Source organism: Achromobacter xylosoxidans, assembly GCF_001457475.1.
Lineage (GTDB): Bacteria > Pseudomonadota > Gammaproteobacteria > Burkholderiales > Burkholderiaceae_B > Achromobacter > Achromobacter xylosoxidans.
Genome location: NZ_LN831029.1, coordinates 5,043,040 through 5,267,748, shown reverse-complemented (window position 1 = coordinate 5,267,748; position 224,709 = coordinate 5,043,040). Strand labels below are relative to the sequence as shown.

Annotated in this window: 213 protein-coding genes, 3 tRNA genes, 4 rRNA genes and 5 pseudogenes (2 of these 225 cut by a window edge); 135 read left to right on the top strand and 90 right to left on the bottom strand. The window is 65.9% G+C overall.

The features are described 5' to 3' along the window. From AT699_RS23730 to AT699_RS23625, 24 genes and pseudogenes are all read left to right on the top strand, one after another. A protein-coding gene (locus AT699_RS23730; protein WP_024070079.1) for an MFS transporter crosses the window boundary here: on the top strand, positions 1–925 show its 3' portion. The gene continues 425 nt to the left of window position 1, outside the view; only the last 925 of its 1,350 coding nucleotides appear in the window; the start codon falls outside the window, past its left edge; the stop codon is at positions 923–925. 325 nt (positions 926–1,250) lie between these two features. After that, positions 1,251–3,281 (top strand): NADPH-dependent 2,4-dienoyl-CoA reductase, encoded by a 2,031-nt coding sequence (locus tag AT699_RS23725; protein WP_026384014.1) that lies wholly within the window; start codon positions 1,251–1,253, stop codon positions 3,279–3,281. A 28-nt stretch (positions 3,282–3,309) separates the two neighbouring features. Continuing rightward, the gene (locus AT699_RS23720; RefSeq protein ID WP_024070076.1) at positions 3,310–4,959 is read left to right on the top strand and encodes an AMP-binding protein; all 1,650 of its coding nucleotides are present in this window, start codon (positions 3,310–3,312) and stop codon (positions 4,957–4,959) included. 27 nt (positions 4,960–4,986) lie between these two features. Beyond that, positions 4,987–5,754: a glucose 1-dehydrogenase gene (locus tag AT699_RS23715; RefSeq protein WP_024070075.1), complete on the top strand. Its 768-nt coding sequence runs from the start codon at positions 4,987–4,989 to the stop codon at positions 5,752–5,754. Between the two features lie 18 nt (positions 5,755–5,772). After that, the gene (badI, locus tag AT699_RS23710) at positions 5,773–6,573 is read left to right on the top strand and encodes a 2-ketocyclohexanecarboxyl-CoA hydrolase (protein ID WP_024070074.1); all 801 of its coding nucleotides are present in this window, start codon (positions 5,773–5,775) and stop codon (positions 6,571–6,573) included. Continuing rightward, a complete protein-coding gene (locus AT699_RS23705; RefSeq protein WP_024070073.1) occupies positions 6,570–7,343 on the top strand; it encodes an enoyl-CoA hydratase/isomerase family protein in 774 nt (257 codons plus the stop codon). The genes badI and AT699_RS23705 overlap by 4 nt, the downstream gene beginning before the upstream one ends. 68 nt (positions 7,344–7,411) lie before the next feature. Then, positions 7,412–8,314, top strand: coding sequence for a DMT family transporter (locus AT699_RS23700; protein ID WP_024070072.1), 903 nt, complete (start codon positions 7,412–7,414; stop codon positions 8,312–8,314). 23 nt (positions 8,315–8,337) lie between these two features. Then, positions 8,338–9,132: an enoyl-CoA hydratase-related protein gene (locus tag AT699_RS23695; RefSeq protein ID WP_024070071.1), complete on the top strand. Its 795-nt coding sequence runs from the start codon at positions 8,338–8,340 to the stop codon at positions 9,130–9,132. Positions 9,133–9,264: 132 nt separating this feature from the next. Further along, positions 9,265–11,058, top strand: a complete 1,794-nt coding sequence (locus tag AT699_RS23690) for an acyl-CoA dehydrogenase (protein ID WP_026384013.1) — start codon at positions 9,265–9,267, stop codon at positions 11,056–11,058. A gap of 137 nt (positions 11,059–11,195) precedes the next feature. Beyond that, positions 11,196–12,111: pseudogene (locus AT699_RS32400) on the top strand (LysR family transcriptional regulator). 25 nt (positions 12,112–12,136) lie between these two features. Next, on the top strand, positions 12,137–12,364 hold the full coding sequence (locus tag AT699_RS23680) for an EexN family lipoprotein (protein ID WP_024070068.1): 228 nt from the start codon (positions 12,137–12,139) through the stop codon (positions 12,362–12,364). 217 nt (positions 12,365–12,581) lie between these two features. Further along, a complete protein-coding gene (locus tag AT699_RS31215) occupies positions 12,582–12,761 on the top strand; it encodes a hypothetical protein (RefSeq protein ID WP_080981507.1) in 180 nt (59 codons plus the stop codon). A gap of 10 nt (positions 12,762–12,771) precedes the next feature. Further along, positions 12,772–14,386, top strand: a pseudogene (locus tag AT699_RS32085) (VirB4 family type IV secretion/conjugal transfer ATPase); the annotation flags it as partial. Then, positions 14,366–15,235 (top strand): annotated as a pseudogene (gene gcvA / locus AT699_RS32280) (transcriptional regulator GcvA). The pseudogenes AT699_RS32085 and gcvA, both read left to right, overlap by 21 nt. A gap of 345 nt (positions 15,236–15,580) precedes the next feature. Further along, entirely contained in the window at positions 15,581–16,957 is a 1,377-nt protein-coding gene (locus AT699_RS23670) for an acyclic terpene utilization AtuA family protein (protein ID WP_026383818.1), read from the top strand. 11 nt (positions 16,958–16,968) lie between these two features. Then, positions 16,969–17,286: an AtuA-related protein gene (locus AT699_RS23665; protein WP_026383817.1), complete on the top strand. Its 318-nt coding sequence runs from the start codon at positions 16,969–16,971 to the stop codon at positions 17,284–17,286. A gap of 36 nt (positions 17,287–17,322) precedes the next feature. Then, positions 17,323–18,927: a carboxyl transferase domain-containing protein gene (locus AT699_RS23660; RefSeq protein ID WP_024070063.1), complete on the top strand. Its 1,605-nt coding sequence runs from the start codon at positions 17,323–17,325 to the stop codon at positions 18,925–18,927. A 3-nt stretch (positions 18,928–18,930) separates the two neighbouring features. Continuing rightward, entirely contained in the window at positions 18,931–20,946 is a 2,016-nt protein-coding gene (locus AT699_RS23655; RefSeq protein WP_024070062.1) for an acetyl/propionyl/methylcrotonyl-CoA carboxylase subunit alpha, read from the top strand. A 13-nt stretch (positions 20,947–20,959) separates the two neighbouring features. Further along, entirely contained in the window at positions 20,960–22,180 is a 1,221-nt protein-coding gene (locus AT699_RS23650) for a CaiB/BaiF CoA transferase family protein (RefSeq protein WP_024070061.1), read from the top strand. 40 nt (positions 22,181–22,220) lie between these two features. Then, on the top strand, positions 22,221–22,709 hold the full coding sequence (locus AT699_RS23645) for an FAS1-like dehydratase domain-containing protein (protein ID WP_024070060.1): 489 nt from the start codon (positions 22,221–22,223) through the stop codon (positions 22,707–22,709). A gap of 64 nt (positions 22,710–22,773) precedes the next feature. After that, complete coding sequence (locus tag AT699_RS23640; protein ID WP_024070059.1) at positions 22,774–23,739, top strand: Bug family tripartite tricarboxylate transporter substrate binding protein; 966 nt, start codon at positions 22,774–22,776, stop codon at positions 23,737–23,739. Between the two features lie 58 nt (positions 23,740–23,797). Then, the gene (locus AT699_RS23635; RefSeq protein ID WP_024070058.1) at positions 23,798–24,760 is read left to right on the top strand and encodes an NAD(P)H-dependent flavin oxidoreductase; all 963 of its coding nucleotides are present in this window, start codon (positions 23,798–23,800) and stop codon (positions 24,758–24,760) included. 40 nt (positions 24,761–24,800) lie between these two features. Then, positions 24,801–25,589, top strand: a complete 789-nt coding sequence (locus AT699_RS23630) for an enoyl-CoA hydratase/isomerase family protein (RefSeq protein ID WP_026383816.1) — start codon at positions 24,801–24,803, stop codon at positions 25,587–25,589. Between the two features lie 2 nt (positions 25,590–25,591). After that, positions 25,592–26,392: an enoyl-CoA hydratase-related protein gene (locus AT699_RS23625; RefSeq protein WP_026383815.1), complete on the top strand. Its 801-nt coding sequence runs from the start codon at positions 25,592–25,594 to the stop codon at positions 26,390–26,392. On the opposite strand, the gene AT699_RS23620 is transcribed toward AT699_RS23625, so the two are convergent. The 12 genes from AT699_RS23620 to AT699_RS23565 form a co-directional block, all read right to left on the bottom strand. Further along, entirely contained in the window at positions 26,389–27,177 is a 789-nt protein-coding gene (locus AT699_RS23620) for an IclR family transcriptional regulator (RefSeq protein ID WP_026383814.1), read from the bottom strand. The two genes, AT699_RS23625 and AT699_RS23620, sit on opposite strands and share 4 nt — an antisense overlap. Before the next feature lie 2 nt (positions 27,178–27,179). Continuing rightward, the gene (locus tag AT699_RS23615; protein ID WP_024070054.1) at positions 27,180–27,986 is read right to left on the bottom strand and encodes an IclR family transcriptional regulator; all 807 of its coding nucleotides are present in this window, start codon (positions 27,984–27,986) and stop codon (positions 27,180–27,182) included. 105 nt (positions 27,987–28,091) lie between these two features. Then, positions 28,092–29,222 (bottom strand): NADH:flavin oxidoreductase/NADH oxidase, encoded by a 1,131-nt coding sequence (locus AT699_RS23610; protein ID WP_024070053.1) that lies wholly within the window; start codon positions 29,220–29,222, stop codon positions 28,092–28,094. Positions 29,223–29,260: 38 nt separating this feature from the next. Further along, on the bottom strand, positions 29,261–29,551 hold the full coding sequence (locus AT699_RS23605) for a Dabb family protein (protein ID WP_026383813.1): 291 nt from the start codon (positions 29,549–29,551) through the stop codon (positions 29,261–29,263). A gap of 46 nt (positions 29,552–29,597) precedes the next feature. Then, positions 29,598–30,359, bottom strand: a complete 762-nt coding sequence (locus AT699_RS23600; protein WP_024070051.1) for an SDR family NAD(P)-dependent oxidoreductase — start codon at positions 30,357–30,359, stop codon at positions 29,598–29,600. 46 nt (positions 30,360–30,405) lie between these two features. Next, positions 30,406–31,128: an ABC transporter ATP-binding protein gene (locus tag AT699_RS23595; RefSeq protein ID WP_024070050.1), complete on the bottom strand. Its 723-nt coding sequence runs from the start codon at positions 31,126–31,128 to the stop codon at positions 30,406–30,408. Continuing rightward, positions 31,118–31,852, bottom strand: coding sequence for an ABC transporter ATP-binding protein (locus tag AT699_RS23590; protein ID WP_024070049.1), 735 nt, complete (start codon positions 31,850–31,852; stop codon positions 31,118–31,120). Before AT699_RS23590 ends, AT699_RS23595 begins: the two co-directional genes overlap by 11 nt. A 7-nt stretch (positions 31,853–31,859) precedes the next feature. Then, complete coding sequence (locus AT699_RS23585; RefSeq protein WP_026383812.1) at positions 31,860–32,804, bottom strand: branched-chain amino acid ABC transporter permease; 945 nt, start codon at positions 32,802–32,804, stop codon at positions 31,860–31,862. Further along, positions 32,797–33,660 (bottom strand): branched-chain amino acid ABC transporter permease, encoded by an 864-nt coding sequence (locus AT699_RS23580; protein ID WP_024070047.1) that lies wholly within the window; start codon positions 33,658–33,660, stop codon positions 32,797–32,799. Before AT699_RS23580 ends, AT699_RS23585 begins: the two co-directional genes overlap by 8 nt. Positions 33,661–33,709: 49 nt before the next feature. Then, entirely contained in the window at positions 33,710–34,918 is a 1,209-nt protein-coding gene (locus tag AT699_RS23575; protein ID WP_024070046.1) for an ABC transporter substrate-binding protein, read from the bottom strand. A 75-nt stretch (positions 34,919–34,993) separates the two neighbouring features. After that, entirely contained in the window at positions 34,994–35,884 is an 891-nt protein-coding gene (locus AT699_RS23570; protein ID WP_024070045.1) for an NAD(P)-dependent oxidoreductase, read from the bottom strand. A gap of 14 nt (positions 35,885–35,898) precedes the next feature. Beyond that, positions 35,899–36,714 carry an enoyl-CoA hydratase/isomerase family protein gene (locus AT699_RS23565; RefSeq protein WP_024070044.1) on the bottom strand — a complete coding sequence of 272 codons (816 nt, stop codon included), beginning with the start codon at positions 36,712–36,714 and terminating at the stop codon, positions 35,899–35,901. A 175-nt stretch (positions 36,715–36,889) separates the two neighbouring features. Between AT699_RS23565 and AT699_RS23560 the strand changes: the two genes are divergently transcribed. From AT699_RS23560 to AT699_RS23550, 3 genes are all read left to right on the top strand, one after another. After that, complete coding sequence (locus AT699_RS23560) at positions 36,890–37,798, top strand: LysR family transcriptional regulator (RefSeq protein ID WP_024070043.1); 909 nt, start codon at positions 36,890–36,892, stop codon at positions 37,796–37,798. Positions 37,799–37,914: 116 nt separating this feature from the next. Further along, positions 37,915–38,619, top strand: a complete 705-nt coding sequence (locus AT699_RS23555) for a CoA transferase subunit A (protein WP_026383810.1) — start codon at positions 37,915–37,917, stop codon at positions 38,617–38,619. Between the two features lie 12 nt (positions 38,620–38,631). Beyond that, a complete protein-coding gene (locus AT699_RS23550; RefSeq protein WP_024070041.1) occupies positions 38,632–39,270 on the top strand; it encodes a CoA transferase subunit B in 639 nt (212 codons plus the stop codon). 100 nt (positions 39,271–39,370) lie between these two features. Here AT699_RS23550 and AT699_RS31210 read toward each other — a convergent pair whose 3' ends face one another. Both AT699_RS31210 and AT699_RS23545 read right to left on the bottom strand, forming a co-directional pair. Then, entirely contained in the window at positions 39,371–40,147 is a 777-nt protein-coding gene (locus AT699_RS31210; RefSeq protein ID WP_080684467.1) for a pyrroline-5-carboxylate reductase, read from the bottom strand. A 137-nt stretch (positions 40,148–40,284) separates the two neighbouring features. Further along, a complete protein-coding gene (locus tag AT699_RS23545; protein ID WP_080684466.1) occupies positions 40,285–40,956 on the bottom strand; it encodes a TetR/AcrR family transcriptional regulator in 672 nt (223 codons plus the stop codon). A gap of 109 nt (positions 40,957–41,065) precedes the next feature. On the opposite strand from AT699_RS23545, the gene AT699_RS23540 reads away from it, so the two are divergent. Together AT699_RS23540 and AT699_RS23535 are read left to right on the top strand one after the other, a co-directional pair. After that, positions 41,066–42,025, top strand: a complete 960-nt coding sequence (locus tag AT699_RS23540; RefSeq protein ID WP_026383809.1) for an NAD(P)H-dependent flavin oxidoreductase — start codon at positions 41,066–41,068, stop codon at positions 42,023–42,025. A 44-nt stretch (positions 42,026–42,069) separates the two neighbouring features. After that, a complete protein-coding gene (locus tag AT699_RS23535; RefSeq protein WP_197602766.1) occupies positions 42,070–42,912 on the top strand; it encodes an enoyl-CoA hydratase/isomerase family protein in 843 nt (280 codons plus the stop codon). 104 nt (positions 42,913–43,016) lie between these two features. On the opposite strand, the gene AT699_RS23530 is transcribed toward AT699_RS23535, so the two are convergent. After that, positions 43,017–44,234, bottom strand: a complete 1,218-nt coding sequence (locus AT699_RS23530) for an IscS subfamily cysteine desulfurase (protein WP_024070038.1) — start codon at positions 44,232–44,234, stop codon at positions 43,017–43,019. Between the two features lie 96 nt (positions 44,235–44,330). Between AT699_RS23530 and AT699_RS23525 the strand changes: the two genes are divergently transcribed. Then, positions 44,331–45,770, top strand: a complete 1,440-nt coding sequence (locus AT699_RS23525) for an aminotransferase-like domain-containing protein (protein WP_051429136.1) — start codon at positions 44,331–44,333, stop codon at positions 45,768–45,770. Positions 45,771–46,249: 479 nt separating this feature from the next. Next, entirely contained in the window at positions 46,250–46,393 is a 144-nt protein-coding gene (locus AT699_RS31205; protein ID WP_080684465.1) for an acyl-CoA dehydrogenase C-terminal domain-containing protein, read from the top strand. A gap of 144 nt (positions 46,394–46,537) precedes the next feature. Here AT699_RS31205 and AT699_RS23520 read toward each other — a convergent pair whose 3' ends face one another. Beyond that, positions 46,538–48,028: a tyrosine-type recombinase/integrase gene (locus AT699_RS23520; RefSeq protein ID WP_024070037.1), complete on the bottom strand. Its 1,491-nt coding sequence runs from the start codon at positions 48,026–48,028 to the stop codon at positions 46,538–46,540. 605 nt (positions 48,029–48,633) lie between these two features. Between AT699_RS23520 and AT699_RS23515 the strand changes: the two genes are divergently transcribed. From AT699_RS23515 to AT699_RS23505, 3 genes are all read left to right on the top strand, one after another. Next, positions 48,634–48,909 (top strand): hypothetical protein, encoded by a 276-nt coding sequence (locus AT699_RS23515; RefSeq protein WP_024070036.1) that lies wholly within the window; start codon positions 48,634–48,636, stop codon positions 48,907–48,909. A 17-nt stretch (positions 48,910–48,926) separates the two neighbouring features. Further along, positions 48,927–50,012, top strand: coding sequence for a glycosyltransferase family 4 protein (locus AT699_RS23510; protein WP_058207633.1), 1,086 nt, complete (start codon positions 48,927–48,929; stop codon positions 50,010–50,012). Positions 50,013–50,117: 105 nt separating this feature from the next. Further along, positions 50,118–50,585 carry a carboxymuconolactone decarboxylase family protein gene (locus AT699_RS23505; protein ID WP_006383905.1) on the top strand — a complete coding sequence of 156 codons (468 nt, stop codon included), beginning with the start codon at positions 50,118–50,120 and terminating at the stop codon, positions 50,583–50,585. Positions 50,586–50,604: 19 nt separating this feature from the next. On the opposite strand, the gene AT699_RS23500 is transcribed toward AT699_RS23505, so the two are convergent. From AT699_RS23500 to AT699_RS23490, 3 genes are all read right to left on the bottom strand, one after another. Continuing rightward, positions 50,605–51,207 (bottom strand): LysE/ArgO family amino acid transporter, encoded by a 603-nt coding sequence (locus AT699_RS23500; protein ID WP_006383906.1) that lies wholly within the window; start codon positions 51,205–51,207, stop codon positions 50,605–50,607. 103 nt (positions 51,208–51,310) lie between these two features. Continuing rightward, positions 51,311–51,562 (bottom strand): hypothetical protein, encoded by a 252-nt coding sequence (locus AT699_RS23495; RefSeq protein ID WP_006383907.1) that lies wholly within the window; start codon positions 51,560–51,562, stop codon positions 51,311–51,313. A 242-nt stretch (positions 51,563–51,804) separates the two neighbouring features. Continuing rightward, positions 51,805–52,029, bottom strand: a complete 225-nt coding sequence (locus tag AT699_RS23490) for a YdcH family protein (protein ID WP_006383908.1) — start codon at positions 52,027–52,029, stop codon at positions 51,805–51,807. Between the two features lie 258 nt (positions 52,030–52,287). Between AT699_RS23490 and AT699_RS23485 the strand changes: the two genes are divergently transcribed. Further along, entirely contained in the window at positions 52,288–53,433 is a 1,146-nt protein-coding gene (locus AT699_RS23485) for a sterol desaturase family protein (protein WP_024070034.1), read from the top strand. A 29-nt stretch (positions 53,434–53,462) separates the two neighbouring features. On the opposite strand, the gene ycaC is transcribed toward AT699_RS23485, so the two are convergent. From ycaC to AT699_RS23470, 3 genes are all read right to left on the bottom strand, one after another. Beyond that, a complete protein-coding gene (gene ycaC, locus AT699_RS23480) occupies positions 53,463–54,086 on the bottom strand; it encodes an isochorismate family cysteine hydrolase YcaC (RefSeq protein WP_006383910.1) in 624 nt (207 codons plus the stop codon). 130 nt (positions 54,087–54,216) lie between these two features. Then, positions 54,217–55,188: a LysR substrate-binding domain-containing protein gene (locus AT699_RS23475; protein WP_006383911.1), complete on the bottom strand. Its 972-nt coding sequence runs from the start codon at positions 55,186–55,188 to the stop codon at positions 54,217–54,219. A gap of 126 nt (positions 55,189–55,314) precedes the next feature. Beyond that, positions 55,315–56,262, bottom strand: a complete 948-nt coding sequence (locus tag AT699_RS23470; protein ID WP_006383912.1) for an AraC family transcriptional regulator — start codon at positions 56,260–56,262, stop codon at positions 55,315–55,317. A gap of 319 nt (positions 56,263–56,581) precedes the next feature. Here AT699_RS23470 and AT699_RS23465 point away from each other — a divergent pair, with 319 nt between their 5' ends. Together AT699_RS23465 and AT699_RS23460 are read left to right on the top strand one after the other, a co-directional pair. After that, on the top strand, positions 56,582–57,628 hold the full coding sequence (locus AT699_RS23465) for an aldo/keto reductase (RefSeq protein ID WP_006383913.1): 1,047 nt from the start codon (positions 56,582–56,584) through the stop codon (positions 57,626–57,628). A gap of 258 nt (positions 57,629–57,886) precedes the next feature. Further along, positions 57,887–58,624 (top strand): annotated as a pseudogene (locus tag AT699_RS23460) (YoaK family protein); the annotation flags it as partial. A 56-nt stretch (positions 58,625–58,680) separates the two neighbouring features. Here AT699_RS23460 and AT699_RS23455 read toward each other — a convergent pair. The 4 genes from AT699_RS23455 to AT699_RS23440 all read right to left on the bottom strand — a co-directional run bounded on the left by AT699_RS23455 (position 58,681) and on the right by AT699_RS23440 (position 61,443). Then, a complete protein-coding gene (locus AT699_RS23455) occupies positions 58,681–59,439 on the bottom strand; it encodes a hypothetical protein (RefSeq protein WP_006383915.1) in 759 nt (252 codons plus the stop codon). 120 nt (positions 59,440–59,559) lie between these two features. Then, positions 59,560–60,105 (bottom strand): fasciclin domain-containing protein, encoded by a 546-nt coding sequence (locus AT699_RS23450; RefSeq protein WP_006383916.1) that lies wholly within the window; start codon positions 60,103–60,105, stop codon positions 59,560–59,562. A 121-nt stretch (positions 60,106–60,226) separates the two neighbouring features. Next, complete coding sequence (locus AT699_RS23445) at positions 60,227–60,901, bottom strand: anti-sigma factor (protein WP_006383917.1); 675 nt, start codon at positions 60,899–60,901, stop codon at positions 60,227–60,229. Further along, positions 60,898–61,443, bottom strand: coding sequence for a sigma-70 family RNA polymerase sigma factor (locus tag AT699_RS23440; protein ID WP_006383918.1), 546 nt, complete (start codon positions 61,441–61,443; stop codon positions 60,898–60,900). Before AT699_RS23440 ends, AT699_RS23445 begins: the two co-directional genes overlap by 4 nt. Positions 61,444–61,744: 301 nt before the next feature. Between AT699_RS23440 and AT699_RS23435 the strand changes: the two genes are divergently transcribed. Continuing rightward, positions 61,745–62,404 (top strand): thiopurine S-methyltransferase, encoded by a 660-nt coding sequence (locus AT699_RS23435; RefSeq protein WP_024070033.1) that lies wholly within the window; start codon positions 61,745–61,747, stop codon positions 62,402–62,404. 88 nt (positions 62,405–62,492) lie between these two features. On the opposite strand, the gene AT699_RS23430 is transcribed toward AT699_RS23435, so the two are convergent. The 4 genes from AT699_RS23430 to AT699_RS23415 all read right to left on the bottom strand — a co-directional run bounded on the left by AT699_RS23430 (position 62,493) and on the right by AT699_RS23415 (position 68,004). Then, entirely contained in the window at positions 62,493–63,092 is a 600-nt protein-coding gene (locus AT699_RS23430) for a transglycosylase SLT domain-containing protein (RefSeq protein WP_006383920.1), read from the bottom strand. Positions 63,093–63,319: 227 nt separating this feature from the next. After that, on the bottom strand, positions 63,320–65,911 hold the full coding sequence (gene acnB, locus AT699_RS23425; RefSeq protein ID WP_006383921.1) for a bifunctional aconitate hydratase 2/2-methylisocitrate dehydratase: 2,592 nt from the start codon (positions 65,909–65,911) through the stop codon (positions 63,320–63,322). Positions 65,912–66,230: 319 nt separating this feature from the next. Continuing rightward, complete coding sequence (locus AT699_RS23420; RefSeq protein ID WP_006383922.1) at positions 66,231–67,130, bottom strand: FxLYD domain-containing protein; 900 nt, start codon at positions 67,128–67,130, stop codon at positions 66,231–66,233. Then, the gene (locus tag AT699_RS23415; RefSeq protein WP_006383923.1) at positions 67,120–68,004 is read right to left on the bottom strand and encodes an FxLYD domain-containing protein; all 885 of its coding nucleotides are present in this window, start codon (positions 68,002–68,004) and stop codon (positions 67,120–67,122) included. Before AT699_RS23415 ends, AT699_RS23420 begins: the two co-directional genes overlap by 11 nt. A gap of 292 nt (positions 68,005–68,296) precedes the next feature. Here AT699_RS23415 and AT699_RS23410 point away from each other — a divergent pair, with 292 nt between their 5' ends. Beyond that, positions 68,297–69,061 carry a TSUP family transporter gene (locus tag AT699_RS23410; RefSeq protein ID WP_024070032.1) on the top strand — a complete coding sequence of 255 codons (765 nt, stop codon included), beginning with the start codon at positions 68,297–68,299 and terminating at the stop codon, positions 69,059–69,061. 33 nt (positions 69,062–69,094) lie between these two features. Here AT699_RS23410 and AT699_RS23405 read toward each other — a convergent pair whose 3' ends face one another. Beyond that, positions 69,095–69,535, bottom strand: a complete 441-nt coding sequence (locus AT699_RS23405; protein WP_006383925.1) for a CBS domain-containing protein — start codon at positions 69,533–69,535, stop codon at positions 69,095–69,097. 272 nt (positions 69,536–69,807) lie between these two features. On the opposite strand from AT699_RS23405, the gene AT699_RS23400 reads away from it, so the two are divergent. Together AT699_RS23400 and AT699_RS23395 are read left to right on the top strand one after the other, a co-directional pair. Beyond that, complete coding sequence (locus AT699_RS23400; protein WP_006383926.1) at positions 69,808–70,143, top strand: type II toxin-antitoxin system RelE/ParE family toxin; 336 nt, start codon at positions 69,808–69,810, stop codon at positions 70,141–70,143. Further along, entirely contained in the window at positions 70,140–70,481 is a 342-nt protein-coding gene (locus AT699_RS23395; protein ID WP_006383927.1) for an addiction module antidote protein, read from the top strand. The genes AT699_RS23400 and AT699_RS23395 overlap by 4 nt, the downstream gene beginning before the upstream one ends. Before the next feature lie 30 nt (positions 70,482–70,511). Here AT699_RS23395 and AT699_RS23390 read toward each other — a convergent pair whose 3' ends face one another. The 5 genes from AT699_RS23390 to AT699_RS23370 are packed head-to-tail and all read right to left on the bottom strand — an operon-like array spanning position 70,512 to position 75,319. Then, entirely contained in the window at positions 70,512–71,525 is a 1,014-nt protein-coding gene (locus AT699_RS23390) for a proline racemase family protein (RefSeq protein ID WP_006383928.1), read from the bottom strand. A 39-nt stretch (positions 71,526–71,564) separates the two neighbouring features. Beyond that, positions 71,565–72,356, bottom strand: a complete 792-nt coding sequence (locus AT699_RS23385) for an ABC transporter permease (protein ID WP_006383929.1) — start codon at positions 72,354–72,356, stop codon at positions 71,565–71,567. Then, positions 72,353–73,201: an ABC transporter permease gene (locus tag AT699_RS23380; protein ID WP_024070031.1), complete on the bottom strand. Its 849-nt coding sequence runs from the start codon at positions 73,199–73,201 to the stop codon at positions 72,353–72,355. The genes AT699_RS23385 and AT699_RS23380 overlap by 4 nt, the downstream gene beginning before the upstream one ends. After that, a complete protein-coding gene (locus AT699_RS23375; RefSeq protein WP_024070030.1) occupies positions 73,198–74,247 on the bottom strand; it encodes an ABC transporter ATP-binding protein in 1,050 nt (349 codons plus the stop codon). The genes AT699_RS23380 and AT699_RS23375 overlap by 4 nt, the downstream gene beginning before the upstream one ends. Positions 74,248–74,263: 16 nt before the next feature. Further along, a complete protein-coding gene (locus AT699_RS23370) occupies positions 74,264–75,319 on the bottom strand; it encodes an ABC transporter substrate-binding protein (protein WP_024070029.1) in 1,056 nt (351 codons plus the stop codon). Between the two features lie 124 nt (positions 75,320–75,443). Here AT699_RS23370 and AT699_RS23365 point away from each other — a divergent pair, with 124 nt between their 5' ends. From AT699_RS23365 to AT699_RS23345, 5 genes are all read left to right on the top strand, one after another. Continuing rightward, complete coding sequence (locus AT699_RS23365; protein ID WP_024070028.1) at positions 75,444–76,526, top strand: GlxA family transcriptional regulator; 1,083 nt, start codon at positions 75,444–75,446, stop codon at positions 76,524–76,526. Between the two features lie 24 nt (positions 76,527–76,550). Then, positions 76,551–77,261: a glutathione S-transferase gene (locus AT699_RS23360; protein WP_006383934.1), complete on the top strand. Its 711-nt coding sequence runs from the start codon at positions 76,551–76,553 to the stop codon at positions 77,259–77,261. Positions 77,262–77,640: 379 nt separating this feature from the next. Next, positions 77,641–79,110, top strand: a complete 1,470-nt coding sequence (locus AT699_RS23355) for a methyl-accepting chemotaxis protein (RefSeq protein WP_024070027.1) — start codon at positions 77,641–77,643, stop codon at positions 79,108–79,110. Between the two features lie 120 nt (positions 79,111–79,230). Continuing rightward, entirely contained in the window at positions 79,231–79,455 is a 225-nt protein-coding gene (locus tag AT699_RS23350) for a DUF1653 domain-containing protein (protein WP_024070026.1), read from the top strand. A gap of 3 nt (positions 79,456–79,458) precedes the next feature. Further along, a complete protein-coding gene (locus tag AT699_RS23345; RefSeq protein WP_024070025.1) occupies positions 79,459–80,076 on the top strand; it encodes a 3'-5' exonuclease in 618 nt (205 codons plus the stop codon). Between the two features lie 81 nt (positions 80,077–80,157). Here the strand turns inward: AT699_RS23345 and AT699_RS23340 are convergent, their stop codons facing one another. Further along, a complete protein-coding gene (locus AT699_RS23340) occupies positions 80,158–80,448 on the bottom strand; it encodes an antibiotic biosynthesis monooxygenase family protein (protein ID WP_020926874.1) in 291 nt (96 codons plus the stop codon). A gap of 526 nt (positions 80,449–80,974) precedes the next feature. On the opposite strand from AT699_RS23340, the gene AT699_RS23335 reads away from it, so the two are divergent. Beyond that, positions 80,975–81,454 (top strand): hypothetical protein, encoded by a 480-nt coding sequence (locus AT699_RS23335; protein ID WP_020926875.1) that lies wholly within the window; start codon positions 80,975–80,977, stop codon positions 81,452–81,454. 47 nt (positions 81,455–81,501) lie between these two features. Further along, positions 81,502–82,203: a hypothetical protein gene (locus AT699_RS23330; RefSeq protein WP_024070024.1), complete on the top strand. Its 702-nt coding sequence runs from the start codon at positions 81,502–81,504 to the stop codon at positions 82,201–82,203. Between the two features lie 32 nt (positions 82,204–82,235). On the opposite strand, the gene AT699_RS23325 is transcribed toward AT699_RS23330, so the two are convergent. Beyond that, positions 82,236–84,650, bottom strand: coding sequence for a DUF3772 domain-containing protein (locus tag AT699_RS23325; RefSeq protein WP_024070023.1), 2,415 nt, complete (start codon positions 84,648–84,650; stop codon positions 82,236–82,238). 111 nt (positions 84,651–84,761) lie between these two features. Beyond that, the gene (locus AT699_RS23320; protein WP_024070022.1) at positions 84,762–85,667 is read right to left on the bottom strand and encodes a LysR family transcriptional regulator; all 906 of its coding nucleotides are present in this window, start codon (positions 85,665–85,667) and stop codon (positions 84,762–84,764) included. Between the two features lie 238 nt (positions 85,668–85,905). Here AT699_RS23320 and AT699_RS23315 point away from each other — a divergent pair, with 238 nt between their 5' ends. Further along, complete coding sequence (locus AT699_RS23315) at positions 85,906–87,423, top strand: acetyl-CoA hydrolase/transferase family protein (RefSeq protein ID WP_054442953.1); 1,518 nt, start codon at positions 85,906–85,908, stop codon at positions 87,421–87,423. Between the two features lie 29 nt (positions 87,424–87,452). Here the strand turns inward: AT699_RS23315 and AT699_RS23310 are convergent, their stop codons facing one another. Further along, on the bottom strand, positions 87,453–88,400 hold the full coding sequence (locus AT699_RS23310) for a LysR substrate-binding domain-containing protein (protein WP_024070020.1): 948 nt from the start codon (positions 88,398–88,400) through the stop codon (positions 87,453–87,455). Positions 88,401–88,565: 165 nt separating this feature from the next. Between AT699_RS23310 and AT699_RS23305 the strand changes: the two genes are divergently transcribed. The 7 genes from AT699_RS23305 (at position 88,566) to rrf (AT699_RS23275) (ending at position 95,826) form a co-directional block, all read left to right on the top strand. Then, entirely contained in the window at positions 88,566–88,907 is a 342-nt protein-coding gene (locus tag AT699_RS23305; protein WP_232254270.1) for a DUF1127 domain-containing protein, read from the top strand. 1,296 nt (positions 88,908–90,203) lie between these two features. Next, positions 90,204–91,734, top strand: a 16S ribosomal RNA gene (locus AT699_RS23300). Positions 91,735–91,864: 130 nt separating this feature from the next. Beyond that, positions 91,865–91,941: transfer RNA gene (locus AT699_RS23295), tRNA-Ile, on the top strand. Positions 91,942–91,971: 30 nt separating this feature from the next. Beyond that, positions 91,972–92,047 (top strand) — tRNA-Ala (locus AT699_RS23290). A 296-nt stretch (positions 92,048–92,343) separates the two neighbouring features. Then, positions 92,344–95,224: ribosomal RNA gene (locus tag AT699_RS23285) — 23S ribosomal RNA — on the top strand. 200 nt (positions 95,225–95,424) lie between these two features. Next, positions 95,425–95,537, top strand: a 5S ribosomal RNA gene (rrf, locus tag AT699_RS23280). 176 nt (positions 95,538–95,713) lie between these two features. Further along, a 5S ribosomal RNA gene (rrf, locus tag AT699_RS23275) occupies positions 95,714–95,826 on the top strand. The 16S, 23S and 5S rRNA genes sit together here with 2 tRNA genes alongside, the layout of an rRNA operon. 134 nt (positions 95,827–95,960) lie before the next feature. Here rrf (AT699_RS23275) and AT699_RS23270 read toward each other — a convergent pair. Together AT699_RS23270 and AT699_RS23265 are read right to left on the bottom strand one after the other, a co-directional pair. After that, positions 95,961–96,725, bottom strand: a complete 765-nt coding sequence (locus AT699_RS23270) for an aldolase (protein WP_024070019.1) — start codon at positions 96,723–96,725, stop codon at positions 95,961–95,963. 123 nt (positions 96,726–96,848) lie between these two features. Continuing rightward, positions 96,849–97,562 (bottom strand): haloacid dehalogenase type II, encoded by a 714-nt coding sequence (locus AT699_RS23265; protein ID WP_024070018.1) that lies wholly within the window; start codon positions 97,560–97,562, stop codon positions 96,849–96,851. 195 nt (positions 97,563–97,757) lie between these two features. On the opposite strand from AT699_RS23265, the gene AT699_RS23260 reads away from it, so the two are divergent. After that, positions 97,758–98,645 carry a LysR substrate-binding domain-containing protein gene (locus AT699_RS23260; protein ID WP_024070017.1) on the top strand — a complete coding sequence of 296 codons (888 nt, stop codon included), beginning with the start codon at positions 97,758–97,760 and terminating at the stop codon, positions 98,643–98,645. Here the strand turns inward: AT699_RS23260 and AT699_RS23255 are convergent. The 3 genes from AT699_RS23255 to AT699_RS23245 form a co-directional block, all read right to left on the bottom strand. Next, positions 98,637–99,032, bottom strand: coding sequence for a YchJ family protein (locus AT699_RS23255; RefSeq protein ID WP_006385667.1), 396 nt, complete (start codon positions 99,030–99,032; stop codon positions 98,637–98,639). The genes AT699_RS23260 and AT699_RS23255 overlap by 9 nt on opposite strands. 8 nt (positions 99,033–99,040) lie before the next feature. Further along, complete coding sequence (locus tag AT699_RS23250; protein ID WP_006385666.1) at positions 99,041–99,313, bottom strand: GNAT family N-acetyltransferase; 273 nt, start codon at positions 99,311–99,313, stop codon at positions 99,041–99,043. A gap of 95 nt (positions 99,314–99,408) precedes the next feature. Then, the gene (locus tag AT699_RS23245; protein ID WP_024070016.1) at positions 99,409–100,353 is read right to left on the bottom strand and encodes a 3-hydroxyacyl-CoA dehydrogenase NAD-binding domain-containing protein; all 945 of its coding nucleotides are present in this window, start codon (positions 100,351–100,353) and stop codon (positions 99,409–99,411) included. A gap of 146 nt (positions 100,354–100,499) precedes the next feature. Between AT699_RS23245 and AT699_RS23240 the strand changes: the two genes are divergently transcribed. Then, complete coding sequence (locus AT699_RS23240) at positions 100,500–101,132, top strand: hypothetical protein (protein ID WP_024070015.1); 633 nt, start codon at positions 100,500–100,502, stop codon at positions 101,130–101,132. 85 nt (positions 101,133–101,217) lie between these two features. Here the strand turns inward: AT699_RS23240 and AT699_RS23235 are convergent, their stop codons facing one another. After that, positions 101,218–102,621: an MFS transporter gene (locus AT699_RS23235; protein ID WP_024070014.1), complete on the bottom strand. Its 1,404-nt coding sequence runs from the start codon at positions 102,619–102,621 to the stop codon at positions 101,218–101,220. A 147-nt stretch (positions 102,622–102,768) separates the two neighbouring features. Here AT699_RS23235 and AT699_RS23230 point away from each other — a divergent pair, with 147 nt between their 5' ends. Then, positions 102,769–103,635: a LysR family transcriptional regulator gene (locus tag AT699_RS23230; RefSeq protein ID WP_020929083.1), complete on the top strand. Its 867-nt coding sequence runs from the start codon at positions 102,769–102,771 to the stop codon at positions 103,633–103,635. 114 nt (positions 103,636–103,749) lie between these two features. Next, positions 103,750–105,153 carry an amidase family protein gene (locus AT699_RS23225; RefSeq protein ID WP_024070013.1) on the top strand — a complete coding sequence of 468 codons (1,404 nt, stop codon included), beginning with the start codon at positions 103,750–103,752 and terminating at the stop codon, positions 105,151–105,153. A gap of 13 nt (positions 105,154–105,166) precedes the next feature. Here AT699_RS23225 and AT699_RS23220 read toward each other — a convergent pair whose 3' ends face one another. The 11 genes from AT699_RS23220 to AT699_RS31715 all read right to left on the bottom strand — a co-directional run bounded on the left by AT699_RS23220 (position 105,167) and on the right by AT699_RS31715 (position 115,429). After that, positions 105,167–105,706 carry a GNAT family N-acetyltransferase gene (locus tag AT699_RS23220; protein WP_024070012.1) on the bottom strand — a complete coding sequence of 180 codons (540 nt, stop codon included), beginning with the start codon at positions 105,704–105,706 and terminating at the stop codon, positions 105,167–105,169. A gap of 31 nt (positions 105,707–105,737) precedes the next feature. Next, a complete protein-coding gene (locus tag AT699_RS23215; protein WP_024070011.1) occupies positions 105,738–106,520 on the bottom strand; it encodes a 2-keto-4-pentenoate hydratase in 783 nt (260 codons plus the stop codon). Positions 106,521–106,525: 5 nt separating this feature from the next. After that, positions 106,526–106,906: a hypothetical protein gene (locus AT699_RS23210; RefSeq protein ID WP_020929079.1), complete on the bottom strand. Its 381-nt coding sequence runs from the start codon at positions 106,904–106,906 to the stop codon at positions 106,526–106,528. Positions 106,907–106,956: 50 nt separating this feature from the next. Further along, positions 106,957–108,237 (bottom strand): glutamate-5-semialdehyde dehydrogenase, encoded by a 1,281-nt coding sequence (locus AT699_RS23205; protein ID WP_024070010.1) that lies wholly within the window; start codon positions 108,235–108,237, stop codon positions 106,957–106,959. 88 nt (positions 108,238–108,325) lie between these two features. After that, positions 108,326–109,384: a DNA polymerase III subunit delta gene (gene holA, locus AT699_RS23200; RefSeq protein ID WP_006385652.1), complete on the bottom strand. Its 1,059-nt coding sequence runs from the start codon at positions 109,382–109,384 to the stop codon at positions 108,326–108,328. Between the two features lie 3 nt (positions 109,385–109,387). Beyond that, complete coding sequence (locus tag AT699_RS23195) at positions 109,388–110,050, bottom strand: LPS-assembly lipoprotein LptE (RefSeq protein ID WP_006385651.1); 663 nt, start codon at positions 110,048–110,050, stop codon at positions 109,388–109,390. Positions 110,051–110,061: 11 nt separating this feature from the next. Further along, complete coding sequence (gene leuS / locus AT699_RS23190) at positions 110,062–112,719, bottom strand: leucine--tRNA ligase (protein WP_024070009.1); 2,658 nt, start codon at positions 112,717–112,719, stop codon at positions 110,062–110,064. An 86-nt stretch (positions 112,720–112,805) separates the two neighbouring features. Further along, positions 112,806–114,020 (bottom strand): MFS transporter, encoded by a 1,215-nt coding sequence (locus AT699_RS23185; RefSeq protein WP_006385649.1) that lies wholly within the window; start codon positions 114,018–114,020, stop codon positions 112,806–112,808. Between the two features lie 52 nt (positions 114,021–114,072). After that, on the bottom strand, positions 114,073–114,585 hold the full coding sequence (locus AT699_RS23180; RefSeq protein WP_006385648.1) for a MarR family winged helix-turn-helix transcriptional regulator: 513 nt from the start codon (positions 114,583–114,585) through the stop codon (positions 114,073–114,075). Positions 114,586–114,749: 164 nt separating this feature from the next. Further along, positions 114,750–115,208: an HU family DNA-binding protein gene (locus AT699_RS23175; RefSeq protein ID WP_006385647.1), complete on the bottom strand. Its 459-nt coding sequence runs from the start codon at positions 115,206–115,208 to the stop codon at positions 114,750–114,752. A 2-nt stretch (positions 115,209–115,210) separates the two neighbouring features. Continuing rightward, positions 115,211–115,429, bottom strand: a complete 219-nt coding sequence (locus tag AT699_RS31715) for a hypothetical protein (protein WP_123767366.1) — start codon at positions 115,427–115,429, stop codon at positions 115,211–115,213. Positions 115,430–115,583: 154 nt separating this feature from the next. Between AT699_RS31715 and AT699_RS23170 the strand changes: the two genes are divergently transcribed. From AT699_RS23170 to AT699_RS23155, 4 genes are all read left to right on the top strand, one after another. After that, positions 115,584–116,741 (top strand): D-alanyl-D-alanine carboxypeptidase family protein, encoded by a 1,158-nt coding sequence (locus AT699_RS23170; RefSeq protein ID WP_006385646.1) that lies wholly within the window; start codon positions 115,584–115,586, stop codon positions 116,739–116,741. A 15-nt stretch (positions 116,742–116,756) separates the two neighbouring features. Next, a complete protein-coding gene (locus AT699_RS23165) occupies positions 116,757–117,305 on the top strand; it encodes a hemerythrin domain-containing protein (RefSeq protein WP_024070007.1) in 549 nt (182 codons plus the stop codon). 83 nt (positions 117,306–117,388) lie between these two features. Beyond that, positions 117,389–118,261 carry a phosphonopyruvate hydrolase gene (locus tag AT699_RS23160; RefSeq protein WP_024070006.1) on the top strand — a complete coding sequence of 291 codons (873 nt, stop codon included), beginning with the start codon at positions 117,389–117,391 and terminating at the stop codon, positions 118,259–118,261. A gap of 34 nt (positions 118,262–118,295) precedes the next feature. Next, positions 118,296–120,083 carry a SulP family inorganic anion transporter gene (locus AT699_RS23155; RefSeq protein ID WP_024070005.1) on the top strand — a complete coding sequence of 596 codons (1,788 nt, stop codon included), beginning with the start codon at positions 118,296–118,298 and terminating at the stop codon, positions 120,081–120,083. Positions 120,084–120,090: 7 nt separating this feature from the next. Here the strand turns inward: AT699_RS23155 and AT699_RS23150 are convergent, their stop codons facing one another. The 6 genes from AT699_RS23150 to AT699_RS23125 form a co-directional block, all read right to left on the bottom strand. Beyond that, positions 120,091–120,855 carry an ABC transporter ATP-binding protein gene (locus AT699_RS23150; protein ID WP_006385642.1) on the bottom strand — a complete coding sequence of 255 codons (765 nt, stop codon included), beginning with the start codon at positions 120,853–120,855 and terminating at the stop codon, positions 120,091–120,093. Further along, positions 120,852–122,729 (bottom strand): ABC transporter permease, encoded by a 1,878-nt coding sequence (locus AT699_RS23145; protein WP_024070004.1) that lies wholly within the window; start codon positions 122,727–122,729, stop codon positions 120,852–120,854. Before AT699_RS23145 ends, AT699_RS23150 begins: the two co-directional genes overlap by 4 nt. Beyond that, positions 122,729–123,949, bottom strand: a complete 1,221-nt coding sequence (locus tag AT699_RS23140; RefSeq protein WP_024070003.1) for an ABC transporter substrate-binding protein — start codon at positions 123,947–123,949, stop codon at positions 122,729–122,731. Before AT699_RS23140 ends, AT699_RS23145 begins: the two co-directional genes overlap by 1 nt. A 198-nt stretch (positions 123,950–124,147) precedes the next feature. Further along, positions 124,148–124,315: a 50S ribosomal protein L33 gene (rpmG, locus tag AT699_RS23135; protein WP_003810296.1), complete on the bottom strand. Its 168-nt coding sequence runs from the start codon at positions 124,313–124,315 to the stop codon at positions 124,148–124,150. Between the two features lie 37 nt (positions 124,316–124,352). Further along, entirely contained in the window at positions 124,353–124,589 is a 237-nt protein-coding gene (rpmB, locus tag AT699_RS23130) for a 50S ribosomal protein L28 (RefSeq protein ID WP_006385639.1), read from the bottom strand. 451 nt (positions 124,590–125,040) lie between these two features. Next, positions 125,041–126,210, bottom strand: a complete 1,170-nt coding sequence (locus tag AT699_RS23125; protein ID WP_076468554.1) for a Bcr/CflA family multidrug efflux MFS transporter — start codon at positions 126,208–126,210, stop codon at positions 125,041–125,043. A gap of 189 nt (positions 126,211–126,399) precedes the next feature. Between AT699_RS23125 and AT699_RS23120 the strand changes: the two genes are divergently transcribed. From AT699_RS23120 to AT699_RS23095, 6 genes are all read left to right on the top strand, one after another. After that, complete coding sequence (locus AT699_RS23120) at positions 126,400–127,674, top strand: class I SAM-dependent methyltransferase (protein WP_024070002.1); 1,275 nt, start codon at positions 126,400–126,402, stop codon at positions 127,672–127,674. Positions 127,675–128,090: 416 nt separating this feature from the next. Continuing rightward, the gene (locus AT699_RS23115) at positions 128,091–129,092 is read left to right on the top strand and encodes an ABC transporter substrate-binding protein (RefSeq protein WP_006385636.1); all 1,002 of its coding nucleotides are present in this window, start codon (positions 128,091–128,093) and stop codon (positions 129,090–129,092) included. Positions 129,093–129,375: 283 nt separating this feature from the next. After that, a complete protein-coding gene (locus AT699_RS23110; protein ID WP_006385635.1) occupies positions 129,376–130,233 on the top strand; it encodes an ABC transporter permease in 858 nt (285 codons plus the stop codon). Then, positions 130,230–131,528: a quaternary amine ABC transporter ATP-binding protein gene (locus AT699_RS23105; RefSeq protein WP_020929063.1), complete on the top strand. Its 1,299-nt coding sequence runs from the start codon at positions 130,230–130,232 to the stop codon at positions 131,526–131,528. The genes AT699_RS23110 and AT699_RS23105 overlap by 4 nt, the downstream gene beginning before the upstream one ends. A gap of 135 nt (positions 131,529–131,663) precedes the next feature. Continuing rightward, positions 131,664–132,038 carry a tautomerase family protein gene (locus AT699_RS23100; RefSeq protein ID WP_006385633.1) on the top strand — a complete coding sequence of 125 codons (375 nt, stop codon included), beginning with the start codon at positions 131,664–131,666 and terminating at the stop codon, positions 132,036–132,038. Between the two features lie 9 nt (positions 132,039–132,047). After that, positions 132,048–133,067: a LacI family DNA-binding transcriptional regulator gene (locus AT699_RS23095; RefSeq protein ID WP_006385632.1), complete on the top strand. Its 1,020-nt coding sequence runs from the start codon at positions 132,048–132,050 to the stop codon at positions 133,065–133,067. Between the two features lie 12 nt (positions 133,068–133,079). Here AT699_RS23095 and AT699_RS23090 read toward each other — a convergent pair whose 3' ends face one another. The 9 genes from AT699_RS23090 to AT699_RS23050 form a co-directional block, all read right to left on the bottom strand. Next, positions 133,080–133,991 carry an NAD-dependent epimerase/dehydratase family protein gene (locus tag AT699_RS23090; protein ID WP_006385631.1) on the bottom strand — a complete coding sequence of 304 codons (912 nt, stop codon included), beginning with the start codon at positions 133,989–133,991 and terminating at the stop codon, positions 133,080–133,082. A gap of 16 nt (positions 133,992–134,007) precedes the next feature. Continuing rightward, a complete protein-coding gene (locus tag AT699_RS23085) occupies positions 134,008–135,087 on the bottom strand; it encodes a lactonase family protein (protein WP_058207470.1) in 1,080 nt (359 codons plus the stop codon). Next, positions 135,080–136,267 (bottom strand): sugar ABC transporter permease, encoded by a 1,188-nt coding sequence (locus AT699_RS23080; protein WP_024069999.1) that lies wholly within the window; start codon positions 136,265–136,267, stop codon positions 135,080–135,082. The genes AT699_RS23085 and AT699_RS23080 overlap by 8 nt, the downstream gene beginning before the upstream one ends. Positions 136,268–136,272: 5 nt before the next feature. Further along, a complete protein-coding gene (locus AT699_RS23075) occupies positions 136,273–137,820 on the bottom strand; it encodes a xylose ABC transporter ATP-binding protein (protein ID WP_024069998.1) in 1,548 nt (515 codons plus the stop codon). A gap of 14 nt (positions 137,821–137,834) precedes the next feature. Then, on the bottom strand, positions 137,835–138,851 hold the full coding sequence (gene xylF / locus AT699_RS23070) for a D-xylose ABC transporter substrate-binding protein (protein ID WP_020929056.1): 1,017 nt from the start codon (positions 138,849–138,851) through the stop codon (positions 137,835–137,837). A 26-nt stretch (positions 138,852–138,877) separates the two neighbouring features. Further along, positions 138,878–140,257 (bottom strand): carbohydrate porin, encoded by a 1,380-nt coding sequence (locus AT699_RS23065; RefSeq protein ID WP_024069997.1) that lies wholly within the window; start codon positions 140,255–140,257, stop codon positions 138,878–138,880. A 251-nt stretch (positions 140,258–140,508) separates the two neighbouring features. After that, positions 140,509–141,483 carry a Bug family tripartite tricarboxylate transporter substrate binding protein gene (locus AT699_RS23060; protein WP_024069996.1) on the bottom strand — a complete coding sequence of 325 codons (975 nt, stop codon included), beginning with the start codon at positions 141,481–141,483 and terminating at the stop codon, positions 140,509–140,511. Positions 141,484–141,569: 86 nt separating this feature from the next. Continuing rightward, a complete protein-coding gene (locus AT699_RS23055) occupies positions 141,570–142,043 on the bottom strand; it encodes a MaoC family dehydratase (RefSeq protein ID WP_024069995.1) in 474 nt (157 codons plus the stop codon). Then, positions 142,040–143,284, bottom strand: coding sequence for a CaiB/BaiF CoA transferase family protein (locus AT699_RS23050; protein WP_024069994.1), 1,245 nt, complete (start codon positions 143,282–143,284; stop codon positions 142,040–142,042). Before AT699_RS23050 ends, AT699_RS23055 begins: the two co-directional genes overlap by 4 nt. 71 nt (positions 143,285–143,355) lie before the next feature. Here AT699_RS23050 and AT699_RS23045 point away from each other — a divergent pair, with 71 nt between their 5' ends. Further along, the gene (locus tag AT699_RS23045) at positions 143,356–144,252 is read left to right on the top strand and encodes a LysR family transcriptional regulator (RefSeq protein ID WP_223203224.1); all 897 of its coding nucleotides are present in this window, start codon (positions 143,356–143,358) and stop codon (positions 144,250–144,252) included. 11 nt (positions 144,253–144,263) lie between these two features. Here AT699_RS23045 and AT699_RS23040 read toward each other — a convergent pair whose 3' ends face one another. Both AT699_RS23040 and AT699_RS23035 read right to left on the bottom strand, forming a co-directional pair. Continuing rightward, the gene (locus AT699_RS23040) at positions 144,264–145,277 is read right to left on the bottom strand and encodes an acyl-CoA dehydrogenase family protein (protein WP_024069993.1); all 1,014 of its coding nucleotides are present in this window, start codon (positions 145,275–145,277) and stop codon (positions 144,264–144,266) included. A 9-nt stretch (positions 145,278–145,286) separates the two neighbouring features. Continuing rightward, on the bottom strand, positions 145,287–146,438 hold the full coding sequence (locus AT699_RS23035; RefSeq protein ID WP_024069992.1) for an acyl-CoA dehydrogenase family protein: 1,152 nt from the start codon (positions 146,436–146,438) through the stop codon (positions 145,287–145,289). A gap of 172 nt (positions 146,439–146,610) precedes the next feature. Here AT699_RS23035 and bktB point away from each other — a divergent pair, with 172 nt between their 5' ends. The 7 genes from bktB (at position 146,611) to AT699_RS23000 (ending at position 154,373) form a co-directional block, all read left to right on the top strand. Continuing rightward, positions 146,611–147,792: a beta-ketothiolase BktB gene (bktB, locus tag AT699_RS23030; RefSeq protein WP_024069991.1), complete on the top strand. Its 1,182-nt coding sequence runs from the start codon at positions 146,611–146,613 to the stop codon at positions 147,790–147,792. 161 nt (positions 147,793–147,953) lie between these two features. Continuing rightward, entirely contained in the window at positions 147,954–148,724 is a 771-nt protein-coding gene (locus AT699_RS23025) for a class I SAM-dependent methyltransferase (RefSeq protein WP_024069990.1), read from the top strand. Positions 148,725–148,835: 111 nt separating this feature from the next. Then, positions 148,836–149,585 carry a GntR family transcriptional regulator gene (locus AT699_RS23020; protein ID WP_024069989.1) on the top strand — a complete coding sequence of 250 codons (750 nt, stop codon included), beginning with the start codon at positions 148,836–148,838 and terminating at the stop codon, positions 149,583–149,585. After that, a complete protein-coding gene (locus AT699_RS23015; RefSeq protein WP_024069988.1) occupies positions 149,536–150,849 on the top strand; it encodes a malonyl-CoA decarboxylase domain-containing protein in 1,314 nt (437 codons plus the stop codon). Before AT699_RS23020 ends, AT699_RS23015 begins: the two co-directional genes overlap by 50 nt. 49 nt (positions 150,850–150,898) lie before the next feature. After that, on the top strand, positions 150,899–151,690 hold the full coding sequence (locus AT699_RS23010) for an enoyl-CoA hydratase/isomerase family protein (protein WP_024069987.1): 792 nt from the start codon (positions 150,899–150,901) through the stop codon (positions 151,688–151,690). Between the two features lie 5 nt (positions 151,691–151,695). Next, on the top strand, positions 151,696–153,237 hold the full coding sequence (locus AT699_RS23005; RefSeq protein ID WP_024069986.1) for a malonate--CoA ligase: 1,542 nt from the start codon (positions 151,696–151,698) through the stop codon (positions 153,235–153,237). A gap of 161 nt (positions 153,238–153,398) precedes the next feature. Then, positions 153,399–154,373 (top strand): Bug family tripartite tricarboxylate transporter substrate binding protein, encoded by a 975-nt coding sequence (locus AT699_RS23000; RefSeq protein WP_006384486.1) that lies wholly within the window; start codon positions 153,399–153,401, stop codon positions 154,371–154,373. 27 nt (positions 154,374–154,400) lie between these two features. Here the strand turns inward: AT699_RS23000 and AT699_RS22995 are convergent, their stop codons facing one another. Next, positions 154,401–155,357, bottom strand: coding sequence for an aldo/keto reductase (locus AT699_RS22995; RefSeq protein WP_024069985.1), 957 nt, complete (start codon positions 155,355–155,357; stop codon positions 154,401–154,403). A 241-nt stretch (positions 155,358–155,598) separates the two neighbouring features. Between AT699_RS22995 and AT699_RS22990 the strand changes: the two genes are divergently transcribed. The 3 genes from AT699_RS22990 to AT699_RS22980 all read left to right on the top strand — a co-directional run bounded on the left by AT699_RS22990 (position 155,599) and on the right by AT699_RS22980 (position 158,648). Further along, positions 155,599–156,570, top strand: a complete 972-nt coding sequence (locus AT699_RS22990) for an ABC transporter substrate-binding protein (protein ID WP_006384488.1) — start codon at positions 155,599–155,601, stop codon at positions 156,568–156,570. Between the two features lie 391 nt (positions 156,571–156,961). After that, complete coding sequence (locus tag AT699_RS22985) at positions 156,962–157,852, top strand: ABC transporter permease (RefSeq protein ID WP_024069984.1); 891 nt, start codon at positions 156,962–156,964, stop codon at positions 157,850–157,852. Between the two features lies 1 nt (position 157,853). Then, positions 157,854–158,648, top strand: a complete 795-nt coding sequence (locus tag AT699_RS22980) for an ABC transporter ATP-binding protein (RefSeq protein WP_024069983.1) — start codon at positions 157,854–157,856, stop codon at positions 158,646–158,648. A gap of 111 nt (positions 158,649–158,759) precedes the next feature. Here AT699_RS22980 and AT699_RS22975 read toward each other — a convergent pair whose 3' ends face one another. The 3 genes from AT699_RS22975 to AT699_RS22965 all read right to left on the bottom strand — a co-directional run bounded on the left by AT699_RS22975 (position 158,760) and on the right by AT699_RS22965 (position 163,318). Beyond that, complete coding sequence (locus tag AT699_RS22975; protein ID WP_024069982.1) at positions 158,760–160,010, bottom strand: NAD(P)/FAD-dependent oxidoreductase; 1,251 nt, start codon at positions 160,008–160,010, stop codon at positions 158,760–158,762. 159 nt (positions 160,011–160,169) lie between these two features. Then, complete coding sequence (locus tag AT699_RS22970) at positions 160,170–161,807, bottom strand: NAD(P)-binding protein (RefSeq protein WP_024069981.1); 1,638 nt, start codon at positions 161,805–161,807, stop codon at positions 160,170–160,172. After that, positions 161,807–163,318: a polyamine aminopropyltransferase gene (locus AT699_RS22965; RefSeq protein WP_006384837.1), complete on the bottom strand. Its 1,512-nt coding sequence runs from the start codon at positions 163,316–163,318 to the stop codon at positions 161,807–161,809. Before AT699_RS22965 ends, AT699_RS22970 begins: the two co-directional genes overlap by 1 nt. Positions 163,319–163,413: 95 nt before the next feature. Here AT699_RS22965 and AT699_RS22960 point away from each other — a divergent pair, with 95 nt between their 5' ends. The 8 genes from AT699_RS22960 to AT699_RS22930 all read left to right on the top strand — a co-directional run bounded on the left by AT699_RS22960 (position 163,414) and on the right by AT699_RS22930 (position 169,155). After that, entirely contained in the window at positions 163,414–163,800 is a 387-nt protein-coding gene (locus AT699_RS22960; protein WP_026384192.1) for a DUF350 domain-containing protein, read from the top strand. Between the two features lie 44 nt (positions 163,801–163,844). After that, positions 163,845–164,882 (top strand): SPFH domain-containing protein, encoded by a 1,038-nt coding sequence (locus AT699_RS22955; protein ID WP_024069980.1) that lies wholly within the window; start codon positions 163,845–163,847, stop codon positions 164,880–164,882. Between the two features lie 13 nt (positions 164,883–164,895). Beyond that, positions 164,896–166,365, top strand: coding sequence for a DUF4178 domain-containing protein (locus AT699_RS22950; protein ID WP_006384834.1), 1,470 nt, complete (start codon positions 164,896–164,898; stop codon positions 166,363–166,365). Positions 166,366–166,368: 3 nt separating this feature from the next. Then, entirely contained in the window at positions 166,369–166,527 is a 159-nt protein-coding gene (locus AT699_RS32005) for a hypothetical protein (RefSeq protein WP_024069979.1), read from the top strand. Continuing rightward, the gene (gene speD / locus AT699_RS22945) at positions 166,524–166,874 is read left to right on the top strand and encodes an adenosylmethionine decarboxylase (protein WP_006384832.1); all 351 of its coding nucleotides are present in this window, start codon (positions 166,524–166,526) and stop codon (positions 166,872–166,874) included. Before AT699_RS32005 ends, speD begins: the two co-directional genes overlap by 4 nt. Before the next feature lie 125 nt (positions 166,875–166,999). Next, the gene (modA, locus tag AT699_RS22940; protein ID WP_024069978.1) at positions 167,000–167,758 is read left to right on the top strand and encodes a molybdate ABC transporter substrate-binding protein; all 759 of its coding nucleotides are present in this window, start codon (positions 167,000–167,002) and stop codon (positions 167,756–167,758) included. A gap of 30 nt (positions 167,759–167,788) precedes the next feature. Continuing rightward, a complete protein-coding gene (gene modB, locus AT699_RS22935) occupies positions 167,789–168,472 on the top strand; it encodes a molybdate ABC transporter permease subunit (RefSeq protein WP_006384830.1) in 684 nt (227 codons plus the stop codon). Then, a complete protein-coding gene (locus AT699_RS22930) occupies positions 168,469–169,155 on the top strand; it encodes an ATP-binding cassette domain-containing protein (protein WP_020929033.1) in 687 nt (228 codons plus the stop codon). The genes modB and AT699_RS22930 overlap by 4 nt, the downstream gene beginning before the upstream one ends. A 59-nt stretch (positions 169,156–169,214) precedes the next feature. Here the strand turns inward: AT699_RS22930 and AT699_RS22925 are convergent, their stop codons facing one another. Continuing rightward, positions 169,215–170,009 (bottom strand): TOBE domain-containing protein, encoded by a 795-nt coding sequence (locus AT699_RS22925; RefSeq protein WP_006384828.1) that lies wholly within the window; start codon positions 170,007–170,009, stop codon positions 169,215–169,217. Positions 170,010–170,207: 198 nt separating this feature from the next. Here AT699_RS22925 and AT699_RS22920 point away from each other — a divergent pair, with 198 nt between their 5' ends. The 12 genes from AT699_RS22920 to AT699_RS22865 all read left to right on the top strand — a co-directional run bounded on the left by AT699_RS22920 (position 170,208) and on the right by AT699_RS22865 (position 185,144). Next, positions 170,208–170,807 (top strand): DUF4136 domain-containing protein, encoded by a 600-nt coding sequence (locus AT699_RS22920; protein WP_006384827.1) that lies wholly within the window; start codon positions 170,208–170,210, stop codon positions 170,805–170,807. A gap of 23 nt (positions 170,808–170,830) precedes the next feature. Next, positions 170,831–172,027, top strand: a complete 1,197-nt coding sequence (locus AT699_RS22915; RefSeq protein ID WP_024069977.1) for a DUF3734 domain-containing protein — start codon at positions 170,831–170,833, stop codon at positions 172,025–172,027. 155 nt (positions 172,028–172,182) lie between these two features. Next, the gene (locus AT699_RS22910; RefSeq protein ID WP_024069976.1) at positions 172,183–172,626 is read left to right on the top strand and encodes a winged helix-turn-helix domain-containing protein; all 444 of its coding nucleotides are present in this window, start codon (positions 172,183–172,185) and stop codon (positions 172,624–172,626) included. A 273-nt stretch (positions 172,627–172,899) separates the two neighbouring features. Next, positions 172,900–174,144 (top strand): efflux RND transporter periplasmic adaptor subunit, encoded by a 1,245-nt coding sequence (locus tag AT699_RS22905; protein ID WP_038504227.1) that lies wholly within the window; start codon positions 172,900–172,902, stop codon positions 174,142–174,144. A gap of 63 nt (positions 174,145–174,207) precedes the next feature. Further along, positions 174,208–177,429 (top strand): efflux RND transporter permease subunit, encoded by a 3,222-nt coding sequence (locus tag AT699_RS22900; RefSeq protein ID WP_020929027.1) that lies wholly within the window; start codon positions 174,208–174,210, stop codon positions 177,427–177,429. Continuing rightward, positions 177,426–178,913: an efflux transporter outer membrane subunit gene (locus AT699_RS22895; protein WP_020929026.1), complete on the top strand. Its 1,488-nt coding sequence runs from the start codon at positions 177,426–177,428 to the stop codon at positions 178,911–178,913. The genes AT699_RS22900 and AT699_RS22895 overlap by 4 nt, the downstream gene beginning before the upstream one ends. After that, positions 178,910–179,650 carry a pyridoxine 5'-phosphate synthase gene (gene pdxJ / locus AT699_RS22890; RefSeq protein WP_006384821.1) on the top strand — a complete coding sequence of 247 codons (741 nt, stop codon included), beginning with the start codon at positions 178,910–178,912 and terminating at the stop codon, positions 179,648–179,650. The genes AT699_RS22895 and pdxJ overlap by 4 nt, the downstream gene beginning before the upstream one ends. A 35-nt stretch (positions 179,651–179,685) precedes the next feature. After that, the gene (acpS, locus tag AT699_RS22885) at positions 179,686–180,123 is read left to right on the top strand and encodes a holo-ACP synthase (RefSeq protein WP_006384820.1); all 438 of its coding nucleotides are present in this window, start codon (positions 179,686–179,688) and stop codon (positions 180,121–180,123) included. A 37-nt stretch (positions 180,124–180,160) separates the two neighbouring features. Beyond that, entirely contained in the window at positions 180,161–181,216 is a 1,056-nt protein-coding gene (nagZ, locus tag AT699_RS22880) for a beta-N-acetylhexosaminidase (protein WP_006384819.1), read from the top strand. After that, positions 181,179–183,008 carry an excinuclease ABC subunit UvrC gene (gene uvrC / locus AT699_RS22875; RefSeq protein WP_020929025.1) on the top strand — a complete coding sequence of 610 codons (1,830 nt, stop codon included), beginning with the start codon at positions 181,179–181,181 and terminating at the stop codon, positions 183,006–183,008. The genes nagZ and uvrC overlap by 38 nt, the downstream gene beginning before the upstream one ends. Positions 183,009–183,088: 80 nt before the next feature. After that, the gene (gene pgsA, locus AT699_RS22870; RefSeq protein ID WP_020929024.1) at positions 183,089–183,661 is read left to right on the top strand and encodes a CDP-diacylglycerol--glycerol-3-phosphate 3-phosphatidyltransferase; all 573 of its coding nucleotides are present in this window, start codon (positions 183,089–183,091) and stop codon (positions 183,659–183,661) included. Positions 183,662–183,857: 196 nt separating this feature from the next. Next, a complete protein-coding gene (locus AT699_RS22865) occupies positions 183,858–185,144 on the top strand; it encodes an MFS transporter (protein ID WP_024069974.1) in 1,287 nt (428 codons plus the stop codon). Between the two features lie 109 nt (positions 185,145–185,253). Here AT699_RS22865 and AT699_RS22860 read toward each other — a convergent pair whose 3' ends face one another. Beyond that, entirely contained in the window at positions 185,254–186,330 is a 1,077-nt protein-coding gene (locus AT699_RS22860) for a tartrate dehydrogenase (RefSeq protein WP_053498585.1), read from the bottom strand. 136 nt (positions 186,331–186,466) lie between these two features. On the opposite strand from AT699_RS22860, the gene AT699_RS22855 reads away from it, so the two are divergent. Both AT699_RS22855 and AT699_RS22850 read left to right on the top strand, forming a co-directional pair. Next, on the top strand, positions 186,467–187,375 hold the full coding sequence (locus AT699_RS22855; protein ID WP_024069972.1) for a LysR substrate-binding domain-containing protein: 909 nt from the start codon (positions 186,467–186,469) through the stop codon (positions 187,373–187,375). Positions 187,376–187,559: 184 nt separating this feature from the next. Next, a complete protein-coding gene (locus AT699_RS22850) occupies positions 187,560–188,564 on the top strand; it encodes a cytochrome-c peroxidase (protein WP_024069971.1) in 1,005 nt (334 codons plus the stop codon). A gap of 74 nt (positions 188,565–188,638) precedes the next feature. Here the strand turns inward: AT699_RS22850 and queF are convergent, their stop codons facing one another. Then, the gene (queF, locus tag AT699_RS22845; RefSeq protein ID WP_045953300.1) at positions 188,639–189,463 is read right to left on the bottom strand and encodes an NADPH-dependent 7-cyano-7-deazaguanine reductase QueF; all 825 of its coding nucleotides are present in this window, start codon (positions 189,461–189,463) and stop codon (positions 188,639–188,641) included. A 323-nt stretch (positions 189,464–189,786) separates the two neighbouring features. Between queF and aceA the strand changes: the two genes are divergently transcribed. Further along, on the top strand, positions 189,787–191,106 hold the full coding sequence (gene aceA / locus AT699_RS22840; RefSeq protein ID WP_024069969.1) for an isocitrate lyase: 1,320 nt from the start codon (positions 189,787–189,789) through the stop codon (positions 191,104–191,106). A gap of 114 nt (positions 191,107–191,220) precedes the next feature. On the opposite strand, the gene AT699_RS22835 is transcribed toward aceA, so the two are convergent. Continuing rightward, positions 191,221–192,000, bottom strand: coding sequence for an AraC family transcriptional regulator (locus AT699_RS22835; protein ID WP_024069968.1), 780 nt, complete (start codon positions 191,998–192,000; stop codon positions 191,221–191,223). 126 nt (positions 192,001–192,126) lie between these two features. Between AT699_RS22835 and AT699_RS22830 the strand changes: the two genes are divergently transcribed. After that, entirely contained in the window at positions 192,127–192,885 is a 759-nt protein-coding gene (locus AT699_RS22830) for an alpha/beta fold hydrolase (RefSeq protein WP_024069967.1), read from the top strand. Positions 192,886–192,906: 21 nt separating this feature from the next. On the opposite strand, the pseudogene bioD reads toward AT699_RS22830, so the two are convergent. The 3 genes and pseudogenes from bioD to bioF form a co-directional block, all read right to left on the bottom strand. Then, positions 192,907–194,335 (bottom strand): annotated as a pseudogene (gene bioD / locus AT699_RS32500) (dethiobiotin synthase). Next, positions 194,332–194,997, bottom strand: coding sequence for an alpha/beta fold hydrolase (locus tag AT699_RS22815; RefSeq protein WP_024069964.1), 666 nt, complete (start codon positions 194,995–194,997; stop codon positions 194,332–194,334). The pseudogene bioD and the gene AT699_RS22815 overlap by 4 nt, the downstream one beginning before the upstream one ends. Continuing rightward, positions 194,997–196,181, bottom strand: a complete 1,185-nt coding sequence (gene bioF, locus AT699_RS22810; RefSeq protein WP_024069963.1) for an 8-amino-7-oxononanoate synthase — start codon at positions 196,179–196,181, stop codon at positions 194,997–194,999. The genes AT699_RS22815 and bioF overlap by 1 nt, the downstream gene beginning before the upstream one ends. A 112-nt stretch (positions 196,182–196,293) precedes the next feature. Here bioF and AT699_RS22805 point away from each other — a divergent pair, with 112 nt between their 5' ends. The 10 genes from AT699_RS22805 to AT699_RS22760 all read left to right on the top strand — a co-directional run bounded on the left by AT699_RS22805 (position 196,294) and on the right by AT699_RS22760 (position 204,349). Continuing rightward, positions 196,294–197,562 (top strand): adenosylmethionine--8-amino-7-oxononanoate transaminase, encoded by a 1,269-nt coding sequence (locus AT699_RS22805; protein ID WP_024069962.1) that lies wholly within the window; start codon positions 196,294–196,296, stop codon positions 197,560–197,562. Between the two features lie 89 nt (positions 197,563–197,651). After that, positions 197,652–198,626 carry a P-type ATPase gene (locus tag AT699_RS22800; protein WP_006387525.1) on the top strand — a complete coding sequence of 325 codons (975 nt, stop codon included), beginning with the start codon at positions 197,652–197,654 and terminating at the stop codon, positions 198,624–198,626. After that, complete coding sequence (ccoS, locus tag AT699_RS22795) at positions 198,623–198,784, top strand: cbb3-type cytochrome oxidase assembly protein CcoS (RefSeq protein ID WP_006387526.1); 162 nt, start codon at positions 198,623–198,625, stop codon at positions 198,782–198,784. Before AT699_RS22800 ends, ccoS begins: the two co-directional genes overlap by 4 nt. Before the next feature lie 147 nt (positions 198,785–198,931). Continuing rightward, positions 198,932–200,416 carry a cytochrome-c oxidase, cbb3-type subunit I gene (ccoN, locus tag AT699_RS22790; RefSeq protein ID WP_006387527.1) on the top strand — a complete coding sequence of 495 codons (1,485 nt, stop codon included), beginning with the start codon at positions 198,932–198,934 and terminating at the stop codon, positions 200,414–200,416. Between the two features lie 10 nt (positions 200,417–200,426). After that, the gene (gene ccoO, locus AT699_RS22785; protein WP_020929012.1) at positions 200,427–201,152 is read left to right on the top strand and encodes a cytochrome-c oxidase, cbb3-type subunit II; all 726 of its coding nucleotides are present in this window, start codon (positions 200,427–200,429) and stop codon (positions 201,150–201,152) included. After that, the gene (locus AT699_RS22780; RefSeq protein WP_026382338.1) at positions 201,152–201,328 is read left to right on the top strand and encodes a cbb3-type cytochrome oxidase subunit 3; all 177 of its coding nucleotides are present in this window, start codon (positions 201,152–201,154) and stop codon (positions 201,326–201,328) included. The genes ccoO and AT699_RS22780 overlap by 1 nt, the downstream gene beginning before the upstream one ends. Then, positions 201,325–202,275 (top strand): cytochrome-c oxidase, cbb3-type subunit III, encoded by a 951-nt coding sequence (gene ccoP / locus AT699_RS22775; protein ID WP_006387530.1) that lies wholly within the window; start codon positions 201,325–201,327, stop codon positions 202,273–202,275. The genes AT699_RS22780 and ccoP overlap by 4 nt, the downstream gene beginning before the upstream one ends. Before the next feature lie 68 nt (positions 202,276–202,343). Then, positions 202,344–203,834 (top strand): cytochrome c oxidase accessory protein CcoG, encoded by a 1,491-nt coding sequence (ccoG, locus tag AT699_RS22770; protein WP_058207469.1) that lies wholly within the window; start codon positions 202,344–202,346, stop codon positions 203,832–203,834. Between the two features lie 22 nt (positions 203,835–203,856). Continuing rightward, positions 203,857–204,093: a FixH family protein gene (locus AT699_RS22765; protein ID WP_024069960.1), complete on the top strand. Its 237-nt coding sequence runs from the start codon at positions 203,857–203,859 to the stop codon at positions 204,091–204,093. A gap of 19 nt (positions 204,094–204,112) precedes the next feature. Next, the gene (locus AT699_RS22760; protein WP_026383281.1) at positions 204,113–204,349 is read left to right on the top strand and encodes a hypothetical protein; all 237 of its coding nucleotides are present in this window, start codon (positions 204,113–204,115) and stop codon (positions 204,347–204,349) included. 417 nt (positions 204,350–204,766) lie between these two features. Here AT699_RS22760 and AT699_RS22755 read toward each other — a convergent pair whose 3' ends face one another. Next, positions 204,767–205,693, bottom strand: a complete 927-nt coding sequence (locus AT699_RS22755) for a LysR family transcriptional regulator (RefSeq protein ID WP_006387534.1) — start codon at positions 205,691–205,693, stop codon at positions 204,767–204,769. A 120-nt stretch (positions 205,694–205,813) separates the two neighbouring features. Between AT699_RS22755 and AT699_RS22750 the strand changes: the two genes are divergently transcribed. From AT699_RS22750 to AT699_RS22735, 4 genes are read left to right on the top strand one after another with little or no spacing between them, the layout of a single operon-like run. Continuing rightward, positions 205,814–206,788, top strand: a complete 975-nt coding sequence (locus AT699_RS22750; protein WP_024069959.1) for a Bug family tripartite tricarboxylate transporter substrate binding protein — start codon at positions 205,814–205,816, stop codon at positions 206,786–206,788. A gap of 7 nt (positions 206,789–206,795) precedes the next feature. After that, entirely contained in the window at positions 206,796–207,839 is a 1,044-nt protein-coding gene (locus tag AT699_RS22745) for a 4-hydroxythreonine-4-phosphate dehydrogenase PdxA (protein WP_024069958.1), read from the top strand. A 56-nt stretch (positions 207,840–207,895) separates the two neighbouring features. Next, positions 207,896–209,068 carry an L-rhamnonate dehydratase gene (locus AT699_RS22740; protein ID WP_024069957.1) on the top strand — a complete coding sequence of 391 codons (1,173 nt, stop codon included), beginning with the start codon at positions 207,896–207,898 and terminating at the stop codon, positions 209,066–209,068. A gap of 5 nt (positions 209,069–209,073) precedes the next feature. Then, a complete protein-coding gene (locus tag AT699_RS22735) occupies positions 209,074–210,009 on the top strand; it encodes a dihydrodipicolinate synthase family protein (RefSeq protein WP_054444319.1) in 936 nt (311 codons plus the stop codon). Positions 210,010–210,036: 27 nt separating this feature from the next. Here AT699_RS22735 and AT699_RS22730 read toward each other — a convergent pair whose 3' ends face one another. Both AT699_RS22730 and amaB read right to left on the bottom strand, forming a co-directional pair. Further along, positions 210,037–211,320: a phospholipase A gene (locus tag AT699_RS22730; RefSeq protein ID WP_020929003.1), complete on the bottom strand. Its 1,284-nt coding sequence runs from the start codon at positions 211,318–211,320 to the stop codon at positions 210,037–210,039. A gap of 245 nt (positions 211,321–211,565) precedes the next feature. Continuing rightward, positions 211,566–213,068 carry an L-piperidine-6-carboxylate dehydrogenase gene (gene amaB / locus AT699_RS22725; RefSeq protein ID WP_024069955.1) on the bottom strand — a complete coding sequence of 501 codons (1,503 nt, stop codon included), beginning with the start codon at positions 213,066–213,068 and terminating at the stop codon, positions 211,566–211,568. 124 nt (positions 213,069–213,192) lie between these two features. On the opposite strand from amaB, the gene AT699_RS22720 reads away from it, so the two are divergent. From AT699_RS22720 to AT699_RS22675, 10 genes are all read left to right on the top strand, one after another. Next, entirely contained in the window at positions 213,193–213,948 is a 756-nt protein-coding gene (locus tag AT699_RS22720) for an amino acid ABC transporter ATP-binding protein (protein ID WP_006387541.1), read from the top strand. A gap of 161 nt (positions 213,949–214,109) precedes the next feature. After that, positions 214,110–214,901 carry an ABC transporter substrate-binding protein gene (locus tag AT699_RS22715; RefSeq protein WP_024069953.1) on the top strand — a complete coding sequence of 264 codons (792 nt, stop codon included), beginning with the start codon at positions 214,110–214,112 and terminating at the stop codon, positions 214,899–214,901. A gap of 37 nt (positions 214,902–214,938) precedes the next feature. Then, positions 214,939–215,631 carry an amino acid ABC transporter permease gene (locus AT699_RS22710; protein WP_024069952.1) on the top strand — a complete coding sequence of 231 codons (693 nt, stop codon included), beginning with the start codon at positions 214,939–214,941 and terminating at the stop codon, positions 215,629–215,631. Positions 215,632–215,633: 2 nt separating this feature from the next. Further along, complete coding sequence (locus AT699_RS22705; RefSeq protein ID WP_006387544.1) at positions 215,634–216,323, top strand: amino acid ABC transporter permease; 690 nt, start codon at positions 215,634–215,636, stop codon at positions 216,321–216,323. Between the two features lie 12 nt (positions 216,324–216,335). After that, on the top strand, positions 216,336–217,628 hold the full coding sequence (locus AT699_RS22700) for an NAD(P)/FAD-dependent oxidoreductase (RefSeq protein ID WP_058207631.1): 1,293 nt from the start codon (positions 216,336–216,338) through the stop codon (positions 217,626–217,628). 12 nt (positions 217,629–217,640) lie between these two features. After that, on the top strand, positions 217,641–218,225 hold the full coding sequence (locus tag AT699_RS22695; protein WP_024069949.1) for a helix-turn-helix domain-containing protein: 585 nt from the start codon (positions 217,641–217,643) through the stop codon (positions 218,223–218,225). 108 nt (positions 218,226–218,333) lie between these two features. Then, positions 218,334–218,410 (top strand) — tRNA-Arg (locus AT699_RS22690). A gap of 92 nt (positions 218,411–218,502) precedes the next feature. Continuing rightward, complete coding sequence (locus AT699_RS22685) at positions 218,503–219,030, top strand: DUF4189 domain-containing protein (protein ID WP_024069948.1); 528 nt, start codon at positions 218,503–218,505, stop codon at positions 219,028–219,030. Positions 219,031–219,146: 116 nt separating this feature from the next. Continuing rightward, complete coding sequence (locus tag AT699_RS22680; RefSeq protein ID WP_024069947.1) at positions 219,147–219,392, top strand: hypothetical protein; 246 nt, start codon at positions 219,147–219,149, stop codon at positions 219,390–219,392. A 178-nt stretch (positions 219,393–219,570) separates the two neighbouring features. Further along, positions 219,571–220,179: a hypothetical protein gene (locus AT699_RS22675; RefSeq protein WP_006387553.1), complete on the top strand. Its 609-nt coding sequence runs from the start codon at positions 219,571–219,573 to the stop codon at positions 220,177–220,179. Positions 220,180–220,238: 59 nt separating this feature from the next. Here the strand turns inward: AT699_RS22675 and AT699_RS22670 are convergent, their stop codons facing one another. Further along, positions 220,239–220,475, bottom strand: coding sequence for a CrpP-related protein (locus AT699_RS22670; protein ID WP_006387554.1), 237 nt, complete (start codon positions 220,473–220,475; stop codon positions 220,239–220,241). Positions 220,476–220,647: 172 nt separating this feature from the next. Between AT699_RS22670 and AT699_RS32075 the strand changes: the two genes are divergently transcribed. Next, on the top strand, positions 220,648–220,944 hold the full coding sequence (locus AT699_RS32075) for a hypothetical protein (RefSeq protein ID WP_006387555.1): 297 nt from the start codon (positions 220,648–220,650) through the stop codon (positions 220,942–220,944). A 26-nt stretch (positions 220,945–220,970) separates the two neighbouring features. Here AT699_RS32075 and AT699_RS22660 read toward each other — a convergent pair whose 3' ends face one another. Then, positions 220,971–221,162, bottom strand: coding sequence for a CrpP-related protein (locus AT699_RS22660; RefSeq protein WP_053500266.1), 192 nt, complete (start codon positions 221,160–221,162; stop codon positions 220,971–220,973). A 362-nt stretch (positions 221,163–221,524) separates the two neighbouring features. On the opposite strand from AT699_RS22660, the gene AT699_RS22655 reads away from it, so the two are divergent. The 5 genes from AT699_RS22655 to AT699_RS22635 all read left to right on the top strand — a co-directional run. Then, positions 221,525–221,860, top strand: coding sequence for a hypothetical protein (locus AT699_RS22655; RefSeq protein WP_006387557.1), 336 nt, complete (start codon positions 221,525–221,527; stop codon positions 221,858–221,860). Between the two features lie 176 nt (positions 221,861–222,036). Then, positions 222,037–222,426 carry an OsmC family protein gene (locus AT699_RS22650; protein ID WP_006387558.1) on the top strand — a complete coding sequence of 130 codons (390 nt, stop codon included), beginning with the start codon at positions 222,037–222,039 and terminating at the stop codon, positions 222,424–222,426. A gap of 47 nt (positions 222,427–222,473) precedes the next feature. Then, positions 222,474–223,481: an alpha/beta hydrolase family protein gene (locus AT699_RS22645; protein ID WP_006387559.1), complete on the top strand. Its 1,008-nt coding sequence runs from the start codon at positions 222,474–222,476 to the stop codon at positions 223,479–223,481. Positions 223,482–223,540: 59 nt separating this feature from the next. Further along, entirely contained in the window at positions 223,541–224,128 is a 588-nt protein-coding gene (locus tag AT699_RS22640) for a GrpB family protein (RefSeq protein WP_024069946.1), read from the top strand. A 115-nt stretch (positions 224,129–224,243) separates the two neighbouring features. Further along, positions 224,244–224,709: the beginning of an aminotransferase-like domain-containing protein gene (locus AT699_RS22635; RefSeq protein ID WP_081089708.1), read on the top strand. Its footprint extends 920 nt past the window's final position; the window shows 466 of its 1,386 coding nt (coding positions 1–466); it begins with the start codon at positions 224,244–224,246; the stop codon falls past the right edge of the window.

Genomic DNA, 224,709 nt, shown 5'->3' with positions numbered 1-224,709 from the left:
CCGGAGTTTCCTGACGACCGTGATGTTTTCCGGCTACGCCATCGGCGGCATTCTGGCTGCGGTGCTGGGAAAGCAATTCATCGCGCAGTTCGGTTGGCAGATCGTGTTCTTTGCCGCTGGTGTCCCGGTCCTGCTGATCCCCTTTATCCTAAAGTCGATGCCTGAATCGCTGTCGTTTTTGGTATCCAGCCGCGACAGTGCGCAACTGCGTCAGATCGTCCAATCCATCGATCCGGGGTTCAAGGTCGGCGCCGACGATACCTTCCGTCCGCCTCGCGCAACCAATGCTGGGTCCGGTGTCACCGTAGCGCAGCTGTTTCAGGATGGCCGCGGACTGAGCACCGTGATGTTCTGGGTGGCTTTCTTCACTGGCTTGTTCATGATCTACGCGCTCAGCACCTGGCTGACGAAGCTGATGGCCATGTCGGGCTACAGCCTCGGCTCCGCATTGAGTTTTGTCATCGCACTCAATGTGGGGGCAGTGATCGGATCGATCGGCGGCGGGTGGCTTGCGGACCGGTTTCACATCAAATGGGTAGTGGTCTGCATGTACGCGCTGGGCGGAGTCTTCCTGTACATGATCACGCTGAAAACCTCGACGGAGGTGCTCTATTTCATCATCGCAGCGGTTGGGGCTTGCTCGACTGGGGCACAAATCGTTGTCTACGCCTACAGCGGCCAGTACTACCCGTCGGACATTCGGTCCACCGGCATCGGAATGGCGTCGGGCATTGGGCGCATGGGTGCGATCGCGGCGCCTTTGCTGATCGGGTTGATCGTGTCCCTGCAACTACCTCTTGAGCAGAACTTCCTGGTTATCGGTGCCGCAGGCGTTGTGGGAGCGATTGCGCTTGCGTGCATCAACCATGGCCGATCGGCTTCGGAACTGACCCCCAAGACCCTCAATACGAGTGCCACCATGTGAGTGGCATGGATGGCAGGGCCTCGCGGTCTAGCCAGTTGCTACGCCGCCGTGCTGCTAGCCCAACCTCGCTTTGCCGAGGGAGGGCCGCGCATCGAATGCGAGTTCAACGCCTAGTTCGGCTTTCCCGGACGCCTGGAGGAGCCGTCACCGTCGGAGCACAGATTGTTCCCATTTGTGTAGTGATATTGATGGTTGTTTTGCTTGATTCACTAATTGATTTAGATATTAACCCTGTATTTTTAAAATAATTTACGTCATGATCTTGACGTAAATTGGTGGAACGAGGATTATTGCAGTCACCCCAGACCCACCACGAGAGACAAACATGTCAACCTATCCACACCTCCTGAGCCCCCTGCGCGTCGCTGGGGTCGATCTGCCGAATCGCATGGTGATGGGCGCAATGCATACGCGCCTGGAAACGATGGATCGTCCCCATCAAAGACTGGCGGCCTTCTACGCGGCCCGTGCCGCGGGTGAGATCGGCCTCATCCTTACCGGCGGCTACTCCCCCGTGCCCGAAGGGGTGATGGATGAAGGTGGTCTGGTGCTGCAAAAGCCCGAGGATTTGGGCGAGCACCGCGCGATCACCTCGGCAGTGAATGAGGCCGGTGGACGCATCGTCCTGCAGATTCTTCACGCAGGCCGTTATGCCAAGGTGTCCACCTGTGTGGCGCCGTCGGCCGGCAAGGCTCGGATCAACGTCTTTCCTCCACGTGCGCTGACGACCGAAGAGGTCTGGGCAACGGTCGAGGGCTTTGCGAACACGTCGGCACTGGCAGAGCAGGCAGGCTACGTGGGTGTCGAGATCATGGGCTCCGAGGGCTATCTGATCAACGAGTTCACCGCAGCGTTGACCAATCAGCGCGACGACGAGTTCGGCGGCGACTTCGATCGCCGGATCCGCTTCCCCCTTGAAATCGTGAAGGCCGTGCGGGCGCGGGTCTCGCCCGAATTCATGGTCATTTACCGCATCTCGTCCATCGACCTGATGGATGGGGGTATGACCGGCGAGGAAGTGGCCGAATTCGCCCGCCGGGTCGAGGCAGCGGGTGCTGACATGATCAATACCGGCATCGGCTGGCACGAGTCGTCCGTGCCGACTATGGCAGCGCCGGTCCCGCGTGCGGCATGGATCGACGCGATCCGCAACGTGAAGCGTGCGGTCGGTATTCCGGTGATGGCGTCCAACCGTATCAATGCGCCTGATGTGGCTGAGGAGATCATCGCTTCTGGCGCTGCGGATCTGGTTTCGATGGCCCGTCCGCTGCTCGCCGACCCCGAGTTCGCCCGCAAGACGCGCGAGAACCGCGCCGACGAGATCAATACCTGCATCGCCTGCAACCAGGCCTGCTTGGACCGCATCTTTACCGACCGCGTGGCGACTTGCCTGGTGAACCCGAGGGCAGGGCGCGAGATCGAGTTCGACGATAGCAAGACCACCGCGCCCAAGCATTTCGCCGTTGTCGGTGGCGGGCCTGCCGGCATGGCCTTCGCGATCAATGCTGCGCAGCGTGGTCATCGAGTCACCCTGTTTGAGGCAGGCGATCAGCTCGGTGGCCAACTGAACATGGCTCGCAAAGTACCGGGTAAGAACGAGTTCAACGAAATGCTGCGCTACTTCCGGGTCTCGCTGGAGCGCCTGAAGGTCGCGGTGCATCTGAAAACCCGTGTTGATGCGGAGGATCTGGCAGCACGTGTGCGTTCGGGCGAGTTCGACGAGGTGGTGATCGCAACGGGCGTGACACCGCGCGAGCCCGACATCAAGGGCCTTGATCACCCGAAGGTGGTCAGCTACCTGGATGTGCTGGCCAACGGCGCACCAGTGGGCAGCAAGGTCGCCATCATCGGCGCGGGCGGGATCGGCTTCGACGTGGCCGAGTACCTGGTCGGCAGTGCCGAGGAGTCGCTCAAGCCGAAGGCATTCATGGATGCCTGGGGTGTGGATACGGCCATTCGCAGCGCGGGGGGGCTCAAGGCGCCTGCGCAGCACGGCACCGCGCGCGTCATCCACATGTTCCAGCGCAAGCCCGAGTCACTGGGCAAGAACTTGGGCAAATCCACAGGGTGGATTCTCAAGGCCAAGCTGCGCAAGGCGGACGTGGCGATGACGGCCGGAGCAAGTTACCAGGCCGTTGACGACCAGGGTCTGCACTACAGCGTGAATGGCGAGGCTCGCGTATTGGACGCGGACACCGTCATCCTTTGTGCGGGACAGCTCTCGAACCGGACGCTGTTCGATGGGTTGGCCGAGCGAGGCGTCAAGCCCCACGTGATCGGCGGAGCCGATGTTGCTGCCGAATTGGACGCATTGCGCGCCATCGACCAGGCAACGCGTCTGGCCGTTTCGTTCTGACTTTGCCAGCCCTAACTCAGAGACAAGCATGACGAACAAATTCAAACAAGGTCTTGACAAGAACCCGGCCAACTACCAGCCGCTGACCCCGCTGGCGTTGCTCGACAGAGCGGCGGACATCCATCCAGACCGCATCGCTGTCATTCATGGCGAGCGGCGCTTTACCTGGGCCGCCTACGCCCAGCGTTGCCGCAGCCTGGCACGCGCGTTGATCGGCGTGGGCATCCAGCGTGGAGATACGGTCGCCATCCTCGCGGCCAATATCCCCGAGATGCTGGAGGCGCAGTTTGGAGTGCCCATGGCGGGCGCTGTCGTCAACTCCATCAACATCCGCCTAGACGCAGCGGCGATCGCCTTCATCCTGCAGCATTCAGAGACCCGATTGCTGATGGTGGACCAGCAGTTCGCCGATGTGGCGCGCGCGGCGGTGAAGCTCTCCGGCATGCAGATGGATGTGGTAGACATCCATGCCAGCGACGTCCCCGATGCTGAGCCGGTGGGTGTGATTGACTACGAGAGCTTCCTGGCCGGCGCACCCTCTGATGAGCAACTGCGCTACCCCGAGGACGAATGGGACGCCATCGCGTTGAACTACACCTCGGGAACCACGGGCAACCCCAAGGGCGTGGTTTACCACCACCGTGCGGCCTATCTCAATGCGCTCGGCACCTCCCTCGATGCGCGGTTGAACGTAGGAGTTCCGGTCTACCTGTGGACCTTGCCGCTGTTTCATTGCAATGGCTGGTGCTATGCGTGGGCCCTGGCCGCCGTGGCCGGGACGAGTGTGTGCCTGCGCAAGGTGGTCGCGGAGGACATCTACGCCGCCATCGGCCAGCATGGCGTGACGCATTTCTGTGGCGCGCCGGCCGTGCTCAGTTCACTGATCGCAGGCACACCGCATAACTGGAGCAAGCCAAGTTCCCCCATCTGGGTCGCCTGCGCCGGAGCCTCGCCGCCGGTATCGGTGATCGCGCAAACCGAGGCCCTGGGCTTCGAGGTGCTGCATGTGTATGGCATGACGGAGCAGCATGGTGTCAACACCACCTGCGTGCCCCAGGATTCGTGGGCCGCCATGCCGGCTGAAGAGCGTCTGCGCCATATGGGCCGCCAGGGCGTGCGCACGGCGGTCGCGGGCGACATGATGGTGGCCAATCCTCATACGCTGCAGCCCGTGTCCCGCGACGGCAAGACCCTCGGCGAGGTGCTCTTCCGAGGAAACCTGGGCATGAAGGGCTACCTCAAGAACCCCGAGGCCACGAAGGAGGTTTTCGCGGGCGGCTGGATGCACAGCGGCGACCTGGCCGTGGTCCATGAGGACGGCTACATCGAGATCAAAGACCGTTCGAAGGACATCATCATTTCCGGCGGCGAGAACGTCTCTTCCATTGAAGTCGAGGAGGTCTTGTTCACTCACCCGGCGGTGTTCCAGGCCGCGGTGGTCGCCGTGCCGGACGAGAAATGGGGCGAAGTGCCCTGTGCGGTGCTGCAACTGCATCCGCAGCACGTCGGCACCTTGACGCAGGAAGAGGTGATTCAGTTCTGCCGTGCCAGGCTCCCGGGTTTCAAGACGCCGAAGCACGTGCTCTTCGAGCCCATTGTGCGCACCGCTACCGGCAAGTTGCAGAAATTCAAGCTGCGCGACCACGTCGCTCAGGTCATCGCCAATCGCAATCACTGACTAGTTCTAATACAGGAGAGCATTCCCATGCGTGGACTCAAAGACAAGGTGGCCATAATCACTGGCGCAGCCGGCGGCATCGGGCGCAGCCTGGTGCAGCGTTTCCTGGAAGAGGGTGCGCGCGTCGCCGCACTGGATCTGAACCAGGCTGGGCTCGATGAAATCAAGGGCCAATTCCAGCAATACGCGGGTCAACTGACCACGGCTCAGCTGGACATCACGGATCACGACGCGGTTGCCAAGGCCGTGCAGAAGATCCATGCCGACCTCAAGCAGATCGATATCTTGGTCAACAACGCTGGCTGGGATGCGGTCGGGCAGTTCGTCGATTCAGCCCCTGAGCTGTGGGACAAGCTGATCGCCATTAACTTGAAAGGCCCGCTGAACTTGCAACATGCCGTAGCGCCGCTGATGATCGCCGCTGGCGGCGGCAAGATCGTCAATATTGCCTCTGACGCAGGCCGGGTTGGCTCCTCGGGCGAGGCGGTCTATTCCGCTTGCAAGGGCGGCATCATCGCGTTCACCAAGTCGCTGGCGCGCGAAACCGCACGCAACGGCTTGCGCGTCAATGTGGTGTGCCCTGGGCCGACCGATACCGCACTGCTGCGCTCCTTTGTGGGCGAGGGCGACTACGGCCAGAAAATTTACGACGGTCTCAAGCGGGCGATTCCGCTCAAGCGACTAGGGCAGCCCGATGACGTTCCGGGCATGGTGGCCTTCCTCGCGAGTGACGACGCCAATTTCATCACCGGCCAATCGATCTCGGTGTCCGGCGGACTGACCATGCACGGTTAACCCAACCAGGAGAAGACCATGAGCAATTACACGGACATCCTCTACGAAGTGAAGGGCGGCGTTGCCCGCATCTCCATCAACCGACCGGAAAAGTACAACGCGTTCCGCGGCAAGACCTGCGACGAGCTGATCGACGCGCTGCACCGTGCCGGCTGGGACAAGAGCATCGGCGTCATCGTGCTCACCGGCGTGGGCGAGAAGGCATTCTGCACGGGGGGCGACCAGTCGGCCCACGACGGTGGCTACGACGGCCGCGGTTTGATTGGCCTGCCGGTCGAGGAACTGCAAGGAATGATCCGCGAGGTGCCCAAGCCCGTGATCGCTCGCGTGAATGGCTTTGCCATCGGTGGCGGCAACGTGCTGGTGACCTGCTGCGATCTGGCGATTGCTGCCGACACGGCCCAGTTCGGTCAGGTCGGCCCGAAGGTCGGCTCGGTGGATCCTGGCTTCGGCACGGCCTATCTGGCCCGCGTGGTTGGCGAGAAGAAAGCCCGTGAGATCTGGTATCTGTGCCGCCGCTACAAGGCGCAGGAAGCGCTCGCTATGGGGCTGGTCAACGCTGTTGTTCCCATGGCAGAACTGGATGCCGAAGTCGATCGTTGGTGCCAGGAAATCATGGAGAAGAGCCCGACAGCGATTGCCATCGCCAAGCGCTCCTTCAACGCCGACTCCGATTCGATCCGTGGTATTGGCGGCCTGGGAATGCAGGCGCTGGCGCTGTACTACGGCACCGAAGAGTCTCACGAGGGTGTCAAGGCCTTCCTGGAGAAGCGCAAACCGCGTTTCCGCCCCCAATCCGACGAAGGCAACCAGGCATGAGCGCGGAGTTGACCTACCGTGACGGTGTCGCGATCCTGACGCTGAACCGTCCGAAGGCGTTGAATGCACTGAACGCCGAGATGATCGGAGAGATATCCAACTGTCTGGACGAGGTCGCGGTATCGGACGCCCGGGCGCTGCTCATCGTCGGTGGCGGCGGTGGCAAGGCTTTCTGTGCTGGCGCGGATGTGAGCGAACTGCAGGGCAAGAATGCCGGCGAGCAGCGCGATACCGCACGGCGGGGTCAGTTGGCGTTTGCCAAGCTGGACAGGCTGCGCATTCCTTCGGTCGCCGTCATCATTGGAGTGGCGTTCGGGGGCGGGCTCGAGCTGGCGATGGCGTGCACCTTTCGCATTGCGACGCCCTCGTCGCGGCTCGGTCTGCCCGAGATTAAGCTGGGTCTACTTCCCGGCTACGGGGGAACTCAGCGGTTGCCGCGTCTGGTGGGCGTTGGGCGAGCTGTCGAGTTGATTGCTAGTGGTCGCGCCATCGATGCCCAGGAAGCCGAGCGCATCGGCCTGATCCATCGCATCGTCGAGGTCGGGGATCCAATTGACGCGGGAGTCGCCTATCTGAAGTGCCTCGGCGAGCCGTTTCCGGCGTCCCTGGGCTATGCGATCGAGGCCATACGGCATTCGCAGTCCATACCTTTGGAGGCTGGGCTCCAGCAGGAAGCGGAGTGTTTCTCGGTGGCGACCCAGACTGGGGATGCTGCTGAGGGGGTCTCCGCCTTCCTGGGCAAGCGCAAGCCTCTGTTCACCGGACGCTGAGTGGTTCACTCACGCAGAATTGGATTCAGGGGGTCACTATTTCCAGCGCATCTGATCTACAGGAGCCCATGCCTGCAACTGCCAGTCCGATGCTGGTGCGCGCGATGCCCCTTGTGTTCGTGGTCATTTGGGCCACGGGCTTTGTCGTGGCCAGGTACGGCATGCCGCATTCGCCGCCCATGAAGTTCCTGGCCGTTCGCTATGCCTTGTCCGTCGGCTGCTTTGCATTTTGGGCAGTTGCCACCCGGGCGACGTGGCCGAAGGAAGCCAGGATCTGGCTGCACCTGAGCGTCACCGGGATTCTGATGCACGCCATCTACCTGGGCGGTGTGTGGGCTGCAGTGAAGATGGGAATGGGCGCGGGTCTGACAGCATTGCTCGTCGGGTTACAGCCCGTTCTGACGGCGATTTGGCTTTCCCGCCGAGGCGGCAGCGTGACAGGAGCCCAATGGGTGGGGCTTGTTCTTGGACTGCTGGGATTGCTGCTGGTGGTTTGGGCGAAGCTGGGATTCGGGGAGGTCGGCCCTGCCAGTTTAGGTTGCGCGTTGACGGCTCTGCTGGCTATCACCGTGGGAACCCTGTACCAGAAGCGCTTCGTGGCGCCCTGCGATGTCCGTACCGCCAGCTTTATCCAATTGCTGGCGGCGTTTGTGGTCACCACGCCACTGGCGTTGCTGGAAATGGAGCCGATGCGGTGGGTCGATGCCGCTGGAGGCCTGAATTCGGAGCTGGCGGGGGCCATGGCCTGGTCCGTACTGGGGCTGACGTTGGGAGGCGGCTCTTTGCTGTATCTGTTGATCCAGCGAGGTGCTGCAACCTCCGTCACCAGTCTTTTCTACCTCGTGCCCCCCACCACAGCGGTGATAGCGTGGGTTCTTTTTGGCGAGCCGGTCACGGGACTGACGGTCGCCGGGATGGTCGTCACCGCAATCGGCGTCGGGATCGTCGTGCGCAAGCAGAACAGATTCTGATCACGTCCTGAAGGAGTTAAAGCATGACATTCAAGAACATATTTTTCACGGTGGACAGCGGTGTGGCGCGAATCGTGCTGAACCGGCCGGAGAAGCTCAACAGCCTGGACGCCGAGACCATGGTGGAGCTACATGAGGCCATGTCCCGAATTGAAGCAGACCGCCAAGTGCGGGTGCTGATACTTGGCGGGGCGGGACGCGCCTTCTGCGCGGGGCAGGATCTCGCAGATCCCGCCATGCAGGAGGTTGATGGCAAGTTGCCGGACATCGGTAATCTGGTGGAGCGGTATTTCAAGCCGCTGGTGATGCGCTTGCAGAGCCTGCAGGTTCCTACGGTCGCGGCGGTGCAAGGGTTGGCTGCGGGAGGCGGCGCGTCCATCGCACTGGCGTGCGATCTGGTGGTGGCTGCCGAATCCGCCTACTTTCTGCAAGCCTTCTCAAGGATCGGGCTGACGCCGGATACCGGTAGTACGTGGTTTCTCACCCGATCCGTTGGCACTGTGCGAGCGCTCGGTCTGGCAATGCTCGCCGAAAAGCTCCCGGCCACAAAGGCGGCTGAGTGGGGTCTCATCTGGCAGGTGGTCGAAGACTCGGAGTTCGCCAGCACCATCAATGCATTGGCAGTAAAAATCGCCCAGATGCCAACAAAGGCCTTGGTACGCACCCGGCAGTTGATGCATGCAGCGACCGGCCACTCTCTGGAGCAGCAACTGTCCATGGAGGCCAACTTTATTCGCGAAATGGGCTGGAGCGCGGACTACCGGGAAGGCTTGCAGGCGTTCTCGCAAAAGCGGCCCCCGAACTTCACTGGCGAGTGAGCGGAAAGCCCTTGTGATGCCTCAGGTAGTGGTACTTCACGACCCAGGCGTCCCATTCGGCTGGAGAGTCGAATATAAATTTTTCCATCCGTTTGCTTTGGTAAACGCAAATCCTTTGCCACTGGAGGCACTATGAGTCATTACACACCACCCTTGCAGGATATGCAGTTCGTGCTAGATGAGCTCGTGGATCTGCACGAAATCGCAGCGCTGCCCGGCTATGGCGAGGCCACTCCCGACCTAGCCCGGGCAGTGCTGGAAGAGGCCGGAGTTTTTGCCTCCGAGGTCATTGCGCCTTTGAACCACTCTGGAGACATTGAGGGTGTTCGCCTTGAAGGGGGTCAGCCCCGGATGCCAGCGGGCTGGGCCCAGGCTTATGCGCGCTTCGTCGAGGCCGGTTGGCCAGCGCTGTCTGCGCCTGAAGAGCAGGGCGGACAGAATCTTCCCGGCGTGCTGGCCGCCGCCGTCGAAGAAATGTGGAACAGCGGCAGCGTGGCTTTCGGCCTGCTGAGCCTGCTGTCGCGTGGCGCGGTGAACGTGCTGCGTCACGCTGGCTCGCCTGAGCTGCAGCAGCAGTACTTGCCGCGCATGGTCAGCGGTGAATGGACCGGCACGATGGTGTTGACCGAGCCGCAGGCAGGCTCCGATCTGTCCGCCGTGCGGACCCGCGCCACCCGCCAGACCGATGGCTCCTACCGGTTGCATGGCACCAAAATCTTCATCACCTACGGAGACCACGATCTCGTTCCGAACGTGGTGCACCTGGTGCTCGCCCGCGTCGAAGGCGCTCCCGCCGGAACCAAGGGGATCTCGCTGTTCGCAGTGCCGAAGGTGCTGGTCAACGACGATGGTTCGCTGGGTGAGCCCAACGACGTGCGAGCAGTGTCGATCGAGCGCAAGCTCGGCCTGCACGCCACGCCCACGTGCGTCATGGCTTTTGGCGACGGGGCGGGAGCGGTCGGCTATCTCGTCGGCGAGGAGAATCGCGGGTTGGAGTACATGTTCATCATGATGAACTCGGCGCGTTTCGCCGTGGGCCTGGAGGGCATCGGCCTAGCCGAACGCGCGTACCAGAAAGCCAGGGCATATGCTCGGGAGCGGGTTCAAGGCGTGGAGCAAGGTGGTGACACCGGCGCCAAGGTTGCGATCATCCGGCACCCCGATGTGCGCCGAATGCTGTTGAGCATGAAATCCCGGATTGAGGCCATGCGAGCGCTGGCGGCGGTGATGGCGGCCAGCATGGATCAGGCTGCGCTGAATCCGGATCCGGAAGTCCGGGATGCCCACCAGGCTTTCGTCGAACTGATGATGCCTATCGCCAAGGGGTGGTTCACGGAAACCGGGCTGGATATCGCCTCCATGGGGATCCAGGTTCACGGCGGCGTGGGCTTCATCGAAGAAACCGGAGCTGCGCAGTATTTCCGCGACGCCCGCATCACGACGATCTATGAGGGCACGACCGGCATTCAGGCGATGGATTTGGTGGGGCGCAAGATCGGCCGAGATGGTGGACGCGCGATCGGTGCGGTGATCGTGCGCATGCGGCAGGTTCAGGTTGACCTGGAATCCCATGCACGGGCCGGACTCCACGTCATTGGTGCTCAGTTGAAGAAGGGTATCGGTGACCTCGAGGCAGCAGTGGAGTCGCTTGTGAAGTCGTGTGAGGGCGGTCCCAAGCCTGCTCTGGCGGGTTCTGGACCGCTCCTGGAACTCCTGGGCATCGTCGCGGCTGGATGGCAAATGGGACGGGCCGCATTGGCTGCCGACCGCCTCCTCGCATCGGATCCGGGCTCGGACTTCTTGAGCAGCAAGATTTTGACCTGCCGCTTCTACGCTGACCACATCCTTTCTAAATCGGCTGGGCTGCGGCATGCGATCGTCTCGGGCTCGGACGCTATTCTGGACTTCTCTGAAGCAGCGTTCTGAAGAGGCGACCACCAGATAAGGTTTGACGAGGTGGTTTTTTCAACGCCACTTCGAGGACAAGTGCGGCGCTACAAAGTCATGAGGAGTAAATCTCTTATTCACAGCACTGCTGTGATCTTGTCAGAAGGGGCGGTCTTATGGAGTTGCGGCATCTGCGTTGTTTTCTGGCTGTTTCCCAAGAACTTCACTTCGGCCGCGCAGCGGAGAAACTACATATCGACCAGTCTCCCCTTTCTCGCACGATCAAAGAGTTGGAGGAAGAACCCGGCGCACCGCTCTTCATTCGCACCACGCGCAGCACGCGTTTGATCAAGGCGGGGCATCGGTTTCTGGAGCACATGCCCCGCATCTTTGCCGCATTGGAGCTGGCGCGGGATAGCGTCAAGTCTGCGACCAATGGCTTTCACGACCAGCTGCGCATCGCTTTGTCCAATGGCATTACGCCCTCGCGCCTGCCGACGCTGCTGGCTCGGTGCCGAGAGGAAGATCCAGAAATCGACATTCGGCTGTTTGAGGTTCCGCTGGAACAGCAGATCAAGGGTCTGCACGATGACTGTATGACGTCGGCTTTTCGATGGCCGAAGAGGTGGGCGACGGCATTGTGGTCAGGCCTGCGTGGGAAGACGAACTGTGATGGTGGCGGTCCCGGCTCGCCATCCTGTGCTGGCCCACAAACACGTTCCGTTGGAGGAAGTGTTGCGCCACCCATTGGCGCTATGCGATCCGGCGATATGCGAAGGTCATGCACGTCAAGTTGATCGCGTTTTGCAGCGCTACGAGCAAGAGCCGTTGATCGCTCAGTGCGTGGCGTCCTATGAGGTGATGATGACCTTGGTCTCCGCCGGATTGGCATTAGGTTTGGCAGGTGCCGCGCATATTGCATCCGGCCGTGGGCCAGGTGTTGTGGCCCGTCGCTTGGCCGGCAAACCACAGATGCTGGCCACGTATCTTCTGCACCGTGACGTGGAGCCATCCGAAATGCTGGCCCGATTCATCAAGCGGGTGGCAGACATTGACTCGATCGACAACACGAGCGCTACCACTGATTCCTGAACACATGCGTGAAAGGACCAAAGCCATGATCCGATTCCTGCCGCTGCTGATGGTCGCTGCGCTGACGGCCTGCGGCCCCTCTCAACAAACGGAAACCGTGGACTTCCTCGTGGCCCATCCTGAGCACCTCAAGCAGGTCCAGCGCCTGTGCAAGGAAGACCGATCGAAGGCCGGCGAAGAACTCTGCCGACGTGCCGCCGAGGCTGCGAATCGCCGCTTCTTCGGCGATCGGCCGGAACAGACATCCAAATAGCACTCCTCGCCGTCGCCTCACCGCGACAAAGTTCTCGCTGTTACCTCATCACGCCGCGGCGCGCTCGCGCATGCGGCGTTTTTATTGTCTTCGCCACAGCAAGAAGTCTGGCTTTTTGGGCCTGAATCCCCGCCATAACGGTCTTTGACCGGCCTGCACGCTCGCCTTGATCCTCGACACTACGGCACGTCCCGGTGCAGTGGTGGGAGGTCGACCAATGCAAGGAACGAACGTGCTGTTCGGTCAGATTGCCGTTGTCTTCGGCATCGTGATCGCTGGCGTATGGAGCGCCACGCAATGGACAGCCGCCGCCTTGGGCTGGGGCGCGCGTGTCGATCCGCAGTTCATGCAGGTCTTCGCGCGCCACATCAAGCACCGGCCGCTGCTGGACGTGTGAGAGGAATGCCATGCTGAACCTTGCCGAATACCGCCAGCGGCCCAGCGCTGGTGGCCGACTGGCTGCCTTGGGCCGGGCTGATCGCGCCTGGCGTCGTGCTGAACAAGGATGGCTCCTTCCGGCGCACGGCGCGGTTTCGGGGGCCAGACCTCGACAGCGCGACGCAGGGCGAGCTGATTTCCACGTCGGCGCGGCTGAACAACGCGCTGCGCCGCCTGGGCTCGGGCCGGGCGCAGTTCATCGAAGCCGAGCGCCGGCCCCCGGCCAACTACCCGCAATCGGAGTTTCCTGAGCCGCTGTCCTGGCTGGAGGACGAGGAGCGCCGCGCCGCCTTCGATGACTCGGGCAACCACTTCGAGAGCGGCTACCACCTTACGCTGGTGAACCTGCCGGCCGAGGAATCACGCGCCCGCGCAGCAGGGCTACTCTACGAGAACCGGCCCACCGAAGGCGTGGATTGGCGCGAGCGGCTGACCGCCTTCGTCGTGGAGACGGATCGCATCTTTGACCTGCTCGACGGCGTGATGCCGGAGATCGCCTGGCTCGACGACAGCCAGACGCTGACCTACCTGCATGCCACCGTCTCAACACGGCGCTATCGCGAGGGCGTGCCGGAGGTGCCATTCCACCTCGACGCGCTACTGGCCGACGCGCCGCTGATCGGTGGCCTGGCACCGATGCTGGGCGACCAGCATGTGCGCGTGGCGACGGTGCGGGGATTTCCGACCTCCACCTGGCCCGGGATTCTGGACGACCTCAACCGCCTCGGCTTTGCGTACCGCTGGAGTACGCGCTTTCTTTGCCTCGACAAATCCGATGCGGAAAAAGAACTCGCCCGCCTGCGCCGTCAGTGGGTCGCCAAGCGCAAGAACATCATCGCGCTGCTGCGCGAGACGATCTTCCAGCAGGAAAGCGCTCTGGTCGATACCGACGCCAGCAACAAGGCCAGCGATGCCGATGCCGCCTTGCAGGAGCTGGGCAGCGATCAAGTGGCCTTCGGCTACGTGACGGCGACCGTCACCGTCCTGGACGCGGATGCCGCCGTGGCCGACGAGAAGCTGCGCAGGGTGGAGCGCGTCACCCAGGGGCGTGGCTTCGTCACCATCCCTGAAACGCTCAACACCGTGGATGCGTGGCTGTCGTCCATTCCGGGCCATGCCTACGCCAACGTCCGCCAGCCCATCGTCTCCACGTTGAACCTGGCGCACCTGATGCCGGTGTCGGCGCTATGGGCCGGGCCGGAGAAGAACGCGCACCTCGACGGCCCGCCTCTGATCGTCACGCGCACTGAGGGCGCGACGCCGTTCCGGCTGGTGACGCACATCGGCGACGTGGGCCACACGTTGGTGGCTGTCCCCACGGGCATGGGCAAGTCGGTGCTGCTCGCCACCTTGGCGATGCAATTTCTGCACTATCGCGGCTCGCGCATCTTTGCCTTCGACATGGGGCGCTCGATGCGCGCCACCATCCTCGGGCTGGGTGGTGAGCAATACGACCTGGGTATGGATGGAGAGATCGCCTTCCAGCCGCTGGCCCGCATCCACCGCGAAGGCTACCGCACCTGGGCGGCCGAATGGATCGAAGGGCGCTTGCGGTATGAGGGCGTGGCCGTCGGCCCCGAAGAGAGTTTTTCTCGCGCCGCGGAGGAGCTTTTTGTCACGCACAGTGCCGTCAGTCATCAGATCCGGGCTCTGGAGGGCGACCTGGGAACGGCGCTGTTCACCCGTGAAGGCAGACGCCTGACCCTAACCGCGCCCGGCAAGCGTTATGCGGAGCAAGTGAGGGCGGCGCTGTCGAGTATTGCGGCGGCCAGCGAAGCCCTGCGTTCGGATGATCGTGAACGCCGGCTGGTAGTCAGCCTGCTGCCTTCGTTCGCGGCTCGCTGGTTGACACCGCGCGTGGGCCGTCTCATCGAACGGTGTCCTGAGCTGGATCTCGAACTGCAGTCCACGCACACTCTTACCGACTTCAGCCGAGACGACGTGGATGCCGTTATCCGGTTGGGCGACGGAAACTACCCGGAACTCTTCAGTGAACACCTGTTTGACGAGAGCTTTTTTCCGGCATGCGCCCCAGGCTTGAACGGCGGCCGGCTGCCGGTCGAGCCGCGCGAGTTGGCCGACATGCGGCTACTGCGTAACGACTATCAAATGTGGACGGCCTAGTTTCGCGAGGCGGGATTGAGCGGATGGCGTGAGCCGCGGCGCGGCGTGCTGTACCAGGATGCGTCGCAGCAACTGCAGGCTGCCATCGATGGGCAGGGCGTCGGGCTGGTCCGACGGTCCTTGGCCATGCAGGCCATTCTCGATGGCCAACTGACGCGCCTTTTCAATGTCGAAGTGCCAAGCCCCTTCTCCTATTGGATGGTTTGCCCTGAGCCGTTGCAAGAAGCCCGCCGCGCATGTGCGCTGCGCGACTGGCTACATGATGAAGCGCAACAATTTCGAGCGCTGTACGAAACGCCAAGAGCTTGACGCGTCAGGCTGAGCTTGCGCCACATCGCCTTAACCCTCACGACTCCCTGACTGCCTGCAAGCGCAAGCCCGTGTGCGCGATGGACTCTTCCGTGCACGCGTGCATACGAGAATCCATGATTTCACTTGCGGCTCATGGCGGCAGACGGCGCGCGCCGCCTCTTTAGCGCCCCCCAGAACATTCTGCGTTGTGCTCACAGCCTGTCGAACCCGACGGCTGCAGGCCTGTTGCACCCGAAATCTTGACCGTCGCCGGTTGTTTCTTGACGGCTCTCGGATTCCGCACTTAAAATGAAATTCAGATTATCAAAATGAAATTAGAGAGACAGAACAAGGAGGCCAAAAATGGTCGAACGGGTGAGGCTCGGGGCAGGATCCGGATTCTGGGGTGATGCTCAAGATCCAGCTCAAGAACTGTTGGAGCGAGGAAATCTGGACTATCTTTGCTTCGACTACCTAGCTGAGTTGACAATGGCGCTGCTGCAACGGCAGAAGTTGAAGCGGCCGGATGCCGGCTATGTGCCGGATGCCGTGCAGACCATGATCAGTTTGTTGCCTCAGGCCAGAGCCTCAGGCACCAAGTTGATTTCCAATGGAGGCGGGGTGAATCCGCGCGCTGCGGCGCAGCGCGTCGCCGAAGGTGCGCGCCGAGCCGGACTCGCCGGCTCCCGTATTGCCCTGGTTGAGGGCGACGACATGCTGGAGAAGCTCGACGACCTGATGAGGCAGGGTGTCCCGCTGCGCAATATGGATACCGGCGACGAGAATTTCGCTGCCATCCGGGACCGCGTCGTCTGCGCCAACGTCTACACCGACAGTTCCGGCATCATCGAAGGCCTGGAGGGCGAGGCCGACGTGGTCATTGCTGGGCGAGTGTCGGACAACGCGCTTTACGTCGGGCCGCTGGCCCACGAGTTTGGTTGGCGGCGTGACGCTGCGCACATAGATCGTTATGCCGCGGCCGTGACACTGGGTCATATCGTCGAGTGCGCGGCGGGCTGTTCGGGAGGGATGTCCTCGCGATTCGCCGACATGCCTCACATGGGGCGGGCCGGATTCCCAATCTTGGAGGTGGCCCCGGACGCTGAGGCCGTCGTCACCAAGCTGTCCGGCACAGGCGGGCGCGTCGATCAATGGACGATCAAGGAGCATCTGGTCTACGAGGTGGGCAATCCGCGACGGTATCTCATGCCCGACGCAGTGGCCGATTTCACTTCTTTGAGGTTGGCCGACGAGGGGCAAGACCGAGTGCGCGTCAGCGGCGTGCGCGGCGAAGCCGCGCCCGACCTGTGGAAGCTCGTGGTTGGTTACCAGGACGGCTGGATTGGCGAGACCATGGCGTTCTTTCCCTGGCCCTACGCCTACGATCGCGCCGTCAAGGCGCGCGAGACCATGCTCGAGCGTTTCGAACGCATGGGTCTGGCGGCCGACGAGATCCACTTCGATTTCGTTGGCCTCAATACTCTACACGGTCCTGCCGCCGCCTTCCCGGGACGGGAACAGGCCAACGAGCTGCCCGAAGTCGGACTGCGCTGCGCCGTGCGTACGCGCACGGCCGAAGAGGCTGACAAGGCGCGCCGCGCAGGCACGAATCTCTGGATCATGGGACCGGGCGGCACATCTTTCGGCACGCCGATGAAACCGCGTCCCGTCATCTCTCTGTGGCCGACGCTGATCCCGCGGGCAGCCGTCGAACAGAAGACCGAAATCCTGACGGCCTGAGGAGAGCCCTGATGACGCTTCAAGTGAAAGACATTGCTTATGTCCGGTCCGGTGACAAGGGGGACGTGTGCAGCGTGGGACTGGTCGCTCGCGGACCGCAAGAGTATGCGCAGCTGCTGGCCAGCGTTACGCCAGCCGACGTCAAAGGCCTGTACGGGGATTGGGTCCAGGGCGAGGTGGAATGCCATCCCATGGACAACATCGGCGCCATGATGGTGATCATGCGCCATGCGCTGGGGGGCGGGGCGACGCGCACCCTGCGCCTGGACCAGACCGGAAAGTCGCTGGGGCATGCGCTGTTGCGCCTGCCGGTGCGTGATCCGAGCTGAGCCTTCGCAATCCAATCTTCTGACGGCATTCCACTGATGGCTATTCTCTCTTCCCGCCCCGGGCCGGGCAGCCCGGACTTCGCCGCGAATGCGGCTGCTTATGACGAATTACGCGCGCCGCTGCTTGCTGCAAGAACGCGCGCGGTCGCCGGCGGCGGCGAGCGCGCGCGCCAGGCGCATCTGGCGCGCGGCAAGTTGCTGCCGCGCGAGCGCGTCAATATGCTGCTGGATCCCGGCACGCCTTTTCTGGAGGTCGGCCAGTTGGCGGCCGACGGCGCATACGATGGCCAGTCGCCAGGGGCAGGCATCATTACCGGCGCCGGAGTCGTGGCAGGACGCGCCTGCATGATCATGGCCAACGATGCAACGGCCAAGGGCGGGACCTACTACCCGCTGACCATCAAGAAGCAGCTGCGCGCCCAGGCTATTGCCCGCGAGAACGGACTGCCTTGCGTCTATCTGGTGGATTCGGGTGGCGCCTATCTGCCTTTGCAAGGCGACATATTTCCGGACGAGCAGCATTTCGGCAAGATTTTCCGCAATATTGCCGAGATGTCGGCGCTTGGCCTGAAACAGGTGGCGGCGGTGCTGGGCGCTTGCACCGCGGGCGGCGCCTATATTCCCGCAATGTGCGATGAAACCGTGATCGTCGACAAGGCGGGGATGATCTACCTGGGCGGGCCGCAACTGGTGCAGGCTGCCACCGGCGAAGTGGTCGACGCCCAGGAACTGGGGGGCGCGGATACGCACACACGCCTGTCTGGCGTGGCCGACCATTTCGCGAACGATGAGCTGCACGCGCTCGAACTGGTGCGCGGCATCCTGGGGCGTTGCGAGGCCCCAGCTCTGGCTCCGCCGCCCCGCCGGGCAGCTCCGCCCCGTTACGACGCGGCGGAGCTGCCCGGGTTCATTCCCGCCAACCCAAAGCAGGCGATGCCTATGAGGGACGTGCTGGCGCGCTTGCTGGATGGCAGTGAGCTGGTGCAGTACCGCGAGCGCTATGGCTCTAGCCTGATCTGCGGCACAGGCGCTATCGGAGGTTACCCCGTGGGCGTACTCGCCAATGACGGCGTGCTCTTCGGCCAGAGCGCCCAGAAAGCCGCCAACTTCATCGAGCTTTGCTGCCAGGAGAACATCCCTCTGGTCTTCTTGCACAACATCAGCGGCTTCATGGTGGGCGTGCAGTACGAGCAGGGCGGCATCGCAAAGGATGGTGCCAAGATGGTCAACGCGGTATCCACCGCCCGCGTGCCCAAATTCAGCGTCATCATCGGCGGCAGCTACGGCGCGGGCGCATACGCCATGTGCGGGCGCGCCTTCGGGCCGCGGTTTATGGCCATGTGGCCCAATGCCAGGACCTCCGTGATGGGCGGGGAACAAGCCGCCACCGTCCTGGCGCTGGTGCGAGCCGAGCAACTAGCCCGCCAGGGCAAGGAGTTCAGCGCCGAGGAGGCCGAGGCCTACAAGGCGCCGATTCGCGATACCTATGGCACCGAAAGCACAGCCCTGAACGCTGCATCGCGCTTGTGGGTGGATAGCGTGATCGAGCCCGCCGATACCCGCGACTGGCTGACGCTGGGCCTTGCGCTGGCAGCCGCCGGACCGAAAGAACCCACGCGCTTCGGCGTGTTCAGGATGTAATCCATGTTCAAGAGAATCCTCATTGCTAACCGGGGTGAGATCGCCTGTCGCATCGCGCGCACTTGCCAGCGGCTGGGCATCGAATACGTTGCGGTGCATTCCCTTGCTGATGCAGGATCTGCACATCTGAGCGGCGCCGCCCGGACCGTTTGCCTGGGCGCGGGAGCTGCGGCGGAGAGTTATCTGAATAGTGGAAAGCTGCTCCAGGCCGCGGGCGAAACCAGCTGCGAAGCGGTGCACCCGGGCTACGGCTTTCTCTCCGAGAACAGCGAGTTCGCGGCAAGCGTAGAGGCCACGGGCATGGCGTTCATCGGTCCGTCGCCTGCCACGATCGCGGCGCTGGGCGACAAGGCGCGGGCGAAGGCGCTGATGCGTGCGGCCGGAGTGCCGGTGGTGCCTGGCACTGACGAGGCCAGCGACAATCCTGCCACCATAGAGGCGCTGGCGCGCGCCATCGAACTGCCGGTCCTGCTCAAACCCTCTGCCGGGGGCGGCGGCAAAGGCATGCAGATCATTACCCGCTACGAGGACCTGCCTAGACTGATCGAGTCGGCCATCCGCCTGGCCCGAAGCAGCTTCGGCGACGGTCGGATGATCGTGGAGCGGTACATCGAGGAGCCTCGCCACATCGAGGTGCAGGTGTTCGGCGATGGCCGCGGAAATGTGGTGCATCTGTTCGAGCGCGAATGCTCGCTGCAGCGCCGCCACCAGAAGGTCATGGAGGAGGCGCCAGCGCCGCGCCTGCCCGAGCGTGCCCGGCAACACCTGCTTGAGGCGGCGGTGCAGGGGGCGCGCAGCTTGGACTATCGCAATGCCGGAACCTTCGAGTTCATCATGGACCGGGATTTCAACTGCTACTTCCTGGAGGTGAATACGCGCCTGCAGGTAGAGCATCCGGTCACCGAGGCGATCACCGGCCTGGATCTCGTGGAATGGCAATTGCGAGTGGCGGCGGGGCAGGAGCTGCCTTTGTCTCAGTCCGAAATCTCCTGCCGCGGTCACGCCATCGAAGCCAGAATATATGCGGAAGACCCGGCTCAGGATTTTCGTCCTTCGCCCGGTACGGTGGTGCGCGCGCGCTGGCCTTCGAACTTGCGTGTCGACGCTGCGCTTGACCAATCGGGTGAGGTTCCTCCTTTCTACGACCCGATGGTGGCCAAGATCATTGCGAGCGCCGCAGACCGTCCGGCCGCGCTTGCCGCATTAAAGGCGGGCCTGCGCCAGACTGCGTTGCTGGGGGTGACCAGCAACCTTGGCTACCTGTTGAGGCTGCTGGACGATCCAGGTGTATTAAGAGGACAGGTACACACGCGCTACCTGGATGAGCACAAATCGCTGCAGATGCCGAACAGTCGCCCCGCCGCCGCCGCGGTCTGCGGTACGTTGCCCTTGTCGCTGACGGCGGAGCGCGCCACCCCTTGGCAGGCTGGTACGCCCTGCGGCGCGATGGACCGGAAGTTCCTGGATGCTGCAGCGCCTTTGGGGCGTATGCGCTTCCTGCTGGACGTCGAGCCGGCATGGGCGGCGCTTCACGGCGTGGAGGGGCGTGAGGTTCGCGTGGGCGACGGTCAGCAAAGCTGGAGTGTGTCGCGCGATGCGTCTTGCCTCGGAGGCGAGGTGGACGGATGGCGCTGGGACGCCTGCCTCGCGGCCGAAGGCTGGCATCTACAGGTGGCGGGTGATCACTACGCAGTGCGTCCGGTCCCGCAGGAGGGCGATGCCTCTGCTCAGGAAGGGGGTGGGGCAACGGCGCCAATGTCCGGCGTCATCGCGGCCGTGGCGGTCCAGCCGGGTGACAGTGTGCGTCCGGGGGACCTCCTGGCCGTCATCGAGGCCATGAAGATGGAGTACTCGATCGTTGCAGACGTCGAGGGCATCGTCTCGCATCTGCGCCATGGACCCGGCGACAGCGTGCGCGAGGGCGAACTCATTGCCGACATCGTCCCGGCCGTCACTACGTCGGGCGATGGCGTGAGGCAAGTCGACGAACCGCAGTTTCAGACCGGCAGCCGCCGCTAGTACCGAGACCACCATGCAGAAACCGTTAAGTCATATCCGTGTGCTGGATCTTTCCCGCATCCTGGCCGGCCCCTGGGCCACCCAGAACCTGGCCGATCTAGGAGCCGAAGTCATCAAGGTTGAGAAGCCGGGCGTCGGTGACGACACGCGGCAGATGGGGCCGCCTTTTCTCAAGGACAAACAGACCGGAGAGGATGGCGACGCCGCCTATTTCATGAGCTGCAACCGCGGCAAGAAGTCCCTGGCCATCGATTTCTCGAACCCCCAGGGCCAGGACATACTGCGCGAATTGGCGCGTAAGGCCGATGTCTTCGTCGAGAACTACAAGGTCGGCGCATTGAAGCGTTACGGCCTGGACTATGCCTCGCTGCGCGAGCTCAACCCGCAGCTTGTCTATTGTTCCGTGACGGGGTTCGGGCAGACCGGGCCCTACAAGGACCGCGCGGGCTACGACTACCTGATTCAGGGAATGGGCGGCCTGATGAGCGTGACCGGCGAACGCGATGATCTGCCCGGCGGTGGTCCGCAACGGGCGGGCGTTGCAGTGGCCGATCTGCTGGCCGGCATGTACGCGACCACAGCCATTCTTGCCGCCTTGCAGCATCGTGATCGCGGTCATGGCGGCCAGCACATCGACATCAGCCTGTTGGACTGCATGGTGGGTTCCCTGGTGAACCAGTCCATGAACTATCTGGTCAGCGGCCGCGTGCCCCAGCGCATGGGCAGCGGCCATCCCAACATCGCCCCTTATGCCGTTTATCCCGCCGCCGACGGGCATCTGGTGCTGGCGGTCGGCAACGACACTCAGTTCCGCCGCCTGTGCCAGGCGGTCGGGCAACCCGAGGTTGGCGTCGATCCCCGTTACGCCACGATTGCCGACCGCGTGCATAACCGGACCGAGCTGGATGCCTGGCTAGTCTCCGTCACCCGTTCACGCAGCCTGGCCGACTGGACGGCGCTGCTTGAACGGGCGCAGGTCCCGGGCGGCCCCATTAACGGGATGGACCAGGTGTTCGCCGACGCGCACGTGGTCGCGCGCGGCATGCGCGCCGACGTGCAGCATCCGCTTTATGGCGCGGTGCCGACCGTGCGCAATCCCATTCGATTTTCTGAAACGCCGTTGAACCCGGCCGGCGCTCCACCTTCGCTGGGCCAGCACAACGAAGAGGTCCTGCATTCGCTGGGCATCGCGCCGGAGCGATTGGCCGAACTGCGTGCCGCCGGCGTGCTCTGACCGCAGTATCAAAACAATTGAATAACCAGGAGAAGACTGTATGCGTAGATCGATCAATGTGGACGAGAACGGGCTGGAGGTGTTGGGCCTGGGCTTTTACTGGGACGACGTAGAGCCTGGTTATCGCTTTCGTACCCTGGGCAGGACGATCACGGAGGCAGATATCACGCTCTTCATCGGGACGGTGGGCATGGTGGAGGAAATGTTCACCAATCTCGACTATGTCGCCTCGCAATCCATCATTGGATCGCGGCCGGCTCCGGGGTCACTCGTATTTTGCATGGCCGAAGGATTGTTGATGCAAAGCACGATGCAGCGCACGGGCATGGCTTTCATGGAGGCCGACATCAAGGTTCATCGGCCCACCAATGCCGGGGACACGATCCATGTCGAATGCGAAGTCGTCGAAGCCAGGGCCACAAGCAAGCCCGAGCGGGGCCTGGTGCGCACTTCCAATCAGGTGGTCAATCAGCGCGGTGAAGTCGTGCTTACCTACAACCCGCTGCGCATGGTCAAGACCCGCCCCTAGCCCCGCATGCTTTTTTCACTCGAGGGACGCGCAGACGGCCCAGAGTTCACTTTAGGAGACACCAATGAAATTTTCCTTGTTTTCGGGTTTGCTTGCGTTCGCGCTGGGCGCTCAATGCGTTGCTGCGCCTGCCACCTCCTCCTTTCCCGAGAAGCCTATAACGGTTGTCGTTCCCTTCGCTGCGGGAAGTCCGACCGATGCGGTGGCCCGCGTGTTGTCCGACTCGCTATCCAAGCGGCTTGGCCAACCCCTTATCGTGCAGAATCGGCCAGGCGCCACTGGCATGATCGGCAGCGAATACGTCGCCCGTTCCCAACCAGACGGCTATACGCTGTTGTTCGGCACCAATACGACGCAGGTGGCAAACAAGTACTTTTTCAAGAGCATCTCCTATGACGGCCTGAAGGACTTCGCGCCGGTCGCCATCGTAGGCGGGGTGCCGCACGCGCTCGTGGTCAATCCCTCCGTACCGGTGAACTCCGTGGCAGAGCTGATCGCCTACGCCAAAGCCAACCCGGGAAAGCTTTCTTTTCCCTACGCTAATAGCACCACGCGGATCACAGGGAGCACCTTCCGCGTGATGACGCATACCGATATTTCGGAAATTCCCTACAAAGCTTATGGACAGGCCGTATCTGAACTGTTGGGCGGCCAAACGCAGATGATGTTCATCGACTTTTCCACCGGTCTGGCCTACATGACCTCGGGTAGGCTCAAGCCCTTGGCCATTACGCCGACCCGCTCGGACAAGCTCCCTGGAGTGCCCGCAATGAAGGAGGCTTTGCCCGGATTCGAGATCGGGAACTGGAATGGACTGTTTGCGCCAAAAGGGACGCCGCCTGAAATCATCGAAAAGCTCAATCGTGAAATTACCGGCGCTTTGGAGCAGCCGGAAGTCCGCAAGCAAATCGATAGTACGGGCTATGAACTTTTGCCGCCCATGGCGCCCCAGGCTTTTGGCAAGTACATCGCCGAGGAAAGCGCTCACTACGGCAAGCTGACTCAGGAAGCAGGTATCAAGCCCGAATAAAGGTCGGACCGCGCGTCCGCCGGGCGCGCATCTTCAGGCGAAACTCAACGAGATAAGCATGACCAAGCATTCCGATATTCTGGGCGGACTGGCCCTGCCGGTGATTGCGTCGCCGCTCTTTATTGTCAGCACGCCGAAGCTTGTGATCGCGCAGTGCTGCGCCGGCATCGTGGGGGCCATGCCGGCGTTGAATGCCAGGCCAGCGAGCTTGCTGGATGATTGGCTTGGCGAAATCACGGAGGGAATCGCCGCGCACGATGCCGCTCATCCGCATAGTCCGGCGGCGCCCTTTGCGATCAATCAAATTGTTCATCGCAGCAACGATCGTCTCGAACACGACATGCGTGTTATTGAAAAGTACCGAGTGCGCATTGTCATTACGTCGTTGGGTGCCCGGCCGGAGATAAATCAGGCGGTGCATGCATATGGAGGCATCACGCTGCATGATGTTGTCGATAATGGTTTTGCTCGCAAGGCGGTGGAAAAGGGGGCTGATGGTCTGATCGCCGTGGCCACTGGGGCAGGGGGGCACGCGGGAACCCGCAGTCCTTTTGCTCTGATTCAAGAAATTCGGCGCTGGTTCGATGGGCCGCTGGCTCTGTCGGGTTCCATTGCTACGGGGCGTGCAGTGCTGGCTGCGCAAGCCATGGGCGCAGACTTTGCCTATATCGGTTCCGCATTCATCGCCACCGATGAGGCGAATGCCAATGCGGCGTACAAACAAGCCGTGGTCGATGGTAGTTCGGACGACATCGTGCATTCCAGCTATTTCACCGGGATCCCTGGAAATTACCTTGCCAGATCTATCCGAACGGCGGGCATGGATCCGGATCGGCTGCCTGCAGGTAGGCCTGAGGACATGAACTTCGGCAGTGGCCCGGATGCCGTTAAGGTCTGGCGCGACATATGGGGGGCCGGACAGGGCATTGGCGCAGTCGACGCAACCGTACCTGTCCGCACTCTTGTCCAGCGTCTTTCCCGTGAATATCGCGAAGCTTTGGCCAGCTTACCCAGGGAATGAGCTTTTCCAATTTTCAATGATCTAGAGTGTGCCTATCACCATGAAAAAAGACGACACCCCTGTTCAGTACGCCGTGCAAGACGGCGTCGCGACGGTTTCCATTGACCGTCCCGCTCAGCGCAACGCATTGTCCATCGCCATCTGTGAGCGCCTCCTGGACTTGTGGGACGAGGTTGAACGCGACGATGCCGTGCGCGTGATCATTCTCACTTCGGCTGATTGTGGAGTATTTTCAGCAGGCATGGATCTCAAGGAAGCTGCCAAAGTGCGTGCCGATTCCGGCAAGGACATGCTGCAGATGCTGCGCGATCCCTTCCACCAGCGTATGCGCAAGGTGTCGAAGCCCATTATTGCCGCCATGACTGGGCATTTCACGGCAGGCGGCATGGTCCTGGCCGCCAACAGCGATATTCGTGTCGGGCTACGGGACACCCTGGGCGGGATCTCCGAGGCCAAAGTGGGGCGTGGGTCCCCCTGGGGAGTGCCCATGTTGTGGATGCTGCCGCAACCTTTCATGATGGAACTCATGCTCACCGGAGAAATGCATCCCATCGAACGTTTTCATCAACTGGGATTCGTGAACTATGTCGAGGCGACGCCCGACGCGGTGCGTGAACGCGCCATGGCGATTGCACGAACGATCGCCGACAACGCTCCGCTTACCGTGTGGGCCGCAAAGAAGAGCATAGGGGCGGCCATGGACTTGGGCTGCGAGCGAGGCCTCGAGGCGGCATGCCAATACCATGAGCGCGTCTACTCCAGCGCCGATGCAATTGAGGGGCCTCGGGCGTTCGCCGAGAAACGTGCCCCGCGATGGATCGGAGCGTAGCCATGGCTTGCAGCCCGGCCTTTGTCCGACGCGACGACAATGATGGAGTCGCCACGCTCACCCTCAACCATCCTGATACGCTGAATCGGTTTTCCGACGGCTCTCAGTTCCTGGAGCTGGCTGGCCACATACGCCGAGCCAGCGCTGATCCGTCTGTCCGAGTCCTTGTCATCACAGGCACAGGAAAGGCCTTCTGCGCCGGGGGAGACCTGCGCCAGATGGCTGAGCGGGAGGGATTTTCTGCCGGCGATGTTGCCCAGGTGCAGGCGCGTTACCGCGAAACAGTACATCAATTGCCAGTAGCCCTTGCGGAAGCTGACATCCCAACGATCGCCGCAGTGAACGGCCCGGCATACGGGGCTGGTTGCGATCTGGCTTGCTTCTGTGATATTCGGATCGCCGCGCAGAGCGCGCGCTTTTCGGTCAGTTTCGCCCGCCTGGGTATCGTGGCTGGCGATGGGGGGGCCTGGATGCTTCCCCGACTCATCGGACGTTCCAAAGCCATGGAGCTGGCCTTCACCGCGGAGCCGATAGATGCACAGGAGGCATGGCGTATCGGTCTGGTGTCAGAGGTGACGGCGGACGATGCGCTGGCGGCGCGCACCTCTGAAATGGCGCGCCGCATTGCGCGTCACCCCGCGGGCGCGCTGCGCATGCATAAGCGCCTGTTACGGGATGCGGAACAGCATACCCTGGCAACCCACCTGGATGTGGTGGCAGCATTTCAGGCGATCGCACATGCTTCCGATGAGCACGTGCGAGCGGTGCGCGATGTAATCGGCGGACTTCGGCAGCAGCGTTAGTTCTCCTCTTCGCTGGATAGTGCGATGTGCTCGGCCATGGCCAGCAGAACCGGCGCGACTTGGCTCCGCATAACGGCCTCCGTGACTTCGGCGCTAACGGCCATAGCTGCCAATGCGAACGCCGAACCCGCCTTTACGGGCGTTGCGATGGAGGCGGTGTGCGTGGCGACCGGCGCCGCCAGATAGCAGCATCCTGTTGTCTCCAGTTCCCGAAAAGCGGCGAGGATATCCGTCAGTTGGTGCGATGCGCCGGACGGAGCTTCGCCTTCGATCATGTCAAGCAGTTCACTGCGTTGTTCTTGCGGGCGTGCCCAGAGATAGGCGCGGCCAGAGGCCGAGGCCGCCATGGGGAAACGGGCACCCGAGGTCAGGCCAAGCTGCACCCGGCCAGGCGGGACGCAGTGCTCGACCACCAGCATGTGCAGCCGATCGCGAGCACTTAGCGTGACATGTACGCCGAAGCGTTCCGACAGTTCGCGCATGAGCGGCCTTGCTGCTTGGGCCACCGCCAGGCCTTTCTTGGCCGCGCGACCAATCGTCAGGCAGGCAATATGGGGTTCGTAGCTGTCGTTGCCTGTTGCCTGCAGGAAATGCTGGGATTGCAGTGTCTGGACGAGCTTTTCGGTGGTAGGCCGGGACAGGTCGAGCTTGCGAGCAATATCCGCCAGCGTAAGCTTGCGGTGGCGCAAATCGAACAGGCGCAGCACTTCCAGACCGCGGCGCAGCGAATCCACCTGTGCGTCGTCACGGGGCGCCGCGGGTGTAACTTGGCGAGTACGTACCATGATCATTCCGCCTTTACATTGCTGAGTTCGGCTTCAAGCCTGCCCTTGAGGGCGAGCAAATCCGGGATGACCTTTTGCTCGAGTCGCGGCAGATCCAGGGAGTTGGAGGGCGCGGCGCAGCCCAATGCGTAGGTGTGTGGCCCATCCGGTGTGTCGACAACCACGGCGGCGCCGTTGGTACCGGCTTCCAGGGTGCCTGCCGCGACGCAATAGCCGTCATTCGCCATTTGCGAGATCGCGGCGGGAACTTCGCGGCGGAGCAGTTCCCAGGCCTGCGGGTCGGCCGCGTGAAGTTTCTCAAGGAACGCCGCGCGCTCGGCCTCGCCCATCGCGCCAATCAGTGCCCTGCCCAGTGCGGATCGATCTATGCGCAGGCGCGACCCAGGACGTACCCGCAAGGTAAAAAGCATGTCGCGGCTGTGCGCGACCTCGTTGCACACCATGCTGCTGGCGTCGGGCGAGGCCAGCACCACAGACACCTGGTGCAGATCGGCGAACTGCTGCATCAGCGGCCGGGCAAGCATGACGAAATCCCGGTGCGAGGCCGCGATGAATCCCAGCGCGAGCACCGCGGTGCCGAGACGATAAGCCGCCCGTTCGGCTGAGTACTGGAGGTACTCCGCTTCCAGCAGGTTGGCGGTAAGACGCGACACGGTTGGCTTGGGAAGGCCCGTAAGCGTCGCGATTTCGGAATTGCTCAACCAGTCGTTGTCAGGTTCGAAAGCCAACAGAATGGTCAGTCCGCGCGCCAGCACCCGCACTTCACGAATGCCTGGCTTGTGGGAGGACGAGTCAACGGATGTGTTCATCGAGTCATCAAAATGAAATTAGACTCGATTCTACAGGTAAGCACGCTGACTTACGGGGCGTTGCGTGCAGACCGTGCCCCCTAGCGGGGCACAGCAGCCTCGTGGCTAGTCGACCGAGACCCTCGGCCTGCGTTTGAGCCACCAACCGTATTGCTCGGGCCAGGCGAGATAGTCAGGGTCGGCCTGCAAAGCCAGTCGCGCATGCAGCGGCCAGTTCGGGTTATGCAGGGCCTCGCGTCCGATCGCCACCAGATCCGCCTGATTAGAGGCCAAGATAGTCTCGGCTTGCTGCGGATCCACGATAAGCCCCACGGCGATCGTGGCAATGTTGGCGTCCCGCTTTACCGCATGTGCAAAGGGTACCTGGAAACCAGGGCCGCGCTTGACTGCAAGCGGGCCTTTACCCGCCGTAGCGGGGGCTTGAATTCCGCCAGACGAGCAGTCGACCAGGTCAACACCCAGCCGCTTCAGTTCACGCGAGAACGCGATGCTGTCGGCAAGTTGCCAGCCACCCTCAATGCCGTCGACGGTGGAAATCCGGACAGAAAGCGGGATGTTCGAAGGGAGAGCGTCGCGGACCGCGGCTGTGACCTGCAAGGGAAAGCGCATCCGGTTTTCGAGCGAACCGCCGTAGTTGTCCTGTCGCTGGTTGGTGACCGGGGATAGAAAACTGTGCAGCAGGTAGCCATGGGCGGCATGAATCTCGATCAGGCGGTATCCGGCCCTGATCGCGCGGTCGGCGGCCTCGCGGAAGCGTTCGACAAGGCTGGCCAGTTCATCGGTATCAAGTTGACGCGGTACCGGCCATCCGTCCTGAACGGGCAGGGATGAGGCTCCCGTGGTTTCCCAGGAGGACTCCGCCGCGCCCAGCGCCAAGGGCTGGTTGCCCTCCCACGGCCGTCCGGTGCTTGCCTTGCGCCCGGCATGGCCTATTTGGATGGACGGCACTACGCCATGAGCGGTCATGATGTGTGCGAGTTCGGCAAGTCCTGGAATCTGCTCATCGCTCCAGATACCCAAGTCGCCCGGCGTCCCCCGACCCTCGCGGGTGACCGCCGCCACTTCCACCATGATGCTGCCTGGACCGCCGCGGGACAGTCCTGCCGTATGGAACCGGTGCCAGTCCTGCACCATCCCGTCGACGGCGGAGTACTGGCTCATTGGCGAGATGAGCACTCGGTTGGGCAGTTCGATGCCGCGCAGCTTGAACGGGGTGAACAGCTTGGTGGCGCGCATGGGGTTCCTTGTGTTCGGTTGGGGGACCATTGCCGCGCTCAGGCTTCGTAGTCGAGCACGATGAGCTGCCGGGCGAGCGTCGAGATCTTTTGCTTCAGCGGCAGGTGGGCGGGGGCTTGCTGGTATTCATCGTGGGCGGCTGCGTCAACGAAGTCCGCCACGAAGGCGTGGGTGTAGGAGTGGGCTCTATCCGACGAATTGGTGACAAAGCGTAGTTCGAGCACGCCGGCAAGTTCGTCCTGGATGGTCTGGCACATGCGGACGATTTCATCGTGGTCCCCCGGGGGGAGCGGGTGATGGAAGCTAAGCATGACAATATGGCGAAACATGGAGGCTCCGTTCAGATGTGCCGGCTGGTGGCCGGCGAGGGGCGGTTCATGAAATGGTCAGGCCGCCGTCGACGGCAAGGATGTGGCCGGTCGTGGACCGAGACTCGTCGGATGCCAGATACAGCGCCGCATGCGCGATATCCTCGGGCTGGACCAACCCAAACAGTTGGCCGTCCAAGGACTTGCTGGTGACACCGTCATCCTTCAGCAGCTTGAGCACCCGCTCTGTCGCGGTCGCGCCTGGTGCGACGGCGTTGACGCGGATTCGGTACGAGGCGTACTCGACTGCCATCGACCGGGTCAGCGCACTTACGGCGCCCTTGGCGGCGGTGTACGCGTCTTTGCCGTGGGTACCAATCAAGGCAAAGATGGACGTGCTATTGATGACTGAACCGCCGTTGCCCGTATCCATCATGGCCTGGATGCCGTAGCGGCACCCCAACCAGGTGCCGAACAGGTCGAGCTTCATCTTGGACCAGAATTCCTCCACCGGCGCGTCGGTCACGCGGCTGTCGCGCACGGTGGAGCCACCGGCATTGTTGTAAAGCACGTCGAAACGGCCGAAGCGCGCCACGGTCCGCTTGACGGCGTCTTCCAGGCTTTCGGGCTCGGTGACGTCCGTCTGGATGAACAGGGCGGGGCGGCCTGTCGACGCCTCCACCAAGGCGGCGGTTTCTTCGCCCGCGGCGACGTCACGCTCGGCGATGACGATCTGGGCGCCTTCCTTGGCGAACAGCAATGCGCTTGCGCGGCCGATGCCCGCGCCGCCACCGGTGATGAAGGCAACTTTTTCTTCGAGTCGATGCATGTATACCTCGCGTAAAACGGAAAATGGGATCAGGCGGGGTGGCCGGTCAGATGCCCAGATAAGCCTTTCGTACGGCTTCGCTGTTGGCCAGATCCGATGCCAGGCCTTGCAGCTGGATCTCGCCACGTTCAAGGATGAACGCGTGGGTAGCGATCTCCAGCGCCATTTCGGCGTTCTGCTCGACCAGCATCACATCGACGCCCTCGGCCGCGATGTCCTGGATGATCTGCGCGATCGTGTCGACGATGGCGGGCGCCAGCCCGATAGTGGGCTCGTCGAGCAGTAATAGCCGAGGCTTGGCCATCAGGGCGCGTCCCACGGCAACCATCTGTTGCTGGCCGCCGCTGAGACTCCCAGCCGGCGAATCGAGCCGGCTTTTCAATGCGGGAAAGCGCTCCAGCACGCCCTCGATGCGCCGCAGGATGGCATTTTTGTCTTTCTCGCGGTACGCGCCGAGTTCCAGGTTTTCCGCCACGGTCATGGCCTTGAACAGGCGTCGGCCTTCGGGAACCAATACCAGGCCCCGCGCGACAAGCGCATCCGGGGCCAGACCGGTGATGTCTTCGCCATAGAAGCAAACCTGTCCGGAGGCTGGGGCAACCAACCCTGTCAACGCTTTCATGATGGTCGACTTCCCGGCGCCGTTGGAGCCGACGATCGTCGAGATCGAGCCGCGCTGCACGGCGAAGCTTGCGCCGCTGACCGCGGGCACGATGCCGTACATCACCGAGAGGCGTTCGACGTCGAGTACATTTTCCTTATTGTTCATGCCGCTTCCCCAGATAGGCAGAAATCACGCGCGGGTCTCGCTGTATCTCGGCAGGAGTGCCGGTGGCCAGAAACACGCCGTAGTCCAGCACCACGATGCGGTCGCAAATGTCCATGACTGCCTTCATGTTGTGCTCCACGAGCAGCATGGAGACGCCGTATGCTTCGCGCATCTTGCGAAAGATCGACAGGACGGAGACGGCCTCGGTCTGGTTCAGGCCGGTCAGCGGTTCGTCCAGGCACAGCAGGGTCGGGCGAGCGGCAAAAGCGATGGCGATGCTGACGAGGCGTTGCAGGCCGTGCGACAGATTGCCCGCGATTTCGTGCAGGACATCGGCCAAGCCCATGAGAGCCGCAGTTTCGCGCACGCGCGCATCGCGTTCCGCCTTGTTGCGCAGCGTGGCGAAGGTGCCGACGACGATATTGTCGTAGACGGTCATGTCGCGCAGCATGCTGTCGTGCTGGAACGTGCGGACTAGGCCCTGCCGGGCAATCCGGGCGGCGCTCTGGCCGGTGATGTCGCGGCCCATGAATGTCAAGCTGCCGCCGGACGGCCGGTAATAGCCGCTTACCACGTTGAAGGTGGTGCTCTTGCCGGCGCCGTTGGGGCCGATGAGGCCTAGGATCTCTCCCTTGCGAACTTCGAAACTCAGATCCTTGACCGCCACAAGGCCGCCAAAGCGACGGCTCATCCCGTCGACTTTCAGTAGTACTTGGTTTTCCATGAAACCCTCAGCCTTGAGGTTTCGCCACGGGTCTCAGCCTGGGCGCGCGTTTGTTGAAATGACGGCCCAGCCCGATCAAGCCTCCGGGCATCAACAGCACCGAGATGACGATGGCCGCGCCGTAGAAGATATGCTCGTACGGGCCGAAGCTCAGCGCGAACTGGCCTAGCAGTGTCAGCACGACCGCCCCGACCACCGCGCCCAAGATGTGCGACTCTCCGCCAACCTTCAGATACGCCAAGGCATACACCGCCAGCAGGAAGCCGAAGTCTCCCGGGCTGATCACGTTGTTCGAGTAGGCCAGCAATGCGCCCGCGATGCCGGCGACTACCGAGGAAATGCCCAGGCAAATTACCTTCGTCAGGTGCACATTGATGCCCACGGTCTCGACGATCGCGTCGTTATTGCGTATGGCCACGAGGACCTTTCCGAAGTCGGATTTCTCGATCGACCAGAGCGCCCAGAGCAGCGCAAGAACCATGGCCACGACGAGCGCGGGGAAATAGCCGTCAAGGTAGGCTGGCGGGAAAATTCCCACCATGCCGGAACTGCCGCCGATCGCTTCGGTCTTGGTGTAGATCATGCGGATCACCTCCGTGAAGGCGAAGCTGATGAGCATGAAGTAGGGGCCCTTGGCGCGCAATGTGATGTAGCCGAACACCAGGCTGATCAGTCCCGCGAAGACCGCGCTGGCGGCCAGCGTCAGCAAGAAGGGCCAATTGAGCGTTACGCTGCCGACCCCAGCCATGTAGGCGCCAAGCCCCACGAAGCCGGCGACGGCAAAATTGAGCTCCCCGATGAGGGTCACGAAGCGAAAGCTTGCCGTGATCAGTACATTGACGGCCAGCCACAGGACGAGGCTTGCGGCCAGCCCCCCGCCTTGTAGCAGGCCGGCTGAGAGCGCCACCAAGCCTAGCGAGGCGAGTGCGGGAGTGAATATAGGTTTAGCCATTTCCGAGAATTCCCTTCGGACGAACCAGCAGTACGAACATGGTCAGGGCGAACATCGTGATCGTGGCCCAGGTGGGATCGAAGTAGTAGCCGCCCAGGCTTTCAATGATGGCGATCAACAAGCTGCCCAGGATGGCTCCCGGGATGCTGCCCAGACCGCCGATCACGATTGCGATGAACCCGCGGATGAGATAGTCGCTGCCGATGATCGGGCTGGACACGGTCACGGGAGACAGCAACACCGCCGCGGTCGCCGCGAGCGAGGTCGCGATGAAGAAGCCGGCCAGGGCGATACGGCGGTAGGGTATGCCTTGCAGCATCGCGGCCTCATGGTCTTCTGAGACTGCGCGCAAGGCCTTTCCCAGGCGGCTCGACGCGATAGTCCAGCACATCAGAACAGCCACCAGCAACGCGCAGCAAGTGATGATCAGCCGTTGCATGGTGATATAGGCCCCCAGGATGTTCACCGTTCCTTCGACAAGAGCGGGAAGTTTATTGGGCACGCCGCCGAATGACTCAAGGAAGATGCCTTGCAGCAGGAGCGACAAGCCTACCGACACGACGAAGGACCCCGTCATGTCACGCTGGAATCGCTGCAAGGCGAACTTGTAGATCAAGCCGCCTAGCAGCAGCGTGAGCGTAATCCCCAGCACGCCGCCCAGCGCATACGATGCAAAAAGCGGCAAGGTTCCGCTGGCCAGGAAGGGGACTGTTACCCCCATGACCAGCAACGGCAGCGTGAAGAATTCTCCGTGTGCGAAGTTGACGATACGCATGACGCCGAATATGAGCGTCAGCCCCAGTGAGAACAATATGTACGCCGCGGCGATCTGCATACTGTTCATGATCAATTGCATGTAAACGTCCAACTTGTCTCCCCCGACCCATCGCCGTCCGGCGTTCTGATTACTTACCCTGCGTCAGGCGTTGCTGAAGCTCTTGCGGCACCACGCGTTCCACCTCGACCAACTTGCCATCCTGGATCTGGGTGATCATGACGGGAATGAGCAATTGCTGGGGCGAGCCGTAGGTGACCTCGCCGCCGAAAGCGGTCTTGCCGTAGGATGTGTCGAAGACGATCTTGGGAAGCACTTTCAGGATCTCGGCGGGCTCCACGCTTTGCGCGGCTTCCATGCCGGCTTTCAGGGCGTATACGGAGTCGTAGGGCGCAAGCTGCAGCGGGTTGAGCGATTCTCCAACGGCCTTTTTCATGCCTTCGTTGAGCTCACGCTGTTTGTTGGTCGCCTGCGCTCCTGCGTAGTCGCCCGAAAACCCCATGTACACGCCATCGGCGGCCTTGCCGCCAATGTCCACGAGCTGTGCGGCTCCAGTTCCCACGGGCTGCACTTTGACGCCTTCCCAGCCCAGCACGCTCAACTCCCGGAACAACACGCCCGCATCTGCGGGTGGCGCCACCCCGAGATCAATGACGTCGGGCTTCACCGCCGCCAGCTTCTGGGCGATAGGTTGGAACTGCGTGGTGCCGCGCTCATACCAGTTGACGGAGACCACCTTTACGCCGAGTTTTTCCCACGCCTTTTTCGCGACCGGTTCGGTCTCCTTGCCAGTTGCGTCGTTGGGGTTGAGCATGGCAACGGTCTTGATGGCTCCATGCTTGCTCTTGACGTACGCATACAGCGGTTCCAGGATTTCGAACGGTGTGCTTGACTGTGTCAGGGTGTAGGGTTTGGTTGGCCCCTTGACGGTTTTGCCCCAGGCGGAGGTGAACAGGATGACTTGGTTGCGTTCGGTGAGCGACTGCAACGCCAAAATGGGGGCGGTGCCGATGCTGCCGACGACGTAGCGCGACTTGTCGCGGTTGACGATGTTCTGCGCGACCTTTGTGCCTTCAGCCGCGTTGTATTTATTGTCGTACGCGCGAACCTCGAACTTGTAGGTCGTTCCACCGATCTTCACTCCTCCTGCGTCGTTGATCTCCTTGGCCGCCTGCTTGGCGGTCCATTCCTGCCCCAGCCCCCAGGTGGCTGCGGCGCCCGACATCGGGGCGGATACGCCCAGAATCAGGGTTTTGGTGTCTTGTGCCGATGCGTTGCCGGCAATGAAAGGGGCGGCCGCGAAGGTAGCGGCCACGAGCACGCGGTTGAGGTGTTTCATCCTGTTGTCTCCCTATTTATAGGTGTAGTGATTACCGGCTGGGAGCCGGCTATTCGCCAGGTTTCTGGCAGGTGTTTATTCGGTGTGCGGAGGTTCTCCGGCACGCTTCCATCGAGCGCCGGCTTGACCTCCATGTTCGTCCACGAAGCCGGAAACCTGCTTGAGCATGCCCAAGTCGAGACTGGCCGCGTCACCCAGCGCCATGGCCAGATGCAGATCCTTGCTGATGATGCGGTGAATGTCGGCAAAGGCCGCTTCGGTGGGAACCCAAGCGCGATACTGCGCTCGGCCCGCAGTGGCATCCGCCGTCAGGAAGTTCAGGCCTGTGCTGACCTCCAGCACGGGCGCGAGATGCTCGAAATCCACGCCGTGCGCGGCAGCAAGCTCCACCGCTTCGGCGGTGAGGAACATGTTGGTCACGCACAGCATGTTGTTGATGATCTTGGTCACTGCGGCGCTGCCCAGCGCGCCGCAATGGAAGATGCCCTTGCCCATCGCCTGCATCAGCGGCTGCGCCCGCAGCACGTCCTTCTGGCTTCCGCCCAACATGATCGTGAGCGTGCCGTCCTGGGCGCCGACGATGCCTCCGCTTATCGGTGCGTCGAGTAGGCACGCGCCTGCCGCCGCAAGCGGCGCCTCAAGCGCGCGCAAGGTGGAGGGCAGGGTGGTGCTCATCATGCATACGAGCGGGTGGTGGCCGGCGGGAATGGCCTGAGCCAGCCCGCGTTCGCCAAGCATCGCCTCGGTGATCTGGGCGTCATTGGCCAAGAGCACGATAATCGCGTCTGCGGCGGCGCAGTCGGCCACGTCCGCTGTCGTCCGAACGCCTTGGGCGGCGAAGGCATCCCGCACCGCGGGATTTCGGTCGCAGATCGTTAACGCGTAGCCTGCGCGCAGCGCGCAGCGTGCCATTGGCGCGCCCATGTTTCCCGCTCCAATGAAGGCGACGCTCTTGATCGGGTCCATATGCTTTGCTCCGCCTAGACCGCGCTGTTCCGGTCGAATTGCGCCGCGCGCCTCTGCTGAAGCGCGCTGACTCCCTCCTTAGCCTCGGGGCTGCCGAAGCCCATGAACTCGAGTGCCAGGGAGGTATCGAAGATCGGACCAGCCTGACGCAACCAGTTGTTCAGGGCATACTTGGTCCAACGCAGCGCGGCAGGCGCGCCCGCTGCCAATTTCCCAGCGATCTCCAGGGCCTTCTCTTGAAGCGCGTCATCGTCGACGCACAACGACACCAGGCCCAGGGCTTCGGCTTCCTGCCCGCTGACGGGTTCGCACAGCATCAGGTGATACTTGGCCTTAGCCATGCCGCAGAGCAGTGGCCAGATGATCGCGGCATGATCGCCCGCCGCCACACCCAGCTTGGTGTGGCCGTCGACGATGCGCGCGGATTTCGCCGCGATGGAGATGTCCGCGAGCAGGGCGGCCACCAGGCCGGCGCCTACCGCTGGCCCATGGATGGCCGACACGATGGGTTTGGAACAGTTGATGATGTTGTAGACAAGGTCGCGCGCTTCGCGCCACACGCGGGCTCTAGCCTTGAAGTCGTCGTTGATCTCGTCCAGCATTTGGAAATCACCGCCAGCCGAGAAGGCGCGCCCGGCCCCCCGGATCACCACCGCGCTCACTTCCGGATCTGTGTCGATCTCTCGCCAGACCTCCGCCAGTTCGGCGTGCCCGCGTGCATCCAGCGAATTCATGCGTTCAGGATTGTTCAGCGTCAGGCGCAGAACGCGGTCAAGGGGACGGTCAAATTCGATCGCCGTATAGTTTTTGTAGCGATGGGTTTCAGTCATGTTGTCTCCAGCTCCAGGCACGGGATTTTGCGGATGGGATCAGCGGCGCGCGCCCTGAGGCGGCGTGGCGGAAAGCAGCTATCGAGGTGAAACTTCAGGCGCAATTGTGCGATCCGAGGTCGCTTTATCAAAGATCACCGTTGCACCCTTACTGTGCGCTGATGCACAATCGGCTATGGACACACATCCCGAATGGAACGATCTGAAAGTTTTTCTGGCTGTAGCCCGATTGGGAACAATCTCGGATGCAGGAGAGAAACTGGGCATCGAGCACTCCACGGTTTCGCGTCGCATCGACAGGCTTGAGGCGACGTTGCGCGTGGTGCTGTTCGATCGGCGCCGCAGTGGATATTCGTTGACGGACGCTGGCCATGCGCTGATCCCGCATGCGGAAAAGATGGAAAGCGCGCTGCTCGCCGCTGTGGAAGAGAGCCTGGAGGTCGCGGATTTCATCAAGGGGAATGTGCGCGTGGGAACGCCGGAGGCGTTCGGCATTCACGTGCTTGCGCCTGGCGTGGCTCAGTTGCGCCAAAAGCATCCCGGGTTGCGCGTCGAGTTGATGGCGCAGCCTCAGTTTCCCAGCCTCGTCACCCGGGAAGTCGAGATACTGGTGACGCTCGATCCGCCGGAGATGGGGCGTTACAAGGTGGCCAAGCTTGCCCAGATCGACTACTTCCTTTACTGCTCCCCGGGGTATCGGAAGGGTAGGCCACCCATTCGCGAACTAGCGGACGTCGCTCAGCACGATTTCGTGGACTACATCCACGATGGTTCGGTCAGCGAACGCTATCGAGTGCTGGAAGAGCTTGTTCCGCAACCCAACCGATGCTTTACGTCCAACAGCGTGCTGGCCCAGCGTTCCGCCGCGGCAGCCGGGTTGGGGCTGGTGCTGCTCACGCCGTACGTAGCCAACACCAAGAGCGGGGACCTCATCAGCCTGTTTCCGAATCAGCCGTTGATCACGCGTAGTCTCTGGATCGCTGCGCCAGAGGACCTGCTGAGAATCAAGCGTTATCAATTCGTGTGGCGTTTCATTCGCGAACAGGTCGAGTCTCAACCGGAGCTCTTCCATCCGCCAGCCTGAGTAGTGTGCAGAATTGCACAATAAGGTTGCGGCAAATCCATTGTTCCTCATTGCTCAAGTCCCTAGTATCTGGGGGGCTAAACCACGCACTCAACCCCTATTTGATCGGTTAGAGAATGAGAAAGATATATGGAGATGTGGCCAGCGCCCTGGACGGGGTGATTGCGAACGGCCAAACCATTGCTGTCGGAGGTTTCGGCCTTTGTGGCATTCCCTCGGCGTTGATCGAAGGATTGCGAGCTAGCGGCATGGGAGACCTGACTTGCATCAGCAACAACGCCGGTGTCGACGACTTCGGTCTGGGGCTGCTGCTCCAATCCCGCCAGATCAAGCGCATGATCGCGTCTTATGTGGGCGAGAACAAAGAGTTCGAAAGGCAGTACCTGAGCGGTGAGCTGGAGCTGGAATTCAATCCCCAAGGAACGCTCGCGGAGCGCCTGCGTGCAGGCGGGTCCGGCATTCCGGCATTCTTCACTCGGACGGGTGTGGGAACCGTGGTCGAAGACGGCAAGGAGACCCGACAATTCGGTGGCCAGACCTACGTAATGGAGCTGGCACTTCACGCCGATGTCTCGTTGGTCAAGGCACGGCGTGCGGATCGTTCTGGCAATCTCGTGTTCGCCCGCACCGCGCGCAACTTCAACCCGGATGTAGCCATGGCCGGAGCCGTCACGATCGTTGAGGTGGAGGAACTGGTGGCCGAGGGGGATATTGATCCTGACGACGTGCATTTGCCCGGCATCTTTGTGGATCGCATCGTTGTCGTTCCCAACCCGGAAAAGCGCATCGAACGCAAGAGCTTCCGTTCACGGCCTCAGTAAGGAGAATCCACAATGGCATGGACTCATGAACAAATGGCGGCGCGCGCCGCGAAAGAGTTGCGTGACGGCGACTACGTCAACCTGGGTATCGGACTGCCCACGAAGGTAGTGCAATACGTGCCCGAAGACATGCAGGTTTGGCTGCAGTCGGAAAATGGTCTGATTGGAATAGGGCCGCCTCCCTATGAGGATGAAGTCGATCCCGACCTGATCGACGCCGCGAAGCAGACCGTGACCATGGCGCCCGGTGCGTCCATTTGTTCTTCATCCATGTCATTCGCCATGATCCGGGGCGGGCATATGGATCTCACCATCTTGGGAGCCATGCAGGTCAGCGAACAGGGCGACCTCGCAAACTGGATGATTCCCGGCAAGATGGTCAAGGGGATGGGTGGGGCCATGGACCTGGTTGGCGGTGCTCGGCGGGTGATTGTGCTCATGGAGCACAACACACGCGAGGGTGGAATGAAAATTCTGAACCAGTGTTCATTGCCCCTTACGGGGCGTGGCGTGGTGCACCGAATTATCTCCGATATGGCGGTGATGGACATCGCGGAAGAAGGACTTGTGGTGAGAGAAATTGCGCCGGGAGTCACTCCAGAGGCATTGCAGGAAAGATCGGAACCTCGGCTGGTCTTTGCTCTCGATTAGTCACTTTGCATGGGGCTGCGGTTCCGACGGCGAGTTTCCAGGGACTGCCTGCCCGGCCAGCAAATTCAACAGACCCTTGCTGGCTTTGCTTCGGGTTTCTTCAAGATTGACTTTGGCGAATTCGCGCGTGCACTTCCTCCAGTGCACCTATTAATGCGGATCCTCCGCCCAGGCGCTGGAACGTATCAAAAAAAAGTTCATTGATTCCGCCGTCGGTGGAGTACTCCCGGCGTAAGTCGCTGAAAGCCGATTGCGGCGATCTCGCTGCAACGCCGGCAAGGTTCGTGTACATGTGTGCAAGATAAGAATGTGCCACCACTGGTTCCATTCCCTTGAGTTCAAGCCATTCCGAGAGCTGCTCCAGCATCCCAAAAAATGGGCCCATCAAGGCACTTGCTACGCCGGCAACTTCGAGTTCTTCTTCGGTTTCAATAGGCGCACAACTGCCCAATGCTGCGAATACGGTGCAGACTTCTGGTGTTGGGGGGTGTACGGCCGTAACGCCCTGGCGTGCGGAGACAAAAGGCAACGGAATGGCTTGAGTGAGGATCGTATCGGACCCGACCCACGATCGAAGTTTTTGGGTGCTAGTCGCTGCTACCAAGCTGACGACGTGCTGCCCTTTCGGGAACTTAAGACTGGTAAGCACGCTTTCGACCACTTGAGGGCGAACCGCTATGAATACCATGTCGCTGTTATCAACTACGGCCTGGTTATGGGAGGCGATCGTCACGACGCCGTGACGTGCCGCCAATCTTGCCGAGACCTGCGCATTCCTCGGAGAAACGATCACGGAATCGACCGATAGTTTCGTGCCGATCAGCCCATCAATGATCGCTTCTGCAAGGGTCCCAATCCCGATAAATCCATATTTCATAGCTTTTTTGAACAGTTAAATTTATGTAGAGGAAGAATGGCGCTCTGTTGCCGATCAGGTGCATAGGTAAAACATCATGTTTATGAGGATCACGCGGTTGCGGATGCACGCTGCTTCTGACCGATTTGTCCAGACTGCTAGCGTGGCCGGCAAAGCACACCATTCAGTACCGTAGAAATGCACTGCTGGACCACATCTTCGGCAGAGTATTCGCCATTCGGCTGAAACCATCGCCCGATCCAGCTCAGCGCGCCTGCAATCGCGAATGCTGTCATCTTGGGATCGCCAGGAGCTAGTGCTCCCTCCTTCATTCCCGCGACTACCAACTGACGGAACTCTGTATCGATCGCCGACTTCAGCTGGCGCAGTTGTGCTCTGCTATCCGGAGTTAGTCCTTCATCGCCAACACGTATGAGGCACATGCCGAAATCCATCGTCACCATGCGGCCATATACCTGCATGCAGGCGATCAGCTGATCAATGGCCTGGCCCCCCGCTCGGCGCGACGCTTCGATTTCGTCAAGCGTCATTTGTAGCCCCTGGCGGACACACTGAAGCAGGATGTCTTCCTTGTTCTTGACGTAGTAGTAAACAGTTGGTTTCGATACCTTTAGTCGCGCGGCTACGTCGTCCAACGAAGTGGCGTGGAATCCGCGCTCGTTGAAGAGCTGCGCAGCGGCTTGCAGCACCGCAAGCCGCTTTATCTCTCGTTGACGCTCGCGCTCGGATGCCGTGCGCCAAGGAGAAGCATAGGTTGCGACAGGCGGTTCGGAGCTACCGGATAGGTGCGACTGCTTCAGTGCTTTCATGTGGCGAACATCCGGGTAAACGTTAGTGGGTTTAGTATGGAATCAGTGTAAATCTTACTTTAAAGTATTCATGTTACTTTAAAGTAGATCCTGTGATCGCCATCTCATGCTGCCGACTCTTTCCAGAGCACTCAAGAGGCTTGACCTGCCTGTGATCGCCGCGCCTCTACCTACCATAAGCACTCCCCGATTGGTGGTTGCGCAATGCAAGGCTGGCATCGTCGGTTCTTTGTCGGCGCTGAACGCGCGATCGTGTTCCGAACTCGACGAGTGGCTGGTGGAGATCGCCGAGGAACTCGGCGCCTGGACCTCAGAGCATTCCGGACAGCATGCGGCGCCTTTTGCTGTCAAACAGGTTATTCATGCGAACAACCGCCGGCTTTATGACGATATGGAGGTCTTGCTCAAGCACAAGGTGCCTATCGTTATTACGTCCCAGGGGTTAAGTACCGATGCCAACGATGCAGTGCATGCTTACGGTGGAATGACTTTGCACGAGGTGATCAATAATGGACTTGCACGTAATGCGATCGATAAGGGCTCAGATGGCCTGATTGCGTTGGCGGCAGGCGCTGGCGGCAACGCGGGAATTAAGAGCCCTTTTGCACTCATTCAAGAAATTCGTCAGTGGTTTCTTGGGCCGTTGGTGCTTTCCGGGGCTATTTCCACTGGAGCCGCGATCTTGGCGGCACGGGTGGCCGGAGCGGATTTTGCATACATCGGCTCTGCCTTCATTGCTACAGATGAAGCTCGCGCAAGCACTGATTACAAGCAGGCGATCATTAGCGGGTCGTCCGACGATGTCGTCTACACCAGCTTTTTCAATGGGGTCCGGGGCAACTACCTTGCTCAATCCGTAACCGCGGCAGGTTTTGACCCCGACAATCTGCCCGAGCACGGCGACACACGGTTTGATTTCGGATGCGCTCCTGGATCTGACAGTGCCTGCAGCGAAGCATGGCCCGCAGGGCAGGGAATTGGCGCCGTGGACCGGGTTCGGTCAACGCGCGACCTAATCGAGAAACTGAGCTGGGAGTACCACGAGGCTCGCATGCGGGTGTTGATTTGATAGGCCTGCCTGGCTGGGTGGATCGCTAATGCCAGGCCAAGGACATGCCGCAATTTGACTACTATGAAACAAGGAAACTCATGAGTTCGCCCGCAGTTCTACTGGAAACCGATAGATCTTCCGCTGTCGCAACAATCACGCTAAATCGCCCTCGGGTCCTCAATGCCCTCAACCACGAGTTGAGCGAACTGCTGCAAGATGCAGTGTGTCGCGTGGAAAATGACAGTGATGTGCGTGCCATCGTTATCAGGGGAGCCGGAGGAAACTTCATGGCGGGCGGCGACATCAACGCGTTCCATGCGGCACTCCAGCATGACGAAAGTGATCGAAAGATCTACTTTGAGCGTTTCATTGGTGAAGTTAACGATACCGTGACGCGCATTCGTCGCATGCAAAAGCCGGTCGTCGCGAGCGTAGCTGGTGCTGTTGCTGGCTTTGGCTTCTCCTTGATGAATAGTTGCGATCTCGTTGTCGCGGCCGATGATTCGTACTTTACGATGGCTTACCGCAATATTGGCGCCAGTCCTGATGGGAGCGGAACCTACGGGCTGCCCAGGGTTGTGGGTACGAAGCGAGCGATGGAAATAGCCCTGCTCGGGGAAAGAATCGACGCACGGCGAGCGCTGGATCTTGGACTCATCAATTGGGTAGTTTCGAAAGAGGAGTTGGAGATGGCTACCCATTCTCGGGCAACTCTTTTAGCCAGAGGACCAACTCGTGCTCTTGGTAGAACAAAGTGCCTGATCAACGAGTCGCTCGGCCGAAGCCTTTCGGAGCAGTTGCAGGCGGAACAGGATTCGTTTTCGGCATGCTCGGGGGATGAAGATTTTGCTATCGGACTGGAGGCGTTTCTGAAAAAGAAAAATGCCGAGTTCAAAGGCTGCTAAGTCCCTCGAGGATGTTGGGGGGGGCGGAGCGGTGTCGCCCGTCATGGCGCAGGACTCCTGCGAGGAGGCCTACTCAGGGAGGCCGCCCTCGTATCGGGGTCTTTTCAGTGCGACGCCCATTGTATGGATTGAATGTCCACACCCTCCTTGTACATTTCCCACAAGGGCGATAGCTCGCGCAATTTTTCCACTCTATCCTTTATGACAGCTACGGCCGTATCGATATCTTGCTGGGTCGTGAACCGGCCGATTGTCATACGCAGGCTTGAGTGGGCTATCTCGTCGCTCAATCCGAGCGCGCGAAGCACATAGCTGGGCTCCAAGCTTGCCGAGGTGCAGGCAGAGCCCGAGGATACGGCGATGGCTTTGATCCCCATGATCAGGGATTCCCCTTCGACATAGTTGAACGATGCGTTGACGCTATGTGGGACGGCATGCTCCAGATTGCCGTTGATGAATACTTGTTCGATATCGCGCAAGCCCCGGAGAAGCCGATGTTGCAACATGCGAACGCGTTCACATTCCGCGCCCATCTCCATTGCGGCGAGTCGAAATGCTTCTCCCATCCCTACGATTTGATGCGTCGGCAAGGTACCGGAGCGCATGCCGCGCTCGTGGCCGCCACCGTGCATCTGGGCTTCTATGCGAATGCGCGGCTTACGCCTGACATAGAGCGCGCCGATGCCTTTCGGGCCATAAGTCTTGTGCGATGCCAGGCTCATCAGGTCGACAGGCAGTTCCTTGACATCGATGTTCACCTTCCCGGTCGCCTGTGCGGCATCCACGTGGAAAACGATGCCTCGTTCGCGGCATATGCTCCCTATCGCCTGAATGTCCTGGATCACGCCGATCTCATTGTTGACCAGCATTACGGACGCCACGATGGTGTCGGGCCGCAAGGCGTCCCGGAATACGTCCAAATCGATCAAGCCATCTGGTTTGACGGCGAGGTAGGTAACCTCAAAGCCCTGGCGTTCGAGCTCGCGCATGGTGTCGAGAACGGCCTTGTGTTCGGTCTTGGAAGTGATCAGGTGCTTGCCTCGGTGCCGATAAAAGCTTGCAGCTCCCTTCAGCGCCAGATTGTCGGATTCTGTGGCGCCTGACGTCCAAATGATCTCGCGTGGGTCCGCGCCGATCAATGACGCGACCTGCTCGCGCGCTTGTTCTACCGCGCGTTCAGCCTCCCAGCCCCAAGCATGGGTGTTGGAGGCAGGGTTGCCGTGGCCTTCGCGTAGCCAGGGAATCATGGCATCCACGACGCGAGGATCGACCGGCGTGGTTGCGCTGTAATCCATATAAATCGGCAGATGGCGTGTTTGCATGGGTTGCTCCTGTTAAGTCCGTTCTGGACAAAATACATACACAAATTAGGTGTATGGGTTAATCTTAGTTCGTATGTATGTTAATGGTATTCATGTATGAGTGGCAGGAAAGCCCCTAAGGCCAGAAAGGCCGAACAATCGACAAGTCTTCATGTTGAAGAGCGTCCTACATGGTTGCGCCCGCTGGTGCAGGGGCGTGACCCCAGGTATCTTCAAATTGCAGATCAGGTTGCACGCGCCGTGCGGCAGGGGACGCTCAAGCCTGGTGATCAGGTGCCTCCACAGCGTTGGCTCGCTTCACAACTGGGGGTGGACCTGACGACAGTGACGCGGGCTTACGCTGAGGTACGCAGTCGCGGGCTGATCGCATCGTTCGGTGGGCGCGGCTCGTTTATTGCGGAGTCCTACAGCGCTCCGCGGCGAGCGACTGTCGATATGGCGATGAATGTTCCTCCGTTGCCCGCAAAACGCGCGCTTGCGGACCACATCAATTCTGGTATCGAGAACTTGCTCAGGAACAGTGGCGCGGAATCAGTCTCGGGCTATCAGAATCCCGAACTGGATTCATCCGCACTGCAAGCGGCAAAAGTCTGGCTTGGGCCAATGTTCAAAGCTATGAGCGGCAGTCGTGTCCTGATGTGCGCGGGGGCCCAGGGTGCCATCTACAACCTGCTGCTGACGCATACACGCAGAGGGGATCCCGTGCTGTGCGATTCCTTGACCTATCCTGGGTTCCTGCGGGCTGCGCGGGCTCTAGGGCTTAAAATCGTTGGCGTGCCTCGCGACGCGTCGGGCATGCTGCCCGACGCGATAGAGCGTTGTCGGCGGGAGACTGGCGCTCGAGTGCTATATCTGAACCCCACGATCCAGAATCCGACGACGTGCACCATGCCTGCGGACAGGCGCCGAGAGATCGCGGAGCTGATCCACCGGCACGACTTGACTTTGATTGAAGATGACCCTTATTGGCCATTGGCTAGCGATGCTCCTCTGCCGATATCGTCGTACATGGCGGGGGGGCACGCCTTTTACCTCGCGTCATTGTCCAAGTGCCTATCGCCGAGTCTGCGTCTGGCCTATGTCTTGGCTCCATCCGGTGGTGCTACATCCATGCTAGCGGAGTGCTTCCGGGCATCCGGCATGTCGTGTTCTCCATTGCTTGCCCACCTTGCGCAGACCTGGATTCTGAACGGTACGGCAAAGGATTTGCTGAGGGAAATTCAGATAGAAACGCGTGCCAGGCAGACACTGGCCAGATCCATTCTGCCCGATGGGGTCGATGCACATCGCACAGGCATTCATCTCTGGCTTTCCTTGCCGCGCCACTGGAAACCGCAAGCGTTTGGCCACGCGCTGGAGAACCGTGGCATCCAGATTGCAAACACGGATGTCTTTGATGCGAATGAAGCGGATCCGGCGGGAGTGCGGATCTGTATTGGTGGAGCACAAAGCCATTTCGAATTGACCGCGGCGCTCCAGCAGATTCGTGCTCTGGTCCTGGAGGGGCGTCCTGAGGGCGACAGCATGGTCGTCTAGCATCCTCGTCTAGCAGTCGGGAAATGATTGGTGCGAGGGATCATCGGATCCGTGCTTAATTTGTTTTTGTAAATATGTGATTTACATATAAGGTTCGCTGAGGATCGGCCCGCTCGAAGGGGCTGGAAGCGCGTGGCTTGGGGCTGTGCGCCATCCTCCGCACGAGCACTCTCGCCGACGTCGTTGCTGCTCGCATAGGCCTGGCGTCCCGCATGCCGATGATCAGGTGAGGAGGCAGAGCCAGGCACTCGTCGATTTGATGATGCCTCTTGTTAAGCGTTGGTTCACGGAAACAGCTATCGAGATCACGTCCATGGCGACCCAGGTGCATGGAGGGGGGCATCGGGGAAACCGGCGCGGACAATGTATGTAGGTATCAGCCAGAAGCGAGAAGCAGGGCGAGATATCTCAAGATACCAAGACCAGCATCTGGCAGGTATCGGACAGGGTTTTGTCGAGGCGGTCTGCGCCCTGAATGAGTGACTGAATACGTTGTGAGGAGTTGCGACGCCGAGCCTGCCGCGGTAGCCGCCTGCTCTGTACCTTATCTCGAGTTATTTGGTATCGTTGCTGGCGGTTGGCAATTAGCGCGGTCGGCCTTGATAAGCGCTCGCCATATGTAATGTGCGTTGGAGAAAGCCGCAATATTTCATTCGACGAAGGCCATAGTCAATCTCTTTATTGCGCACATTCCCGCCAAGATGGGCTGGATTTAGACTTGCCCGCATGCGTCCAAGAACCGAAGACCGAACGGTCTTCGGTTTCTTTTACGCTGTGAGTAGCTGCTTGGCGGTTAGCCGCTTTTGAAGCTCGGCCGGCGCCACGGCTCCCGACAGCAGTCTTTCCAAATATTCGCCGAGCTTCGCCCATGCCGCTTGCTTTTCGTCGGCGTAGTCGTAGAGCTGGTAGTGCCGCCTTACACGGTTCTTGCCCGTGTGTATGACGTGATTTTGGCAGCGGTCGATGATGTTTGGATCGATTCCCAGTGACTCCATGATAGTCGACCCCGTTCGCCGTAAATCATGAGGCGTCCAATTGCCGTTTTGGCCTTTGCCGAGCACCAGGGAGTTGTCCGAAGCGCGACGTGCTTTGGGCTTTCCGTTGAACATGGCTTGCCGATCTTTGATTTGCTTAGTAAAGGCCTGCTTGTACATCGGTTGGTCTACCTCCGCGTCATCATTGTCGCGCGAAGGCAGGAGCCAGCGCGATGATCCTGCCAGGCTCACAAGGGTCTCGAAATGCTTGACTGCGAAGGGTGATAGAAAGACCACGTGGTCGCGCTTCTGTGATTTTCTGCCCTTGACGTTCGCCTTGGGAATGAACCACGTGCCTTCTCGGAGATCGAGTTGCGTAATTTCAGTTAGGTGCAATTCCCCTATCCGGCATAGCGTGCTCAAACAGATCCAGGAAACTGCCTGCAAGGCCTTGGATGGGGGCTTCCTTTTGCGCTTGTCAACCGAAGCGAGATACTGCTCCTCCAACTCGCGGTATCGAGTCTGGAGCTCGACAATCTCAATGGGAGGGAGAACGCGTTCGCGCGCGTTATCCGGGTCGTAATCGTCTGCCAGGAGCACCCCGAGTTCAACCAGCTCAACCGGATTTCCTTCCGAAAGCAGCTTTCGCCATGGTTGGCGCTTCTCTGCCCAATGGAACATCTGGCCCAATATTTGGTAGGTCACCTCGGCAAGCCGATTGCAGCCGCGGCCGACAATCGAGCGGATCACCCGCTCAATATCCTTGTCCCGCATTGATCGCACGGGTGTATCACCGATCAAGGGAAGCACGTCTTTTACAACTATGCGCTTGACTTCGGTGTTGCCATCTGCCCGCTTCACTCCCGATTCCAGCCAGCTTTCATACATCTCTTGGAATGAAAGGGCGTCGGTCGTGGCCTCTTCTTCGGCGGCGGTTACAGCGGCAGATTCAGCTGCCATAGCCTCCCGCACCTGGGCTTTTTCCAAGTCGCGGACGGCTGACGGATTGCGGCCCGCCTTAATGTCCGCCCGCGCTTTGTTCCTGGCGGTTCGGATCTCGTCGAGTGTGCGCTCCGGCCATGAGCCGCAGTAGAATCTCTTGACTTTGTCGCCCATGCGATAGGCGTATCGCCAAACCACCGCCATCGTGCCGCGCTGGATGCGGATCTCCCCAGTGAGGCCGTCTCCATCGGCCAGGTGATCACCGGCCCATTCCGCCGGCACCGCTTCCAGTTCCTTGACGGTCCACCGCGCACCTTTACCGCGTTTTGGGTATCTCGTCATATTTCCTAAAATCTCTCCGTTCTTCTGCCTCAGCCGCCATATGGGACAACATATGGGACAACATTTTTGCGGCTTTCAGCGTACATTAGCGAACGTCGACGAACAAGGAAATTTTAATAAAGCCTTATGAATCAGTTGGTTATTTGTTCGCTGAGGTTCGCAGAGGTTCGCGCGTTTCTAATTTGGGAGCAGAGGGTCGCGAGTTCGAATCCCGCCGCCCCGACCAGGAAACACAAGGCCGTTAGTGAACGCGTTCACTAACGGCCTTTGTCGTTTCCCGCTCGAGTTTTTTTGCGGCGATAAGCGGAACGGGCGTTTATCAAGCGGTTGTCCGCTCCGTGGCTTTGGCAACCTGTTCATTCAGGAAATGGTAAGCTTCCGCCTGCCCGGCCGACCTCGTCCTTGCCGCTCGGTGCTGATGTGAAAAATATAAGACCAAGAAGTTGACGCGTTACGTGCCGAAGCCGGGATGTTGGACACAGTTTGTTAAAATGCGACAACAATTATTCAATTGAAACATTCTTATGCCGCATTTTCAGGGCCTTCGGCTACCCGCGTTGTTTCGGTTTTCTTTCGATCCTGGCAATGGCAAGGCTCCGCGGCTCGTGGATGTAGGGCTGGCCAGTGCGATTCCGTCACACATTTCCGAAGCGGCCGAGCCTTATGCGCTGACCGTGCTGGAACCTTCCTCCACCATGACCCGGTTGCGGCAGGCCGGCTGGCGCCTGTGCCTGGACCCGTCCGGCAATATCCAGGCGCGCCAGCATGACAAGCGCCTGGACATCGAGCCAAAGGCCACCACCCCTTATGGCGTGATCTCGACCGAGGATTTTCTCTACGCCGAGGCCATGGTGCTGATGTCGCAAAGCGAGGCATCCTGATGCGAGACGGCGGCCAGATGCCCCTGCGGATCATGCATTCCGAGGCGGCAACCACCTTCGGTGGCCAGGAAAATCGGATCTTCCGGGAAATGATGGCGCTGCGCGAGCGCGGCCATACGCTCGAGGCGATCTGCCAACCCGCAAGCAAGCTGTCTTCGCGCCTGCAGGCCGAGGGGTTTCGCGTGCACGAATTCCTGATGGACGGGATGTCGAACTACACCCGGGCGGTATATGGGATCCGCGGGATCCTGGCGCGCGGCAAGTTCGACGTCCTCAATACCCATAGCCGGCGCGATACGGTGATCGCGGCGATGGCGGGCAGGCTCGCGGGCACGCCGCTGATCGTGCGGACCCGTCACCTGGCGAAGCGGCCAGGGTCCCTATGGAGTTACACGCGGCTGCCACACCGCGTGGTGGCGGTCAGCGACTATGTCGCCACCCAGATGATCGAGCGCGGCGTGCCCCAGAGCCATGTCGCGACGGTGTCCGACGCCATTCCCATCGCGCCGAACGACGGCCGCTCCAGCCTGCGCGAAGAACTGGGCATCGCGCGGGCCGCCATCGTCATCGTCTGCGTCGCGCACCTGCGGCCGCAGAAAGGCCAGGGCCTGTTGCTGTCCGCGGCGGCGCCCCTGATGAACGGTCCGGCCGATATCCATCTGGTCTTCGCGGGCGAAGGCTCGCAGCTCGACGTCCTCAAGGACATGGCCCGCCAGCATGGCTGCCAGGCGCGCACGCATTTTCTTGGCCGACGCGCCGATATCGGCAACGTGCTGGCGGCCAGCGACATCTTCGCGCTTGCCACCCAGTTCGAGGCCCTGGGCACTTCGTTCATCGAAGCGGCCGCCTGCGGGCTGCCCATCATCGGCACGCGCGTGGGAGGCGTCCCCGAAGTCGTGAAGCACGGCGAGACCGGGCTGCTGGTGCCCTACGGCGATGTCGACGCCTTGCGCGCCTGCCTGGAAACCCTGGCCGCCGACGCGACCTTGCGGCGACGCATGGGCGCCGCCGGCGCGGCCTACGTGCGCGGCGAGAAAAAGTTCTCGCTCGCCGGCATGGCGGAAAGCATGGAAGCCGCCTATCTGCGATGGTTGAAGCGATGAGGTGGCCGTTGCACATGGCCCAGCACGCAACCTGATTCTTGGATCTACCGGAAAACGCCATGCGGGCGCAACATGACGTTTTCACAGCCGAATTCAGGATTCACCATGAGCCAACGCATCGACTACGCCCAAGCCGCGCCCGAGGGCTACAAGGCCTTTGGCGCCGTATACGCCTATCTGCGCCAATGCGGCCTGCCCGAGGAGCTGGTCAACCTCGTGTATCTGCGGGTCTCGCAGATCAATGGTTGCGCCTATTGCATCGACATGCACTCGCGCGACCTGCTCAAGCAGGGCGTCGCGGTGGACAAGCTGGTGCTGGTGCCGGTGTGGCGCGAAGCGGGCGCCTTGTTCAGCGGGCGCGAACAGGCGGCGCTGGCCTGGGCCGAATGCGTGACGCGGGTTGCCGACAGCGGCGTGCCGGATGATGATTACGAGGCCGCCTCGGCACAGTTCAACGACAAGGAGCTGGCCGACCTGACCTATGCAATCGGACTGATGAACGCGTTCAATCGCCTGGGCGTCACGTTCCGCAATACGCCGGCCGCCGTCCGCAAAGCCACGTCGGGCCAATGAGGCCGGCGGCGCGACAGAATCACGGCCAGACCAGCTTCAACGCGATCGCCAGCATGGCGATGCCGACCAGGACGTCCAGCACCCGCCACGCCGTCTGGCTGGCGAACACCGGCCGCAACAGGCGGGCGCCGAACCCCAGTGTGAAGAAGAACGTGAACGAAGCCGCCATCGCGCCCAGCGCGAAGGCAGCCTTGTGTCCGTCGTACTGGCTGGAGATCGAACCGAGCAGCACCACCGTGTCGAGATAGACATGGGGATTGAGCCAGGTGAAGGCCAGGCAGGTGGCCAGGGTGGCGCCCAGCCCGGCCGCTTGCCGACCCGATGGCGTCAGGCTGCCGTGGTTGCGCAGGGCGGAACGCAGGCTGCGCGCCGCGTACGCCAGCAGGAACAGCGCCCCGCCATAGCGCAGCACCGGTTCCAGCCAGGGCAGGGCATGCGATGCCAGGCCGAAGCCGGCCACGCCGGCGGCAATGAGGATCGCGTCCGAGACGGCGCATACCAGGCAGACGGCGAAGACGTGTTCCTGGCGCAAGCCTTGCCGCAGCACGAAGGCGTTCTGGGCGCCGATCGCGAGGATCAGGCTCAGGCTGAGGAAAAAACCGGGAAGGAAGGCGCTGGTCATGTCATACCCTGGATCAAGGGCGACAGACTAGCGGCTGCAGGGTGATTAGAGAATCTAAAGATGCTAATCCATCTTTAGGGATACTGAAGGAACGCCGGGCGGCTCAGTGGCGCGGACGGGCAGGTTCGGGCTGCAGCTTGTCGAGCTGGGCCTGCAGCGAATCGAGCAGCAGTTGCAGTTGTTCGGAGGTCATGGCGTAGACGCGGCCGCGGCCAGCGCGGCCCATCGCCGTGGGCGAAGGATCGCTCAGGAAATCCAGCCGCAGCAGCAGCGAATCATGTTCCCGCAGCGGCATCATGGCCCAGCCCGTCACGGGCGACACGGCTTCGCCGGCCTTGAAATCTCTGTCTTGCACCTTGCACCGTCCTGTTTGCGCATCCGGCGGATGGCCGGAAGGCCTGATTTTATTAATTCAGTTATTTGTCAGCAAGCGGGCGCCTACATAATCGGACTGGATAACTGGGCAAGGGGCTGGAGCTTTACCCCGTCGATGGGCGGCGGACGCCGTGGCAGCGTGGCGGCAACGGCTTGCCAGGCAGCAAAAAGGCGCCGCGATGGCGGCGCCCTGCGCAATGGTCGGGCTCGGGAAGGAGGGGGTCAGCCGGCGCTCTGGTCTGCCGCCTTCAGCAAGCTGTACAGCTTGTCCTTGAGCAGCAATTTTTCCTTTTTCAGGATTTCGACGCTGGTGTCCGAGGCCGGCACGATGCCCGCCTCCATATTCTTGATTTCCTGGTCCAGGTCGTTATGGCGCTGGAACAGGGCCGAGAAGTGACCGTTCTCGGCTTTCAGGCGGGTGATCAGTTGGCGGTACTCAGGGAACATGACGGCCTCTTGCTGGATCCGGGTGGAAGGGGACTGCGCGGGGCCGGCGGACCGGCCCGTAAATGAGCTGTCGGTTCCATAACATAACAATGCCCCGTCAAAGTCAACCCGCCGCGCCCGTGGCGCCGCGGCCGGTTTGACGCGGCGCAAGCACGGTTCAGGCGCGCCGTAGCCTGGTCTTATCTACTCACGTTTGTTTACATGGCATGCCTGGGCCGGGGATACACTCGCTTCCCCGTGGTCTGCCATAAAAGTGAAATGAATCAGCGCGCGCCCATTTACCGTCAGGTCCTGGATTTGTTCAAGCAGGACGGCCGCATCCGCCCCGGCACGGGAATGATCACCGGCGTGATCGCGTTGTTCCTGGCGATCCTGTCCGTACTGGGCGTCCTGGCATTTCATTTCCCGGCATATCTGACGACCCCGGAGCTACGCAGTTTCTATACGGTGGAGGCAATGCGCACGCTGCTGTTCGCCGCCTTGCTGGCCTCCGGCACCATTGCCTTGACCAACATCGTGTTCGGCCGCCAGCGCTGGCTCAATATCGCCGCTTTCGTGCTGGTGTGCTGCGCGGTCGCGGCGGGCGGCAGCCAGGTCGTGGTGACCTCCTCCAATACCGGCCACCACCCCTATCTGGGGCTGGACTGGTTCATCCTGGACCTGCTGGCCTCGAGCACGGTGTTCATCATCTTCGAGAAGCTGTTCCCCTTGTACCCGGGCCAGCCTGTGTTCCGCGGCGAATGGCAGGTGGACATGAAGCATTTCCTGTTCAATCACCTGTCGGTCGGCGCGGTGCTGTTGTGCATCAACTTCTTCGTGCACCGGTTGTTCTCGTGGGCCGCGTATGAGCCGCTGCAGCAGGCGATCCAGTCGTTGCCGTACCTGGCGGAACTGTTCGTGGCGGTGCTGGTGGCGGACCTGGTGCAGTATGCCGCGCACCGCGCGTATCACGAGGTGCCGTTCCTGTGGCGCATCCACGCCGTGCACCACAGCACCCGTACGCTCGACTGGCTGGCCGGTTCGCGCCTGCACATCGTCGAGCTGCTGATCACGCGGGTGGCGGTGCTGGGCGTGCTGTTCGCGCTGGGCTTTTCCAAGCCGGTGCTGGATGCCTACATCATCATCGTCGGCTTCCAGGCGGTGCTCATCCACTCCAACGTCAAGCTGCCGTGGGGCTGGCTGCGCTACGTGATCGTGACGCCGGACTTCCATCACTGGCACCACTCGTCCGACACCGAGGCCATCGACAAGAACTACGCGGCGCACCTGTCGTTCATCGACTATCTGTTCGGCACGGCGGTGCGCGGCACCGGCAAGCGCCTGCCGGAAAACTACGGCATTCTCGACAACGACATGCCCGGCACGTTCCTGGCGCAACAGGCCTACCCCTTCCGCAAGAGGTAGGCCCGCGAGGCAGGCTTGCGCCGGACGGCTTACTTGCCCTTGGTGGTCGAGTACGACGCCATCAGGTTGCGATAGTCGGGGATGTGGTTGGCGAACAGCGTGCCCAGGCCCTCGATGTCGTTGCGCCAGTCGCGATGCAGTTCGCAGGCCACGCCGAACCACGACATCAGTTGCGCGCCGGCCTGTTCCATGCGGCTCCAGGCGGCGTTGCGGGTGACTTCGTTGAAGGTGCCCGAGGCATCGGTCACCACGAATACGTCGAAGCCTTCCTCCAGCGCCGACAAGGCGGGGAAGGCCACGCACACTTCGGTCACCACGCCGGCGATGATGAGCTGCTTCTTGCCGGTGGCCTTGACCGCCTTGACGAAGTCTTCGTTGTCCCAGGCATTGATGTTGCCGGGGCGGGCGATGTAGGGCGCCTTGGGGAATTTGTCCTTCAGCTCCTGCACCAGGGGGCCGTTGGGGCCGTCCTCGAAACTGGTGGTCAGGATGGTGGGCAGCTTGAAATAGGCGGCCAGGTCGGCCAGCGCCAGCACGTTGTTTTTGAATTGATCGGGTTGAAAGTCGCGCACCAGGGACAGCAGGCCGGCCTGATGGTCGACCAGCAGTACGGCGGCTTCGTTCTTGTCCAGTTTGACGTAGGGTTTGCTCATGGCTTTGCTCCGGTTGCGTGAGGGAGGCGGGGCCCAGGGCCGCGCCGTGGTCAGGATCTTGAGTCTGTAGCCTGCATCCTAGATTAGCCGGGGAACATGTCGGTAGTGGTTCAAAGCGATCCTCAGCGTTCTATTCCTGGGACGATATATATGCCTCTTGAGCGATCTGGGGGCAATGACGGCGCTGCGCCTGGATCTCAAGTTCGCTGATGCCGTGATATTGCTCCGCCATGAAATCCAGCAGTTCGCGCACCGCCGGCAGCAGGCCGCGACGCGAGGGGAAGACCGCGTGCACGTTGCCCGGCTCGGGCTGCCAGGGGCCGCCCACGTTCACCAGGCGCCCCGCATCCAGTTCGTCGTGGATCATGACCATCGGCAAGGCGACGACGCCCACGCCGCGTAGCGCGGCCTGCTTCAAGGCCAGCATGTCGTCGGTGACGAACCGCGGCGAGTAAGGCACCTCCAGGCGCGCGCCATCGGCGCCATCCAGTCTCCAGACGGATTCGCGCTGCTCGGGCCCCAGCGCCAGCGTCGGCAGCTGGCTGAGTTGTTGCGGATCGGCCGACGCGGGCAGGCGCTGCGCCAGTGCGGGGCTGGCCACCAGGCACTGGCGTCCAACGCCCAGGTGCTTCATCACCAGATCGCTGCTTTCGATCTGGCCAAAGCGCACCCGTACCGCCAGGTCGTAACCCTCGCGCAGCACGTCCACGGGCCGGCTGAAGCTCTTCAGGTACACGTTCACCTTGGGACACTGCTCCATGAAGCGCGCCACCATGTCGCCCAGGAAATAATAGATCAACGCCGGTGGCGCGCTCATGCGGATGGTGCCTTGCGGCTCGGCGTGGGTGCGGTCGATGACTTCCTGCGCCGCCTCCGCGCCAGCCAGCATCGAGAGGCACTGCTCGAAATATTCCTGGCCCAGCTCCGTGACCGCGAAGGTACGCGTGGAGCGCTGGATCAGCCGTACGCCGAGCCGTTCTTCCAGCAGCGCGATCCGCCGGCTGAGGCGCGATTTGGGGATGTCGAGCGCGCGTCCGGCCGGCGCGAAGCCGCCGTTGCGCACCACTTGCACGAAGTAGTAGAGGTCGTTCAGGTCTTGCATGGGGGCGCCGGCATTCGCAGTGGGGAGTCCCCAAGCATATCGCCGATTCCCGGTCAGGCGCTCCGCGTCGCGTCGCCTGGAGGCCCGAGCCGGGTGGCTGTGCGGCTGCGGCCGTGCGTCGCAGGATCAGGCAGCCGCCAGCGCTTCGTCCTTCCAGCGCTGTTTGTCGCGCAAGGGCGGCGTGCCGAACAGGCGGCTGTATTCACGGCTGAACTGCGACGAACTCTCGTAGCCGACCGCATGGGCCGCCAGGGCCACGCCGGCATCATCGGTCAGCATCAGCCGGCGCGCCTCCTGCAGCCGCAGGTGCTTCTGGTACTGCAGCGGGCTCATGGCGGTGGCCTGCTTGAAATGATGATGCAGTGATGACACGCTCATATGCACGTCGCGGGCGATTTCCTCGACCCGCAATGGCAGCGCGTAGTTGTCGCGCAGGATGCGGATCGCCTTGGCCACCCGATTGAGCTGGCTGTCCTGCAGCACGGTCTGGCGCAGCACCACGCCCTGGCCGTTCATCAGCAGGCGGTACAGCAGTTCGCGCTTGACCATGGGCGCCAGGATGGGGATGTCGCGTGGCGTATCGAGCAGGCGGAGCAGGCGCAGCATCACGTCCAGCAGGGTGCCGCCCAGCGGATTGACGCACATGGCGCGCGAGGCTTCGGCCGGCACCAGCGGCGGCAGGTTCTCGTCGCTGATCAGGGCGGTGATTTCCTCTGGGTTCAGGTCCAGCCGCAAGCCCAGGTAGGGCAGGGTCGGGCTGGCCACCGAGACCTTGGCTACCACCGGCAGGTCGACTGAGGAGATCAGGTAGTGGAACGGATCGTACTCGTAGGCTTCGTCACCGATCAGCACCCGCTTGGATCCTTGCGCGATGACGGCCAGCGCCGCCTTTTGCAAGGCGGGCTTGGGGCCGGTCGGCTGCGAGATGCGGTGCAGGAACAGGCCTTCGATGGGTGTATCGAGCGAGCCTTCGAGCGTGCCGGTCATGCGCTCGAGCAGGCACAGCAGTTCGTGCCGGGCGGGTTCGAAAACGGCATTCGGCGGGGTGATCGTGTCGGTGGGGACGGGAGGCATGGAGGGGCTCCGGGCAAGGCGCCCTTGCGCGCGCGTGGCGGGCGGGGCGCCGGAGGATCAGGCGTCGTCGAGTGTAGATCCAACCAGCGAGCCTGCGTGCCATCCGGCAAGTGGGTGCGGAGGAATAGGCAAAAAACATGGAGGATCGGGCGCATGCCAGGGAGGGGGGCGGCCGGGCCGGAGGATCGGGCAAAAAAAGGGCAGGATCGAGCATCGCCGGCGGCCCCTGCGGCGCCGCATACTGTTTCCACCCCGGCCGTGCGCCGCCGCCGTCCCATCCCGGGCCGGTACCGCGCCGTGCCTGCGAAGGAGTGCACTCATGCGGTACAAGAAATTCGGCAATACCGGCCTGTTCGTTTCGGAATTGTGCCTGGGCACGATGACCTTCGGCGGCGAAGGCGAGTTGTGGAGCAAGATCGGCGCCTTGCAGCAGGAGGACGCCAACCGGCTGGTGGGCCGTGCCCTGGAGGCGGGCGTCAACTTCATCGACACGGCCGACGTGTATTCGGAAGGCCGTTCCGAGATCATCACCGGGCAGGCGCTGCGCGACCTGAAGGTGGCGCGTGACGATGTGGTCGTCGCCACCAAGGTGTTCGGCCAGACCGGGCCAGGGGCCAATGCCCGTGGCAATTCGCGTTTTCACATCATGGACAGCGTCAAGAAGAGCCTGGCGCGCCTGCAGCTGGACCATATCGACCTGTACCAGATTCATGGCTTTGACCCGGCCACGCCCATCGAGGAAACGGTGCGGGCGCTCGACAATCTGGTGCAGCACGGGCACGTGCGCTACGTCGGGGTATCCAACTGGGCGGCCTGGCAGATCGTGAAGGCGCTGGGCATCGCCGAGCGCCTGGGCCTGGCCCGTTTCGAATCGCTGCAGGCCTACTACACCATCGCCGGCCGCGACCTGGAGCGCGAGATCGTGCCCATGCTGCAAAGCGAGGGGCTCGGCCTGATGGTGTGGAGCCCGCTGGCGGGCGGCCTGCTCACCGGCAAGTACGGCCGCGATGGCCAGGCCGCGGCCGGCGACCGCCGCGCCCAGTTTGACTTCCCGCCGGTCGACCGCGAGCGTGCCTTCGACAGCATCGACGTCTTGCGCCAGGTGGCCGAGGCGCGCGGCGTGTCGGTGGCGCAGGTTGCGCTGGCCTGGCTGCTCCATCAGCGAGCGGTCACCAGCGTCATCATCGGCGCCAAGCGCGTCGACCAGCTGGACGACAACCTCGCGGCCACCGCCATCCGCTTGACCGGCGACGAACTGGCGGCCCTGGACAAGGTCAGCGCCCTGCCGCCGGAATATCCGGGCTGGATGTTCACGCGCCAGGGCGAGTTCCGGCGCAAGCAGCTGAGCGAGTCCGACGCCGTGTGAACGGATTTGGGCTGGTAAAGCGTCGATGGCGGCGGCTGCCGCCTGCCGAAGGGGCGGCCGGGCGGGTAGAATCCTGGAACCAGGCGCGGCCGGCCAGCCGGCCGCGCCGCCTATTTCCGGGAGCCTCCGTATGCCGCGCACCGCGCGCGTTGCCACCCTGGCGCAGCGTGACAAATCGCTGGCCGCGCTCGAACTCATGCCGCGCACCGGCTACGTGGGTCCGTGGGACCGCCCGACGCGCTAGCGTATCGCGTCGCCATGGCCATTCCTTTCCTGCGCCAGCTCACCGCGGTCAGCCGCACGCCGCAGGCCAACCGGCGGCTGGCCTACTTCCTCACCTTCGTCGCCGGGGCGGTCAACGCGGGCGGGTTCCTGGCGGTGCAGCAATACACCTCGCACATGTCCGGCATTGTTTCGATGATGGCCGATCACATGGTGCTCGGCAGCGTGGCAGTGGTCTTGCAGGGATTGGCCGCGTTGCTGTCGTTCCTGGCGGGCGCGGCGACGTCGGCCTCGCTGATCAACTTTGGGCGGCGTTCGCACCTGGCCAGCGAATTCGCGCTGCCCCTGGTGCTCGAGGCCTTGCTGCTGCTGGCCTTCGGCCTGCTGGGCGCGAACCTGGGGGACCTGCGCTGGTTCTACGTGCCGGGCACGGTGATGCTGCTGTGCTACATCATGGGCCTGCAGAACGCGATGATCACCAAGGTGTCCAAGTCCGAGATCCGCACGACCCACGTGACCGGCATGGTCACCGACATCGGCATCGAGCTGGGCAAGCTGTTCTACTGGAATCTGGCTCACGACGACAAGGCTGGCGGCCCGCGAGTGCGGGCCGACCGTGGCAAGCTGATCGTGCTCAGCACGCTGGTCACGCTGTTCTTCTGCGGCGGGGTGGTGGGCGCCTATTCCTTCTTCCACTACGGTTTCGGCTCGACCCTGCCGCTGGCGTTGTTCCTGCTGGTTCTGGCGGCGGTGCCGGTGGCCGACGACATCCGCCATTTCTTTGCGCGCCCCTAGCTTTGCATGACCCTGGTGCCTGGTCCGGGCGCGGCTCAGGCCTTGGCGTGTGCCAGAAAGACCTGCAGCGCGGCTGCCGTCTGCCAATGCAGGCTTTCGAGGCGGGCGTCCCTGGCCGGGTCGGTGATGGCGCGGCCCTTGGCGTCGATGGGGTAAGGCTCTCCCAGCAGCCGCGCCATGTCGATCTGGTAGTGGCTGCTGTCGCCATAGGGGCGCTTGCCATCGATGAACGGCATGGGCCAAAAGGCGTCGCCTTCACGCAGCACCGCTTCCAGTTCGTCCTTGCCGGCTTCGCGCCAGCTGGCCGCGCGCAGCAGCGTCAGGTGCTCGCGCCGCAGTTCGAAGCGGCCCTGCGCGTCGACGCCGCTGTCGGGAAAGTCGAACATCTCCCGGCGCTCCGGCGGCACGGCGTAGCGGCCGGGCGCCAGCCGTCCCAGCTGGCGAACATAGGTCGGCACCAGCCGGCAGACTTCCGCCAGCCGTTGCGCCGCCAGCGCGGGGTCGCGCGTGTCCAGTGCCGCCATGGCCGCGGCCAAGGTATCCCTGCCGCCCAGGGGATGCTCGAATTCGATGCCGGGCGCGCCCGATTCCACCGGAATCCAGATCACGCCCAGGCGCCGCATCAACGCGGCGTGTTGCGCGCCATAGCGGATCTGCCCGGGGGCGGCCTGGAACACCTGCCTGACAATGGTGTCGCGCCCCGGGCTCGCCCGGGCGCGCAACGGCGCGCAGGCCAACGCGGCCAGGGCCAGGGTGAAGCGGCGGCGGGAAGATGAAGGCACGATCGGCGGCATGCAGGCCCCAGGCTCAGGATGGAGCCCCTACGATATCGCGAAATCCCGGCATGCACGCCGCGCGGCCATGGGCCCGGCATTGCCGCCGGGCCCATGGCCGCTCTCCGAGGCTCGCCGCGATCACTTGGGCATGAGCACGGTGTCGATCACATGGATCACGCCGTTGGACTGGTAGACGTCATAGGTGCTGATATTGGCCACGCCGCCCTTTTCGTCCTTGACGACCAGGTTGTGCTTGCCGTTCATCATGACCCAGAGCTTGCCGCCGCTGGCGGTGGCCAGTTCCGTGACGCCGCCCTTCCTGGCCCGGGCGGCCAGCGCGTCGAAGTCCAGCTTTCCCGGAACGACGTGGTAGGTGAGGATCTTGGCGAGAGTCGCCTTGTTCTCCGGCTTGACCAGGTTGTCGACGGTCCCTGCCGGCAACTTGGCGAAGGCGGCGTTGGTGGGCGCGAACACGGTGAAGGGGCCCTTGCCCTGCAGGGTATCGACCAGGCCGGCGGCCTTGACCGCCGCCACCAGGGTGGTGTGGTCGGCGGAGTTGACCGCGTTGGCGACGATGTTCCTGGCGGGCATCATCGGTTGTCCGCCCACCATGACGTCGGCCGCATGGGCGGGCGACAGGGTCAGGGCAGAGCAGGCGATGGCAAGCGAGGCTAGCAGTTTCATGACGATCTCCTTTTTGGTTGGCCGTCACCAGGAGATACGCGGCGCCTGGGCCGTTGGATGCAGTCGCTTGATCAGTACAAACCCTAGGTGGAGCCATTTGGCGCCGGCCCGTGGCGCGGGCTCAGATCACCTTGCCACTCAGCACGATCGGACCGGTCGGAACGCCCTGCGGCGCGCCGCCCGGTGGTTCGAGCGAGACCGCCACCGTATCGCCCTGGCGTGGCGGTTGGCGGGGGGTGATGAAGGTGATGGCGCCGGGCGCCAGCAGCCCGAGCGAGCGCGGCGCCTGGCCCGGCGAAATGGCCCACAGCTCCAGCGCGCGACCGTCGGCCAGCGCCGTCAGGTCCTGCATGGGCTGGACAGCCAGGCGCTGATCCGACACGCGATTGAGCACCAGCAGGGCAGGCGTCTTGTCTCCGGCGAGGACGGCGATGGTCTGCGGCTCGCGCGGTGACGGGGTGGGCGTCAGCGTCAGGAAGGCCAGCACCACGACGGCCGCGGCCAATCCGGCCGACAGGGTGCGCCACCATGTCAGTCCGCGCCAGGACGAGCGTGCGGCGTCGCGCGGCGCCGCGATGCGAGCCCGTACCGCCTGCCAGACGCGCGGCGGCGGCGCTTCGGGCGGCAGGGCCAGCGCCAGTGGCAACAGCCGTTCCTCCCATTCGGCCACCGCCCGGCGCAGCGCGGCGTCTTCCCGCATCAACTGCATGAAGCGCCGCCGCGCGCCCGCGCGCAGGCCGCCGAGCACGTATTCAGCGGCCAGGCGGTCCTGCAGGTCGGGATCGCGATAGTTCATTCCAGGCACCTCTTGAGCCGCAGCAGGCCGCGGCGTATCCAGCTTTTTATGGTTCCCAGCGGCGCATCCAGGCGGGCGGCGATGTCCGGATGCGCCATGTCGTCGAAGAACGCCATGGCGATCGCTACCCGCTGCGGGCCTTCCAGCTGCCCCATGCAGTCGGCCAGTCGCTCGCCGTCGCGGCTGGCGGACAGGCGGGCCAGCGGGCCGGGCGCGTCGTCCGCCATGGCCAGCGTCAAGCTATCGTCGGGGTCTGGCAGTTCGATGCCTGGACGCCGCAACCGGTCGATGCAACGGTTGCGGACGATGCGGGTCATCCAGGTCATCGCCTGGCTCTGCTCGGCGCGGTATTGGCCGGCCTGGCGCCAGATCGAAACGAAACATTCCTGCAGCACGTCCTCGGCGGCTGCCTGGTCTCTCAACATACGCCTGGCGAGCGCAAACAGATGCGGGGACGCAAGCCTGTACAGTTCGGACAGCGCGGATTCGCGCTGTTGCGCACATTGGGCGAGCAGGTCCTGGAGGCGCTGGGCGTCGGGCATCGGATCCTGGAAAACGTCGATCGCGTCGGTGGGGGCAGGCCGGCTAAAGCATACCGGCGCGGCGCCCGCGCGTCACCCTGGCGCGACCACTACAATAGCGGGTTTGACGGCCGGTCCGGCACGCTGCCCGGGTCATGGCCGGCACGGGATGCCGGTAAGCGCGCCTTTCGGGCGTCTGTTCAAAACCTCGATCGGCTTTCGGCCGGTTAGTATCCAGGGAGTATTGCCATGCCGCGCACCGGCGCGCGGCATTGTCCGCGAATCGCGCGATTCGCTATTTTTCCGGAGGACAAGAACAAACATGGACGCGGAATTCTGGTTGGAGCGCTGGCGTGACGGGCGCACGCATTTTCATCAGACACGAGTGACGCCGCTGTTGCAGAAATACTGGCCGACACTCTCGGTGCCCGCGGGCGGCAAGGTGCTGGTGCCGCTGTGCGGCAAGTCGCTGGACATGGTCTGGCTGGCGGCGCAGGGCTACCAGGTCCTGGGCGTGGAACTGTCGCAATTGGCCGTCGAGCAGTTCTTCACCGAGAATGAGCTCAAGCCGGTGATCCACGAGAGCGCCTATGGCAGGCGCTACGTGGCGGGCAATATCGAGATCATCTGCGGCGACATCTTCAAGCTGGACGCGCCGCTGCTGTCGCACTGCGTGGGCGCGTATGATCGTGCCGCGCTGGTGGCGCTGCCCGCCGACATGCGCGGCGACTATGTGCGCCACGTCTATGGCCAGCTGGCGCCCGGCTACCGTGGGCTGTTGATCACCCTGGACTATCCGCAGGAAGAAATGGACGGGCCGCCATTCGCGGTGGTCGACGCCGAGATGCGCAATCTGTTCACCGGCGTGTCGCCAGCGGTCATCATCGACCGCCGCGACATCCTGGCCAAGGAACCCAAGTTCGCCGAACGCGGCGTCAGCCGGCTGGACACCGTCGTCTACCGGCTGGGGGTCCAGGCCTGAGAGCTTGCCGGGCGGCGCGTCGACGCCGCCCGTCGGGCGCTCGGGGCGTGCCCGGCCTGCCGCCTGGCGCCGTGTCCCGCTCGCCGGCTCAGAAGAACCAGCCGCCGCGGGTCAGGTCCTTCTCGCAGCTCTTGTACTGGCTGGCGAACTTGTCGGCGCGCGCCTGCACTTTCTTTGATACGGTCTTCAACCACGCCTTGCGGTCGTAGCTGCGGTTGCGATAGCCGGTCCAGCCCTCGTGGTAGTTCAGGTACTGGCCATAGGCGTCCCATTTGGAGATGCCATTCAGGCGCTGGGTCTTGTTCATGTACCAGCCCATGAAATCGAGCGCATCGGCGAAATTGTCGCGGCTGGCGCCCCAGCCGCCGGCATCTTTCTTGTAATCGGCCCAGGTTTCGTCCTTGGCCTGGGCGTAGCCGTAGGCGGAACTGACTCGGCCCCACGGAATGATGCCCAGGAAGTAATAGCGCGGCGGCACCGCGTCCTGCTTGAAGCTGGATTCCTGGTACATCATCGCCATCGGCACCGGCACCGGCGCGCCCCATTTCTTCTGCACCTTCAGCGCGGCGTCGTGCCAATCCGGCTTTTCGCGGAAGATGGCGCAGATGTTCTCGGGATTCGAGGGCGGGGCGGTGGCGCAGCCGGCCAGCGCGGTCAGCAGCGGCAGCGGCATCAAGAGCCGTGTCATTGGCGGTTTTCTCCCGGTGCCGGCGGGCGGCGGTTACGTCTTGCTTGTCACGATTTGCGGTGATTGTATGAAAACGTATCGCCGTGAAAGTTCCGTCCCCTACTTTCGGACGCATGGCAGGGTGTGTCAGTCCGATCTGCGGCTTCGCCAAACCCGTGGGCCGCGCCAATGAAAACGGCCCCGGATCACTCCGGGGCCGTGTCGCAGGCGAGCCTACGTGGCGAGGTTTACACCTCGATCACGTCCGCCACGTCCTTGTAGTCGGCGATCTTGTCGAAGTTCAGGTACTGGTAGATCTGGTCGCCGCTCTTGTTGATGACGCCCATGTCGGCCATGTACTCGTCCTTGGTCGGGATGCGGCCCAGCTTCGAGCAGATCGCGGCCAGTTCGGCCGAACCCAGGTACACGTTGGTGTTCTTGCCCAGGCGGTTCGGGAAGTTGCGGGTGCTGGTGGACATCACCGTCGCGCCTTCGCGGACCTGCGCCTGGTTGCCCATGCACAGCGAGCAGCCCGGCATTTCGGTGCGGGCGCCGGCGGTGCCGAACACGCCGTAGTGGCCTTCCTCGGTCAGCTGGGTGGCATCCATCTTGGTGGGCGGGGCCACCCACAGCTTGACCGGGATGTCGCGCTTGCCTTCGAGCAGCTTGGACGCCGCGCGGAAGTGGCCGATGTTGGTCATGCAGCTGCCGATGAACACTTCGTCGATCTTGGCGCCGGCGACTTCCGACAGCGTCTTGACGTCGTCCGGGTCGTTCGGGCAGGCCACGATGGGCTCGTGCACGTCGGCCAGGTCGATCTCGATGACAGCGGCGTATTCGGCGTCGGCGTCCGGTTCCAGCAGCTGGGGATTGGCCAGCCAGGCTTCCATCGCCTTGATGCGGCGGCCCAGCGTGCGCTCGTCTTCGTAGCCGTTGGCGATCATCCACTTGAGCATCACGATGTTGCTGTTGATGTACTCGATGATCGGTTCCTTGTTCAGGCGCACCGAGCAACCGGCGGCCGAACGCTCGGCCGAGGCGTCCGACAGTTCGAAGGCTTGTTCGACCTTCAGGTCGGGCAGGCCTTCGATTTCGAGGATGCGGCCGGAGAAGATGTTCTTCTTGCCTTGCTTGGCGACCGTCAGCAGGCCCTGCTTGATGGCGTACAGCGGGATCGCGTTGACCAGGTCACGCAGGGTGACGCCGGGTTGCAGCTTGCCCTTGAAGCGCACCAGCACCGATTCCGGCATGTCCAGCGGCATCACGCCGGTGGCGGCGGCGAAGGCGACCAGGCCCGAACCAGCCGGGAACGAGATGCCGATGGGGAAGCGGGTGTGCGAGTCGCCGCCGGTGCCGACGGTGTCGGGCAACAGCATGCGGTTGAGCCACGAGTGGATCACGCCGTCGCCCGGACGCAGCGAGACGCCGCCGCGGGTGCTGATGAACTCGGGCAGCGTGTGGTGCGTCTTGACGTCCACGGGCTTCGGGTAGGCGGCGGTGTGGCAGAACGACTGCATCACCAGGTCGGCCGAGAAGCCCAGGCAGGCCAGGTCCTTGAGTTCGTCGCGGGTCATGGGGCCGGTGGTGTCCTGGCTGCCGACCGAGGTCATCTTCGGTTCGCAGTAGGTGCCCGGACGGATGCCGCGGCCTTCCGGCAGGCCGCAGGCGCGGCCGACCATCTTCTGGGCCAGCGAGAAGCCCTTGCCGGTGTCGGCCGGGTCCTTGGGCAGGCGGAACAGCGTCGACGGGGCCAGGCCCAGCGCTTCGCGCGCCTTGGCGGTCAGGCCGCGGCCGATGATCAGCGGAATGCGGCCGCCGGCGCGCACTTCGTCGAACAGCACGTCGGACTTCACTTCGAATTCGGCGATGACTTCGCCGTTCTTGATGGCCTTGCCTTCATAGGGGCGCAGCTCGACCACGTCGCCCATTTCCATCTTGGAAACGTCGAGTTCGATCGGCAGGGCGCCGGCGTCTTCCATGGTGTTGTAGAAGATCGGGGCGATCTTGTTGCCCAGGCACACGCCGCCGAAACGCTTGTTCGGCACGAAGGGGATGTCTTCGCCGGTGAACCACAGCACCGAGTTGGTGGCCGACTTGCGCGAGGAGCCGGTGCCGACCACGTCGCCGACGTAGGCGACCAGGTGGCCCTTTTCCTTCAGCGATTCGATGAACTTCACGGGACCGCGCTTGCCGTCTTCTTCCGGTTGGAAGGCGGCGCCGTCGCGCTTGTTCTTGAGCATCGCCAGGGCGTGCATCGGGATGTCGGGGCGGGTGGTGGCGTCCGGGGCCGGCGACAGGTCGTCGGTGTTGGTTTCGCCGGGCACCTTGAAGACCGTGATGGTCAGGCTTTCGGGCAGTTCGGGGCGGCTGGTGAACCACTCGGCGTCGGCCCAGCTCTGCATCACGGACTTGGCGTTGGCGTTGCCCTTGTCGGCCTTTTCCTTGACGTCGTGGAAGGCGTCGAACATCAGCAGGGTCTTTTTCAGGGCGTCGGCGGCGATCGTGCCGATTTCCTTGTCGTCGAGCAGTTGGACCAGCGGGCCAATGTTGTAGCCGCCCAGCATGGTGCCGAGCAGTTCGGTCGCCTTGGCGCGGCTGATCAGGGCACAAGCTTCGGTGCCCAGGGCCACGGCGGCCAGATACGAGGCCTTGACCTTGGCGGCATCGTCCACGCCGGCCGGAACACGGTGGGTCAGCAGATCGACCAGGTTCTGCTCTTCGCCCGCGGGCGGGTTCTTCAGCAGTTCGATCAGTTCAGCGGTTTGTTTTGCCGTCAGGGGCAGCGGGGGAATCCCCAGGGCCGCGCGTTCGGCAACGTGTTGGCGGTAAGTATCCAGCATGTGAGGCCTGCTCAAAGTCGGGTTGGAAGAAGGGTTGTCGCCGGAATTGTAGAGGGAAGAGGGGGCCGCTAGCAAATGTCTTATATCTTATATAAGACTTGGGTCGATAGACGTTGCCTGCGGGCCACGCCGGGGCGTCGCCCGGCATGGCGGTGGCGGTCCGGCGAGCCTGAAAATGGGGTCGATTCGGCCTTCCGCGCCGGGGGGCGTCCCGGGCGGGACGTCGCGGGCGCGCTGCGTCAGGCACCATAGCCGCGGTGGAGTAACGGTGCCTTTGCGCTGCCTCGATCAATTGCGGGCGGGCCGCGCCGCCCGTGGCTCAGTTGGCCTTGGCGTCGTATACCACGCCCACGCGGGCGAAGTTGGCGCCATACTGCTTGACGTCCAGCTGGAACGGCGCGCTCTCGCCCGGCTTGAGCTTGGGCAGGCGCAGCTCCGAATAGCGCGCGCCGGTCAGCTTGTCCTGGGCGTCGTAGAGGCTGACCCAGACCTTGACGTTGTCGATCTCGGCGTTGTCGTTGTTGCGCACCCGGCCATGCACGGTGACGTACTTGTAGCGATAGCGGTAGGTGAAATTCAGGGTGCCGGTGCCGATGCCGGCCTCGGTGTTCTCGACGCTGATGTCCAGCGCCGGGCGCGAGCCGGGCAGGGCCGCGCGCTTGGCCGGCTTCCAGTGGGTCTTGACCTCGGAATAGCGCTCGAAATTCTCGCCGTTCAACAGCACCGGAATGCGCTCGCCGGGATAGAGCATGGCCGGCAGCGACCATTCCTGGCGCAGACGCAGGGGGCGCGAGCCGTCGAACACCGAGATCTCCATACCCGGCGACAACGCCACGTACTTGTCGCTGCGGTTGACCACCTCGGCCAGCAGCAGCGGACGTTCGATCTCGTCGAGCAGGCGGCGCGGCGGCGACAAGGCCAGCGCCGCCGGATCGAAAAGGGCGAAGTCCGGATCCAGCAGTTCGGCCGTGGTCAATCGCACATCGTCGATGATGCGTGGGTTGGCGGGGCTGACACGCACGATGCGGCTGGCGGGGCCTTCGGGAACCGGCGCCGTGGCGGCGGGCGCCGGCGCGGCCTGGGCTGCCTTGGGCGCGTCCCAGGGCAGCAGGCCGTTGTACTTGGCCAGGGCATAGCCGCCGGCGGCCAGGATGATCAGCACCAGCCCGGCCCGGGCGGGCCGCGACAGGGGCCGTGCGGGGGAACGGTCAGCCTTCACTTTGCACCATGTAATCGTAGGATCCGACCTTGCCTTCGGCCAGCATGTCGCAGCGCACGTCGAACGAGGTCAGCGCGCCGGGGGCGAGCGGACTGGCCGACCCGTAGCCATTGCCGGTGCCGATCAGCTTGCCGTCCTCGCCGTACAGCATCACCGTCACCTGGGTGCTGCTGGCCGCGGCCGTGCCCTTGTTGCGCAGCAGGCCCACCAGCCGATAGGCGCCATCGTTGCGCACCAACTGCACTTTGTCGGCGGCGACCTCGCGGGCGTTGCTGTGCGCCAGCGACGGCGTGGCCGGCTTCAGGACGTAGCGGCTATAGGCGGTGTCCGGCAGGGAGATCGTCACCGGGGTGTATTCGCCCGGCAGCAGGGTGCGCGCCATCGGCGAACCCGAGGAGGACGACAGGGTCAGCTCGCCCTGGTAGAACGTGGCGGTGACGCGCGGCGCATCGATCTTCTTGCCGGTCTCGTTGCGCATCAGCATCACCAGTTGGCTACGGCCGCGCGAACGCACCTCCTGCACATCCGTCAGCTTGACCAGCGCCGCATCGATCGGCGGAGGCGCCGCGCGCGAAGGCGGGCGGGTCGACGAACCACTGGTGAACAACGAGGCGGTGACCGGCACCAGGATGGCGGCAAGCACCACCAGCCCGATCGCGATGACCGCGCCGGGCTGCAGCCTGGCTGCTGGCGCCGGCTGCTGCATGCCGCGCAGAATCTTCTCCAGGCGCTGGGCGACGTTGTCCTCGACCAGGGTGACGGCGTGGCAATGGCTGCACTGGTACTCGTTGGTGTCCAGCTTGGTGAACTGGGCGCTGCCGCAGGTCGAGCAGGTCAGCGTCACCGTATTGATCGTGGTCTGTTTGGGTGTCATGCGTGGGGACGGGCGGGCCGCGTCCGGGGTGGCGCCGGGATGGCGCGGCCCGCCCGGGCGCGGCGGGCTTACTGGGCGGCAAGGATAGCGGCCGGGCGCGGCGGACGGGGTGCATGAGCGCATCTGATTATTACAAAATGTAGGAAAACCGCCCGGCAAGCCCTGGACCCGGTGCTATCATCGCCGGCGTCGAACACCCCTCTAGATACGCCGTTTCTCCCAAGTCGTTCCGCTCCGGATCGCGATATTTCGCGGCGGGGCCGAGCCGAGGCAGGTCAGGCTCCGCCCCAGCATGAGCATCCTCCAACACGTGTTGTTCCTCGCCTGCGTGGCGCTGGCGACGTACGCCCAGACCATGACCGGTTTCGCCTTTGGCCTGGTGCTGCTGGGCCTGTCCGGGGTGTTCCAGCTGGCGTCCGTGTCCGAGGTGGCCAATGTGGTCAGCGTCCTCTCGCTGGTGAACGCCGTGGTTACGCTGGCGCGCGCCAAGCCCCAGGTCAACTGGCCGTTGATGGCGCCGGCGCTGCTCAGCAGCCTGGCGGGCGTGGCGGTGGGCGTGGCCGCGCTCGCCTGGATCGGTGGCGCCATGGCGGTGCTGCTGCAATTGCTGCTGGGCCTCACCATCATGGCCTGCGCCGTATTGCTGGTGGCGCGCGCCCAGCCCCTGGCGCGCCTCTCGTCGCGCGCGTCGTTTCTGTTCTTCGGCGGCGTTTCGGGCGTGCTGGGCGGCCTGTTCTCCAGCGCCGGGCCGCCCATGGTCTATCACCTGTACCGCCAGCCGCTGCCTCTGGCGTCGATCCGCAACAGCCTGCTGGTGCTGTTTTCGCTGAATGCCGTCGTGCGCCTGACGCTGGTGGCGGGACAGGGCGCCTTCATGGCGACCTCGTTCTGGCTGAGCCTGCAGGCCCTGCCGGTGGTGATCGGCGTGACGTGGGTGGCGCGCCGCTATGCCACCGCCGGGTCGATGAAGACCGTCAAGCGGATGGTGTTCGTGCTGCTGCTGGCGGCCGGCCTGGGCCTGGTGGTGCCGGCGTCGCGGCTCCTCGCGGCGGGCTAGCCGCGAGGCCCCCGGTGATGCCGGAGATGGCGTTCAGCCGCGCTCGCCGGTGATGTAGCGTTCGAGTTCGGTGATGATGAACTTCTGTTCGCTCATGACGTCCTTGACCAGGTCGCCGATGGAAACCAGGCCGACCAGCTTCTGGTCCTGGATGACCGGCAGATGGCGGAAGTGACGTTCGGTCATCAGCGCCATGCAGTGTTCTCGGGTGTCTTCCGGACGCACGTAGAAGACGGAATCGGTCATGATTTCGCGCACCTTGGTGGTACGCGACGAGCGGTCCTGCAGCACGATCTTGCGGGCGTAGTCGCGCTCGGTCAGCATGCCCAGCACCTCGTCGCCCTGCGCCACCACCACGGCGCCGATACTGCGCTCGGCCATGGTTTTGATGGCGTCGTACACGGACGAGTCCGGTGAGACGGTCACGACGGCGGGGTTGGCCTTTTCCCTGAGAATCTCAGCAACTTTCTTCACGATGTGCTCCCGAATCGCTGGCAAGGTTCACGCGCCGGCCCGAGTCCGTGCCGGGCGCCTTCAGCCGGCGCACGGTCTGGCCGTGGCTCCATCCTAAGCCCGGCGACGGGATTGCCGCAAGTTTGCCGGCCATAGCGTTGCGGTCGGCCACAATAGCGTGGACAGCGGCGCGGACGGGATCATCGCGGAATGTCATTTGATTCCGATATATCCGTTCATGATCAAAGCCGGTTGCCCGCTTGATAATTTCTCTGTAACTTATAAGCTACACCATGGCCGTCGCGACGATTGAGTTGCGGCGCTACGTGACCGCGCAGGGCATATCGCCATTCGGCGTGTGGTTGCGCGAACTCGGCGACGCCAAGCTGCGCGCATGGATCGAAGTGCGCCTGAAGCGCATCGGCGCCGGTCTCCTGGGCGATTGGCGGGCCGTTGGGCAAGGTGTCATCGAATTTCGTCTGGATATCGGTCCGGGTTATCGCGTCTATGCCGGCAGGCATGGCACCCGCTTGATCGTGCTGCTGGCCGGGGGCGCGAAAGGCACGCAGCGGCATGACATCGAACTGGCCAGGCGTTATTGGGCGGACTGGAAGCAGAGGCAGGCATGAACAATCGCCAACATGACATCACGTCGATTTCCCATACTGCGGAGACCATCGCCGAATTGCGCGAGGATCACGACTTCGCGGTCGAATACCTGAAGGCGGCGCTGGAAGAGCTGGACCATCCGGATCATCGCGCCGCCGGACTGCTGGCGCTGCGCGACGTGGCGGAAGCCTATGGCGGCATCGCCGCCGTCGCGGCGGCCGCGGGCATCTCGCGCGAGGCCCTGTACCGCGCGCTCTCGCCCCAGGGAAATCCGACGCTCAAGACGCTGCTGGCCGTGCTGCATGCCGTCGGCATGCGGCTATCCGTGGTGCCGGCGGGCGCGGCGCTGAAGGTCTGACGCCGCGCCATCGCCGGCCGCCGCGCGTCCTCAGCGGATCAGGAATCCCGCGCCCACCGGATCGTTCTTGTCGATGACCCAGCGCGCCGTGCCCAGGATGCTGGCCGTGCCCTTCACCGTCGGCCGCACCGCGCGGGTGCCGTTCAGGTCGACCTCGCCCAGCAGGCAGCCCTCGAAGGTGCCGCTGCCCAGCAGGCCTTCGGACCTGATCGGCTGGTTCAGCCCCATCTTGCCGCGCGCCTCGAACATGGCCATCATCGCGCTGGTGCCGGTGCCGCCGGGCGAGCGGTCGAGCTGGCCGGCGCTGAACACGTGCACGTTCTTGTAGAACGCGCCCTCGATCGTCGGCTGGTGCCAGAACGTGATGAAGTTCAGGTTGTTGATGTGCGCTTCGGTCGGATGCTGGATGCGCTGGCGGGCATTGAGCTGGTCGCGCACGATCAGGCCCATGCGCGACAGCTCGGTGCCGTTGTCGGGCGAGATGCGCAGGTCGCAGTTCGACAGGTCGACGATGCCGAAGTAGTTGCCGCCCCAGACGATGTCGGCCGACAGCTTGCCGTAGCCCGGCAATTCCACCGGGATGTCCTGCGCCGCGACATAGGCCGGCACGTTCTCGAAGCGCGTCCACAGCACGTTGTCGCCTTCCGAGGCCACTTCCGACACCACCAGGCCGGCGGTGGTCTCGAAGCGGATGCGGGTGATGCCGTCCTGGCCGCGTGGCACCAGGCCGTTGGCCACCATGGCCATGCTGACCGCGATGGTGCCGTGGCCGCACATGTGCGAATACTCGGTGCCGTCGATGTAGATCAGGCCGGCGTCGTACTCGGGGCTGGACGGCGGCGTCAGGAACACGCCGAACATGTCCTTGTGGCCGCGCGGCTCGCGCATCAGCGCCTTGCGCAGCCAGTCGTAGTGCTGCTCCAGGAACGCGCGCTTCTCCAGGATGGTGGAGCCGGCGGGGTACGGAATGCCGCTGTGCACGATGCACAGGGGCTCGCCTTCCGTATGGGTATAGATGACATCGAACGCGTCTTGCTTGCGCATGACAGTGACTCCAGGCGGTAGATAGGGGGAAGAGGAAAGTTATTTGCCGCGTTCGGACAGCATGTCCAGCCCGACGGTCAAATCCAGGATCACGATGGCCACGACCGCAGCCACGATCGTGGCGCCCGATACGGCTGCGATGGTCGGATCAATCGTGTATTGCACGTAGTTGAAAAGCTTCACGGGGATGGTGTTCAGGTCCGCCGTGGTGTTGAAAATCGACAGTTCCACATTGATCCACGACGAGATGAAGGCGAAGATCGAACCGGTCACGATGCCCGGGCGGATCTGCGGCAGCACCACCAGGAAGAACGTGGTCCAGGGGTTGGCGCCCAGGTCGGCCGACGCCTCCTCCAGCGCGCGCTGTTCCGGCGTCAGCAGCGTCAGGGTGGAGCGCAGCACGAACGGCGCGATGATCACGACGTGGCCGATCAGCAGCGACAGGAAGCTGCGGGTCAGGCCGAAGTACGCGCCGAATTGCAGCAATGCCGCGCCCAGCACGATGTGCGGCAGCACCAGCGGCGACATCAGCACCGAGGTCAACGCGGCCTTGCCCGGGAACTCGTAGCGCGCCAGCGCCAGCGCCGCCGGCACCGTCAGCAGCACCGCCGCCACCGTGGCGGCCAGCGCCAGCACCGTGCTGGTGGTGAACGCGGCCATGTAGCCGGCCTCGACCAGCAAGGTGCGGTACCACTCCAGCGTCCAGCCCTGCGGCGGAAACGCCAGGTACGGCGTGGCGGTGAACGACGCGCCCAGGATCACCACGAGCGGCAGCGCCAGGTAGGCCAGCACGGCCAGCGCGGTCAGGCGGATCAGGTGGCGGGCGATCATCGCGCGGCTCCCGGCAAGGCGGCGGCGCGGTTGGCCAGCGCCACCAGGATCAGGGTGAAGACCAGCAGCACCATGCTCAGCGCGCCGCCGTAGTGGAAATCGAACACAGTGCTGTACTGCTGGAAGATCAGCATCGACAGCACCGTGACGCGGCCGCCCGACAGCAGCGCCGGCGTCACGTAGGCGCTGACCGCCAGCGTGAAGACGATGATGGCGCCCGACACCACGCCGGGCAGCGTCAGCGGCCAGGTTACGTGCAGGAAGGTCGCGGCCGGGCTCGCGCCCAGGTCGGCCGAAGCCTGCTCGCAGGCGGGATCGACCCGCGCCAGCGCATTGCCCACCGCCAGCACCACGAACGGCAGCAGCACGTAGACCATGCCGATCAGAATGCCCAGCTCGGTGCCGATGAAGCGCATCGGCCGGTCCACCGCGCCGGTGGCCATCAAGCCCTGGTTGACCAGGCCGTTGCGGCCCAGCAGCACCATCCAGCCGAAGGCGCGCACGATGTTGCTGGTGAACAGCGGCACCACCAGCAGGATCACGCAGGCGCGGCGCCAGGCCTGCCAGCGCACCACGCGCACCAGGTACCAGGCCAGCGGATAGCCCAGCAGCAGGCAGGCGACGGTGGTGAACAGGGCCAGCCGGAACGTCACCAGGATCACGTCCCAGTGGTATTGGTCGGCCAGCACCTTCATGTATTGCGCGGCGGTCGGCGTCAGTCCGTCGGGTCCGCCGGTGGCGCTGGCCAGCGCCACCACCGCCAGCGGCGCCAGGAAGAAGGCCGCGAAGAACAGCACCGGGGCCGCCAGCAGCAGGCCGGGAGAGAGCCAGGCGCGCCGCGTCATGGCTGGCCGCCGATCAGGTGCAGGTGCTCGGGCGCGAACGCCAGCGCCACCTCGCCGCCGGCACGCAGGCCGCCGGGCGCGAGGCCGCCGTGGCGCGCCACCAGCGTCTGGCCGCCGATGTCGACGTGGATCATGCTGTGGCTGCCCACGTTGATCACGTCGCTCACGGTGCCGGTCAGCATGGCGTCGGCGCGTTGGCACAGCTTCAGGTCCTCGGGCCGCAGCACGGCCAGGCCGCGCGCCGTCGCCGGACGTTGGGCGAGCGGCATGCGCAGGCCCTGGGCATCCAGCATCAGGGCGCCGTCATCGGCCACCGTATAGGCGATGAAGTTGGCATCGCCGATGAACTCGGCGACGAAGCGCGTGGCCGGCTGGCGGTAGATGTCGGCGCCGGCGCCGACCTGCTCGATGCGGCCGGCGTGCATGACCACGACGCGGTCCGCCATGGTCATCGCTTCTTCCTGGTCGTGGGTGACGAAGATGAAGGCGATGCCGAGGCGGGCCTGCAGATGCTTGAGTTCGAGCTGCATGCGCTTGCGCAGCTTCAGGTCCAGCGCCGACAGCGGCTCGTCCAGCAACAGCAGCTTGGGCTGGTTGACGATGGCGCGCGCCAGCGCCACGCGCTGCTGCTGGCCCCCGGACATCTCGCGCGGATAGCGCGGACCGAAGTCGGCCAGGCCGACCATGTCCAGCGCACCCCGGGCGCGCTCGGCCGCTTCCGATTTCGACGCGCCCTGGCGCCGCGGACCGTAGGCGACGTTCTCCAGCACCGTCATGTGCGGAAACAGCGCGTAGTTCTGGAACACGGTATTGAGCGGGCGCTTGTGCGCCGGCAGCCGGCTGACGTCCTGGCCGTCGATCAGGATCCGGCCCGATTCCGGCTGCAGGAAACCGGCGATCGACTTGAGCAGCGTGGTCTTGCCGCAGCCGCTGGGGCCGAGCAGCGCCACGAACTCTCCCTGCTGGATCGCCAGGTCGATTCGGTCCAGCGCCTGGTAGGCGCCGAAGTGCATCGACACGCCTTCGATGGTAAGCAAAGCGGACATGGGGAACGGACCTTGCTCAGCGCTTGCGGGCGACCTGCCGGTTCCACGCGTCGGTGACCTCGGCGCGGCGGGCGTTGATGATGTTCCAGTCGAACAGGCTCAGGTTCTTGACCGAGCCGTCGGCGCCCCAGGGCAGCTTGCGGGCCACGTCCTTGGATACCTGCACGTCCTTGACCGCGGGGCCCAGGTACAGCTTGGTCGCCAGGCAGGCGGCCGCGTCCGGCGTCAGCGCGGTGTCGATGAACTTCTGCGCGGCGGCCTTGTTGGGCGCGCCCTTGGCCAGATGCAGGCGGGCGTCGGTGGCCCACACGCCTTCCTTCGGCACGCTGAAGCCGATGGGCAGGCCCTTGTCGATCAGGTCCCAGGCGCCGACGTTGAAGTGCGCGCCGATCACGGCTTCGCCGCTCTGGAAGGCGTTGGTGGCCGCGCCCGAGCTGTCGAAGAACAGCGCGGTGTCCAGCGAGGCCAGCTTGGAATAGAGCGGCCCCAGGTTCGACGGGTCGATCGCCCACACCCGCGCCAGGAAGAAGATGAACGGCACGCCCGACGAGTTGGCGGGCGAGGGCACCGCCACCGCGCCGGCATACTCGGGCTTCCACAGGTCCTTCCAGCTGCTCGGCGGCTGCGTCACCTCCTTGGTGCTGTAGGTGATGCCGAGCGAGTAATAACCGGTGCTGACCGCGAAGGCGGCATTGCCGTCGCGGTACACACCCTGTTCGATGACGTTCTTCAGGTTGGGAATGGCGCCGGCATCCAGCGCATCCAGCACGCCGGCCTGCTGCGCCAGCTCGCTGATGCCGCCGTCCATCCAGGCCACGTCGATGGTGGGCGCGGCCTTCTGCTGCTGCAGCTTGGCCAGCGTGGTGGTGGAGGTGCCGACTTCCGGCACCACCGTGACGCCGGTGGCCTTGGTGTACGGTTCGGCCACGCAGGCGCGGAACGCGTCGCCCCAGTTGCCGCCATACCAGGCGACGGTGATTTTCTGCTGCTGCGCCAGCGCCGCGTGCGAAGCCAGGAGCAGCCCCGCGCCGAGCGCAGCCGCGCCCAGCGCGCTGCGGGTGTTTGTTGCCATGTCGGATTCCCCTTGTAGATTTGTCGATCCGCGACTCATTGACTCAAGTACCACAGGCGCATCTTGGGCGATCCTCGGGAAAACGAGCTTGAAGGCGCGGGACATAAACTTGAATAATTGCGTCATGTCCGTCGTCGCGCCACCCCCGTCCTTGCCGCTCTCCTATGAAGACGGCGAAGCGCGCCCGCCTCAGGGAAAACCCGCCCTGACCATCGGCATCGTGCTGCTGGACCAGTTCACGCTGGCGGCGTTCGCCGGTTTCGTCGACGTGTTGCGGCTGGCCGGCGACCATGGCGGCCGCAGCCGCCAGATCCATACCGCCTGGCGCGTGATGAGCTGGGACGGCAAGCCGCGCTGCTCCAGCGCCGGCCTGACCATCGAAGTGGAAGCCGGCCTGCCCGACGATCCGGCGCAGTTCGACTACATCGCGGTCTGCGGCGGCAATGATTATTCGAGCGGCCGCATGCCCGAGCCGCTGCGCGATTGGCTGCGGCTGGCGGCGGCGCTGCGGGTGCGGCTGCTGGGCATCTGCACCGGCACCTTCGCCCTGGCGCAGGCCGACGTGATCGGGCCGCGCACGGTCTGCGTGCACTGGAATGTGCTGGAAGCCTTCCGCGAGCGCTTCGCGCAGACCCGCGCCGTGGTCGATCGCCTGTTCGTCGACGAAGGCGACCTGATTTCCTGCGCCGGCTCGACCGCCGCCATCGACCTGGGCCTGTACCTGGTGGCGCGCCATTGCGGCCGCGACAAGGCGCAGCAGGCCATGCGCCACATGATGTTGCAGGGGGCGCGGCCGGGCCGCGTGCCGCAGGCGCATTTCCGCACCGACCTGTCCGGCATCCAGGACCTGCGCGTGCGGCAGGCGGCGCATTTCATCGAGCAGCGCATCGACAATCCGCCGCCGCTGGACGCCATCGCGCGTTACGTCGGCGTGGGCCGGCGCCAGCTGGAACGGGCCTTCCGCCTGGCCACCGGCATGTCGCCGATGGCGTTCCAGCGGCAATTGCGGCTGGAATATGGCAGCTGGTTGTTGCTTAATAATGCCTGCAGCATCACGCAAATCGCGCTGGATTGCGGATTTGCCGACGGCGCGCATTTTTCACGCGATTTCCGCGCGCATTTCGGGCAATCCCCGCGCCAGTATCAGCAAAGCCACGGGCGGCAGGCCGCGCGGCACGAAGGCGAAATCAGCGTCTTTCCCGCGTAGCCTTGCGCCCGCAAGGAGACCGGCATGACATACGACCTTTGGTATTGGGACGGTATACCCGGACGCGGCGAATTCGTGCGCCTGGCGCTGGAAGCGGGCGGGATTCCGTATCGGGAGCGCGCGCGCGAGCCCGGCGGCGACGAAGACGCGCTGGTCAAGGACATGCTGTCCGACCGCAAGCACCCGCCCTTTGCGCCGCCGTACCTGGTGGCAGGCAAGATGACCCTGGCGCAAACCGCCAACATCCTGTTGTTCCTGGGTGAAAAGCACGGCCTTGCGCCCGCCAGCGTCGAAGGCCGGCTGTGGGTGAATCAATTGCAGCTGACCATCGCCGATATGGTGGCCGAGGCGCACGATACGCACCACCCCATTTCCGCCAGCGATTATTACGAAGACCAGAAAGAAGAGGCGGCGCGGCGCGCCCGTGATTTCCGCGAAGCGCGTATTCCGAAATTCCTGGGTTACTTCGAGCGGGTGCTGAGCGGCCCGGACGCCTGGCTCGCGGGCGGCAAGCGCTGGAGCTACGTCGACCTGTCGCTGTTTCAGCTGGTCGATGGCCTGCTTTATGCCTTTCCGCGTCGCATGCGGACGCAGGCGGTCAGGTTTCCCAATGTCATGGCCTTGCACCGCCGTGTCGCCGAATTGCCGGCGCTGCAGCCCTATTTCACCAGCGGTCGCCGCCTGCCGTTCGGCGAAGGCATATTCCGCCATTATCCGGAACTGGACGCGGAATAACGATTCCGGTTCGCAGTCGGTCGCCGCGGGCGGATTCGTATTAACCCCTATTAATAATCCGGAAGGCCGCGGCTTGCGCGCCGATGAAACACGGTGAAATAACGGCCGGCGGAATTTTTTTGGTAAACGCGCGCTGAATATATTGAGAACGCCCCATTTTTGGGATTAAATATTTTCGACTGGATACATTCTTCCTTTTCTTGTAATCACTCACCTCCCGTCGTGGCGTTGGCGGCGGACATCCAGGCAAGCGCGTGCATGCGGCGCGGCGTGCACGGCCCGGTTCGTGGGACGCGCCAGCAGTCTGCTTCAGACAAGCCAATTGGTTTCCTCATCGCCTTTCAGCAAACTCGTCCCATTCCCTGCGGGAGACGTCAATATGCAATGGCTTACCCTAAAACGCCTGCTGCGCGCCGAACGCGGCATGCGGAAAGCGGATCTATACGGGCAGATAGCGGCCATCCACAAGGCACAGGCGGTTATCGAGTTCGATCTCGATGGCCATGTGCTGATGGCCAACCAGAATTTCCTCGACACCATGGGCTACGAACTGGACGAAGTGATCGGGCAACATCACCGCATATTCGTGTTGCCCGACGAGCGCGAATCCGCTGATTATCTGGCGTTCTGGGACCAGCTGGGGCAGGGGGCGCATGACTCGGGGCGTTATCGCCGCATTCGCAAGGACGGCGGCGACGTCTGGCTGCAGGCCAGCTACAACCCGATTTTCGACAGGCACGGCCGGCCATTCAAAGTAGTGAAGTACGCCACCGACATTACCGCGCAGCAGCAGCGCCAGGCCGATACCGAAGGCCAGCTGGAGGCGATTTCCAAGGTGCAGGCCATCATCGAATTCGAGCTGGACGGCACGATCATTCGCGCCAACGAACTGTTCCTGAATGCGGTCGGGTACCGCGAGGACGAAGTGCGCGGCAGGCACCACAGCATGTTCGTGTCGCCGGAAGAGGCGCGCGGCTCCGCCTATGCCGATTTCTGGCACAAGCTCCGTAGCGGACGTCACGATACCGGACAATACCTGCGCATCGGCAAGAATGGCCGGCAGGTCTGGATCGAGGCCAGCTACAACCCGATCTTCGACGCCGAAGGACGGCCATTCAAAGTGGTGAAGTTCGCCACCGATATCACCCGCCGCTTCACCGCCGCGCAGACGCTGCGGGTGGCGGTGCAGGGCCTGACCGAAAACGCCGATCGCGCCGGGCAGGCCAATGCGCTGGCGCGGGATGCCTGTCGGGTGGCCGAAGAAGGGGGCAGGACCGTGGCGGGCGTGGTGCGCACCATGGGCGCCATTACCGAGAGTTCCAAGCGCATCTCCGAGATCATCGGCGTCATGGACGGCATCGCGTTCCAGACCAATATCCTGGCGCTGAACGCCGCGGTCGAGGCCGCGCGCGCCGGCACGCACGGCAAGGGCTTCGCGGTGGTCGCCTCCGAAGTGCGCAGCCTGGCGCAGAACAGCGCGGCGGCGGCCAAGGAGATCAAGGGACTGATTACCACCTCGGTCGAACAGATCGAGAACGGCGCCGGCCAGGTCCAGTCGGCCGGCGTCACCATGGAGGACATCGTGGCGTCGTCGCGCCGGGTCACGGAGATCATGGCCGAAGTGGTGGAAGTGTCGCTGGCCCAGTCGGGCAAACTGGGCGAGGTGACCGAGGACATCACCCACATGACCGCCGATGCCGCCTCGGTGCCGCAGGCGGCCCACGAGTTGCACGGCGGCAACCGCGTCCTGAAACCCGCGCTCAAGCCGGTGGCGCCGGCGGTGCGCGCCCGGCCGGCCGCCAACACGCCGTTGCCGGCCGAGCCGGTGCTCGAGTACGTGCGCTACTGAGCGCCCGGGCGGCGATGTGTTGGCCGCTGCCCGAGTGCGCTATAAATACGGACTTGTTCGAACCCGTCGGCCCTGGCAGGAGCCTTTCCGCCCGGGCCGCGTCTTTTGCGGCAATGCTCCATGACCGAATCCGAAGCCCTGGCTCTCGCCACCCATCGCCACTACAAGGGCGGTCTCTATCGCTACATCGATACGGCGCGCCATTCCGAGACGGAAGAAGCGATGGTGGTCTATGAGCACCTGTGGCCGCATGCGCGCGGCTTGTGGGTGCGTCCGGCGGAGCTGTTCTTCGGCCAGCTGGCCGACGGTTCGCCGCGCTTCGCGCCGTTGCATCGGGCGGAGTAGGGCATGGCCTTCTATTACCGCAGGACCCGCGCGCCGGGGGCCGCGGCGCGCTCCCCCGCTGCTGGCCGGGCGCCTTCAGCGGCGCTGTCGGCGGCGCTGGACGCCTTGCGCGGCCCCTTCGTGGTGGCCGACCTGGAAACCACGGGGCTGTCGACCGCGTCCTGCGAGATCCTGGAATTTGCGGCGGTCCGGGTCGGCGCCGACGGCGCGGCCGAGCGCGAATACGCGCAGGTGGTGCGCACCCGCGCCACGGTGCCGCCGTTCATCACGCGACTGACAGGCATTACCGAAGCGGAGGTCGAGCGCCAGGGAGTGCCGGTGGGACAGGCATTTGCCGCGTTCCTGGATTTCGTCGAGGACTTGCCGGTGTTTTTCCACAACGCCTCGTTCGATCGCCGTTTCCTGGATGCCGCGGCGTTGCAGACCGGCCTGCCGTTCGTCAACGCCACCCATTGCACGCTGGCGCTGGCCCGGCGCGCCTGGCCGGAATTGCCGTCGCACAAGCTCGACGTGCTGGCGCGCCACGTGGGCGCCTCGGAACCGACCCACCGGGCCCTGGCCGACGTGCGCACCACGGTGGCCGTTGCGCTGGCGGCCAGCTCCCGCCTGGCGACGGCCTGAGGCCATCGCCGGACGGGCAAGCCGACGCCGTTCCAATGGCCCGGCGGACCTGAACCGCATCCGCCGGAAAGTACCCCAGGCTCAGATCACCTTCTGTTCGTGATGCACCTGCGGCGGTTCGACGAAGAAGCCCGCCACGAGTTTGCGCCACTCCTGGAAATCGGCGGATTCCCGGAAGTCCACCATGTGGTTTTCGACGGTTTCCCAGTCCACCACCAGGGTGTAGCGCTGCGGTTGCTCGATGCTGCGGTACAACTCCATGCCGTGGCAGCCGCGGGCGCGCAGGAACAACGGCTTGGCCTGTGCCACGCCGGCTTCGAACAGGGCTTCCTGTCCTTCGCGCACGTGGATGCTGGCAATCTCCTGGATCATGATGGTGTCTCCGGATGAAAAAGGCCGGGCAGGGGCCGGCCGGCGGAGTAGTATGGCTCAAAATTTCCCGGCCGATGAATCGATCCCCCCGGACCCCGCCCCACTTCATCGTCGCGCGCGCCACCTTCATCCTGACAGTAAGCCTAACGGCGTGCGCCTGCCGGGCCGCCGTCTTGCGCGCTAGGGAAATCGTGCGAGGGGGCGCCACCGCATCCCATCCTATGAGCTGAGATGCGGCGCAGCAATCTGGCGCCACGGGCGTCCGGCCTCGGCCATATGCATGGCCCGCGACGCGGTAGTCGCAGATTGCCCGACATCTTTTACGTCTTCCTCCCCAGTCTCTTGGGACCGGTCGCCCGTTTACCCGATACCGACGTCCTTAGTCCGGCGCAATCATTCCGTACCAATACGAAAGTCCCGAGCGCCACGTTGCCTCATAGGCGTACTGCGTTGGGGGGGTAAAGGTCCGCGCCGGTCGGCCACCGGCACCTGTTCATCCGCGTGCAGCGGATCAGGAGGAGCTCAAATGAAAAAGCTCGCAGCAGTCGCAGCGTTATCCCTCGTCGCGGTATCCACCGCCTACGCGACCGGGCCGGGCCAACCCGGCATTTCCGCCTCTGGCTACGTCGGCACCATTTCCGGAACGGTATCCTCGGTCTCCACCGGCACGTCCGTGGTCTCCACCCAGATCAACGGCTACGGCTCGTCGAGCCAGACGTCGTTTGGTGAAACGGGCGGCGTCGCCACCGCGGGGGGATCGTTCAGCCCGGATGGCACCACCGTGGTCACCAGCACCCGCCAATACGCCACCAGCGAGACCTACGGTCACATCCACGGCAACGCGCCGATCATGGTCGGCGACAGCATCGCCAATGGCGGCGCCACGTTCGGCAGCACCACCACCAACGCAACGGCGACGGGAACGTACAACGCCGGCGCGATCGGGGCCACCGCGTCGATCCACGGCATCGGCCCGGTGGGCCACGTGGGCGGTTTCGGTCACTGAGCAGCACGCAATCCGGACGGCTTCGGCCGTCCGGTCGAGAGGACATCATGAAAACCCTTGCGCTTGCCTTATCCCTGTCGCTGGTGGCCTTCTCCGCCGGTGCGCAGACCAGTACTTCTTCCTCGACCACCTCGGCGACATCGGGCTCGACCAACGCCGGCAACAATCAGGGCATCACGTTCAATTCCAACAGCAACGGTTCGAGCACCTTGCGCACCGCCCCGCCGATCGGCGCGCAGAGTTTCTACGGTTCGTTCTCCTCCGACAGCTGCATGGTGTCGGCGGGGGGCGGCGGCTCGGTGGTGGGCTTCGGCATGAACGTGGCTTTTCCGGTCGAGGACCAGAAGTGCAGCCTGCGCCGCAACTTCGAGCGCACCATGCAAGCGGCCGCGTCCACCAAGGACCCCGAGCGTTCGCGTCGGCTGGAAACCGCCGCCGTCGACATCCTGTGCCAGACGGATGACCGCACCAAGGCCGCCCTCACCGCGCAGGGACTGTGCACCAATCCCTCGCTGACCACGGCCGATCACCGCTTCGAGAATCCGACGCCCAACGTCGCGCAGGTCGCGCCGCCGGCGCAGGCCCAATACGCCCCCTCGCCGGCGCCCGGCGCGCAATATACGGCGAGCGTGCCCGTCGCGCAGGCATACCCGGTGTCGTCCGCGCAGAACATCATGGCCAATTCGCCGCCGCTGCGTAATCCAAGGATGGATCGCCAGGGCTTGCTCGACTTCTATTCGCCGGGTTGACGATCGTGGCGCGCGATCATCGACCCGGGTGGTCAGGGCGTGGCGGCGGGCGCGGCCGCGGCGCCCGGCCCCTCGGCCGCGTCGGGGCGCTGCGAGGCCATGGCTGGAGGGGGCGATGCCAGCAGCATCGTGGGCGGCGACGACACCTCAAGGCCGGCATCGTGCAGGCGCTGCAGCACTGTGAACAGCAGCGCGCTGCGCACGCCATAGGCCGAGCGTGGCGACGAGACGTAGCCCTTGGCGTTAAATATCAGGTTGCCGCCCTCGATGCCATCCAGGAACACATTGGGTGCCGGCGTCTCCAGCACGTCCTCGTGGTCGGCAAAGGCCTGCAGGATCAACTCGCGCACGCGCTGCGCATCGGTTGACAGCGGCAGCGGCAGCTTGATCTGCACCAGTCCCAGCGGATTCGAGCGCGTCACGTTGCGTACCGTCTTGGTCACGAACTCCGAGTTCGGCACGATCACGGTGGAACGGTCGCCCATCTGGATCTCGGTGGCGCGCACATTGATCCGCAGGATGTCGCCTTCGACGCCGCCCAGCGACACCCAGTCGCCCACCTTGACCGGCCGTTCGGCCAGCAGGATCAGGCCCGAAACGAAGTTCTGCACCACCGCCTGCAGACCGAAACCGATGCCCACCGACAGCGCGCTGGCGATCCATGCCACCCGCTCCAGCCCGATGCCCGCGGCCGACAGCGACAACGCCACCGCCAGCACGAAGCCGGCATAGCCGAACAGCGTCGCCGCCGACAGCTGCATGCCCGGATCCAGTTCGGTGGTGGGCAGGTAGCGATTCGACAGCCAGCGCTTGAGCATCTTCACGCCCAGCAGCGACAGGCCCAGCACCATCAGCGCCTGCAACACCGCGCCGGGGCGGATCTGCGCCTCGCCGATGGCCAGGCCTTTGCGCAACTGGTCGAAGCGTTGCAACAGATCCATCGGGCCTTCGCCGAAAGGCGCCAGCAGCAGGATGATGGCCAGCAGGGCAACCGCCACCCGGCCCACGCCCGACAGCAGCACGGCCGCCTGGTCGCGCAGGCTGGGCCCTTCGCTGTCATCGCGGTGCGAGGTGCCGAGCAAGGTGCTGAAGCCGTCCTCGATCAGCACGGCCAGCAGGTACGCCGACGCCAGCACGATCACGACCCACAGCACCTGCTTGGTCAGGAAGCTGCCGAACGCGACATACCCGGCCAGCAGGCTGGCCAGACTGATCAGCAGCACCGTGCCGGTGGCCGTCAGCAACAGCGAGGTCCAGAAGGGCGGAGGGGGGCCCTCTTCCCGCAGCGCCCGGCGCCGCAGCCGGCGGCCGATCGACAGCGCCACGGCCATCGTCACCATCACGAACACCGCGACGATGCCGGTCAACGTGATGGTGGTGGTGAGACTGGCGTTCAACAGCACCGGCAGCCGCTCGGCCAGCCAGATCATCACGACCAGCACGCCAAGCGCGCCCGGCAGCCAACGCAGGCGATGCGCCACCTTGTCGGAGATCGGCGGCAGGCGCCATGACGGCCGGTTGGCCGACATCAGCGCATAACCCAGGCCCGAAACGTAGCCCCCGAAACAGACCGTCACGACGAGGTTGGCCAGCAGGGCGCCGGTGCTCTCCGACAACTGTGAATTCCAGTCCAGGCCGACGTGGGCCAGCAGGGCAATGATGCCCGGCGTCGCCACCGCCAGCGTCAACAGCGCCACCGCCAGGAACGAGCGGCGCAAGCGTCCCGGCGGCACACGCGTGGCCGTGAGGCGCAGCAGCACCCGGCCGATCCAGACTCGCAACGCGACCACCAGCGCCGCCGCCGTGGCCAGCAGCAGCCAGCCCCATTTCGGCGTCTGGCCGACCGCCGTGACCAGATCGTCGCGCAACGCCACCAGCCGCTCGAGGTCGCCCGGGAATTCCTCGCGGAATTCGGCCCAGAACTGCCCCGACAGGAAGGAATCGCGTCGTTCCCCTAGCCGTGCCTGGAATTGCGTGCGGCGCAGACCCGATATCTGTTCCGCCGTCTGCGCGGCATCGACCGACAGCAGCCGCGCCAGTTTGATCTGCGCGTCCAGCGCGCGGCTGTTCTTTTCCAGTTGCGTGCGCTGCGCGGCGACGTCGGGCGCTTCCTTGGCGCCTGCGGGCGGCGCGCCCAACTCGCTCAGGCGGGCGGCGACGCTGGTCAACTGTGGCGTGAGCGCGTCGGCGGTGGCGTCGGCCTTGGACTGGATATCGAGCGCATCGCCACGCTGCTTGACCAGCTCGGCGTCGTCGGTTTCATCCGGCACCCGTTTGCGGATGTCATCGAGTTGCTTGCGGGCGCCGGCCAGCATGCTGTCGACTTCGGCGGGCGAAGCGGGCGTGGCGGCGAATGCCGGCGCCAGGCACAGCGCCAGCAGCAAGGCGGCGATCAGCGCGGCGAAAGAACGGGCGCGAAAAAGCGGATGTTGCGGGTTCGGGGTCATGTTTTCTTGGGGCGATAGGCTCGCATCGAGGCGGCAGCATAACAAGCTGCCACCCGGTCCGTTGCAACAAAAACTCCTCTGTGTCCCCCTTAGATTCGCGGCGAGCGCGTTTCAGGAACGTCCAACCCGTTTGCCTGCGCCCAGAACCTCATCGCACACTTGCAGCCAGGCGCGGGCGGCGTACGACAAGTAACCCGATTGCTGCCAGATGTGGCCGACCTCCCACTGCAATCCCGATTTTGCCAGTCGGGCGGTGCTCAGGCCGCGGGTCTTCATGCGCCGCATCAGGGGTTCAGGCAGCAGCGCCGCGCCCAGGCCGGCGGAAGCCATGGCCACCAGGAAGTCCCAATGCGCGCTCTGGGCCGCAATGCCGGGTTGCAAGCCGGCGTCGGCAAAAGCCTGCCGCAAGCGTCGGGTCATGGCGAAATCGTCCGTCGGGATCAGCAGGCGCGTATCGCGCAAGGCGCTCAGGGGCAATGAAGTCTTGCCGGCCCAGGCCGCGTCCGGCGGCCCGATCACCCAGATCGGATGGCTGCCGAAGGCCCGCGCGGCCAGGCCGCTGTCGGGGACGATCGGCAGGATGGTGGCGCCCACCTCCAGTTCGCCGCTGGCGACCAATTCTTCCACCGCGCGGCCGGTGCCTTCGCGCAAGGTCAGGTGTATCCCGGGGTGAAGTTCGCGGAAGCGTTTGACCACCGGCGTGAATAGCAGGTTGATCATCGGCGGGATGCCCACTTCGAGCGAGCCGCGTTGCAGTTCCGCCGTCTGCCGCATTTCCTCGGTCAGCTGGCGCATGGTTTCCAGCACTTGCAGGCCGCGCTGGTACATCACGCGGCCCGTATCGGTGGGGCGCGCGGTGTGGCCATCGCGCACCAGCAGCGGCGTGCCGGCCTCATCTTCCAACTGCCGGATCATCTTGCTGACCGTCGACTGCGTGACGAACAGCGCCTTGGCCGCCTGCGTAAAGCTGGCGTGCCTGACCGTTTCCACGAAATACCGTAAGGCGCGCACGTCCATGGCTCATCCCCGCGCAATGCGCGAAACATTCAATCAATGAAAAAAACGACTGGATTGAATGATTTTAAGTCATTACGAGATTTTGCCGGCGCTTCCTATACTGCCGGAAATTCGTCCCGAAACCGCGCTGGAATGCGCGGCGGACGTCAGGAAACGCCGCGTCAGACGGCGCCTGGACGCGAGCGGCGCTTCCGCCGCGTCCGGCCGCAAGTCGCCGGCTATTGAATCAGGAGACACCATGCATTCCGACCGTATCCGCCACCCCGGGCTACGCGCCAAGATCACTTCCGCCCAACAGGCGGCCTTGCTGGTCCAAGACGGCATGACCGTCGGCATGAGCGGCTTCACGCGCGCCGGCGACTGCAAGTCGGTGCCGGCCGAGCTGGCGCGACGCGCCGAGCACGAGCCGCTGTCCATCACCCTGATCACCGGCGCCTCGCTGGGACACGACACCGACAAGATGCTGGCGCAGGCCAATGTCCTGGCACGCCGCATGCCGTTCCAGGTCGACACCACGCTGCGCCGCAAGATCAACCAGGGGGAAATCGCCTTCATCGACCAGCACCTGTCGGAAACCGCGGAACAGTTGCGCGCCGGCCATATCGGTCCGGTCGACGTGGCCATCATCGAGGCGGCTGCCATCACCGAAACCGGGGCCATCGTGCCGACCATGTCGGTGGGCAACTCGGCCTCGTTCGTGCAGCAGGCCCGGTGCGTCATCATCGAGTTGAATCTGGGCGTGCCCGCCGCCATCGAGGGCCTGCACGACATCTACGTGCCCACGGAGCGTCCAAAGCGCGAGCCCATGGGCCTGGTGTCGGCTGACCAGCGCATCGGCCAGCCATTCATCGAGGTGGACCCGGACAAGATCGCCGCCATCGTGATCACGCAGGAGCCGGACAGCCCGTCCAACGCCTTGCCGCCCGATGCCGAGACCAACGCCATCGCGGCGCACATCAATGCTTTCCTGCGCCGCGAAGTCGACGCCGGAAGACTGGGCAATTCGCTGCTGCCGTTGCAAGCCGGTATCGGCACCATCGCCAATGCCGTGCTGCACGGCTTCGAATCGTCGGATTTCGAATCGTTGACGATGTATTCGGAAGTGCTGCAGGATAGCGCCATCGAGCTGCTTGACCAGGGCAAACTGGCGTTCGCCTCGGCCTCGTCCATCACGGTGTCCAAGCCGGTGTACGAAAAGATCCTGGCCAACATCGAGCACTACCGCCAACGCATCGTGCTGCGCCCGCAGGAAATCAGCAACGCGCCCGAGATCGTGCGCCGCCTGGGTATCATCGCCATCAATACGGCCCTGGAATTCGATATCTACGGCAACGTCAATTCGACCCACGTTGGCGGCACGCACATGATGAACGGTATCGGCGGCTCGGGCGACTTCGCCCGCAATGCGCATCTGGCGATCTTCGTGTCCAAGTCCATGGCCAAGAACGGCGACATTTCCAGTGTGGTGCCGATGGTGTCCCACGTGGACCACACCGAGCATGATGTCGACGTCCTGGTCACCGAATGCGGCCTGGCCGATCTGCGCGGCCTGGCGCCGCGCGAGCGCGCCCGCGCCATCATCCAGCATTGCGTGCATCCTTCCTACCGAGAAGCGCTGCAGGACTATTTCGACCGGGCCTGCGAACGCGGCGGACAGACGCCGCACCTGCTCGAGGAAGCGTTTTCCTGGCACCAACGCTTCAATGAGACCGACACGATGCGTTCGGTCCCGCCCGCGACCCGCAAGGTCGCCTGAGGCGCGAGCGCCGCTTCCGGCGGCACCGTCTATGGCTTCTCGTCCCGCGTCGCCTGGGCGGGGTCATGGCGTGCCGCGGTGACCAGGCCCTTGCCCGACCGCTCCAGTTCATCGCGCAACCATTGCTTCAAGGCGACCAGCGGTTCCCAGTCGCGCAGACTGGGCCGATAGACCAGGTGATAGGTCTGGGCCTGCTCGTAATGCACGGTCACCGGGGAAACCTGCACCAATCGTCCCGCGCGGATCGCGTCCGCCGCCAGCAGCTCGCGGCCGAGCGTGATGCCCAGTCCTTGTTCGGCGGCCTGCAGCATCATGCCGGCGTCGTTGAAAGTGGCCACGGGCGTGACCGGCACCCGCAAGCCGGCCGCGTTGAACCAGTGCTGCCACATGTCGCGTTCACCCAGCAGGGGCTGGCGCGCCAGCGTTTCGGCGGTGTTGTCGGGCAGCGCCGCCGCGGTTTCCGGCGAGGCCAGGGCAATCAGCGGTAGCGGCATGTCGAACAGCGGCTCGGACTCCACCCCGGGCCAGGGACCCCGCCCGAACCGCAATGCGGCGTGAAAGCCGTCACGCAACAGATCCACCACCTGTTGCGAGGTCTCGATCTCCAGCGACAGCCCTGGATGGCGCTTGTGCCAACGCGCCATCCGGGGCAGCAACCAGCGCTGCGCGAACGAAGGCAGCACCGAGACGCGCAAGCGCTGGGCGCTGCCGCTGGCCGCGGCGGACGCGGCCATCAGCCCCTCGTCCAGCAGCGCCATTGCGCTTTGCACGCTGCAAAGCAGCGCGGCGCCGGCCGTGTTCAGCACAATGCCGCGGCCGCTGCGTTCGAACAGAGGAAAACCCAGCTGTTCCTCCAGCCCCTTGATCTGCTGGCTGACCGCGCTGTGCGTCAGATGCAGCCGATCAGCGGCTGCGCGCAGGTTCTGCAGTTCAGCAACGGCGCGGAAGGCGGGCAGGGTATTCAGAGGCAGGCGCATGGAGAGTGTGGTCGAAAAAGGGGAGGACGGGAAACGTTCCTGGCGAGCCCGCACGGATGGCATTGAATTGGTAAGAATAGCTTACCGTAGCGGGTAAAACAATTCGATTTTCAGCGGCGATTTGGGCGAATACGCTTACCAAAACGACGCATCGAGGAGCTGCCCATGTCTGCCGAAACCTGCATCCAACCCACCGGCCCCTTTGGCATCGAGCCGAAGCGGCTGCCGACGCCAGAATCGTCCCCGCCGGTCCGCTCCGAATCCGTGATGTCCGCGCCGGCGATAGCCGTCCCGCCAAGTGCCGACGCAGCGCTACCGGCCGGCCTCGTCTCCCGCCTCTGGCGCGCGTACCGGGAATGGCGGAGGGAAAGAACGCTGCGCAACCTCGCCGAGAATATGGATCCCCATTTGCTCAGGGACGTCGGCGCGCCGGAGTGGCTGGTGAACCAGAGTTCGGTCGAGGAATCGCTCAAGCGGATCACCCGCATCGACGCCTTGCGTTGGTAGCGGCCGCGGTGGTCCATGGCGGCGAGCAGGCGGGGCGGCGTCCGCCTGGGCCTGCTTGTAATGCTGCCATTGGCCCTGGGGCGGCCGAGCGATGGCGAGGCGCCTGCCTGCCCGGGGCGACGGAGGCCTCCATCCAAGGACCTCTTATATATATAGGGAGAGGGGGAGCGTGCGCCGCCTCTCCACTCTCCCAGTGCCACGCCTCTATCTATATGTGGCAGGTTGCGCTGTCGCCTGTCGCCACCAGGCGCCTCGCAACGGCGTAGGCCCCCAGGGGGAAGGGTGGTTCGTCAACGGCGCTGCGGCCGTTCAAAGGCCGTGTTGCTCCATCAAACATCATCTTTCTGCAAAATGCCTGTCATCCTGGCGTGACAGGCCGAAATTCTGTGCTATAGTCTCGCTCCTTCGCAGTTCAAGCGGTTTTGTTGAGCGGCGGGGCCAGGCAAGTGCAACGGATCCGAAGTGCTACGGCAAGCGGATCTGCCGCAGGGCAGCAAGGCGGTGAGTCAGCGATGATTCTCTCGAACCGGCGGTCGGCGAGTTTTGCATAGGATGGTGCGAATCAGGCAGAAGCCAGTTGCACGATCTGCAAAAATTGTGCTATAGTCTTGGGCTTGGCTGGTGACAGCGAATCAGGGTTTACCCGGTAGGGTAGTCTGGTCAGCGTTGCAAGCCGGCTGGAGCGGTAACCAACCTCCGAAGCGATTCGGGGCTACTGCGAAGTGAAGCGATTCACGAAACGGCGGGGTTGCAAGATAGGATGCAAGTTAGGCAAAAGCCGGTTGCATAATCTGCAAAAGTTGTGTTATAGTTTCAGGCTTGGCAGTTACCGAAAACTTAGGGTTAACCCTGATATTTCGATAGCTGCTAAAGAGAAAGCCGGGTGCGAGCCTGGTGAGACCTGAAGAGGTCGTAGGCAAGGCAGCGAAGTGAAGCAAGCGGCGCTGACTTGACAAGCGATAAAAACTTCTTCATAATCTCGTTTCTCTGCTGCTGACACAGCGATCGACGCGAAAGCGAAATCGCCAAAGAAAGCGGAAGATGCAGTAAGTAGTTTGGTAGTACAGAATTTGGCAGTACCGCTCTTTAACAATTAAACAACCGATAAGTGTGGGCGCTTGATGCGGGTGCACAGTGACTGGGTTTTAAACCCTTTCACAAGCACAATGAAATCAAGTGCTCACTAGAAGTGAAGTACCTTAGATGTCAAGTCTAAGCACATACCTCACTTCCTTTGAGTAGCGACGTATGACTCGGTTCTTCGGAACTAAGAAATACGAAACAAATACAGAGATTAAACTGAAGAGTTTGATCCTGGCTCAGATTGAACGCTAGCGGGATGCCTTACACATGCAAGTCGAACGGCAGCACGGACTTCGGTCTGGTGGCGAGTGGCGAACGGGTGAGTAATGTATCGGAACGTGCCCAGTAGCGGGGGATAACTACGCGAAAGCGTAGCTAATACCGCATACGCCCTACGGGGGAAAGCAGGGGATCGCAAGACCTTGCACTATTGGAGCGGCCGATATCGGATTAGCTAGTTGGTGGGGTAACGGCTCACCAAGGCGACGATCCGTAGCTGGTTTGAGAGGACGACCAGCCACACTGGGACTGAGACACGGCCCAGACTCCTACGGGAGGCAGCAGTGGGGAATTTTGGACAATGGGGGAAACCCTGATCCAGCCATCCCGCGTGTGCGATGAAGGCCTTCGGGTTGTAAAGCACTTTTGGCAGGAAAGAAACGTCGCGGGTTAATACCTCGCGAAACTGACGGTACCTGCAGAATAAGCACCGGCTAACTACGTGCCAGCAGCCGCGGTAATACGTAGGGTGCAAGCGTTAATCGGAATTACTGGGCGTAAAGCGTGCGCAGGCGGTTCGGAAAGAAAGATGTGAAATCCCAGAGCTTAACTTTGGAACTGCATTTTTAACTACCGGGCTAGAGTGTGTCAGAGGGAGGTGGAATTCCGCGTGTAGCAGTGAAATGCGTAGATATGCGGAGGAACACCGATGGCGAAGGCAGCCTCCTGGGATAACACTGACGCTCATGCACGAAAGCGTGGGGAGCAAACAGGATTAGATACCCTGGTAGTCCACGCCCTAAACGATGTCAACTAGCTGTTGGGGCCTTCGGGCCTTGGTAGCGCAGCTAACGCGTGAAGTTGACCGCCTGGGGAGTACGGTCGCAAGATTAAAACTCAAAGGAATTGACGGGGACCCGCACAAGCGGTGGATGATGTGGATTAATTCGATGCAACGCGAAAAACCTTACCTACCCTTGACATGTCTGGAATGCCGAAGAGATTTGGCAGTGCTCGCAAGAGAACCGGAACACAGGTGCTGCATGGCTGTCGTCAGCTCGTGTCGTGAGATGTTGGGTTAAGTCCCGCAACGAGCGCAACCCTTGTCATTAGTTGCTACGAAAGGGCACTCTAATGAGACTGCCGGTGACAAACCGGAGGAAGGTGGGGATGACGTCAAGTCCTCATGGCCCTTATGGGTAGGGCTTCACACGTCATACAATGGTCGGGACAGAGGGTCGCCAACCCGCGAGGGGGAGCCAATCCCAGAAACCCGATCGTAGTCCGGATCGCAGTCTGCAACTCGACTGCGTGAAGTCGGAATCGCTAGTAATCGCGGATCAGCATGTCGCGGTGAATACGTTCCCGGGTCTTGTACACACCGCCCGTCACACCATGGGAGTGGGTTTTACCAGAAGTAGTTAGCCTAACCGCAAGGGGGGCGATTACCACGGTAGGATTCATGACTGGGGTGAAGTCGTAACAAGGTAGCCGTATCGGAAGGTGCGGCTGGATCACCTCCTTTCAGAGCTTAGTGCTCGTGTTAAGCGTCCACTCTTATCGGTTGTTTGATATAGCTGGGATCGGTTGTGGGCTTGGGTAGAGGGACTCCTCCCTGTGTCCATGACTTCTGACTACTGATCCGAGAAGGTTTTGGGTCTGTAGCTCAGTCGGTTAGAGCACCGTCTTGATAAGGCGGGGGTCGTTGGTTCGAATCCAACCAGACCCACCAAGTATTCGCAGGTAGAGATGCCGTGGATATGGGGGTGTAGCTCAGCTGGGAGAGCGCCTGCTTTGCAAGCAGGATGTCATCGGTTCGATCCCGTTCACCTCCACCAAGACCTGTGCCTGGTGGGATGTAGAGGCTAACTCATAGTGTCGTGCGGATAATATCTGCCCGGTCTTATGAGTTGGGTTTTACTCAACAGCTATATTCGTTCTTTAACAATCTGGAAGAAGCACAACGAAATGTGCTCATCGAGTAATCAGCTTGCTGATGAAGATGGGTACGGGTTGTGATTGCATTAATTTTGTTCCAAGTTCTCAAGACTGGGGTGAATAACCTCAGACTGCTTTGAAACTTATGAACGGCACAAACGCTAATACTCAGGTCCTATAGCCTACAGCGTTATAGGATCAAGCGACTAAGTGCATATGGTGGATGCCTTGGCGATCACAGGCGATGAAGGACGTAGTAGCCTGCGAAAAGCTGCGGGGAGCTGGCAAACAAGCTTTGATCCGCAGATATCCGAATGGGGAAACCCACTCCGTAAGGAGTATCCCTGACTGAATACATAGGTCAGTGGAAGCGAACCGGGTGAACTGAAACATCTCAGTAGCTCGAGGAAAAGAAATCAACCGAGATTCCGAAAGTAGTGGCGAGCGAAATCGGAAGAGCCTTCACGTTTTAGCATGCAAGATAGTCGAACGGAATGGAAAGTCCGGCCGTAGCAGGTGATAGCCCTGTAGACGAAATTTTGTGTGTGGAACTAAGCGTGAGAAAAGTAGGGCGGGACACGTGAAATCCTGTTTGAAGATGGGGGGACCATCCTCCAAGGCTAAATACTCGTGATCGACCGATAGTGAACCAGTACCGTGAGGGAAAGGCGAAAAGAACCCCGGAAGGGGAGTGAAATAGATCCTGAAACCGTATGCATACAAACAGTAGGAGCCTCCTTGTGGGGTGACTGCGTACCTTTTGTATAATGGGTCAGCGACTTACATTCAGTGGCAAGGTTAACCGAATAGGGAAGCCGTAGCGAAAGCGAGTCCGAATAGGGCGATTCAGTCGCTGGGTGTAGACCCGAAACCAGATGATCTATCCATGGCCAGGTTGAAGGCACGGTAACACGTGCTGGAGGACCGAACCCACTAATGTTGAAAAATTAGGGGATGAGCTGTGGATAGGGGTGAAAGGCTAAACAAATCTGGAAATAGCTGGTTCTCTCCGAAAACTATTTAGGTAGTGCCTCAAGTATTACTGCGGGGGGTAGAGCACTGTTATAGCTAGGGGGTCATGGCGACTTACCAAACTATGGCAAACTCCGAATACCCGCAAGTACAGCTTGGGAGACAGAGCACCGGGTGCTAACGTCCGGACTCAAGAGGGAAACAACCCAGACCGCCAGCTAAGGTCCCAAATTATCGCTAAGTGGGAAACGAAGTGGGAAGGCATAGACAGTCAGGAGGTTGGCTTAGAAGCAGCCATCCTTTAAAGAAAGCGTAATAGCTCACTGATCGAGTCGTCCTGCGCGGAAGATGTAACGGGGCTAAGCGATAAACCGAAGCTGCGGGTGTGTACTTTGTACACGCGGTAGGAGAGCGTTCTGTAAGCCTGCGAAGGTGGCTTGTAAAGGCTGCTGGAGGTATCAGAAGTGCGAATGCTGACATGAGTAGCGATAAAGGGGGTGAAAAGCCCCCTCGCCGTAAGTCCAAGGTTTCCTGCGCAACGTTCATCGGCGCAGGGTGAGTCGGCCCCTAAGGCGAGGCAGAGATGCGTAGCTGATGGGAAGCTGGTTAATATTCCAGCACCGTCGTACAGTGCGATGGGGGGACGGATCGCGGAAGATCATCAGGGTGTTGGATGTCCCTGTTGACATATCGAAGATGGCGCTTAGGCAAATCCGGGCGCGTAAATCAAGGGTATGGCACGAGCGAGCATTGCTTGCGAAGTGATTGGAAGTGGTTCCAAGAAAAGCCTCTAAGCTTCAGCTGTACGAGACCGTACCGCAAACCGACACAGGTGGACGGGATGAATATTCCAAGGCGCTTGAGAGAACTCAGGAGAAGGAACTCGGCAAATTGATACCGTAACTTCGGGAGAAGGTATACCCCGGTAGTGTGAAGCGCCTGCGCGCTTAGCATGATGGGGTCGCAGAGAATCGGTGGCTGCGACTGTTTATTAAAAACACAGCACTCTGCAAAGACGAAAGTCGACGTATAGGGTGTGACGCCTGCCCGGTGCCGGAAGGTTAAGTGATGGGGTGCAAGCTCTTGATCGAAGCCCCGGTAAACGGCGGCCGTAACTATAACGGTCCTAAGGTAGCGAAATTCCTTGTCGGGTAAGTTCCGACCTGCACGAATGGCGTAACGATGGCCACACTGTCTCCTCCTGAGACTCAGCGAAGTTGAAGTGTTTGTGATGATGCAATCTACCCGCGGCTAGACGGAAAGACCCCATGAACCTTTACTGTAGCTTTGCATTGGACTGTGAACCGGCCTGTGTAGGATAGGTGGGAGGCTTTGAAGCGTGGTCGCTAGATCACGTGGAGCCATCCTTGAAATACCACCCTGGTTTGTTTGCGGTTCTAACCTTGGTCCGTTATCCGGATCGGGGACAGTGCATGGTGGGCAGTTTGACTGGGGCGGTCTCCTCCCAAAGTGTAACGGAGGAGTTCGAAGGTACGCTAGGTACGGTCGGAAATCGTGCTGATAGTGCAATGGCATAAGCGTGCTTGACTGTGAGACTGACAAGTCGAACAGGTGCGAAAGCAGGACATAGTGATCCGGTGGTTCTGAATGGAAGGGCCATCGCTCAACGGATAAAAGGTACTCTGGGGATAACAGGCTGATACCGCCCAAGAGTTCATATCGACGGCGGTGTTTGGCACCTCGATGTCGGCTCATCTCATCCTGGGGCTGTAGCCGGTCCCAAGGGTATGGCTGTTCGCCATTTAAAGAGGTACGTGAGCTGGGTTTAAAACGTCGTGAGACAGTTTGGTCCCTATCTGCCGTGGGCGTTGGATACTTGACGGAGCCTGCTCCTAGTACGAGAGGACCGGAGTGGACGTACCTCTGGTGTACCGGTTGTCATGCCAATGGCATTGCCGGGTAGCTAAGTACGGAAGAGATAACCGCTGAAGGCATCTAAGCGGGAAACTCGTCTGAAGATTAGGTATCCCGGGGACTTGATCCCCCTGAAGAGTCGTTCGAGACCAGGACGTTGATAGGTCGGGTGTGGAAGCGCAGTAATGCGTTAAGCTAACCGATACTAATTGCTCGTGAGGCTTGATCCTATAACACTGATGGTTATGACCTGGTGGTATAGCGTTCCAAGTGTCGTTCAATACAAAATCTGGCTGCCCCGTCAGCAGCCAGCCAACACCAATTACACCCACTGTGCGGGATCATCGAGACACTCTCTGATCCCCACACGTTGCGCTTCTTCCAAGATTGGAGCGGTTGTCCCTCAAAGACAATCTCTCAACCCGTTACGCCTGACGACCATAGCAAGGTGGTACCACTCCTTCCCATCCCGAACAGGACAGTGAAACGCCTTTGCGCCGATGATAGTGGACGGACGTCTGTGAAAGTAGGTCATCGTCAGGCTTTTATTGCTCAAAACCCCATAGGCTCGCGCCTGTGGGGTTTTGTTTTTATGAAAAGCCCGTTCATGCGCGCGCCACGATTATCGAGCCCGGCTCTGATCGTCGTGAACAAAGCTGGCCATGCAGTACCCAGGATTGGAGCGCTCGCCATCGAGGCGGGATGCTCGGCAGGTCAAGCCTGATACCCATAGCAAGGTGGTACCACTCCTTCCCATCCCGAACAGGACAGTGAAACGCCTTCGCGCCGATGATAGTGGACGGACGTCTGTGAAAGTAGGTCAGTATCAGGCAGTTATTCAAGAAGAAAACCCCGCAGGCTGACGCCTGCGGGGTTTTTTCATTGGCGGTTGCTTTCCGGCTACTACGATCTGGCGCCGCGGGCGGGAGCCAGGCAGGTGCCGGCCTCCCCGGGGAAGAAGGAAGTTCAGCCGGGCTGACGCTGCGCGGCGTCCGGCAACTGGCGCCGCAATGCGGCGAAGAACAGTTCCGACTGCAGGCGTTCGCTCTGTATTTGCGCGGCCACCTTGCCGGCGATCAGAGGATCCATCGGGGCCAAGGTGCGGCCGGTGGATTCGGCAAGCACTTGCGCGGTACAGGCGCGTTCGAGGAAGAAGAGATCGTCGTAGGCGTAGTCGAGCCGCTCGCCGCAGACCACCACACCGTGATTGCCGAGGAAGGCGATGTCGGCGCCCTGCATGGCGCGGGCAATGCGTTCGCCTTCGCTGGCGTCCAACGCCAGGCCGTTGTATTCGTCATCGACCGCGATGCGGCCATGGAAGCGCATCGCATTCTGCGAGAGCGTGGTGTCGAGGGCGCGGGTGCTGGTGAGCGTCAATGCGGTGGCGTAGGGCATGTGGGTATGCAATACACAGGCCTTGCCGGCGATGCGATGGATTGCGGCGTGGATGAACATGGCCGTGGGTTCGACTTCGTGGCGTCCCGCCAGCTTGCGACCCTCGGCATCGACCAGCACGATATCGGCAGCCTGGACCTCATGCCACATCAGGCCGCGCGGGTTCAGCAGGAAATGGTCGGAGTCTCCCGGTAGCGCCACGCTGAAATGGTTGCAGACGCCTTCGCCGAGCCCGTGGGCGGCGGCGGCGCGCAGCGCCAGCGCAAGGTCATCGCGCAGGGCGCTGACGTGCTCGGCGTGGAACAGCGCGTTGGCGAAATGAGGATCGTGGTTCATTGGCTGCCCGATTGAAGTTGGAAATCGCCAGGATGGCGTCGTGAGCGAGAGTGCCGAGCGGCGGCGTCGAGCCGGCCGGGATGCCGGACCGGAACGGGCGGTGATATGCGCCCGCCCGATTCCCTACATCCAGCCGGCCTGGCGCAACAGCCCGGGTACTTGGTCCAGAGTCGATACGGTAGCGTCGGGACGGTAGTCCGGCAAGGGCTGGCGGCCGGTACCGCGGTCGATCCACACGCAGCGAAAGCCGATGTCGCGCGCGGCGGCATGGTCCAGGTGGGGACTGGCGCAAATGTGCACGACTTCGTCCGGGGTGACGCCGAGGCTGTCATGGGCGTGGGCAAAGATGCGGCGCGACGGCTTGTAGGCGCCCGCCTGTTCGGCGGTGACGACGCGGTCGACGTGACCGCCCAATTGCGCCACATTGCCGGCGATGATGGCATCGTCGGTATTGGAGATGATGCAGAGGCGGAAGCCAGCGCGCTTGAGCAGCGCAAGCGTGTCGACGACTTCGGGAAATGGCGGCATGGCCGAAATACTGTCGGTGAGCAGCGCGGCATCCTGCGGGCGATATGCGAGCCCAAGATCGTGCATGGTCAGCCGCAGCGCTTCGCGCGTGATGTCGGCGAAACGCCGATGGGGCGGGGTGCGCTCCAACCGATGTTCGTGCTCGTCGTAGATACGCAGGAACCGCGCGGGCGTCGGGGCGCGCTGTGCCCCCTGATTGGCGGCCAGAATGCGGGCCACGGCGGCTTGCAGGCCTTCATCCCATTGGATCAGGGTGCCGTAGCAGTCGAAAGTGAGCCATTGCGGGCGCGGGAGGTGATCCAGGGGCATGGCGTTTCCTTGAAGATCGTTGAAGACGGGTGCCAGCTTAGGATTGCTCAGGTAAGTTGTAAAATTAATAATAAAACTGCTTTCAGTGATATTTCAAATATCATTCCTGGCAGGTGAAAACGAACGCGAAAACGCTTGGCCCCTCGGCGAGGTTCGCGGAAACCGGGACCCCGAGGCTTCTCAAACGGATATCTCATGCTCGATCTCGAATTGCTCCGCACCCTGGTCTGCGTGGTCGATGAAGGCAGCTTCACACGGGCCGCCGGTCGCGTGCACCGCACACAATCGACCGTGAGTCAGCAGGTACGCAAGCTGGAGCAGACCGTGGGCAGGACCCTGTTGCTGCGCGATCGCGCCGGCAACCAGGTGCAGGCCACCGACGATGGCGAGCTGATGCTGGCCTACGCGCGCAAACTGCTGGCGATGGCGGACGAGGCGGAACTGGCGCTGGCGACGCCGCGTCGCACGCGGGCGATCCGGCTGGGCATTCCCGAGGACTTCGATGTGGCGCGACTGACGGCGCTGCTGGCGGGGTTTGCCGTGAGCCATCCGGATATCCGCCTGGAGACCGGCAGTGGCATGAGCATGGAGCTGAAAGCCCGGCTCGGTGCCGGGGAACTGGATCTGGCCCTGATCAAGCGGGAGCCCGGCGAAGGCCCTTGCCTGGCGGCGTGGCCCGAGCAACTGGCGTGGGTCGGGGATGAGCGTTTGCTGCAGGGCGTGGAGCCGCTGCCGTTGGTGTTGTTTCCGCACGGCTGCATCTATCGCAAGCGCATGATCTATGCGCTGGAAAGCGCCGGTCGGTCGTGGCGCGTCGCGTATCACAGCCAGAGCCTGGCTGGCGTGCAGGCCGCGGTGGCGGCGGGGCTGGGGATTTCGCTGCTGCCGGCTTTCGCGTGTCTGCCCGAGCATGGTGTGTTGGGGCCGGAGTCGGGTTTGGCGCCAGCGCCTCGGACGGAGTTGGCGATCGTGGGAGGAGCGGGCGCCGCGGCCGATGCGGCGCTGAAGAACCTGGTGACGGTGCTGGCGCAGGCGGTAGGCCAGGACGTGCAGATGCCGCCGCAACGGCGGGCTTCAGCTTAGGTCGCCATCCAGGTAATACCAGCGCCCGGCTTCACGCACGAAGCGGCTGACCTCATGCATGCGGCTGGCGCGTCCGGCCAGGCGGCTGCGGGCCACGAATTCGACGGTGGCGTGATCGGCATCCTGGTCGCGGGCCTGCTTGATGGCCAGGCCGAGCCACTTCATCGCGGGCGGATTGGGTTCGAGCGAGGCCGGGCGGGTCGTGGGATGCCAGGTTTCGAGCAGGTAGTCGAGCTTGTCCAGCACGAAGGCGCTGTAACGCGAACGCATCAAGTCTTGCGCGGTGGGAGCCTGCAAGGCTTGGGGGCCCTGGTGCCAGCGGCCGCAGCAGGCGGTGTAGGTTTTGCCGGTGCCACAGGGACAGGCGGTGGAATCAGGCGCGGTCACGGCAGGGCTCAGGCCAGCAGGTCGTTGTATTCGGGGTGGCGGCGCATGTAGACGTCGGCATAGGAACACTGCGGACGGACTTTCCAGCCTTGCGCGCGGGCTGTGTCGAGGGCGACGCGGGTGAGCTCGGCGGCGATGCCGCGTCCACCCACCTGGCTGGGCACGCCGGTGTGCGTGATGGTCATCACGCCATCACGCAGGTGGTAGTCCAGTACGCACAGCACGCCGTCGACGGTGGCGGTGTAGCGGGAATGGGCGGTGTCGTGGATGACGGAAAGCATGGGAATCCCTGCGTGTGAAAGAGCGGGCGGCGTGGCGTCCCGGGCAAAGGACAGCATAACAGCGGCGGGCCGCCGGCTGGCGCCGCCGGGCCGGATCAGCGCTGCAGGACCTTCAGCAGCGCCGTCAGCTGCGCGTCGCGATCCCGCACCAGGTCGGCGATGTCGCGCTGGCCGGCTTCGGCGTTGACGCCTTCGATCAGGCGGCGCCGCAGCTCAGGCGTGACCTCGGGCGTTCCCAGGTCGTCCCACCAGGTCTGGATGGGGCCGAGCAGGTGGTCCATGAAATGTGCCATGCCGCCGGCGCCGCCTCCGAGGTTGAAGGTCATGTGCGGGCCGAACAGGGCCCAGCGCAGTCCCGGGCCTTGCGACACCGCGGCGTCGATATCGGCGACGCTGGCGACATTGTCGGCGGCCAGGTGGATCGCCTCGCGCCACAGCGCGGCCTGGAGGCGGTTGGCGATATGGCCCGGGACTTCCTTGTTGACGCGGATCGGATGCTTGCCCAGCTGGCGGTAGAAAGCGATGCAACGCTCGACCGTCGCTTCGGAGGTCTGCTTGCCGCCCACCACCTCGACCAGCGGGATCAGGTGAGGCGGGTTGAACGGATGGCCGATGACGAAGCGCGCCGCATGTTGGCAGCGTGCCTGCAGGCGGCTCATGATGAGTCCGGAGGAGCTGGAGGCGACGATCACTTCGGGCGGCAGCAGCGCGTCCATGCGCGCGAACAGGTCGGTCTTGAAGTCTTCGCGTTCAGGACCGTTTTCCTGGACGAAGTCCACGCCGCGCAACGCGCCGGCCAGGTCGGCATCGAAACGCAGCGCCTCGGGGCTGGCGCCGGCGGCCACGCGGCCGAGCTCGGTCAGCACCGGCCAGGCGGCGGCGACGCGCGCGCGCGTCAGGGGTTCCGCGTCGGCGGCGGGATCGCAGACCACGACTTCGAGTCCATACGCCAGGAACAGCGCGGCCCAGCTGGCGCCGATGGTGCCCGCGCCGACAATGGCGACGCGGCGTATGGCGGGGGAGGGGGACGTGTCGGTCATGCGAGGCTCCGGAAGGTGTCCAAGGAAGGTCCATTGTGAAGCAAAGCGGGCTGGGTTGCCACGCGGGGCCTCGGCGGGCAAGATGGCGGGATGCCGGCGGCCCCTGCTTGCGCAACACCGCCATCCACTTTTTGCCGGAGCGATTCATGGACGTGTCGCGGTCAGCCGAACGGCGGGCGGTGCCGTATTTCTGCCAATGGGAATCGGCCCATCTGGCCGGCGCCATCATACGCAAGGAACTGCGGCTGGAGGACGATCCTTCCTGGCGCGCCTCCGGCGCGCGGGACGTGGCGGAATATGCCCGCTGGGCCAGCCATGTCTGCGGCATGGCCTGCTTGAAGATGGTGCTGGCCGCCACCACCGGGCAGGTACATCCGACCCTGGAACTGGCGCGTCGCGGCATGCCCCACGGCGCCTACACCGAGGACGGCGAGGGGCGCATCAAAGGGCTGATCTACGCGCCGTTCGTGCGCTTCGTGGCCGAGGAGTTCGGGCTCGAAGCCGAGGTGTGCGTGGACCTGCGGGGAGAGGCGCTGCCGGCAATGATGAGCCGCGCCGCCTATTTCATGGCATCGGTTCATCCGTGGATCCGATGGCCGGATCGTGAACCGCCCGCCCGGGGCGGCCACCTGGTGCTGGTGACGCGGGCCACGCCGGAGCACGTGACTTTCCACAATCCTTCCGGCGAGCCGGGCGCGCAGGCCGATGCCTGTGTGCCGCTGGATGTCTTCGACCGTTTTTTTGCCGGCCGCGGGATCGCGATCCTGCGTCGAGATTGATCGGCCGCGCCGCGCGCCGTTCAGGCAGCGTGGCTTCACGGCGGCGCGGCCTCGCCGCCAGATGACGGCCCGCCGCCGATGCCCGTCAGGTGTTGCGGGCGTGACGCAGGTGCCGCCATACCAGCATCGCGGCAACCAGATAAGCGGCGGCGATGATGACGTAGGAGGCGGGCAGGCGGGCATGCCAGTCCGGCAGCAGGTGCAGGATGGTGCCCATCAGTGCCACCCCCACCAGGGCGCCCGATTGCCGGTTGGCGTTGAGCGCGGCCGCGGCGCTATTGGCGTGATGCTTGCCCGACACCTGCATGACCACGCTGGTCATCGCCGGCACCGCGATACCGACTCCCAGGTTCGCCAGCGCCACCACGGCGGCGAAGGGCCGGTAGGGCATGTCGGGCGTGAACGCGGCCAGGCCCGCCAGGCTCATGACCGTCGCCAACAGGATGCCGCCCAGCAGCGAGGCGGATACGTTCCAGCGCGCCGATATGCGGCTAGAGATCAGGTTGCCGATGGAGAACACCGCCAGCATGGGCACCAGTTGGATGCCGGTCTCCAGGGCGTCGGCGCCGCGGGCCTGTTGCAGGAACAGGCTGAGCAGGAACAATTGGCCGTACGAGGCGAGGTTGATGAGAAAGCCCACGCCGTTGGCCGCCGCAAACTGCGTGGTCTGGAACAGCGCGCGCGGAATGATCGGCTCGGCGTGGCGCCGCTCGCGGTGTATCAGCAGCGTGGCGGCGAGCAGGAACACGAGCGCCGCGCCCAGGATGGGCAACGAGTCCCATCCGTAGGCGTTGCCCTGGATCAACGCAAAGCAGAGCGATGACAGCGCGACGACACCGAACACATGGCTCAGCGGATTGAGCGCGCGCGGGCGGCGCGGGGCCGCCTGGATGCGGCGCCGCGCCAGCCACAGGCCTGCCAGGCCCAGCGGCAGGTTGATGAGGAAGATGCCGCGCCAACCGAACTGATGGATCAGCACGCCGCCCAGCAGCGGACCGGCGGCGCCGGCCACGGCCACTATGGCCGACCATGCGGCCAGCATGCGATTGCGCACCTGGTCGTCTTCATAGGCATGGGTCAGCAGGCTGAGCGAACTGGGCATGAACAGCGCGGCGCCCAGGCCCTGCAGCATGCGGGCGGCGATCAGCAGGTCTCCCCCGGGCGCGATGCCGCATAGCAGCGAGGCCAGGGTAAAGACGCCCAGCCCCGCCAGATAGACGGTCTTGGCGCCATAGCGGTCGGCCAGAGCGCCGGCCACCAGCAGCAGGGCGGCGAAGGTGAGAGTGTAGCCGTCGACGATCCAGACCAGATCGGTGAGCGGCACGGTGAACTGCTGCGCGATGCTGGGCAGGGCGACGTTGACGACGGTGACGTCGAGCATGGCCATGACGAAGCCGATGGCCAGGGTGACAAGGGGCAGCAGGCCGGTCGCGGCGGGACGAAGGGCGGGTTCGACGGGGAGCGGGGCAGTGGAACAGGCGGGGCGCATGACAGGAACTTCCGGGGACTTCCGAGGTGCACAGATTAGGGGTTCCGTTGATGCAAAAAAATAGGAGAATCTGCTTTATAGTGATGCAAAATTGCATCAACATTTGGCGCCGTGGCGATCCGCCGGGGCCTTGGCGGAGCCGCCTGCATGGATTGGGACAACGCGCGCATCTTCCTGGCGATCTACCGCAATGGCACCCTGCGTGGCGCCGCGGCCCTCTTGCAGATCGATCAGGCCACGGCCGGCCGCCGGCTGGCGGCGCTGGAGGCTTCGCTGGACGCCCGTTTGTTCCTGCGCACGCCGTCGGGCTATGTGCCGACCGCCGCGGGCGAACAGGCATTTGCCGCGGCCGAGCGCATGGAGCAGGCCGCCGATCAGCTGCAACGGCAGATGCAAGGGCTGGATCACCGGCTGTCGGGCGTGGTGCGGGTGGCGACGTCCGAGACCGTGGCCAGTTATTTCATCATGGAAGCCATCAGCCGGCTGCACGTGCAGCATCCCGACATCCGCATCGCGCTGTCGACCTCGATTCAGCTGAGCAACCTGACCCGGCGCGAAGCCGATCTGGCAATCCGCAATATCAAGCCGGACAATCCCGACCTGATCCAGCGCCATCTGGCGCGCAAGGAAGTCGGGCTGTATGCCTCCCGCTCCTATCTCGAGGCGCATGGCGAGCCGCGTCCCGGAACCGCCTTCGCCGGCCATACGCTGGTGACCTACCAGCAGGCCGTGCTGCCGGGCTGGTCGGACACCTTCTGTGGCGAGCCCACCGGGAATGGCCGCATTGCCATGGAATTGAATTCGGGCCTGATGATCATCGAGGCGGTGGCGGCGGGCCTGGGCATCGGCGAACTGCCCATCCATATGGCGCCGCAGTATCCGGACCTGGTGCGGATCTGGCCTCATCGCAGCGAGCCCTATGATTTATGGCTGGTGATGCATGGCGACCTGAACCGGACAGCGCGGGTGCGCGCCGTCGCGGACGCGATTGTCGAGGTGTTCGAGGAGGACTGAAGCGCATGGCCTGGCGGCGCGCCCCGGCTTGTGGACGCGTGCAAGGGGCGCTAAGGTTGGCCGTCCGGCGGCGCCTGGCCGCCGGTTTCCGTTGACCAGATAGAGGAGTGCCGCGTGTCCGATCTTTGGCGTTTGTCCGCAGTTGAGCTTGCCGCCCGTATCCGCCGGCGCGATGTTTCCGCAGTCCAGGCCGCGCAGAGCGCGCTGGATCGCCTGCAGGCGGTGAATCCCCTGATCAACGCCGTGGTCGATCACCGGCCCGAGGATGCGTTGGCGCAGGCTGCCCTGGTGGACCAGGCCCTGGCGCGCGGCGAAGACCCCGGCGCGCTCGCGGGCGTGCCGGTGACGGTCAAGGTCAATGTGGACCAGGCCGGCTTTGCCACCACCAACGGCGTGACGTTGCAGAAGGACGTGATCGCGACGGTCAACAACCCGGTGGTGGACAACCTGCGCAAGGCGGGTGCGGTGATCATCGGCCGCACCAACACCCCCGCGTTTTCATTGCGATGGTTCACCGGCAACCGGCTGCACGGCAATACCTTGAACCCGCGCAATCCCGCGCTGACGCCGGGAGGCTCGTCCGGCGGCGCCGCGGCGGCGGTGGCGGCGGGCATTGGCCATCTGGCGCATGGCACCGATATCGCGGGCTCGATCCGCTACCCCGCCTATGCTTGCGGCGTGCACGGCCTGCGTCCGTCGCTGGGCCGTGTGCCCGCCTACAACGCAGCCCTGCCCGAACGCACCATCGGCGGCCAGATCACGGCGGTGTCCGGTCCGCTGGGTCGCAGCATCGCCGACCTGCGGCTGGGCCTGGCCGTGATGGCCGCGGCCGATCCGCGCGATCCGTGGTGGGTGCCGGCGCCATTGACCGGTCCGGACCGGCCGCGGCGCGCGGCGCTTTGCCTGAATCCCGACGGCATGGAGACCGCGCCGGCGGTGGTCAAGGCCTTGCAGGATGCCGCCCGGCGCTTGAGCGAGGCGGGCTGGGCGGTGGATACGATCGATACCCTGCCGCCGCTGCAGGAGGCCGCAGACCTGCAGATCCGCATGTGGATGGCGGATGGCTACGACGCCATGGTCGAGGCCGCGCGCAAGGAAGGAGACCGCGGCGCGCAGGTGGCCCTGGAGGGCCAGCGTGAAAGCGTGGCCGGCATGGACATGGCCGGGTTCTCGGCGGTGTTGACGCGCCGCGCGACGCTGACGCGCCTGTGGGAGCTGTTCCTGACGGAATATCCCGTGCTGTTGCTGCCGGTGTCCGCCGAGCTGCCGTTTTCCGACAACCTGGACCTGGAGGGCGACGCGGCCTACCGTCGCGTATGGCGCGCGCAGATGACGCAGATCGGCCTGCCTTTCATGGGATTGCCCGGGCTGACCGTGGCCATGGGCAGCGCCGGCGACAGTCCCGTGGGCGTCCAGGTGGTGGCGGGGCGCTACCGCGAGGATCTGTGCCTTGCTGCCGGGGCAGCGATCGAGGCCGGTGGCCCCGCCGTCGGCATTGCGGAGCCGGTGGTCCGCTAGCCGGCGGAGCAGCTCAGGTTGCGCGCTGAATGGCGGCGTCAGCCGGCCGCCATTCAGTACGCAGCAGTCCCATCATGCCGGTATCCCAGCGCGCCTCGCCGGCGCGCGTGGATGAGCGCCGCACGCCTTCGAGCGTGAAGCCGAGCTTCTGGTAGGTGCGGATGGCGGGCTGATTGAACATGTAGACATTCAGCTCCAGGCGTTCGATGCCTGGCGTGCGAAAGGCCTCGTCGATCAGCAGCGTCACCATCGGGCCGGCCAGTCCCTGGCCGCGTTCGGCCGGGGCGATGGCGACACGGCCCAGGCGGGCATTGCCGTCGCGCCAGTCGTACGCCAGTTGCGCGTGACCCACCGGCGTGTCGCCGCGGCATGCCATCCAGCAACGCCGGGTGGGCGGTTGGACCTGTCCTTCGCGCAGCATGGCATCCAGATCGGCCTGTGCCAGCGGGTACGAGAGATGCGACCCTCCCCATTGCACCACGTCGGACAGGCAATTGAACCAGCTCGAAAGCAGGGCGTAGTCCGCGGGAGCAAAGGGACGCAGGGTCAGCATGGCATGGCCTCGGGCGATGGCGGGTGTCGATTCAATCGACGACAAAGCGCAGTTTCAGGACGCCAAGGTCGCCATAGGCCAGTTCCAGATCGCGGTTGGCGGGCACGTCCAGATAGCCCGCGTACGAGCCGGTGATGACGTGCTGGCCCGCGGCCAGCGCCAGGCCTTGTTCGCGCAGGAAATTGGCAAGCCAGTACAGTCCGGCCTTGGCGTGGCCGTTGGGATGGATGCCGGGATGCTGCTCGACTTCGGTGCCATCGACGGACAGGGTGATGGTCATACTGGCCGGCGCGGCGTCCGGCGAGGCGATACGCGGACCCAGCACCAGCCCGGCATTGAACATGTGGTCCGCCAGCAGTTCGGGCAGGCTGGCGTGCTCGGGCGCGGCATAGCGGCAACCCAGCACTTCCAGCGCCAGCCGCGCGCCGCCAATGGCGGCGTCGATCTCGGCTGGGCTGTATGGTTCGGCGCGGGCGGGCAGGTCGCGCGCCAGTTCGAACGCGATTTCCGGTTCGATGCGCACCACCTGCGTGGAAGCGGACAGCCTGCCGGCCAGCGCCACGGTCGAGGCGTAGATGGGGGCGACCACGGTTTTCTCGGGCGACGGCAGGGCGCTTTTCCAGGCGCCGATGCCATCGCGGCGGGTCTCGCGCAGCAACTGCGCGGTGCGTTGCTGCACGGCGAACGCCTGGCCCTGGGTCTGGGGGCGGCAGGCGGCGGGCAGGCGCGGGCCGGCGATGCCGGCCTCGCGGGCGGCGATCAGGATGCGCGCGGCTTCCGTGCAACCCGGGTAGTCTTCGATCTCGATCCGCATGGGCCTCAGGCTCCCAGGAACAGCATCGTCCACAGCACGATCATTGCGATCAGGCCCAGCCAGCACGAACCCCAGAAACCGACGATCGGCCACTTCAAGGCCAACGGCGCTTTCTTGGGATCGAGGTGCGCCAGCAGGTCATTGGCGTTGCCAATCAGCCAGAATCGGGTGCCCGGGAACATCAGGCGGAAGAAATAATCCAGCATGATCGCTGCCTTGATCGCCAGCGGGTAGCGCTCGAACGGGCGATGCTGCAGATAGGGGTGCTTGAATGCGGCGTTGATCTGCTTGCTCTTGACGAAGAACAGCACCAAGCCGCAGAGCGAGCAGGTGATGAAGCACAGCACGAACAGACTGAAGGCCATGGCCATGGCGGGTGAATGCATGGAAATCCCGGTAGTGCGCGGCAGGCCGCGAGCTTGAAGAAAGTGGAAGATCAGCCGCGGGTCTGGCCTTCGCCGGTCAGCACCCATTTGAGCGTGGTCAGGCCTTCCAGGCCGACCGGGCCGCGCGCATGCAGGCGGTTGGTGGAAATGCCGATCTCGGCGCCCAGGCCGTATTCGAAGCCGTCCGCGAAGCAGGTCGGCAGGTTGACATAGACCGAGCTGGAGTCGACCTCGCGCTGGAAGCGCTGCGCCGCCGACAGGTCTTCGGTGACGATCGCGTCGGTGTGGCCGGAGCCCCAGCGCGCAATGTGTTCGATGGCGTCGTCGAGCGAGTCGACGATGCGGATCGCCAGGATCGGGCCCAGGTATTCGGTGGCCCAGTCTTCGTCGGTGGCCGGCTTGGCGTGCGGCAGCAGCGCCAGCGTGCGGGGGCAGCCGCGCAGTTCGACACCGTGTTCGGTCAGCGCCGCGGCCAGGCTCGGCAGGATCGAGACGGCCGCCACGGCGTCCACCAGCAGGGTTTCCATGGCGCCGCAGATGCCGTAGCGATAGGTCTTGGCATTGAAGGCGATGGCGTGGGCCTTGTCCGGGTCGGCGGCCGCGTCGATGTAGATGTGGCAGTTGCCGTCCAGGTGCTTGATCAGCGGCACGCGCGCCTCCTGCGACAGTCGGGCGATCAGGCCCTTGCCGCCGCGCGGCACGATGACGTCGATGTGCTCGGTCATGGTGATGAGCTTGCCGACCGCGGCGCGGTCGGCCGTGGCCACCACCTGCACCGCGTCCTGCGGCAGGCCGGCGGCGGCCAGGCCCATCTGGACGATGCGACCCAGCGCCACGTTGGAGTGCAGGGCTTCGCTGCCGCCGCGCAGGATGGCGGCGTTGCCGGACTTCAGGCACAGCGCCGCCGCGTCGATGGTGACGTTGGGCCGGGATTCGTAAATGATGCCGATCACGCCCAGCGGCACGCGCATCTGCGCCACGCGCATGCCGTTGGGGCGCACGGTGGTGGCGGTGACGCTGCCGATCGGGTCGGGCAGGGCGGCGATCTGGCGCAGCCCTTCGGCCATATGGGCCAGTGTTTTCTCGGACAGCGTCAGGCGGTCGAGCAAGGCCGGCTCCAGGCCATTGGCGCGCGCCGCGGCGACGTCCTTGGCGTTGGCGGCCAGCAATTCGGCCTGGTTGGCTGCCAGCGCTTCGGCCATGGCCAGCAGGGCCTGGTTCTTGGCGGCGCTGTTGGCGCGCATCATGGCGCGCGAGGCCCGGCGCGCATTCTCGCCCAGGGTCAGCATGGCTTGTTCGATGGAGGACGAGGACATGACGGCGTCATTCATAGTGAAGAGGGGGCGGCGAGGGCGCCGCTGATGGGATTAGTTTATCCGGCCGGGGGCCGGGAGGACGAGGCGGCGGCCGCAGCCGCCTTCACGGTCGGGTGCCGGCCGCGGCCACGCGCAGGGCCAGGCGGGTCATTTCTTCCCAGGGATCGGACAGGCGCCCCGGCACCGACAGGCCCTTGATGAGACGGTCGACCTCGTGGGCATGCTGCACCGCGGCCGGCCAGACGTCGGGACGGACCCGGCCCAGCGCCTGCAGCGCCAGCCGTTCATGCGCTCCGAAAATGCGCAGCCGGCGCATCAAGCCATTGGCGTCCTGCCCCAGGCTGCGCGCCTCGGCCACGCGCGCCAGCAGGCGGATTTCCTCGCCCACCGCCCACAGCACCAGCGGCAGGGCCTCGCCTTCGGCGCGCAGGCCGTCGATCATGCGGATGGTGCGGGCGATGTCGCCAGCGAGCATGGCGTCGCGCAGCCCGAACACGTCGTAGCGGGCGACGTTGAGCACGGCGCGCTCGACGTCCTCGGGCGCCAGTTGGCCTTCGGGATAAAGCAGGCCCAGCTTCTGGATTTCCTGGTGCGCGGCCAGCAGGTTGCCTTCGACCTTGTCGGCCATCCATTGCAGGGTGGCGTTGTCGGTGCGCTGGTTCTGGCGCGCCAGGCGCTGGCCGACCCATGCCGGCAGGCGGCCGCGTTCGACGTTGGCGATGTCGACCGTCATGCCGCCGCGGGCCAGGGCCTGCATCCAGCGGCTTTCGCGGGTGGCCTTGTCCAGGCGCGGCAGCGCCACCAGGATCAGCGTATCGGGGTTGTCGGCCTGCTTTTCAGCCTGCTCGGCCAGGCGTGCCAGTGTGTCGGCGCCCGACTTGCCCGGCTTGCCGGTGGGGATCTTGAGTTCGAGAATGCGGCGGTCGCCGAACAGCGACACGCTCTGGGTCGCGGCGATGACGGCGCTCCAGTCGCTGCGCGCGTCCATCACCATCGACAGCCGTTCGGTGTAGCCGGCGCCGCGTCCGGCGGCGCGTAGCGCATCCACCGCCTCGGTCACCAGGAGAGGTTCGTCGCCGGACACCGTGTACAGCGGGGCGAGGCGGTTGCCCGCCCGCTGCAGGTGGTCGGCCAGGCGATCCGCGTCCAGGGGTTGTGCCATCGGTCAGCGCGTATAGGCCGGATCGGTGGTGGACGGCGTCTGCCACGGCGCCGGCGTGCTGCGCGGCATGGGCGCGGCGGGGTCGTACAACGGTATTTCGCCGTCTTCGCCGCGCTGTTCGCGATTCTCGAACGCCTTGCGCACCTCCGGCGCCGTCATGCGGCGCAGCAGGCGCGAGACCAGGTCGCGCTGCATGGCGATGTAGAGGGATTCGATCTGCCCTTGCTTGGCCTGCACGATCTGGTCGTCATAGGGCATTTCGCGGTAGATCGACAGCGTCGTGTCCGGGATCAGGGCGCGGCCCTGGGCGTCGATGAGGCGGAAGGTGTAGTTGATGCCGAGTTCGTATTCCTCGACACGGCCCTGGGCGTTCAGCGACACCTCGCGCAGGGCGCGCGTGTTGGATACTTCCTGGAGGATCGCCTGCGCATCCTTGGGCGAAGCGACCAGCTTGGTATCGGGCGAGGCCGCCCGCAGCGCGCGGCGCACGTCGGCCCCGAACTGCGTGTTGTCGGCGATGCCGACATAGAGCGTGCTGAACGGCATCGGCGTGACACCGCGCAGCGCGAAACCGCAGGCGGAGAGCAGCATGAACAGCGCCAGGCAGGCGCCGCGCAGCAGCCAGGATTGGCGGGGGGAGTGCGTTTGTTGCCCGGCGAAGTGCATGCTTGACCTCATCAGCCTACGACGTTGACCAGTTTGCCCGGAACCACGATGACCCGCTTGGGCGGGCGGCCTTCCAGGTAGCGGGCGACTTCGTCCTGGGCGGCGGCGAGCTTTTCGATGTCTTCCTTGGCGGCCTTGGCCGCGACGCGGATCGAGCCGCGCAGCTTGCCGTTGACCTGCAGCATCAGTTCGATTTCGTCCGCCACCAGCGCGGCTTCGTCGACGTGCGGCCACGGCGCGTCGAGCAGGTCGCCCAGCTCGTGCGCGTAGCCCAGGTCGCGCCACAGTTGCCAGGTGATGTGCGGCACCACCGGATACAGCACGCGCAGCAGCACGCCGAGCGTTTCGGCGTAGGCGGCGTCGGCGTGCGCGCCTTGCGGCAGCTTGGCGTCGTCGATGGCGTTGAGCATCTTCATGCACGCGGACACGACGGTGTTGTACTGGATGCGCTGGTAGTCGTAGTCGGCCTGCTTGAGCAGGTTGTAGACCTCGCGGCGCAGGTCCTTGACGGCGGCGGGCGCGTCGGTCCAGTCGGCGCCGGCGGCCAGGCCGCGGGCGATCGCGTCGCGCTGCGCGTAGCTGATGGACCACAGGCGGCGCAGGAAGCGGTTCGAGCCTTCGACGCCGGAGTCGGACCATTCGAGGGTCTGCTCGGGCGGGCTGGCGAACATGACGAACAGGCGCGCGGTGTCGGCGCCCAGCGTGTCGATCAGCGATTGCGGATCGACGCCGTTGTTCTTGGACTTGGACATGGTGCCCACGCCGCCGTAGGTCACCTCGGAGCCGTCGGACTTGAGCTTGGCGCCGGTGATGGCGCCGCGCGCGTCGTAGACGTTCTCGACTTCCTCGGGCCAGAAATACTCGATGCCGCCCTGGGCGTTCTTGCGCGAGTAGATGTGGTTCAGCACCATGCCCTGGCACAGCAGCTTGGTGAAGGGCTCGTCGAAGTTGAGCAGGCCCATGTCGCGCATGACCTTGGTCCAGAAGCGCGCGTACAGCAGGTGCAGGACCGCGTGTTCGATGCCGCCGATGTACTGGTCCATCGGCATCCAGTAGTCATTGCGCGCATCGACCATGGCCTTGTCGTTGCCCGGCGAGGTGTAGCGCATGAAGTACCAGGACGAGTCCACGAAGGTGTCCATCGTGTCCGTCTCGCGGCGCGCCGGCTTGCCGCAGCTGGGGCAGGCGCACGACAGGAAGGCTTCGTTCTTGGCCAGCGGATTGCCGCTGCCGTCCGGGATCAGGTCGTCCGGCAGCACCACCGGCAGGTCCTTTTCGGGGACCGGCACCGGGCCGCAATCGGGGCAGTGGATGATGGGGATCGGGGTGCCCCAGTAACGCTGGCGCGAGATGCCCCAGTCGCGCAGGCGCCAGGTGGTCTGCTTTTCGCCCAGGCCTTGCGCGCCGAGGTCGGCGGCGATGGCGTCCACGGCTTCCTTGTGCGACAGGCCGTCGTACTTGCCGGAGTTGGTGGTGCGGCCGCTCTGCTTGTCGCCGTACCATTCCTGCCAGGCGTCGGTGGAATAGGCCTTGCCGGCCACGTCCACGACCTGGCGGATCGGCAGGTCATATTTCTTGGCGAAGGCGAAGTCGCGTTCGTCGTGGGCCGGCACGCCCATCACGGCGCCATCGCCGTAGGTCATGAGCACGTAGTTGCCGACCCAGACCTCGACCTGGTCGCCGGTGATCGGGTGGGTCACGAACAGGCCGGTGGGCAGGCCTTCCTTTTCACGCGTGGCCAGCTCGGCCTCGGTGGTGCCGCCCAGCTTGCACTGTTCGATGAAGGCGGCCAGCGCCGGGTTCGACTGCGCGGCGTGGGTGGCCAGGGGGTGTTCCGGCGCCACGGCGCAGAAGGTCACGCCCATGATGGTGTCGGCGCGGGTGGTGAAGACGTACAGCTTGCCGTCCTGGATCAACTGGCCGTCCTGGCCGGTGATCTGGTGCGGGAAGGCGAAGCGCAGGCCCTCGGACTTGCCGATCCAGTTTTCCTGCATCAGGCGCACGCGCTCGGGCCAGCCGGGCAGGTCGTTCTGCACCGCGCCCAGCAGTTCGTCGGCGTAATCGGTGATGCGCAGGTAGTAACCCGGGATCTCGCGCTTTTCGACCGGGGCGCCCGAGCGCCAGCCGCGGCCGTCGATGACCTGTTCGTTGGCCAGCACGGTCTGGTCGACCGGGTCCCAGTTCACGACCTGGGTCTTGCGGTAGGCGACGCCCTTTTCGAGCATCTTCAGGAACAGCCACTGGTTCCATTTGTAGTACTCGGGATCGCAGGCGCACATCTCGCGCGACCAGTCGATCGCCAGGCCCATCGCCTTCATCTGCTTCTTCATATAGGCGATGTTGTCGTAGGTCCACTTGGCGGGCGGCACCTTGGACTTGATGGCGGCGTTCTCGGCGGGCATGCCGAAGGCGTCCCAGCCCATCGGCATTAGCACGTTGTAGCCCCGCATGCGCAACTGGCGCGCCATCATGTCGTTGATGGTGTAGTTGCGCACGTGGCCCATGTGCAGCTTGCCGCTGGGATAGGGCAGCATCGAGCAGGCGTAGAACTTCGGCTTCTCGGAGCCGTCCGGGTTCTTCGCGTGTTCATGGACCAGATAGGCGTCGCGGGCCTGCCAGTCTTGGTGGGCGGCCGCTTCGACGGTAGTGGGGAGGTAACGTTCCTGCATGGGCTCGTGCGCGATGGCGAAAAATGGGTGAACCGCCCCCGCGCGCCAGGCGCGGGGGCGGCCAAAACCCCTGATTATAGGAGGTGCTAGGCGCGGATAGGGGACGGGGCGATTTCCGGGATGCGGGCACTGGCGCCCAGCATGCCGTAGGCCAGGGTCATGGCCGCCAGAACCGCGCCCGCGGTGACCACGCCGGGCCAGCCGTAATGGGAGTACAGCCAGGACGATACCAGCGATCCGCTCGCCCCGCCGATGAAGTAGCTGGTCATGTAACCAGCCGTCAGGCGGCTGCGGGCCTCGGGCCGGGTGCGGTACAGCGAGCTGGTATTGGTGACATGGACGCCCTGGATCGCCAGGTCCTGGATCAGGATGCCGACCAGCAGCGCGATGACCGAGGCCTGGCCGAAGGCCATCAGGCCCCAGGAAGCCAACAACAGCAGCAGGCCGATGCGGGTGGCCTGGTTGCCCAGGCCCCGGTCTGCCAGCCGGCCGAAGCGGTTGGCGGCATAGGCGCCGGCGGCGCCGGCCAGCCCGAACAGCCCGATGGTGGTGTTGTTGAAGCCGTAGTCCGGGCCCGACAGCAGGAAGGTCAGCGGCGTCCACAGCATGCTGAAGGCGGCGAACAGCAGGCCGCCCAGCAGCGAGCGGCCGCGCAGCAGCGGCTCCTCGGCGAACAGGCGGAAGATCGAGCCGAGCAGGCGCGGATAGCTCATGGCGGCGTGGCTCTTGTGGCGCGGCAGCACCTTCCAGAGCGCGGCGGACATGGCCAGCATCAGGATCGCGGCGACCCAGTAGACGGTGCGCCAGCTGCCCAGGTCGGCCAGCACGCCGGCCGCGGTGCGGGCCAGCAGGATGCCCAGCAACAGGCCGCTCATGACGGTGCCGACCGCCTTGCCGCGCTCGTGCGGCGCCGCCAGGGTGGCCGCGAACGGCACCAGCACCTGCGCCACCACCGACAGCATGCCGGTCACTGCAGTTCCCAGCATCAGCATCTGGATATTGGGGGCGAAGGCCGACAGCAGCAGGCCGCCGGAAGACAGCAGGGTCATCAGCACGATCAGGCCGCGGCGTTCGAACAGGTCGCCCAGCGGCACCAGCAGGATCAGGCCGAGCGCGTAGCTGAGCTGCGCGATCATGACGATGCTGCCCGCGGTGGCGTTGGACAGCGAGAATTGCTGGCTGATGGTGTGCAGCAGCGGCTGCGCGTAATAGTTGCTGGCGACCGCCAGGCCGGTGGCGACGGACATCAGCAGGATGACGGGCGCGGTGAGCGGAGCGGGTTGGGCGGGTGCGGCGTTCATGTGGGGCAGGGAGTCTGGGTGTTGCGGGGCAAGGGCTTGGTGTGAACAGGCCCTAGGCGGCGATGCCGCCAGGCGTTTCCCGGTCGTGCGGGATCAGCAGTTTCTTCAGCAGGCCCGCCATCTGGCGGCGCTCGGTGGCGTTCAGGGGGGCGAGCAGCGTTTCCAGTTCACGCAGATAGTCCTTCAGAACCAGCTTGATGACGCGCACGCCTTCGGCGGTCAAGGCGACGATGACGCCGCGGCGGTCCTCCGGGTTGGGGGTGCGCGCGAGCAGGCCGGCCTGTTCCAGCCGGTCCAGCCGGTTGGTCATGGCCCCCGAGGTCAGCAGCAGGGCCGCGACCAGTTTCTGCGGATTCATGGCGTGCGGCGCGCCGGTCCGGTACAGGGTTGCCAGCACGTCGAATTCGCCCTGGTGCAGGTTGTAGCGCTTGAACGCGCGGCCCACGTCGCGCGCGGCGAAGGCGTGGAGGCGGAACAGGCGGCTGGCAACGCTCATGGGCGAGATGTCCAGGTTGGGGCATTCCCGTTCCCACTGCGACAGCACCAGGTCGACCAGATCGTTCATGATGTTTTTATATAAAGTATCTTCACGTAAAGATAAATTCTAGCAGCCCGGCCCCACATGGCGCAAGGCGCGCGTTCGCCGCGGGAAAAGCGCGCGCAAAAAAAGAAAGGGCCCGCCCCATGCGGGGCAGGCCCTTTCCGGCTTGACCGGATAACCGTGCGGAATTACTGCGCGGCGTCCTTCAGCTTCTTGAGCGGGCGAACCTTCACCTTGACCGAAGCCGGCTTGGCGGGGAACCAGCGCTCTTCGCCGGTGAACGGATCCTTGCCGAAGCGCTTGGCCTTGGCGGGAACCTTCTGCACGGCAACCTTGAACAGGCCGGGCAGCGTGAATTCGCCGGCGCCCTTCTTGTCCACGGAGCTCAGCACCGAGGTTTCCAGGCTGGCCAGGACGGCCTTGACCGACTTGGCTTCAACGCCGGACTGCTCGACGATGTAGGCGATCAGCTGGGTCTTGTTCAGAGCAGCCTTGATAGCCTTGGGGGCGGCAGCGACCTTCTTGGCGGCGACGACCTTCTTGGCTGCGGGCTTCACAGCGGGTTTGGCGGCGGTAGCCTTCTTTGCGGGCGCCTTGGCGGCGGGCTTGGTGACTTTCTTGGCAGGAGCTTTAGCTTTCGTGGCCATGGTCAAAATCCGTATGTTGAGGACATGGAGCAGCGCGCGCGCCGGGTATCGACGTTTAACGCCACGCGCCCGATGATAGCGGAAGAGTGGCGGTTATAGCGGCTTTCGCAAGGCCTTTCGATCAATCTTTGTTGTTTTCCAGGCAGAAAAACCCCTTCTACAAGGGGTTCTGCAAAATGCGGTGACAATCGCTGCGATTTTTTCAGTGCTGCTTGCTTCACGCAAAGTGCCTGTGCAATGGGGTTTTGAACCATCCTCGGTTCCCATGTTCCAATGCTTCGCGCCGCGCGTCGGCGCTGCGCGAGGGCGGCCGGAAGGCCGCCTGCGAGCGTTGCCCGCGCGCCATCCTTACCCTGCATGGAAGTGAAGCCCCTTATGTTGATGAAGAAGTTGGCGGCGAGCCTGCTCGTTGCGACCGCGTGTATGTCCGGCGCCCTGGCGCAATCGATGCCGCAGCCGGACCTGTCCGCCAAGGCCTGGCTGCTGCTCGATGAGACCAGCGGCCAGGTGATCGCATCGCACGCGGCCACTGCCCGGATCGAGCCGGCGTCCCTGACCAAGATCATGACGGCATACGTGGTGTTCGGCGCGATCCACAACAAGGAGTTGTCGCCGGACCAGAAAGTGGTGATCTCGACGCGGGCGTGGAAAGTGCCGCCGGGCAGTTCGAAGATGTTCCTGGAGCCGGGCTCCAGGGTCTCGGTCGACCAACTGTTGCGCGGCCTGATGATCCAGTCCGGCAATGACGCCGCCATCGCCTTGGCCGAGGCGGTGTCGGGCAGCGTCGAGGCGTTCGTGGCCCGCATGAACGACACCGCCGTGCAACTGGGCCTGCATGGCACGCATTTCGCCAGCCCGCACGGCCTGCCGGATCCGGGCACGTATTCGACCGTCAGCGACCTGTCGATCCTGGCCACGCGCTTCATCCGCGACTACCCCCAGCTGTACAAGACCTACGATTCGGCCAAGACCTATACCTACAACAATATCACCCAGCCCAACCGCAACCGGCTGCTGTGGCTCGATCCCAGCGTCGACGGCCTCAAGACAGGCCACACCGACGCGGCCGGATATTGCATCGTGGCCACCGCGCACCGGCCCAACGGCAAGGAGCAGCGCCGCCTGATCACCGTGGTGGTCGGCACGGCGTCGGACAAGCTGCGCACCCAGGAAAGCCGCGAGTTGCTGGAATGGGGCTTCCAGGGGTTCAATACCATCAAGTTATATGCAAAGGGCCAGGCCGTGGCCACGCCCGAGGTCTGGAAGGGCCAGGCCGATACGCTCAAGGCCGGCTTCGCGCGCGACGCCTACGTCACGGTACCCGCGGGCGCCAAGGTCGAACCGGTGTGGACGCCGCAGGATCCGCTGGTGGCGCCGATTCCGGCCCAGGCCACGGTGGGTTCGGTGCGCGTCATGGTCGACGGCAAGCCCGCGATGCAGTTTCCGGTGGTGGCGCTGGAACCGGTGGCCGAGGCGGGCCTGGCCGGACGCGCCTGGGATTCCATCCGGCTTTGGTGGCGCGGGCATTCTTGATCAAGGAGGGGCGCCATGACAGTGAATTTTCCCGGCGGGCCGGTGGCGGCGCCGACCCCCGATGATCCGCTGGGCCTGCTGTCGGCCTGTCATGGGCGCATAGCGCGCCAATGCGAAACCTTGCGCCGGCTGGCGGCGCACTTGCCGGCGCATGGCAGCGATGCCGCGGCCCAGGTGGCGGCGGCGGCTGTCGTGCGCTATTTCCAGACCGCCGCGCTGCACCACCACGAGGACGAGGAAGAGGATCTGTTTCCGGCCTTGATCGAGTCCATGGCCGGCTCGGACGCCGTTTGCCTGCACGCGCTGGTGGATGGCCTGGTTGCCGACCATGCGCGCCTGGCGGCGCTGTGGGCGCCGCTGCGGCAAACCCTGGAAGCTGTCGCCGACGGCCGTCCCGCCGAGCTGCCGGCGGCGCAAGTGGAGGCTTTCGCGGCGGCCTACGCCGAGCACATCCGGCGCGAGGAGGACGAATTGTTGCCGATGGCCGCGCGCCTGGTTTCCGATGAGGCGCTGGCCGCGATCAGCCGGGCGATGAGGGCGCGCCGCGGCGGCGGAGCGGGCTGAACGCCGTCGCACCCGCGGCCGCTTTTCGTGTTAAATGATCCCCAGCCGGCGCTCTGGGCGCCGGATCTCCGGACCCTCACGCCATGCACCGCCACGCACGCTTTCGCCAGAAATTGCAGGCTCCCGTCCTGATGCACGCCATGTCGGCGCACAACCCGCTGTCGGCCAAGTTGGCGGCCGAGGCGGGCTTCGACGCGATCTGGGGCAGCGGCTTCGAACTGTCGGCCAGCCATGCGGTGCCGGACGCCAACATCCTGTCGGCCGGCCTGCACCTGGAGATGATGCGGGCCATCGCGGCGGTGGTCGATGTGCCGGTCATCGCCGATATCGATACGGGGTTCGGCAACGCCATCAATGTCGCCTATGTCGTGCCGCAATACGAAGCGGCGGGCGTGTCGGCCGTGGTCATGGAAGACAAGACCTTTCCCAAGGACACCAGCCTGCGCGCCGATGGCCGCCAGGAACTGGTGCGCGTCGCGGAATTCCAGGGCAAGATCGAGGCCGCCTGCGCGGCGCGCCGCGATCCGGATTTCTGCGTCATTGCCCGCACCGAGGCGCTGATCGCCGGGCTCGGCCAGGCCGAGGCGCTGGCGCGCGCGGCGGCCTACGAGGCCGCCGGCGCCGATGCCATCCTGATCCATTCCAAGCAGACCACGCCCGACGAGGTGCTGGCCTTCATCGCGGCCTGGTCCGGCCGCGTGCCGCTGGTGCTGGTGCCGACCGCCTATCCGCAATTGCGCGAGGCCGATATCCAGGCCCTGGGCAAGGTGGGGTTGGTGATCTACGGCAATCACGCGATCCGCGCCGCCGTGGGCGCCATGCGCGAGGTGTTCGCCCGCATCCGCAATGACGGCGGCATCCATGGCGTCGATGCCGGCCTGCCCACGGTGCGCGATATCATCGACCTGCAGGGCGATGCGGACATGCGCGAACTGGAGCGCAGGTACCTGCGCTGAGCGTGCCCGGCATCGAGAAGAACAAGGACGGGGAATGATGGCGGCGGGACGCGGGGCGTGGCTGGTGCGGGTGTTTGGCGATTGGGTGCCGCAAGTCGGCCCCGCGACGCTGCGCGCCGACCTGGCGGCGGGACTGCTGGGGGCGCTCCTGGTGTTGCCGCAGGGCGTGGCGTTTGCGACGCTGGCCGGCCTGCCGCCGCAGTACGGCCTGTATTCGGCCATCGTGCCCTGTATCGTCGCGGCGCTGTTCGGCTCCAGCCGCCACGTCATGTCCGGTCCCACCAATGCCAACTCGCTGGCCTTGTTCGCCGTGCTGACGCCGCTGGCGGTGGCGGGCAGCCCGGGCTATATCGAGCTGGCCCTGGCGGTGACGGTGCTGGTCGGCTTGATGCAGTGGCTGGTGGGCGCCCTGCGCCTGGGGTCTCTGGCGCATTTCATCTCGCCGTCGGCGCTGTTCGGCTTCACCAGCGGCGCGGCCCTGCTGATTGCGGTCCACGCCTTGAAGGATGCGCTCGGATTGCCGGCGCCCGCGTCGCACGGGGCTGGCGCCTTGCTGATCGGCCTGGCCGCCAGCGCGGACCAGGCGCAAGCGGGGGCCGTGCTGGTCACGGCGGTGACGATCGCGGCGGCCCTGCTGCTCAAGCGGCTGGACAAACGCAAGCCCTACATGCTGGCCGGCCTGGCGGCGGGCGCGCTGGCCGCGGCCGCGTTCAATGCCCTGGCGCCGCGCTGGGGCGCCGCCGCCGTGCCGGTATTGGGAGACCTGGCCCAACCCTGGCCGCCGTTCCATGTTCCCCGTGTGGATTGGCGCGCCTTGCCCGATCTGCTCAGCCTGGCCTTCGCCCTGACCATCGTGGCGCTGGCGCAGTCCATTTCGATTGCAAAGGCCGTGGCCGCGCGTTCGGGCCAGCGCATCGACGCCAATCGCGAATTCATCGGGCAGGGGCTGTCGAACGTGGTCGGTGGCTTCTTTTCCTGTTACCTGTCCTGCGGTTCGCTGAACCGTTCCATTCCCAACTACGAGGCGGGCGCGAAGACGCCGCTGGCGGCGGTGTTCTCGGCCCTGCTGCTGATGGCGCTGGTGGCGCTGAGCGGGCCCTTGCTGGCGCGGATTCCGCACGCGGCCATCGCCGGCCTGCTGTTGCTGGTCGCCTGGACCTTGCTGGATGTGCCGCGCTGGCGGCAGTCGATCCGTACCCAGCGGGGCGAAAGCGCCATAGCCGCCGCCACGCTGGCGGCCACGGTGACGATCCGCATGGAAGTCGCGATCCTGCTGGGCACCGTGTTGTCATTGATGGCGTATCTGCATCGCACCTCGCGGCCGGCGATGCGCACCATGGGCTTCGATTCGCGCGGGCTGGAGCGCCGCTTCGTGGTGCTGGCGCAGCAGCCCGAAGCGCTGCCGGAATGCCCCCAGCTCAAGCTGTTGCGCATGGAGGGCTCGGTTTATTTCGGCGCCGCCGAGCATGTGGCGCAACGGCTGCAGGACCTGCGCAGCGGACCCGATGCGCCGCGCCATTTGCTGGTGATGGCCAAGAGCATGAATTTCATCGACCTGGCCGGCGCCCAGGTCTGGGAAGACGAGCTGGCGGCGCGCCGCGCGATGGGCGGCGACCTGTATTTCCACCGGCCGCGGCCGGAAGTGCTGGATATGTGGCGCCGCACGGGATTCCTGGAGCGGTTGGGCGCGGACCACGTGTTTCCCGACAAGGCCACGGCGCTGCACGCCATCTATGCGCGGCTCGATCGCGGCATCTGCGCGCGCTGCAGCGCCAAGGTGTTCTGGGAATGCCAGCCGGACAGCCCCCAGGCCGGCGGTTGAGCGTGGTTCAGGCCCGCGGCGCGTCGGTGCCCAGATAGGCTGCCTTGACGCGCGCGTCGACGGCGATGCGGCCCGGTGGGCCTTCGGCCAGCAGGCTGCCGCGCACCAGCACGGCGATGCGATCGGCGTGCTTGAAAACGACGTCCAGGCTGTGCTCGGTGAACAGCACGGCCATGCGCTGCGTATCGGCCAGTTCACGTGTCAGGCGCATGAGCGCGTGGCGTTCGTTGGTGGCCATGCCGGCGGTGGGTTCGTCCATCAGCAACAGCCGCGGCCGGTGCGCCAACGCCATCGCCAGTTCCACCCGCTTGACCTGGCCGTACGCCAGGGCGCCGCAATGGGCGCCGGCCCGGTCGGCCATGCCCACCTGCTCCAGCAGCGCCAGGGCCTCGTCGGCGCGGTGTGACGCGGCGCGGCGCCAGGGCCGCAGCAGCAGGCGGTCGCGCGACAGCAGCGCGGTCTGCACGTTTTCCAGCACGGTCATCGAACGGAACGTGGCGGCGGTCTGGAAGGTCCGTCCCACGCCCAGGCGGCAGATCCTGCCGGCCGACAGGCCGATCAGTTCGCGACCGTCCAGCCGCACCGAACCGGCGTCCGGCCGCAACTGCCCGCCGACCACATTGAAGCAGGTGGACTTGCCCGCGCCGTTCGGGCCGATCAACGCCAGCATGCGGCCGGCCTCCAGCTCGAACGAGACGTCGGCCAGCGCGTCGATGCCGCCGAAGGATTTGCGCAGTCCCTGGACGCGCAGCAAGGCGGGGGCGGTCGTCATGCGCGTCTGCGTCCCAGGCGCGCCGCCGCGCCCGCCAGGCCGGCAGGGAACAGCATGACCAGCGCCAGGATGGCCAGGCCCAGCACGGCGTGCCAGTATTCAGTGCTGCGCGCGGCGGCGTCCTGCAGCCAGGTATAGGCCGCCGCGCCGACCAGCGGGCCGGCCAGGGTTTGCAGGCCGCCCAGCAGCACCATCACCAGGCCGTCGACCGAGCGGCTGACCGCGAGCACGTCGGGGGCGATGCTGCCTTTCGAGAAGGCGTACAGCGATCCCGCCAGGCCGGCCGCCAGCGACGCAGCCACGAAGCCGATGCACTGGATGCGGCGCGTGTCCATGCCCAGCGCCTCGGCCCGCAGGCCCGAATCGCGCACGCCGCGCAGCGCATAGCCCAGCGGCGAGAACGCCAGCCGCCGCAGCCAGGCAATGCCGAGCGCGCAAAGCGCCAGCGTCAGGTAGTAGAACCACGGGCCGCGCGCCAGCCAGCTCGACGGCCATAGTCCGATCAGGCCGTTGCTGCCACCAGTCACTTCGTCCCACTGGTAGGCCAGCGCCCACAGGATCTGTGCCACCGCCAGCGTCAGCATCGCCAGGTAGACGCCGGACAGGCGCACGCAGAACCAGCCGAACAGCAGCGCGCCGAGCGCGGCCGCGAACGGCCCCAGCAGCAGGGCGGCTTCCATCGGCAACGCCATCAATTTCAGCAGCAGCGCGGCGCCATAGGCGCCCAGGCCGAACCAGGCGGCATGGCCGAAGCTGGTCATGCCGGCCAGTCCGGTCAGGAAATGCAGGCTGGCGGCGAACAAGGCGGCGATCAGGATTTCGGTCAGCAGGATGCCGGCGTAGGGCCACTGCGACGTGGCCAACGGCGCCAGGATGAGCAGCGCCAGCAGCAGGCCATAGGCCAGCCGCAGGCGCCGGCCGGCGGGGACGATGGGGGCTTCGGCCGCCAGCGTGTGCGAGGATGGCGCTGGCGGCTGGCCCAGCAGGCCCCACGGACGCGCCACCAGTACCACCGCCATGACGGCGAATTCGGCCAGCAGGGTGAGCTTGGACAGGTTGAACAGCCAGGGGCCGATCTGCACCTGGCCCAGGAACACGAACACCGCCTTGACGCAGCAGATGAGTATCGCGGCCAGGAATGCGCCCGGAATCGAACCCAGGCCGCCCACCACCACGACCACGAAGGCGCTGGCGATGATTTCCAGGTCCAGGCCGAGCGTGGCGGGCACGCGCGGCGCGGCCAGTGCGCCGCCCAGTCCGGCCAGGAATGCGCCCAGGGTGAAGGCCGAGGTGAACAGCCAGGCCTGGTTGACGCCGAGCGCGGCCAGCATGTCGCGGTTCTCGGCGGCGGCGCGCAGCAGCCGGCCCCAGCGCGTGCGCATCAGCAGCAGCCACAGCAGGCCCAGCACCACCGGGCCCGCGGCGATCAGCAGCAGATCATATTGGGGGAAGCGCCGCCCCAGAATGTCGACCGCGCCCGACAGGCCGGGCGCTCGCGGCGAGAACAGGTCCTCCGGCCCCCAGACGGCCAGCGTGGCGTCGCCGATGATCAGCACCAGGGCGAAGGTCGCCAGCAACTGGAACAGTTCCGGCGCGCGATACAGGCGCTTGAGCACCAGCAGTTCCGCCGCCGCCCCGATCAGGCCCGTGGCCAGCGCCGCCAGCAGCAGGCCGGCCCAGTAGCCGGCGCCGTCGCCGAAATGGCGGGTGAAGGTCCAGGCCAGGTAGATGCCCAGCATGTAGAAGGAGCCGTGGGCGAAGTTCACCACCCGCGTGACGCCGAAGATCAGCGACAGGCCCGAGGCTACCAGGAACAGCGCGCTGGCGTCGGCCAGGCCGTTGAGCAGCTGCGACAGCAGCCCGGACAGGCTCATCAGCGCGGCCGCATCTTGCGCACTTGTTCGTCGGGCGGCTGCAGGCGCGCCCCGTCGATGTAGGCGAAGTCCTTCATGATGCCCTTGCCGTCCTCGACCGCCGTGACGCCGATGTAGACGCCCATGGTGGATTGGTGGTCGATCTTGCGGTACTGGATCGGGCCGTAGGGCGTGTCCACCTTCAGCCCGGCGAAGGCATCGACCAGCTTCTCGGTGTCGACCTCGCCGGCAGCCTTCAGGCCCTGGGCGATCGACATCAGCGAGGCGTAGCCCACTACCGAGCCGACCTTGGGCGTCTCGTTGTAGCGCTTACGGTAGGCCTCGACGAAAGTCTTGTTGGCGGGCGTGTCGATGGCGTACCAGGGGTAGCCCGTGACGATCCAGCCCGACGGTGTGTCGGCGCCCAGCGGCTCCAGGTATTCCGGTTCGCCGGACAGCACCGAGACCACGGGAAGGTTCTCGAACAGGCCGCGGGTGTTGCCCTCGCGCACGAAGCGCGTCAGGTCGGCGGCGAACAGCACGTTGAAGATGGCGTCGGGCTTGGCGTCCGCCAGGGCCTGCACCACCGCGCCGGCGTCGACCTTGCCCAGCGGCACGGCCTGTTCGGCGACGAATTCGACGTCGGACTGGAACGACTTCATCATGGCCTTGAAGGTGGCCACGGCCGATTGCCCGTATTCGTAGTTGGGATAGACGATGGCCCAGCGCTTCTTGCGCAGCGCCAGCGCCTTGGGGGCCAGGGCGGCCACGTGCATCCAGGTGGACGGCCGCAGGCGCCAGGTGTAGCGGTTGCCTTCCTGCCAGGTGATCTTGTCGGTCAGAGGTTCGGCGGCCAGGAAGAACACCTGCTGCTGCTTGGCGAAATCGGTCAGGGCCAGGCCGGTGTTGGACAGGAAGCCGCCGAACAGCAGGTCCACCTTTTCCCGCGCCAGCAGTTCCTGGGCGGCGCGCACCGAGTCGCCCGGGTTGCCGTTGTCGTCGCGCGAAAACACTTCGAGCTTGCGGCCCAGTACCCCGCCCGAGGCGTTGACCTCTTCCAGCGCCAGCTGCCAGCCTTTCTTGTACGGGCCCAGGAAGGCCGGAATCGCCTTGTAGCTGTTGATTTCACCGATGCGGATCGGCTCTTTGGTGTCTTTGGCGGACGCGACCGGGGTCAGCGCCAGGGCCAGGAGCGCGGGGGCGAGCGCGCGGCGCAGCAGGGTCAGGCAGGGACGGAGCATGGCGGGTATCGCTGGCAAGAGGGCTCGACCGAAGCCGGGCTCATGTAGGGCACGATTGCAGTTTCGGCCCAATTGAAGCATGCGCGGCGCCCCTGCGCCAGGGAAAACGGCGTGGCGACCAGATCCCCGGCAACGTTCGGCCAAACAAAAAGGCCCTGCGATGCAGGGCCTTTTTGGGCTATCCGGATACCGGCTGAATTACTTCAGCTTGGTTTCCTTGTAGTCGACGTGCTTGCGAGCGACCGGATCAAACTTCTTGATCAGCATCTTCTCGGGCATGTTGCGCTTGTTCTTGGTGGTCGTGTAGAAATGACCCGTGCCGGCAGTCGACTCGAGCTTGATCTTTTCGCGGATACCTTTGGCCATGTCGTGCTCCTAGTATGTCAGATTGGCGGGGGGCCGATTAGGCCAGTTCGCCGCGGGCACGCATTTCGGCCAGCACGGCGTCGATGCCGTTCTTGTCGATCGTGCGGATGGCCTTGGCCGAGACGCGCAGGCGCACCCAGCGGTTTTCGCTTTCAACCCAGAACCGGCGCGATTGCAGGTTGGGCAGGAAGCGACGCTTGGTCTTGTTGTTCGCGTGCGAAACGTTGTTGCCCACCATCGGGCCTTTGCCGGTCACTTGGCATACGCGTGCCATGGATGCACCTCATTTATTCTTGCGCATCGCCGGGGGGAGACAGGGTTTCAGCCGCCGGGCTGTATCAGAGGCGTGGATCGTCGCGGTCTTGCCACGAGGCCTTGCCATCTTGCCGGCCACCCAGTCTTAGTGGATGAGGGGGAATCGGGGAGACTCCACCCAGTGCTTATACCCGCTGCCTGCCATCCGCAAAAATGCGCTTGGGGGTCAGAGTGTCGAACTACAAAGCATAGTAGTCCAGCACGGGAAACTTCATGTGAAGACGTAGATTCTAATACGAAAAATCCAGGTAAATCAAGTGCTGGGGCGGTAGCGCGTGTAAAAGCGTGGCGCTCAAGCCGCGGCAGGCGCGGCTGGATGGCGCGCGTCGGCTCGATTCCGGCAGGGATTTTCCGCTGCCGGGCGAAGGGCCGGCTTCTGTCTGCGTGCCGGCCGCTTTGCTTGCCTGCATTCAGGCGGGGTGCGATTGCGCCACCCGGCCCGACAGCCAGGACAGGCAGGCGCAGGTCGCCAGCGTGGTCGTCAGCGGCAGGGCGCTGTCGGTCTGCCAGGCGCTGACCGCGAAACCCGCCAGGGCGCCGCAGGACAGTTGAAGCGTCCCCAATAGCGCCGAGGCCGCGCCCAGCCGCTTGCCCTGGTCGGACAGCGCCAGCGCCGCCGAGTTGGGATTCACGAAGCCCTGGCTGCCCATGTAGCAGATCAGGCAGGCCATCAGCAGCGGCAGCGTCATCCAGCCCGCCAGGGCCAGCGCCACCGCCGCCAGGCTGGCGCAGGCCAGCGAGGTCAGGGCGCGGCGTTGCAATTGGCGCGGGGTGTGGGTGCGCAGCAGGCGGGCGCTGATCTGCGAGCAGATGATGAGCGACAGCGCGTTGGTGCCGAACAGCAGGCCGTAGTATTTGGGATCGACGCCGTACAGCTCGATGAACACCCGCGGCGAACCGATGATGTAGGCGAACATGCCGGCCTGGCCGAAGCCGCCGGCCAGGCTGTGCGCCATGAAGCCGCGGTGCGCGAACAGGGCCCGGTAGTTCTGCACGATGGTTCCCAGGCGCAGCGGCACGACGCGTTCGGGCGCCAGCGATTCCTTCATGATCAGCACCACGGCGGTCATCAGCATGGCGCCGCCGGCCAGCATCACCCAGAACAGGCTGCGCCAGCTGGCAATGCCCAGCAACTGCCCGCCCGCCAGCGGCGCGAGGATAGGCGCCAGGCCCATGATCAGCATCAGCAGCGACATGGCGCGCGCCGCTTCGTGGGTTTCGTAATGGTCGCGGATGACGGCGCGCGGAATCACGATGCCGGCCGCGCCGCCCATGGCCTGCAGCACGCGCCAACCTGTCAGCGCCTGGACCGAGCCGGCCAGGGCGCAGCCGAGCGAGGCCACCATGAAGAGTGCCAGGCCCACCATCAGCGGCGGCTTGCGGCCGTAGCGGTCCGCCATCGGACCATAGAACACCTGCGCCAGCGCCAGGCCGATCAGGTAGGCGGCCAAAGTGCGCTCGACATCGCCGCGCGGGACGCCGAGGTTGGCGGCGATCGTCGGGAACGCCGGCAGGTACATATCGATGGCGAAAGGACCGATTGCCGTCAGGGCGCCCATGAGAATGAGCCAGCCCGGCATGGCGCCGCGTGAGGAAAGTGTAGGGGGCATGTGGATCGCGAGGGAAATCGCGCGAGGGACAGGGTGCGACGCACTTCATTGCGCGTTTTACACCAAGCCAATGACTGTATCACGCGCCGCCTTACACGCAAATTTCAACTGATTTCCGATACAGTCTGTCGTGTTCGTACGTATTCCAGAGGAGATGTCGTGAATCCTTTGTTGTCTGTTGTGGAACGCAAGCTCCAGGCACTGCCCGTGACTGTCCAGCTGGTGCTGCCCGATGGCACGGTAATGGGGCCGCCGGATCCCAGGGTGCGCTTCGTGACGCACGACAAGACCGCCCTGGCCCATCTGGCCGAAGGCGCTGTCGGCGTGCTGGGCCAGGACTACGTCGAGGGCCGCATCGACATCGAAGGCTCGATGCGCGACGTGATGGCGGCGGCCTCGGCGCTGCTGCCTGGCTCGCCGGTGGATGCGGCGCGCGGCGGCTGGCTGACCGAGCTGGTGCGCAAGGTGATGTCGGTGTGGCGCCACTCGGTGGAGCGCGATGCCCGCCAGATCGAATTCCATTACGACCTTTCCGACGACTTCTACGCGCTGTGGCTGGACCCGCGCCGGGTCTATTCCTGCGCCTACTACCGCGAACCCGGCATGACGCTGGCGCAGGCCCAGGAGGCCAAGCTGGACCACATCTGCCGCAAGCTGCGGCTGCGCCCTGGCGAACGCTTCCTGGACGTGGGCGCCGGCTGGGGCGGCCTGTTGCTGTGGGCCGCCGAACATTACGGCGTGGACGCCACGGGTATCACGCTGTCGCGCAACCAGCATGCGCATGTCACCAAACTGATCCAGGAAAAGGGGCTGGGCGACCGCGTGCGCATGGAGCTGCTGGATTACCGCAAGCTCGACGAGTCCACGCCGTTCGACAAGATTGCGTCGGTTGGCATGTTCGAGCACGTCGGCCGGGCCCAGTTGGAAGGCTATTTCGCCAAGTTGCGGCGGCTGCTCAAGCCGGGCGGACTGATCATGAACCACGGCATCACCGCGGCCGGCGTCTACAACGCCGAGCTGGGCAGCGGCATGGGCGAATTCATCGAGAAGTACATCTTCCCGGGCGGCGAGCTGACGCACATCAGCGTCGTCATGGAGGCCATGACCAATGGCGGCCTGGAAGAAGTCGACGTCGAGAACCTGCGGCCGCACTACGCCCGCACGCTGTGGGCCTGGAGCGATGCGCTGGAGGCGCGCCTGCCCGAGGCCGCGCAGATCCTGGGAGGCGAGCAAGGCGCGCGTTCGCTGCGCGCTTACCGGCTGTACCTGGCCGGGTGCGCCATGGGCTTCGAACATGGCTGGATCGCGCTGCACCAGGTGCTGGGACAGCATCCCGCGACCGGCAGGCCCGACGAATTGGACAACCCGCCCGACCTGGCCTATCCCTGGCGCCGCGATTACATGTACCGCGAGGACGTCGGCGGCGCGCGCTGAAAGGGCGGTTTTTGCCCTTCAAATGTATTTATACGAACAAAATATTAACTAAATGTATCGTTATTTCCATGAGCCGGTTCCCCAGGGAAAGTCGGGGAATCGCCTCTTGGAAATCAGGGTTTGTCCGGACGTTTTCGGGTATGAATGTATCCGTTTCGTTCAGGTCCGGGGTTGGGTTGTGCGGCAATTTCGTTTAAGATGCTGCCTTCTTCTTTCAGTTTGTTCACTATCTGTGGGTTCTCTAAAACTCCGTTTTTGAGACTCCTGTCTTGCAAGACTCCGCACCCCGCGGATCCTCTTGTTGCTAGTGTCGGTTTGTATTGGCGGTTCTGCCCGTCTTCCGCACAACCCCCTTAGCTCCATGGCACGGCCGGACCAGCGCCGCCGTGTCCCTGAACCTATGGAGGCAAAAGCCAATGCGTTTCACCCCTGTCAAGACCCTGGCCGCCGCGGCCGTCTTGTTCGCCTTCGCCGGTTCGGCCCAAGCCGCCGACGCGCCGCAATGCGAACTCAAGCGTCCGATCAACTTCGGCGCCATGAACTGGGAATCCAACCTGGTCCTGGTCGATGTCGAACGTTTCATCATGGAAAAGGGCTACGGTTGCAAGACCGAAACCCTGCCCACCGAGACCCTGCCCGCCCTGGCCGCGCTCGAGCGCGGTGACCTGGACATCAACACCGAGATCTGGCTGAACAGCGTCGCCGACCCCTGGGAACGCGCCGAAAAGACCGGCCGCGTCAAGCGGATCGGCGACCTGTACATGGGCGGCGAGGCCTGGTACATCCCGCGCTACACCGCCGAGCGCCTGCCCGAACTGAAGTCCGCGGCCGACCTGCCGAAGTTCAAGGACAAGTTCAAGGATCCCGAAGAACCGGGCAAGGGCCGTTTCTACGGCTGCCCGGCGGGTTGGGGTTGCGAAGTCACCAGCACCAACCTGTTCCACGCCCTCAAGCTGGACGACACCTACACGCTGTATTCGCCGGGCACCGGCGCGGCGCAGAAGGCGGCCCTGATGTCGGCCTACAAGCGCAAGCAGAACGTGGTCTTCTACTACTGGTCGCCCACGCCGCTGGTCGGCGCCATGGACCTGGTCAAGCTGGAAATGCCGCCCTACGACGCCGAAAAGCACAAGTGCCTGACGTCGCCCAAGTGCGCCAAGCCCGAGCCCAGCGCCTATCCCGACAATCCCGTCTTCACCGCCGTGAACACCAAGTTCTCGCAGGAAGCGCCGGTGCTGACCGAATTCCTGTCCAAGGTCTCGGTGCCGCTGCCGGTGATGAACGAAACCCTGGCCCACATGGAAGAGACCGGCGACGAGTCCGGCGCCGTGGCCAAGTGGTTCCTGAAGAACAAGCCCGACGTCTGGACCAAGTGGGTCCCCGCCGACGTCGCCGGGCGCGTGCAAAGCGCGCTGTAACCCCCGCCGCCTTTCCGGCGGTGGTCCGTTCCGGCTGGCCGGGACGGACCATCGGGTTGGACTTTTTCCCCTTGGGATGACCCCAAGGGGAAAAAGCCCTCCGGCAGGCGGACTGCCCGCCATGCGGGCAATGCGCGGGACATCTTGTTTCCGCGCCGGACTGTAAGCGTATTTCGCCATTGTCGATGACGGCGTCCCTTGGGGGCGCCGGCCCGGCCACCGCGCCGGATGCCATGCCGGCGCGGCGTGGCGCGTGGCGAACCCGCTGAAATGGAGTCAAAACATGTTTCCTGAAATCATTCCCGCCCGTCAGGTGCGGGGGGCCATCGACGGATTCGTCGATCATCTGGTCACCAACTACGCCGATACCCTGGAGACGCTGTCCCAGCCCGTGCTGCACGCCCTGGTGTGGCTGGAGCAGGTGCTGCGCAGCTCGCCGTGGTGGGCGGTGGTCGGCGTGACCATCGCCATCGCCTGGCTGGTCAGCCGCCGCATCGGCCTGAGCCTGGCCATGGGCGCGCTGCTGTGCGTCATTGGCGTGCTCGGCCTGTGGGACGCCGGCATGCAGACGCTGGCGCTGATGATCATGGCGGCCGGACTGTCGGTGATCATCGGCATTCCGCTGGGCGTGCTGATGGCGCGCGTCAACTGGCTGCGCTCGATCATGCTGCCGGTGCTGGACGTGATGCAGACCATGCCCAGCTTCGTGTACCTGATCCCGGTCGTGATGCTGTTCGGCCTGGGCAAGATCCCCGCCATCATCGCCACCGTGATCTACGCCGTGCCGCCGCTGATCCGCCTGACCGACCTGGGTATCCGCCTGGTCGACCGCGAGGTGCTGGAAGCGTCGCGCGCGTTCGGCGCCAATCCGCGCCAGCAGCTGTTCGGCGTGCAATTGCCGCTGGCCCTGCCCAACATCATGGCCGGCATCAACCAGACCACGATGATGGCGCTGTCGATGGTGGTGATCGCCTCCATGATCGGCGCGCGCGGCCTGGGGTATGAAGTGCTGCTCGGGATCAACCGCCTGGAAGTGGGCCGCGGCCTGCTGGCGGGCCTGGGCATCGTGGTGCTGGCCGTGCTGTTCGACCGGATCACGCAATCGTATGGACAGCGCATGCGCATGGGAGGCCAGCGATGAGCAAGATCGAAGTCAAGAACATCTACAAGATTTTCGGGCCGCATCCGAAGAAATGGCTGGAAGCCGCGCAGGGCGGCATGAGCAAGGAAGCGCTGCTGGCCGAAAGCGGGCACACGCTGGGCCTGCGCGACATCAGCCTGTCGATCGAAGAGGGCAGCATCTACGTCATCATGGGCCTGTCGGGGTCCGGCAAGTCGACGCTGATCCGCCACTTCAACCGCCTGATCGAGCCCAGCGCCGGCCACATCCTGGTCGACGGCGTCGACGTCGTCAGCCTGAACAAGCGCGACCTGGAGACCTTCCGCCAGAAGAAGATGAGCATGGTGTTCCAGCGCTTCGGCCTGTTCCCGCACCGCACCGTGCTGGACAACGCCGCCTACGGCCTGGCCGTGCAGGGCGTGGGCCGCGCCGAGCGCGAGCAGCGCGCCCGCGAATGGCTGGAGCAGGTCGGCCTGTCGGGCTTCGAGCAGCAGTATCCGCACCAGCTGTCGGGCGGCATGCAGCAGCGCGTGGGCCTGGCGCGCGCGCTGGCCACCGACGCCGAGATCCTGCTGATGGACGAGGCCTTCTCGGCGCTCGACCCGCTGATCCGCCGCGAGATGCAGGACCAGCTGCTGCAACTGCAATCCAAGCTCAACAAGACTATCGTCTTCATCACCCATGACCTGGACGAAGCGCTGCGCCTGGGCAACCGCATCGCCATCCTGAAGGACGGCGAGCTGGTGCAGGAAGGCACGCCCGAAGACATCCTGCTGAATCCGGCCAACGATTACGTGCAGTCGTTCCTGCAGGACGTGAACCGCACCAAGGTGTTGAACGCGACCCACGCGGTGAACCCGGCGCGCCTGACGCTGACCATGCGATCGCGCCCGGCCCATTCGGTCGATCGGATGCGCGCGCTGAACTACGAGTACGCGCCGGTGCTGGACGGCAAGCGGCTGGCCGGCGTGCTGACGCTGGAAGCGGCCGAACAGGCCGTGCGCGAGGGCGGACGCGACGTGTCGCGCTTCGTCGAGGACCTGGCTTCGGTGCCGGCCACGGCCGGCCTGGGCGAAGTGCTGGCGCAGCTGGTGCACAGCGACCAGCCGGTAGCCGTGACGGGCGAGAACGACGAGTTCATCGGCATGCTGTCGCGCAAGAAGGTGGTCGAGCTGGTGACGCCGGTGTTGGCCGAGAGCGCGCCCGCGGCCGAATCCAGCGAATCCGCCGAACCGCCGCCCGCCACCGGCGGCGACCCGGCCCAGGCCGAGCTGCAAGGCCAGCCCCAGCCGACGCAACGGGGCGAGGCCGCCTGACTGCAGGCGCCGGGCGATCCCGCCGCGGCGTTCCGGTCCCCGGGGTGGCAGGCTTGCGCCCGGGGCCAGTCCGGATATGATGGCTGGCCGGCAACGATCGCCGGTTCGCCACTATTCGGAATATCGGAATCCGTCATGCCAATCTTGAATGTCCAGATCATGCAGGGCCATTCGGCCGCCCAGAAGACCGCGTTGCTGAAGGCGGCTTCGCAGGCGGTGGTGGAAAGCATCGCCGCGCCGCTGTCCAGCGTGCGCATCGTGCTGCAGGAAATCCCCGCCGAACACGTGATCGTGGCCGGCGAGATCGGCAAGGCCATGGCGCGCGTCGACGCGGCCCTGATCGAGGGCCGCGACGAGGCCAGGAAGGCGGCGCTGATCGCCGCGCTGAACCAGGCCGTGTGCGCCAGCATCGGCATCTCGGGCGAGGACGTGCGGGTGCTGATCCGCGACGTGCCCAAGACCGACATGGGCGTGGCCAACGGCCTGAGCGCCAAGGCCGCCGGCCGCTGAGACCGGAGCATGGCGACCGGCAAGGAAAAGGGTTCCGTCACCGTCGACGACGTGGCGGCCGAGGCGGGCGTGTCCATCAAGACCGTCTCGCGCGTTTTGAACAACGAACCCAACACCAGCGAGAAGACCCGCGCCAAGGTCATGGCGGCGATCGCGCTGCTGAAGTACCAGCCCAATCCCTCGGCCCGGCGCCTGGCCAGCAAGCGCTCGGACCTGATCATGCTGGTCTACGACAATCCCAGCGACAACTACCTGATCAACGTCCAGCAAGGCGCGCTCGATGCCTGCAAGCGTTATTTCTACAGCCTGCTGCTGCATCCCTGCGACTACCGCGCGCCCGACCTGGCCGCGCAGATCGAACAGTCCGCGCGCCAGCACGCCTGCGCCGGCCTGGTGCTGACGCCACCGCTGTCTGACGTGCGCGCCTTGATCGACGCGCTTGACCAGGGCGACGTGCCGTTCGTGCGGCTGGCGCCCAGTTCGCCCAGCGCCAGGGGGCTGGAGGTCAGCACCGATGACCGCTCGGCGGCGCGCGACATGACGCGGTATCTGCTGGACCTGGGCCACCGCCGCATCGGCTTCGTGGCCGGGCACCCCGACCACGGCGCCGTCGGCGGCCGCCTGCAGGGGTATCGCGACGCGCTGGCCGAACAGGGTGTGGCGTACGACGCGGCCCTGGTGGAGCAGGGGCTGCATTCCTTCGATTCCGGCGTGCGCTGCGGCGAACGCCTGCTCGATCGCGCCGACCGTCCCAGCGCGATCTTCGCGGCCAACGACGACATGGCGGCCGGCGTGCTGTACGCGGCGCACGCGCGCGGCATCAAGGTGCCCGGGGAGCTGTCGGTGGCGGGCTACGACGATACCCCTTTGTCGCGCCAGACCTGGCCCAAGCTGACCACGTTGCGCCAGCCGATCCGCGACATGGCCTACGCGGCGGTGGAACAACTGGCATCGCGCGAGCCGCAGGCGCGGGTGCGGACGCTGGGATACGAGATCGTGGTGCGCGACTCGACCCGCGCGCCGGCCTGAAGCCCCCGGCCGCTATCCCAGATGGCGGCGCACGTCGTCGCGCGGGTCGTAGCCGATGCTGGCGCGGCCTTCCGCCACATCCCAGGCGCTGCCCTGGTTGGCCGACACGCCGTTGACCGTGACGCTGGCGTCGGGCCAGCCGGCCGCGTCCGCCGTCAGGGCGGCGATCAGCAGGCGCTCGAAATCCCCATTGGACAGCCACATGTCGTGGAACCACGCCAGCGCGCGGCGCGCCGGTTCGTCGCGCGCGTCCGGTTCGGGCGCCCGCGGATGCGCCACGCCGGAATAGCTCATGTCGCGCGGGTCGTTGTCGCCCGGCAGGATCCAGCCGATGCGCGCGATCACGGTGGATAGCCGACCCTGCGTGACCGCGGCGTAGGCGCGGCACAGGCGTTCGCCCATGACTTTCGACGTGCCATAGGCCAGCGAATGCACCTCGCGCTCGCCGTCGAACCAGCGCGTGCCGGGGGCCGGCTCCGTCCTGGACGTGAGCTTGCCCGGCCCGATGGTCGCGGCCAGCGGCAGGTCCTTGTAGCCGCCCATGGCGTGGTTGGACGAGGCGAACACCAGCCGGCGCGCGCCATGCGTGGCGGCGGCGGTCAGCACGTTCAACGTCATGTTGTACGACCCCAGGGCTTCTTCCCAGCTGGCGTCGGGCGTCGAGTGCCGCGCCGCCAGGTGCAGCACGGCGTCCACGCCGGCGAAATGATCGGTCCAGGCGGGGGCGGGGCGCTCCAGGTCGGCGGCCACCAGCGTCAGGCGCTCGCGCACTTCAGGGCTGAAGACGGTGTCGTCCGCCTGCAGGTCGATGCCGATCAGGTGCTCGCACCAGGGCTGGCGCGCCAGGATGGCGAGCGCCTTGCGGCCGAGCTGGCCGGTGGCGCCGGTGACGACGATGCGGGCGGGGGGCAGGGGAGATGTCACGGTGGAGGCTTCCGGTTCAAGGCAAGGGACAAAGGCAGGCGGGCGAGGCCAGGGGATAGGGCTGGCCCTGCGCGTGGGCCAGGCCCGTGGCCGGGTCGATGCGCCACGCGCGGATGAAGTGGTCGTCCTGGGACGCGACCAGCAGGAACGCGCCGTCGGGCGTGAGCGCGATGTCGCGCGGCGCGCGGCCGCCGACGTCGATGAGGCCCACCGGTTCGAGCCAGGGCGCCGCGCGCCGCAGGCGGTAGACGGCGACGCTGTCGTGGCCGCGATTGGCGGCATAGAGCAGTTCGCCATCGGGATGCAGGCGGATGGCGGAGGCGGCGCTGGCGCCCCGCCAGTTGCGCGGCAGCGTGCTGGCGCGGGCGCGCTCGCCCGCCGGTTCGTTCAGCGCGTATACGGCCACGGTATTCGAAAGCTCTTCCACCACCGCCGCCAGCGCGCCATCGGCCGTGAGGGCCAGGTGGCGAGGCCCGGCGCCGGGGCGGGCGCGCAGTTCCTGCTCCGGCATGGGGGCCAGGCCATCGGGCCGCACCCGATGGCAGGCGATGGTGTCGGTGCCCAGGTCGCACAGGTAGACGCGCGCGCCGTCGTCGGTGGCGGCCGCGTAGTGCAGGTGGGGGCCCTCCTGGCGGTCCGCGCGCGGGCCGGCGCCGCGGCGCGCGATCACCTGTGGCGTCCCTTGCGGCATGCCGCCAGCATCCAGCGCAAAGCACAGCAGCTCGCCCGAGCCGTAGTTCGACACGTACAGCTGTCGCGCCGGCAGGTTGACGCTGACATGGCAGGGGGCCGCGCCGGGCAGCGCGATGCGGCCGAGGGGGCGCAGCGCGGCGGCGGCCTCGATGGCGTAGACCTCCAGGGCGGCGTCCCGTTCCCGTTCGCTGACGCCGTAGAGCCGTCCGGCCGCCGCGCACAGGTAGGAAGGGTTGACCGGGCCGGTCAGCACCTGCCGTTCATGGAACGAGGCCGTCGCGCCGTCGAAGGCCAGCAGGTGGATGCCGCGGCCGCGTCCCTGCACGTGCGGCAGGATCTCGGTGTAGGTGCCGACGGCGAGCATGCAGCTGCCGGGCGCGCTGGAGAGGGTCGGGTCATGCACGTTCGGACCTCGTTGCCACGTCGATCCACACCGCCAGCACCAGCACGGCGCCCTTGACGATCATCTGCCAGGAGGTATCCACGTTCATCTGCTGCATGCCGTTGTCCAGGCTGGCCATGACCAGCGCGCCGATCAGCGCGCCGTACACGGTGCCGGAGCCGCCGCGCATGGAGGTGCCGCCGATGAAGCAGGCCGCGATCGCATCGAGCTCGCCACCCACGCCGGCCGACGGCGAGCCGGCGGCCGAGCGCGCGGTGGTGACGATGCCGGCGAAGGCGCACATCAACCCCATCAGCATGAATACCATCAGCTTGACGCGCTGGACGTTGACGCCGGACAGGCGGCTGGCCTCGACGTTGCCGCCGACCGCGTAGACGTGGCGGCCGAACACGGTCTGCGTGGCGATCCACGAGAACACGCCCAGCAGCGCCAGCAGGATCAGCACCGGCAGCGGCACGCCATGGGCCTGGTTCAGCACCAGCACGAAGCCGGCGGCCGCGGCGGCGATGGCGACGATCTTCAGGCCGTCGATCCAGCGCGGCGCCACCTCCAGTCCCAGCCGGCGATGGCGCCGGCGCCGCGCCAGCGTCAGGACGCAGGCCAGGGCGACGATCAGCGCGGCGATGACCCAGGACAGCGTGGGCGGCACGAAGGCCTGGGCGATGGCGCCGAGGTCGTCGGGCACCGGCGCGATGGTGACACTGTCGGTGCTCAATTGCAGCAGGCCGCGATAGGCCAGCATGCCGCCCAGGCCGACGATGAAGGACGGCACCCGCAGCCGCGTGGTGAGGCAGCCGTTGACCAGCCCGAGCCCGGCGCCGGCGGCCAGCACCACGGCCACCGACAGCCAGGTGTTCCAGCCGAGGTTGACGGTCAGGATGGCGACCAGGCCGCCCAGCAGGCCGAGCAGCGAGCCCACCGACAGGTCGATCTCGCCGGCGATGATGACCAGCACCATGCCGCAGGCCAGCATGCCGGTCACCGACATCTGCAGCAGCAGGTTGGAAATGCTGTTTGGGCGCAGGAAGCTGCCGTGGGTCTGGTGCCAGAAGAACAGCCAGATCAGGCCCAGGGCCAGCAGCATGGCCAGCAGCTTGTGGCGCGCGAACAGCTGGCGCAGCGGCGGATGGCCGCCGCGCGGCCGGGGTTCGGAGGATGAGGAAGCGAGCATCTGGGTCATGGCGTTCAGGCGGCTTGCCGCAGCGGTTCGGATTGGAGGGCGGCGGCCAGCACGCGTTCCTGCGTCAGGCCCTGGATGGGGAAATCGCCCGTGACGCGGCCGGCATTCATGACCAGCACGCGATCGCTCATGCCGAGGATCTCGGGCAGTTCCGACGACACCATGATGATGGCCACGCCGCGATCGGCCAGGTCGAAGATCATCTTGTAGATGTCGTACTTGGCGCCGATGTCCACGCCGCGCGTCGGTTCGTCCAGGATCAGCACCTTGGGGTTCTTCAACGCCATCTTGGCCAGTACCACTTTCTGCTGGTTGCCGCCGGAAAGGCTGGCCACCGGCAGGCCCGGGCTGGCGGTCTTGATGCGCAGGCGGGCGATTTCGCGCTCGACGGTCGCCAGCTCGGCGTCGCCGTCGATCCGCGCGGCCCGGGCGTGGTCGGCCAGGCTGGCCAGCGTGATGTTCTCGGCCACGCTCATCAGCGGCACGATGCCGTGGCGCTTGCGATCCTCGGGCACCAGGCACAGGCCATGCGCGATCGCGTCGGCAGGGCAGGCGATGCGCACCGGCTGGCCCGCCACCCGTACCTGGGCGGTGCTGCGGCCGGCATAGGCGCCGTAGATCGCCGACACGAATTCGGTGCGGCCCGCGCCCACCAGTCCGGCGATGCCGAGGATCTCGCCGGCGCGCACCTGCAGGGCGGCGCCGTCGACGCGCTTGCGCTGCGGGTTGGTGACGTCCCAGCAGGTCACGTCGCGCGCTTCCAGCATGACCGCGCCCGGCTGGCGCTCGGTGCGCGGAAAGCGCGATTCGAGCGCGCGGCCGACCATCAGGCCGATGATGCCGTCCTCGTCAAGCGTGTCGGCCGCGCGGGTAGCGATGTGCTGGCCATCGCGGATCACCGTGATGGTGTCGCAGACGCGCTTGACCTCGTCGAGCTTGTGCGAGATGTAGATGCAGGCCACGCCGGCGCGCTTGAGGTCGTCGATGATGGCCAGCAGCACCTCGATTTCCTTGGCGCTGAGCGAGGATGTCGGCTCGTCGAAAATCAGCAGCCGGGCCTCTTTGGCCAGCGCCTTGGCGATCTCGAACAACTGCTGGTGGCCGTTGCCGTAGTTCATGACGGGGGCGGCGACGTTGACGTCGGTGAGCTTCAGGCGCGCCAGCAGTTCGGCGGCGCGCCGGTGCATGGCGGGGTAGTCCATGCGGCCGCCGGGCAGCCGCAGTTCGTTGCCCAGGAAGATGTTCTCGGTGACGCTCAGCTGCTGCACCAGCATCAGCTCCTGGTGCAGGATGACGATGCCCGCGCGTTCGCTGTCGCGGATCGAGCGCGAACGCAGTTCGCTGCCTTGCCACAGGATCCGGCCGCCGTAGCTGCCGTGGGGATAGACCCCGGACAGCACTTTCATCAGGGTCGACTTGCCGGCGCCGTTCTCGCCGCAAAGGCCCAGGCATTCGCCGGGCCGCACCCCCAGGCTGACGCCCGAGAGCGCGCGCACGCCCGAGAATTCCTTGACGATGTCGCGCATTTCAAACAGCGGCTGCTGCTGGTCCATGGTGCGCCTCCCGGCTATTTGCCCGCGATCTGGTCGGCCGTATAGAAGCCGTCCTTGACCAGGATGTCCAGATTGTCGCGCGTCACCAGCGTGGGCGTGATCAGCAGGGAATCGACCTCGCCCTTGCCGTTGTCGAGCTTGGCGTTGAAGGCGGGCGTCTTGCCCTGCACCAGATCGACCGCCATGCGCGCGGCGGCCTCGGCGATGGCCTTGATGGGTTTGTACACCGTCATGGTCTGCGTGCCGGCGGCGACGCGGCGCACGCCGGCCAGGTCGGCGTCCTGGCCCGAGACCGCCACCTTGCCCGCCAGTTTCTGGCTTGCCAGCGCCTGGATCGCGCCGCCGGCGGTGCCGTCGTTGGAGGCGACGATGGCCTGGATGTCGTTGTCGTTCGCGTTCAGCGCGTTCTCGATGATGCTCTGCGCCTTGGAAGGGTCCCATTCGGGCGTCCATTGCTCGCCCACGATGGTGATGTCGCCCTTGGCGACCAGCGGCTTGAGCACGTTCATCTGGCCCTCGCGGAACATGCGCGAATTGTTGTCGGTGGCGGCGCCGCCCAGCAGGTAGTAGCGGCCTTTGGGCACCGCATCGACCATGCCCTTGGCCTGCATTTCGCCAACCTTGACGTTGTCGAAAGACACGTAGCCGTCCAGCGGCGCGCCCAGGATCAGGCGGTCGTAGGCGATGACTTTGATGCCGTTGCGGTGTGCCTTGGCGATGGCGCTGCCCAGCACCTTGGAATTGAACGGCACGATCACCAGCGCGTCCACGCCTTCGGCGATCAGGTTCTCGACCTGGGCGATCTGGCGCGATTCGCTGGCGTTGGCCGATTGCACGTTGACCTTGGCGCCCAGCGCGGTGGCGGCCTCGACGAAATAGTTGCGGTCGCGGGTCCAGCGCTCGACCCGCAGGTCGTCGATGGAAAAGCCGATCACCGGAGCCTCCTTGCTGGCATGGGCGGCGTGGGCGGCGAACAGCGTGGCGGGCAACGCCAGCGCGCAGGCCAGCAGGCGGCGCAGGATTGGGGTCATGTCAGTCTCCTTGTGGCGCGATGCGCTCAGAATGTGATGCCGGTCTTCAGGCCTACGATGAAGGCGTCGTGGTTGGCGCTGGTGCCCCCAGGATGCCTGATGTACTGCAGATTGGGTCGCAGGTAAATGGAGGGGATCGGTGACCAGCTGTAATAGGCCTCGGCCACGTATTCATAGCCGTCGCCGACCTTGGTGCGGGTGCCCAGCCGCTGGTCCTGCTGGCGCACGTAGTCGGCGTAGCGGCCGTTGTTGTGGGTGGCGCCGACCGCCACGCCGATGACGTCGCGGGCCTGACCGAACGGCCCCTTGTATTGCAGCCCGAGCGCGATCTGGTGGTCCTGCGCCGCCGTGTCGCGGTCGGCCTGGGAGAAGTTCAGGAACACCGAGGCGCCACGGCCGCCGGCGGTGCCGCTGACCTGTTGCTCGAAGTTGATGTAGATGCCGTACTGGCCGTTGCGCTCGCGCGGCGCCAGGCCGGTTTCGCCGCGCGGGGCGTGGTTGACGTCCTGGTACAGGTCGGCGCCGTTGGAGGTGTTGTACCAGGCGCCGAACTTGTACGAGCCCGGCAGGCCGTTCCAGGCCGGCAGCCAGCCGAATTCCAGTGGAATCAGGGCGCCGGTGGTGCCATTGGGGTTGTCCAGCGACAGGCCGTGGCGGCGCGCGTAGCCGTCGTCGACATAGTTGGGGTTGACCTGGTAGACGCCGGCCTGCACGTAGGTCTGCTCGGACGTGCTGACTTTCAGGCGGGTGGCCCATTGGCTGGTGGGCCAGTTGACCCAGTAGCTGCCGACCAGGTTGCCGGGCTGTGCGCCGCAGAAGGTCAGATTCTGGAAGTCGCACGAGAAGCTGGCGAAATCCTCGCCCACGGTGAGGCGACCGATCTTCCATTGCACCCGATTGTCCAGGAACGATTGGTTGAGCCAGAACTGCGTCATGTGCCAGGTCTGGCCGCGGCCATAGACCTCCTGGATCAACATGTTGTTGCCGATGCCGGCGTCGGCGCCCAGGTTGCGGCCGTTGCGGTCGGTGATGGTCATCTGGAAGGTGCCGCCGTGCCAGCCGAGCAGCTTGTCCAGGTCCATGGTGGCGCCGAACACCCATTGGTCGGTGTAGCGGGTCATCTTGTCCTGGCCGCCGCTGAAATTGTGCGCGGCCTCGCCGGTGTAGCCCAGGTTCAGGGTGACGCCGCGTTCGGCGAGGCTGGTGCGCAGGCCTGCCCAGTCGCCGAACAGGTAGGGCGTGGTCTGCAGATCGTAGGCCCGGGCGCTGGTGCCGGCGGTCAGCAGGCCTGCCAGGAGCAGCGTGGGCAGAAAGCGGTGTAGCGGGAATCGGTGAGGCCGGTAGCGGCGAGCCTGGAGGTGCGCGCCGGTGCCTGCCGCTGCCGGGAAGCAGGGAGGTGTTGCCATGACTCTGTCTCCTGTCGCCGCCCGTGCGCGAGGCCGTTGCGGCTTGTTTTGGTGGTCCGGCAGGGCGCCGGCGAAGCTAGTGTCTGCAAAAATGACAGCGCTGTCAATTGTGATGCGGGTTAGGGATTGCCCGGGGTGAAACAGGGGCGCGCAGCGGTTTTGGGGAGTCAGGAGAGGGGCGGTCCGGCGCGGCCGCGTGGGGCCGCCCGGGTGTGGGGGGCGGCGGGATTGGCCCGCCGCCGCGCCGGCTGTCAGTCGAGCTTGACGCCGGCTTCCTTGATCACGGCGCCCCAGCGCTGGATCTCGCTCTGGATGTAGGCGCCGTATTCCTGCGGAGTGGAACCCAGGGCCTGGGCGCCCTGGACCTTGAGCTGCTTTTGCATTTCGTCCGATTGCAGCGCGCGGCGGATCTCGGCGTTCAGCTTCTGCACCACCGGCTGCGGCGTGCCCGCGGGAACCACCACGCCTTGCCAGGCGCCCATCTCGAAGCCCGGCGCCACGGTTTCGGCGACCGTGGGCACGTCGGGCAATTGCGCGCTGCGTTCGCGGCTGGTGACCGCCAGCGCGCGCAGCTTGCCTTCGCGGATGAAGCCCAGCGAATCGTTGAGGGTGTTGGTCATCAATTGCACCTGGCCGCCGACCAGGTCGGTCATGGCGGGCGCGCTGCCGCGATAGGGCACGTGCACCGCGTCGACCTGCAGCGAGCGCAGCAGCAGCAGGGCGCCCAGGTGCGTGACGTTGCCGGCGCCCGCCGAACCGTACGACAGCTTGCCGGGATGCTGGCGCGCGTATTCGACGAAGCCGCGCGCGTCCTGAACCGGCACCGAGGGATGCACCAGCAGCACCAGCGGGATCAGCGCGGTGGAAGACACCGGCGCGAAGTCCTTGACCGGATCGAATGCCAGCGAGCGGTAGAGATTGGGACTGAGCGCGATCGACGAGGTGTTGTAGAGCACCGTGTAGCCGTCAGGCTTGGCCGCGGCCGCGTACTGCATGCCGATGTTGCCGTTGGCGCCGCCCTTGTTTTCCACCACCACGGTCTGGCCCAATTGGTCCGTCAGTTGCTTGGCCAGCACCCGCGCCACCAGGTCGGAGGGACCGCCGGGCGGGAACGGCACCACCATCGTGATGGGGTGTTCGGGCCAGGCGGCCCGGGCAGGGCCGGCGCCGGTGGCGCCGCCCAGCGCCAGCACGGCCAGGCTGGCCGCGAGCAATGCTTTTTTCATGGTTGTCTCCTTGCGTTGGTGGGTGGGGCCGCGGCCCCATGGCGGCGGCGTCCTCTGCGCGGGACGCCTGTCCGCCGCGCGCCGCGTCAGTCCGGCCGGCCGGCCAGCATGCGCGTCGCGGTGTAGGCCATCACGGGCTTGCCGTGCTGGTTGAAAACGTCGATGGTGGACGTGACCACCGCGCGGTTGTGCTGCGAGGTCGGGCGCACCCCGGTGACTTCGATGTCGGCCCAGATGGTGTCGCCGGCCACCACCGGCGCCAGCATCTTCTTGTGCACTTCCAGCAGCGCCAGCCCGGTGCCCTGCACCATGCCCTGCATGATCAGGCCTTCGATCAGGCCATAGGTCAGCGCGCCCGGGGCGGGACGGCCCTGGATCGCGCCATGCGCGTAGGTGGCGTCGATGAAGATCGTCTCCAGCATGCCGGTGGCGCTGATGAAGTTGACGATGTCGGTCTCGGTGACCGTGCGGCGGAAGGTGCGAAAGCGCTGGCCGACGGCGAGATCCTGCCAGTAATAGCCCTGGCCGAGCTGGGCGGGGGCGGTGCGGTCCTGGTTCATGCGGAGTCCTTGGAAGAGACGGGAAGGGCGCCGGCCTGCCGGGCGGCGTCGGTTTGCAGCAAGGCGTCGATGGCGGCGGGGGACAGGCCGGCCTGCGCCAGCACCTCGCGGGTGTGTTCCCCCAGGCGCGGCGGCATCGTGGGCGGCACCTGCGAGCGCTGCAGCCGCACCGGGTTGCGCGCAAAGCGATAGTGGTGGCCGGCGGCGCTTTGCAGCGGCTGGAAGAAATCCACGCTGCGCAGGTGCGGATCGGTCTCCAGGTCCTGCAGGCGGTTGACGCGGGCGGCCGGGATTTCCAGCCTTTCGCACAGCGCCAGCCAGTAGGCGGTATCGTGCGCGGCGACGATGCCCGCCTGCAGTTCGTAAAGCGTTTCGATGTGGCGCGTGCGCGCGGCGATGTCGGCAAAGCGCGGATCGGCCGCCAGGTCGGGACGGCCGGCCGCCTCGAAGAAGCTGCGCCAATGGGCATCTGTGTATGGCATCAGGCAGACATGGCCGTCGGCGGTGCGGCAGGGGCGCCGCCACGGCGTCAGCACCCGGGGGTAGCCGGCTTCGCCGGGCGTGTCCGCCAGATGCCGGCCGTAGTAGTGCTCGACCAGCACATACGAGGCCATGCTCTCGTACATCGGCACTTCCAGTTGCTGGCCCTGGCCGGTGCGTTCGCGCTGGAACAGCGCGGCCAGGATGGCGTGCGCGGCCACCAGTCCGCAGGTCTTGTCGGCCGCCACCGTCGGCAGGTAGCGCGGCGTGCCGGTCTGGCGATCGACCAGGTCGGCAAAGCCCGACAGGCCCTGGATGATGTCGTCGTAGGCCGGCCGGCCGTCGTAGGCGCCGCCCTCGCCAAAGCCATACAGGCCGGCGTACACCAGCCGCGGATTGCGCGCGCACAGCGTGGCGGGGTCCAGGCCCAGCGCCGCCATCTTGGCCGGCCGCATGCTGTGCATGAGCACGTCGGCGCCGTCCACCAGCGCCAGCAGCGCCTGGCGCGCCGCGGGCCGCTTCAGGTCCAGCACCACGCTGCGCTTGTTGCGGTTCAGGCCCAGGAAGATGGCGGCCAGCCCGGGCTCCTGCGCCGGGCCGGTGTTGCGGGTGGAGTCGCCGGCGGGCGCCTCGATCTTGACGACGTCGGCGCCGTAGTCGGCCAGGATCTGCGAGGCGTAGGGGCCGAACACCACGGAAGTCAGGTCCAGCACGCGCACGCCGCCCAGGGCGGCGGTTTGGGGGAGGGAAGCGGAGGTCATGGCGGGAATCCTATCGGCGTGGTCCATACCCGTCTAATATGGCTTCGGTATTGCTTGATATGGAATCCGTTATGGCTATCGATCTACGGCAGTTGCGCCAGTTCGTCACCATCGCCGAGCTGGGCAGCTACCGTCGCGCCGCCGACACGCTGCACATCGCGCAGCCCGCGTTGTCGGTGTCGATCCAGAAACTGGAGCACGCGGTTGGCGTGCCGCTGCTGGCGCGCGGCGCCCGGGGCGTGACGCTGACGCCGGCCGGCGAGGCGCTGATGGCCGATGCGCGGCGCGCGTTGTTCCACACCGAGCAGGCGCGCCAGGCCGCGCGTCGGGTGGCGTTGGGCGAATGGGGCACGCTGCGGCTGGGTTTCGTCGGCTCGGCCACGTACACGCTGCTGCCGCGCTGCCTGCCGGCTTTCCGCGCGCAATACCCGGACGTGCAGCTGGAGCTGCGCGAGGACAGCACCGTCGGGCTGGCGGCGATGCTGCGCGCCAACGATATCGACGCCGGCCTGGTGCGCGGGCCGCTGGCGGAGGATCCGGCCCTGGAGTCCTGGGTGGTCGAGCGCGACGACCTGATCCTGGCGGTGCCCGCCGCGCACCCGCTGGCCGGTGCCGCACCGGTCCAACTGGACCGCGCCCGCGGCGAGAGTTTCGTGATGTATTCGCCGGCCAAGGTGCCGGGCCTGCACGGCGTGGCGCAGGCCTTGTGCCGCAAGGCGGGTTTTTCGCCGCGCATCAGCCAGGAAGCGATCCAGGTGCAGACGCTGGTCAGCCTGGTGGCCAGCGGCATGGGGCTGGCGCTGGTGCCAGGCGTGACGCGCGCCTATTCGACGCCGCTGGTGGCATTCGTGCCGCTGGCCGATGCCGATGCGCGCGACGCCTTGTCGCTGTCGCTGGTGACGCACCGCGACACATCCTGCGCCTCGGTGCTGCGCCTGCGCGACAGCATGCTGGCGCAGATGGGCTGAGCGGGGCCGCGTCAGGCGGCTTCGCGGTCGAACAGCGCGGTGCGCAGGTAAGACACCGCATCGCCGCCGGCGGCCAACGCGTGCGCGCCGATGCGCGCGTGCCAGTGCGATTCCGAACCGGCTGCCAGCCGCCATTCGCGCAGCCGGCGCGTGTACAGCTGCAGATCGTATTCCTCGGTGACGCCGATGGCGCCATGGACCGCATGGGCGATGTCGGCCACGCGCGCGACCGCCAGGCTGGCGCGCGCCTTGCCGAGCGCGGCCAGCAAGGGTTGCGGCAGGCCGTCGCGGCCCTGGAACGCCAGTTGCGCCGCCATGCGCGCGGCCCAGACCTGCTCGGCCATGACGCTGATCTGCTGCTGCACCGCCTGGAAGCGGCCGATGGGCTTGCCGAACTGCTGGCGCTGGTTGGCGTAGTCCAGCGTCATGGCCAGCACCCGGTCCATGGCGCCGGCGATCAGGCCGGCGCAGGCGGCGGCGGCCAATTCGTCCAGGCCGGGCAGGGCGGGAGCCGCGTCGATGCGCTCGCCATCGTCGAGCGACCAGCGCGCCGGCGCGTCCAGGCTGCCGTGCACGCCGCTGGGTTCGATCGTGGCGGCCCGCGCCGGCAGCAGCCAGATCTGTTCACCGATGCGCGCCAGCACGGCATCGGCGCTGCGGATCCAGGGCACATTGGCGCCCGTGGCCTGGCCCCCGGATGCCAGCCAGCCGTGCGGCGCCAGCGCGATCGAGCCGGTGGCGGGCGCATGCCCGGCCCGGGCCAGCCACGCGCGCGCCAGCAGCGTGTCGGCGAAGGGGTAGGGGCACAGGTGACGGCCGGCGGCGGTGGCCAGCGGCAGCGTGTCGGCCAATGCCAGGCCGGCCCCGCCGCGGGATTCCGGCACCAGCGCATCGGCGAAACCGGCGGCTTCGCAGGCCTGCCAGGCTTGCGCGGGCGCCTGGCCCTGTTCGGCCTGGCGGATCATGGCCGGTGTGCAGGTCTGCGCGAACAGGCGCTCGGCGGCATCGCCAAAAATCGAGTCCATGCTGGGTTCCTATCGAAGGCCGAGGCCGCGCGCGATGATGCCGCGCAAAATTTCACGGGTGCCGCCGCGCAGCGAGAAAGTGGGGGCGACCTGTTCCAGGTAGGCCAGCGTGCGCAGCAGCGGCAGGGGGGGCGGCCGTTCGGGCCGGCGGCCCAGCGCATCGGCGATCAGGCGCGGGATGTCCTGCTCCAGCTCAGTGCCCAGGTCCTTCACCAGGGCCGCCTCGATGGCCGGGCTCTGGCCCGCGGCCAGTTTGCCCGCCACCGCCAGTGACAGGGCGCGCAACACGGCCATCTGCGACAGGATGGCGCCCAGCAGGGCGTGGTCGGCGGCGTCGAGCCCGGCGTCGTCGCGGCCATGCGCCAGCCAGCATTGCAGCAGCGCGATGCTGGAGTACAGGCGTTCCGGCCCGCTGCGCTCGAACGCCAATTCGGCGTTGACCTGGGCCCAGCCCGCGCCCTCCTGGCCGATGAGCGCGTCCGGCGCCAGTTCGACGTTGTCGAAGAACACTTCGGAAAAATGCGCGTCGCCCGCCAGATCCTTGATCGGCCGGATCGACACGCCCGGCAGCGACAGGTCGACGATGAGTTGCGACAGGCCCTGGTGGCGGTCCTGCGGCGTGCCCGAGGTACGGGCCAGCGCGATCATGTAGTGCGAGCGGTGCGCGTTGGTGGTCCAGACCTTGCTGCCGTTCAGGCGCCAGCCGCCCGCCACGGGTTCGGCGCGGGTGCGGATGCTGGCCAGGTCGGAACCCGAGCCGGGTTCGCTCATGCCGATGCAGAAGAAGGCCTCGGCGCGGCAGATGCGCGGCAGGTAGAAGGCCTTCTGCGCCGGCGTGCCGAGCTTGAGGATCAGCGGCGCGCTCTGGCGGTCGGCGATCCAGTGCGCCGACACCGGGGCGCCCGCGCCCAGCAATTCCTCGGACAGCACGAAGCGCGCGAAATGGCCGCGCTCGGCGCCGCCGTATTCGCGCGGCAGCGTCAGCCCGAGCCAGCCGCGTTCGGCCAGCTGGCGGCTGAAGCCCGCGTCGTAGCCCATCCAGGAGCGGGCGCGTTCGTCGGACTCCAGCCCATCGAGGGCCTCGGCGAGAAAATCGCGCACCTCGGCGCGCAGCGCTTCGTCCTGCGGGGGAATGGCGGTCAGTTCCAGCGTTTCGATCATGGGCGGGTCCGGTCTGGCGGGCGCCGGGGGCGGCGCGCTGCCGGCCACTATCGGCGAGCCGCGCGCGGGCTGTCCAATAGTAAATTCTTGCCTGGCGATAAGGATCGGATATCGGACCGGGACCGCGCGGCGGCGCGAGTATGATGAAGGGATCACCAGGAGGAAACCCATCATGAAGGAAGTCATCGTCGCATCCGCCGTCCGTACCGCTATCGGCGATTTCGGCGGCGCGCTCAAGGACGTGCCGCCCTGCGACCTGGGCACGGCCGTCATCAAGGCCGCGCTGGAACGCGCCGGCGTCAAGGGCGACGAAGTCGGCCACGTCGCCGTCGGCCACGTCATCAACACCGAGCCGCGCGACATGTACCTGTCGCGCGTGGCCGCCATCAACGCCGGCATCGCCAAGGAAACCCCGGCCTTCAACGTCAACCGCCTGTGCGGCTCCGGCCTGCAGGCCATCGTGTCGGCGGCGCAGACCATTCTGCTGGGCGATGCCGACATCGCCATCGGCGCGGGCGCCGAGAGCATGAGCCGCGCTCCCTACATCGCGCCGGCGCAGCGCTGGGGCGCGCGCATGGGCGACAGCATCATGCAGGACATGATGACCGGCGCCCTGTCCGATCCGTTCGGCCGCATGCACATGGGCGTGACCGCCGAGAACGTCGCCGCCCAGTTCGGCATCAGCCGCCAGGACCAGGACGCGCTGGCGGCCGAGTCGCACCGCCGCGCCGCCAACGCCATCGAGGCCGGCCATTTCCGCGACCAGATCGTGCCGATCGTGCAGAAGACGCGCAAGGGTGAAGTGGTGTTCGATACCGACGAGCACGTGCGCCGCGACGTCACGGCCGAGAGCCTGGCCGCGCTCAAGCCGGTGTTCCAGAAAGAAAACGGCACCGTCACGGCCGGCAACGCCTCGGGCCTGAACGACGGCGCCGGCGCGCTGGTGCTGATGAACGCGTCGGTGGCGGCCAAGCGCGGCATCAAGCCGCTGGCGCGCCTGGTGGCCTACGCGCACGCCGGGGTCGATCCGACCATCATGGGCATCGGCCCGGTGCCGGCCACGCAGGCCGCGCTCGAGCGCGCCGGCCTGACCGTGGACCAACTGGACGTGATCGAGGCCAACGAGGCCTTCGCCGCCCAGGCCTGCGCCGTGACGCGCGAACTGAAGCTGGACCCGGCCAAGGTCAACCCCAACGGCAGCGGCATCGGCCTGGGCCATCCGATCGGCGCCACCGGCGCCATCATCACCGTCAAGGCGCTGCATGAACTGCAGCGCGTGCAGGGCCGCTACGCGCTGGTGACCATGTGCATCGGCGGCGGCCAGGGCATCGCCGCGATCTTCGAGCGCATCTGAGCGACGCTTCATCGATGCGCCATTGACGGCGCATTCCCGTGCGCAGGGGCGGGCCGCAACGGTCCGCCCGCGCCGGACTCGCCACGCTTGTCGGTCCGCTTTCCGGTCGCATGGCGCCCATGGCGCGGACAGCGACGGGCGCCGGGCCTACAATCGCGCCCATGTACAAATCCAAATTCCCCTCCGAACTGGACCAGCCGACCCTGTCCGAAGTGGATGGCGTGCGCTATCTGCACTTCAACACCGAATGGGTCCAGGGCGCGATGCACATCAAGAATCCAGCGGACCTGGTGCTGGAATACACCAGCCAGATGATGGCCTGGCTGCTGTTCCTGGAGCCGCCCAGGGACGAAGCCATCGGCATGTTCGGCCTGGGCGCGGGCTCGCTGGCGCGCTTTTGCGCCAGGCACACGCGCGCGCCGCTGCTGGCGGTGGAATGGAATCCGCGCGTCACCGCCGCCTGCCACATGTTCTTTCGCCTGCCCGGCGAGAACCGCCTGCGGGTCGAGCACGCCGACGCCGCCGAATGGGCCGCCGACCCGCTCAACGCCGGCCGCTGCCCGGTGCTGATGGTCGACCTGTACGATGCGTCGGCCCAGGGGCCGGTGCGCGACAGCGTCAAGTTCTACCGTGATTGCCGCCGCGTGCTGGGCGAAGTCGGGGTGCTGGCGGTGAACCTGTTCGGCCGCCACGAGAGTTTCGGCAAGAACATCGACAACCTGTCCAAGGCCTTCGATGACCGCGTGGTGCTGCTGCCCGAGATCGATGCGGGCAACCAGATCGTGCTGGCGTTTTCCGGCCCGCGCCTGGCGGTCACGCCAGCCGAACTGCTGGCGCGGGCCGAGGCGGTCGAGTCGCGGTACGGCTTGCCGGCGCGCCGCTGGGCGCGTTCACTGACTCGCCACGCGGTGGACGGCATTCTGCATTTTTAGGGGCGGGTTAGGGCAAGTCCTTACAACATCGGACTGGTCCGTTTCCACAGACCGGAGATATGATGGGCTTATTCATAATTATGAATTACGGCGCTGTCAGGCCGTCTGCCCATGACCTCACCCATCGTCCGGCAAGCCCTGTACCTGGAAGTCGCGGATCGCCTGCGCGGCATGATCCATGCGCGCGCGCTGCGCAACGGCGAATGGATCGATGAACTGCGGCTGGCCGGCGAACTGGGTATCTCGCGCACGCCGCTGCGCGAGGCGCTCAAGGTGCTGGCCACCGAGGGCCTGGTGCGGCTGGAGCCGCGCCGCGGCTGCTTCGTCAATGAGCTGTCGGCGCAGGACCTGGAAGACATCTTCCCCCTGATGGCGATGCTGGAAGGCCGCTGCGCCCACGAGGCCGCGTGCAAGGCGTCCGACGCGCAACTGGCCGCGCTGGCGCCGCTGCACGAAGCGCTGGCGGGCCATGCCACCGCCGGCCGCATCGACGCCTACTATCAGACCAATTACCTGATCCACGAAGCGGTGCAGGCGCTGGCCGGCAACCAATGGCTGGTCGACATGGTCGGCAACCTGCGCAAGGTGCTGAGCCTGTCGCGCCACCGCAGCCTGGCCTGGCCCGGCCGCATCCAGGAATCCTGCGCCGAGCACCTGGCCATCTTCGAGGCCCTCAAGGCCCGCGACCCCGAACGCGCCGAGGCATTGGCGCGCCATCACCTGATGCGCCAGCTCGAGGTGCTGCGCGCGTTGGCCGCCGAGGACGACGCGCCGCCGCTTTCCGATCTTCCCGTAGCCGAGGAACCCGCCCATGAACGCATCCGCCAATCTCGCGCCCGCGCGCGGCGCACGCACGCCTGACGCCGAACCGGCCGACACGGCCGCCACGGAGGCCGGCGACAGCCTGATCACGCGCCTGGGGCGCCTGTGGGAACGCGGCCGCCTGCCCAGCGAATCCGAGGTGCGGCGGCTGTTCGAGGCGCGCCTGACCGACGTGGCCGCCAACAAGCTGGCGCGGCGCTGGTGCGAACTCTACGGCGCCGCCGACGGCAAGGACCGGCGCCTGATGCTGGCCGCGCTGGCGCAGGTGCGCGGCACTTTCGCCGCCGATGCCGGCGAGGGCGCGCGCCTGTTCAAGCGTTTCAACGCGCTGCCGCTGGGCCTGCGCTTCCTGGTCGAACTGCGCGCCGACATGCTGCGTTGGCGCAAGCAGGTGGCCGGCATCCAGGCGCTGGACAAGGATCTCGAAGGGCTGCTGTCGGCCTGGTTCGACGTCGGCCTGCTGGAACTGCGGCCGCTGACCTGGGATTCGCCGGCCTCGCTGCTGGAAAAACTGATCATCTACGAGGCCGTGCACGAGATCCAGTCGTGGGACGACCTGCGCCACCGCGTGGCGCCGGACCGCCGCTGCTATGCCTACTTCCATCCGCAATTGCCGGACGTGCCGCTGATCTTCGTCGAGGTGGCCTTTGCCGGCAGCATGGCCGACAACGTGCAGGCGCTGCTGGACAGCGCCGCGCCGCGGCAGGACCTGGACAAGGCGCGCTGGGCGATCTTCTATTCCATTTCCAATACTCAGCCGGGCCTGAAGGGCATCAGCTTCGGCAACTTCCTGCTCAAGCGCGTGGTCGAGCAATTGCTGGAAGAACTGCCCAAGCTCAAGTCGTTCGCCACGCTGTCGCCGATCCCGGGGTTCGCCGATTGGCTCGGCAAGCTGGACGCCGACGCGGTCGAGGCCATCGTGCGCGAGGACAAGTCGCGCGCCAAGGCGCGCCAGCGCGCCGGCGTGCCGGACGGCCAGCGTTGGGTGGCGCGGCTGGCGCGCGCGGCGCTGGCCAGGAAGGCGCCCGACGTCGTCAAGCGCGCCGGCTTGCGCCTGGCCGCGCACTATCTGCAGGCCATGAAGAGCGGCCTGCCGCTGGACGCGGTGGCGCGTTTTCACCTGGGCAACGGCGCGCGCATCGAGCGCCTGAACTGGGCGGCGGACACCTCGGCCAAGGGGCTCAAGCAGTCCTGCGGCCTGATGGTCAATTACCTGTACGACCTGGATGAACTGGACGGCAACCTGGCGCGACTGCACGAAGGCAAGCCGCAGGTCAGCCGCAGTGTGGGGCGCGCGGCCTGACCGGCGGCGCGCCGCGATCCATAAAAAAGCACATCATCAGCGAGGGGACATGACGGACAACACGGCAGGCCGCGTGCTGTTGCAGCGCGACGGGCGACTGGCCCGCGTGACGCTATCGCATCCGGGGCGCCTGAATGCGATCACCGTGGGCATGTGGCGCGAACTGCGCGACGTGTTCACGCGCATCGCCGCGGACGACGACGTGCGTTGCGTGATCGTGCGCGGCGAGGGCGGCAATTTCGCGGCCGGCGCGGACATCCGCGAATTCCCGGCCGAACGCGCCGACGCCGCCGGGGTGCAGCGCTACCACCGCGAGGTGCTGGCGCCGGCCTTGCAGGCCGTGGCGCAGTGCCCGCATCCGGTGGTGGCGCAGATCGAAGGCGTATGCGTCGGCGGCGGGCTGGAGATCGCCTGCCAGTGCGATCTGCGCATCGCCGGCGAATCGGCGCGTTTCGGCGTGCCGATCAACCGCCTCGGTTTTCCCATGGCGCCCGATGAAATGCGCGGCTTGCTCGCGTTGGCGGGCCGCGCGGCCACGCTGGCCATCCTGCTCGAAGGCCGCGTGTTCGGCGCCGCCGAGGCGCGCGACCTGGGCCTGTTGACGCGCATCGTGGCCGACGCCGACGTGGCCGCGCAGGCCCTGCGCAGCGCCGAGCGCATCTGCCAGGGCGCGCCGCTGGCCGCGCGCATCAACAAGCGCCTGTCCGCCCGACTGGCGCAGGGCGGCGCCTTGACCGAAGCCGAATACCAGGATTATTTCTCCTACGCCGACAGCCGGGACCACAAGGAGGGCGTGCGCGCTTTCCTGGCCGGCGTAGACCCCCACTTTTCCGGAGACTGAAAACGGTGAGCAACGCCAATCTATACGCTGTGCTGGAGGGCGGCTTCCCCGCCGATCGCAAACAGGTCGCGCTCGAGACGCCCGAGCTGGCCTACACCTGGGACGACATCGACCGCGCCACGGCCTGCCTGGCCAACCTGCTGGATTCGCTCGAGCTGCCCCAGGGCGCGCGGGTCGCGGTGCAGGTCGAGAAATCGCCCGAGGCGCTGCTGCTGTACCTGGCCACGCTGCGCGCCGGCCTGGTGTACCTGCCGCTTAACACCGCCTATCGCGAAGCCGAGATCGAATACTTCCTGGGCAACGCCGAGCCGGCCGTGGTGGTCTGCGCCAGCAAGAACCGCGACTGGGTCCAGCGCGCCGCCGACAAGGCCGGCTGCGCCCATGTCTACACGCTCGACGAAGACCGCACCGGCACGCTGCTGGAGGCCGCCGGCGGCCTGTCGCAGACCTTCAAGACCGTCAAGCGCAAGCCGGACGACCTGGCCGCGATTCTCTACACGTCCGGCACCACCGGCCGCAGCAAGGGCGCGATGCTGTCGCACGGCAACCTGGCGTCCAACGCGCAGGTGCTGCACAAGTACTGGGGCTGGCGCTCGGACGACGTGCTGCTGCACATGCTGCCGATCTTCCACGTGCACGGCCTGTTCGTGGCCTCGCACGGCGCGCTGCTGGCCGGCGCGAAGATGATCTGGCTGCCCAAGCTGGACGCCGACCAGGCGCTGCGCTACCTGCCGCAAAGCACAGTGATGATGGGCGTGCCGACCTACTACGTGCGGCTGCTCGCCGACAAGCGCTTTAACCGCGAGGTCTGCGCCAACATGCGCCTGTTCATCTCGGGGTCGGCGCCGTTGCTGTCCGAGACCTTCAACGATTTCCGCGACCGCAGCGGCCACGCCATCCTGGAACGCTATGGCATGAGCGAGACCGTCATGCTGACCTCCAATCCCTACGACGCGGCCGACGGCGAGCGCCTGGCCGGCACCGTGGGCCGCGCCCTGCCGGGCGTGCAGGTGCGCGTGGTGGACGACGCCGGCATCGCGCTGGCGCCGGGCGAGATCGGCAACGTGCAGGTGCGCGGGCCCAACGTGTTCTCGGGCTACTGGCGCATGCCGGAAAAGACCCGCGAGGAATTCACCCAGGATGGCTGGTTCAAGACCGGCGATGTGGGCCGCTGGGGCGGTGAATCCGCCGGCCGCGACGTGCCCGCCGACTACCTGTCGATCGTCGGCCGCAGCAAGGACCTGATCATCTCCGGCGGCTTCAACGTCTATCCGAAAGAGATCGAGACGCTGATCGACGATATGCCGGGCGTGGCCGAATCGGCCGTGATCGGCGTGCCGCACGCCGACTTCGGCGAAGCCGTGGTGGCGGTGGTGGTGCCCAAGGACGGCGTGTCGCTGGATGCCGCCGCGATGCAGGCCGAGCTGAAGGCGCGCATCGCCAACTTCAAGGTGCCCAAGCGCGTGCACATCGTCGAGCAACTGCCCCGCAACACCATGGGCAAGGTGCAGAAGAACGTGCTGCGCGAAACCTATCAGGCGCTGTAGCGCCGTCATCCCGGGCCGGCCCAGCGGGGCCGGCCATTTTTTTCCCAAGGAGCCCGATCCCTTCCAGAACGATTCCCGAACCAGGCAGCATCCCAACCCAAGAACACAAGAGACGAGACGCGGGAAACGCGCCGTCCCACGCTGCAGCAAGAGGAGACAATATGAAATACCGCACTTTCGCCGCGACCCTGCTGGCCACGCTGGCCGCCGGTTTCGCCGGCAGCGCCGGCGCCGCGTCCTGGCCGGAACGGCCCATCACGCTCATCGTGCCTTTCCCGGCCGGGGGCGGCACCGACACCTTCGCCCGTCCGCTGGCCCAGCAATTGACCACCCAGCTGGGGCAGTCGGTGGTGATCGACAACAAGGGGGGCGCGGGCGGCACCGTGGGCGCCGGCGTGGCCGCCAAGGCCCGGCCCGACGGCTACACCTTCTTCATGGGCGGCGCGCACCATGCGCTGGCGCCGTCGCTGTACAAGAGCCTGAACTACAACATCCAGAAGGACTTCGTGCCGGTGGCGCTGGTGGCGCAACCGCCGCAGGTGATCGTCATCAATCCCGCCAAGCTGCCGGTCAAGACGGTGCAGGAATTCGTCGACTACGCCAAGAAGCATCCCGGCGAAATCAACTTCGGCACGGCCGGCAAGGGCAGCACTCATCACCTGGCCGGCGAGCTGTTCGCGATGCAGACCGGCATCAAGCTGGTCGATGTGCCCTACCAGGGGGCGGGGCCGATGCTGTCGGCGCTGATCGGCGGGCAGGTGGACCTGGCATTCGACGGCCTGGGATCGTCCGCCGGTCACATCCGGTCGGGCACCATCAAGCCACTGGCGGTGGCCGCCGACAAGCGTTCGCCGTCGCTGCCCGACGTGCCGACCGCGGCCGAGGCCGGCGTGCCGAACTACGTGGTGTCGACGTGGTACGCGATCTGGGCGCCGGCGGGCACGCCGCAGGAGGCCGTCGACCGCATGACGGCGGAAATCACCAAGGCCTTGAACACGCCCAAGATCAAGGAAACCTGGGAAGGCAACGGCTCGGCCGTGCCGACCCTGACCGGCCCGGCCTTCGGCAAGTTCGTCGACAGCGAAGTGTCGCGCTGGGCCAAGGTGGTGTCGGATTCGGGCGTCAAGCTGGATTGACGCCCGCGGGGCTGCCGCGCGGCCCCTTCAACGCCAGTCGCTGGCCAGGCTGAGCCTGGCCAGCTGGTCGCGCGTCAGCGCCAGGCTGGCGGCCTTGACCAGTTCGTCCAGCTGCGCCAGCGAGGTGGCGCTGACGATCGGCGAGGTGATGCCCGGCTGCGCGATCTGCCAGGCCAGCGCGGCCTGCGCCGGCGTACAGCCGGCATCCTCGGCCACTTCGTCCAGCGCCTTCAGGATGCGATAGCCGCGCTCGTTCAGGTAGGTGTCGACGATCTTCTTGCCGCGCGCGCTCTTGCCGACGTCGGCCGGGCTGCGGTACTTGCCGCTGAGAAAGCCGCTGGCCAGCGCGTAATAGTTGATGGTGCCCAGGTCCTGCGCCTTGACCAGCGCCTGCAGGTGTCCCTCGAACGGCTCGCGGCTGTAGAGGTTGTATTCGGGCTGGATGCTCTCGTAGCGCGGCAGGTTGTGGCGTTCGCTGGCGATCAGCGCTTCGGACAGGCGCACCGCCGTGTAGTTGGAGGCGCCGATGGCGCGCACCTTGCCCGCTTCCATCAGTTTGGCGTATTCGCCCAGCGTGTCGGTCAGCGGCGTGTCGGGATCGTCCTTGTGCGATTGGTACAGGTCGACGTGGTCGGTCTGCAGCCGCGCCAGCGAGGCGTCCAGCGAGCGCCGGATGTAGGCCGGCGCCAGGCCCTTGGCGTCCGGGCCCATCTCCATGCCGACCTTGGTGGCGATCAGCACGCGGTCGCGCTTGCCCGAGCGCTTGAGCCACTTGCCGATCAGGGTTTCGGATTCGCCGCCCTGGTTGCCGGGCACCCAGCGGGAGTAGACGTCGGCGGTGTCGATGAAGTTCAGGCCGGCGTCGACCAGCGCGTCCAGCAGGGAGAACGTGCCGGCTTCGTCGACGGTCCAGCCGAAGACGTTGCCGCCGAAGGTGAGGGGAGGAATCTGCAGGCCGGAACGGCCCAATGCGCGTTTGATCATGATGTGGCCCTTTGAATGTCGCGGATGTCGTGTCGCGCGGGCGCGGCGTTTTCAGTATATTGGGCCGCCCGCCCCGGCATGGGGCGCGCGTGCCGCGCATGCACCATTTCAGGGATTCCCCCCAAGTGAATTTGTGTTGCGACACGTTAGACTATACGGCTTTACGGCTGTCCGGACCGTGGGGAAGCCCGCGGAGCAGCCGTAATAATGAACAAATACCAAGGGTTCAAGGAGCTTACCTATGCTGATCGGAAAAAAACATTTTCTGACGGTTGGCGCAATGGCGCTGGCGATGGCGATCGCCGCGCCGGTGGCGGCGCAGCAGAAGTCGGTGGCAATCACGGCCATCGTCGAGCACCCGGCGCTGGACGCCGTGCGTGACGGGGTGCAGGACGCCCTCAAGCAGGCCGGCTACGAGTCCGGCAAGAACCTGAAGTGGCAGTACCAGAGCGCGCAGGGCAATACCGGCACCGCCGCCCAGATCGCGCGCAAGTTCGTCGGCGACAAGCCCGACGCCATCGTCGCCATCGCCACCCCGTCGGCCCAGGCCGTCGTGGCCGCCACCAAGGACGTGCCGGTGGTGTATTCCGCCGTGACCGACCCGGTCGCCGCGCAGTTGGTATCGAGCATGGATGCCTCCGGCACCAACGTCACCGGCGTGTCGGACCTGCTGGCGCTGGACAAGCAGGTCGAGCTGATCAAGAAGATCGTCCCCAACGCCAAGCGCGTCGGCATGGTCTACAACCCGGGCGAGGCCAACTCGGTCGTGGTGGTCAAGAAGCTGCAGGAACTGCTGCCCAAGTCGGGCATGAGCCTGGTCGAGGCCGCCGCCCCGCGTTCGGTCGACGTGGCATCCGCCGCCCGCAGCCTGATCGGCAAGGTCGACGTCATCTACACCAACACCGACAACAACGTGGTCTCGGCCTACGAGTCGCTGGTGAAGGTCGGCAACGACGCCAAGATCCCGCTGATCGCCTCGGACACCGACAGCGTCAAGCGCGGCGGCATCGCCGCCCTGGGCATCAACTACCGCGACCTGGGCGTGCAGACCGGCAAGGTGGTGGTGCGCATCCTCAAGGGCGAGAAGCCCGGCGCGATCCCGTCCGAAACCGTCTCCAAGCTGGAGCTCTACGTGAACCCGGGCGCCGCCGCCAAGCAAGGCGTGACGCTGTCCGACGCGATCATCAAGTCGGCCGCGGTGGTGGTAAAGTAAAGCGCAAGTCGTTCGGCCCCGCCCGTGCCTGCCCGGCATGAGCGGGGTTTTGTTTTATCTTGTTTTCTTGTGTTTGCCCCGCGCCGGTACGCGGGGTCCACAGGGCGGCAGCATCCACAAGGTGCGCGCGGCCCGGCGCGATGGCGTTGGCCTTGAACGGCACGGCGGTCATGGACCGCATGCCGCGTTTTGCTCCCCTGGAGCGCCCCTCAAGCAGCCCGCTTGCGGCCCTGGCCGCCAGGCCTGGCGACGCCTTGGCAGGAATCGAGAGAAAATCGCACGGCAGGAAACGTTTATTGCGAAAGCTCGGGTAAAACTGACCCCGAAACGCAAGAAGTTGGACGTTCCTAATCTCTAATATGCTCGTTCCTTACCTGATTGGATTTGACCCATGTCATTGTTCTCGTTGTTAGGCGCACTGGAGATCGGCCTGATCTTCAGCCTGGTGGCCTTGGGCGTGTATATCTCCTTTCGCCTGCTGCGCTTTCCGGACCTGACCGTTGACGGCAGTTTCCCGCTGGGCGGCGCCGTCTGTGCCACGCTGATCGCCTCGGGCACCGACCCGTTCGTGGCCACCATCGCCGCCACCTTTGCCGGCGCGGCCGCGGGCCTGGTCACCGGCTGGCTCAACGTCAAGCTCAAGATCATGGACCTGCTGGCCAGCATCCTGATGATGATCGCGCTGTATTCGGTCAACCTGCGCATCATGGGCAAGCCCAACGTGCCGCTGATCACAGAACCCACCGTCTTCACCATCCTGCAGCCCGAATGGCTGTCGGACTACGTGGCGCGGCCGCTGATCCTGGTGGTCATCGTGATCCTGGCCAAGCTGGCGCTGGACTGGTTCTTCGCCACCCAGACCGGCCTGGCGGTGCGCGCCACCGGCTCGAACGGCCGCATGGCCCGCGCGCAGGGCGTCAACACCGGCCGCATGATCCTGGGCGGCATGGCGCTGTCGAACGCGCTGGTCGCCATGGCCGGCGCGCTGTTCGCGCAGACCCAGGGCGGTTCCGACATCTCCATGGGCATCGGCACCATCGTCATCGGCCTGGCCGCGGTGATCGTCGGCGAAAGCATCCTGCCGTCGCGCAAGCTGGTGCTGGCCACGCTGGCCGTCATCATCGGCGCCATCGTCTATCGCTTCTTCATCGCGCTGGCGCTGAACAGCGACTTCATCGGCCTGAAGGCGCAGGACCTGAACCTCGTCACCGCGGTGCTGGTCACGATCGCCCTGGTCATTCCCATGCTCAAGCGCCGGCTGTTCGGCAAGAAGGGGCGCTGATATGTTGTCCGCAAAAGACCTCAAGATCACTTTCAACGCCGGCACGCCGATCGAAACGCGCGCGTTGCGCGGGCTGTCGCTGGACATTCCCTCGGGCCAGTTCGTCACGGTCATCGGCTCCAACGGCGCCGGCAAGTCGACCTTCCTGAACGCCGTCTCGGGCGACCTGCCGGTCGATTCCGGCCGCATCGAGATCGACGGCGCCGACGTCACGCGCCAGCCGGTCTGGGCACGCGCCTCGCGCGTGGCGCGCGTGTTCCAGGATCCCATGGCAGGCACCTGCGAAGACCTGACCATCGAAGAGAACATGGCGCTGGCGCAGTTGCGCGGCGTGCGCCGCGGCTATGGCCGCGCGGTCAAGGCTTCGATGAAGGAAGGTTTCCGCGAACGCCTGGCCACGCTCGGGCTGGGCCTGGAAAACCGCCTGACCGACCGCATCGGCCTGCTCTCGGGCGGCCAGCGCCAGGCCGTGAGCCTGCTGATGGCGGCGCTGCAGCCGTCGCGCATCCTGCTGCTGGACGAGCACACCGCCGCGCTCGACCCGCGCACCGCCGATTTCGTGCTGCAACTGACGGCGCGCATCGTGGCCGAAAGCAAGCTGACGACCATGATGGTCACGCACAGCATGCGCCAGGCGCTGGACGTGGGCGACCGCACGGTGATGCTGCATCAGGGCCAGGTGGTGCTGGACGTGTCCGGCGATGAACGCCGCGGTATGGACGTGCCCGACCTGCTGGCCATGTTCGAGCGCGTGCGCGGCGAGAAGCTGTCGGACGACGCGTTGCTGCTGGGCTGATTCCGCGCTTGCGCCTTGAGCGGCGCAAGCAAAACGCCCGGCGCGGCCTCTCCGGAGGCGGCGCCGGGCGTTTTGCTTTCTGCCATGGCGCGGGGCGGGCGAACGGCGCCGCTAGATGAAGCGGCCCGGCCGGAACGCGGCGTGGCGGGCGGGATCGCCGGCGCCGCACATCAGCTCGCCCAGTATCCGCGCGGTCCCGGGCGCGGTGCTGAAACCGATGTGTTGGTGGCCCAGCGCCAGCCACAGGCCCGGATGGCGCGGCGCCTGGCCGATCATGGGACGGCTGTCCGGCAGCGTGGGGCGGCGGCCCAGCCAGGGCTGGGGATCGAGCCGCGGCCCCAGGCCGACGGCTTCGCGAGCCCGGGCTTCGGCCAGGTCCAGTTGCAGCGGCCGGGGCGGCGCGTCGCGCTCGTCCAGCTCGACCCCCGTGGTCAGCCGCAGGCCGCGCGCCATGGGCGACAGCACGTAGCCGCCGCCGGTGTCGTAGATGGGGCGGCTCAGCGCGGGGCCATCGACGGCGCCGTAGTGCATGTGGTAGCCGCGCTCGAAGGCCAGCGGCAGGTCGATGCCGGTGGTCTTGAGCAGTTCCTTGGACCAGGGGCCCAGCGCCACCACCAGGTCGGGCGCCGTCAGCATGTCCGAGCCGGTGTCGCCCTGCACGATCCAGCCCCGGCCGCCGTCGCGGCGGATGGCGGTCGCGCGCAGGCGCCGCAATGTGCCGCCCGAACGTTGGAACAGCTCGGCGTAGGCCGCGGTCACGGCCGCCGGGTCGTCCACCGAATACGAACCCTGGATCCACAGCGCGCGCGAAAAGATCGGCGCCAGCGCCGGTTCCAGTTGCGCCAGCTCGGCGGGGGCCAGCGCCTGGGTCGGCACGTCGTGGCGGGCGTAGGCATCGCGCGCCAGGACGCCGGCCTGCCAGGCCTGCTCACTACGGAACAGGAAGATCCAGCCGCTGTCGCGCAGACGCCGGCGGACGCCGGCCTCGTCCAGCAGCCGCAGGTGCTCGGTCGCGGACAGGCGGATCAGGCTGTCGAGCGCCGCCGTCGTCTCGTGGAACACCGACGGCCGGGCGCGCGCCAGGAAGCCTGCCGCCCAACCGAGGTTGCGGGCGAGGTACGAGACGCGATAGCGGAACTGGACGGTGTCGTTGCGCAACAACCGTGGCAACTGGCGCCACAGGCCGGGGTGGTTGAACGGCATGAGCGAGCTGCGGGCCAGGACACCGGCGTTGCCGGCCGAGGTTTCCAGCCCGGGGGGCTGGCGGTCGACCAGGGTGACGTCCAGGCCGCGCCGCTGCAGTTCCAGCGCGCAGCAGACGCCGACGATGCCGGCGCCCAACACAATGACTTGCTTGCCCATCGGGATTGTCGGTGCGAGTCCAGGGATAGCGGGCGATTGTAGGGCAGCGGTGGATTGCCGGCGACGGGGGCTATCCATGACGGATGCCGCCGGTGGGGCATGCGGCCGACGCGATGGCTCCGAGGTGATCGTCGATCAGCCGTCGATCAGCCGTCGATCTTAGGCGGCGGGCCGCTGCCCCAGGATGCGCCCGGCGGCCGCCACGCCCCACCAGGCGGCTTCCTCGAACACGGAATAGCCCGACAGGTCGGCATGGGCGAACAGCACCGGGCCGTCGACTTCGCGCAAAGCCGCCAGGCCGGCGTTGGACAGGTAGCCGCAATAGGGCGAGGCCATGGCATGGCCGCGCACCGTGATCTCCAGCTGGCGGGCGCGGCGCCAGAACTCGTCGCCATAGGCGGCCACCAGGTCGGCGGCGGCCTCGTCGCGCAGCGCCTCGGGGCGGGCGTCGGCGAGCCACTGGCGCGCGGCCTGCGGCGTTTGGTCGCTGAGCGCGTGGTAGGCGGTGAACACCGTGCGCGGCGAGCGCGCCACGCGCAGCAGCTGGTGGGTCGAGACCACGTAGCCCAGGGCCTGGCCCTGGTAGACCACGTTGTCCCACGACAGCGGTTCGCCCGGCGCTTCGCGCGGATAGCCGTCCATGACGAAGTTCGATACCAGCCAGGGCGCGTGCGGCGAGGCGTGCGTGGCCGGATCGTAGCCATAGGCGCGGATGTCGGGCAGGATGCGCTGGGCCACGAACAACGGCATGGCGCAGACCGCGCGTTGCGCCGCCAGCGTGTAGACGCTGGCGGCGGCGCCCGGCGCGAGGCAGTCGATGCGGGGGCCGGCGGGGCTTTCATGCAGCCGCGCCGCGGTGCCGGGCAACAGCCAGTCGCCGTGGCCGAGGCGGGCGCTGATGGCGTCGCGCAGCCGTTGCACCAGCGGCGCCAGGCCGCCGGGCCAGGTCAGCACCGCGCCCTCGGCGGCGTTGGCGGCGTGGCCGTCGCGGCTGGCGAAATAGTGCAGCCCGGCCCAGGCCGAGACCCGGTCATAGGGCGCGCCGTAGTCGTCGCGGCAGCAGTAGTTCAAATACCAGTGCAGCGCCGGCGAGGTGTAGCCTTCGCGCTCCAGCCACTGCCGGAAGGTCAGCGCATCCAGGGCGCGCCACGCCGGGTCGCGCGAGGACAGCACGATCGGGATGCAGAAGACCTTGCGGCCGTCGTTGCCGACCGCGCCGTGCAGGCGGTCCACCAGCGCCAGGAACTTGCGGTGCTGCTCGATATCGGCCTGGGGCAACCCGTGCATCGGCAAGAGACCGTCTTCCCAACGGCCGTCGCGCAGCAGGCGTTCCTGCGGCGAGTGCGCCAGGATGGACTCGTCGTAGTAGGGCCGCGCGCCAAAGGCGTCGCGCTCGGCGATGCCGAAGTCGGCCAGCATCTCGCGCACGTGGGTGGACTGCATCGACGGCAGCGGCAGGTAGTGCGCGCCGAGCGGGTAGTCCAGCCCGTCGCGGTTGCCGGCGGCGGCGTTGCCGCCGTACTCGGGGCCTTGGACCACGACGAAATCGGTGAAGCCTTCGCGCGCCAGCTTCCAGGCGCACGACAGGCCGGCCACGCCGGACCCCAGGATCGCCACCTGGCAGCGCCGGGCGCCGGACGACGGCGGCAACGCCGCGCCATCGCGCAGCGCGTGGCCGGCCTGCATGCCGGGGTAGCGCACGTCCGGCGTGGTCTCGACCACGCGCGAACGGTAATAGCCCGCCGTGCCCGCGGCGGCGGCGGTGGCGGCGCCCAGCAGGAAGGTACGGCGCCGCATCAGCGGATGACCTTGCGCCAGTCCTCGTCGAAGTAGCGCACGAGCGATTGCTCGTTCAGGCGGTTCGGCGGCATGGCCAGCGCCGGCATGTCGGCGGGAAAGTGGAACAGCTCGCGCAGGGTGGCGGGGTCGAGGTAGCGGGTGGGCACCGACACCGCCGTCGGCGGCGTGTAGTCGCGGCGCTTGCCGGCCAGGATGAAGCCCCAGTCGCCGAAGGACGGCACGTAGGCGTGGTACGGCCAGGTGTTCAGGCCGGCCTCCTTGAGCGTGGCGTCCACGCTCCAGAACGAGCGCGGCGCGAAGTAGGGCGAGGTCGACTGGATCACCATGTAGCCGTTCTCGGCCAGGTGCCGCGCCATCAGGTGGTAGACCGGCACGGAGTACAGCCGGCCCAGGCCGAAGTTGGACGGATCCGGAAAGTCCACCACGATGAAGTCGTAGACCTCGGCGTGGCTTTCGAGCCAGCGGCCGGCGTCGTCATTGATGACGGTGACGCGCGGATCGGTCAGCGAGCCCTGGTTCAGTTTCGTCAGCGGTTCGGAGCGCGAGAACAGGCCCGTCATGGCAGGATCCAGGTCCACCAGCGTGACGTGCTCCACATGCTTGTACTTGAGGATCTCGCGCACCGCCAGGCCATCGCCGCCGCCCAGCACCAGCACGTTGCGGGCCCACGGCAGCGCCTGCAGGCCGGGGATCACCAGCGACTCGTGGTAGCGGTGCTCGTCGCGCGACGAGAATTGCAGGTTGCCGTTGATGTACAGCCGCAGGTCGTCGTGCCAGCGCGTCACGATCAGGCGCTGGTAGGGCGTGGTCTCGGCGTGCACCACGTCGTCGCCGTACAGGCCCTTTTCGGCCCACGCCGTCATCTGGCCGGAAAACAGGAAGCCCAGGGCCAGCAGCCCCAGCACCACGCCGCCGCGCACGGCGCGTTCGGCCGGACGCCGGATCTCGCCGCGGAACAGCCAGGTGGTCCACAGCGCCACGCCGGCGTTGAGCATGCCGAACAGGAAACTGGTGCGCAGCAGGCCCAGCTTGGGCGCCAGCAACAGCGGAAAGATCAGCGACACGGCCAGCGCGCCGAGATAATCGAAGGTCAGCACGCGGCTGACGATTTCGCGGAACTCGGCCTTGCGCTGGTTGAATACCCGCATCACCAGCGGAATTTCCATGCCGACCATCAGTCCGATAATGAAGACGCCCGCGTACAACGCCGCGCGAAACGGCGCCGACAGCCAGGCGAACACCAGGAACAGGACCGCGGCGGAAACCCCGCCCAACAATGCGACGGCCAGTTCGACGTCGATGAATCGATTCAAAACGTCGTCGTCTCTTACATATTTTGACAACCACGATCCGATGCCCATCGCGAACAGATAGCAGCCGATGACGGACGAGAACTGGAGAATGGAATCCCCCAGCAGATAGCTGGCCAGCGCGCTGCTGATGAGCTCATAGCCCAGGCCGCAGGAAGCGACGATCAATACCGACAGGATGAGAACGCGGTCGCGCATGGGGGTTCCGACGTGAAAATGCGTTCGCAGTATATCGAAGGCGCCGTATATACTGCGCGCAATTAGGGCCTGAAGGGGCGATTATGGGAGAAGCGATGCATCCGGCCGTGACCTATCTGATCTACATCGTCTCGGCGCTGGTCATGCTGGGCATTTTCACCGCCGTCTACACCACCGTTACCCGCTACAAGGAATTCGAGCTGATCCGCGAGGGCAACATCGCCGCGGTGTTGTCCTACGGCGGCGCCCTGGTGGGCTTTTCCTTCACGCTCTGTTCCAGCATCGCGGTCCACGCCAGTTTCGTCATGTTCCTGGTCTGGGGCGTCGCCGCCATGGTGGTGCAACTGGTCGTCTACGCCGTCGTGTCCCGCGCCATCCACGGGCTGCACGAGGCCATCGAAGAAAACAACATCGCCATGGGCGGCCTGATCGGTTCGATCTCGCTGGCCGCCGGCGTGGTCAACGCCGCCTGCCTGACCTGAGCGGCCAGGCGCGTCGACCTTGATCTGAAACAGGAGAACTTGCCATGAGTCTCGGTTCATTTATCCGCAAGCAGTTTATCGACATCCTGCAATGGAACGAGGACGGCGACGGCGTGCTGGCCTGGCGCCACCCGATGCAGGATTTCGAAATCCAGTACGGCGCCAGCCTGACCGTGCGCGAATCGCAGATGGCGGTGTTCGTCAACGAAGGCAAGGTGGCCGACGTGTTCGGCCCCGGCATGTACAAGCTGACGACCCAGACCCTGCCGGTGCTGACGTACCTGAAGAACTGGGACAAGCTGTTCGAGTCGCCCTTCAAGTCGGACGTGATCTTCTTCAGCACCCGCCTGCAACTGGGCCGGCGCTGGGGCACGGCGCAGCCCGTGACGCTGCGCGACAGCGAGTTCGGCATGGTGCGGCTGCGCGCCTTCGGCGTGTACTCGTACCAGATCACCGACCCGGCCAAGTTCTACCGCGAGATCAGCGGCACGCGCGACGTCTACACCGTCGACGACCTGGAAATGCAACTGCGCAACATGGTGGTCGCGGCCATGACCACGGCGCTGGGCGGATCCAAGGTGCCGTTCCTGGATATCGCCGGCAACCAGGGCCTGATGTCGCAGAGCATCGCCGAGCAATTGGGCCCGGTGTTCGACCGCTATGGCGTCAAACTCGACAACTTCACGGTCGAGAATGTGTCGCTGCCCGAGGAATTGCAGAAGGCGCTGGATACGCGGATCTCGATGGGCATGGCTGGCGACCTGGGCAAATTCACCCAGTACCAGACCGCCACCTCGATCCCGCTGGCGGCCCAGAACGAAGGCGGCATCGCCGGCATCGGCGCGGGCCTGGCGGCCGGCGCGGCGCTGGGCCAGACCATGGCCGCCGGCCTGGGCGTGGCCCAGGGCCAGCCGGCTGCGGGCGCCGCGGCCGGGGCCGCGGCAGCGGGGGCGGCCGCCGGCGCTGGCGCCGATCCGGTGCAGCGGCTGCAGCAGCTCAAGGACTTGCTGGACAAGGGCCTGATCACGCCGGCCGATTACGACACGGCCAAGGCCGAAGTCCTGAAGAAACTCACCAGCTGAGCGCCGCACGCCCATGCAGCAGGTCCTGTGTCCGCAGTGCGGAGCGCCCGTCAAGTTCACTTCCACGGCATCGGTCATGGCGGTCTGCGGCGCCTGCCGCAGCACGCTGCTCAAGGACGCCGAATCGGTCAGGCGCATCGGCGAGACCGCCGATGTCCTGGAAGACTATTCGCCGCTGTGCCTGGGCGCTTCCGGCAAGTTCGAGGGCAAGCGCTTCGATTTGATCGGCCGCATCCAGCTGCGCTACGAGGACGGCTTCTGGAACGAGTGGTACCTGTGGTTCGATGACGGCTCGGACGGCTGGCTGTCGGATGCTTCCGGCCAGTACGCCATCACCCGTCGCCGCAAGGTCAAGACGGTGCAGGGCCTGCCGGCATTTGCCGACATCGCCGCGGGCGATGACCTGAAGCTGGACGGCCAGCGCTTCACCGCCTCCGACGTGCGCCGCTGCCGCGCCGGCGGCGCGCAGGGCGAATTGCCGTTCGTGCCTGGCGATGGCTGGGAGGCCAAGGTGGCGGACTTCCGCAGCCTGGATGCCTTTCTCACGCTGGATTTTTCCGACGGCCCGCAGCCCGAACTCTATATCGGCAAGGCCTTCGACCTGTCTGCCATGCAGGCCTCCACGCTGCGCTCGAACGAGCAGGTCGAGGAAACCGCCGGGCGCTTCCGCGGCCAGATCAAGGCGCTCGATTGCCCCAACTGCGGCGCGCCCATCAGCTTCGTGGCGGCCATGGCGACCCAGGTGGTGTGCCCGTCCTGCGCGGCCACCGTCGATTGCGCCGGTGAAACCGCCGAAGTCATCGACAAGGCGCGCAAGGTCCGGGCCATCAAGACCACGCTGGCGCTGGGCGCCACCGCCAGGATCGACGGCACGACCTACACCTTGATCGGCCTGATGAAGTGCGCGGACCCGGATCCGGAAGAACCGTCGGACTGGATCGAATACCTGCTGTTCAGTCCGGTCAAGGGCTTCACCTGGCTGGTCGAGACCGACGAGGGCTGGGAACGCGTGCAGGTCTGCGATACCTGGCCCAGCCACAACAATGCCACCAGCGTGCGCTGGCGTTCCAAGCTGTACCACAAGCTGTACGACTACACGTCGCGCGTCGACCTGGCGCTGGGCGCCTTCAACTGGCGCGTGAAGGTCGGCGACCGCACCCAGATCACCGACTACAAGGCGGGCAATCTCAAGCTCACCCGGGAGCAGGCTCCGGCCGAAGTGGGCTGGTCGGCCGCCGCACCGGTCGCGCCCGCGCAACTGGCCGAATGGTTCGGCAACCCCGAGCTGGCCAGGCAGAAAGCGATGCCGCGCGCCGCCTTGTCCGGCGGTTACCGCAAATGGGCCTGGTTCGCGACCATCGCCATGGGCTTCCTCAATATTGGCAACATTTTCAGCGGGCGCATCCTGCCGATCGTGATCGGCTTGGCGTTCCTGTGGCTGCCGGCCAGCCTCGCGGACAAGATCTCCGCAAAGGATGAATAAGGGATGGGCAAGCTTCTATACGCCATCTACGCCGTCATCGTGGTGATGGCCGCGACCGGCGCCAGTTCGCCCGGCGCCCGCTACACCAGCGGCGGCGGCGGCAGCTGGGGCGGCGGTTCTTCGGGCAGCTCGGGCTGGTCGTCGGGCGGTTCGCACAAGTGACGCCGCACGCCACGCCCGGCCGCCATATCCTGGCCGATTTCCGCGGCGTGCCCGCCGCTCTGCTGGCCGACGCGGCAGCGCTCGAACGCGAACTGGTCCTGGCCGCCGAGGCGGCGGGGGCGCGGGTGCTGGGCGCCCATTTCCATCATTTCGGCGAGGGCGCGGGCGTGACCGGCGTGGTCATGCTGAGCGAATCCCATATCAGCGTCCATTCCTGGCCAGAACACCGGTTCGCGGCGCTGGACATCTTCATGTGCGGGGCCGCCCGCCCGGAACTGGCGCTCGAACGCCTGCGGGCGGCGCTGGGGCCGGACACGGTGCGCGTCACCACGGTCGAGCGCGGCTGAGCGCGCCCCAGGCCGATTTTTCTCCTTCGTTGACCTGGCGCAAGCCAGCCGCCGACGCAAATTGACGGGCGTTATATACCTATATATATTTCGTTACCGAGATTGATCTGCCTGAGGAGAGCTTCATGTTCCGCAAATCCCCGATCCTGGCCGCATCGCTGGTCCTGGCCGCCGTCTGGGGCCCCAGCGCCCACGCCGGCGACCTGGTGGTGTCCGCCGCCGCCAGCCTGACCAACGCGTTCAAGGACGTGGCCCAGGCGTACGAAAAGGAGCATGCCGGCACCAAGGTCATCCTGAACTTCGGCGCCTCCGACGTGCTGCTGCAGCAGATCGTCAAGGGCGCGCCCGCCGACGTGTTCGCGTCCGCCGACCAGAAGGCCATGGACAAGGCGGTCGAGGAAAAGGCGGTCAAGCCCGACACGCGCATCGACTTCGCCGCCAACCAGGTGGTGCTGATCGTGCCGACCGACAGCAAGGCCAATATCACCGCGCTCAAGGACCTGACGCGCGGCGACATCAAGCGCATCGCCTACGGCAACCCGGCTTCGGTGCCGGTGGGCCGCTACACGCAGGGCGCGTTGCAGGCCGCCGGCCTGTGGGACGCGGTGCAGGCCAAGAGCGTGCTGGCGCAGAACGTGCGCCAGAGCCTGGACTACGTGTCGCGCGGCGAGGTCGACGCGGGCTTCGTGTTCGCCACCGACGCCGCCGTGATGCCGGACAAGGTCAAGGTGGCCGTGCGCGTGCCGTCGCAGACCCCGGTGACCTATCCCATCGCCGTGACCGCGCGCGACGACGCCGCCAAGGAAGCGCAAAGCTTCGTGGCCTATGTGATGTCGCCCGCCGGGCAGGAAATCCTGTCGCGCTACGGCTTCCAGAAGCCTTGAGAGCGCGGGCGACAGCCAACGCGGTCAGCGATGAGTGATTCGGTATGGGTGCCCCTGCTGCTTACCCTGAAAGTGGCGGGCTGGGCGACGTTGCTGGCGACCGTGGCCGGCTCCGCGGCCGCCTATTGTCTGTCGCGCTGGCGTTGGCCCGGGCGCGATCTGCTCGATGCCATCCTGACCCTGCCGCTGGTGCTGCCGCCCACGGTCCTGGGCTACTACCTGCTGGTGCTGCTGGGCCGGCGCGGCGTGCTGGGCGAGCGGCTGGCCGATATCGGCATCGAGCTGGTGTTCACCTGGCAGGGCGCGGTCATCGCCGCGTCGGTGGTGGCCTTCCCGCTGGTGTTCAAGTCGGCCCGCGCCGCCTTCGAGAACGTCGATTCGCAACTGGAAAACGCGGCCCGCGTGCTGGGCGTGTGCGAGGCCGGGGTGTTCTTCCGCGTGACGCTGCCGCTGGCGGCGCGCGGCATCGTCGCCGGCGTGTTGCTGGCGTTTGCCCGCGCGCTGGGCGAATTCGGCGCCACCCTGATGATCGCCGGCAACCTGCCGGGCCGCACCCAGACGCTGTCGGTCGCCATCTACGAGGCGGTGCAGGCGGGCGATGACGCCACCGCCAATTTCCTGGTGCTGGTGACTTCCATCACCTGCATCGTGGTGCTGCTGGCGGCCGGCAAGCTGGTGCCGATCCGTTCCAGCCAACGCGGAGGCAGACTATGAGCGTCGACCTGCGCATCCGCAAAAACATGGTCTCCGGCGACCGCCATTTTTCGCTGGACGTGGCGTTCTCGTCCAAGGCCAAGCGCATTGCGCTGTTCGGCCCGTCGGGCGCCGGCAAGAGCCTGACGCTGCGAGCGGTGGCCGGGCTGCTGCGGCCGGACGCCGGCCGCATCGAGGTCAACGGCAGGGTGCTGTTCGACGCCGAGGCCCGCGTCAGCGTCGCGCCGCAGGCCCGCCGCGTGGCCTACCTGTTCCAGGACTACGCGTTGTTTCCGCACCTGACGGTGGCGCAGAACATCGCCTTCGGTTCGCGCCGCGGCTGGCTCAACCCGCCCCGGCGCGCGGTCTCGGCCGAGGCGCGGCGGTGGGTGGACGCCTTCGAGCTGGGCGCCATCGTGGGCAGCTATCCGCACGAGATCTCGGGCGGCCAGAAGCAACGCGTGGCGCTGGCGCGCGCGCTGATGCTCAAGCCCGAGATCGTGCTGTTGGACGAACCGTTCTCGGCGCTCGATTCGCAACTGCGCGGCAAGATGCGGCTGGAGCTGAACGCCCTGCAGCGCCAGCTGGACGTGCCGATGCTGTTGATCACGCATGATCCGGCCGACGTCGAGGCGCTGGCCGACGAGGTCTTCGAAGTGCGCGACGGCAAGGTGCGCCGACGCGACGAGGACGTCGGCGTCTAGCAGGCGTGCAGGGGCGGCGCAAGGTCTGTTGCAAGGGCGGCCGCCCCCGCGCGCGGGATTCAGTCCAGCACGCCCAGGATCACGCTGGAAGCCTTGAACACGGCGACCGCTTGCGCGCCTTCACGCAAGCCCAGTTCCTGCGCGCTTTCGTTGGTGACGATGGCCGCCAGCGTGGCGCCGCCTTCCAGCCCGATCAGGATCTCGCTGTTGACCGCGCCGGTACGTACCGCCGTGATGGTGCCCGGCAGCTGGTTGCGGGCCGACAGCCGCAGGCCCGCACCGGGCGCGCCGACGATGACCGACGAGGCCTTGACCAGGGCCAGCGCTTCCTTGCCGGGCGCCAGCTCCAGTTCCTGGGTGCTTTCCCGGGTGATGGTGGCGGTGATGACCTGGCCGCCGGCGATGCGCAGCAGGACTTCGTCGTTGACGGCGCCCGCGCGGATTTCCATTACCGTGCCCATGAGTTTGTTGCGTGCGCTGGTCTTCAGCATGAATCGCCTCATCAAGTCGAGATCGCCGCTGGCATCCACGCCAGCGTGCGTCAGGTTTTCCATGAATTTGCGGTGTTCGGCTTCCAGGGCCCGGAAGGTCGCGATCAGGCCGCGAGCCCGGTCGGTCAGGCGCGTGCCGCCGCCGCCCTTGCCCCCGGCGGCGCGCAGCACCAGCGGCTCGCCTGCCAGGTTGTTCATCGCATCGATGGCATCCCAGGCGCCCTTGTAGCTCATGCCCACCGCGCGCGCGGCGGCCGTGATGGAGCCGGTGGCGTCGATTTGCGCCAGCAGGTCTATGCGGTTCTTTCCGCCCCAAGTCTGGGTGCCGGAACGAAACCAAATCGAGCCGTCGAGTTCCAACATCGGTATCAGGTCTGGTCGGGGTCTGGAATATTCCCGAGTGTAATGGAGCCCGTCCGGCCGCCGTTTGATATATATCCGATGAGAATGAGATGCTGTTGAAACTTTATCCGCTTCGCGGCACTATGGACGCGCTCGGAGTGTGTTGAGGGGTGTTCAACTCGGGGGGCCGGCTCGCGGCCCCGCTTCTTGGAGATCGACATGAAAGCGCTGAAAATGCTGGCATCGGGTTCCCTGGTCACGATCCTGGCGGCTTGCGCCTCCAGTCCCGCCATCAAAAGCGATTACGACCACCAGGCGGATTTCTCGCGCTACCGGACCTTCGGCTACATGTCGCCGCTGGGCACCGACAAGGCCGGCTACAGCACGCTGCTGACCGAACGCCTCAAGGACGCCACGCGCGGCCAGATGGAAATGCGTGGCTATGTGTACGACGCCGCCAATCCCGACCTGCTGGTCAATTTCAATGGCAAGCTGCAGCAGAAGACCCAGGTGACCGAGGCGCCGCCGCCGCCCATGGGCCCTTATTACGGCTATCGCAGTGGCTTCTATGGCGGCTGGCCCGGCTACGGCTGGGGCGACACCGTCTACCAATACACCGAAGGCACTCTCAACATCGACCTGGTCGACGCGCGTCGCAAGCAGATGGTGTGGGAAGGCGTGGCCGTCGGGGAAGTCCAGAACCCGGACACGGCGACCTCGTCGCAGAACATCGACAAGGCCGTGGCCGGGATCTTCGCCAAATATCCGTTCCGTGCCGGCGTGGCCGCGCCGCAAGTGCCGGACAAGAGCAAGCCCTAGCCCGTGTTTCGAAGGAACCCCGCATGAGTACTCGCCGCAAGGCCGCATCCCCAGACACCGGCGCGACGCCGCCCTATGAAACCGTGGCCCTGGTGCTGCAGGGCGGGGGCGCCCTGGGGTCCTACCAGGCCGGCGTGTACCAGGGGCTGCACGAGGCAGGCATCCGGCCGAACTGGATTTCCGGGATTTCGATCGGATCGATCAATGCGGCGATCATCGCCGGCTCGCCCGAAGACGAGCGGGTGGAGCGCCTGCGCGGGTTCTGGGAAAGCATCTGCCGGCCGGCGGGGTTCGCCTCGGTGCCCTGGGGCGATACGCTGGCCGGCATGTTCGAGGGCATCCCGTTCGGTTTCGGCTCGCCCGCCATGAATGGCCAGCTGTCGGCCTTCCAGGCCCTGTTCTCGGGCCAGCCGGGGTTCTTCAAGCCGCGCTTTCCGCCGCCGTACTGGGTGCATGGCAAGGGCGCGGCGTCGACCAGCTTCTACGACACCACGCCGCTGGCCGCGACCCTGCGCCAGTACATCGATTTCGACCTGCTCAACGCCGGCGCGGTGCGCGCCAGTTTCGGCGTGGTGAACGTGCGCAGCGGCAATTTCGCCTATTTCGACAGCCTCCGGCATACCCTCGGGCCCGAGCACATCATGGCCTCGGGCGCCCTGCCGCCGGGCTTTCCCTCCGTGGAGATCGACGGCGAGCACTACTGGGACGGAGGCGTGGTGTCCAACACGCCGCTGGCCCAGGTGCTGACCAGCGACACCATGCGCGACACGCTGGCGTTCCAGGTGGATCTGTGGCCCGCCCGCGGCGCGTTGCCGACCACGCTCGAGGAAGTGGCCGAGCGCCAGAAGGACATCCAGTACTCCAGCCGGACCCGCATGGTCACCGACCAGTTGCGGCGCGTGCTGAAGCTGCGCCATGGCCTGCAGCAGCTGCTCGAGCGCCTGCCCGAGCGCGAGCGCGACGCGCCGGACCTGGCGGAAATCCGGCGGCTGGCCAAGACGCCGGCCACCAACATCATCAACCTGATCTACGAATCCAAGCACCGCGAGCGCTATTCCAAGGATTATGAGTTCGGCACGGAGGCCATGCGCGAGCACTGGGAGTCCGGCCTGGCCGATATCCGCCAGACGCTGGCGCGGCCGGGCATCCTGGCGCGTCCCACCCAGGACAGCTGTTTCGTCACGCACGATATCCATCGAAACGGCACGTACACCTCTTGACCTGTGGTGCGATTTCCTAGGACTCGTCTGATTCCAGGGCAACATCGCCGCGCAATCACGTCAGCAACGGTAGTCTTTCGGCAAGACTTGAAACCTTGTTCCGGGTCCGGGCCGTCGTCCTTTTCCAGGCGGCCCGCCCGGTGGAGACACCGACGATGACCGCATCTTTTTCCCATTCCCCTCTCCGCGTGCCGCCGGCCGCGTCGTCTCCCGACGCGGGGCGCGAGGGCTCCAGCAATGATGCGGCCGCGGCGTCCGACGCCTTTCCGGTCCGCCTGGATGGCTGGTGGAGCCTGCTCTACCATGGCTGGACCCTGCTGACCCCGCAAGGAACCCGGCTCGACCTGACCGAGGTCGAGCGCGCCTGCTTCCAGTGCCTGTTGCGCAATCCCCGCAAGGAACTGCTGCGCGAAGAACTCGCCGTCCTGCGCGAGGAACTGATGTTGCCGCGCCAAAGCACCAACCTGCGCGCCCTGAACGTGGCGATCTGCCGTCTGCGCCGCAAGGTGCGCCAGGCGGGCGGACGCCTGCCCCTGCATACGGTGCATGGCGTGGGCTACGTGTTCCTGGGCAATCTGCAAGAGGTTGCCGACCTCTGATCGCGGCGGCTGGATTTCCCCCCCTCCCGATGTCGCGTCTCGTCGTGAAAATCAGTGATTTCCCCAATAACTGAGTTACATTAACGGGCTATTCACGTGTCACAGGCGGGGCGCAGGGTTTTGCTTTGATCGCAAACAAGGATTGCGGTCAAATACGGCGGTCGAAATGCGGCCGCGCAACCCCGTGGCCGCCTACGGCAACCGGACGCGGCGATGGTCATCGCCGTCACATTGTTGCGGTCGCTTGGCGCGGTTAACTTCGCGGGGGTTTCAATGCGGTTTTCGCCTAAACGTGTCTCAGGTCTGGCTTTCTCCGGCGGCGTCCTCGCGCTGTTGTTGGCAGGGTGCGGTGAAAAGCCGCAGATGAACCCTGGCATGCCCCAGGTCAGCGTCATTACCGTGCAGCCGCAGCGCACGCCCATCGTCTCCGAACTGCCCGGGCGCGTCGACGCCGTGCGCGACGCCCAGATCCGCTCGCGGGTCACCGGCATCGTCCAGAAGATCACCTTCGAACAGGGCGGCGACGTCAAGGAAAACCAGCTGCTGTTCAAGATCGATCCGGCGCCCTACAAGGCCGCCTACGACCAGGCCACCGCGCAGCTCAAGCAGGCGCAGGCCAACCTGTTCAGCGCCAAGCTGCTGGCCGACCGTTACGCGCCGCTGGTCAAGGCCAACGCCGTCAGCAAGCAGGAATACGACAACGCCGTGGCGGCCTATCGCCAGGCCGAGGCCACCGTGGCCGCCGCCAAGGCGACCCAGGACAACGCCTCGATCAACCTGGGCTATACCGACGTCGTGTCGCCCATCACGGGCCGCATCGGCAAGCCGCTGGTGACCGAAGGCGCGCTGGTCGAGGCCACCTCCGCCACGCAGATGGCCACCGTGCAGCAGCTCGATCCCATCTACGTCGACTTCACCCAGTCCACCTCGGACCTGGCTGCGCTGCGCCGCGCGTTTGCCAGCGGCAAGCTGCAACAGGTCGGCAAGGACGCCGCCCGCGCCACCGTGGTGCTGGAGGACGGCACCGAATACGACCGTCCCGGCAAGCTGCTGTTCACCGGCATCACCGTCGATCCCAGCACCGGCCAGGTCAACCTGCGCGCCGAGATCCCCAACCCCGACGGCATCCTGCTGCCCGGCATGTACGTGCGCGTGCGGCTGGAGCAGGGCGTGAACGACCAGGCCCTGCTGGTGCCGCAGCAGGCGCTGCAGCGCACGGCCGACGGTTCGCAGAGCCTGATGCTGGTCAAGGACAACAAGATCGAACAGTTGCCCGTCACCACCGGCGGCGCCGTCAAGACCGACTGGATCATCACCAGCGGCCTGAAGGCCGGCGACGTGGTCGTGGTCGAGGGCTTCCAGAAGATCCGTCCCGGGGCGCCGGTGCAGGCCAGCCCCTGGAACAAGGCGGGCGGCGCGCCCGCCGCGGGCGGGCAGCCGGGGCAGCCCGGCGCCAAGCCCGCGGACCCCGGCGCCAAGCCGGCCGAGCCGGCGCAACAGGCCCCGCAGAAATCGTAAGCGGCTCGCAGCGCAATGCGCTGCGTTCCTCTTTGGTGAGCATCGCTTTCAGAGTCAGCCCACATGCCGCAATTTTTTATTGATCGACCAATCTTCGCCTGGGTAGTCGCCCTGTTCATCCTGCTGGCGGGGATACTGGCCATCCCGAACATGCCGGTGTCGCAGTACCCCGACGTGGCGCCGCCGGCCATCACCATCACCGCGACCTATCCGGGCGCCTCGGCCAAGGAAGTGGCCGAATCGGTCACCAGTATCATCGAGGACAAGCTCAACGGCGCCAAGGGCCTGATCTACTACGAGTCGGTCAGCGATTCCTACGGCACCTCGACCATCACCGCCACCTTCGCGCCCGGCCGCGACCCTGACCTGGCGCAGGTGGACGTGCAGAACCGCGTGTCCAACGTGATCGCCCAGCTGCCGTCCGCGGTGCAGCAACAGGGCCTGAAGTACGAGCAGACCAGTACCGGCTTCCTGATGATCGTGACGCTGTCGTCCACCGACGGCTCGCTCGACCAGACCGCGCTGGCCGACTACATCACCCGCAACATCCAGAACCCGGTGTCGCGGGTGTCCGGCGTGGGCCAGTTCCAGCTGTTCGCGGCGCCGCGCGCCATGCGCATCTGGGTCGACCCGGCCAAGCTGGTCGGCTTCAGCCTGAGCATGTCCGAGGTCAACCAGGCCATCGCCGCGCAGAACGTGCTGGTGTCGGGCGGCAGCATCGGCGCGCCGCCCAATCCTGATTCGCAGCGCATCACGGCCACCGTGGTGGCCAACGGCCAACTCAGCACCGTCGATGGTTTCGGCAAGATCGTGCTGCGCGCCAACAGCGATGGTTCCAAGGTGCTGCTGCGCGACGTCGCCCGCATCGAGGTCGGCGCCGACAACTACCAGTTCGGCGCCCGCCTGAACGGCAAGCCCACGGCCGCCTTCGCCATCGTGCTGTCGCCCGACGCCAACGCGCTGGCCACCGCCCAGGGCGTGCGCCAGCAGATGGACGAGCTGTCCAAGTACTTCCCCGGCAACATCACCTACGCCATCCCCTACGACACCGCGCCCTACGTCAAGGTCTCGATCGAGCAGGTGCTGCACACCCTGGCCGAAGCCATGGTGCTGGTGTTCCTGGTGATGTACCTGTTCCTGCAGAACGTGCGCTACACCCTGATCCCGGCGCTGGTGGTGCCGGTGGCCATGCTGGGGTCGTTCGCCGTCATGCTGGGGTTTGGATTCTCGATCAACGTGCTGACCATGTTCGCCATGGTGCTGGCCATCGGCATCCTGGTGGACGACGCCATCGTGGTGGTCGAGAACGTCGAGCGGATCATGGCGACCGAAGGGTTGCCGCCCAAGGAAGCCACCAAGAAAGCCATGCCGCAGATCAGCGGCGCCATCATCGGCATCACGCTGGTGCTGGTGACGGTATTCCTGCCGCTGGCCTTCATGAGCGGGTCGGTGGGCGTGATCTACCGCCAGTTCTCGGTGGCCATGGCCGTGTCGATCTTCTTCTCGGCGCTGCTGGCGCTGACCTTCACGCCGGCGCTGTGCGCGACCATCCTGAAGCCGGTGCCCAAGGGGCACCACAACGACAAGAAGGGTTTCTTCGGTTGGTTCAACCGCAAGTTCGACGCCACCACGCACGGCTACCAGAACTGGGTCTCGCGCATCCTGCACAAGGGCGGCCGCATGATGCTGGCCTTCCTGGTGCTGGTGATCCTGCTGGGCTGGCTGTACCTGCGCCTGCCGTCGTCATTCCTGCCGGAAGAAGACCAGGGCTACGTCATCAGCAACATTGAGCTGCCCACGGGCGCCAGCGCCAATCGCACGGTGCAGGTGATCGAAGAGGTCGAGGCCTATTTCCGCGAGATTCCGGCAGTCGAGAACATCATCACGGTGCAGGGCTACAGCTTCAACGGCAACGGCCTGAACGCGGCCATCGCCTTCACCACGCTCAAGGACTTCAAGGATCGCAAGGGCAAGGGGGATTCGGCCGGCGCGATCGCGTTCAACGCCTTCCAGAAGCAGCTCATGGGCATCCACGACGCCCAGGTGTTCACGCTGGTGCCGCCCGCGATCTCGTCGCTGGGCAATGCCACCGGCTTCGACCTGCGCCTGCAGGATCGCGGCGCGGCCGGCACCGAGGCGCTGGCCGCGGCCACCGGCCAGCTGATGGGCATGGCCATGAAGAGCCCGGTGCTGTCGCAGGTGCGTATCACCGGCCTGTCGGCCGGCACGCAGCTGACGCTGGACATCGACCGCGACAAGGCAGCGGCGCTGGGGGTGAACTTCGACGAGGCCGCCTCGCTGATCTCCACCGCCGTCGGTTCGGCCTACCTGAGCAAGTTCCCCAACCTGGGCCGGATGCAGAACATCTGGGTGCAGGCGGATGCGCCGTACCGCATGCAGCTGTCGGACGTGCTGCAGCTGAACGCCCGCAACGCCCAGGGCGGCATGGTGCCGTTGTCGTCGTTCGTGACGGCCAAGTGGTCGCAGGGCCCGGTGCAGGTGGTGCGCTACAACAGCTACGAATCCATGCGCATCGGCGGCAGCGCCGCGGCCGGCTACACGACCGGCCAGGCCATGGAGGAAATGCAGAAGCTGGTGGGCCAGCTGCCGCAGGGCTTCGGCTACGAATGGACCGGGCTGTCCTACCAGGAGCGCCAGGCCGGCAACCAGGCCCCGATCCTGATGGGCCTGTCGCTGCTGGTGGTGTTCCTGGTGCTGGCCGCGCTGTATGAAAGCTGGGCCATCCCGATCTCCGTGATGCTGGTGGTGCCGCTGGGGATGCTGGGCGCGGTGGCGCTGGTCAGCGCGCTGGGCATGTCCAACGACGTGTACTTCCAGGTGGGCATGGTGACCGTGATCGGGCTGGCGGCCAAGAACGCCATCCTGATCGTGGAATTCGCCAAGGACCAGTACGCGCGCGGCATGGGCCTGTACGAGGCGGCGGTGGAAGCCGCGCGCCTGCGGTTCCGGCCGATCCTGATGACCTCGCTGGCGTTCATCCTGGGCGTGGTGCCGCTGGCCATGGCCACCGGCGCCGGCGCCGCCAGCCAGCGCGCGGTGGGCCTGGGCGTGCTGGGCGGCATGCTGGCCGCCACGCCGTTCGCGGTGATTTTCGTGCCGACCTTCTTCGTCGTGGTGCTGGGTCTGTTCAAGACCAAGCCGCGCCTGCTGGGCGCCGAGCTGCGCGCCTTCGAGGAAGAACAGGCGGCCAAGAAGGCGGCCGCGGGGCAGACCCCGCCGGACGCATCCGCACAACCCAACGGTGGCCAGGAGGGCAAGGAATGAGCGCCCTGATGTTCAAACAGACCGCCTTGTCCGCCTTCGTGGCGGTGGCGTTGGCCGGCTGCTCGCTGGCGCCCGACTACAAACGTCCCGACGCGCCGGTCTCCGGCAACTGGCCCGACCAGCCCAAGGTGCAGTACGGCGCGTACGCCACGCCGATGACGCTGGGCACCCAGCCCGCGTCGGCGGTGGCGCCGCAGGCGGGCACGCCCGCGGCCGACCTGGGCTGGCGCGAGTTCTTCCGTGATCCGCGCCTGCAGCGCCTGATCGAGCTGGCGCTGGTCAACAATCGCGACCTGCGCGTGGCGGTGCAGCGCGTCGAAGAGGCGCGCGCCCAGTATGGCGTGCAGCGCGGCGCGCAATGGCCCAGCATCGGCGCCGGCATCCAGGGGCAGCGCCAGCGTTTCCCCGAGAACATGCGCCAGCCGGGCGCCGGTTCGGTCACCAGTTCGTACCAGGCCGGCATCGGCCTGACCACGTTTGAGATCGACCTGTTCGGCCGCCTGCGCAGCCTGTCGGAAGCGGCGTACCAGCAGTACCTGTCGACCGAGCAGGCGCAAAAGAGCACCCACATCACGCTGATCGGCGCGGTGGCGCAGTCGTACTTCAACCTGCGCGCGGCCCAGGTGCAGCTGGAACTGACCCAGCGCACGCTGGCCTCGCGCCAGGAGTCGTACAACCTGGTCAAGCGCCGCTTCGACGGTGGCGTCGCCTCCGAACTGGACCTGAACCAGTCCAAGTCGCTGCTGGATACGGCCTCGGCCGACCTGGCGCAGTTGGCCCGGGCCCAGGCCCAGGCCGTCAATGCGTTGGTGCTGTTGCTCGGCACGCCGTTGCCCGAGGACCTGCCGCCGCCCGCCACGTTCGGCCGCGACCAGCTGCTGGCGACGGTGCCGGCCGGGCTGCCGTCCGACCTGCTGGAGCGTCGTCCGGACATCCTGGCCGCCGAGAACAACCTGAAGTCGGCCAATGCCAACATCGGCGCGGCGCGCGCGGCGTTCTTCCCGACCATCTCGCTGACCGGCCTGTTCGGCGTGGCCAGCCCGTCGCTGGATACGCTGTTCAAGGGCGGGCAAGGGTACTGGAGCTTCTCGCCGTCGATCACCACGCCGCTGTTCGCCGGCGGCAGCATCCGCGAAGGCTTGAACCTGGCCAAGGCGCGCGACAACATCGCGGTGGCGCAGTACGAGCAGACCATCCAGCAGGCGTTCCGCGAGGTCTCGGACGCGCTGGCGGGCGAAGCCACCTACGGCGCCCAGTTGGACGCCCAGCGCGCGCTGCAGGATTCGTCGGCGCGCACCCTGGAGCTGTCGAACCTGCGCTATACCAATGGTATCGACAGCTACCTGCAGGTGCAGACCGCGCAAGTGGACTTTTTCAATGCCCAGCTGGCGCTGGTGCAAACCGGCCTGGCCGCGCTGATCAACCGTGTGGAACTCTACAAGGCACTGGGCGGCGGCTGGGAAGAAACAACGAAAGTGCAATGATAGAACTTGGTGTAAACATCGATCATGTCGCGACCCTGCGGCAGCAGCGTCACACGACCTATCCCGACCCGGTCGCGGCGGCGCTGCGCGCCGAGGACGCCGGCGCCGACCTGATCACGCTGCATCTGCGCGAAGACCGCCGCCACATCCAGGACGCCGACGTCTACGCCATCCGGCCGCGGTTGCGCACCCGCATGAACCTGGAATGCGCGGTGACGCCGGAAATGCTGGAGATCGCCTGCGCGGTCAAGCCCAATGACGTCTGCCTGGTGCCGGAAAAACGCACCGAGCTGACCACCGAGGGCGGGCTGGAAGTGGCCGGCGCCTTGTCGGCGGTGACGGACGCGGTCGGCCTGCTGACCGAGACCGGCATCCGCGTGTCGCTGTTCATCGACCCCGATCCCGCGCAGATCGAAGCCGCTGCCCGCGCCGGCGCGCCGGTCATCGAGCTGCATACCGGCGCCTACGCCGAAGCGGAGGGCGAGGCCGCCCAGGCCGAACTCGAACGCATCCGCGTGGCGGTGGCCGAAGGGCTGCGCCATGGCTTGCGCGTCAATGCCGGCCATGGCCTGCACTACGGCAACGTCAAGCCGGTGGCGGCGCTGGACGGCATTTCCGAGCTCAATATCGGCCACGCCATCGTCGCGCAGGCGGTGTTCGACGGCTGGGAAAAGGCGGTGCGCGACATGAAGGCGCTGATGGTGCAGGCCCGCCTGGAAGCGCTGCGCGGCCGTTGAGCCCAGGCCGACTCCCTCCCAAGGCGCCCGCAACGATGTCCCAGCCCGAATCTCCGCTCGTCGTTCCCGCGCCGGCCGCCATCGGCGGCATCGGCATGGACCTGCTGCGCATCGACCGCATCGAGCGCGCCCTGGCGCGCCACGGCGACCGTTTCGCCGAGAAGATCCTGGGGCCCGAGGAACTGGCCAAATTCCACGCCCGCCGCGCCCGCGACCCGGTGCGCGGCGTGCGCTTCCTGGCGACGCGCTTTGCCGCCAAGGAAGCCTTTTCCAAGGCGGTGGGCCTGGGCATGCGCATGCCCATGACCTGGCGCCGGGTGCAGACCCTGAACGCGCCCGGCGGCCGGCCGGTGCTGGTGATCGCCCCCGAACTGCTGGAATGGTACGTGCAGCGCTTCGGCGCCGCGCACGTTTCCATTACCGATGAATCCGACATGGCCGCCGCCTACGTGGTGGTCGAACGCAAGCCCTGAGCCCGCGGGCCGGTTTGCAAGACAGAAGGACAAGCCGATGGCCAAGAAGAAATCCCGGGCGCTGCCGCCCGGTCCCGTGATGGTCGATGTGGCCGGCACCGTGCTGACCAAGGAAGAAAAGAAGCGCCTGCGCCACCCGCTGGTGGGCGGCGTGATCCTGTTCGCGCGCAATTTCGAGAACCGCCGCCAGCTGACCGAGCTGACCCGCCAGATCCACAAGGCGCGCAAGGAGCGCCTGCTGATCCTGGTGGACCACGAGGGCGGCCGGGTGCAGCGCTTCCGCGAAGACGGCTTCACGCCGCTGCCCGCGATGCGCGACCTGGGCGCGCTGTGGGACCGCGATCCGCTGACCGCGATGCGCCTGGCGACCGAGGCCGGCTACGTGCTGGCCGCCGAGCTGCGCGCCTGCGGCGTGGACATGAGCTTCACGCCGGTGCTGGACCTGGACTACGGCGTCAGCAAGGTGATCGGCAATCGCGCCTTCCACCAAGACGCGCGGGTGGTGACGATGCTGTCGCGCGCGCTGATCCAGGGCCTGGCGCTGGCCGGCATGTCGGCCTGCGGCAAGCATTTCCCGGGGCACGGTTTCGTCGGCGCGGATTCGCACCACGAGATCCCGGTCGATCCGCGCCCGCTGGAACGCATCCTGAAGGACGACGCCGCGCCCTACGCCTGGCTGGGCGACGCGGTGCTGCCGTCGGTGATGCCGGCGCACGTGATCTACCCCAAGGTCGACAAGCATCCGGCCGGATTCTCCAAGCGCTGGGTGCAGGACATCCTGCGCACCCGCCTGGGCTACGATGGGGTAGTGTTCTCCGATGACCTGACCATGGAAGGCGCGTCCGTCGCCGGCGACATCCTGGCGCGCGCCCAGGCCGCGCTGGGCGCCGGTTGCGACATGGTGCTGGTGTGCAACCGGCCCGACCTGGCCGACGAGCTGCTGGCGCGGCTCGAGTTCGACCATGCCCCCGAGTCCGTGGCCCGCATCCGCCGCTTGATGCCGCGTTTCGACGCGCTCGACTGGGACGCCCTGCAGGCCGAAAGCCGTTACCAGAATGCCCGACGACTTCAATCTCAAATCGTTCCTGGCTGACCTGCCGCATCTTCCGGGTGTCTACCGGCACCTGGATGCGGCCGGCGAGGTCATGTATGTCGGCAAGGCGCGCGACCTGAAAAAGCGCGTCTCGTCGTATTTCCAGAAGAACCTGGCCAGCCCGCGCATCGCCCAGATGGTGGCGAAGGTGGCGCGGCTGGAGGTCACCGTCACGCGCTCCGAGGCCGAAGCGCTGATCCTGGAAAACAACCTCATCAAGAGCCTGAAGCCGCGCTACAACATCCTGTTCCGCGACGACAAGTCCTATCCCTACCTGCTGATCACCGGCCACGACTGGCCGCGCATCGCTTATTACCGCGGGGCCACCAACAAGCGCGGCCAGTACTTCGGCCCGTTCCCCAACGCCTGGGCGGTGCGCGAGACCATCCAGATCCTGCAGAAGGTGTTCCGCCTGCGGACCTGTGAGGACACCGTTTTCGCCAACCGCTCGCGGCCCTGTCTGCTGCACCAGATCGGGCGCTGCTCGGCGCCCTGTGTGGGCGCCATCCAGGCGCAGGACTACGCCTCGGACGTGCAGCGAGCGGTGCGCTTTTTGAATGGCGAGGCCAAGGACGTGATGGGCGAGATCGAGGCCCGCATGCTGGAGGCCGCCGAGGCGCTGCGCTTCGAGGAAGCCGCCGCGCTGCGCGACCAGATGGGCTCGCTGGCGCGGGTGCTGCACCAGCAGACCATGGAAAACGTCAGCGGCGAGGACACCGACATCGTCGCGGTGGCCATCGCCGGCGGCAAGGTCTGTGTCAACCTGGCCATGGTGCGGGGCGGGCGCCACCTGGGCGACAAGCCGTTCTTCCCGACCCACGCCGAGGGCGAGGCCGCGCCGCAGGTGCTGGAGGCCTTCGTGGCCCAGCACTACACCGACAATGCGCTGCCGCCAGTGCTGGTCTGTTCGCACGCGCTGCCCGACGCCGGCCTGATCGACCTGCTGGTGGAGCAGGCCGGCGGCCGCCCGTCGCGCGTGCTGACGCGGCCGCAGGGCGCCCGCCGCGCCTGGCTGGAACAGGCGGTCAAGAACGCCGAGATGGCGCTGGCACGGGCCCTGACCGAATCCGGCGCCCGCGCCGCCCGCACCCTGGCGCTGGCCGAAACCCTGGACCTGGATACCGACGAGGCGGCGCTGGACGCGCTGCGCATCGAGTGCTTCGACATCAGCCATACCGCCGGCGAGGCCACCCAGGCTTCCTGCGTGGTGTTCGAGCACCATGACATGCAGCCGTCGCTGTACCGCCGCTACAACATCGCGGGCATCACCCCGGGCGACGACTACGCCGCCATGCGCCAGGTGCTGACGCGGCGCTTCGCCAAGGTGGCCGACGGCGAGGCGCAGATGCCCGGGCTGGTGCTGATCGACGGCGGCAAGGGCCAGGTCGAGGTGGCGCGCCAGGTGTTCGCCGAGCTGGGCCTGGACATCCAGGCGCTGGTGGGCGTGGCCAAAGGCGAAGGGCGCAAGGTCGGCCTGGAGACCCTGGTGTTCGCCGACGGCCGTCCGCCGGTGGCGCTGGGCGGCGAGTCGGCCGCCCTGATGCTGATCGCCCAGGTGCGCGACGAGGCGCACCGCTTTGCCATCACTGGCATGCGGGCGCGCCGCGCCAAGACCCGCAACGTGTCGCGGCTGGAAGAGATCGAGGGGGTCGGGGCGCGCCGCCGGCAGCGCCTGCTGGCCCGTTTCGGCGGTTTTTCGGGGGTGGCCTCGGCCAGCATCGAGGACCTGGCGTCGGTGGACGGGATTTCCGAGGAACTGGCCGAACGGATCTACGAGGCGCTGCGCGGATAGGGCTCCGGACGGCCGGTTCGTGGCCGCCCGGCGGCCCCGAGACAGCCAGCGCAACCCGGCTGATGTAGCATACGGACACTATGCCAATTAACGTACCCATCATCCTGACGTGGCTGCGTATCGCCATGATCCCGCTGGTAGTCGGGCTGTTCTACCTGCCCGACAGCTGGATGTCCGTGCCGGTGCGCGACACGTTCGCCGCCTGGGCCTTCATCATCGCCGCCCTGACCGACTGGTTCGACGGCTGGCTGGCGCGCCGCTGGAACCAGACTTCGGCGTTCGGCGCGTTCCTGGATCCGGTGGCCGACAAGCTGATGGTCTGCGCCGCGCTGATCGTGCTGCTGGACCTGAGCCGCGTCGATGCCTTCATCTCGCTCATCATCATCGGCCGCGAAATCACCATTTCGGCGCTGCGCGAGTGGATGGCCAAGATCGGCGCCAGCGCCAGCGTGGCGGTGCACCGGTTGGGCAAGTTCAAGACCGCCGCGCAGATGGTGGCGATTCCGTGCCTGCTGTACAACCAGCCGATCTATGGCGTGTCCAGCAAGCTGCTGGGCGACGTGCTGATCGTCGTGGCCGCGGTGCTGACGGTCTGGTCGATGCTGTATTACCTGCAGCGCGCCTGGCCCGCGATCCGCGAGAAAGCGCAGTGAAACACGGCGGCCCGGCTCGCGCCCGGGGCCGCCAGGACAGACCAAGAGCGATGCCGGCGGGGCTTGGACCGCGACCGGCACGGCCACGCGCCGCATTCGCCACAGGGACAACGCCGGCCCGGCCGGTCGTTGCTGGAGACAACCCGCGAACCGCCCCGGGGCGGCCGCCTTTCGCCGCTGCCCGCGGCCTTGCGCAATGACTACCGCTGCATCCAACCTGGCCTCGGACGCCGCCGTCCGCCGCCGCGACTGGCAGATCATCCTGCTGATCGGCGTGGCCCACGCCTCGTCGCACTTCTTCCAACTGGTCCTGCCGTCGCTGTACGTGTCGCTCGGCAACGAGTTCGGGCTGGACTTCGCCCGCCTCGGCCTCTTGGTGTCGACCTTCTATGTGGTGTCGGGCATCGGCCAGGCCTCCTCCGGCTTCGTGGTGGACCGAGTCGGCGCGCGGCCGGTGCTGTGGTTCGGCCTGGCCTGTTTCGTGCTGTCGGGGCTGCTGATCGGCTCGGCCACCGGCTACACCATGCTGATGGCGGCCGCCGTGGTCGGCGGCATCGGCAATTCGGTGTTCCACCCGGCCGACTACTCCATCATCAACCACCGCATCACCGCGCCGCGCCTGGGCCATGCCTTTTCCGCCCACGGCCTGACCGGCAACCTGGGCTGGGCCCTCACGCCCGTGTTCATGACCTCGATCACGCTGCTGGCCAACTGGCGCGTGGCGGCCTACAGCGCCGCCGCGCTGGTGGCCTTCGTGCTGTTGCTGACCGTGCTGGGTCGCAACCTGCTGGGCGGCGCCGAACCGGCCCAGGCCGACGATGCCAGGAATGGCGCGCGCGCCGCGCCCAAGCCGCAGGAAGGCGTGCTGGCGACCCTGGCCACGCTGCTGTCCAAGCCGGCGCTGTGGGGCGCGTTCCTGTTCTTCGCCTGCACCTCCATTGCGCTGTCGTCGGTGCAGAACTACACCATTCCGCTGTTGGGCCAGCTGTACGACCTGTCCAAGGTGGCGGCCAGCTCGGCGCTGTCGGGCTATATGGTGGCGTCGGCGGTGGGCATGGCGGCCGGCGGCTTCCTGGTGTCGGCCAACCCGCGCACCGAGCGCACCGTGATGGTGGCGCTGATCCTGGCCGGCCTGACGCTGGTGGTGCTGGCGCTGGGCCTGGTGCCGGCGCTGTTCGCCGCGCCGGTGGTGGCGCTGGCCGGCTTCTGCTCGGGCGTGGCGGCGCCGTCGCGCGACATGCTGATCCGGCGCGTGACGCCCAAGGGCTCCACCGGCTCGGTCTACGGCCTGGTGTATTCCGGCATGGACGTCGGTTCGGCGCTGGGGCCGCTGGCTTTCGGCCTGCTGCTGGACGCGGGATTGCGCCAGGGGCCGTGGATCGGCGCGGGCGTGGCGTTCGCCGCCGCCGCGCTGCTGGCGCAGTGGATCGCGGTGCAGGCGCGCCGGGCCGATCCCGCCGCCGCGGTGCCGGCGCGTTCCTGACGCGTCCGCCGTCGCAGCAGGCAGAACGCCGCCCTCGGGCGGCGTTCTGCTTTGGGGCCGGCGGATTTGCCGCCGTCCCGGGGAGGGAGAGCGCTTGCCGCGCCCGGGATCAGCCTTGCGCCTCGATATGGGCGGCGATGGCGCGGCCGATGTCCTCGGTGCGGGCCTGGCCGCCCAGGTCGGGCGTGCGCGGGCCGTCCTTCAGGCAGTGCTCGATGGCCGCCAGGATGGCGTCGTGCGCGTCCTGGCTGCCCAGGAACTGCAGCATCAGCGCGCCCGACCAGATCATGGCGATGGGGTTGGCGATGCCCTTGCCGTAGATGTCCGGCGCCGAGCCGTGCACCGGCTCGAACAGCGAGGGGAAGGCGCGCTCCGGGTTCAGGTTGGCCGACGGCGCGATGCCGATGGTGCCGGTGCAGGCCGGACCCAGGTCCGACAGGATGTCGCCGAACAGGTTGGAGGCCACCACCACGTCGAAGCGCTGCGGCTGCAGCACGAAGCGCGCGGCCAGGATGTCGATGTGCTGCTTGTCGGTCTTGACGTCGGGATACTGCTGGCCGACGGCGTCGGCGCGTTCGTCCCACCACGGCATGCTGATGGCGATGCCGTTGCTCTTGGTGGCGACCGTGAGCTGCTTGCGCTGGCGCCGGTTGGCCAGCTCGAAGGCGTAGCGCATGACGCGGTCGGTGCCGTGGCGGGTGAAGACCGATTCCTGGATCACGATTTCGCGGTCGGTGCCGGTGAACAGGCGGCCGCCCAGGTTGGTGTATTCGCCTTCGGTGTTCTCGCGCACGATGAAGAAGTCGATGTCGCCCGGGCGCTGGCCGGCCAGCGGGCACGGCACGCCCTCGAACAGGCGGACCGGGCGCAGGTTGATGTACTGGTCGAACTCGCGCCGGAATTTCAGCAGCGAGCCCCACAGCGACACGTGGTCCGGCACCGTGGCGGGCCAGCCGACCGCGCCGAAGTAGATGGCGTCGTAGCCCTGCAGCTGTTCCTTCCAGTCGGGCGGCATCATCTCGCCGTGCCGCGCGTAGTACTCGCAGTTGGCCCAGGGGAAGGTATCGATCTGCAGCGCCAGGCCGAAGCGGCGGGCGGCCGCTTGAACGGCGCGCAGGCCTTCGGGCAGGACTTCGTTGCCGATGCCGTCGCCGGCGATGGCCGCGATCTTGTGGACGTGGGACATGGATGGACCTGAAAAAAGAGGAAAAAAAGGGCCGGCCGCGGCGCTCAGGGGGCGGCGGCGGGAGGACGACAGCATGGTAGGCGGCCCTACAGTCCATCTACAATGGTCCATCGCGTGAAATGAATATGCACGAATCATGAATAATGACCTGCTGCCCGCCGACCTGCGCGTATTCAACGCCGTGGTGCGCGCCTCCAGTTTTTCCCGCGCCGCCGAAGACCTGGGCATGTCGGCCGCTTACGTCACCAAGCGCATCCGGCTGCTGGAGGCCAGCCTGGGCACGCCGCTGTTCCACCGCACCACGCGGCGGGTGGTGGTGAGCGAGGCCGGCGAGCGTGTCTATCACTGGGCCCAGCGCATTCTTGACGACGTCGAGCACCTGGTCGAAGAAGTCGGCGTCACGCGCCGCGAACCGCGCGGCCTGCTGCGCATCTGCAGCAGTTTCGGTTTCGGGCGGCGGGTGGTGGCGCCGGCGCTGTCGGCGTTCGTGTCGCGCCATCCCGCCGTGCAGGTGCGCTTCGAGGTGTTCGACCGCCTGGTCGATGTGGCGGCCGAAGGCTACGACCTGGACGTGCGGGTGGGCGACGACATCGCGCCGCACGTGATCGCGCGCAAGCTTGCCGCCAACCACCGGCTGCTGTGCGCCGCGCCGTCGTACCTGGCCGAACGCGGCGCGCCGCGCAAGCTGGACGACCTGGCCGCGCACGACTGCCTGGTGATCAAGGAACGCGACCATCCCTTCGGCGTCTGGCGCATGCGGCGTGGCGAGCGCGAGCACACCGTCAAGGTGCGCGGCCCGCTGTCGGCCAACAATGGCGAGATGGTGGTGCAGTGGGCGGTGGACGGGCGCGGCATCATCCTGCGCTCGGCCTGGGACGTGGGCCCGCTGATCGCCGCCGGCAAGCTGGTGCCGGTGCTGCCGCAGTACCGCCAGGAAGCCAATATCTGGGCGGTCTATCCGTCACGCCTGAATGCCTCGGCCAAGGTGCGGGTATGCGTGGACTTCCTGGAGGCGCACCTGCGCCAGCTGGACGCCAGCGTCTGACACGGTCGTGCGAGGCGCCGGGCATGGGGGGCGACAGGTTGGCATGCCCGGCTTGCGTCAGGTCAATCCGCCATGGCGAGGCGCGGCGGGGCGTTGGCGCGCTTGACGCATCGCAAGCCGCCCGCCGGCCGGCTCCGATGTAATGACCTTGAGAGCGACAAGGTTATTTCAACAGGAGAAAACCATGAGAAAGAAGCACGCGATGCTCGCGGCGGGTGTCGTCATCGGACTGTGGGCGGGCCAGGCGTCGGGGGCGCCGCGCGAAGAGCCGATCCAGCCCATCGAGGCGGCGGTGGTCAAGGACCCGGCCAAGGTGGAGCTGGGCAAGAAGCTGTTCTTCGACCCGCGCCTGTCGCGCTCGGGCGCGATCTCCTGTAATTCCTGCCACAACCTGGGCATGGGCGGTTCCGACAACCTGAAGGCGTCCATCGGCCACAAGTGGCAGCAGGGTTCGATCAACTCGCCCACGGTGCTCAATTCCAGCCTGAACATCGCCCAGTTCTGGGACGGCCGCGCCAAGGACCTGCGCGAACAGGCCGGCGGCCCGATCGCCAACCCCATGGAAATGGCCTCCACCCACGAACTGGCGGTGCAGGTGCTCAACTCCATTCCCGGCTACCGCGCCGAGTTCAAGCAGGTGTTCGGCAAGGACGGCATCACCATTGAGGAGGTGACGGGCGCGTTGGCGGCCTTCGAGGAAACGCTGGTGACGCCGAATTCGCGCTTCGACCAGTGGCTCAAGGGCGACGACAAGGCGCTGACCGTCAAGGAACTGGCCGGCTACACCCTGTTCAAGAACAGCGGCTGCGTGGCGTGCCACAACGGCGTGGCGGTGGGCGGCAACTCGTTCCAGAAGATGGGGCTGGTGGCGCCGTACCAGACCGACAACAAGGCCGAGGGCCGCGCCGCCGTCACCGGCAAGGACGCCGACCGCTTCAACTTCAAGGTGCCGACGCTGCGCAACGTGGCGCTGACCTATCCGTACTTCCATGACGGCGAGGCCGCCACCCTGACGCAGGCGGTGGACGTGATGGGCCGCCTGCAACTGGGCCGCACCTTCACGCCGGACGAGAACGCGCAGATCGTGGCGTTCCTGAAGACCCTGACGGGCGACCAGCCGGCGATCCAGTATCCGCTGCTGCCGCCGTCGGCGGACGACACGCCGCGGCCCGCGCCGTTCGTGAAGTAGGGCGGCGGGCGACGCCGCCAGGATGGACGTCGCTTATAAAAAAAACGTCCGCCTTCGGGCGGACGAGGCTTTTTTTACTGGCGCACCGTGCGCACGTCGGCCGGCGGCGTGGTCTCGACGTTGCTGCGCCATGGATTGATGTCCAGCCCGCCGCGCCGCGTGTAGCGCGCATAGACCGTCAATTGCTCGGGCGCGCAGGCCTGCATGATGTCGGTGAAGATGCGTTCCACGCAATGCTCGTGGAATTCGGCGTGCTGGCGGAACGAGATCACGTAGCGCAGCAGCGATTCGCGGTCGATGGGCTGGCCGCGGTAGCGGATCTGCACGCTGGCCCAGTCGGGCTGGCCGGTCACCGGGCAGTTGGACTTGAGCAGGCGCGAGCACAGGGTTTCCTCGACCACGTCGCCCGGGCGGTTGCGCAGCAACTCGGGCGCCGGTTCGTAGGTGTCGATCTCGATGTCGAGCTTGTCTATATAGATACCGTCCAGTTCGCCCATCCGCAGCTCGCCGAAGCGCTGCGGCAGGATGAAGTCCAGCCCCACGGGGGCGCCGGCGGCGGCGCTCAGGTCGCGCTCCAGGCGGCCGCGCAGGGCGGCCGAGTTGACCAGCCGGGTCTGGTTGAACGAATTCAGGTACAGCTTGAACGACTTGGACTCGATGATGTTGGGGCTGTCGGCCGGCACCGAGAACGTCGCCATCGCCACCCGCGGCTTGCCCTTGGCGTCGAGCCAGGACAGCTCGTAGGCGTTCCACAGATCGACCCCGGTGAACGGCAGGGGCCCGGTCGCCAGGTTGAGCGCCTCGCGGTTGTGGGCGCGGGCGATGGGAAACAGCAGCGAGGGATCGTATTGCGAGACGTAGGTCACGCTCTGGCCCAGCGGGCCGTGAGACAGCGTCATGGAGAAGGTCGTCGGAAAACGTGGAGATGACCGCATTGTAGGCGCTCTCAAACCCGTCATTTTTCGCATCATGAAACGCCGCTCCCGGCATGTGAAAGTTCGTGCTGCGCCGCCGCGCAAGCGCATTTCACGGATGACAATTGCCTTCCGTAATGCGGAACGAGTAATATAACTTATTGATTTTTATGAATAATATTTTTCATCTTATATAAGAGGCATGGCCACATTGCTCCGCAGCACAGGCATAGACTTTCTCCAACGATTCACGCAATGCAACCCCGAAGTTTTCTTGCCTTTTCAGCCATAGACCAAGGAGCATGACCATGAGCCACCGCGAAACCGAAATCCGCAATCTGCAGAAAGACTGGGCCGAGAACAGCCGCTGGCAGGGCATCAAGCGCGACTACAGCGCCGAGGATGTCATCCGCCTGCGCGGCTCGATCGCCGTCGAGCACACCCTGGCCCGCCGCGGCGCGACCCGCCTGTGGGAACAACTGCACAGCGAGCCTTTCGTGAATTCGCTCGGCGCCCTGACCGGCAACCAGGCCATGCAACAGGTCAAGGCCGGCCTCAAGGCCATCTACCTGTCGGGCTGGCAAGTGGCCGGCGACGCCAACCTGGCCGGCGAGATGTACCCCGACCAGTCGCTGTACCCCGCCAATTCGGTGCCGCAGGTCGTGCGCCGCATCAACAATTCGCTGACCCGCTGCGACCAGATCCAGTGGATGGAAGGCAAGAACCCGGGCGACGAGGGCTACATCGACTTCTTCGCGCCCATCGTGGCCGACGCCGAAGCCGGTTTCGGCGGCGTGCTGAACGCCTTCGAGCTGATGAAGGCCATGATCGAGGCCGGCGCCTCGGGCGTGCACTTCGAGGACCAGCTGGCGTCCGTGAAGAAGTGCGGCCACATGGGCGGCAAGGTGCTGGTGCCGACCCGCGAGGCCGTGGCCAAGCTGGTCTCGGCGCGCCTGGCGGCCGACGTGATGGGCACGCCCACCGTGCTGCTGGCCCGCACCGACGCCGACGCCGCCGACCTGGTGACCAGCGACGTCGACGACAACGACCGCCCGTTCATCACCGGCGAGCGCACCGTGGAAGGCTTCTTCCGCACCCGCGCCGGCATCGACCAGGCGATCTCGCGCGGCCTGGCCTACGCGCCGTACGCCGACCTGATCTGGTGCGAAACGTCCACGCCCAACCTGGAATACGCCCGCAAGTTCGCCGACGCGATCCATCGCCAGTTCCCGGGCAAGCTGCTGGCGTACAACTGCTCGCCGTCGTTCAACTGGAAGAAGAACCTGGACGACGCCACCATCGCCAAGTTCCAGCGCGAGCTGGGCGCCATGGGCTACAAGTTCCAGTTCATCACGCTGGCCGGCTTCCACGCGCTGAACTACGGCATGTTCGAACTGGCCCACGGCTACGCCCGCCGCCAGATGAGCGCCTTCGTCGAATTGCAGCAGAAGGAATTCGCCGCCGCCGACCTGGGCTTCACTGCGGTCAAGCACCAGCGCGAAGTGGGCACCGGCTACTTCGACGCCGTCACGCAGACCATCGAGGGCGGCCAGTCCTCGACCACCGCGCTGACCGGCTCGACCGAGGAAGCGCAGTTCGAGCACGGCAAGGAGCAGAAGGCCGCCTGACCAGGAACCGATTGATTTTGCAGTTGAAGTTGTAGTGCTGTTGTAGGGTGGATTCAGGGTGCCTTCGGGCACCCTCTTTTTTTACGGCGGGAGCCGCTGGTCGCCGCTGGCGAGCTAGCGCTGCGCCGCCAGGTACGCGCCGGGCGCCTGTCCCAGCACGCGCCGGAACGCGCTGGTGAAGGCGCTGGGACTGGCGTAGCCCAGGTCCAGCGCGACGCGGGTCACGGGCTGGCCCAGGCTTAGGCGCTCGATCGCGGCCAGCAGGCAGGCCTGCTGGCGCCAGGCGCCGAAGCTGACGCCGGTTTCGGCGCGGAACTGTCGGGTGAAGGTGCGTCGGCTCATGCCGGCGGCGGCGGCCATCGTGTCCAGGTCCGCGGTGATCGACGGCGCCGCCCACAGCGCGCGGCAGGCGCGCGCCAGGCGCGGGTCGGCGGGCAGCGGCGCGTGCAGCGACAGTGCCGGCATGGCGGCGATTTCGGCCGCCAGCAGCGCCATCAGCTTGCCGGCGCGGCCGTCCAGGTCGTAGAGCGCGGGCAGGTCGATGGCTTCGTCGAGCAGGTGGCGTAGCAGCGGCGAGACGGCGTGGACCCGGCATTCGGCGGGCAGGCGCAGGGCCTGCGCGGCGCGCTCGGTAAGAAAGGTGTTGAGCATGGTCACCGCGCCGCGCATGGTCATCTGGTGCTCCATGCCCGCCGGCACCCAGCAGGCGCGTTGCGGCGGCACCAGCCAGCGGCCTGTCGGCGTGGCCACGCTGATGGCGCCGCGCGCGGCGTAGGCGAACTGGCCGCGGCGGTGGGCGTGCAGCGGGAAGGTCAGGCCGGCCGGATAGTCGCAGGCGGTCACCACCACGTCGCGCGGAATGTCCTCGTAGGGATCGACCAGGGTATTGCGCATGGCCTGGATTCTACAGTGAATGACCCGATATCGAAGGCGGACCGCCGGTCCCAGGCCTACGATGCCGCCATTGTCCCTCGCGTTCGCTGCCCTGGGGCGGCGCATCGCCACACTCCAGGAGCCGACATGGCCAACACTTTCCATCGCGTGGGCCACGGCCCGCATCCCGTCATCGTGCTGCACGGCTGGTTCGGCGACGCGCGCGCCTTCGAGCCGATCGAACCCTGGCTGTCGGGCGCGGACTTCAGCTACGTCTTCATGGACTACCGCGGCTACGGCGGCATGCGCGAGGCGGCCGGCGAACATTCGATCGACGAGATCGCCGCCGACGCGCTGGCGCTGGCCGACGCGTTGGGGTTCGAGCGCTTCAGCCTGGTGGGCCATTCGATGGGCGGCATGGCGATCGAGCGGGTCGCGGCGCTGGCGGCTGAGCGGGTGCGCGCGCTGGTGCCGGTGGCCCCGGTGCCATGCGGCGGCATCGCCATGGCGCCGGTCACGCGCGCGCTGTTCGACGGCGCGGCCGCGGACCTGGCCGCGCGTCGCGCCATCATCGATCGCAGCACCGGCGGGCGCCTGCCGGCGGCATGGGTGGCGTGGAAGGCCGACTATTCCGCCGCGCATTCGTCGGCCGCCGCGTTCGCCGCGTACCTGCCCGCGTGGGTTGGCACCGATTTCAGCGACCGCATCGACGGCCGCCATCCGGTGCTGGCCCTGGTGGGCGAGCACGATCCGGTGTTCACGCCGGCGCTGATGGCCGCGACCTATGCGCGGCGCTATCCGCGCACGACGATCGAGGTGCTGGGCAATGCCGGGCACTATCCGATGAATGAAACGCCGCTCGCGCTGGCGGCGGCCATCGAGCGCTTCCTGCGCGCCGCGGACTGAGCGCGGCGGCGCCCGAGGCCGTCAATCCGCGGCGCGCATCGCCGCCAGGCATTCCGCCAGCGGCGGCACGGTGCGCGCCAGCGCCTCGACGGCTGCCGCATCGACCCGTTCCAGCGGCGGGATCTCGGCCAGCACGCGCACGTTGCCGAAGCGTTCGATCGCCTCGCGGTTGCCGGCCGACAGCGGGCCGCTCATGATCACGCCCAGCACCGGGATGGCGCGGCGGCGCAAGGCTTCCAGGCTCAAAAGCGTGTGGTTGATGGTGCCCAGGCCGCTGCGCGCGGCCAGCACCACCGGCATGCCCAGGCGCGCGATCAGGTCGATCATCATGTGGCTGTCGTCGATCGGCACGTACAGACCGCCGGCGCCTTCGACGATCAGCGGCGCCGTGGTGGCCGGCGGCACGATGGCGGTGGCGTCGATCACGGCGTCTTCCAGCGGCGCGGCGGCCCACGGCGACAGCGGCGCCTGCAGCACGTAGGCCGGCAGGTGCAGGCGTTCGGGCGGCAGTTGCGCCAGGCGCGCGACGGTGTCGGTGTCGCCCGGTTCCTCGGCCACGCCGGTCTGCACCGGCTTCCAGTAGTCGGCCTGCCAGGCGCGCGCCAGGATGGCCGAGACCAGGGTCTTGCCGATGCCGGTGTCGGTGCCGGTGACGAAAACGCCGTGGGCGGGGGAGTCAGTCATGTTTCTTCCAGATTCCGTAGGCCAGGTGATAGGTCACCGTGGCGCCTTGTTGGTCGAACTGCGCCAGCACCCGCCGCAGCGCGGCCGGACCCAGCGGGGCGGTGCCGGGCGCGGGCGTGGTGGCGCCGATGCCCTTGAGCGCCTTGAGGAAATGCAGGCCGTCAGGATGATCTTGTATCAGCCGTTCGCTGTGCACGCCACCGGCCAGATTGCCCATGGTCGGACGGATGGCGGCGGCGGGCGGATAGGTCGGGGTGGCCGCGGCCAGGCCGAGCGCGCGGTGGGCGGCGCGCCATTCCTCGAACGTGCCGTCGGCCAGCGTGGCCACCGCCAGGTGGCCGCCGGGCGCGAGCAGCGCTGCCAACCGTCCCAGTCCGGCGTTCAGGTCGCCGAACCATTGCACCGCCAGGCTGGAGCAGATCAGGTCGTAGCCGCCCGGCAGGCTGTCGGGGCGCTCGCCGTCCAGCACCTGGTAGCGCGCGTTGCCGGGCAGCGCCGGTCCCTGCCGCGCCCGCGTCAGCATGGCGGGCGAAATGTCGGTCACGGTCCAGTCCGCGGGGCCCAGCCGGGCGGCCAGCGCCTGGGTCAGCAGGCCGGTGCCGCAGCCGATCTCCAGGATGCGCGGACGCGGCGGCAGCGGCAGCCGCCCGATCGCGTCGGCCAGCTGCTGGGCGGTGATGCGTTGGGCCGGGGCGTGTTCGTCGTAGCGGGCGGCGGCGGCGCCGAAGCGCGCGCCGACCCGGGCATTGCGGGGTACGGCGCTCATGCGGCGGGCGCCACGCGGGCCAGGAAGGCGCGGATGCGTTGCGCGCACCAGTCGGGATCGGTCAGCGGCAAGAGGTGGCCGCCGCCGTCGCGCCAGTGCAGTTCGGCCGCGGCGCCGAAGCCCGCCGTCGTCATGGCCGCGGGCGCGATCGGATCGGCCGTGCCCGCCAGCGCCAGCAGCGGCATCGGCAGCGTCGCCAGCGCGGCCCGTTGGTCGGCGTCGCGCAGGATGCCCAGGTCGCGCGCCAGCGGTTCGACCTGGGGGACGCCGATGGCGCTGGTGTCGCCGCAGCGCTGGCGGAAATCGCGCAGCACGGTTTCGGGCTGCGTCGCCAGCCGGTTCAGCATGCGGTCCAGCATGCGCGCCGGGACGCCTTCGGGGAAGTCGTCGGCCGCGCCGAAGCGGGCAAAGCCGTTGATCGCTATCAGGCCCACACAGGCGGGCGGCGGCTCGCCCAGCAGGCGCAGCGCGCCCAGCGAGTGGCCGATGGCCAGTACCGGGCCGTCGGGCGCGGGCGTGTGGGGCGGGCCGAAATAGCCGGCGTCGGCCACGGCCTGCGGCCAGTCGGCCAGCGCGGCGGCCAGTGGCGCCCAGAACGTGGCGTCGAAGGCCCAGCCGTGCGCGAACAGCAGGGTGGGGCGCAGGGAATCGGCGGCCGGCATCAGGCGAGCGCGGCCGTCAGGCCGTCTATCAAGCGATCGATATCGGCGTCGCGGTGCGCCGCGCTCAGGGCGATGCGCAGGCGGCTGGTTCCGGCCGGCACCGTGGGCGGGCGGATCGCCACGGCCAGCAGGCCGCGCTGCTCCAACGTTGCCGCCAGCGCCAGGGCGCGGCCCTCGTCGCCGACGATGGCGGGCACGATCTGGGTCGACGAGTCGCCGCTGTCCAGCCCCAGGCTGCGCAGCGCGACGCGCAGCCGCTCGCCCGAGGCCGCCAGCCGGGCGCGCTCGGCGTCCAGCGTCGGCACCAGGTCCAGGGCGGCGTCCATGGCGCCCAGCACCGCGGGCGGCAGGGCGGTGGTGTAGATGAAACCCGAACAGGCGTTGACCAGGTAGTCGCAGAGCGCGCGCGAGCCGGCCACGTAGGCGCCGAAGCCGCCCAGCGCCTTGCTGAAGGTGCCCATGGTCAGGTCGATGCCGCCCGGCGCCAGCCCGGCCAGCCCCATGCCGCCCGGTCCCAGCACGCCGGTGGCGTGGGCTTCGTCCAGGTAGACGAAGGCCTGGTAGCGCTCGGCCAGCGCCGCCAGCCGCGCCACGTCGGTGCGGTCGCCGTCCATGCTGAAGACGCTTTCGGTGATGATGAAGCGCGCGGCGGGCGCGGCCGATGGCCCGGCGCGCGCCGCCAGCAGCGCTTCGAGGTGGTCCAGGTCGTTGTGGCGGAAGCGGATCTGCCGCACGCCGGCTGCCTGGCAGCCGTGATGCAGGCTGGCATGGTTGAGCTTGTCGGCGTAGACCTGCACTTCGCCCTGGCCGGCGGCCGCGCGCAGCAGGGCCGGCAGCACGGCGGCATTGGCCTGCCAGCCGGAGGCCAGCAGCAGCGCGGCCTCGGTGCCTTTCAGGCGCGCCAGCTTGGCCTCGACCTGCTCGTGCAGGTCGAGATTGCCGCACACCAGCCGCGAGGCCTGCGCGCCGGCGCCATGGCGGGCGGCCCATTCGCGCGAGCGCTCGATCAGCAGCGGGTGCTTGGACAGGCCCAGGTAGTCGTTGCTGGAGAAGTTCAGCGCCGGGACGCCGTCCAATGCGATGCGGCCGGCGGGCGCGGCGGTGGCCGTGCGCAGCCGGCGCCGCACGCGGCGCGATTCGGCTTGCGCCAGTTCGGAAGAAAAGAGGGGATCCAGCTTGGACATGACGATTTCCTGCGGCGGCCGGCGGCGGGAGCCCCGCCAGAGGACCGCGGCCGCAAAGCGCGCCGTCAGGCCCCCGGCCGTAGAATGCGAGCCATTGTAGTGGAGGTGAAACATGCAGACCCCTGACTGGATGGCGCGGGGCCAGCGGCATATCTGGCTGCCGTACGCCCAGATGAAGACGGCCACGCCGCCGCTGCCGGTGGTGCGCAGCCATGGCAGCCGCCTGGAGCTGGCCGACGGTCGCCAATTGATCGACGGCGTGGCGTCCTGGTGGACCGCCTGCCACGGCTACAACCATCCGCACATCGCCCGGGCGCTGCGCGAGCAGCTGGACGCCATGCCGCACGTCATGTTCGGCGGCCTGACCCACGAGCCCGCGCTGACCCTGGCCCGGCGCCTGGCCGGCCTGCTGGGGCCGGGGCTGGACCGGGTGTTCTATACGGATTCCGGCTCGGTGGCGGTGGAAGTGGCCATGAAGATGGCGGTGCAGTTCTGGCTCAACCAGGGCGAACGCGGCCGCAGCCGCTTCCTGGCGTTCCGTGGCGGCTACCACGGGGACACCCTGGGCACCATGGCGGTATGCGATCCAGACGAGGGCATGCACAGCCTGTTCCGCGGCATGCTGGCCGAGCACGACATCGTCGATTTGCCGCGCGACGATGCCGCCATGGCGCGCCTGGACGCTTTCCTGGAAACCCGCGGGCCGCAACTGGCCGGCATCCTGGTCGAGCCGCTGGTGCAGGGCGCCGGTGGCATGCTGCTGCACGAGCCGGAGGTGCTGCGGCGCCTGCGTCAGCTGGCCGACCGCCATGGCCTGCTGCTGATCTTCGACGAGATCTTCACCGGCTTCGGCCGCACCGGCACGATGTTCGCGTTCGAGCAGGCCGGCGCGCGTCCCGACATCATCACGCTGTCCAAGGCCCTGACCGGCGGCACCTTGCCGCTGGCGGCCACCGTGGCCAGCAGCCGGGTGTTCGACGCCTTCTGGTCGGACGATCCGTCCCATGCCCTGATGCACGGCCCCACCTTCATGGGCAACGCGATGGCCTGCGCCGCCGCCAATGCCTCGCTCGACCTGTTCGAAAGCGAACCGCGGCTGGCCCAGGCGCAGGCGCTGTCGGTTGCGCTGGCGCGGGGCCTGGCGCCATGCCGCGAGTTGCCGTGGGTGCGCGACGTGCGGGTGCTGGGCGCGATCGGCGTGGTCGAGCTGGATCGCATCGAGGACCGCGAAGCCCTGAAACGGCGCCTGGTCGAGGCCGGGGTCTGGGTGCGGCCGTTCGGCAACGTGGTCTACCTGACGCCGGCCCTGACCATCGCGGCGGACGAACTGGATACCTTGATGCGGGCGGTGGTGGCGGTGTTGCGCGCGCAACGGCCCTGAGCCGGCGGCCGGCCGCGCGCGGGCAAACCGTCCGAGCCGGCTTGATCCAGGTCAAGGCGCGCCCCGGTGGCGCTGGGTAGCATCGGCGCATGCGAGCAAAATCCATTTTCGCCGTTCCTCCGACCCTGCCCGACGCCGACCGCCAGCAGCGCCGGCACGCGCTGGTGCGCCTGTCGCTGGCGTGGCTGGCGATGATGCAGGTGATGATGTTCGCCTGGCCGGGCTACCTGCGCCATGACGGCATCCCCAGGGACGCCCTGGAAACGCTGGACTGGGCCATCGTGCTGATGAACTGGGCCAGCCTGGCCCTGACCGTGCCGGTGGTGCTGTATTCGGCCTGGCCGATCTGGCGCCACGCCGGCGCCAACCTGCGCCAGGGCCGCGCCGGCATGGACGTGCCGGTGGCGCTGGGCATCGTCGCCGCCTTCGTCCCCAGCGTGCATGCCACCTATACGGGCCGCGGCGAGGTGTATTTCGATTCGGTCACCATGTTCGTCGCCTTCCTGCTGACGGCGCGCTACCTGGAACTGTGCGCCCGGCAGTCGTTCGGCGGCTCGACGGGCGGCCAACGGCATGCCCGGGTCGAGGCGCAGCGCCTGCTGCTGGGCGCCGGCGCCGACCGGCTGGCCTCGCGCTTCGTCATGGCGCAAGTGGCGCTGGCGCTGGGGGCGGCGGCCGCCTGGGCCTATATCGATCCGGCCCACAGCCTTCCCGTCATGGTCGCGCTGCTGGTGATGAGCTGTCCCTGCGCCATGTCGATGGCGGTGCCCACCGCCATGGCGTCGGCCCATTCGGCGCTGGCGGCCCATCCGTCAATGCCCGACGCGGCACTGGACGCGTTGCTGGCCCAGGCGCAGCGCAAGGCGCGCCAGAACCTGCATGGTTCCCTGGTCTGGCACCTGCTGATGACGCCGCTGGCGCTGGTCGGCTGGGTCACGCCCTGGCTGGCGGCGATCACCATGCTGGTGTCGTCGCTGGCGGTTGCCTACAACTCGTGGCGGCTGTCGCGGCGCGACTGGTCCGGCCGCGCGGCGCCCGGCGGCGCGCTGGAAGCCGCGCCATGACCATTCTCTATCTTCTCCTGCCCCTGTCCCTGCTGTTCGTGCTGGTCATCGGCGTGTCGTTGTGGTGGGCCGTTTTCAATGGCCAATATGACGATACCGACAACGCCGGCGCCGCCATCCTGCGCGACGACGACGGCGGCCAGCCCTCGCGGGACTGACGGCCGCCGTGCCCTGGACGTTGCGCGGCCGCTGCGGGTTCCCCTGCACGACCAGTAGGGTTTGATTCACATCAACCCCGGATCGTGTCCGACCCCCCATCATTGAAACCTGGAGCTACTTGTTTCTTTTTGTTTGGGGGAAGGGTGATGAACGATTGCGCCGCAATCGCAAGCAAGGCCGACACCTTCAACTATCGGATCGTGAGGCAGTTCGCGCTCATGACCGTGGTCTGGGGCATCGTCGGCATGGCTGTGGGCGTTTTTCTCGCCGCGCAGCTGGTTTGGCCTCAGTTGAATTTCGACACCGCCTGGCTCAGCTACGGCCGCCTGCGCCCGCTGCACACCAACGCCGTGATCTTCGCCTTCGGCGGCAGCGCGCTGTTCGCGACCTCGTACTACGTGGTCCAGCGCACCTGTCAGACCCGCATTTTCTGTGACCGGCTGGCCGCGTTCACCTTCTGGGGCTGGCAGGCGGTCATCGTCGCGGCCGCCATCACCTTGCCGCTGGGCTACACCAGCAGCAAGGAATACGCCGAACTCGAATGGCCCATCGACATCCTGATCACGCTGGTCTGGGTGGCCTACGCCATCGTGTTCTTCGGCACCATCATCAAGCGTCGGTCCAAGCACATCTACGTGGCCAACTGGTTCTTCGGCTCGTACATCCTGACCATCGCCATCCTGCACATCTTCAACAACATCGAGATGCCGGTGACGCTGTGGAAGTCGTACTCCGCCTATTCCGGGGTGCAGGACGCCATGGTGCAGTGGTGGTACGGCCACAACGCGGTGGGCTTCTTCCTGACCACCAGCTTCCTGGGCATGATGTATTACTTCGTGCCCAAGCAGGCCGGACGCCCCATCTATTCGTATCGCCTGTCGATCGTCCACTTCTGGGCGCTGGCCTTCACCTACATGTGGGCCGGTCCGCACCACCTGCTGTACACCTCGCTGCCCGACTGGACCCAGTCGCTGGGCATGACGTTCTCGCTGATCCTGCTGGCGCCGTCGTGGGGCGGCATGATCAACGGCATCATGACGCTGCAGGGCGCCTGGTACAAGCTGCGCACCGATCCGATCCTGAAGTTCATGGTGACGGCGCTGTCGTTCTACGGCATGTCCACGTTCGAAGGCTCGATGATGTCGATCCGCACCGTGAACGCGCTGTCGCACTACACCGACTGGACCATCGGCCACGTGCACTCGGGCGCGCTGGGCTGGGTCGCGATGATCTCGTTCGGCTCGCTCTACTACCTGATCCCGCGCCTGTATGGCCGCGAAAAGATGTACAGCGTCAAGGCCATCGAACTGCACTTCTGGATCGCCACCATCGGCGTGGTGCTGTACATCGCCGCGATGTGGATCGCCGGGGTGCAGCAGGGCCTGATGTGGCGCGACACGGCAGCCGACGGCACGCTGGTGTACAGCTTCGTCGAAGAGCTCAAGACGCGCCTGCCGTATTACCTGATCCGGCTGCTGGGCGGCACGCTGTTCCTGTCGGGTGTCTTTGTCATGGCGTGGAACGTGTGGAAGACGGTGAGCGGCGCGCAAGCGATCAATCCCCCCATTCCGCAAGACGATCCCCACGCCGCCCGCACGCCGGCCATCGCCGCCGCGCCGGCCACTGTTTGACGAGGACATCATGGCCAACAAGCAACAAGGCTTTTTCTCCCACCAGACGCTCGAAAAGAACATCGGCTGGATGATCATCGCCAGCATCCTGGTGGTGTCGTTCGCCGGCCTGGTGCAGATCGTGCCGCTGTTTTTCCAGCACAGCACCACGCAGCCGGTGGCGGGGGTCGAACCCTACAGCCCGCTGCGCCTGATGGGGCGCGACGTCTACATCCGCGAAGGCTGTGTCGGCTGCCACTCGCAGCAGGTGCGCCTGCTGGCGGCCGAAGTGCAGCGCTACGGTTCGTATTCGCTGGCCTCGGAGTCGGTGTTCGACCATCCGTTCCTGTGGGGCTCCAAGCGCACCGGCCCGGACCTGGCGCGCGTGGGCGAACGCTATTCCGACGACTGGCATCGCATCCACCTGCGCGATCCGCGCAAGGTGGTGCCCGAGTCCAACATGCCGGCCTATCCGTGGCTGGAAAAGACGGTGATCACCGGCCAGAACGTCGAGCAGCGCATGCGCGCGCTGCGCGCCCTGGGCGTGCCGTATACAGACGAAGAGATCGCCGCCGCGCCCAAGGCCATCGAAGGCAAGACCGAAGAGGACGCGCTGGTGGCCTATCTGCAAGGGCTGGGCGTGGGCGTGCGCAAGGCGCAGCAGGCCAAAAAGGCGGAAGAGGCCAGGAAGGCCGAAGAAGCCAGGAAGGCGGCGCAGCCCGCCGCCGCCGCGCAACCCGCGGCCACGGGAGGCTGATCATGGCTTACTTGAGCGCAATCGTCACCGCCATCTCGATGGCAACCTTTTTCGGCATTGTCTGGTGGGCCTGCTCGCGCGGCCGCCAGGGCGCCAACAGCGAATCGGCGATGCTGCCGTTCGCGCTGCCCGATGAATTCGGGCCGGTACAACAAGATGGAGCGGATCGGTCATGAGCGATTTCGTCAATGGCTTCTGGGGGTATTTCATCTCGATCGTCGCGGTCGGCGGCGTGGTGTGGTGCGTGTGGCTGCTGTATACGCAGCGTCGTTGGCTCAAGACCAAGCCGGCCAATGGCCAGGTGGAAGACACCGGCCACGTCTGGGATGGCGACCTGACCGAACTGAACAATCCGGTGCCTGGCTGGTGGACCTGGATGTACCTGCTGGCCTGCGCGTTCGCGCTGGGTTACCTGTTCTTCATGCCGGGCCTGGGTTCGTACAAGGGCCAGCTGGGCTACAGCAGTGCCAACGAGGTGGCGCAGCAGCAGGCCAAAATGGCCGAGGCCGTGCGCCCGATCTACGCGCGTTTCGAGACCATGACGGTGCCGCAGATCGCCGCGGATCCGGGCGCCCGTGAAATCGGCCAGCGCCTGTTCCTGAACACCTGCTCGCAGTGCCACGGTTCCGACGCCAAGGGCGGCCCCAGCTTTCCCAATCTGACCGACACGGACTGGCTGCATGGCGGCTCGCCCGAAGCCATCATGCAGACCATCACCAATGGCCGCATCGGCGTGATGCCGCCCTGGAAGGCCGCCATCGATCCCAAGACCGCCGGTGACATCGCCCAGTACGTGCGTTCGCTGTCGGGACTGACGGCCGATCCGGTGCGGGTGTTCCGCGGCCAGCGCGAGTTCGCCAACTTCTGCGTCGCCTGTCACGGTGTCGACGGCAAGGGCAACCAGGCCCTGGGCGCGCCCAACCTGACGGACGACGTCTGGCTGTATGGCAGCTCGGAAGCCACCATCGTCAAGACGATCCTGGATGGCCGCGAGAACCGCATGCCGGCGCACGGCGACATCCTGACCCCGGAACAGATCAAGATCCTGACGGCCTGGGTCTGGGGCCTGTCGAACAAGCCCGACGCGCAAGCGCAGCCGGCCACGACCGCCGCGGCCAAATAGGCGGCGCATAGGTGGGGCGCCGCGACGGCGGCCCCCATATCACATGGACTTACAGCACGGAGCAGCAAATGGATGATGGGTCAACCGCAAGCGTCAGCAGCTCGCCTGGCGGCGACCCGCCACCCTGGCGGCCGCACGTGCGGCCGCCCCGGCCCGGCCAGGAGACGCTGGAGCAGACCCTGGCCGGCGTGCGCAGCAAGATCTATCCGCGCTCGGTCAGCGGCATCTTCGCGCGCTGGCGCATTGCCTTCGTCTTTCTCACGCAGCTGATCTTCTACGGCCTGCCCTGGCTGCAATGGAACGGTCGCCAGGCCGTGCTGTTCGACCTGGGTGCGCGCAAGTTCTACCTGTTCGGCCTGGTGCTGTGGCCCCAGGACGTGGTCTACCTGGCAGTGCTGCTGGTGATCTCGGCGCTGGCGCTGTTCCTGTTCACTGCGGTGGCCGGCCGGTTGTTCTGCGGCTACGCCTGTCCGCAGACGGTCTACACCGAGATCTTCATGTGGATCGAGCGCAAGGTCGAAGGCGACCGCGTCGCCCGCATCCGCCTGGACGAGTCGCCCTGGACCTGGCGCAAGGCGCGCCTGAAGGTCACCAAGCACTTCCTGTGGATCGCGCTGGCCTGGTGGACCGGCTCGACCTTCATCGGCTACTTCGCGCCGATCCGCGAACTGGGCCACGAGCTGTTCGCGCTGCAGCTTGGGCCGTGGCAATGGTTCTGGATGCTGTTCTACGGCTTCGCCACCTGGGGCAATGCCGGCTTCATGCGCGAGTCGGTCTGCAAGTACATGTGCCCGTACGCGCGCTTCCAGAGCGTGATGGTCGACCCCGACACCTTCGTGGTGACCTACGACAAGCGCCGCGGCGATCCGCGCGGCGGCCGCTCGCGCAAGGTCGACCACAAGGCCGCAGGGCTGGGCGACTGCGTCGATTGCAGCCTGTGCGTGCAGGTGTGCCCGACCGGCATCGACATCCGCGACGGGCTGCAATACATGTGCATCGGCTGCGGCGCCTGTATCGACGCCTGCGAGCAGGTGATGGACAAGATGCAGTACCCGTCCGGGCTGATCCGCTACACCTCGGAGCGGGCGATGCTGGAAGGGCTGTCGACCCAGAGCGCGCGCTCGCACCTGCTGCGCCCGCGCGTGCTGATCTACGGCACGCTGATCCTGGGGCTGGCGGTGGCATTCGTGGTGTCGCTGACGTTGCGCAACCCGCTGCGGGTGGACGTGATCCGCGATCGCGGCGTGCTGGGGCGCGAGGTGGCCGGCGGCATGATCGAGAACGTGTATCGGCTGCAGATCATCAACACTTCGGACTCGCCGCTGCGCTTGCGGCTGTCGGCCGACGGCATGCCCGGACTGGCGGTGCGCGCCGGGCAGGGCGAGTCGGACGTGGTGGATGTCGAGGCGGCGGCCAACAAGCTGGTGCCGATGGTGATCCGCGCGCCGGCCGGGGCCGAGCCGGGCGCGCACCCGATCACGCTGCGGGCCCGCGCCCACGATCAAGAGAACCGGCCGGTCGAAACCGACGAAGCCGCGAGTTTTTATGTCCCCGAGTGATTCCGAACCAAGGATGCCAACGATGAATACTGTCCATCTTGCCGCGCCGATGCCGGCGAAACCCTGGTACCGCGAGTTCTGGCCGTGGTTCCTGATGGCCGGGCCGTTCCTGGCGGTGATCGGCTGTGCCATCACGATCTACCTGGCCTATACGCAGTTCGGCAACCAGCCGATCCAGGAAGGCGTGGTCAAGCGCGGACTGGTGATCGAGCAGGTGGAGCCGCTGCCGACGCCGCCGGCCGCGGTCGGCGTCCGTTGATGATTTCCGGAGGCGCGCCATGGGGTTGAGGTCGTTGATGTGGATACTGTGGCCGTCGTTCCTGGCGGCGGCCGTGGGCAGCGCGATTGTCTTTGCGTTGATCGACCCGTTGGATGTGGCGGTGTTCGGATATGTGCCGACGGGGCGGGTGGGGTTCTATACCGTGTCGTTCTTTCTGCTTTGGGGGATGGCGGGGGCGTCGAGTGCGTTGACGGCTTATTTGATGCCTAAGGTGGAGGAGGATCCGGATCTTTAGGTCCGTTCTTTTTTTGGGGGCTTTGTTGGGGACGTGGTTGTGGGCGCGCTTCGTAGGTCGCCCCTCGCGGCGGGCGATGAGGCGGCGGGCGCCCACGATTGCGGTCCGGAGCGTTCGCTCCGGACTTCCCCTTCGTCATCTTCGTCCAGGCCTGCGGCCTTCCCTTCAGATTCCCTCGGGCGCATCGAGGTTGCCCGCCGCCCCATCGCCCGCCGCGAGGGGCTGCGAGCGTCTTGGAGCGTCGCGTTGTCAGACCGGCGGGGGCATGGAGAGGTTTGCGGGGCCCGCCCCAGGTCGGCCGCGCGGGCGGCCTTTTGGGGCTTACGCGGGGTCTTGCGTCGGGGCGGTGTTGGGGTGTTGGCGGCTGGTGGGGCTGCGCCGGGGGCTGGTGGCATTTGCCCTGGGTGTCTTGTGCGTTTATTCCGTGTCGTGCAGCAGGTCCACGAAGTGCCTGGCGGGCGCGCTTAGCGGGCGGTCCTTGGGGATGATGCTGCCGAAGGCGGTCAGGGTGTGCTGGAGTTGGTAGGGGATGATGGCGAGCAGGCCGTGGCGGGCGTAGCGGCTGGCGACGGAGTCGGGGATGACCCCCAGCATGTCGGACTTCATGGCCAGGTTGGTGGTGGTGAGGATCGAGGCGGACTCGATCAGGCCCTTGGGCAGGGGCGTGTCGTGGGCGCGGAATTCCTGTTCCAGGACGTCGCGCATGGGACTGCCGTGGGGTTGCAGGATCCAGGGGTAGGCCTGCAGCGCGTCGAAGGTGATGCGCTTGCGGCGTGTCAGGGGGTGATCGACCGCGGCGATGACGGAGAGGGCCTCGTCGCCGATGGGGCGGAAGACGTAATGGCGTTCGGACAGGGTCAGCATGCGGCCGATGACGACGTCGAGCCTGCCCTCGTTCAGCCGTTCGATCAGCAGGTCGCTGGTGCCGGTGGAGATCTCCACGGCCAGTAGCGGGTAGGTCTGCTTCAGGCGCAGCAGGGCGTCGGTCAGGTGGCCCGGCGAGGCGGCCATGATGCTGCCGATGAACAGTTTGCCGGCGCTGCCCAGGCGCAGTTCTTCCAGTTCCCGCGCCAGCGATGACACCGTGCCGCGCATGCCGCGGAAATACTCCATCACGCATTCCCCGGCGGCGGTCAGCGCCAGGCCGCGGCCGACGCGCTCGAACAGCGCTTGGCCGATGGCCAGTTCCAGTTCGTGCAGCATCTTGCTGGCAGCGGACTGCGTCATGTTGAGCTGGGTGGCGGCAGCCCGCAGGGTGCCGCGTTCTTCGATGGCCAACAGCAGCACGATCTGCCGCATGCGCAGCCGCGAGAGCAGCGCGGGGACGTTCGGGACGCGTTCCATGATTGATCGCCTGTGGTGAACGGTTGGTGCAAAAGTTTCATTTTACGGAAACAGCGGTTGTTTCTAAGATGCAGGCATAACAAAGCCCGCTACGGGCCATAAGCCCCCAAGGAGACAACCATGAAGACTCGGCTTTATGCCGCATTGGCGGCGGGCGTGCTGTGCCTGTCCGCCGCCGTATCCGCCCAGGCGCAGAGCGCCGACTGGCCGACCCGGCCGCTGCGCCTGCTGGTGGGCTCGGCCCCCGGCGGCGGCACCGACGCCATGGCGCGCGCCGTGGCCGACAAGCTCGGGCCGATGCTCAAGCAGACCGTGGTGGTGGAGAACAAGCCGGGCGCGTCCAACACGCTGGCGGCGGACCTGGCGGCCAAATCGGGCGACGGCCACACCATGGTGATGGGCGTATCCACCGCGCATGCGATCGCGCCGCACCTGCTCAAGCTGGGCTACGACAACGACCGCGACCTGACCCCGGTGGTGTTCGTGGGCGCGGTGCCGAACATCCTGGTGGTCAACAACCAATTGCCGGCCAAGTCGGTGCAAGAGCTGATCGCGCTGCTCAAGCGCAAGCCGGGTGAATACAACTTCGCCAGCAGCGGTTCGGGCAGCACCCAGCACATCGCCGCCGAACTGTTCAAGGACGCCACCGGCGTGCAGATGACCCATATTCCCTATCGCGGCAGCGGCCCGGCCATGGTCGACCTGATGGGCGGCCAGGTGCAGATCGCCTTCGAGACCGCGTCGTCCGTCATTCCGCACATCAAGAGCGGCAAGGTGCGCGCGCTGGCGGTGCTGAGTGCCAAGCGCAATCCGCAGCTGCCCGATGTGCCGACCATGGCCGAAGCCGGCGTCAGCGGCGTCGAGATGAGCGCCTGGTACGGCATCTACATGCCCGGCAACACGCCGGCGGCGGTGCAGCGGCGCGTGCATGACTCGGTCAATGCGGTGCTGGCCATGCCCGAGACCCAGACGCGCCTGCAGGCCATCGGCGCCGACATCAGCCCCATGAGCCAGGCGCAGTTCGCGCAGTTCCACCAGACCGAGAACCAGCGCTACGCCGCCATCATCAAGAAGAACCATATTTCCGTGGAATGAACGCAGCATGAGCATCGAAAGCAACCCCGCCGCCAAGCCCGTCATTGCCCTGACGCTGGGCGACCCCGCCGGCATCGGCCCCGAACTGATCGCGCGCCTGCTGGCGCGGCCCGAGGCGGCGCAGCTGGCCAACATCGTGCTGGTGGGCGATGAATGGCTGTGGCGCGAGGGCCAGCGGGTGGCGGGCGTGCAGGTGGCGACGCAGGCGGTGGACGGCTTCGCCGCGGTGCGGGCGCGGCCGGATACCCGCGCGCCGGCGTGGCTGGCGATGGATACCGTGCGGCGCGAGGACGTCAACCTGGGGCAGGCGCAGGCCCCTGGCGGCGCCTCGGTGCTGCGCGTGCTGGACGCCTGCATGGACGCGGCGCTGGCCGGCCATATCGACGCCATCTGCTTCGCGCCGCTGAACAAGCACGCGATGAAGCAGGGCGGCCTGCGCCACGACGACGAACTGCACCACTTCGCGCAGTACCTGGGCGTGACCGGCTACTTCTGCGAATTCAACACGCTGGGCGAGCTGTGGACCTCGCGCGTGTCCTCGCACATTCCGCTCAAGGACGCCGCCGCCGCGCTCAGCATCGACGGCATCAAGGCCGCCACGCGGCTGATCTACCAGTCGCTGCAGGCCAACGGCGTGGCCGCGCCGCGGGTGGCGGTGGCGGCCTTCAATCCGCATGGCGGCGACGGCGGCACCTGCGGGCGCGAAGAGGTCGACATCATCGCCCCGGCCGTGCGCCAGTTGAACCAGGAAGGGCTGCCGGTGCAGGGCCCGTTCCCCGCCGACACCATCTTCCTGAAGGCGCAGACGGGCGAGTTCCAGGCCATCGTCACCATGTACCACGACCAGGGCCAGATCGCGATCAAGCTGCTGGGCTTTTCGCGCGGGGTGACGGTGCAGGGCGGCCTGCCGATCCCGATCACCACGCCGGCCCACGGCACCGCCTACGACATTGCCGGCCAGGGACGCGCCAGCGTCGACGCTACCTGGCAGGCCTTCCGCATCGCCTGCCGCATGGGCCTGTCGCATCGCGCCGCGCGCGCGGCGGCCTGAGGCGGCCGTTCTTTACCGTTCATCGCATCGTTCGACCCCTTTTCGCAGGAACCCCCATGAAGATCAAATCCGTCCGCGCCCGCGTCTTTGAATGGACCGGCAAGACCGTGCCGCCGCTAGGCAACTTCTGCTCCAACGCCATGGACCTGCTGTATTCGCCGCAGGAAACCATGAGCACCTTCCGCTTCCACGGCTGGACCGTGGTCGAGGTCGAGACCGATGACGGCATCGTCGGGCTGGGCAACGTGGCGCTGGCGCCGCGGGTGGCCAAGGCCATCATCGACCAGTACCTGGCGCCGCTGGTGATCGGCCAGGACCCGTGGGACTACGAGTACCTGTGGCAGCGCATGTACCGCGCCACCCACGCCTGGGGCCGCAAGGGCGTGACCATGGCGGCGATCTCGGGCGTGGACCTGGCGATCTGGGACATCCTGGGCAAATCGGTCGGCAAGCCGGTCTTCAAGCTGCTGGGCGGACGCACCAAGGAGAAGATTCCGGTCTATTACTCCAAGCTGTACCGCACCGACCTGAAGGCCATGCAGGAAGAGGCCCAGACCTATCTGGACCAGGGTTTCACGGCGTTCAAGATGCGCTTCGGCTACGGCCCGGCGCACCTGCAGCGCGGCGTGGCGGAGAACCTGAAATCGGTCGAGGCGGTGCGCGAGGTGATCGGCTACGACACCGACCTGATGCTCGAATGCTACATGGGCTGGAACCTGGAGTACGCCAAGCGCATGCTGCCCAAGCTGGAGAAGTTCGAGCCGCGCTGGCTGGAAGAACCGGTGATCGCCGACGACATCGACGGCTACGCCGAACTGAACCAGCTGACCTCGATCCCGATCTCGGGCGGCGAGCACGAGTTCTCGCTGTATGGCTTCAAGCAGCTGCTGGACCGCAAGGCGGTGTCGGTGGTGCAGTACGACACCAACCGCGTCGGCGGCATCACCGCCGCGCACAAGATCAACGCCCTGTGCGAGGCCTACAGCGTGCCGGTCATCCCGCACGCCGGCCAGATGCACAACTACCACCTGACCATGAGCACGCTGGCCTCGCCCATGAGCGAGTATTTCCCGATGTTCGACGTGGAAGTGGGCAACGAGCTGTTCTACTACATCTTCAACGGCGAGCCGGTGGCCAGGGAAGGCTTCATCGACCTGGACGACAACAAGCCGGGGCTGGGCCTGAGCCTGAAGACCGAATACCTGAAAGACTTCAACATCATCGAGTGAGCGCCATGACCACGACGACTGTGCCGGCGCCGCGCTATCGCGGCATTTTTCCGGTGGTGCCCACCATCTTCACCGAGTCGGGCGAGCTGGACCTGCCGGGCCAGAAGCGCGCGGCCGATTTCATGATCGACTGCGGCGTCGACGGCCTGTGCATCCTGGCCAACTTCTCCGAGCAGTTCTCGCTGTCGGACGACGAGCGCGAAGTGCTGACGTGCACCTTGCTGGAACACGTGGCCGGCCGGGTGCCGGTGATCGTCACCACCACGCACTACGGCACCCAGGTGTGCGCGGCGCGCAGCCGCCGGGCGCAGGCGCAGGGCGCGGCCATGGTGATGATCATGCCGCCGTACCACGGCGCCACCCTCCGCGTTGCCGAGGAACAGGTGGTCGGGTTCTTCCAGCAGGTGTCGGACGCCATCGACATCCCCATCATGATCCAGGACGCGCCGGTGGCCGGCACGCCGCTGCCCGCCGCGCTGCTGGCGCGCATGGCGCGCGACATCGCCCAGGTGTCGTACTTCAAGATCGAGACCGCCGGCGCGGCCAGCAAGCTGCGCGACCTGATCGCGCTGGGCGGCGCGGCGGTGGAAGGGCCGTGGGACGGCGAAGAGGCCATCACGCTGCTGCCGGACCTGGATGCCGGCGCCACCGGGTCCATGACGGGCGGCGGCTTCGCCGACGGCATCCGGCCGATCATCGAGGCACACCGAGCAGGCCGCGCCGACGAGGCCTACCGCCTGTACGAACGCTGGCTGCCGCTGATCAACTACGAGAATCGCCAGGGCGGCATCCTGACCGCCAAGGCCTTGATGAAGGCGGGCGGCGTGATCGCCTGCGACGCGCCGCGCCATCCATTTCCGGCCATGCGGCCGGAAGTGCGGCAGGGCCTGCTGGACGTGGCGCGGCGGCTGGATCCGCTGGTGCTGCGCTGGGGGCGCTAGGACGCCAGGCCGACGCCGGCCTGCGCGTCAAGGCACCAGCGACAAGCCGATGCGGAACTGCGATTCGTTGCGCTGGTTGTAGCCCAGCAGCGTTTCGCCGTAGCCGTTGAAATACTGCAGGTGCAGGTAGCCGTTCATGTTGAGCCAGGTGCGCTGCAGCGGCCAGGCGAAATCGAGCTGCGTGGTGCGGCGGCGCTGGTCGCCCTGGCGGTACATGGCCGAGACCACCGCGCCGTTGTCCTGCGCCCAGCGCAGGTTCCAGTCGACGCGGCCGGCGTAGTCGGCGTAGTCGGAGTTCTCGCTGGCGACGCCGAAATAGGCCTTGACCTTGGGCGCGAAGGTCAGCGTGCTGCCGCCGTCGAAACGGTAGTTGAACTGCGGCTGGATGTAGGCGTCGTTGACCGAGCGCGAGTCGTCGCCGGCCTTGCCGTTGGAGTTGTGTTCGACGCCGGTGTTCAGCCCCAGGCGCCAGCTTTGGCTTTCCGACTGCCACATGTTGTCCGACAGCCAGAACAGGCTGGGGTTGAAGGTGGTGTCGATGAAGGGCATGGAATCGCCCTGCAGGTCCCACAGCGAGGTCTGGGTATAGCCCAGGTAGAAGTTCTCGCCCCAGGTCGCGGGCCGGTTGCCGGACGGGCTGAACAGGCGGTACTTGGCGCTGATCTGGAAGCGCGCGGTGGTCTGGCCGCGGGTGCCGATGTCGAAGTACACCGGCTTGTATTCCGAGATCGCGCTGCGGAAATGATCGAAGGCCGATTGCTGGTAGGACGAGACGGCCACGGTGTCCGGCGCCGGGCCGCCTTCGGGCGATGCGCCGGCCGCCGTGACCACGGCCGGCGGCACCGGCTGGCCTGTGCGCGGATCGACCACCGGGACGGGAGCGGGCGTGCTGGCCAGCGTGCCGCTGTCGCGGCCGGTGGCGTCCAGCGCCATCATGGCCGGCTGGCCCTCGATGGAAATAGCCTGCAGGCCGCGGGCGCTGGCGGGCACTTCGGCGCTCCAGGCCATGCGCGCGAAATTGTTGACCGGCACGCTGTAGCTGGCCTTGCCGCCTTGCAGCTTGGCCAGGCTGCGCACGATCTGGCCGTCCTGGCCGCGCCATTGCAGCACCAGTTCGGGCGGCGCCTCCCAAGTGGCGCGGGCGTTGCCTTCGTTGAAGTACACCGCTTCGATGGTGACGGTGTCGCCGGGGGCGGCCGAAGGACGGTCGAGCCGGTAGGACACGCCGGCGGTGGCGGTGCCGGCCAGGCCCAGCGCCAGGGCGGCGACCAGGGTGCGCGGGGGAAGGGCGATGCGTCGGGACGAAGTCATGGGAGGCGGGTGGTATCTGTGACGATGCAATGTAGCATCGGCCCGGCCTACATTTTGTAAGTCGGGCTTATCGGATGTAGGACTTGCAACATGGGCGCGGTAGCGTGGTCGCGCCGCCGGCCGCGTCCCGCGTGTCCGCGGGACCCGCTGGCGCGCGGCTGGCGGCCGATATCGGCGCCCCGCAAGGCAGGATGCCCCGCGCATCAGCGACGATGCGCGGGGCCTCTTGCCCTATGGCTGGCGGCTTACTCGCCGAACTTGATGCCCTGCGCCAGCGGCAGGTTGCGCGAGTAGTTGATGGTGTTGGTGGCGCGGCGCATGTAGTTGCGCCAGGCGTCCGAGCCCGATTCGCGGCCGCCGCCCGTTTCCTTTTCACCGCCGAAGGCGCCGCCGATCTCGGCGCCCGAGGTGCCGATGTTGACGTTGGCGATGCCGCAGTCCGAGCCCGCCGCCGACAGGAAAGTCTCGGCCTCGCGCAGGTCATTGGTGAAGATGGCCGACGACAGGCCTTGCGGCACGCCGTTCTGCAGCGCCAGCGCCTGGTTGAAATCGCTGTAGCGCATCACGTACAGGATCGGCGCGAAGGTCTCGTGGCAGACCACGTCGGTCTGGCCGGGCATTTCGGCGATGGCGGGGCGCACGTACCAGGCGTCCGGGTACTGGTCGGCCAGCACGCGTTCGCCACCCGTGACCTTGCCGCCCTGTTCACCGGCGGCCTTGAGCGCGGCCTGCATGGCGTCGAACGAGGCGCGGTCGATCAGCGGTCCGACCAGGTTCTTGCCGTCCAGCGGGTTGCCGATGGGCGCGCTGGCGTAGGCCTTGTGCAAGCGTTGCAGCAGATCGTCGGCCACGCTTTCGTGCACGATCAGGCGGCGCGTGGTGGTGCAGCGCTGGCCGGCGGTGCCGATGGCGCCGAACACGATGCCGCGCGCCGCCATGTCGAGGTCGGCGGTGGGGCCGACGATGATGGCGTTGTTGCCGCCCAGTTCCAGCAGCACGCGGCCGAAGCGCTGCGCCACGCGCGGGCCGACCTGGCGGCCCATGCGGGTCGAGCCGGTCGCCGACACCAGCGCCACGGCGTGCGAATCCACCAGCGCCTCGCCGACGTCGCGGCCGCCGATCAGCACTTCCGACAGGCCGGCCGGCGCATCGCCGAAACGCTGCAAAGCCTGCGCGAACAGCGCCTGGCAGGCCAGCGCGGTCAGCGGCGTTTTTTCCGACGGCTTCCAGACCACGGCGTTGCCGCACACCAGCGCCAGCGCCGCGTTCCAGGACCACACCGCCACCGGGAAGTTGAAGGCGCTGATGACGCCCACCACGCCCAGCGGATGCCAGGTTTCCATCATGCGGTGGCCGGGGCGCTCGGAAGCGATGGTCAGGCCGTACAACTGGCGCGACAGGCCCACGGCGAAGTCGCAGATGTCGATCATTTCCTGGACCTCGCCTTCGCCCTCGGCCAGGATCTTGCCGGCTTCCAGGCTGACCAGGCGGCCCAGTTCGCGCTTGTGCTGGCGCAGCACTTCGCCGAACAGGCGCAGCAGTTCGCCGCGGCGCGGCGCCGGCACGTCGCGCCAGGCCAGGCTGGCCTGGCGGGCGCGAGTGATGGCCGCGTGGGCCTGCGCCACCGTATGTTCATGGACCTGGGCCAGCTCGGCGCCGTCGATCGGGCTGCGGGCGACGAGCGTGCCTCCGGTCAGGGTCGCGGGGTTGAGGCCGAGTGCGCGCAGGATGTCTTGGGGCGTGTCCATACCGGTTCCTTGGAGATGCCGGCGAAGGCGGGCCTTCGCTTAAGGGTTATGCCTAAGTGGCGATTCTGGAAATAAATTTACTATACGAAACTCCAGCGCGAAATGCGAAACCTTTTTGAAGGCCATGCTCGTGTCCGAACCCCTGCTCGTAGTCGAGGCGGTCACCAAGACCTACCAGCGCGACGGCCAGCCCGATCACCTGGCGCTGGACGGCATTGACTGCCGGCTCGACCGCGGCGAGGTGCTGGTGGTGGTGGGGCCGTCGGGCTCGGGCAAGAGCACCTTCCTGCGCACCCTCAATGGCCTGGAGCGCATCGACAGCGGCACCATCCGCGTCGACGGCGTGTCGCTGACCGACCCGGCCACCGACGTCAACCGCTGGCGCACCGACGTGGGCATGGTGTTCCAGCACTTCAACCTGTTCCAGCACCGCACCGCGCTCGACAACGTGGCGTTGCCGCAGCGCGTGGTGCGCGGGCGCGACCGCGCCCAGGCCGAACGCTACGCGCTTGAATTGCTGGACCGGGTCGGCATGGCCGACTTCGGCCCGCGCTATCCCAGCCAGTTATCCGGCGGCCAGCAGCAGCGCGTGGCGATCGCCCGCGCCCTGGCGATGGACCCGAAACTGATGCTGTTCGACGAAGCCACCTCGGCGCTCGACCCCGAGACCGTCGGCGGCATCCTGGAACTGATGCGCGCCCTGGCGCGCGACGGCATGACCATGGCGGTGGTGACGCACGAGATGGGCTTTGCCCGCGACGTGGGCGACCGCGCCCTGTTCATGGACGCCGGCCGCATCGTCGAATCCGGCACTCCGGCCGAGGTCTTCGGCCAGCCGAAAGAGGCGCGCACCCGCGCCTTCCTGGAAAAGATTCTGTAGCGGGCGCGCCGCGCCGTTGGCGCCGGGCCCGCATTGCCGTTGGTTATTTGCGCATCACGCAGTCTTCGCAGCAAGCAGGGCCGGCCCGGCCTGACCGGGCGCCGCCGGCACCAGGTGTACGCCCGGAACGACACACGTCTTTCATCCAGAAGGGGAAGCAAATGCTGAAAATCAAACAATGGCTGGGCGCCGCGGGCGTCGTGCTGGCCGTGGCCGCCATCGCGCAGCCGGCGCGGGCCGACGAGTTGTCGGACATCATCAAGCGCGGCGAGCTGCGGGTGGCGGTGCAGACCTCCGGCCCGCTGATGAGCTTCATGGACAAGAGCGGCAAGCGCACCGGCCTGGCGGTGGAAGTCGCCAAGCGCATGGCCGACGACCTGGGCGTCAAGCTGGTGCTGCAGGACTACGAATGGAAGGGCCTGATCCCGGCGCTGCTGTCCGGCAAGGCCGACATGGTGGCCGCCGACATGACGCCGACGCCGCAGCGCGCCGCCCAGGTGCTGTTCTCGACACCCATGTTCTACGCCGACACCGTGGCGGTGGTGCCCAAGGACTCGCCCTACAAGTCGTACGCGGAACTGGACAAGGACGGCGTGACCGTCGGCGCGCTGGGCGCCAGCACCTACGCCGAAGTCGGCAAGAAGATGCTGCCCAAGGCCACGCTCAAGGAATTCTCGGGCGGCAGCGCGCCGGTGGGCCAGGCGCTGTCCAGCGGCCGCCTGGACGCCGGCATCATGTCGCTGTCCACCGCCAACCAGTTCCTGGTGGACTTCGGCAACCTGCGGGTGCTGGACGGCGTGATGGTGCGCGAGCCGCTGGCTTTCGCGGTGGCGCCCAATGCGTTCCGGCTCAAGTTCTGGCTCGACAACTGGCAGACGCTCAAGACCGCCGACAACACGCTGCCCGAGCAGATCAAGTACTGGTACTCGACCGACTGGAAAAAAGACCACTGATAGCGCGCATCCGCCACCCTTGACCGACAGGACCTGAATGGACTGGCTCATCGACTACTACAACTGGCGCATCGTCGGCCAGTACACGGGCCAGTTCGCCACGGGCCTGGTCAACACCCTGATCGCGGCCGGCGCCAGCCTGGTGCTGTCGGTGCTCGCCGGCATTCCGCTGGCGCTGGCGCACATGTCGGCGCGGGACTGGGTCTGGCGGCCGGTGGCGGGCTACGTGCAGTTCATTCGCTCGACGCCGCTGCTGGTGCAGATCTACCTGGTTTACTACGCGGTGCCCATGCTGGTGCCCGGCGCCAAGGGCTGGAGCGAAATGCTGCTGGGCATCCTGGCCATGACACTGCACCACGCCGCCTACATGAGCGAGATCATCCGCGTCGGCATCGAATCCGTCCCGCGTGGGCAGATCGAGGGCGCCAAGGCCTGCGGCATGAATTACCACCAGCGCTTGCGCTACGTGGTGTTGCCGCAGGCTTTCGCCAACACGCTGCCGCCCCTGCTGGGGCAAACCGCCGTGCTGATCAAGGACACCTCGCTGCTGTCGTTGATCACGGTCTTCGAACTGGTGGCCGCGGGCGTGCAGATGAACAGCGAGCGCATCGTGCCCACCGAGAGCTTCCTGACCATCGCGGCCGGCTACCTGCTGATCTACGCGGTGATGCTGCTGCTGTCGCGCGGGGTCAGCCTGTGGCTGGCGGGTCCCGCCTGGAACGCGAGGTGAGCATGCTGGATTCCTACCTGTCCACCGCCGGCGTCGTGCTGCCGTTCCTGCTCAAGGGCTTCTGGGAGACCCTGAAGATCTCGTTCGTGGCGATCATCGCCGGTTCGCTGCTGGGCTTCGTCATCGGCGTGATCCGCAGTTACCGGGTGCGCGGCCTGCACCAGTTGCTCGGGCTGTATATCCATGTGCTGCGCGGCACGCCATTCCTGGTGCAACTGTATATCTTCTACTTCGTGTTGCCCGGCACCGGCATCGCGCTGCTGCATTGGGACTCGGCCACGGCGGCCTTCGTGTCGCTGTCGGTCTACACCTCTTGCTATGTGGCGGAGATCGTTTCCGGCGCCATCCGCGCGGTGCCGCGCGGCCAGACCGAGGGCGCCATGACGCTGGGCCTGCGGCCGTTGCAGATCCTGCGGCTGGTGATCCTGCCGCAGGCCATGCGCCTGATCGTGCAGCCCATGAGCGGGGTGTACGTGATGCTGATCAAGAGCACCGCCATCCTGTCGGTGGTCGGCATCACCGAACTGACGCGCCAGGGCGAAGTGTTCATCATCACCTTCCCGGCGAAGTCGCTGTTCATCTACGGGCTGATCGCGGCCATCTATTTCCTGTATTGCTATCCCTTGCTGCGGCTGGCCACCTGGCTGGAAAAACGCCTTACCGGCGGATTGCAGGGCGCTGGGCTGAACTGAACCAAGACCATGATGGCCACCGAGTACATCGACACCTACTACAAGCGCACGCTGGGCGAGGCGCAAACCTATTACGCGCCGCTGGCGGGCACGGCCGAGGCCGATGTCTGCGTGGTGGGCGCGGGTCTGGCCGGCCTGTCGACGGCGCTGGAACTGGCGCGCCGCGGCCGCGCCGTGACGCTGCTGGAGGCGCGCCGCATCGCCTGGGGCGCATCCGGCCGCAATGGCGGCTCGGTGTCGCCGGCGTTCTCGGCCGGCGCCGATGCCATCCGCCGGCACGTCGACGAAGACCACTACCGCCAGCTGTACCGGCTGTCGATGGAAGGCGTGGAGATCATCCGCGACAACATCCGCGACCTGCGCATCGCCGATGCCCACAAGGTCGATGGCCGCCTGCGGGTGGTGCGCTACGAGGCCGCCGAGGCGCTGCGCCGCTATTGCGAGGACCAGCGCCGCGACTTCCAACGCGACGTGCGCCTGCTGGACCGCGCGCAGGTGCGCGAGCGGCTGCTGTCCGATGCCTACTTCCAGGGTATCGAAGACCCTGCGTCATTCCATTTCCATCCGCTCAACTATGCCCGCGCCCTGGCCCGCGAGTGCGCGCGGCTGGGCGTGCGCATCCACGAGGACTCGCCCGTCACGCAGGCGCGCCTGGATGGGGCCGTCAAGCAGCTGCGCACCGCCGCCGGCCAGGTCGACGCGCGCACCGTGGTGCTGGCCACCGGCGGCTACACCGGCGACGTGGTGCCGGCGCTGCGCCGGGCGATGCTGCCGATCGCCACCTACATCATGCTGACCGAACCGCTGGGCGACCGGGTGCGCGAGGCCATCCGCACCCAGGCCGCGATCGGCGACGACCGCCGCGCGGGCAACTATTACCGGGTGCTCGATGGCGGGCGCATCGGCTGGGGCAGTAGAATCACCACCCGTGTCGATGACCCGCCCGATCTGGCCGAATCCCTGCGCCGCGAATTGCTCAGCGTCTATCCCCAGTTGCAGGGGCTGCGCGTCGAGACCGCGTGGTCCGGGCGCATGGCCTACGCGCGGCATCTGATGCCGCAGATTGGCAAGCTGGCGCCCGATGTCTGGTACTGCACGGCCTTTGGCGGCCACGGCATGAACACCACCGCCATCGGCGGCCGTGTCGTGGCCGAAGGGATCACCGGCGACAGCCAGCGCTACCGGCTGTTCGAACCCTTCGGCCTGGCCTGGAACGGCGGCGCGCTGGGCACGGCGGCGGTTCAACTCACATATTGGTCTTACCAGGCGCGCGATTGGTGGCGGGAGCGGCAATCGCGGGCATGACAGGGTGTACAGATGCAAGGCAACAAACAGAGCGTGTTGGCACAACGGCTGCGAGCCCTGCGCCAGGCGCGCGATTGGACGCTCAAGCAGGCGGCGCTGGCCACCGGCGTGTCCGCGTCCACGCTCTCGAAGATCGAGAACGGCCTGCTCTCGCCCACCTATGACAACCTGATCAAGATCGCCGCCGGCCTGGAGCTGGACGTGGCCGAACTGTTCACCGCGTCGGACGCCCACATGGGCACCGGCCGCCGCAGCCTCAGCCGCCAGGGCGAGGGCCGCCAGTACGAAACCCCGTATTACGACCACCGCCTGCTCTGCACCGCGCTGTCGCACAAGCGCATGATGCCGTTCCACACCCGCGTCAAGGCGCGTTCGTTCGATGAATTCCAGGACTGGAGCCGCCACGGCGGCGAGGAATTCGTCTACGTGCTGGAAGGCGAGGTCGAGCTGTACACCGAGTTCTATGAACCGGCGCGACTGAAGGCGGGCGAGAGCTTCTATATAGACAGCCGCATGGGCCACCGCGTGATCAGCCTGAGCAAGCAGGACGCGCTGGTGCTGTGGGTGTCCACCCATGCCGATCTCGGCGAGGACTGATGCGTCGTCCCGCCTGTTAAAGCGGGTCGGCTCGCCGCCCGCGCCCCGGCCCGGCCGCAACAGGGTAAAATGCGCCGCCCGGACCCGTTCCGGGCAGCCACACACCGCGCGGCAGTAGCTCAGCTGGATAGAGCACGGGCCTTCTAAGCCTGAGGTCGGGGGTTCGAGCCCCTCCTGCCGCGCCAGGGAACTTCCGCGCCAGCCGCTTGCGCCGTCGCATGGAATTGCTAATATCCGCGCATTCCGACATCGTCGGTCATCATCACAGGACCTCTGGATGAAGCGCGCTCCCTGCCTTGCCCTTGCGTTCACGGCCCTGGCCCTCATCGCCGCGCGTCCGGCGGCGGCGGAGCAGGGATGCGGCGACGGTTACACCATGTCCACCCAGGGGCCCGCCCAGTGCGTGCCCATCCCCGGCCTGTATCAGGTGCCCAGGGACAGCGGCGGCGCGCCGCGGCGTCCGCAGGGCCATTGGGAAACCCGCTGGGGGGCATTCGCCTCCAGCAGGGAAAACCTCATCGGCATGGCCGGCGGCCGGCGCAGCGAACGCGAAGCGACGCAGGCTGCAATCGCCCACTGTGTCTCGAAGGGCGGCACCGATTGCAAGACGGCGATGACGTTCTACAACCAATGCGCCATCGTGGCCGCGGGCGCGGTGGGCAATGGCCAGTACACCACCATTTTCCGCAAGCACTACACCATCGAGCAGGCGACCGATGACGCCATGCAGATCTGCAAGGAAAAGAACCTGACGGAGTGCAAGGTGCATTTTTCCGATTGCAGCCAGGCGGAGTTCATCCAGTAGTCGCGGCGCGCCGGCGCAGGCCGGCATGGCGATTGCTCACCGCATGGCCATGGCTGCGAGCCGGGCGATGGGCGTCCGGCCGTCGAGCCTGGAGCGCCAAGCGCGGGGAGGTCAGGATGTCCAAGCCGATTTTTCACGCGGAGTCCGAGAGCGAGCGGCACAATGGCCAGCCGCAGGTCGATCGACCCGGGCGCGATACGCTCAATCCGGATCCGGACACGGGGTCGGGCTACCCGGCGGGCGGCCAACGGCGCGAACAAGGCAAGGATGCCTATGGCCGCGGCCCGATGCAGCGCCGCCAGGCGGGCTTGCCGCCCGAACCGGAAAGCGGGCGGAACGATTCTCCCGGTAAATCGCGTTGACTATCGCGGGGCACTACGTCCGGTCGTCCTTGGGGCGGCCGCAGGCCTGTTGCGTTGTGCGTCGGCTGTAGCCATGCCGCGCAGCCGGCCGCTGCCGGGAACCGCCCGGCATGCGGGCACGCGGCTTGCTGATGGGGCCTGCTCGTCTCTATCGACGAAGATAATCCAGGAGGCCAACATGGCGAAGAAAGCAGGCAATCCCGAGCAGATTCACGACCTTCTGTACCAGGCGCTCGAAACCGAATTGGGCGGTGAACTCGTGTACACCGCCGCGCTCGACTGCACGGTCGACGCCGACCTGCGCAAGGAGTGGCAGGGTTACCTTGACGAGACGAAAACGCACCAGCGCGTGTTGTTGACCGTCTTTGAAGAGCTGGGCCTGGACCCGGATGCGGCGGTGCCCAGCCGGGCCGTTGTGAAGCACCACGGGGAAAGCCTCGTGGCCGCCATCAAGCTCGCCAAATCGCAAGGCGACCCGGACGCGGCCCAACTGGTGGCCGCGGAATGCGTGGTGCTGGCCGAAACCAAGGATCACCAGAACTGGGAACTGATCGGCCTGGTGGCGCAGAAGACGTCAGGGCCGCAGGCCAGCGTGCTCAAGCGCGCCCACGACGCCGTCGAGAAGGATGAGGACCACCACCTCTATCACACCAAGGGCTGGGCGCGTGAGTTGTGGATCCAGGCGCTGGGCTTCCCCGCCGTCCTGCCTCCTCCGGAGGAGGCCAGGAATGTCGAAACCGCTATCGGCGCTTCCCGCGCCGAACAGGCGCGTGACAAGATGCTCTGAGTGTCCGGTTGGCAGGGTATGGCGTGGGCGCGCGGGGTCCAGGGGCGGCGATGATGGGCTCAGTGGACAGGGCGCCGCGCCTGGCCTGCCGGCGGAGGGGTGCCGCGGGGCGGATTCCATGATCGGGTCTCGGCCAGGAATCCGGCCTCCCAGGCCTCGACCTTGCCGCGCCACTCCGTGATCGACTCGCCCGTGTGTCCCGGCATGGCCGCGGCACGGTAGTAGGGGCAGTCCCACAGGGTCAGTCCGTCGCGGGCGGCTTGGGCGCCCAGCTTTTGGATTTCGTCGCGATGCATTGCACTTCCCTCCAAAAGTAGGTGATAGGACCGTCAGTTTTACTGAAATGGCGGATCGGCCGCAATAGTGTTGCAGTACCTGTATCCGTGGTAGGCAACGCTTACCCTTCCGTTTTGACCGTGCAACCACTCTCATGCCATCCTGTCGCCGTGTACGAGGAAGGAGGCGCGTATGGACCGCGAAGAACTCCTGGAATTGATGATCCTGACGCCGGCGCCCACGCCTTCGCTTGATGCCTGGGACAGCGTGCTCGCGATCTATGCGGGTCATCTGGAAAAGCTTGGCGCCAAGCTGGACGAAAAGGATCTCGGCCTGCTGGTCGCCAGCGGCGCGATGTTCTATCGAACCTTGTGCCAGGCCAATGCCGCGCGCTTGCAGGCGCTCGAGCGGCAGGCCGCGCAACCGTCGCGCGGCGCCAAGGACGGGCATGACGGAACCGAGCCCGCGCCTAAAGGAAAAGGGCTGTAAACACAGCCCTCTCTTGCCTGACCGGCCTACATCACTCTTGTCCTCGCGCATTGCTGGCGGTTCCAACCGGCTTCCCATGCCAGTACCTTGGCGAGCCATTGCCCGATCGGTTCCGCGCTTCGGGCGGGCAACAGGTTCAGCCTGAGATAGGGGCAGTCGAGCTTGCTCGCTCCGTGCATCGCTGCCTTGGCCCCTTGCTTCTGGATATCCTCGTACATGGGCCTTTCCTCCACGAGAAAGGTGAACGTCCAGTGTCGGCGGGGGACCGGGCTGGGTCGAGCGTTGTTACCCGGCGAAATGTTACTGTCGCGCCGGCTCCCGCGGGCCGGATCCGGCGTGTTGCCAGCCGGCGGTGTTGCAGTCGTGGAACCTGCCCACATGGCAAGGTTTGATTTCACCCATTTCCGCGCATTTTCCCTTTCATTGATACGAAAAATCATTAAAATCCGCATTCTGCGATTTCCGCAGGGGAGGGCCGGATGGACGGCGCGCGAGCTTCAGCCTAAGAAGTAGCGGGCGGCCTGTACGACCTGTGAGAGAGGCTTCCAGCCGGATTCAACTTACGAGAATTGGGGCAATAATGAACTTGGGAAAGATCCTTTTTTCGGCCGCGGCAGTGGTCGCGATCGCCGGCTGCACCACCATGGGCACGAACGAAGCCATCGTGCCGCTGCAAAGCGCCACCGCGCAGATGATCGGCCTGGCGTCGTCTGACGAACTGACCATCACCAACGTCAAGGCCGATAAGGCGGACTCGCTGGGCGCGCAGAACCTGACCTATACCGCGACCACGACCAAGGGCCGCCGTTTCGACTGCACGTCGCGCATGATGCCCGGACTGCTGACCTCGCCCCCCACGCTGACGACGCCGTCGTGCACCCCGGTGCAAGTGCATTCGATCGACAAGAAGAAATAATCCAGGCCGACCGGCATGCGTTTGTCATGCCGACGCCATCGCAGCCGCCCCTCGGGCGGCTGTTTTCATTCCGGCGTCCTGCCTGGTAGCGCCACTACCGGTACACCCGATTGCCTTCCCGGGGGCGTGGGGGCGGCTTAGGCTGTGGGTCTTTTCACTGGCAACGGAGAAGTCCCATGGTGACCGCGAACAGGGTGGGGCCGTCATACGGCGTCGAGATCGGCAACGGGCAAAGCCTGGTGCGATCCGATACGCGCAAGCTTGGCGCGGGAGGCGACACGGGCATGCGGCCGCACGAATTGCTCGAGAGCGCGCTGGCGGCCTGCATCTGCATGTCCATCGACATGGCCGCGCAGCGGGCTGCCATGGCGCTGCCCGCGCTGACGGTGACGGTGGCGCTCGAGCGTCTCGATCACGAAAGCGGCTTCGATGTCTCGTTGCGCTTTGCCGCGCCGCTGTCCGATGCGCAGCGCGCGCTGGCGCGCGAGGCGGTGGCGGCTTCGCCGGTCGCGCGCACCCTGGGCAAGACCGTGCGGGTGCGGCCGGCGACGGTCGACGATGCCTGAGCCGATGACTGCGGTATAGTCGGCGCCCAGTCGAAACGGGGGGAAGGATGCGCAACGTATTGATCGCGATGGTTCTGGCCGCCAGCAATCGGCCGGGCCGCTTCATTTCGCGTGCGTTGTTGCCGGGCGCGTGCGCCCTCGCCATCAGCCTGCCCGCCCAGGCCCAACCGACCGAGCAGCACTGGCTGCCACGCGCGGACGGCTCGGCCATCGCCTACTACCTGCGCCAACACGATCCCGATCGCGCCGCCGACAGTCTGCTGGTGGTGGTGCAGGGGTCCGATTGCAACAGCGTGGCGCACAACCATGCCGTGCGCCGGTATCTGCGGCACGTGCTGCCGCGGGCCGATCTGCTCACGGTCGACAAGTACGGCATCGATGTCTCCCTGCCGTACCGCGACGATGATGGCAGCGACCGCGCCGACTGTCCACGGGCCTATCTGCTGCACGACAATTTCGACCAGCGCCTGCGGGACTACGCAGCCGTGATCGCGCGCTTGCGCCAGCAGGGCGGGTACCGCCGCGTGGTGGCCGTGGGCGGCAGCGAAGGCGCGGTCGTGGCCAATATGCTGGCGGCGCGCGGCGGGCTGGTGGATGCCAGCATCGCCTTCAACGGCGGCGGGCGCTGGTTCCTGGATGACGTGCTGCACAGCATCGGGACGGGCGATGCGCCGCCTGCCGAGAAGGCGCAAGCCATCGAGGGGTTCCGCGGGTTTGCGCAGGCCCTGGCGCAGGCGCCGTCTTCCGACCTGGTGGCGAGCAATCACGGACATGACTGGTGGCGCCAGGCCCTGGCGCTGGACCAGCAGGCGCTGCTGGAGCGGGTGCGCACGCCGCTGTTGATCGTCCAGGGCGGCGCGGACACGTCAGTGTCGCCGGATTCGGTGGCGCGGATGATCGATGCCCTCAAGCGCGCCGGCCGGCGCAATATCGACTATCGCTTCTATCCCGGGCTGGATCATGGCCTGCGCGAAGCGGACGGCACGCCGCGCATGGGCGAGGTGGCGGCCGACATGGCCGCGTGGCTGCGCGCGTTGCCGCCGCCCGCGCCCTGACGCCTTTCCCGCCCTTTCCCCTTTCCTACAATAGCGGCTGGCTTAAGCAGGAAAAGATCATGCCCACTCCCGAAGACATCATGCGGCACTACGACTCCGATCCGGACGAGGACCCGTGGGTGCGCGGCAAGCCGGCGCCGGAAGCGGTCGTCGTGGTGCCTTACGACCCCGACTGGCCGGCGCGGTATGCGCGGCTGGCGCAGGACATCGCCGCGGCGCTGGGGCCGGCCGCGCTGCGCATCGACCACGTCGGATCGACCGCGGTGCCGGGTTTGCCGGCCAAGCCGGTGGTGGACATCGACCTGGCGGTGGCCGACCCGGCCGACGAGGCCGCCTATGTGCCGGCGCTGGAGGCCATCGGCTATGTGCTGGTGATCCGCGAACCCTCGTGGCACCAGCATCGCTGCCTGCAGTTGTCGACGCCGCGGGTCAACCTGCATGTGTTCGGCCCGGACTGTCCCGAGAACATCCGCCACCGGATGTTCCGCGACTGGTTGCGCGGGCACGACGATGACCGCGACCGCTATGCCCAGGCCAAGCACGCCGCGGCCGAGGGCGTGGACCAGGTCGCGGACTACAACCTGCGCAAGCAGGCCGTGCTGCGCGGCATCTACGACCGCATGTTCCGCGCGGCGGGGTTCCACTGACGTCCTGCGGCAAGGGCCGTACAAGGTTCCCGATGTATGGACTTGAACCGGGTTTGTGCCATACTGGCCGATTCATGTCAGTCATACATTGCGGCATTCCCGCGCAATAAAAACAATGCATAACGACGATATGTATGCATCCTGGCCCCTGACCTTCGTGCGCGGCGCCGGCCCCCGCTACCGCCAGATCGCGGATTTCATCGAAGGCGCCGTGGCCGCCAACCGCATGCAGCCGGGCGATCGCCTGCCACCGCAGCGGCGCCTGGCCCAGCACCTGGATGTGGACCTGACCACGGTGACGCGCGCCTACGCCGAGGCCGCCCAGCGCGGGCTGATCGAAGCGCGCGGGCCGCTCGGCACCTTCATTGCGCGGCCTGTCGAACAGCCGCTGCGGCAGATGCTGGACCTGGGCATGAACATGCCGCCGCTGCCGCTGGGCTGCGACCTGCAGGACCTGCTGCGGCGCGGCCTGGCCCAGGCCATGGAACGCCATGACGTCGGCGTGATGATGACCTATCACCAGGCCGGCGGCGGTCCCGCCGAACGCGAGGCCGGCGCGCAGTGGCTGGCGCAGTCTGTCG

Bases quoted from the DNA above. Each gene is read 5' to 3' on its own strand.
- AT699_RS23590 (WP_024070049.1), bottom strand. From the start codon at position 31,852: ATGGAAAACCAAGTACTACTGAAAGTCGACGGGATGAGCCGTCGCTTT.
- AT699_RS22660 (WP_053500266.1), bottom strand. From the start codon at position 221,162: ATGTACGAGGATATCCAGAAGCAAGGGGCCAAGGCAGCGATGCACGGA.
- AT699_RS23235 (WP_024070014.1), bottom strand. From the start codon at position 102,621: ATGCGCCCCGCCTGTTCCACTGCCCCGCTCCCCGTCGAACCCGCCCTT.
- AT699_RS23015 (WP_024069988.1), top strand. From the start codon at position 149,536: ATGAACGCATCCGCCAATCTCGCGCCCGCGCGCGGCGCACGCACGCCT.
- AT699_RS23380 (WP_024070031.1), bottom strand. From the start codon at position 73,201: ATGACGCGGCGCGCCTGGCTCTCTCCCGGCCTGCTGCTGGCGGCCCCG.
- AT699_RS23430 (WP_006383920.1), bottom strand. From the start codon at position 63,092: ATGACACGGCTCTTGATGCCGCTGCCGCTGCTGACCGCGCTGGCCGGC.
- AT699_RS23230 (WP_020929083.1), top strand. From the start codon at position 102,769: ATGGATTGGGACAACGCGCGCATCTTCCTGGCGATCTACCGCAATGGC.
- AT699_RS23325 (WP_024070023.1), bottom strand. From the start codon at position 84,650: ATGACCCCGAACCCGCAACATCCGCTTTTTCGCGCCCGTTCTTTCGCC.
- AT699_RS22900 (WP_020929027.1), top strand. From the start codon at position 174,208: ATGCCGCAATTTTTTATTGATCGACCAATCTTCGCCTGGGTAGTCGCC.
- AT699_RS23475 (WP_006383911.1), bottom strand. From the start codon at position 55,188: ATGCAAGACCTGAACGACCTCTACTACTTCGTGCAAGTGGTGCGCAAC.
- AT699_RS22985 (WP_024069984.1), top strand. From the start codon at position 156,962: ATGTCATTGTTCTCGTTGTTAGGCGCACTGGAGATCGGCCTGATCTTC.
- AT699_RS23505 (WP_006383905.1), top strand. From the start codon at position 50,118: ATGAGCCAACGCATCGACTACGCCCAAGCCGCGCCCGAGGGCTACAAG.
- AT699_RS22755 (WP_006387534.1), bottom strand. From the start codon at position 205,693: ATGGAACGCGTCCCGAACGTCCCCGCGCTGCTCTCGCGGCTGCGCATG.
- AT699_RS23580 (WP_024070047.1), bottom strand. From the start codon at position 33,660: ATGCAATTGATCATGAACAGTATGCAGATCGCCGCGGCGTACATATTG.
- AT699_RS23170 (WP_006385646.1), top strand. From the start codon at position 115,584: ATGTTGATGAAGAAGTTGGCGGCGAGCCTGCTCGTTGCGACCGCGTGT.
- AT699_RS23160 (WP_024070006.1), top strand. From the start codon at position 117,389: ATGCACCGCCACGCACGCTTTCGCCAGAAATTGCAGGCTCCCGTCCTG.
- modB (WP_006384830.1), top strand. From the start codon at position 167,789: ATGAGTGATTCGGTATGGGTGCCCCTGCTGCTTACCCTGAAAGTGGCG.
- AT699_RS23385 (WP_006383929.1), bottom strand. From the start codon at position 72,356: ATGATCGCCCGCCACCTGATCCGCCTGACCGCGCTGGCCGTGCTGGCC.
- AT699_RS22700 (WP_058207631.1), top strand. From the start codon at position 216,336: ATGGCCACCGAGTACATCGACACCTACTACAAGCGCACGCTGGGCGAG.
- AT699_RS23565 (WP_024070044.1), bottom strand. From the start codon at position 36,714: ATGACTGAAACCCATCGCTACAAAAACTATACGGCGATCGAATTTGAC.
- AT699_RS22960 (WP_026384192.1), top strand. From the start codon at position 163,414: ATGCATCCGGCCGTGACCTATCTGATCTACATCGTCTCGGCGCTGGTC.
- AT699_RS23400 (WP_006383926.1), top strand. From the start codon at position 69,808: ATGGCCGTCGCGACGATTGAGTTGCGGCGCTACGTGACCGCGCAGGGC.
- AT699_RS23535 (WP_197602766.1), top strand. From the start codon at position 42,070: ATGCCGCAATTTGACTACTATGAAACAAGGAAACTCATGAGTTCGCCC.
- AT699_RS22745 (WP_024069958.1), top strand. From the start codon at position 206,796: ATGAGCATCGAAAGCAACCCCGCCGCCAAGCCCGTCATTGCCCTGACG.
- AT699_RS23165 (WP_024070007.1), top strand. From the start codon at position 116,757: ATGACAGTGAATTTTCCCGGCGGGCCGGTGGCGGCGCCGACCCCCGAT.
- AT699_RS22920 (WP_006384827.1), top strand. From the start codon at position 170,208: ATGAAAGCGCTGAAAATGCTGGCATCGGGTTCCCTGGTCACGATCCTG.
- AT699_RS22975 (WP_024069982.1), bottom strand. From the start codon at position 160,010: ATGGGCAAGCAAGTCATTGTGTTGGGCGCCGGCATCGTCGGCGTCTGC.
- AT699_RS23560 (WP_024070043.1), top strand. From the start codon at position 36,890: ATGGACACACATCCCGAATGGAACGATCTGAAAGTTTTTCTGGCTGTA.
- AT699_RS22930 (WP_020929033.1), top strand. From the start codon at position 168,469: ATGAGCGTCGACCTGCGCATCCGCAAAAACATGGTCTCCGGCGACCGC.
- AT699_RS22905 (WP_038504227.1), top strand. From the start codon at position 172,900: ATGCGGTTTTCGCCTAAACGTGTCTCAGGTCTGGCTTTCTCCGGCGGC.
- AT699_RS22950 (WP_006384834.1), top strand. From the start codon at position 164,896: ATGCAGCAGGTCCTGTGTCCGCAGTGCGGAGCGCCCGTCAAGTTCACT.
- AT699_RS23570 (WP_024070045.1), bottom strand. From the start codon at position 35,884: ATGGACCCGATCAAGAGCGTCGCCTTCATTGGAGCGGGAAACATGGGC.
- AT699_RS23640 (WP_024070059.1), top strand. From the start codon at position 22,774: ATGAAATTTTCCTTGTTTTCGGGTTTGCTTGCGTTCGCGCTGGGCGCT.
- AT699_RS23660 (WP_024070063.1), top strand. From the start codon at position 17,323: ATGGCTATTCTCTCTTCCCGCCCCGGGCCGGGCAGCCCGGACTTCGCC.
- AT699_RS22850 (WP_024069971.1), top strand. From the start codon at position 187,560: ATGAGAAAGAAGCACGCGATGCTCGCGGCGGGTGTCGTCATCGGACTG.
- AT699_RS23175 (WP_006385647.1), bottom strand. From the start codon at position 115,208: ATGGCCACGAAAGCTAAAGCTCCTGCCAAGAAAGTCACCAAGCCCGCC.
- AT699_RS22800 (WP_006387525.1), top strand. From the start codon at position 197,652: ATGCGAGCAAAATCCATTTTCGCCGTTCCTCCGACCCTGCCCGACGCC.
- AT699_RS23075 (WP_024069998.1), bottom strand. From the start codon at position 137,820: ATGGACCAGCAGCAGCCGCTGTTTGAAATGCGCGACATCGTCAAGGAA.
- acpS (WP_006384820.1), top strand. From the start codon at position 179,686: ATGTCCCAGCCCGAATCTCCGCTCGTCGTTCCCGCGCCGGCCGCCATC.
- AT699_RS23620 (WP_026383814.1), bottom strand. From the start codon at position 27,177: ATGGTACGTACTCGCCAAGTTACACCCGCGGCGCCCCGTGACGACGCA.
- AT699_RS22740 (WP_024069957.1), top strand. From the start codon at position 207,896: ATGAAGATCAAATCCGTCCGCGCCCGCGTCTTTGAATGGACCGGCAAG.
- AT699_RS23605 (WP_026383813.1), bottom strand. From the start codon at position 29,551: ATGTTTCGCCATATTGTCATGCTTAGCTTCCATCACCCGCTCCCCCCG.
- AT699_RS22655 (WP_006387557.1), top strand. From the start codon at position 221,525: ATGAACTTGGGAAAGATCCTTTTTTCGGCCGCGGCAGTGGTCGCGATC.
- AT699_RS23050 (WP_024069994.1), bottom strand. From the start codon at position 143,284: ATGACCTCCGCTTCCCTCCCCCAAACCGCCGCCCTGGGCGGCGTGCGC.
- AT699_RS23610 (WP_024070053.1), bottom strand. From the start codon at position 29,222: ATGCGCGCCACCAAGCTGTTCACCCCGTTCAAGCTGCGCGGCATCGAA.
- AT699_RS23695 (WP_024070071.1), top strand. From the start codon at position 8,338: ATGACATTCAAGAACATATTTTTCACGGTGGACAGCGGTGTGGCGCGA.
- AT699_RS23315 (WP_054442953.1), top strand. From the start codon at position 85,906: ATGCATTCCGACCGTATCCGCCACCCCGGGCTACGCGCCAAGATCACT.
- AT699_RS23065 (WP_024069997.1), bottom strand. From the start codon at position 140,257: ATGGCAACACCTCCCTGCTTCCCGGCAGCGGCAGGCACCGGCGCGCAC.
- AT699_RS23055 (WP_024069995.1), bottom strand. From the start codon at position 142,043: ATGAACCAGGACCGCACCGCCCCCGCCCAGCTCGGCCAGGGCTATTAC.
- uvrC (WP_020929025.1), top strand. From the start codon at position 181,179: ATGCCCGACGACTTCAATCTCAAATCGTTCCTGGCTGACCTGCCGCAT.
- AT699_RS23240 (WP_024070015.1), top strand. From the start codon at position 100,500: ATGGACGTGTCGCGGTCAGCCGAACGGCGGGCGGTGCCGTATTTCTGC.
- AT699_RS23220 (WP_024070012.1), bottom strand. From the start codon at position 105,706: ATGCTGACCCTGCGTCCCTTTGCTCCCGCGGACTACGCCCTGCTTTCG.
- AT699_RS22965 (WP_006384837.1), bottom strand. From the start codon at position 163,318: ATGCGCGACCGCGTTCTCATCCTGTCGGTATTGATCGTCGCTTCCTGC.
- AT699_RS23195 (WP_006385651.1), bottom strand. From the start codon at position 110,050: ATGCACTTCGCCGGGCAACAAACGCACTCCCCCCGCCAATCCTGGCTG.
- bioF (WP_024069963.1), bottom strand. From the start codon at position 196,181: ATGTCCAAGCTGGATCCCCTCTTTTCTTCCGAACTGGCGCAAGCCGAA.
- AT699_RS23485 (WP_024070034.1), top strand. From the start codon at position 52,288: ATGAATCAGCGCGCGCCCATTTACCGTCAGGTCCTGGATTTGTTCAAG.
- AT699_RS23625 (WP_026383815.1), top strand. From the start codon at position 25,592: ATGGCTTGCAGCCCGGCCTTTGTCCGACGCGACGACAATGATGGAGTC.
- queF (WP_045953300.1), bottom strand. From the start codon at position 189,463: ATGACGCTGTCTCACGGCCCGCTGGGCCAGAGCGTGACCTACGTCTCG.
- AT699_RS23105 (WP_020929063.1), top strand. From the start codon at position 130,230: ATGAGCAAGATCGAAGTCAAGAACATCTACAAGATTTTCGGGCCGCAT.
- nagZ (WP_006384819.1), top strand. From the start codon at position 180,161: ATGGCCAAGAAGAAATCCCGGGCGCTGCCGCCCGGTCCCGTGATGGTC.
- AT699_RS23600 (WP_024070051.1), bottom strand. From the start codon at position 30,359: ATGCATCGACTCGAAGAAAAAGTTGCCTTCATCACCGGTGGCGGCGCG.
- AT699_RS23340 (WP_020926874.1), bottom strand. From the start codon at position 80,448: ATGATCCAGGAGATTGCCAGCATCCACGTGCGCGAAGGACAGGAAGCC.
- AT699_RS23395 (WP_006383927.1), top strand. From the start codon at position 70,140: ATGAACAATCGCCAACATGACATCACGTCGATTTCCCATACTGCGGAG.
- AT699_RS22865 (WP_024069974.1), top strand. From the start codon at position 183,858: ATGACTACCGCTGCATCCAACCTGGCCTCGGACGCCGCCGTCCGCCGC.
- AT699_RS23210 (WP_020929079.1), bottom strand. From the start codon at position 106,906: ATGCATTCACCCGCCATGGCCATGGCCTTCAGTCTGTTCGTGCTGTGC.
- AT699_RS23415 (WP_006383923.1), bottom strand. From the start codon at position 68,004: ATGACACCCAAACAGACCACGATCAATACGGTGACGCTGACCTGCTCG.
- AT699_RS22830 (WP_024069967.1), top strand. From the start codon at position 192,127: ATGGCCAACACTTTCCATCGCGTGGGCCACGGCCCGCATCCCGTCATC.
- AT699_RS23550 (WP_024070041.1), top strand. From the start codon at position 38,632: ATGGCATGGACTCATGAACAAATGGCGGCGCGCGCCGCGAAAGAGTTG.
- AT699_RS23655 (WP_024070062.1), top strand. From the start codon at position 18,931: ATGTTCAAGAGAATCCTCATTGCTAACCGGGGTGAGATCGCCTGTCGC.
- AT699_RS23410 (WP_024070032.1), top strand. From the start codon at position 68,297: ATGAGCATCCTCCAACACGTGTTGTTCCTCGCCTGCGTGGCGCTGGCG.
- AT699_RS23205 (WP_024070010.1), bottom strand. From the start codon at position 108,237: ATGAATGACGCCGTCATGTCCTCGTCCTCCATCGAACAAGCCATGCTG.
- AT699_RS23615 (WP_024070054.1), bottom strand. From the start codon at position 27,986: ATGAACACATCCGTTGACTCGTCCTCCCACAAGCCAGGCATTCGTGAA.
- AT699_RS23630 (WP_026383816.1), top strand. From the start codon at position 24,801: ATGAAAAAAGACGACACCCCTGTTCAGTACGCCGTGCAAGACGGCGTC.
- AT699_RS23020 (WP_024069989.1), top strand. From the start codon at position 148,836: ATGACCTCACCCATCGTCCGGCAAGCCCTGTACCTGGAAGTCGCGGAT.
- AT699_RS23335 (WP_020926875.1), top strand. From the start codon at position 80,975: ATGAAAAAGCTCGCAGCAGTCGCAGCGTTATCCCTCGTCGCGGTATCC.
- xylF (WP_020929056.1), bottom strand. From the start codon at position 138,851: ATGACCCCAATCCTGCGCCGCCTGCTGGCCTGCGCGCTGGCGTTGCCC.
- AT699_RS23115 (WP_006385636.1), top strand. From the start codon at position 128,091: ATGCGTTTCACCCCTGTCAAGACCCTGGCCGCCGCGGCCGTCTTGTTC.
- AT699_RS22925 (WP_006384828.1), bottom strand. From the start codon at position 170,009: ATGTTGGAACTCGACGGCTCGATTTGGTTTCGTTCCGGCACCCAGACT.
- AT699_RS23140 (WP_024070003.1), bottom strand. From the start codon at position 123,949: ATGCTCCGTCCCTGCCTGACCCTGCTGCGCCGCGCGCTCGCCCCCGCG.
- AT699_RS23390 (WP_006383928.1), bottom strand. From the start codon at position 71,525: ATGCGCAAGCAAGACGCGTTCGATGTCATCTATACCCATACGGAAGGC.
- AT699_RS23670 (WP_026383818.1), top strand. From the start codon at position 15,581: ATGGTCGAACGGGTGAGGCTCGGGGCAGGATCCGGATTCTGGGGTGAT.
- AT699_RS23305 (WP_232254270.1), top strand. From the start codon at position 88,566: ATGTCTGCCGAAACCTGCATCCAACCCACCGGCCCCTTTGGCATCGAG.
- AT699_RS23250 (WP_006385666.1), bottom strand. From the start codon at position 99,313: ATGCTTTCCGTCATCCACGACACCGCCCATTCCCGCTACACCGCCACC.
- bktB (WP_024069991.1), top strand. From the start codon at position 146,611: ATGAAGGAAGTCATCGTCGCATCCGCCGTCCGTACCGCTATCGGCGAT.
- AT699_RS22805 (WP_024069962.1), top strand. From the start codon at position 196,294: ATGCAGACCCCTGACTGGATGGCGCGGGGCCAGCGGCATATCTGGCTG.
- AT699_RS23215 (WP_024070011.1), bottom strand. From the start codon at position 106,520: ATGCGGATCGAGATCGAAGACTACCCGGGTTGCACGGAAGCCGCGCGC.
- AT699_RS23155 (WP_024070005.1), top strand. From the start codon at position 118,296: ATGATGGCGGCGGGACGCGGGGCGTGGCTGGTGCGGGTGTTTGGCGAT.
- AT699_RS22670 (WP_006387554.1), bottom strand. From the start codon at position 220,475: ATGCATCGCGACGAAATCCAAAAGCTGGGCGCCCAAGCCGCCCGCGAC.
- AT699_RS23360 (WP_006383934.1), top strand. From the start codon at position 76,551: ATGACATACGACCTTTGGTATTGGGACGGTATACCCGGACGCGGCGAA.
- AT699_RS22970 (WP_024069981.1), bottom strand. From the start codon at position 161,807: ATGCGGCGCCGTACCTTCCTGCTGGGCGCCGCCACCGCCGCCGCCGCG.
- AT699_RS22910 (WP_024069976.1), top strand. From the start codon at position 172,183: ATGACCGCATCTTTTTCCCATTCCCCTCTCCGCGTGCCGCCGGCCGCG.
- AT699_RS23350 (WP_024070026.1), top strand. From the start codon at position 79,231: ATGACCGAATCCGAAGCCCTGGCTCTCGCCACCCATCGCCACTACAAG.
- rpmG (WP_003810296.1), bottom strand. From the start codon at position 124,315: ATGGCCAAAGGTATCCGCGAAAAGATCAAGCTCGAGTCGACTGCCGGC.
- AT699_RS23125 (WP_076468554.1), bottom strand. From the start codon at position 126,210: ATGCCGGGCTGGCTCATTCTCATGGGCGCCCTGACGGCAATCGGTCCT.
- AT699_RS23000 (WP_006384486.1), top strand. From the start codon at position 153,399: ATGAAATACCGCACTTTCGCCGCGACCCTGCTGGCCACGCTGGCCGCC.
- AT699_RS23185 (WP_006385649.1), bottom strand. From the start codon at position 114,020: ATGAACGCCGCACCCGCCCAACCCGCTCCGCTCACCGCGCCCGTCATC.
- AT699_RS23650 (WP_024070061.1), top strand. From the start codon at position 20,960: ATGCAGAAACCGTTAAGTCATATCCGTGTGCTGGATCTTTCCCGCATC.
- AT699_RS23100 (WP_006385633.1), top strand. From the start codon at position 131,664: ATGCCAATCTTGAATGTCCAGATCATGCAGGGCCATTCGGCCGCCCAG.
- ccoS (WP_006387526.1), top strand. From the start codon at position 198,623: ATGACCATTCTCTATCTTCTCCTGCCCCTGTCCCTGCTGTTCGTGCTG.
- acnB (WP_006383921.1), bottom strand. From the start codon at position 65,911: ATGCTGGATACTTACCGCCAACACGTTGCCGAACGCGCGGCCCTGGGG.
- AT699_RS23440 (WP_006383918.1), bottom strand. From the start codon at position 61,443: ATGCCCGACGCCCAGCGCCTCCAGGACCTGCTCGCCCAATGTGCGCAA.
- AT699_RS23260 (WP_024070017.1), top strand. From the start codon at position 97,758: ATGCTCGATCTCGAATTGCTCCGCACCCTGGTCTGCGTGGTCGATGAA.
- AT699_RS22685 (WP_024069948.1), top strand. From the start codon at position 218,503: ATGAAGCGCGCTCCCTGCCTTGCCCTTGCGTTCACGGCCCTGGCCCTC.
- AT699_RS23010 (WP_024069987.1), top strand. From the start codon at position 150,899: ATGACGGACAACACGGCAGGCCGCGTGCTGTTGCAGCGCGACGGGCGA.
- AT699_RS22980 (WP_024069983.1), top strand. From the start codon at position 157,854: ATGTTGTCCGCAAAAGACCTCAAGATCACTTTCAACGCCGGCACGCCG.
- AT699_RS31215 (WP_080981507.1), top strand. From the start codon at position 12,582: ATGCAAGGAACGAACGTGCTGTTCGGTCAGATTGCCGTTGTCTTCGGC.
- AT699_RS23595 (WP_024070050.1), bottom strand. From the start codon at position 31,128: ATGAACAATAAGGAAAATGTACTCGACGTCGAACGCCTCTCGGTGATG.
- AT699_RS23080 (WP_024069999.1), bottom strand. From the start codon at position 136,267: ATGACCCAGATGCTCGCTTCCTCATCCTCCGAACCCCGGCCGCGCGGC.
- AT699_RS23455 (WP_006383915.1), bottom strand. From the start codon at position 59,439: ATGCCGCCGATCGTGCCTTCATCTTCCCGCCGCCGCTTCACCCTGGCC.
- AT699_RS23435 (WP_024070033.1), top strand. From the start codon at position 61,745: ATGGACGCGGAATTCTGGTTGGAGCGCTGGCGTGACGGGCGCACGCAT.
- AT699_RS22995 (WP_024069985.1), bottom strand. From the start codon at position 155,357: ATGATCAAACGCGCATTGGGCCGTTCCGGCCTGCAGATTCCTCCCCTC.
- AT699_RS23555 (WP_026383810.1), top strand. From the start codon at position 37,915: ATGAGAAAGATATATGGAGATGTGGCCAGCGCCCTGGACGGGGTGATT.
- AT699_RS23465 (WP_006383913.1), top strand. From the start codon at position 56,582: ATGCGGTACAAGAAATTCGGCAATACCGGCCTGTTCGTTTCGGAATTG.
- ccoO (WP_020929012.1), top strand. From the start codon at position 200,427: ATGGCCAACAAGCAACAAGGCTTTTTCTCCCACCAGACGCTCGAAAAG.
- holA (WP_006385652.1), bottom strand. From the start codon at position 109,384: ATGGCACAACCCCTGGACGCGGATCGCCTGGCCGACCACCTGCAGCGG.
- AT699_RS23635 (WP_024070058.1), top strand. From the start codon at position 23,798: ATGACCAAGCATTCCGATATTCTGGGCGGACTGGCCCTGCCGGTGATT.
- ycaC (WP_006383910.1), bottom strand. From the start codon at position 54,086: ATGAGCAAACCCTACGTCAAACTGGACAAGAACGAAGCCGCCGTACTG.
- amaB (WP_024069955.1), bottom strand. From the start codon at position 213,068: ATGGACACGCCCCAAGACATCCTGCGCGCACTCGGCCTCAACCCCGCG.
- AT699_RS32075 (WP_006387555.1), top strand. From the start codon at position 220,648: ATGGACCGCGAAGAACTCCTGGAATTGATGATCCTGACGCCGGCGCCC.
- AT699_RS23520 (WP_024070037.1), bottom strand. From the start codon at position 48,028: ATGACGAGATACCCAAAACGCGGTAAAGGTGCGCGGTGGACCGTCAAG.
- AT699_RS22645 (WP_006387559.1), top strand. From the start codon at position 222,474: ATGCGCAACGTATTGATCGCGATGGTTCTGGCCGCCAGCAATCGGCCG.
- AT699_RS22815 (WP_024069964.1), bottom strand. From the start codon at position 194,997: ATGCCGGCCGCCGATTCCCTGCGCCCCACCCTGCTGTTCGCGCACGGC.
- AT699_RS23585 (WP_026383812.1), bottom strand. From the start codon at position 32,804: ATGGCTAAACCTATATTCACTCCCGCACTCGCCTCGCTAGGCTTGGTG.
- AT699_RS23715 (WP_024070075.1), top strand. From the start codon at position 4,987: ATGCGTGGACTCAAAGACAAGGTGGCCATAATCACTGGCGCAGCCGGC.
- AT699_RS22990 (WP_006384488.1), top strand. From the start codon at position 155,599: ATGCTGATCGGAAAAAAACATTTTCTGACGGTTGGCGCAATGGCGCTG.
- AT699_RS22730 (WP_020929003.1), bottom strand. From the start codon at position 211,320: ATGACTTCGTCCCGACGCATCGCCCTTCCCCCGCGCACCCTGGTCGCC.
- aceA (WP_024069969.1), top strand. From the start codon at position 189,787: ATGAGCCACCGCGAAACCGAAATCCGCAATCTGCAGAAAGACTGGGCC.
- AT699_RS23245 (WP_024070016.1), bottom strand. From the start codon at position 100,353: ATGACCGACACGTCCCCCTCCCCCGCCATACGCCGCGTCGCCATTGTC.
- AT699_RS23450 (WP_006383916.1), bottom strand. From the start codon at position 60,105: ATGAAACTGCTAGCCTCGCTTGCCATCGCCTGCTCTGCCCTGACCCTG.
- AT699_RS23110 (WP_006385635.1), top strand. From the start codon at position 129,376: ATGTTTCCTGAAATCATTCCCGCCCGTCAGGTGCGGGGGGCCATCGAC.
- AT699_RS23370 (WP_024070029.1), bottom strand. From the start codon at position 75,319: ATGGCAACAAACACCCGCAGCGCGCTGGGCGCGGCTGCGCTCGGCGCG.
- AT699_RS22895 (WP_020929026.1), top strand. From the start codon at position 177,426: ATGAGCGCCCTGATGTTCAAACAGACCGCCTTGTCCGCCTTCGTGGCG.
- AT699_RS22710 (WP_024069952.1), top strand. From the start codon at position 214,939: ATGGACTGGCTCATCGACTACTACAACTGGCGCATCGTCGGCCAGTAC.
- AT699_RS23725 (WP_026384014.1), top strand. From the start codon at position 1,251: ATGTCAACCTATCCACACCTCCTGAGCCCCCTGCGCGTCGCTGGGGTC.
- ccoP (WP_006387530.1), top strand. From the start codon at position 201,325: ATGAGCGATTTCGTCAATGGCTTCTGGGGGTATTTCATCTCGATCGTC.
- AT699_RS22835 (WP_024069968.1), bottom strand. From the start codon at position 192,000: ATGCGCAATACCCTGGTCGATCCCTACGAGGACATTCCGCGCGACGTG.
- AT699_RS22675 (WP_006387553.1), top strand. From the start codon at position 219,571: ATGGCGAAGAAAGCAGGCAATCCCGAGCAGATTCACGACCTTCTGTAC.
- pdxJ (WP_006384821.1), top strand. From the start codon at position 178,910: ATGATAGAACTTGGTGTAAACATCGATCATGTCGCGACCCTGCGGCAG.
- pgsA (WP_020929024.1), top strand. From the start codon at position 183,089: ATGCCAATTAACGTACCCATCATCCTGACGTGGCTGCGTATCGCCATG.
- ccoG (WP_058207469.1), top strand. From the start codon at position 202,344: ATGGATGATGGGTCAACCGCAAGCGTCAGCAGCTCGCCTGGCGGCGAC.
- rpmB (WP_006385639.1), bottom strand. From the start codon at position 124,589: ATGGCACGCGTATGCCAAGTGACCGGCAAAGGCCCGATGGTGGGCAAC.
- AT699_RS23575 (WP_024070046.1), bottom strand. From the start codon at position 34,918: ATGAAACACCTCAACCGCGTGCTCGTGGCCGCTACCTTCGCGGCCGCC.
- AT699_RS22915 (WP_024069977.1), top strand. From the start codon at position 170,831: ATGAGTACTCGCCGCAAGGCCGCATCCCCAGACACCGGCGCGACGCCG.
- AT699_RS22720 (WP_006387541.1), top strand. From the start codon at position 213,193: ATGCTCGTGTCCGAACCCCTGCTCGTAGTCGAGGCGGTCACCAAGACC.
- AT699_RS23345 (WP_024070025.1), top strand. From the start codon at position 79,459: ATGGCCTTCTATTACCGCAGGACCCGCGCGCCGGGGGCCGCGGCGCGC.
- AT699_RS23310 (WP_024070020.1), bottom strand. From the start codon at position 88,400: ATGCGCCTGCCTCTGAATACCCTGCCCGCCTTCCGCGCCGTTGCTGAA.
- AT699_RS23680 (WP_024070068.1), top strand. From the start codon at position 12,137: ATGATCCGATTCCTGCCGCTGCTGATGGTCGCTGCGCTGACGGCCTGC.
- AT699_RS23700 (WP_024070072.1), top strand. From the start codon at position 7,412: ATGCCTGCAACTGCCAGTCCGATGCTGGTGCGCGCGATGCCCCTTGTG.
- AT699_RS23470 (WP_006383912.1), bottom strand. From the start codon at position 56,262: ATGCCTCCCGTCCCCACCGACACGATCACCCCGCCGAATGCCGTTTTC.
- modA (WP_024069978.1), top strand. From the start codon at position 167,000: ATGTTCCGCAAATCCCCGATCCTGGCCGCATCGCTGGTCCTGGCCGCC.
- AT699_RS23060 (WP_024069996.1), bottom strand. From the start codon at position 141,483: ATGAAAAAAGCATTGCTCGCGGCCAGCCTGGCCGTGCTGGCGCTGGGC.
- AT699_RS23150 (WP_006385642.1), bottom strand. From the start codon at position 120,855: ATGACGACCGCCCCCGCCTTGCTGCGCGTCCAGGGACTGCGCAAATCC.
- AT699_RS22715 (WP_024069953.1), top strand. From the start codon at position 214,110: ATGCTGAAAATCAAACAATGGCTGGGCGCCGCGGGCGTCGTGCTGGCC.
- AT699_RS23665 (WP_026383817.1), top strand. From the start codon at position 16,969: ATGACGCTTCAAGTGAAAGACATTGCTTATGTCCGGTCCGGTGACAAG.
- AT699_RS23490 (WP_006383908.1), bottom strand. From the start codon at position 52,029: ATGTTCCCTGAGTACCGCCAACTGATCACCCGCCTGAAAGCCGAGAAC.
- AT699_RS22640 (WP_024069946.1), top strand. From the start codon at position 223,541: ATGCCCACTCCCGAAGACATCATGCGGCACTACGACTCCGATCCGGAC.
- AT699_RS23270 (WP_024070019.1), bottom strand. From the start codon at position 96,725: ATGAACCACGATCCTCATTTCGCCAACGCGCTGTTCCACGCCGAGCAC.
- AT699_RS23705 (WP_024070073.1), top strand. From the start codon at position 6,570: ATGAGCGCGGAGTTGACCTACCGTGACGGTGTCGCGATCCTGACGCTG.
- AT699_RS22695 (WP_024069949.1), top strand. From the start codon at position 217,641: ATGCAAGGCAACAAACAGAGCGTGTTGGCACAACGGCTGCGAGCCCTG.
- AT699_RS23720 (WP_024070076.1), top strand. From the start codon at position 3,310: ATGACGAACAAATTCAAACAAGGTCTTGACAAGAACCCGGCCAACTAC.
- AT699_RS22735 (WP_054444319.1), top strand. From the start codon at position 209,074: ATGACCACGACGACTGTGCCGGCGCCGCGCTATCGCGGCATTTTTCCG.
- AT699_RS23690 (WP_026384013.1), top strand. From the start codon at position 9,265: ATGAGTCATTACACACCACCCTTGCAGGATATGCAGTTCGTGCTAGAT.
- AT699_RS31210 (WP_080684467.1), bottom strand. From the start codon at position 40,147: ATGAAATATGGATTTATCGGGATTGGGACCCTTGCAGAAGCGATCATT.
- AT699_RS22750 (WP_024069959.1), top strand. From the start codon at position 205,814: ATGAAGACTCGGCTTTATGCCGCATTGGCGGCGGGCGTGCTGTGCCTG.
- AT699_RS23330 (WP_024070024.1), top strand. From the start codon at position 81,502: ATGAAAACCCTTGCGCTTGCCTTATCCCTGTCGCTGGTGGCCTTCTCC.
- AT699_RS22855 (WP_024069972.1), top strand. From the start codon at position 186,467: ATGAATAATGACCTGCTGCCCGCCGACCTGCGCGTATTCAACGCCGTG.
- AT699_RS32005 (WP_024069979.1), top strand. From the start codon at position 166,369: ATGGGCAAGCTTCTATACGCCATCTACGCCGTCATCGTGGTGATGGCC.
- AT699_RS22680 (WP_024069947.1), top strand. From the start codon at position 219,147: ATGTCCAAGCCGATTTTTCACGCGGAGTCCGAGAGCGAGCGGCACAAT.
- AT699_RS23180 (WP_006385648.1), bottom strand. From the start codon at position 114,585: ATGAACGATCTGGTCGACCTGGTGCTGTCGCAGTGGGAACGGGAATGC.
- AT699_RS23545 (WP_080684466.1), bottom strand. From the start codon at position 40,956: ATGAAAGCACTGAAGCAGTCGCACCTATCCGGTAGCTCCGAACCGCCT.
- AT699_RS23525 (WP_051429136.1), top strand. From the start codon at position 44,331: ATGAGTGGCAGGAAAGCCCCTAAGGCCAGAAAGGCCGAACAATCGACA.
- AT699_RS23040 (WP_024069993.1), bottom strand. From the start codon at position 145,277: ATGGACTCGATTTTTGGCGATGCCGCCGAGCGCCTGTTCGCGCAGACC.
- AT699_RS22650 (WP_006387558.1), top strand. From the start codon at position 222,037: ATGGTGACCGCGAACAGGGTGGGGCCGTCATACGGCGTCGAGATCGGC.
- AT699_RS23320 (WP_024070022.1), bottom strand. From the start codon at position 85,667: ATGGACGTGCGCGCCTTACGGTATTTCGTGGAAACGGTCAGGCACGCC.
- AT699_RS22765 (WP_024069960.1), top strand. From the start codon at position 203,857: ATGAATACTGTCCATCTTGCCGCGCCGATGCCGGCGAAACCCTGGTAC.
- AT699_RS23375 (WP_024070030.1), bottom strand. From the start codon at position 74,247: ATGTCCGCTTTGCTTACCATCGAAGGCGTGTCGATGCACTTCGGCGCC.
- AT699_RS22705 (WP_006387544.1), top strand. From the start codon at position 215,634: ATGCTGGATTCCTACCTGTCCACCGCCGGCGTCGTGCTGCCGTTCCTG.
- AT699_RS23530 (WP_024070038.1), bottom strand. From the start codon at position 44,234: ATGCAAACACGCCATCTGCCGATTTATATGGATTACAGCGCAACCACG.
- AT699_RS23355 (WP_024070027.1), top strand. From the start codon at position 77,641: ATGCAATGGCTTACCCTAAAACGCCTGCTGCGCGCCGAACGCGGCATG.
- AT699_RS23500 (WP_006383906.1), bottom strand. From the start codon at position 51,207: ATGACCAGCGCCTTCCTTCCCGGTTTTTTCCTCAGCCTGAGCCTGATC.
- leuS (WP_024070009.1), bottom strand. From the start codon at position 112,719: ATGCAGGAACGTTACCTCCCCACTACCGTCGAAGCGGCCGCCCACCAA.
- AT699_RS23145 (WP_024070004.1), bottom strand. From the start codon at position 122,729: ATGAGCCTGTCCGGGCTGCTGTCGCAGCTGCTCAACGGCCTGGCCGAC.
- AT699_RS23265 (WP_024070018.1), bottom strand. From the start codon at position 97,562: ATGCCCCTGGATCACCTCCCGCGCCCGCAATGGCTCACTTTCGACTGC.
- AT699_RS22955 (WP_024069980.1), top strand. From the start codon at position 163,845: ATGAGTCTCGGTTCATTTATCCGCAAGCAGTTTATCGACATCCTGCAA.
- AT699_RS23365 (WP_024070028.1), top strand. From the start codon at position 75,444: ATGTCCGTCGTCGCGCCACCCCCGTCCTTGCCGCTCTCCTATGAAGAC.
- AT699_RS23510 (WP_058207633.1), top strand. From the start codon at position 48,927: ATGCCCCTGCGGATCATGCATTCCGAGGCGGCAACCACCTTCGGTGGC.
- badI (WP_024070074.1), top strand. From the start codon at position 5,773: ATGAGCAATTACACGGACATCCTCTACGAAGTGAAGGGCGGCGTTGCC.
- AT699_RS23035 (WP_024069992.1), bottom strand. From the start codon at position 146,438: ATGATCGAAACGCTGGAACTGACCGCCATTCCCCCGCAGGACGAAGCG.
- AT699_RS23045 (WP_223203224.1), top strand. From the start codon at position 143,356: ATGGCTATCGATCTACGGCAGTTGCGCCAGTTCGTCACCATCGCCGAG.
- AT699_RS23645 (WP_024070060.1), top strand. From the start codon at position 22,221: ATGCGTAGATCGATCAATGTGGACGAGAACGGGCTGGAGGTGTTGGGC.
- AT699_RS22860 (WP_053498585.1), bottom strand. From the start codon at position 186,330: ATGTCCCACGTCCACAAGATCGCGGCCATCGCCGGCGACGGCATCGGC.
- AT699_RS23445 (WP_006383917.1), bottom strand. From the start codon at position 60,901: ATGAACTATCGCGATCCCGACCTGCAGGACCGCCTGGCCGCTGAATAC.
- AT699_RS23095 (WP_006385632.1), top strand. From the start codon at position 132,048: ATGGCGACCGGCAAGGAAAAGGGTTCCGTCACCGTCGACGACGTGGCG.
- ccoN (WP_006387527.1), top strand. From the start codon at position 198,932: ATGAACGATTGCGCCGCAATCGCAAGCAAGGCCGACACCTTCAACTAT.
- AT699_RS22760 (WP_026383281.1), top strand. From the start codon at position 204,113: ATGGGGTTGAGGTCGTTGATGTGGATACTGTGGCCGTCGTTCCTGGCG.
- AT699_RS23025 (WP_024069990.1), top strand. From the start codon at position 147,954: ATGTACAAATCCAAATTCCCCTCCGAACTGGACCAGCCGACCCTGTCC.